Origin of the sequence: Stenomitos frigidus ULC18 (genome assembly GCF_003003795.1) — a bacterium.
In the GTDB taxonomy this organism is placed as follows: domain Bacteria; phylum Cyanobacteriota; class Cyanobacteriia; order Leptolyngbyales; family Leptolyngbyaceae; genus Stenomitos; species Stenomitos frigidus_A.
Genome location: NZ_PVWK01000017.1, coordinates 1 through 230,686, shown reverse-complemented (window position 1 = coordinate 230,686; position 230,686 = coordinate 1). Strand labels below are relative to the sequence as shown.

At 50.5% G+C, this 230,686-nt stretch carries 185 protein-coding genes, 3 tRNA genes, 1 other RNA gene, 2 pseudogenes and 1 CRISPR repeat array (1 of these 192 cut by a window edge); of the genes and pseudogenes, 91 read left to right on the top strand and 100 right to left on the bottom strand.

Translation table 11 applies throughout. The features are described 5' to 3' along the window. Together hsdR and C7B82_RS04445 are read right to left on the bottom strand one after the other, a co-directional pair. Positions 1-1,516 carry the 5' portion of an EcoAI/FtnUII family type I restriction enzme subunit R gene (hsdR, locus tag C7B82_RS04450; RefSeq protein WP_106255092.1) on the bottom strand. It extends 821 nt beyond the left edge of the window, so the window shows 1,516 of its 2,337 coding nt (coding positions 1-1,516); the start codon lies at positions 1,514-1,516; its stop codon lies off the left edge, out of view. Positions 1,517-1,683: 167 nt separating this feature from the next. After that, entirely contained in the window at positions 1,684-2,139 is a 456-nt protein-coding gene (locus C7B82_RS04445) for a MerR family transcriptional regulator (RefSeq protein WP_106255118.1), read from the bottom strand. 96 nt (positions 2,140-2,235) lie between these two features. Here C7B82_RS04445 and cas12k (C7B82_RS04440) point away from each other — a divergent pair. Beyond that, positions 2,236-4,134 (top strand): annotated as a pseudogene (gene cas12k, locus C7B82_RS04440) (type V CRISPR-associated protein Cas12k). 770 nt (positions 4,135-4,904) lie between these two features. Continuing rightward, a CRISPR array of direct repeats spans positions 4,905-5,383; the repeat unit is 37 nt; unit sequence GTCGCAATCACCTGTCCTTTCTGAGGCAGGTTGAAAG. Between the two features lie 255 nt (positions 5,384-5,638). Here cas12k (C7B82_RS04440) and C7B82_RS04435 read toward each other — a convergent pair. Further along, positions 5,639-5,712 (bottom strand) — tRNA-Asp (locus tag C7B82_RS04435). 149 nt (positions 5,713-5,861) lie between these two features. Between C7B82_RS04435 and C7B82_RS04430 the strand changes: the two genes are divergently transcribed. The 3 genes from C7B82_RS04430 to C7B82_RS04420 all read left to right on the top strand — a co-directional run bounded on the left by C7B82_RS04430 (position 5,862) and on the right by C7B82_RS04420 (position 12,042). Then, positions 5,862-6,359 (top strand): GNAT family N-acetyltransferase, encoded by a 498-nt coding sequence (locus C7B82_RS04430; protein WP_106255091.1) that lies wholly within the window; start codon positions 5,862-5,864, stop codon positions 6,357-6,359. A gap of 349 nt (positions 6,360-6,708) precedes the next feature. Beyond that, a complete protein-coding gene (locus C7B82_RS04425; protein ID WP_106255090.1) occupies positions 6,709-11,418 on the top strand; it encodes a CHAT domain-containing protein in 4,710 nt (1,569 codons plus the stop codon). Positions 11,419-11,971: 553 nt separating this feature from the next. Then, a tRNA-Cys gene (locus C7B82_RS04420) sits at positions 11,972-12,042 on the top strand. A gap of 1,320 nt (positions 12,043-13,362) precedes the next feature. On the opposite strand, the gene cas12k (C7B82_RS04415) is transcribed toward C7B82_RS04420, so the two are convergent. Together cas12k (C7B82_RS04415) and C7B82_RS04410 are read right to left on the bottom strand one after the other, a co-directional pair. Further along, a complete protein-coding gene (cas12k, locus tag C7B82_RS04415) occupies positions 13,363-15,840 on the bottom strand; it encodes a type V CRISPR-associated protein Cas12k (protein WP_106255089.1) in 2,478 nt (825 codons plus the stop codon). Positions 15,841-16,176: 336 nt separating this feature from the next. Further along, positions 16,177-16,389: a hypothetical protein gene (locus C7B82_RS04410; RefSeq protein WP_106255088.1), complete on the bottom strand. Its 213-nt coding sequence runs from the start codon at positions 16,387-16,389 to the stop codon at positions 16,177-16,179. Positions 16,390-17,546: 1,157 nt separating this feature from the next. On the opposite strand from C7B82_RS04410, the gene C7B82_RS04400 reads away from it, so the two are divergent. The 4 genes from C7B82_RS04400 (at position 17,547) to C7B82_RS04390 (ending at position 19,448) form a co-directional block, all read left to right on the top strand. Continuing rightward, entirely contained in the window at positions 17,547-17,771 is a 225-nt protein-coding gene (locus C7B82_RS04400) for a DUF4174 domain-containing protein (protein WP_146141047.1), read from the top strand. A 156-nt stretch (positions 17,772-17,927) separates the two neighbouring features. Beyond that, on the top strand, positions 17,928-18,554 hold the full coding sequence (locus C7B82_RS04395; RefSeq protein ID WP_146141046.1) for a hypothetical protein: 627 nt from the start codon (positions 17,928-17,930) through the stop codon (positions 18,552-18,554). A gap of 335 nt (positions 18,555-18,889) precedes the next feature. After that, entirely contained in the window at positions 18,890-19,048 is a 159-nt protein-coding gene (locus C7B82_RS31930) for a hypothetical protein (protein ID WP_181357343.1), read from the top strand. Between the two features lie 157 nt (positions 19,049-19,205). Next, positions 19,206-19,448, top strand: coding sequence for a hypothetical protein (locus C7B82_RS04390; protein WP_106255084.1), 243 nt, complete (start codon positions 19,206-19,208; stop codon positions 19,446-19,448). Between the two features lie 184 nt (positions 19,449-19,632). Here C7B82_RS04390 and C7B82_RS04385 read toward each other — a convergent pair whose 3' ends face one another. Genes C7B82_RS04385 through C7B82_RS04370 form a run of 4 tightly spaced genes read right to left on the bottom strand, consistent with a single transcriptional unit; the run spans position 19,633 to position 26,961 of the window. Beyond that, positions 19,633-21,684, bottom strand: a complete 2,052-nt coding sequence (locus C7B82_RS04385; protein WP_106255083.1) for an AIPR family protein — start codon at positions 21,682-21,684, stop codon at positions 19,633-19,635. Next, positions 21,681-22,688, bottom strand: coding sequence for a PD-(D/E)XK motif protein (locus C7B82_RS04380; protein WP_106255082.1), 1,008 nt, complete (start codon positions 22,686-22,688; stop codon positions 21,681-21,683). Before C7B82_RS04380 ends, C7B82_RS04385 begins: the two co-directional genes overlap by 4 nt. Then, entirely contained in the window at positions 22,685-25,441 is a 2,757-nt protein-coding gene (locus C7B82_RS04375) for a Z1 domain-containing protein (protein WP_106255081.1), read from the bottom strand. Before C7B82_RS04375 ends, C7B82_RS04380 begins: the two co-directional genes overlap by 4 nt. Then, positions 25,438-26,961 (bottom strand): ATP-binding protein, encoded by a 1,524-nt coding sequence (locus C7B82_RS04370; RefSeq protein ID WP_106255080.1) that lies wholly within the window; start codon positions 26,959-26,961, stop codon positions 25,438-25,440. Before C7B82_RS04370 ends, C7B82_RS04375 begins: the two co-directional genes overlap by 4 nt. A gap of 327 nt (positions 26,962-27,288) precedes the next feature. Between C7B82_RS04370 and C7B82_RS04365 the strand changes: the two genes are divergently transcribed. The 8 genes from C7B82_RS04365 to C7B82_RS04335 are packed head-to-tail and all read left to right on the top strand — an operon-like array spanning position 27,289 to position 36,000. Further along, the gene (locus C7B82_RS04365) at positions 27,289-28,275 is read left to right on the top strand and encodes a magnesium chelatase ATPase subunit I (protein ID WP_245939725.1); all 987 of its coding nucleotides are present in this window, start codon (positions 27,289-27,291) and stop codon (positions 28,273-28,275) included. Next, positions 28,268-30,205 carry a hypothetical protein gene (locus tag C7B82_RS04360; protein ID WP_106255078.1) on the top strand — a complete coding sequence of 646 codons (1,938 nt, stop codon included), beginning with the start codon at positions 28,268-28,270 and terminating at the stop codon, positions 30,203-30,205. Before C7B82_RS04365 ends, C7B82_RS04360 begins: the two co-directional genes overlap by 8 nt. After that, entirely contained in the window at positions 30,205-32,229 is a 2,025-nt protein-coding gene (locus tag C7B82_RS04355) for a 5'-methylthioadenosine/S-adenosylhomocysteine nucleosidase family protein (RefSeq protein WP_219903988.1), read from the top strand. Before C7B82_RS04360 ends, C7B82_RS04355 begins: the two co-directional genes overlap by 1 nt. Next, a complete protein-coding gene (locus C7B82_RS04350; RefSeq protein WP_106255077.1) occupies positions 32,222-34,792 on the top strand; it encodes an NACHT domain-containing protein in 2,571 nt (856 codons plus the stop codon). Before C7B82_RS04355 ends, C7B82_RS04350 begins: the two co-directional genes overlap by 8 nt. Before the next feature lie 29 nt (positions 34,793-34,821). Next, positions 34,822-35,049: a hypothetical protein gene (locus C7B82_RS04345; RefSeq protein WP_106255076.1), complete on the top strand. Its 228-nt coding sequence runs from the start codon at positions 34,822-34,824 to the stop codon at positions 35,047-35,049. After that, entirely contained in the window at positions 35,049-35,264 is a 216-nt protein-coding gene (locus tag C7B82_RS31295) for a hypothetical protein (RefSeq protein ID WP_146141045.1), read from the top strand. Before C7B82_RS04345 ends, C7B82_RS31295 begins: the two co-directional genes overlap by 1 nt. A 9-nt stretch (positions 35,265-35,273) precedes the next feature. Further along, the gene (locus C7B82_RS04340) at positions 35,274-35,525 is read left to right on the top strand and encodes a UPF0175 family protein (protein ID WP_106255075.1); all 252 of its coding nucleotides are present in this window, start codon (positions 35,274-35,276) and stop codon (positions 35,523-35,525) included. Next, positions 35,518-36,000: a PIN domain-containing protein gene (locus tag C7B82_RS04335; protein WP_106255074.1), complete on the top strand. Its 483-nt coding sequence runs from the start codon at positions 35,518-35,520 to the stop codon at positions 35,998-36,000. The genes C7B82_RS04340 and C7B82_RS04335 overlap by 8 nt, the downstream gene beginning before the upstream one ends. Before the next feature lie 38 nt (positions 36,001-36,038). On the opposite strand, the gene C7B82_RS04330 is transcribed toward C7B82_RS04335, so the two are convergent. Continuing rightward, positions 36,039-36,410 carry a calcium-binding protein gene (locus C7B82_RS04330; protein WP_106255073.1) on the bottom strand — a complete coding sequence of 124 codons (372 nt, stop codon included), beginning with the start codon at positions 36,408-36,410 and terminating at the stop codon, positions 36,039-36,041. A 47-nt stretch (positions 36,411-36,457) separates the two neighbouring features. Next, positions 36,458-37,009: a hypothetical protein gene (locus C7B82_RS04325; protein ID WP_106255072.1), complete on the bottom strand. Its 552-nt coding sequence runs from the start codon at positions 37,007-37,009 to the stop codon at positions 36,458-36,460. A 132-nt stretch (positions 37,010-37,141) separates the two neighbouring features. Between C7B82_RS04325 and C7B82_RS33565 the strand changes: the two genes are divergently transcribed. The 3 genes from C7B82_RS33565 to C7B82_RS04310 all read left to right on the top strand — a co-directional run bounded on the left by C7B82_RS33565 (position 37,142) and on the right by C7B82_RS04310 (position 43,902). Continuing rightward, positions 37,142-42,016 carry an nSTAND1 domain-containing NTPase gene (locus C7B82_RS33565; RefSeq protein WP_106255071.1) on the top strand — a complete coding sequence of 1,625 codons (4,875 nt, stop codon included), beginning with the start codon at positions 37,142-37,144 and terminating at the stop codon, positions 42,014-42,016. A 269-nt stretch (positions 42,017-42,285) separates the two neighbouring features. Beyond that, positions 42,286-42,519 (top strand): hypothetical protein, encoded by a 234-nt coding sequence (locus tag C7B82_RS04315; protein WP_106255070.1) that lies wholly within the window; start codon positions 42,286-42,288, stop codon positions 42,517-42,519. 414 nt (positions 42,520-42,933) lie between these two features. Continuing rightward, a complete protein-coding gene (locus C7B82_RS04310; protein ID WP_106255069.1) occupies positions 42,934-43,902 on the top strand; it encodes a 5'-methylthioadenosine/S-adenosylhomocysteine nucleosidase family protein in 969 nt (322 codons plus the stop codon). 11 nt (positions 43,903-43,913) lie between these two features. Here the strand turns inward: C7B82_RS04310 and C7B82_RS04305 are convergent, their stop codons facing one another. From C7B82_RS04305 to C7B82_RS31925, 8 genes are all read right to left on the bottom strand, one after another. After that, the gene (locus C7B82_RS04305; RefSeq protein WP_106255068.1) at positions 43,914-44,648 is read right to left on the bottom strand and encodes a peptidoglycan-binding domain-containing protein; all 735 of its coding nucleotides are present in this window, start codon (positions 44,646-44,648) and stop codon (positions 43,914-43,916) included. 267 nt (positions 44,649-44,915) lie between these two features. Beyond that, positions 44,916-48,317, bottom strand: coding sequence for a P-loop domain-containing protein (locus tag C7B82_RS04300; RefSeq protein ID WP_106255067.1), 3,402 nt, complete (start codon positions 48,315-48,317; stop codon positions 44,916-44,918). A gap of 206 nt (positions 48,318-48,523) precedes the next feature. After that, the gene (locus C7B82_RS04295; RefSeq protein WP_146141044.1) at positions 48,524-49,297 is read right to left on the bottom strand and encodes an HhH-GPD family protein; all 774 of its coding nucleotides are present in this window, start codon (positions 49,295-49,297) and stop codon (positions 48,524-48,526) included. Positions 49,298-49,348: 51 nt separating this feature from the next. After that, on the bottom strand, positions 49,349-51,250 hold the full coding sequence (locus tag C7B82_RS04290; protein WP_106255066.1) for a DNA cytosine methyltransferase: 1,902 nt from the start codon (positions 51,248-51,250) through the stop codon (positions 49,349-49,351). A gap of 52 nt (positions 51,251-51,302) precedes the next feature. Then, positions 51,303-52,004, bottom strand: a complete 702-nt coding sequence (locus tag C7B82_RS04285; RefSeq protein ID WP_106255065.1) for a DUF6339 family protein — start codon at positions 52,002-52,004, stop codon at positions 51,303-51,305. Between the two features lies 1 nt (position 52,005). Further along, positions 52,006-52,971, bottom strand: coding sequence for a hypothetical protein (locus C7B82_RS04280; protein ID WP_106255064.1), 966 nt, complete (start codon positions 52,969-52,971; stop codon positions 52,006-52,008). After that, on the bottom strand, positions 52,971-54,860 hold the full coding sequence (locus C7B82_RS04275) for a hypothetical protein (protein WP_106255063.1): 1,890 nt from the start codon (positions 54,858-54,860) through the stop codon (positions 52,971-52,973). The genes C7B82_RS04280 and C7B82_RS04275 overlap by 1 nt, the downstream gene beginning before the upstream one ends. Before the next feature lie 352 nt (positions 54,861-55,212). Beyond that, positions 55,213-55,386 carry a hypothetical protein gene (locus C7B82_RS31925; RefSeq protein WP_181357342.1) on the bottom strand — a complete coding sequence of 58 codons (174 nt, stop codon included), beginning with the start codon at positions 55,384-55,386 and terminating at the stop codon, positions 55,213-55,215. Positions 55,387-55,525: 139 nt separating this feature from the next. On the opposite strand from C7B82_RS31925, the gene C7B82_RS04270 reads away from it, so the two are divergent. The 11 genes from C7B82_RS04270 (at position 55,526) to C7B82_RS04220 (ending at position 63,612) form a co-directional block, all read left to right on the top strand. Continuing rightward, positions 55,526-55,822, top strand: coding sequence for a hypothetical protein (locus tag C7B82_RS04270; protein ID WP_106255062.1), 297 nt, complete (start codon positions 55,526-55,528; stop codon positions 55,820-55,822). After that, positions 55,819-56,133: a helix-turn-helix domain-containing protein gene (locus tag C7B82_RS04265; protein ID WP_106255061.1), complete on the top strand. Its 315-nt coding sequence runs from the start codon at positions 55,819-55,821 to the stop codon at positions 56,131-56,133. Before C7B82_RS04270 ends, C7B82_RS04265 begins: the two co-directional genes overlap by 4 nt. A gap of 69 nt (positions 56,134-56,202) precedes the next feature. Beyond that, positions 56,203-56,880 (top strand): hypothetical protein, encoded by a 678-nt coding sequence (locus C7B82_RS04260; RefSeq protein ID WP_106255060.1) that lies wholly within the window; start codon positions 56,203-56,205, stop codon positions 56,878-56,880. Continuing rightward, positions 56,880-57,557 (top strand): hypothetical protein, encoded by a 678-nt coding sequence (locus tag C7B82_RS04255; RefSeq protein WP_146141043.1) that lies wholly within the window; start codon positions 56,880-56,882, stop codon positions 57,555-57,557. The genes C7B82_RS04260 and C7B82_RS04255 overlap by 1 nt, the downstream gene beginning before the upstream one ends. Further along, positions 57,554-57,949 carry a hypothetical protein gene (locus C7B82_RS04250; protein WP_146141042.1) on the top strand — a complete coding sequence of 132 codons (396 nt, stop codon included), beginning with the start codon at positions 57,554-57,556 and terminating at the stop codon, positions 57,947-57,949. The genes C7B82_RS04255 and C7B82_RS04250 overlap by 4 nt, the downstream gene beginning before the upstream one ends. Before the next feature lie 295 nt (positions 57,950-58,244). Continuing rightward, positions 58,245-58,892: a hypothetical protein gene (locus C7B82_RS04245; protein WP_106255057.1), complete on the top strand. Its 648-nt coding sequence runs from the start codon at positions 58,245-58,247 to the stop codon at positions 58,890-58,892. A gap of 458 nt (positions 58,893-59,350) precedes the next feature. Further along, positions 59,351-60,139 carry a TIGR04255 family protein gene (locus C7B82_RS04240; RefSeq protein WP_106255056.1) on the top strand — a complete coding sequence of 263 codons (789 nt, stop codon included), beginning with the start codon at positions 59,351-59,353 and terminating at the stop codon, positions 60,137-60,139. Then, positions 60,136-60,600, top strand: coding sequence for a hypothetical protein (locus tag C7B82_RS04235; RefSeq protein ID WP_106255055.1), 465 nt, complete (start codon positions 60,136-60,138; stop codon positions 60,598-60,600). The genes C7B82_RS04240 and C7B82_RS04235 overlap by 4 nt, the downstream gene beginning before the upstream one ends. Before the next feature lie 6 nt (positions 60,601-60,606). Continuing rightward, positions 60,607-61,032 carry a hypothetical protein gene (locus tag C7B82_RS04230; RefSeq protein ID WP_106255054.1) on the top strand — a complete coding sequence of 142 codons (426 nt, stop codon included), beginning with the start codon at positions 60,607-60,609 and terminating at the stop codon, positions 61,030-61,032. 105 nt (positions 61,033-61,137) lie between these two features. Continuing rightward, on the top strand, positions 61,138-62,934 hold the full coding sequence (locus C7B82_RS04225) for a DUF262 domain-containing protein (protein WP_219903986.1): 1,797 nt from the start codon (positions 61,138-61,140) through the stop codon (positions 62,932-62,934). 180 nt (positions 62,935-63,114) lie between these two features. Next, a complete protein-coding gene (locus tag C7B82_RS04220; protein WP_106255052.1) occupies positions 63,115-63,612 on the top strand; it encodes a hypothetical protein in 498 nt (165 codons plus the stop codon). 161 nt (positions 63,613-63,773) lie between these two features. Here the strand turns inward: C7B82_RS04220 and C7B82_RS04215 are convergent, their stop codons facing one another. Continuing rightward, positions 63,774-65,720 (bottom strand): pentapeptide repeat-containing protein, encoded by a 1,947-nt coding sequence (locus C7B82_RS04215; RefSeq protein ID WP_106255051.1) that lies wholly within the window; start codon positions 65,718-65,720, stop codon positions 63,774-63,776. 150 nt (positions 65,721-65,870) lie between these two features. Between C7B82_RS04215 and C7B82_RS31920 the strand changes: the two genes are divergently transcribed. Both C7B82_RS31920 and C7B82_RS04210 read left to right on the top strand, forming a co-directional pair. Continuing rightward, positions 65,871-66,014, top strand: coding sequence for a hypothetical protein (locus C7B82_RS31920; RefSeq protein WP_181357341.1), 144 nt, complete (start codon positions 65,871-65,873; stop codon positions 66,012-66,014). Between the two features lie 415 nt (positions 66,015-66,429). Next, positions 66,430-68,253, top strand: coding sequence for a prolyl oligopeptidase family serine peptidase (locus C7B82_RS04210; RefSeq protein ID WP_106255050.1), 1,824 nt, complete (start codon positions 66,430-66,432; stop codon positions 68,251-68,253). A 178-nt stretch (positions 68,254-68,431) separates the two neighbouring features. Here the strand turns inward: C7B82_RS04210 and C7B82_RS31915 are convergent, their stop codons facing one another. Next, positions 68,432-68,599: a hypothetical protein gene (locus C7B82_RS31915; RefSeq protein WP_181357340.1), complete on the bottom strand. Its 168-nt coding sequence runs from the start codon at positions 68,597-68,599 to the stop codon at positions 68,432-68,434. Positions 68,600-68,740: 141 nt separating this feature from the next. Between C7B82_RS31915 and C7B82_RS04205 the strand changes: the two genes are divergently transcribed. Then, positions 68,741-69,712 (top strand): tyrosine-type recombinase/integrase, encoded by a 972-nt coding sequence (locus tag C7B82_RS04205; RefSeq protein ID WP_106255049.1) that lies wholly within the window; start codon positions 68,741-68,743, stop codon positions 69,710-69,712. A gap of 99 nt (positions 69,713-69,811) precedes the next feature. On the opposite strand, the gene C7B82_RS04200 is transcribed toward C7B82_RS04205, so the two are convergent. The 3 genes from C7B82_RS04200 to C7B82_RS04195 form a co-directional block, all read right to left on the bottom strand. Continuing rightward, positions 69,812-71,416, bottom strand: coding sequence for a TROVE domain-containing protein (locus tag C7B82_RS04200; protein ID WP_106255048.1), 1,605 nt, complete (start codon positions 71,414-71,416; stop codon positions 69,812-69,814). Between the two features lie 35 nt (positions 71,417-71,451). Then, positions 71,452-71,574 (bottom strand) — tRNA-OTHER (locus tag C7B82_RS31910). Positions 71,575-71,907: 333 nt separating this feature from the next. After that, positions 71,908-73,089 (bottom strand): RtcB family protein, encoded by a 1,182-nt coding sequence (locus C7B82_RS04195; protein WP_106255116.1) that lies wholly within the window; start codon positions 73,087-73,089, stop codon positions 71,908-71,910. A 233-nt stretch (positions 73,090-73,322) separates the two neighbouring features. Between C7B82_RS04195 and C7B82_RS04190 the strand changes: the two genes are divergently transcribed. Then, positions 73,323-76,184 (top strand): HEAT repeat domain-containing protein, encoded by a 2,862-nt coding sequence (locus C7B82_RS04190; protein ID WP_106255047.1) that lies wholly within the window; start codon positions 73,323-73,325, stop codon positions 76,182-76,184. A gap of 106 nt (positions 76,185-76,290) precedes the next feature. Here the strand turns inward: C7B82_RS04190 and C7B82_RS04185 are convergent, their stop codons facing one another. Together C7B82_RS04185 and C7B82_RS04180 are read right to left on the bottom strand one after the other, a co-directional pair. Beyond that, positions 76,291-77,760: a transglutaminase domain-containing protein gene (locus tag C7B82_RS04185; protein ID WP_106255046.1), complete on the bottom strand. Its 1,470-nt coding sequence runs from the start codon at positions 77,758-77,760 to the stop codon at positions 76,291-76,293. A 197-nt stretch (positions 77,761-77,957) separates the two neighbouring features. Then, on the bottom strand, positions 77,958-78,155 hold the full coding sequence (locus C7B82_RS04180) for a hypothetical protein (RefSeq protein ID WP_106255045.1): 198 nt from the start codon (positions 78,153-78,155) through the stop codon (positions 77,958-77,960). A gap of 248 nt (positions 78,156-78,403) precedes the next feature. Between C7B82_RS04180 and C7B82_RS04175 the strand changes: the two genes are divergently transcribed. From C7B82_RS04175 to C7B82_RS04165, 3 genes are read left to right on the top strand one after another with little or no spacing between them, the layout of a single operon-like run. Beyond that, positions 78,404-80,728 carry a tetratricopeptide repeat protein gene (locus tag C7B82_RS04175; RefSeq protein ID WP_106255044.1) on the top strand — a complete coding sequence of 775 codons (2,325 nt, stop codon included), beginning with the start codon at positions 78,404-78,406 and terminating at the stop codon, positions 80,726-80,728. A gap of 24 nt (positions 80,729-80,752) precedes the next feature. Continuing rightward, positions 80,753-81,004 carry a hypothetical protein gene (locus C7B82_RS04170; RefSeq protein WP_106255043.1) on the top strand — a complete coding sequence of 84 codons (252 nt, stop codon included), beginning with the start codon at positions 80,753-80,755 and terminating at the stop codon, positions 81,002-81,004. Continuing rightward, entirely contained in the window at positions 81,001-81,402 is a 402-nt protein-coding gene (locus tag C7B82_RS04165; protein ID WP_106255042.1) for a PIN domain-containing protein, read from the top strand. The genes C7B82_RS04170 and C7B82_RS04165 overlap by 4 nt, the downstream gene beginning before the upstream one ends. A 39-nt stretch (positions 81,403-81,441) precedes the next feature. Here the strand turns inward: C7B82_RS04165 and C7B82_RS04160 are convergent, their stop codons facing one another. After that, positions 81,442-81,672: a hypothetical protein gene (locus C7B82_RS04160; RefSeq protein WP_106255041.1), complete on the bottom strand. Its 231-nt coding sequence runs from the start codon at positions 81,670-81,672 to the stop codon at positions 81,442-81,444. A 24-nt stretch (positions 81,673-81,696) separates the two neighbouring features. Then, positions 81,697-82,023 carry an NfeD family protein gene (locus C7B82_RS04155; RefSeq protein WP_106255040.1) on the bottom strand — a complete coding sequence of 109 codons (327 nt, stop codon included), beginning with the start codon at positions 82,021-82,023 and terminating at the stop codon, positions 81,697-81,699. Positions 82,024-82,288: 265 nt separating this feature from the next. On the opposite strand from C7B82_RS04155, the gene C7B82_RS04150 reads away from it, so the two are divergent. Next, positions 82,289-85,828: a WD40 domain-containing protein gene (locus C7B82_RS04150; protein WP_106255039.1), complete on the top strand. Its 3,540-nt coding sequence runs from the start codon at positions 82,289-82,291 to the stop codon at positions 85,826-85,828. 683 nt (positions 85,829-86,511) lie between these two features. Here C7B82_RS04150 and C7B82_RS04140 read toward each other — a convergent pair. The 4 genes from C7B82_RS04140 to C7B82_RS04125 all read right to left on the bottom strand — a co-directional run bounded on the left by C7B82_RS04140 (position 86,512) and on the right by C7B82_RS04125 (position 91,306). After that, positions 86,512-87,315 carry an AAA family ATPase gene (locus C7B82_RS04140; RefSeq protein WP_181357339.1) on the bottom strand — a complete coding sequence of 268 codons (804 nt, stop codon included), beginning with the start codon at positions 87,313-87,315 and terminating at the stop codon, positions 86,512-86,514. 87 nt (positions 87,316-87,402) lie between these two features. Further along, a complete protein-coding gene (locus tag C7B82_RS04135; protein ID WP_219903984.1) occupies positions 87,403-89,445 on the bottom strand; it encodes a Mu transposase C-terminal domain-containing protein in 2,043 nt (680 codons plus the stop codon). 317 nt (positions 89,446-89,762) lie between these two features. Continuing rightward, positions 89,763-89,999 (bottom strand): type II toxin-antitoxin system Phd/YefM family antitoxin, encoded by a 237-nt coding sequence (locus tag C7B82_RS04130; protein ID WP_106255035.1) that lies wholly within the window; start codon positions 89,997-89,999, stop codon positions 89,763-89,765. Between the two features lie 59 nt (positions 90,000-90,058). Then, positions 90,059-91,306: a Zn-dependent hydrolase gene (locus C7B82_RS04125; protein ID WP_106255034.1), complete on the bottom strand. Its 1,248-nt coding sequence runs from the start codon at positions 91,304-91,306 to the stop codon at positions 90,059-90,061. A gap of 120 nt (positions 91,307-91,426) precedes the next feature. Between C7B82_RS04125 and C7B82_RS04120 the strand changes: the two genes are divergently transcribed. Both C7B82_RS04120 and ribD read left to right on the top strand, forming a co-directional pair. Beyond that, positions 91,427-91,831 carry an allophanate hydrolase-related protein gene (locus C7B82_RS04120; protein WP_106255115.1) on the top strand — a complete coding sequence of 135 codons (405 nt, stop codon included), beginning with the start codon at positions 91,427-91,429 and terminating at the stop codon, positions 91,829-91,831. Positions 91,832-91,936: 105 nt separating this feature from the next. Next, positions 91,937-93,043 carry a bifunctional diaminohydroxyphosphoribosylaminopyrimidine deaminase/5-amino-6-(5-phosphoribosylamino)uracil reductase RibD gene (ribD, locus tag C7B82_RS04115; protein ID WP_339375166.1) on the top strand — a complete coding sequence of 369 codons (1,107 nt, stop codon included), beginning with the start codon at positions 91,937-91,939 and terminating at the stop codon, positions 93,041-93,043. A 40-nt stretch (positions 93,044-93,083) separates the two neighbouring features. Here the strand turns inward: ribD and C7B82_RS04110 are convergent, their stop codons facing one another. Then, positions 93,084-93,644, bottom strand: coding sequence for a 2'-5' RNA ligase family protein (locus C7B82_RS04110; RefSeq protein WP_106255032.1), 561 nt, complete (start codon positions 93,642-93,644; stop codon positions 93,084-93,086). Between the two features lie 186 nt (positions 93,645-93,830). Between C7B82_RS04110 and C7B82_RS04105 the strand changes: the two genes are divergently transcribed. The 4 genes from C7B82_RS04105 to C7B82_RS04090 all read left to right on the top strand — a co-directional run bounded on the left by C7B82_RS04105 (position 93,831) and on the right by C7B82_RS04090 (position 95,482). Further along, positions 93,831-94,097, top strand: a complete 267-nt coding sequence (locus tag C7B82_RS04105; protein WP_106255031.1) for a YciI family protein — start codon at positions 93,831-93,833, stop codon at positions 94,095-94,097. A gap of 172 nt (positions 94,098-94,269) precedes the next feature. Continuing rightward, positions 94,270-94,366: signal recognition particle sRNA small type (gene ffs, locus C7B82_RS04100), an RNA gene on the top strand. A 191-nt stretch (positions 94,367-94,557) separates the two neighbouring features. Beyond that, positions 94,558-94,923, top strand: a complete 366-nt coding sequence (locus C7B82_RS04095; RefSeq protein WP_106255030.1) for a phasin family protein — start codon at positions 94,558-94,560, stop codon at positions 94,921-94,923. A 184-nt stretch (positions 94,924-95,107) separates the two neighbouring features. After that, a complete protein-coding gene (locus C7B82_RS04090) occupies positions 95,108-95,482 on the top strand; it encodes a hypothetical protein (RefSeq protein WP_245939724.1) in 375 nt (124 codons plus the stop codon). Positions 95,483-95,505: 23 nt separating this feature from the next. Here the strand turns inward: C7B82_RS04090 and thiD are convergent, their stop codons facing one another. Continuing rightward, positions 95,506-96,330: a bifunctional hydroxymethylpyrimidine kinase/phosphomethylpyrimidine kinase gene (thiD, locus tag C7B82_RS04085; protein WP_106255028.1), complete on the bottom strand. Its 825-nt coding sequence runs from the start codon at positions 96,328-96,330 to the stop codon at positions 95,506-95,508. A gap of 214 nt (positions 96,331-96,544) precedes the next feature. Between thiD and C7B82_RS04080 the strand changes: the two genes are divergently transcribed. Then, positions 96,545-97,324, top strand: coding sequence for an MBL fold metallo-hydrolase (locus C7B82_RS04080; RefSeq protein WP_106255027.1), 780 nt, complete (start codon positions 96,545-96,547; stop codon positions 97,322-97,324). A gap of 126 nt (positions 97,325-97,450) precedes the next feature. Here the strand turns inward: C7B82_RS04080 and C7B82_RS04075 are convergent, their stop codons facing one another. After that, the gene (locus C7B82_RS04075; protein ID WP_106255114.1) at positions 97,451-97,834 is read right to left on the bottom strand and encodes a DUF6464 family protein; all 384 of its coding nucleotides are present in this window, start codon (positions 97,832-97,834) and stop codon (positions 97,451-97,453) included. Positions 97,835-97,972: 138 nt separating this feature from the next. Next, positions 97,973-100,060 carry an elongation factor G gene (gene fusA / locus C7B82_RS04070; protein ID WP_106255026.1) on the bottom strand — a complete coding sequence of 696 codons (2,088 nt, stop codon included), beginning with the start codon at positions 100,058-100,060 and terminating at the stop codon, positions 97,973-97,975. Positions 100,061-100,274: 214 nt separating this feature from the next. On the opposite strand from fusA, the gene C7B82_RS04065 reads away from it, so the two are divergent. Then, on the top strand, positions 100,275-100,913 hold the full coding sequence (locus C7B82_RS04065) for an alpha-ketoglutarate-dependent dioxygenase AlkB family protein (RefSeq protein ID WP_106255025.1): 639 nt from the start codon (positions 100,275-100,277) through the stop codon (positions 100,911-100,913). Positions 100,914-101,107: 194 nt separating this feature from the next. Further along, positions 101,108-103,447, top strand: a complete 2,340-nt coding sequence (locus C7B82_RS04060) for an MMPL family transporter (RefSeq protein ID WP_106255024.1) — start codon at positions 101,108-101,110, stop codon at positions 103,445-103,447. Between the two features lie 133 nt (positions 103,448-103,580). On the opposite strand, the pseudogene C7B82_RS33560 reads toward C7B82_RS04060, so the two are convergent. From C7B82_RS33560 to C7B82_RS04040, 5 genes and pseudogenes are all read right to left on the bottom strand, one after another. Beyond that, positions 103,581-103,961 (bottom strand): annotated as a pseudogene (locus tag C7B82_RS33560) (response regulator); the annotation flags it as partial. Positions 103,962-104,495: 534 nt separating this feature from the next. Continuing rightward, positions 104,496-104,819 (bottom strand): hypothetical protein, encoded by a 324-nt coding sequence (locus C7B82_RS04050; RefSeq protein WP_106255022.1) that lies wholly within the window; start codon positions 104,817-104,819, stop codon positions 104,496-104,498. Positions 104,820-104,954: 135 nt separating this feature from the next. Further along, positions 104,955-105,284 (bottom strand): hypothetical protein, encoded by a 330-nt coding sequence (locus C7B82_RS31290; RefSeq protein WP_146141041.1) that lies wholly within the window; start codon positions 105,282-105,284, stop codon positions 104,955-104,957. 181 nt (positions 105,285-105,465) lie between these two features. Beyond that, a complete protein-coding gene (locus tag C7B82_RS04045; RefSeq protein WP_106255021.1) occupies positions 105,466-107,778 on the bottom strand; it encodes an NACHT domain-containing protein in 2,313 nt (770 codons plus the stop codon). A 364-nt stretch (positions 107,779-108,142) separates the two neighbouring features. Next, positions 108,143-108,406 (bottom strand): hypothetical protein, encoded by a 264-nt coding sequence (locus C7B82_RS04040; RefSeq protein WP_106255020.1) that lies wholly within the window; start codon positions 108,404-108,406, stop codon positions 108,143-108,145. 127 nt (positions 108,407-108,533) lie between these two features. On the opposite strand from C7B82_RS04040, the gene hisH reads away from it, so the two are divergent. The 4 genes from hisH to C7B82_RS04020 all read left to right on the top strand — a co-directional run bounded on the left by hisH (position 108,534) and on the right by C7B82_RS04020 (position 113,848). Next, entirely contained in the window at positions 108,534-109,205 is a 672-nt protein-coding gene (hisH, locus tag C7B82_RS04035; RefSeq protein ID WP_106255019.1) for an imidazole glycerol phosphate synthase subunit HisH, read from the top strand. A gap of 105 nt (positions 109,206-109,310) precedes the next feature. Then, the gene (locus C7B82_RS04030; protein WP_106255018.1) at positions 109,311-109,670 is read left to right on the top strand and encodes a four helix bundle protein; all 360 of its coding nucleotides are present in this window, start codon (positions 109,311-109,313) and stop codon (positions 109,668-109,670) included. A gap of 16 nt (positions 109,671-109,686) precedes the next feature. Continuing rightward, positions 109,687-110,232 (top strand): 16S rRNA (guanine(966)-N(2))-methyltransferase RsmD, encoded by a 546-nt coding sequence (gene rsmD, locus C7B82_RS04025; RefSeq protein WP_106255017.1) that lies wholly within the window; start codon positions 109,687-109,689, stop codon positions 110,230-110,232. Positions 110,233-110,335: 103 nt separating this feature from the next. Further along, entirely contained in the window at positions 110,336-113,848 is a 3,513-nt protein-coding gene (locus C7B82_RS04020) for an AAA family ATPase (RefSeq protein WP_245939723.1), read from the top strand. A gap of 33 nt (positions 113,849-113,881) precedes the next feature. On the opposite strand, the gene C7B82_RS04015 is transcribed toward C7B82_RS04020, so the two are convergent. Both C7B82_RS04015 and C7B82_RS04010 read right to left on the bottom strand, forming a co-directional pair. After that, the gene (locus C7B82_RS04015; protein WP_106255015.1) at positions 113,882-115,120 is read right to left on the bottom strand and encodes a DNA replication/repair protein RecF; all 1,239 of its coding nucleotides are present in this window, start codon (positions 115,118-115,120) and stop codon (positions 113,882-113,884) included. A 99-nt stretch (positions 115,121-115,219) separates the two neighbouring features. Next, positions 115,220-118,060, bottom strand: coding sequence for a cation-translocating P-type ATPase (locus tag C7B82_RS04010; protein WP_106255014.1), 2,841 nt, complete (start codon positions 118,058-118,060; stop codon positions 115,220-115,222). Between the two features lie 125 nt (positions 118,061-118,185). Here C7B82_RS04010 and C7B82_RS04005 point away from each other — a divergent pair, with 125 nt between their 5' ends. Both C7B82_RS04005 and C7B82_RS04000 read left to right on the top strand, forming a co-directional pair. Further along, positions 118,186-119,370, top strand: a complete 1,185-nt coding sequence (locus tag C7B82_RS04005; protein ID WP_106255013.1) for a hypothetical protein — start codon at positions 118,186-118,188, stop codon at positions 119,368-119,370. Between the two features lie 628 nt (positions 119,371-119,998). Continuing rightward, positions 119,999-120,541: an FHA domain-containing protein gene (locus C7B82_RS04000; protein WP_106255012.1), complete on the top strand. Its 543-nt coding sequence runs from the start codon at positions 119,999-120,001 to the stop codon at positions 120,539-120,541. A 133-nt stretch (positions 120,542-120,674) separates the two neighbouring features. Here the strand turns inward: C7B82_RS04000 and C7B82_RS03995 are convergent, their stop codons facing one another. The 6 genes from C7B82_RS03995 to C7B82_RS03970 all read right to left on the bottom strand — a co-directional run bounded on the left by C7B82_RS03995 (position 120,675) and on the right by C7B82_RS03970 (position 125,247). Continuing rightward, positions 120,675-122,687 (bottom strand): ribonuclease R family protein, encoded by a 2,013-nt coding sequence (locus C7B82_RS03995; RefSeq protein ID WP_106255011.1) that lies wholly within the window; start codon positions 122,685-122,687, stop codon positions 120,675-120,677. A gap of 150 nt (positions 122,688-122,837) precedes the next feature. Continuing rightward, positions 122,838-123,053 (bottom strand): 30S ribosomal protein S18, encoded by a 216-nt coding sequence (rpsR, locus tag C7B82_RS03990; protein WP_106255010.1) that lies wholly within the window; start codon positions 123,051-123,053, stop codon positions 122,838-122,840. Between the two features lie 100 nt (positions 123,054-123,153). Further along, positions 123,154-123,348: a 50S ribosomal protein L33 gene (rpmG, locus tag C7B82_RS03985; RefSeq protein ID WP_106255009.1), complete on the bottom strand. Its 195-nt coding sequence runs from the start codon at positions 123,346-123,348 to the stop codon at positions 123,154-123,156. Positions 123,349-123,394: 46 nt separating this feature from the next. After that, positions 123,395-123,922 (bottom strand): RDD family protein, encoded by a 528-nt coding sequence (locus C7B82_RS03980; RefSeq protein ID WP_106255008.1) that lies wholly within the window; start codon positions 123,920-123,922, stop codon positions 123,395-123,397. A gap of 75 nt (positions 123,923-123,997) precedes the next feature. Continuing rightward, entirely contained in the window at positions 123,998-124,834 is an 837-nt protein-coding gene (locus C7B82_RS03975) for a low-complexity tail membrane protein (protein WP_106255007.1), read from the bottom strand. 146 nt (positions 124,835-124,980) lie between these two features. Continuing rightward, positions 124,981-125,247, bottom strand: coding sequence for a hypothetical protein (locus tag C7B82_RS03970; protein ID WP_106255006.1), 267 nt, complete (start codon positions 125,245-125,247; stop codon positions 124,981-124,983). Between the two features lie 424 nt (positions 125,248-125,671). Between C7B82_RS03970 and thrC the strand changes: the two genes are divergently transcribed. Continuing rightward, a complete protein-coding gene (gene thrC, locus C7B82_RS03965; RefSeq protein ID WP_106255005.1) occupies positions 125,672-126,802 on the top strand; it encodes a threonine synthase in 1,131 nt (376 codons plus the stop codon). A gap of 57 nt (positions 126,803-126,859) precedes the next feature. Here the strand turns inward: thrC and fabI are convergent, their stop codons facing one another. Beyond that, positions 126,860-127,651, bottom strand: coding sequence for an enoyl-ACP reductase FabI (gene fabI / locus C7B82_RS03960; RefSeq protein WP_106255004.1), 792 nt, complete (start codon positions 127,649-127,651; stop codon positions 126,860-126,862). A 489-nt stretch (positions 127,652-128,140) separates the two neighbouring features. Here fabI and ntcA point away from each other — a divergent pair, with 489 nt between their 5' ends. From ntcA to C7B82_RS03930, 5 genes are all read left to right on the top strand, one after another. After that, positions 128,141-128,812, top strand: coding sequence for a global nitrogen regulator NtcA (gene ntcA / locus C7B82_RS03955; RefSeq protein ID WP_106255003.1), 672 nt, complete (start codon positions 128,141-128,143; stop codon positions 128,810-128,812). Between the two features lie 204 nt (positions 128,813-129,016). Beyond that, positions 129,017-130,339, top strand: a complete 1,323-nt coding sequence (locus C7B82_RS03950; protein WP_106255002.1) for a DUF3084 domain-containing protein — start codon at positions 129,017-129,019, stop codon at positions 130,337-130,339. 56 nt (positions 130,340-130,395) lie between these two features. Continuing rightward, positions 130,396-130,848: a Holliday junction resolvase RuvX gene (ruvX, locus tag C7B82_RS03945; protein WP_106255001.1), complete on the top strand. Its 453-nt coding sequence runs from the start codon at positions 130,396-130,398 to the stop codon at positions 130,846-130,848. A 278-nt stretch (positions 130,849-131,126) separates the two neighbouring features. Further along, positions 131,127-132,182, top strand: coding sequence for an oxygen-dependent coproporphyrinogen oxidase (gene hemF, locus C7B82_RS03935; protein ID WP_106254999.1), 1,056 nt, complete (start codon positions 131,127-131,129; stop codon positions 132,180-132,182). A 261-nt stretch (positions 132,183-132,443) separates the two neighbouring features. Continuing rightward, positions 132,444-132,824 carry an STAS domain-containing protein gene (locus tag C7B82_RS03930; RefSeq protein WP_106254998.1) on the top strand — a complete coding sequence of 127 codons (381 nt, stop codon included), beginning with the start codon at positions 132,444-132,446 and terminating at the stop codon, positions 132,822-132,824. A gap of 327 nt (positions 132,825-133,151) precedes the next feature. On the opposite strand, the gene C7B82_RS03925 is transcribed toward C7B82_RS03930, so the two are convergent. Beyond that, positions 133,152-133,742 carry a class I SAM-dependent methyltransferase gene (locus tag C7B82_RS03925; RefSeq protein ID WP_106254997.1) on the bottom strand — a complete coding sequence of 197 codons (591 nt, stop codon included), beginning with the start codon at positions 133,740-133,742 and terminating at the stop codon, positions 133,152-133,154. A gap of 190 nt (positions 133,743-133,932) precedes the next feature. Here C7B82_RS03925 and C7B82_RS03920 point away from each other — a divergent pair, with 190 nt between their 5' ends. Further along, positions 133,933-134,544, top strand: a complete 612-nt coding sequence (locus C7B82_RS03920) for a GIY-YIG nuclease family protein (RefSeq protein ID WP_245939722.1) — start codon at positions 133,933-133,935, stop codon at positions 134,542-134,544. Positions 134,545-134,876: 332 nt separating this feature from the next. On the opposite strand, the gene gshB is transcribed toward C7B82_RS03920, so the two are convergent. The 5 genes from gshB to C7B82_RS03895 form a co-directional block, all read right to left on the bottom strand. After that, on the bottom strand, positions 134,877-135,872 hold the full coding sequence (gene gshB, locus C7B82_RS03915; protein ID WP_106254995.1) for a glutathione synthase: 996 nt from the start codon (positions 135,870-135,872) through the stop codon (positions 134,877-134,879). 75 nt (positions 135,873-135,947) lie between these two features. Further along, positions 135,948-136,220, bottom strand: coding sequence for a glutaredoxin 3 (gene grxC / locus C7B82_RS03910; protein WP_245939721.1), 273 nt, complete (start codon positions 136,218-136,220; stop codon positions 135,948-135,950). Between the two features lie 156 nt (positions 136,221-136,376). After that, positions 136,377-136,682, bottom strand: coding sequence for a TMEM165/GDT1 family protein (locus C7B82_RS03905; RefSeq protein WP_106254994.1), 306 nt, complete (start codon positions 136,680-136,682; stop codon positions 136,377-136,379). 96 nt (positions 136,683-136,778) lie between these two features. Further along, a complete protein-coding gene (locus C7B82_RS03900; RefSeq protein ID WP_245939720.1) occupies positions 136,779-137,267 on the bottom strand; it encodes a TMEM165/GDT1 family protein in 489 nt (162 codons plus the stop codon). An 85-nt stretch (positions 137,268-137,352) separates the two neighbouring features. Beyond that, positions 137,353-137,715, bottom strand: a complete 363-nt coding sequence (locus tag C7B82_RS03895) for a YkgJ family cysteine cluster protein (RefSeq protein ID WP_106254993.1) — start codon at positions 137,713-137,715, stop codon at positions 137,353-137,355. A 262-nt stretch (positions 137,716-137,977) separates the two neighbouring features. On the opposite strand from C7B82_RS03895, the gene psb30 reads away from it, so the two are divergent. From psb30 to C7B82_RS03865, 6 genes are all read left to right on the top strand, one after another. Then, entirely contained in the window at positions 137,978-138,073 is a 96-nt protein-coding gene (psb30, locus tag C7B82_RS03890) for a photosystem II reaction center protein Ycf12/Psb30 (RefSeq protein WP_106254992.1), read from the top strand. Positions 138,074-138,371: 298 nt separating this feature from the next. After that, the gene (locus C7B82_RS03885) at positions 138,372-138,710 is read left to right on the top strand and encodes a hypothetical protein (RefSeq protein ID WP_106254991.1); all 339 of its coding nucleotides are present in this window, start codon (positions 138,372-138,374) and stop codon (positions 138,708-138,710) included. A 456-nt stretch (positions 138,711-139,166) separates the two neighbouring features. Further along, the gene (locus tag C7B82_RS03880; RefSeq protein ID WP_106254990.1) at positions 139,167-140,879 is read left to right on the top strand and encodes a transglutaminase domain-containing protein; all 1,713 of its coding nucleotides are present in this window, start codon (positions 139,167-139,169) and stop codon (positions 140,877-140,879) included. Between the two features lie 797 nt (positions 140,880-141,676). After that, on the top strand, positions 141,677-142,198 hold the full coding sequence (locus C7B82_RS03875) for a type IV pilin protein (RefSeq protein ID WP_106254989.1): 522 nt from the start codon (positions 141,677-141,679) through the stop codon (positions 142,196-142,198). Positions 142,199-142,312: 114 nt separating this feature from the next. After that, the gene (locus C7B82_RS03870) at positions 142,313-143,788 is read left to right on the top strand and encodes a CoA-acylating methylmalonate-semialdehyde dehydrogenase (RefSeq protein ID WP_106254988.1); all 1,476 of its coding nucleotides are present in this window, start codon (positions 142,313-142,315) and stop codon (positions 143,786-143,788) included. A gap of 498 nt (positions 143,789-144,286) precedes the next feature. Further along, positions 144,287-145,015: a PTPA-CTERM sorting domain-containing protein gene (locus C7B82_RS03865; RefSeq protein ID WP_106254987.1), complete on the top strand. Its 729-nt coding sequence runs from the start codon at positions 144,287-144,289 to the stop codon at positions 145,013-145,015. Between the two features lie 155 nt (positions 145,016-145,170). Here the strand turns inward: C7B82_RS03865 and C7B82_RS03860 are convergent, their stop codons facing one another. From C7B82_RS03860 to C7B82_RS03840, 6 genes are all read right to left on the bottom strand, one after another. Further along, on the bottom strand, positions 145,171-147,453 hold the full coding sequence (locus C7B82_RS03860; RefSeq protein WP_106254986.1) for an FdhF/YdeP family oxidoreductase: 2,283 nt from the start codon (positions 147,451-147,453) through the stop codon (positions 145,171-145,173). Between the two features lie 247 nt (positions 147,454-147,700). Next, a complete protein-coding gene (locus tag C7B82_RS03855) occupies positions 147,701-150,049 on the bottom strand; it encodes a CHASE2 domain-containing protein (protein WP_106254985.1) in 2,349 nt (782 codons plus the stop codon). Further along, positions 150,030-150,881, bottom strand: a complete 852-nt coding sequence (locus C7B82_RS03850) for a FecR family protein (protein WP_106254984.1) — start codon at positions 150,879-150,881, stop codon at positions 150,030-150,032. The genes C7B82_RS03855 and C7B82_RS03850 overlap by 20 nt, the downstream gene beginning before the upstream one ends. 636 nt (positions 150,882-151,517) lie before the next feature. Continuing rightward, a complete protein-coding gene (locus C7B82_RS31905) occupies positions 151,518-151,658 on the bottom strand; it encodes a hypothetical protein (RefSeq protein ID WP_181357338.1) in 141 nt (46 codons plus the stop codon). A 376-nt stretch (positions 151,659-152,034) separates the two neighbouring features. Further along, complete coding sequence (locus C7B82_RS03845) at positions 152,035-152,658, bottom strand: shikimate kinase (RefSeq protein WP_219903982.1); 624 nt, start codon at positions 152,656-152,658, stop codon at positions 152,035-152,037. 3 nt (positions 152,659-152,661) lie between these two features. Continuing rightward, complete coding sequence (locus C7B82_RS03840; protein WP_106254983.1) at positions 152,662-153,456, bottom strand: HAD-IIB family hydrolase; 795 nt, start codon at positions 153,454-153,456, stop codon at positions 152,662-152,664. A gap of 130 nt (positions 153,457-153,586) precedes the next feature. On the opposite strand from C7B82_RS03840, the gene C7B82_RS03835 reads away from it, so the two are divergent. Both C7B82_RS03835 and C7B82_RS03830 read left to right on the top strand, forming a co-directional pair. Beyond that, positions 153,587-155,263 carry a peptidase M15A gene (locus C7B82_RS03835; RefSeq protein ID WP_245939719.1) on the top strand — a complete coding sequence of 559 codons (1,677 nt, stop codon included), beginning with the start codon at positions 153,587-153,589 and terminating at the stop codon, positions 155,261-155,263. Between the two features lie 185 nt (positions 155,264-155,448). Continuing rightward, positions 155,449-156,240 carry a hypothetical protein gene (locus tag C7B82_RS03830; protein ID WP_106254982.1) on the top strand — a complete coding sequence of 264 codons (792 nt, stop codon included), beginning with the start codon at positions 155,449-155,451 and terminating at the stop codon, positions 156,238-156,240. Positions 156,241-156,434: 194 nt separating this feature from the next. Here C7B82_RS03830 and C7B82_RS03825 read toward each other — a convergent pair whose 3' ends face one another. Further along, positions 156,435-158,045: a serine/threonine-protein kinase gene (locus C7B82_RS03825; RefSeq protein ID WP_106254981.1), complete on the bottom strand. Its 1,611-nt coding sequence runs from the start codon at positions 158,043-158,045 to the stop codon at positions 156,435-156,437. Between the two features lie 547 nt (positions 158,046-158,592). Between C7B82_RS03825 and pheT the strand changes: the two genes are divergently transcribed. The 4 genes from pheT to C7B82_RS03810 all read left to right on the top strand — a co-directional run bounded on the left by pheT (position 158,593) and on the right by C7B82_RS03810 (position 162,425). Beyond that, positions 158,593-161,085, top strand: a complete 2,493-nt coding sequence (pheT, locus tag C7B82_RS03820; protein WP_106254980.1) for a phenylalanine--tRNA ligase subunit beta — start codon at positions 158,593-158,595, stop codon at positions 161,083-161,085. Between the two features lie 121 nt (positions 161,086-161,206). After that, positions 161,207-161,476 carry a YciI family protein gene (locus tag C7B82_RS03815; RefSeq protein WP_106254979.1) on the top strand — a complete coding sequence of 90 codons (270 nt, stop codon included), beginning with the start codon at positions 161,207-161,209 and terminating at the stop codon, positions 161,474-161,476. Positions 161,477-161,491: 15 nt separating this feature from the next. After that, complete coding sequence (locus C7B82_RS34150; RefSeq protein WP_281258923.1) at positions 161,492-161,623, top strand: hypothetical protein; 132 nt, start codon at positions 161,492-161,494, stop codon at positions 161,621-161,623. Positions 161,624-161,651: 28 nt separating this feature from the next. Further along, positions 161,652-162,425, top strand: a complete 774-nt coding sequence (locus C7B82_RS03810; RefSeq protein WP_106254978.1) for a carbon-nitrogen hydrolase family protein — start codon at positions 161,652-161,654, stop codon at positions 162,423-162,425. A 137-nt stretch (positions 162,426-162,562) separates the two neighbouring features. Here C7B82_RS03810 and C7B82_RS31285 read toward each other — a convergent pair whose 3' ends face one another. After that, positions 162,563-162,781 carry a hypothetical protein gene (locus C7B82_RS31285; RefSeq protein ID WP_146141040.1) on the bottom strand — a complete coding sequence of 73 codons (219 nt, stop codon included), beginning with the start codon at positions 162,779-162,781 and terminating at the stop codon, positions 162,563-162,565. Between the two features lie 156 nt (positions 162,782-162,937). Between C7B82_RS31285 and C7B82_RS03805 the strand changes: the two genes are divergently transcribed. Beyond that, a complete protein-coding gene (locus C7B82_RS03805) occupies positions 162,938-164,284 on the top strand; it encodes an NAD(P)/FAD-dependent oxidoreductase (protein ID WP_106254977.1) in 1,347 nt (448 codons plus the stop codon). 174 nt (positions 164,285-164,458) lie between these two features. On the opposite strand, the gene C7B82_RS03800 is transcribed toward C7B82_RS03805, so the two are convergent. Then, on the bottom strand, positions 164,459-165,142 hold the full coding sequence (locus tag C7B82_RS03800; protein WP_106254976.1) for a manganese catalase family protein: 684 nt from the start codon (positions 165,140-165,142) through the stop codon (positions 164,459-164,461). 722 nt (positions 165,143-165,864) lie between these two features. On the opposite strand from C7B82_RS03800, the gene C7B82_RS03795 reads away from it, so the two are divergent. Beyond that, positions 165,865-166,644, top strand: a complete 780-nt coding sequence (locus tag C7B82_RS03795; protein ID WP_425443597.1) for a response regulator transcription factor — start codon at positions 165,865-165,867, stop codon at positions 166,642-166,644. A 311-nt stretch (positions 166,645-166,955) separates the two neighbouring features. On the opposite strand, the gene C7B82_RS03790 is transcribed toward C7B82_RS03795, so the two are convergent. From C7B82_RS03790 to C7B82_RS03755, 7 genes are all read right to left on the bottom strand, one after another. Next, positions 166,956-168,824 carry a M61 family metallopeptidase gene (locus C7B82_RS03790; protein ID WP_106254974.1) on the bottom strand — a complete coding sequence of 623 codons (1,869 nt, stop codon included), beginning with the start codon at positions 168,822-168,824 and terminating at the stop codon, positions 166,956-166,958. A 441-nt stretch (positions 168,825-169,265) separates the two neighbouring features. Then, positions 169,266-169,955 (bottom strand): Crp/Fnr family transcriptional regulator, encoded by a 690-nt coding sequence (locus tag C7B82_RS03785; protein WP_106254973.1) that lies wholly within the window; start codon positions 169,953-169,955, stop codon positions 169,266-169,268. Positions 169,956-170,309: 354 nt separating this feature from the next. Continuing rightward, positions 170,310-171,185, bottom strand: a complete 876-nt coding sequence (locus C7B82_RS03775; RefSeq protein ID WP_106255109.1) for a 3'(2'),5'-bisphosphate nucleotidase CysQ family protein — start codon at positions 171,183-171,185, stop codon at positions 170,310-170,312. A gap of 173 nt (positions 171,186-171,358) precedes the next feature. Continuing rightward, positions 171,359-171,712 (bottom strand): DUF1257 domain-containing protein, encoded by a 354-nt coding sequence (locus tag C7B82_RS03770; protein WP_106254971.1) that lies wholly within the window; start codon positions 171,710-171,712, stop codon positions 171,359-171,361. A gap of 131 nt (positions 171,713-171,843) precedes the next feature. Beyond that, positions 171,844-173,298, bottom strand: coding sequence for a stress-responsive protein Ycf46 (gene ycf46, locus C7B82_RS03765; protein WP_425443596.1), 1,455 nt, complete (start codon positions 173,296-173,298; stop codon positions 171,844-171,846). Between the two features lie 151 nt (positions 173,299-173,449). Then, entirely contained in the window at positions 173,450-173,815 is a 366-nt protein-coding gene (locus tag C7B82_RS03760; protein ID WP_106254969.1) for a slr0373 family blue light stress response protein, read from the bottom strand. Positions 173,816-174,159: 344 nt separating this feature from the next. Beyond that, on the bottom strand, positions 174,160-174,639 hold the full coding sequence (locus C7B82_RS03755) for a hypothetical protein (RefSeq protein ID WP_106254968.1): 480 nt from the start codon (positions 174,637-174,639) through the stop codon (positions 174,160-174,162). A 133-nt stretch (positions 174,640-174,772) separates the two neighbouring features. Here C7B82_RS03755 and hetZ point away from each other — a divergent pair, with 133 nt between their 5' ends. From hetZ to C7B82_RS03735, 4 genes are all read left to right on the top strand, one after another. After that, positions 174,773-175,936, top strand: a complete 1,164-nt coding sequence (gene hetZ / locus C7B82_RS03750) for a heterocyst differentiation protein HetZ (RefSeq protein ID WP_106255108.1) — start codon at positions 174,773-174,775, stop codon at positions 175,934-175,936. Between the two features lie 11 nt (positions 175,937-175,947). Beyond that, positions 175,948-177,015 carry a PatU gene (locus tag C7B82_RS03745; protein WP_106254967.1) on the top strand — a complete coding sequence of 356 codons (1,068 nt, stop codon included), beginning with the start codon at positions 175,948-175,950 and terminating at the stop codon, positions 177,013-177,015. A 264-nt stretch (positions 177,016-177,279) separates the two neighbouring features. Further along, positions 177,280-179,577 carry a transglutaminase TgpA family protein gene (locus C7B82_RS03740; protein ID WP_106254966.1) on the top strand — a complete coding sequence of 766 codons (2,298 nt, stop codon included), beginning with the start codon at positions 177,280-177,282 and terminating at the stop codon, positions 179,575-179,577. A gap of 9 nt (positions 179,578-179,586) precedes the next feature. Continuing rightward, positions 179,587-180,063 (top strand): GNAT family N-acetyltransferase, encoded by a 477-nt coding sequence (locus C7B82_RS03735; RefSeq protein ID WP_245939718.1) that lies wholly within the window; start codon positions 179,587-179,589, stop codon positions 180,061-180,063. Positions 180,064-180,315: 252 nt separating this feature from the next. Here the strand turns inward: C7B82_RS03735 and ruvC are convergent, their stop codons facing one another. The 5 genes from ruvC to C7B82_RS03710 form a co-directional block, all read right to left on the bottom strand. Further along, positions 180,316-180,807, bottom strand: a complete 492-nt coding sequence (gene ruvC / locus C7B82_RS03730; RefSeq protein ID WP_106254965.1) for a crossover junction endodeoxyribonuclease RuvC — start codon at positions 180,805-180,807, stop codon at positions 180,316-180,318. A gap of 71 nt (positions 180,808-180,878) precedes the next feature. Next, positions 180,879-181,988, bottom strand: a complete 1,110-nt coding sequence (gene bchI, locus C7B82_RS03725) for a magnesium chelatase ATPase subunit I (RefSeq protein WP_425443595.1) — start codon at positions 181,986-181,988, stop codon at positions 180,879-180,881. A gap of 147 nt (positions 181,989-182,135) precedes the next feature. Beyond that, a complete protein-coding gene (locus tag C7B82_RS03720) occupies positions 182,136-182,543 on the bottom strand; it encodes a phosphomannose isomerase type II C-terminal cupin domain (protein WP_106254964.1) in 408 nt (135 codons plus the stop codon). Positions 182,544-182,793: 250 nt separating this feature from the next. Further along, positions 182,794-183,282 (bottom strand): signal peptidase II, encoded by a 489-nt coding sequence (gene lspA / locus C7B82_RS03715; protein ID WP_106254963.1) that lies wholly within the window; start codon positions 183,280-183,282, stop codon positions 182,794-182,796. 78 nt (positions 183,283-183,360) lie between these two features. Beyond that, on the bottom strand, positions 183,361-183,942 hold the full coding sequence (locus tag C7B82_RS03710; protein WP_106254962.1) for a biotin transporter BioY: 582 nt from the start codon (positions 183,940-183,942) through the stop codon (positions 183,361-183,363). 390 nt (positions 183,943-184,332) lie between these two features. On the opposite strand from C7B82_RS03710, the gene C7B82_RS03705 reads away from it, so the two are divergent. Next, on the top strand, positions 184,333-185,907 hold the full coding sequence (locus C7B82_RS03705; protein WP_106254961.1) for an FkbM family methyltransferase: 1,575 nt from the start codon (positions 184,333-184,335) through the stop codon (positions 185,905-185,907). A 275-nt stretch (positions 185,908-186,182) separates the two neighbouring features. On the opposite strand, the gene C7B82_RS03695 is transcribed toward C7B82_RS03705, so the two are convergent. Next, positions 186,183-186,833 (bottom strand): cadmium resistance transporter, encoded by a 651-nt coding sequence (locus C7B82_RS03695; protein WP_106254959.1) that lies wholly within the window; start codon positions 186,831-186,833, stop codon positions 186,183-186,185. Between the two features lie 113 nt (positions 186,834-186,946). Here C7B82_RS03695 and C7B82_RS03690 point away from each other — a divergent pair, with 113 nt between their 5' ends. Then, positions 186,947-187,414 carry an iron uptake porin gene (locus C7B82_RS03690; protein ID WP_245939717.1) on the top strand — a complete coding sequence of 156 codons (468 nt, stop codon included), beginning with the start codon at positions 186,947-186,949 and terminating at the stop codon, positions 187,412-187,414. A 70-nt stretch (positions 187,415-187,484) separates the two neighbouring features. Here C7B82_RS03690 and C7B82_RS03685 read toward each other — a convergent pair whose 3' ends face one another. The 3 genes from C7B82_RS03685 to C7B82_RS03675 all read right to left on the bottom strand — a co-directional run bounded on the left by C7B82_RS03685 (position 187,485) and on the right by C7B82_RS03675 (position 191,666). Then, positions 187,485-188,576 (bottom strand): tetratricopeptide repeat protein, encoded by a 1,092-nt coding sequence (locus C7B82_RS03685; RefSeq protein WP_106254957.1) that lies wholly within the window; start codon positions 188,574-188,576, stop codon positions 187,485-187,487. A gap of 351 nt (positions 188,577-188,927) precedes the next feature. Then, positions 188,928-190,238 (bottom strand): M16 family metallopeptidase, encoded by a 1,311-nt coding sequence (locus C7B82_RS03680; RefSeq protein ID WP_281258922.1) that lies wholly within the window; start codon positions 190,236-190,238, stop codon positions 188,928-188,930. Positions 190,239-190,358: 120 nt separating this feature from the next. Beyond that, on the bottom strand, positions 190,359-191,666 hold the full coding sequence (locus tag C7B82_RS03675; protein WP_245939716.1) for a M16 family metallopeptidase: 1,308 nt from the start codon (positions 191,664-191,666) through the stop codon (positions 190,359-190,361). A gap of 777 nt (positions 191,667-192,443) precedes the next feature. On the opposite strand from C7B82_RS03675, the gene sodB reads away from it, so the two are divergent. Both sodB and C7B82_RS03665 read left to right on the top strand, forming a co-directional pair. After that, positions 192,444-193,046, top strand: a complete 603-nt coding sequence (gene sodB / locus C7B82_RS03670) for a superoxide dismutase [Fe] (RefSeq protein ID WP_106254955.1) — start codon at positions 192,444-192,446, stop codon at positions 193,044-193,046. Between the two features lie 407 nt (positions 193,047-193,453). Next, on the top strand, positions 193,454-193,960 hold the full coding sequence (locus C7B82_RS03665) for a CPBP family glutamic-type intramembrane protease (RefSeq protein WP_106254954.1): 507 nt from the start codon (positions 193,454-193,456) through the stop codon (positions 193,958-193,960). A gap of 78 nt (positions 193,961-194,038) precedes the next feature. On the opposite strand, the gene infB is transcribed toward C7B82_RS03665, so the two are convergent. The 6 genes from infB to C7B82_RS03635 all read right to left on the bottom strand — a co-directional run bounded on the left by infB (position 194,039) and on the right by C7B82_RS03635 (position 205,172). After that, positions 194,039-197,221 (bottom strand): translation initiation factor IF-2, encoded by a 3,183-nt coding sequence (gene infB, locus C7B82_RS03660; RefSeq protein ID WP_106254953.1) that lies wholly within the window; start codon positions 197,219-197,221, stop codon positions 194,039-194,041. Between the two features lie 764 nt (positions 197,222-197,985). Then, positions 197,986-198,288 (bottom strand): YlxR family protein, encoded by a 303-nt coding sequence (locus C7B82_RS03655; RefSeq protein ID WP_106254952.1) that lies wholly within the window; start codon positions 198,286-198,288, stop codon positions 197,986-197,988. A gap of 19 nt (positions 198,289-198,307) precedes the next feature. Next, positions 198,308-199,678, bottom strand: coding sequence for a transcription termination factor NusA (gene nusA, locus C7B82_RS03650; protein ID WP_181357337.1), 1,371 nt, complete (start codon positions 199,676-199,678; stop codon positions 198,308-198,310). 127 nt (positions 199,679-199,805) lie between these two features. Continuing rightward, entirely contained in the window at positions 199,806-200,276 is a 471-nt protein-coding gene (gene rimP / locus C7B82_RS03645) for a ribosome maturation factor RimP (RefSeq protein WP_106254950.1), read from the bottom strand. Positions 200,277-200,484: 208 nt separating this feature from the next. Then, entirely contained in the window at positions 200,485-202,296 is a 1,812-nt protein-coding gene (sppA, locus tag C7B82_RS03640; protein WP_106254949.1) for a signal peptide peptidase SppA, read from the bottom strand. Positions 202,297-202,367: 71 nt separating this feature from the next. Continuing rightward, positions 202,368-205,172 (bottom strand): zinc-dependent metalloprotease, encoded by a 2,805-nt coding sequence (locus C7B82_RS03635; RefSeq protein WP_106254948.1) that lies wholly within the window; start codon positions 205,170-205,172, stop codon positions 202,368-202,370. A 550-nt stretch (positions 205,173-205,722) separates the two neighbouring features. Between C7B82_RS03635 and C7B82_RS03630 the strand changes: the two genes are divergently transcribed. Beyond that, positions 205,723-206,958, top strand: coding sequence for an ABC transporter ATP-binding protein (locus C7B82_RS03630; protein WP_245939726.1), 1,236 nt, complete (start codon positions 205,723-205,725; stop codon positions 206,956-206,958). A gap of 56 nt (positions 206,959-207,014) precedes the next feature. Here C7B82_RS03630 and C7B82_RS03625 read toward each other — a convergent pair whose 3' ends face one another. The 4 genes from C7B82_RS03625 to C7B82_RS03610 all read right to left on the bottom strand — a co-directional run bounded on the left by C7B82_RS03625 (position 207,015) and on the right by C7B82_RS03610 (position 211,641). Continuing rightward, positions 207,015-208,376 (bottom strand): leucine-rich repeat-containing protein kinase family protein, encoded by a 1,362-nt coding sequence (locus C7B82_RS03625; RefSeq protein ID WP_106255104.1) that lies wholly within the window; start codon positions 208,374-208,376, stop codon positions 207,015-207,017. A 272-nt stretch (positions 208,377-208,648) separates the two neighbouring features. Next, entirely contained in the window at positions 208,649-209,119 is a 471-nt protein-coding gene (locus C7B82_RS03620; protein WP_106254946.1) for a DUF4079 domain-containing protein, read from the bottom strand. Positions 209,120-209,329: 210 nt separating this feature from the next. Then, on the bottom strand, positions 209,330-210,694 hold the full coding sequence (accC, locus tag C7B82_RS03615) for an acetyl-CoA carboxylase biotin carboxylase subunit (protein ID WP_106254945.1): 1,365 nt from the start codon (positions 210,692-210,694) through the stop codon (positions 209,330-209,332). A 245-nt stretch (positions 210,695-210,939) separates the two neighbouring features. Beyond that, a complete protein-coding gene (locus C7B82_RS03610) occupies positions 210,940-211,641 on the bottom strand; it encodes a TIGR02117 family protein (protein ID WP_106254944.1) in 702 nt (233 codons plus the stop codon). 252 nt (positions 211,642-211,893) lie between these two features. On the opposite strand from C7B82_RS03610, the gene C7B82_RS03605 reads away from it, so the two are divergent. Next, a complete protein-coding gene (locus tag C7B82_RS03605) occupies positions 211,894-213,384 on the top strand; it encodes a tellurite resistance TerB C-terminal domain-containing protein (RefSeq protein WP_181357336.1) in 1,491 nt (496 codons plus the stop codon). Here C7B82_RS03605 and C7B82_RS03600 read toward each other — a convergent pair. Next, entirely contained in the window at positions 213,381-213,857 is a 477-nt protein-coding gene (locus C7B82_RS03600) for a cobalamin biosynthesis protein (protein WP_181357335.1), read from the bottom strand. The two genes, C7B82_RS03605 and C7B82_RS03600, sit on opposite strands and share 4 nt — an antisense overlap. Positions 213,858-213,864: 7 nt before the next feature. Continuing rightward, a complete protein-coding gene (locus tag C7B82_RS03595) occupies positions 213,865-215,454 on the bottom strand; it encodes an NAD(P)H-quinone oxidoreductase subunit N (RefSeq protein ID WP_106254941.1) in 1,590 nt (529 codons plus the stop codon). A gap of 396 nt (positions 215,455-215,850) precedes the next feature. On the opposite strand from C7B82_RS03595, the gene topA reads away from it, so the two are divergent. Next, a complete protein-coding gene (gene topA / locus C7B82_RS03590) occupies positions 215,851-218,577 on the top strand; it encodes a type I DNA topoisomerase (protein ID WP_106254940.1) in 2,727 nt (908 codons plus the stop codon). A 208-nt stretch (positions 218,578-218,785) separates the two neighbouring features. Here topA and C7B82_RS03585 read toward each other — a convergent pair whose 3' ends face one another. From C7B82_RS03585 to sfsA, 3 genes are all read right to left on the bottom strand, one after another. Then, positions 218,786-219,451, bottom strand: coding sequence for a M23 family metallopeptidase (locus C7B82_RS03585; protein ID WP_106254939.1), 666 nt, complete (start codon positions 219,449-219,451; stop codon positions 218,786-218,788). A 331-nt stretch (positions 219,452-219,782) separates the two neighbouring features. Then, positions 219,783-220,316: a hypothetical protein gene (locus tag C7B82_RS03580; RefSeq protein WP_106254938.1), complete on the bottom strand. Its 534-nt coding sequence runs from the start codon at positions 220,314-220,316 to the stop codon at positions 219,783-219,785. Positions 220,317-220,498: 182 nt separating this feature from the next. Beyond that, on the bottom strand, positions 220,499-221,254 hold the full coding sequence (sfsA, locus tag C7B82_RS03575) for a DNA/RNA nuclease SfsA (RefSeq protein ID WP_339375161.1): 756 nt from the start codon (positions 221,252-221,254) through the stop codon (positions 220,499-220,501). Positions 221,255-221,432: 178 nt separating this feature from the next. Here sfsA and argZ point away from each other — a divergent pair, with 178 nt between their 5' ends. After that, positions 221,433-223,538, top strand: coding sequence for a bifunctional arginine dihydrolase/ornithine cyclodeaminase (gene argZ / locus C7B82_RS03570; RefSeq protein WP_106254937.1), 2,106 nt, complete (start codon positions 221,433-221,435; stop codon positions 223,536-223,538). Positions 223,539-223,883: 345 nt separating this feature from the next. Further along, positions 223,884-224,069 carry a hypothetical protein gene (locus tag C7B82_RS03565; RefSeq protein ID WP_106254936.1) on the top strand — a complete coding sequence of 62 codons (186 nt, stop codon included), beginning with the start codon at positions 223,884-223,886 and terminating at the stop codon, positions 224,067-224,069. A gap of 31 nt (positions 224,070-224,100) precedes the next feature. Here the strand turns inward: C7B82_RS03565 and coaBC are convergent, their stop codons facing one another. The 3 genes from coaBC to C7B82_RS03550 all read right to left on the bottom strand — a co-directional run bounded on the left by coaBC (position 224,101) and on the right by C7B82_RS03550 (position 226,311). Beyond that, positions 224,101-225,321 (bottom strand): bifunctional phosphopantothenoylcysteine decarboxylase/phosphopantothenate--cysteine ligase CoaBC, encoded by a 1,221-nt coding sequence (gene coaBC / locus C7B82_RS03560; protein WP_106254935.1) that lies wholly within the window; start codon positions 225,319-225,321, stop codon positions 224,101-224,103. Between the two features lie 4 nt (positions 225,322-225,325). Next, positions 225,326-225,538, bottom strand: coding sequence for a protein IsiD (gene isiD, locus C7B82_RS03555; protein WP_106255102.1), 213 nt, complete (start codon positions 225,536-225,538; stop codon positions 225,326-225,328). A 119-nt stretch (positions 225,539-225,657) separates the two neighbouring features. Next, positions 225,658-226,311 carry an alpha/beta hydrolase gene (locus C7B82_RS03550; RefSeq protein ID WP_106255101.1) on the bottom strand — a complete coding sequence of 218 codons (654 nt, stop codon included), beginning with the start codon at positions 226,309-226,311 and terminating at the stop codon, positions 225,658-225,660. 124 nt (positions 226,312-226,435) lie between these two features. On the opposite strand from C7B82_RS03550, the gene purH reads away from it, so the two are divergent. Continuing rightward, positions 226,436-228,013 (top strand): bifunctional phosphoribosylaminoimidazolecarboxamide formyltransferase/IMP cyclohydrolase, encoded by a 1,578-nt coding sequence (gene purH / locus C7B82_RS03545; protein WP_106254934.1) that lies wholly within the window; start codon positions 226,436-226,438, stop codon positions 228,011-228,013. 168 nt (positions 228,014-228,181) lie between these two features. Here the strand turns inward: purH and C7B82_RS03540 are convergent, their stop codons facing one another. Next, positions 228,182-228,478 (bottom strand): YggT family protein, encoded by a 297-nt coding sequence (locus tag C7B82_RS03540; RefSeq protein WP_106254933.1) that lies wholly within the window; start codon positions 228,476-228,478, stop codon positions 228,182-228,184. Positions 228,479-228,666: 188 nt separating this feature from the next. Here C7B82_RS03540 and C7B82_RS03535 point away from each other — a divergent pair, with 188 nt between their 5' ends. The 3 genes from C7B82_RS03535 (at position 228,667) to C7B82_RS03525 (ending at position 230,631) form a co-directional block, all read left to right on the top strand. Further along, a complete protein-coding gene (locus C7B82_RS03535; protein ID WP_106254932.1) occupies positions 228,667-228,783 on the top strand; it encodes a photosystem II reaction center X protein in 117 nt (38 codons plus the stop codon). 585 nt (positions 228,784-229,368) lie between these two features. Next, positions 229,369-230,160, top strand: a complete 792-nt coding sequence (locus C7B82_RS03530; RefSeq protein WP_106254931.1) for a Ycf66 family protein — start codon at positions 229,369-229,371, stop codon at positions 230,158-230,160. A gap of 168 nt (positions 230,161-230,328) precedes the next feature. Continuing rightward, positions 230,329-230,631 carry a TolB family protein gene (locus tag C7B82_RS03525; protein WP_245939715.1) on the top strand — a complete coding sequence of 101 codons (303 nt, stop codon included), beginning with the start codon at positions 230,329-230,331 and terminating at the stop codon, positions 230,629-230,631. The last annotated feature ends 55 nt before the right edge of the window (positions 230,632-230,686 follow it).

Genomic DNA, 230,686 nt, shown 5'->3' with positions numbered 1-230,686 from the left:
CAATCAGCTTGCAGGTTTGAGCATCAATGCCCGTGGTCATCAGCCTGGAGGTTGTGACAATGACTGGATGGGTTTCGTAAGGAGCAATGAAGTTATCCAGCTCTGCCTTGCCCTCATTCTCATCCCCCGTAATCCGCATGATGTACTTACGATTCTGGGCAACCAGTGCCGCATTCTCGTTCACCAGCGCTTTTCGCATCCGTTCCGCATGGTCGATATCCTCACAAAAGACGATCGTCTTCATGTAAGGGTCGCCGCTCTCCTGCAAAAACTGCGTGATGCGCTGGGCAACCAGTTCAATGCGTTTCTCGAAGACAATATAGCGATCGATGTCCTTCTGGTTGTAGATTCGATCCTCAATCTCCCGCCCATACTTGTCCTTTTGTCCCGGTTGCGGTTGCCATCCTTCCAGGTCTTTGTCAATGTCAATCTTCACCACTTTATAGGGAGCCAGAAAACCGTCCTCAATGCCCTGCTTGAGCGAGTAGGTATAGAGCGACTCCCCAAAATACTCAATGTTGGAAATCTCTTTGGTTTCTCTGGGTGTTGCCGTCAAACCAATCTGAGTTGCCGATTCAAAATACTCCAGGATCTCTCGCCATGCCGAATCTTCCGCCGCACTGCCCCGGTGACACTCATCGATAATCACCAGGTCAAAGAAGTTGCGGGAAAACTGCTTGTAAATGTCCTGCGCTTCCGTCGTCCCCGAAACAGCTTGATACAGCGACAGATAAATCTCAAACGACTTATCCGCTTGCCTTTTAGTAATTTTGGTCATCGCCGACCCAAACGGCTTAAAGTCGTTCGTTTTCGTCTGGTCGATCAGAATATTGCGGTCAGCCAGAAACAAAATCCGTTTCTTCGCACCCGATCGCCACAAGCGCCAGATAATTTGAAATGCCGTAAAAGTCTTGCCCGTTCCCGTTGCCATGACCAAAAGAATGCGGTTTTGCCCTTTGGCGATCGCCTCGATCGTCTGATTAATCGCGTTGAGTTGATAGTATCGGGGTTCTTTACCACTCCCATCAAAGTAGTAATCCTGGGTCACGATCGGCTCAATTTCAGGCGCAATCCCTTTCCAGATGCAGTACCGCTGCCACAATTGCTCCGGCGAGGGAAACTCATTGAGGGCAAATTCTCGTTCGACTTGGGCTGCATTGCCCGTGCGATCGTGCTCCAAAAAGGCATCCCCATTAGAACTGTAGACGAAGGGAATACCCATAATCTCGGCATAGGTGAGTGCCTGCTGCATCCCGTCGCCGATGCCGTGGTTATTGTCCTTCGCCTCCACGATCGCCAAAGGAATGTTGGGCTTGAAGTAAAGAATGTAATCTGCCCGCTTCGACTCTCCCCGACTGACCAGTTTACCTTTGGGGTTAACTCGTCCCTTCGTAAACGTCACTTCTTCCCGGATCTGGGTCTGCACATTCCATCCAGCCCCCACGATGCTGGGAGTAATGTACTTTGTGCAGATGTCTCGTTCACTGAGAGAACGCTTATCGAACTCTTCTGCCATAGGGTAAGGCTTGGTAACACTGGATGGGAGGCTTCAGCGGCTTACACAGTGTTAGCGCTGTGACCAATCATTTGTGCCAGAGCAGTAAGAACGTGTAAGACACCGACTTTTGCAGTGTGCCAGCCTTGGCGTTTCCCGTTTTCCGACTTATGCTGACGGCTAAACGCTTAGCTGGGACTACTAACCAATTGAAGCCTTTTTTCCGGGCGTTTGCCCAGTGCTTCGATCTGAATCGGGACGATCGCCCGTCCAGCCTGAATGGCCGTGATCGCTTTCTGTTCATCAAATTCTGTACAACGCAGCGTTTCCTCTCCGGCACTTTGCCAGAGCATAAACCGCTTTTCAGTCTTGCCATGCAGCGGCAGCTCGAAAAGCTTTGGGTCCACTGCTCTCAGAAAGTTTAGAGCCGATTGGCAAACTTCAAAGCTCAAACCAACCGAAAGCAAATACTCCATCAGCGTTAGCGCTAATAAGTCCGTTACGGAGTAATACACGTTGCGCCCTTTCCCTGTCGTGTTCACAGTCGGTACAACAATCTCCTGCTCTCGCCAATACTGCAATTGCCGCCGAGAGCATTGTGTAATCTCAGCCGCTTCTGTACTCGTAAAAAATCGTCCTTCCATACGATCCATCGTACAAAAAGAAAGAAAAAACACCTTAGCCTCTTGAAAACATCGTGTTTTTATAGTACTTTAGTTCTACTTGACGGGCTATACCTTATGAGTCAAATCACGATTCAATGTGGTCTGGTTGCCAGTGCCTCTACTCGGCAAGCACTCTGGAGTTTGATGGCAGAGCGCAATACCCCCTTGATTAATGAAATCTTGGAGCAGATGAGCCAGCATTCAGACTTGGAGACCTGGCGGCAAAAGGGAAAGCATCCAACGGCGGTTGTGAGTCAACTTTGCCAACCCCTTAAAACCGATACCCGTTTTACGGGGCAACCCTCACGGCTCTACACTTCTGCTGTCCACATGGCAGATTATATCTACAAGTCTTGGCTCAAAATTCAGCAGCACCTTCAGCGCAGGGTGGATGGTAAGCTGCGCTGGCTGGAAATGCTCAAAAGCGACGAGGCGTTGGCTCAAGAGAGTGGCGTCGAACTCCTCAGCCTTCGCGATCGTGCCGCTGCGCTTCTGACTCAGCTTCAACCAGTCACTGCTTCAGGCAAGCCCACTCAGAACCCAGGCAAGAAGAGCAAAAAGAAGGTTGCCTTATCGGATCGGAGCTTGGCGAACCAACTGTTTGAGCGCTATCAGGATACAAAATCGGTGCTGGAGCGCTGTGCGATCGCCTTCCTGCTCAAGAACGGCTGCAAAGTGCCACAGTAAGACGAAGACCCACAGAAATTTGCTCAACGTCGCCGTAAGGTCGAGATTCAAGTCAAGCGACTTCAGGAGCAAATCGAGGGTCGCCTACCGCATGGGCGCGACCTGACCGTGCAGAGCTGGCTTGATGCGCTTGAAACAGCCACTCAAACTGTTCCAAGAGACAATGCTGAGGCTAAACGCTGGCAAGATCGTTTGCTGACCAGACCGGGCGTGCTCCCCTTTCCGCTCATCTTCGAGACCAATGAAGATTTAGTTTGGGAGAAAAACGCTAAGGGTCGGCTCTGTGTCCACTTTAACGGGTTCAGTGACCACGCCTTTGCGATCTACTGCGATCGACGCCAGCTTCCCTGGTTCCAACGGTTTTTAGAAGACCAGGAGACCAAACGAGCCAGCAAAGATCAGCATTCTAGTGGCCTTTTTACCCTCCGCTCTGCTCGTCTAGGATGGCAGGAAGGCGAAGGGAAAGGGCATCCCTGGGATGTGCATCGGCTCACCCTCTACTGCACCATCGACACGCGGCTCTGGACGGTTGAGGGGACTGAGCAAGTCCGTCAAGAAAAAGCAGCAGACATTGCCAAGAAAATCACTCAAATGGAGAGTAAGGGCGACCTTCGGGCAACCCAGCAAGCGTATGTCAAACGCCTAAACTCTACCCTGACTCGGATTAACACAACGTTCGATCGCCCCAGCAAACCGCTCTACAAGGGGCTGTCTCACATTATTGTCGGACTGAGCCTGGGTTTAGAAAAGCCTGCCACGATCGTTGTTTGGGATGCCCATGCGATCCAACCGCTTGCCATCTATGGGATTCGGCAACTACTCGGTGAGAATTATAGGCTGCTGAATCGAAGACGTTCGGAGCAGCAGAAAACCGCCCATCAACGCCACAAGGCACAAAAGCGATCAGCCCCTGACCACTTTGGCGAATCGGAACTGGGGCAGTACGTTGATCGACTGCTGGCAAAAGCGATCGTGGCGATCGCTAAGCGCTACAACGCGAGCAGTCTTGCCTTACCCAAGCTAGGCGACGTTCGAGCCATCGTCGAAGCCGAGATCAAAGCTAAAGCCGAGCAAAAAAGTCCAGGCTATCTGGAAGGGCAACAGCAATACGCCAAGCAGTATCGCGCTAGTGTTCACCGTTGGAGCTACGGCAGACTCCTTGAGAACCTTCGCAGCCCAGGCAGCAAACTTGGCCTGGCTATTGAAGAAGCGAAACAGCCCCTGGTTGGCAGGCTCGAAGAGAAGGCGAGAGCTGTGGCGATCGCGGCTTACCAAGCCCGCGCTTAAAAAGGGTTGTAGTCCAAGTTTTGCACCTTGAAAACCGAATGATTTAAACAGCGCCGCGACATATGCTGCTTGCAGTCTACGTTCGTGCAAAATAAGGGTTAGTTTGGCTGTCGTCAGACAGTCTTGCTTTCTGACCCTGGTAGCCCTCTTTAATCACTCTGGCTGGAGTGAACTCTAAAAGCCTGATCTGGTCTCTGTCTTTCACTTTAGCTGCTCAAACGTGGACCAAGAGTGGAAGTCATGGCAGGCAAGACTTTTAGCTGTTTCTCTGACAAGCGTGGTAGAAGAGGGATAGGCTAATCGTCGTTTAAGTTGCAATCCTAGAAAACGCAGAAAATTCTGCGAACAAGGGGCTTAAGCCCCTTGCCCATGCAACTTGAATGCACATCAGCTTAGCTGCTCACCCTGATGCCGTCGGATAGGAGACTTCGGTCTCTTAAACGAGATTAAGTCATAGTTGAGGCGTTAGTCTGCTTCAATTATGGCGTCGGTGCGCTCCCGGCAACAAGGGCGCGGATGTACTGCTGTAGTAGCTACCGAATCACCCCCAACCAAGGGGGAACCCTTTTCTATTCTTCCTTTCAGCGGTCACCAAAAGAGTAATTTTTTGCAGTGATTCGCGCAAAGGCTCAAAGCCTTGTGCTGCATCGGTTTCATGATTTTAGATCAGCTCTAAATTGTGAAAGCTCAGGTTTAGAGAAGGGCAGGCAATGCGATCCGCGCAAAGACCTTCTGAAACTTCTGCCTAGTCTGGGTTTTGGTTGGCTGCCGTCGCAATCACCTGTCCTTTCTGAGGCAGGTTGAAAGGCGGCAATTCGTGGAGAGCGCGATCGCGGCTCATGTCGCAATCACCTGTCCTTTCTGAGGCAGGTTGAAAGTTGTTGCCGTGCCAGTCATGGCGGCTACGCTCGACAAGTCGCAATCACCTGTCCTTTCTGAGGCAGGTTGAAAGCGACAGGCTGACGTTTTTGCTACCCTGGCAGCACACGCATGTCGCAATCACCTGTCCTTTCTGAGGCAGGTTGAAAGAGCCAAGCCATTCAAGCCACAGTGAAAGGAAAGTGATGTCGCAATCACCTGTCCTTTCTGAGGCAGGTTGAAAGAACCAGACCACCATCCGTGAACGTCTGTCCACTCTGGGTCGCAATCACCTGTCCTTTCTGAGGCAGGTTGAAAGAAATCAGCGTCATGAGCCGCCTGACAACTGCGCGAGTCGCAATTACCTGTCCTTTCTGAGGCAGGTTGAATCCCAGCCATCGAATGCTGCATCATTTTTATTGATTCAGAGAATAAAAGCTTAAATAGGTTCAAACCAGAAAAGTAGAAGGAACTCTAAATTCTTTGCGGGTTGAAAGAGAGCACCGCCCTGTCATTTGGGGTGTAACGACAAATAATCTGTCACCACCAGTTTAACGACAGCAAATTGGCACAATGACACCAATTAGTCACCGATGACACTATTCTGTCACCAGCGACAGCTAATTAGTCACTGTACAGTAGACTACGGGACTGACGGGGCTCGAACCCGCAACTTCCGCCGTGACAGGGCGGTGCTCTAACCAATTGAACTACAGTCCCTCGATGCCTTTTTAGAGGCGATCTACATTGTGACGATCGCTGCCAGTTTTGTCAAACACTTTCTTTGTTTTTCTTAAGCGGTCTTGAAGAGCTGACGCAAAACCGACTTTGTGATAAGTTCCAGCCAACGTGGACGCTAAGGGGCAGTAATGTACATTCGAGACGCAGTAGAAGCGGATTTGACGGCGATCGTCGCGATTTACAATGCAACGATCGCTGGCCGTGTGGTGACAGCCGATCTGCATACCGTTACAGTCGAAAGTCGCTTGCCTTGGTTTTACGCGCACAGTGCCGACAAACGACCGCTGTGGGTGATGGATATAGACGGAGAGGTGGCTGGTTGGCTAGGGTTCCAGTCGTTTTACTATGGTCGGGCTGCTTACGATGCGACGGCGGAGCTGAGCATCTATGTCTCCTCAAATTACCGTCGCAAAGGCATCGGACAAACGCTATTGCAGCAGGCAATCGCTCAAAGCCCTGCTTTCGGCATCAAAACGCTCCTGGGGTTTATCTTTGCCCACAATGAACCGAGCCTACGCTTGTTTGAGCAGTTTGGCTTTCAGCGGTGGGGCTATTTACCTGGAGTCGCAGAGTTTGAAACGCAGCCCCGTGACTTGGTGATTATGGGTTTACAGTGCGGTAAGTAGATTTGGTCAGCGGTTAGCGGTTAGCGGTCAGCGGTCAGCTTTTTCTGCCTTCTGATACCCAAAGGCTCCTCACACTTCAAAAAGCATTGCTCTAATGCCGCTCCCATTTTTTCATGCCTCTTCTTTGCGAAAGGTTTTTGTGCAAGGTTGTTCAATCATGTGATGATCGCTTGGAGCGCCCACCCAAAGCTGTTTACATGAGTGCATTTGTCAAGATTTATACCAGCTTTCGGGATGGGCATCATTCGGCATAGATTTAAGTTTTGAGTACCGAGCTTGATCGTGGATGATTGAGGCTTGCTCAAGCAGTCGCCGTTGTGAGCGAGGGGTTTCTTCATTGAGGCACACTATGTCACCGCTGATTTCGCTTGTCATGACGACGTACAACCGGGAGCGGTATCTCGGTGCCGCGATCGAAAGTGTACTGCAACAGACGTTTACCGATTTTGAACTGCTGGTTTGGGATGATGGCTCTGACGATCGCTCGGTTGCCATTGCCGATAGCTATGCTCAGCGCGATCGGCGGGTGCGTGTGGTGACTGCCGCGCATCGGGGACGGGTAGCAGCCCTTCAGGCGGCGATCGCGCATACAACGGGCACCTACCTCGGCTGGGTGGATAGCGATGACCTGCTGGCTCCCACAGCGCTGGAGCAGACGTTACTTGCCTTTCAGGAGCATCCTCAAGCGGGGATGGTTTATACCGACTACCTCGACATTGACGAACAGAGCGTTGTCATGCGCTATGGAGAGCGGTGTCGCATTCCCTACTCCAAAGAGGGGCTGTTACTCGACTTTATGACGTTTCACTTTCGCCTGATGCGGCGATCGGTCTTCGAGCAGGTCGGCGGCATCAGCCGGGCTTTGGACTATGTGGAAGATTACGACCTATGCCTCCGCCTTTCGGAAGTGACTGAGATTCGGCGGGTCAGGCAGCCACTTTACTACTACCGCAACCATGCCGACAGTGCTTCTCAAGGATGGCGACTGGAGCAGGTATTGCGCGCTCGAGCAGCAGTCACCCAGGCGCTCAAACGTCGGGGCTTGGCCGATCAGCTTGCAGTCGACGTCCGTTTTCCTGACGGGCGCTTTTTTCTGCGACGCAAGGCTGCGCCTACTCCAGTGAAAGCTCCTTTAGCTGCCAAAGTCGGGTCGCTCCTGGCGTCCTTGCCGTTACTGGGAATCATGGCAACGGCTCCGGCGCGCGCGCAGTCGGTCACAGCATCCCCCGATGGCACGAATACCAGCGTGACCCTCAACGGCAACCGTTACGACATTAGCGGCGGCACCCAGGCTGGCAGCAATCTGTTTCAGAGCTTTCAGCGGTTTGGGCTGTCTGCCAATGAAACCGCGAATTTTCTGGCCAATCCCCAGGTGCAGAATATTCTGGGACGCGTCGTGGGCGGTGAAACTTCCCTCATCAACGGACGGCTGCAGGTGACGGGCAGCAACACCAACTTGTTTTTGCTGAATCCGGCAGGCCTTGTGTTTGGTGCTAATGCCAGCCTGAATGTGCCTGGTTCCTTTACAGCAACGACTGCGAATGGGATTGGCTTTGGCAGTGGCTGGTTTAATGCCAGCGGCACGAATGACTATACGACGCTGATTGGGTCTCCAGGAGCATTTGCGTTCACGATGGCGCAACCAGGCGGTATTGCTAATTTCGGCAATCTAGCGGTGCCGTCAGGTCAAACGCTGGCACTGCTAGGTGGCACGATCGTCAGCACTGGAACCCTGGCCGCACCAGGAGGACAACTCATTGCCGCTGCTGTGCCCGGCCAAAGCCTGGTTAAACTCAGCCAGCCTGGAAGCCTGTTGAGTCTGGAAATTCAGCCGATCGCGCTCAGTCAGCCCACGACTTTGCCCAATGCCTGGAGTTTGCCGATCGCCTCTCTCCCTCAACTGCTTACGGGTGGAAATTTTGGCAACGCCACCGGAGTGAGCGTGAATTCTGATGGCACCGTTGCCTTGACTGGCTCGGCAACGGCGATCGTAACGGGTGATGTCGTTGTTCGTACTGCCACAGCCCAGACGGCTACCCTTGCTGCTAACCGCAACCTGACGCTGGTAGAGAGCCAACTGCAAACAACGGGAGACTTAAATTTGCTGGCGCGGGAGACGGTATTCATTCGCGATAGCGTGGCCAATCCATTTACAGCAAAAGCGGGTGGGATGCTGACGATTCAGGGCGATCGGGGCATCGATATTCTGGCGCTCAACCACCTGCAAACGGCACCATTCCAGAGCGGTGGTGATCTGAGCCTGATCAGTGATGGTGTGATTTCTGGCGATTCCCACTTTGGCAGCAAGGGGAATTTCTCCATCCTCACCCGATCAGGACAACCGGGGAACCTCATTAGTCTCTATGACCCGATCGTGACCTCAAGTGGAGATGTCACCTTTGGTAATTACACAGGTGCCGCACTCAAGGTAGAAGCTGGAGGCAGTATTACCGGGGGCAACATCACGATCACTGGTCCTGATACTCCTATTAATATTCCTGCTACCGATCCTGATTTCACTGTTTTGACGACTGAACGGGCACTCATTTTGCGGGCAGGGATCTCTGTTGCAGCCGCCAACATACCTCAAACCCAGGGAGGCACCACGTTTAGCTCTCCCGGAACGACAGCTTCACCCGCCAGCATTACGGTTGGAAACCTCACCACTAGCGGCGCAGGGTTCGACAATGGGGGATCGGTGATTTTGGCCGCACCTGGCAATATCACAACGGGCACGATCAACGCGTCCTCTACAGGCACCTCGTTTGCGTCTTTAAGCGGAGGAGACATTAGCCTGACTGCTGGTGGCTCCATCACCACAAACGATATCAACTCGTTTTATACAGGGGGCAACGGCTACGGCGCTCAGGGGGGGGCTGTGACACTGCAAGCCGGAAGTAGCATTTTGACTGGCACCATCAATGCCTCAGCCATTTCAAATGCCACGTTTGCGATCGGCACCCCAACCTACCAGGGAGGAGCCGTTACGCTTACCGCTGGTTCTGCCCCTGGCAGCAACATTACCTTTACGAGAATCGATACGCGCGGCATCGAAACCCTGCTGAATGCGACAGGCGCAGGGGGCGACGTGACAGTCACAGCAACAGGGTTGGTACAAGGCACACAAGCAGGCACCACAATCGACACGCAAGGAACAAATACGGGCGGGACGGTAGCGATTCAACACGATGGGGGGCCGAATAACCTCCCCTTTGTGGTTGGGTCTGCCAGCACAAACGGTACAGCAGGCGCAATCAACCGGGGCGGCGGCAACGTCATCGCCTCCGGTAGTTTTCCGGTGCAGGCAAACACAATCACGGTGGTACCCGCGACTGGCATTGCCCTGACTGCGGTGAACACGCCACCGACCCTGAGCGCCACCACATCCCTCTCAGGAGCCATCAAAAATACTCCGTTTGTGATCAGCTATGCCGCGATCGCCCCGACAATCACCGATGTGAACCAGGACGTGACGACGCTGACCATTGCGTCGATCGCCCCTGGTGCAACGCTCACCCTCAACGGCAATCCGGTCGTTCCTGGCAGTGTCACGCTTGCCCCTGGTGATGTTCTGGTCTATACGCCACCGACCGATGCCACGGGGCTGCTGAACGCCTTTACGCTGAGAGCCAGCGATGGGGTTTCGACCTCAAACCCAGTGCAGGTGCAGGTGCAGGTGGCGGTCAAGGTCAACATCCCAGACCTCTGTGCGCTGACAAGCTGCTCCAAAACGGATCTTAAACCGAACGTCACTCCACTGCAAACCTTCAAACTGGCACCAGACACCCCAGAAGACCGCTTCACCCGCACGTTCGAGTCTTACCTTGGCCTGGAAGATACTCGTCCCAAATCTCGTGAAGAACCACGCGACATCGCCCAGCGCATTGAAAAAGATACGGGAGCCAAGCCTGCCTTCATTTACATCAGCTTTGTGCCCGCCTCGCTAGGCGTGACTCAGCAGCCAGACCAGGCAAAGCAACTGCAAACGGACGACGTTGCGAAGTCAGATGCCACCGATCAGCTTGAACTGGTGGTGATCACCGCAAAGGGTGATGCTATTCGCAAGCGCCTTCCCGAAGCAACGCGTAGCAAAGTCATTGCCCTGGCACAACAATTTCGCAACGAAATCTCCGACCCGCGCAAAACTCGTGCTGTCACCTACATGGGTATGAGCCGCCAACTTTACCAGTGGCTGATTGCACCGATCGCCCCTGACCTGCAAACCAGAGGCATCGATAATCTGGTGTTTTTGATGGATACCGGATTGCGATCGCTGCCCGTGGCTGCTCTTAACGATGGTCAAGGCTTTTTGATTGAGAAATACAGCCTTGGCGTTATGCCCAGCCTGAGCCTCACCGATACCCGCTACCGCAACATTCGAGACGTAAAGGTATTGGGGCTAGGCATCTCAGAAAGTACGCAGGATCAGCCACCCCTACCAGCCGTACCCGTCGAAGTCTCCATACTGGTCAATCAACTGTGGTCAGGACGGCTCGCCTTCAACAACAACGTCACCCTCGAAAACCTCAAAGCCTTTCGGAAAGAGCAGCCCTTTGGCATCATTCATATGGCAACTCACGCCGACTTTTATCCGGGCGCGAACAGTAATTCCTACATCCAGCTTTGGAACGACAAACTTCGGCTTGATCAGGTGCGTCAACTGGGCTGGAACGAGCCGCAGATCGAACTCCTGGTGCTTAGCGCCTGTGCCACGGCTTTGGGCGATCGCGAAGCCGAGCTAGGGTTTGGGGGGCTGGCTGTCCAAACGGGCGTTAAAACCGCCGTTGCTAGCCTCTGGTACGTCAGTGATGCCGCCACCACTGCCCTCATGACCGGCTTCTACAAAGACCTGCGGACGGCTCGCATCAAAGCTGAAGCACTCCGCAAGGCACAACTCGATATGGCAAAAGGACGGGTCTTTCTCGAAAATGGTCGCCTGCAAGGTATCGAAGCAGGCGAAGGGATTCCTTTACCCCCCGCCAGCCTTGCGGTACGCGATCGGCAACTCACCCATCCCTACTACTGGGCGGCCTTTACCATGATTGGCAACCCGTGGTAGGAAAAAGCTGAAGACTTTACGGCTTCTTGTCTGTCACAGCAGTACCCTGTTGCGGCTAAATCAGCGCGTGAACGTAGCTTGATTGTTCAATCGTTGTTCACCAGCTTGTGTCAGGGGACAAATCGACTATCCTGAAGCCCGGTTTTGCTTCATCCAGCGCGACAGAAGCGCGAAAACATGCGCAAAAGTACTTAATTTACTGTGATACGGCGATCGAGCACCGCAATCAGAGCCTTGGGATTTTGAGCAACATACTCCTGTTCAGCCGGTCAGAGCCGCCACAAAAAACAGATATAGCTGTTGTCAAAAAGCTTAGGACATTGGGATCAAAGGGGGAGTGGGGGCGTGAGTATGGCTATAGCTATAGTGCAGGTTCATCAAGATTGGCGCATTGCCAGTAGAGCGTCACTGTTGTTCCAACCTCTCCAATGTTTCTGTTGCCAAACAGCCATATCTATAACCCTTTGCTTATGGATCAACATAGACACATTCAGTAGATCAGTAGCGAATGAAATTTGGTATAGTCAAGTTTCGGCAGATAAATTATAATTCCGGCGGCATGGCCAAGTGGTAAGGCAAGGGTCTGCAAAATCCTCATCCCCAGTTCGAATCTGGGTGCCGCCTTCAAGGGTGAGTTGTTGTACGGTCGCACGCTAAATGTCGCGATTCGCGCGTTAGTGTCGTTTTTGCTGAATTTTAGCGTCTTGCGACGATATTCGTACTTTAATGTCGTTTTTGTCGTTTTCGAGCACTTTTCGCACACTAATGTCGCTAGCCGCTGACAGTTTGAGAGGGCTTGAGCGGTACAGCAAGCTAGTAAAGGCAAAGTTGACAGGAAACTGAAACTGTTAAGTTAGTCAAACTCCATTGACCGCATCTAAAAAACTAACGCACCTAAACCATCAGGTTTAGGTGCGTTAGTTTTTTAGATGTAATGTGCTGTTAACTTTACCGTACACAGGGTTTTGCAGACCCTTGCCTCTTTCATCCTTCCCAATAGACAGAATTGTAATAGAACGGATGCTACCTATGACATCCAATATGCCAAAATAGCGGCTTCGCTCAACTATGAATTCGGTACTCTCAATGGTTCTTTTATTCCGCCCCAAGCCAAAATAGTCATTGCGACAATGGTACTGCCTTTCAGGAACCTCGGCGCTTTAAGCTTTCATTCCACCCCAAGCCAAAACAGTCATTGCGACCCTTGGCATCAAGATTCCTAGCTGGCAACGGTTTCAAGCCAAACCCCTGCTTCTGCCTCACTTTTGCCCTTCAGTGAAAGGCTTTAGCAAGCAGCAGTGATCGTAAAACCTTTATCTAGCCAGGAATACAGGAATTTGGCAAACGTGCCAGGAATATTGCTCCCGCTTCGGTTTGCCAAAAAAATTGGGAAGATTCAGTAGCCACTTTAAGGACTTCCAAAATTTAAGTTGTCCCAAAATACCGAAACCTCCAAGCAGGGTTTGCCTTATGGTTTGGATCTGAGACGATTAATTCCCTAGAAGTCCTGGGAACCATGCCCTACGCCAGTAACAAAGCAGAAAAGCCTCTTTGCTAAAGACATATAGATCCTTGCGGATCATACTCACTTATCTGGTCGCGTAATTTATGATTGAATCAGGTAAGGAACCTATGCCCTAACTTCGCTCATAACCAGACAGCCACACACATTGCTGTAGTAGGGTAAGGTGTCAGGGCACCTCACCAGGAGCAAGCAGCTACCGAGGGTCTGACAGTATCCACCTTGCGATGGTAAAACATAACCCTCTCGATCACTTAGTTCGTCGGTTAGAATCACTTAAGGAAAAGCTTGTGACCGATCCAAAGTGACTCTCCGTTCACTAAGACTAATCCCCAGCACAGAGACACTAAAAGACCTGAGTCTGTAGAGCATGTACCTTCGACGCATGGCTCAAATAATACTGCTTTAGGCAGAAATTGCATTCACGTTTGAGCAGAATTTAACGAATCGTAAGCTGCGATTGCAAGGTTTGCTGCCTGTTGAAACACATCTGTTTCAAACACAGTTTTTTGTAAAACAACTTCTATACCATGCGTGGCGGCACAATCCGTGATTGCTTGGCTTAAACGGTTGTAATCCCACTGATGCAGCCGTTCGCCATGTGCTTTGGTGTATCGAGCCATCGCTTGTTTGTTGCCATTGCACTTAAGTTTGGCTCTGGCAACTAGCTGGCTATATAATCGCTCCCGCCATCCACCCTTGATCGGGATGACGATCGTGCTAGCTTTGTACGCCTGTGCTAATTCAACTAACCCTTTGGCAAACAAACGGTCTACCTGTTGACCTAAGCCAGATTCAGTCTGATGGCTATACCGCTGTGCTTGCTGATCTTCTTGGCGTTGTTTTGAGTGTTCCTGTCGTTGCCGAAAATATTTTTGGAGGAGCCTGTAACCTTCTGATGAAATCTTAGGAGCGCTGCGGAGGGCTAAACGCTTACGGCGCATCGCATCCACGACGGTCACGGCAAGATGTGTGTCGAGATCAAGGAGCACACCAACAAAGATGTTGGGGACACCTTCGTAAAGGGGGCGATCGGGACGCCCAAACGGTTGGGCAGCTTGGAGACAAGCTAGTTTTGGGCGTAGTTTGGCAAGATCTTCCTGAAGCTGCTGAATCTGCTTTTTCAGATTCCTAATGCGTTTGAGTTGCTCTTGGCTCTTGGCAGCTTCTGGTGCTGCTTGCTCCAACTTGTCCAGCCGGTCTTGCTGCTGTTCCAGCTTTGCCTGTTTCGCCTGCAACTGCTGCAACTGTAGCTCCAGCTTGCGCTGACGCATCTTTTCTGAACCCTGACGTGTCAGAGCCTCGGCATTAAAAGTCCAATGAATCGTGAGCTTGCATTCATTCCAGAACCCTTGTTCGCTGGACTGCTGAAACACCTCGCAGTGGGAGCACAACTGGGCATCTTTTTGATCGCTGGCTTCTTTAGGCTTCCAGATCAGTTCAATGGAACGGAGCAGCATCAAGCTCCCTGTAAATGGATCCTTCTTTGAAGATTGAGCTTTCCTTTCAGAGGCGTTTTTAGTTTGCCAGTCCTTCAGAAAGGTTTTGATCAGCGGCAACTGACGATGGTGGCAACGTACCTCAAAGAGCAAGTCACCCCAACCATTTAACTTGAAGAAAATTTTCCCTTTTTGATTCATTTGCCACGATCGGACATCATCGTAGCCAAAACTAATGGGGTAGGGTAGAGCTTTGGGCTCTCTCAAGAAGTCGTGTAACTTTGGTGTGATTGACTCATGCCAAGCAAAGAAAGCAGCTTCAACTCTTTCTGCCTCAAGTTTGATGGTTTGCAGTAAATAAGACCCAAGTTGAAGATATTGCTGTGCAGAGGCAGCGTGCAGCATAAAAGCATAAATCAAAACTCGATAGTAATGGAGATCACCTAATTTGCTCCATTGAAGTACCAGTGTTGTCAGTAAGTGCCGCTCAAGTTGAAGATACTCGTTGGCATCGGCAAGATAAAGCAACAGTGAGAAATACAAAAAGTAATACCGCTCAAGCTCGGTTGCATCTGAGTTCGGCATGGCAATTACCGCTTCCAGATGGTGCTCAAATGCCTGTTCAGGAAAGAGATTTCTGGCTCTCGGAAGCTGTCCTAGAAGCTGCTTTTCCAAACGTTCTATTCCAACTCGCTGCGCTTCCAAACGCTCAGTAAGCGTTAGAGGCTGTGTAGAGATGCTTTTGCCCTTTCTCTTTCTCTTTCTAGGCTTCTTTACTTCCGCGTGGGTCTTACCTCCATTTTTGAGCAGATGAATAATGGCACGGCGAGCTAGAGTCTCTTCTGTCTCGTCAAATTTCTGGAATAGGGTGTTGAAATCTACATGATCATTGCTGCCAGCATTCGTTCCATTGTGAGCTTCTAGTTCGGCTAGGATTTGCGCAGCTCTTATCTCGATTTCCTGCTGGCTAAAATTACTGGTCTCAGCTAAAGCAGCATCACTTTCAACAACTGCCAACCAGCGTCGTTTTCCCCTTATTTTATGGATCAATTTTTGGTGAGCAGCAAACCAGCCTTTGAAGAGTTCTTCAACGCGATCGATAGCTGAGGTATAGAAGCGTCCAGACATCTTACTAAACTGAGGCGTGCTTGCTAGAGCATCACACAATGCTTTGACTAACCCCTCTGGCAACCCATTTTGCCCCTGCTTCGCTTCTGTTTCCTGAGTGGTGTCATCCTGTCTTTGAAGCTCTTGACTGCTACGTATCCAATTGATGAGCTTATGATGCTGTTTGATCTGGCTAACGATCGTATCGACCAGCAGCGTATGTTTATAGCTAAATTCACATAAACGGCACCAGGCTGCTTCATCAAACGAGGGCAGGTCCTCTGTGACTCCCTTCCTTTTACGACGCTGGGTGATTCTGACTATGGAGTCAGTTTTAATAGTCCGCATCTGCATATCTGAACCGTCTCTAAGTCTCTAAGTAAAGTGCAGTGTCTAATCACTCAGGAACAAGCAGTAAATAAATAGGCATGGGTTTAATTCAGTAGATTGAGTACTACTGCAACTAGCTCCAAGCTTGTTACGAGGGCAATGAAATTTACCGCTCTTAACTAAGAGCTTCGAATTCAATCGCCAAAAAAAGCCAAGCGCTTAAACTTTTGCTTGTATAAAGCATCGGAAAATAAGCCTTCATGTGTTAAATGAATGCTGACGCTGTATTTGATTTCGCAATCGTCTCACTTGATGGTCTGACTATGGGGACTGATGCATCAAAGTCTTTTCAGGCTCGCCTTATTCTCCTGTGGAGGGAAGTGTTGTTAGATCGCCGACTGAAAATTGATTAACTGCATCCATAAAAACTAAAGCATCCTGACCAGTAATGATTGTTTCTTCATAGCCGGATGCCCAAAGAATTGAAACGGTGGGAGGATCTGGTAGAAATTGAACCTGCTGAACACAATCGATATTGAAGATAAACTTAGATAGTGTTAGAAAATGCGCCATATTGACCTTTGCTTGATCAAAGAGAAGTGGACATCATTTGAGTCAGGAAAAAGCTTCTTTCTCTTACGTTAAATAGTCATTGCTTCTAACAATCAAAACTGACTCGAAGCACGATTAATCTTTGCAGATACCAATTTGCTTAACAACAACCTTGACTACTGATCTTTTGCGGTTCAGAAGGTCTTGCCTGCCGAATTAATAAGAAATATTAAGTCATCGTGTTTTTGAGGCGAAAACGGCTTATTTTAGTAAAAATTTCTGCTCATAAGTGCGCTTTAAAATTGAAAATGTCTGTAAGCACCAATTAAGCACATATGGGAAGTGCTTGATGCTCGATGGGGAGGTGCTTCCAGGGTTTGGGATATTTCAATACTCGCGGCTAAGAGATTGATTTTTGAGAACGCGATGGATCAGACTTTGAATCTCTATAGACAAAGTAAAAATGAGATCAGTGTGAAATGCTTCTACTGCGTATAAAATCGTACTAAATTGGGCGAAAAAGTCAGTTTTAGCAAAAAAACGCTATAACTTAAACCAATCAAAATGCAGGTCGGTATAGAAATTTCAGAAGCTTTGGCTTTGCGTATTCATACTTTTGACGCTTGACGACTTTGGCGAGTTGCTTCTTGCCATCGCACTGCTGGCTTCACTGTTAATGAAAGTGTTGCGGTTAGCAGCTAAGGATGAAACAAAGTGTAGTCTTGCTTGGCAGCCCAGTTGCTGGGAGCAAGAGAGAACCAGCAACTGGACTGCATGATTCTCCTGCTGCCGCTGTTCTCGCCACTCATGGTCGTGCTGTCTCTGAGGGCAGGATTATTGGACCAAGCGTAGGTCTGATCAGCATTGCCCGTTTTTTGGCTGGCTATTGACAGCAGGCGGCAAGCCTGATTGCACAAAGGACCTGAAAATTCTCACCTGAGAGCCAGTCCACCGAACACTAACCTGATTGCAGTGAAGGTGTAGTCTCAGCCCCAGCCATGCTGCCGTGCTTTGTGCCTGTGCTTGTGCTACCGCTGCTTCTAGCCTGCCCCAACGCTCAGCCTCTCAGTTTGATGAGTCAAACATCGGAGTCTTCGCTACCAGCGTCACTATGCCACCCTGCGGGTTTTATCAACGCCTGCACAGAAAGGCGTTGATTTTAAGCTGAGTGACCAGTGGTGGCAACACCGCCTGTGCTACTTTTTGCCCCCTCAGAGCGATCGTCTGCCTATCAGGCGCAGCTACAAACATGGCAGGCTCACACCGTTGGTAGCTGCGAGCGTGATCTTAAGTTGGTAGAAGTTTTAGCGGCAGGAACCAGTCGATCGCAACCTGGCAGCACTGGGAAGGCGATTGCGCTGCTGGCGTTGATGCACCACACGCTCGGAGGGCAGCAAGTGTAGCGCATCACACGCCCAAAGTGACCAGGAAAAGTATGGTTCATTGCCAGGAAACGCTTGGTGCCGTGCGAGTGTGGCAGGCATGATGAAAAGTATGCCGCTGGCACGCTTTTTGGTGGAGTGGCTTTGTCGTTTGAAACAGAGGTGAGAGATATGGTCATGAATAACTGGACCCCCAAGGCACTGCAACAGTTGCATCATGCCGTCACCCAGGTAGACTACCACAGCCTGTTCGCTTACTACGGCTATCCTGTGGGCTTTCTGAACGGCGGGTGTTGGCTGATCGCGAAAGCGATCCAACAGGTAGCAGGCGGTGCACTGCATTACGTTGCGGCGAAGGTTGAGCCCGCGTCTGTGGGTGATGTTGTCCATACGGTGGTCAAACTCGGCGACGATGCCTTCATGGATGGGCGTGGGTTACACACGCGCGCGCAACTGCTCGCACAATGCGCACGCCTTCAGCAGCACAACCCGACGCGCCTGTCACTCCAACCTTTATTCTTTTTCCCCAACGTCTGGGAGCGCAACCTGGCAGTGAGCGAGGCGATCGCCTGGGCGATTACACAAAAGCTCGTGGCACAGGAGGAGGCGAGTGAGGAGCCATCTGAGCCCTGGCTGGAGGATGAGGATGATCCCCCTGTCAACTGCTTCCCTGCCCTTGACGGCTTGGATCTTGCCAGTCTCTTTGACCAAGGCAACCGTCCGCCACGACCCGTTAATGAGACAGAGGGGCGAGTCCGCCACCTAACGCTGCTTGACCCCTGTCCGCCAGTGCTCGATTGGTGACCGGGCTCGCTGGGTGCTCGCCAGCACCCAGCCGACTGTAACCCCTTGGCCAGCCGCTGCTCCTCGACAAAAGTGGCGGCTACCGTTCCGAGCAGCACTTTTTCCTCACGCGAGACGGCGATTGTTTCCGGTTGTTGCTGCCAAACGAAGCGATTCAGGTAAAGTGACTACCCTAACCACCACGCCAAGACCTAAGCTACTACCCAAACCGCTGGCGGAGGCTAGAGACCAGCCTGGTGCTGACCCTCGATCGACGCTAAGTCAAGGTGCTGCAAAGCTCTGATTAGCAGCGCGTGCAGTAGAATCAAGGCAAAGTATCGTCCTCAAGGCCCACAGTGGCAACTGCTTCCACGTCCTACCTGCTAACCTTACCCAAAGACGAAGCGATCGCCTTCGTCGCCTCGTTGCAAACAGTGCAAAACCACTTGAGTCAGGCACTCCTGCGGCTGGGAAACGCAGGTACAGCAAAAGACAGAGCAACTTCAAGGCATTAAAACCATACTCTCTGAAGCCGATATATTAGGACTGGTAGTGGCTGCTCCGCACTCGATACCAGTTGTTAGCACTCATGAAAGCGCTTCTGAGGTGCCTGCTACAGAAAATGGAAGCCCTTTACCGACCATAGCAACGGAGCCAGTCGTAACTGCGATCATGGCACGACCCACTAAAAACCCATCAACGCAACCGCATCGTCAGCCAGGGAGTGTCGATTCTGCAGAAGTATCGCGTGACTCTCAGTTATCGGCTGCCATCAAAACCAGCACTGCAAAGGCTGAGCAGCCAAAACCATCAATACTACCAGCAAGCAAAGTGAAGCAGCGTGGTAAAGCCTCTCCTTTACAGCCGTTCTTGAAAAGTCAATGGTGTGACAAAGCCCTCAGAGCCATCTTTTGAGCCTCGTTGAGTCCGATCGTATGGCTGATGTTCATGCCTTCGTAGGGAAGCAGCACTCTCAAGGTTGATTGGCAATAGTGTTCAAGGGGCCGACGCTTGATCGTTTGAGTCAGGGAGCTGTATGCTACGGCTGGTTACGGATGGAAGAGTAGGCTGTGGAGTTGCTCGGTTTGAAAATTGCAAATTAGGCTGAAACTTTGAATCCTAAACGCTCAATCTCCTCCAGGATTTCCATCCCGCGCAATGCCTGTTTACGGGATGGCAGCTTCTCCTGACTGGCAAGCTTGCCCAGACTGACCGTAAGGCTACGTTGCCAGGGTAGTAAATTACCTGTCTCTTTCGCCCAGTGAGCAATCTCAAACCAGGTTTCAGCAGCAAGGCTGGCAATCTCATGAATCAGCTGCTGTTCAGCGATATCAGGTTCATCTATACCACGGTTGCCCAGCTTGCCTGCGTCTCTCGTGCCAAGCAATAGAGGCGCTAGCGCGTCAGGCAAACGTACTTCAAGTTTTTTCACTGCCTCCCAGCAGGCTTCTTTCTTACACCACTCCGTGACATTACCGCTACCAGGTGGCTGAGTGATCACCTGATGCACGGCTATGGCAACCAGTGTGATGGCACCCTGAAGCGCTTTGGGAACATCCTGGTCTTTCCAGAGCACATTCAGGTCGATCGTTTGAGCCGTTCGATGGCTCAGGTAAGCCAGCGTGTAGGTCACAATGTTTGCCCGATAGCCGCCAAACGCCTGTGCCTGCACCAGTTTTTCAGCTTTCTTAAACAGGATGGCTTTGGCAATCAGATGCTTGAAATAGGTTTCATCGACCACAAAGCTGCCGCGCTGCTTCAGGCGTACAGTGAAATCATTGAAGTTCTTCTGTGCTCCTCGACTGACCAAGTGCGGTAACTGATTCCAGGTGTGTTCGTATTTTGCCAGATCGGTTTTCGTAAATTTCTGGGCAGTGGGGTGGAGCACCGCAAAGTCCTTCTGTTTGGCAGGTGTCAACCGATTTTTGGCATCCAGATACTGCCCTCTTGCCCGTTCGTAAAACCAGCGCGTTTGTTTTTGACTGCCATCCACGGCAGGTGCCCAGATGGTGCGGGAGCGTTCCTCAACCTGAATGTGGAAAGGATCATTGGCTGAGAAGTCCGCATCGCTGACCTTGTTCTGACTATTAGCGTAGCGGGAGATGAGCGGCACGATTTCGTCTAACTGCTCCCGATCAACAATCGTGATTTTTGCCTGAACATGAACCTCTGCAAGATCCGCTTTATCTTTACGGGCTGCCTGAAAAATAGAGGCAGTGGTCTGTCCGCCATTGACAATCTGGAGATCACGAATCCAGGTGATCGCCTTACCTCCCGGTAAATCCACGAAACGAATGGCTTCCGCAGTGGCAGAAATGCCATTGTTGTATGCCAGAAAGCGCTGCGGTTGTTCGCTCAGGGTACTCCGAATACCTTTATTGACCTTACCTTTTGCCTGAAGGAAGGAGCGGACGTTGCGTTCCAGCAGGCGAGAACCGTACTCATCGTAAAGTTTATAGAGAATGTCACCGGGAACGATCGCCAGACAGGCTTCATAGTCTGCTTGTGTAGCAGGGCTAACTAGGCAAGGAATGGTTGCCCCATAGCGCTCTTGGAAATCAATCTCGATCGCTTCTCGTCGCTGCCCGGAGGTCACACACTGATAAAGGCGACGGATATCCCAGATGTGCGAGGAAAAGGTAATGTCGCCCTGCACAGTCTCCTGCCAGACTTGTTTAGTCGTCAGCCCATCGGTAAAGACAAAGAGCCGAATGCGATTCAGTTTTCCCTTAAGACTAAAAACGAGATTTGCCATGTCGAAGGCACAGGATGCTTCTTCAAGCGATTGGTACAGCCCTTTGAAGGCTTGCTCGACAAATTTGATCAACCGCTTTAAGGCACTGGTGACTTCATCTTTCCGCACCGTCGCAGGGGGTATCTGTTGGGTGTAGATCGAGGTAAAGAGGTTCAGGCATTCGTCGTCTTCATGGAGACTGTAACCGTTAATCTTCATGCCTCTGGCAACGTAGTGACAGACGTGCCCATCTTCCAGTTCTCCAGCCTCCGTCAGGTAGCCGATTATCAATTGGGTAAAGGCATCCTCACGGAAGGAGTTTCCCTCATCATGATCCCCGCCTGCTTCGGCTGCCATAATGACTTCCTGGCGGAGATTTTCAGCAAACTGGGTCAGTTCCAATTCATCATTGTTCATGATTGAACTCCAATGAGTGACAAAACATCAGCTTCAGCGATCGCAAACCGCTTGCACTCCGCAACGCTGATAGTGTAACGAACGTCACCGATGCCATTGCAAAGATCCGACTCTATAATTCTGGGGAAGCCTCCCTCAACCTTGAAATAGTTAGTTTCACGAACTATGTAGCCAATTTGCTCATACCGCAAAGCGTGGATATCCAGGTAGCCTACTGCAAAGAGATGGTTTTCAAATTCTTCTCTTGCGGCTGAATGATTTACCAGCAGCAATCTCAGACTGGTAACAATGTCTGGCAGCGCCTCTCCTCTTCCCGGACGGGAATCTAGAGACAGATGCAGCAAGATCAGAGTACCTGTACCTGAGTCGTCTAACTGTCGTTCACTGGCGATCGTTAGCTTCTGATGCTGTTTGGATATGGTTGTTTTAACCTCAATAGCACTTCTGGCAAACTGGAAGTCTTGCTGAGTTCCGCGCGGACCGGTCCAGAACTGAATGCCTCTGAGCGGTTCAAGGCTCAGAGATGCCACCTGTCTTAGAAACCAGAGTTCTCCATAAAGTCCTCGCTGCTGTTCCTCGCTCAAGCCGTCGGGTTGATTGGCTTTGAGGAATGCCTGCCAGCGTTTGAGGCGAACAATGAATTCTTCCAACCCCGCCTCTTCAGTTTTTTTTTCAGCAACTCCTGCAATTATGTCATCAGCCAGTGCCGTAAAGATATCAGAATATCGACTCTGGGTCAGGGTGAGTTGAAGTGTCAAATAATCTGGACTTTCGCCTGCTAATTGCATTAGTTGAACCTGAAAACCCGCAGATTCTGGATATTCTTGAATTAATTCGATAATTATTCGCCTTGCTTTTAGAAGCAGTGTTCGTGTTCCTTGAGGTTCCATGACAGCAACTCGTAGATCGCAAATAGAGTCTGGTCGCACTCGTCTAGTTACATACCCAGATCTATCCTGTTGAACATCGCGCTCAAGTTCATTCCAAAGCTCACGAATGCTCATTCTTCCTTTTCATCCCCAAATTCTTCTGAGTAGTACACGTTGTTTACCCGATACTCCACACTGCTTGCATTTGTGCTGCCCGGAAAGCTAATCGCAAAGCCGAGAATAGGGGGTTCCGACGACCATCCGGCATCCTGCGGATCAAGGGGATAGATAAGAAGGAGACCTCTATCAGGCGATCGCTCTCGTCTGAAAGGGTTGCTCGGTTCGCCTTCTACAACCTGCTTCTGTGCTGTGCCATTCTCTTGCTTCATCTCCTCTCTTAGGCGCTTCCGGACTTCTTCGGAGAGATCAATACCCTCATCCACTGGGCTAACCAATCTTTGAATTGAATACCGATCTAGATTGCTGGCTTTTGAGCTTTTACGAGTATATAAGCCAGTTTTATACTCGCCAATGTTGCCATAAATCGGTGTTTCGCCTGGTTTGAAGTTCCTTTTAGATTTCAGTACAACAGTCCAGCTTCTTAATTCATCTTTTGCCAGTTGAGCATTGATGTAATCAGCCAGAAGCTTACTATTTGCTCTCAAAGAATCACGATGCGTTTCCACGTTCTTCAAAAGTTTTACAATATCAGTCCCATGAATATTGTTCCAGATGTAGTCGTCACCACTACTCGCAGTTGGAGCAACATTGGGCTTGCCGCACTCCTCTAAAAACTGTGCGAACTTCTCAAGGTTCCTCCTGTTCTTCAGAGGATCTTTGTAAAAGGCAACCGTCTCGCTGATAGAGCCAGCGTAAGATACTCGTAAAGTCTTACCATCTCTAATTTTGCCAACATTAGAAATTGCGAGTCCTGCGGGATGTGTTCTAACTTTCAACCCAAATTCAGCAGGAGTTTTATCCAGCATCGCCATATAATCAAATTCCTGTCGCAACTCCTCACTGGCAACAGTAATATGTTTGTACCATTCAACTAATTCATCAGTTGTATACAGACGGCAAAGATCGAGATACTTTGGACGGTAACCAAACCAGCGCCCCATTTGCATCAATGTATCGTACATCTTTGAAGCTCTGAGGTAGTAGCTGATCGTTAGACCTTCCAAGGTCAGCCCCCGCGATAGTTTGTCACCGCCAATTGCGATGACATTGAGACCATCCAGGTTCTCTACATAATCTAGAAGATCCTTCGCTTTGCCATTAATGGTTTTAACTTGAATTTTTTGAATAGCTGGTTCCAGGTATACCTTTATCTCCTGCCAGGTATTTTTTGGGACTTCAGGATCGTCTATTGCCTCGGTAGTTGGCACAAAATCTTCATTCCATAGCCTTTCAAGCTCAGATATAAGATGGTCAGGCGAGGCTCCATCTCCGTAACGTAAACGTTGCCGAAGACTCCTCACTTCCTGATCAATTTGAGTTCTGACCTTGTTCTGAACCTCAGTGAAGCGCGTTACATGAACCAGCATCGAATTATGCTCCCTTTCCTGCCCCCGTGCCATTCTTACAGCACAGGAAATGATGAAAGATTTAAGAGCCTTTTTCAAGGAAAACGGTAATATCCCCGGTACATAATCTGTTTTATGTTTATCAGCTATCCAATCTTCGTAGTCTTCGACGTAACGAATAACAGGCAGACCAGTCTGCGCTTCTAAACCAGCTTCAGGATCAGCGCTGAGACCAAAAAAGCGAACTGGACCAATGTAATTGTCTGGGGCAGGTAGATTGATGATGAAGTCTCGTGGGAATAGTTCATCACCGTGTTGCTCTGTACTGGTGTTTAGATTAATAAAGATATTCGCAAATGGAGTTGCCGTATAGCCAACGTAAGAACTTTGGGCAAAACTATGTAACAGCTCTCGAATTCTTGCGTTGATAGTAGTTGGGTTTGTATCTTCATCTCTTGTATTGATCGAAGCATTATCACATTCATCATCAATCAACAGCAGCGGAACATCGTGAATTATTAAGCGTTGAGTCTTGGTGTCTTTTTCTCCATACCTGCCAGTCAACCAGCGATTGAGATTTCTTAGAATTGACCCCTGTTTCTTAACGACCAGCAGTAATGGAACTGCGCTTAAATCGATACTGGAATGCTTAGCAATTGTAAGTTTGAAGTCTCCAGCATCCTCGCTGTGTGTCAATGACTGCACAGGGTGCAGTTTCTCACCTCTGAGAGCACCCACTCCGACTCGAAGATTACTTTGATCGAAGGTCATGCGATACCGCGTGTTATAGCCTAAGAAGCCCTCGTCCAACCGAAGCTGAGTTTGACTCCGCAGGTTATTATGCATTCCTGCCAGAACGACGATCAGTCGATAACCAGCATCAGCGGCTTTACAAATCAGTCCTGTGTAGTTCGCTGTCTTTCCAGACTGAACCTGACCAGCTACCATTCCGCGTCGGTCCCAACTGCCGCTACGAATCGGGTCTTCTAATCGTTCCAGCACCTTATCGGTGAGTTCGTCAACTCGCCGAATAATTCGGGGCGACCAGTGCTTTTCTTCACGCAGGTAGCGTTCATACCGTTTCCAGAAGCTCCACTCAATATGGTCACGCTTTTCAGGTAGCCAGTCTCGGCGATCGTTGCCGTCCAAAATAGTACCCGTTCCGATTCTGACATTAAACCTACTCTGAAGATCCCGGCTAAGCGCCTCCAGATCCACATTGTCGGCATTGCCCTGAAGACTTACCATCTTGATAGCGAGGTCAACTGTTGCTCGAATTACCTCGTCAGTCACATCATCGTTGTGCTTTAAGATAGACAACGAAAAATCAAGCGCTTGTTCATATTCCAGTGAGTGACTCATCTATCCTCCTGATTCTGGTATCGCTCCAGCGCAACTACGATCAAGTCTTCGTGCTTCTGAAAAGGTTCCATGCCTGACAGACATCCCTTTGACTCTTCGATAGTCCATCCATTTTTGAGCAAAGTATCGAGGACCTCAGAAATAATTCCTATCAACTCCTCAGCGTGAACGCCTTCAAAGGGTTGTGTCTGGGAGTAAGGGTGTTCTGTGCTATTCAGGGTAATCAGAGGCACTGGAACTGTTTCTTCAACCAGCCTCAGAAGAGCCTTGAGTTTGAGGGTAAGATTTTCCCCCTCGCTCAATACAGCTTCAACCAGAGGATGCTTTCGATTAAGCCTGTAGAAAGTCTTCCCATGCTTCACCTTTTGCTCCCAGAGATATGAGTAGCTTGCTGAGACCTGTCTGGCAATCGCCTTACCCCGATGTCGATAGATCTCCGTTGCTTTTTTACGAGTCAGTCCTGCAATACGTCTTAAATCTGCTTTCAAGGAAGCGGGCGGACGTGCTCCAGATTTTTTGACATCAATATTCCAGTCACTATCCATTGAATTGGGTAGGTCTACCTGAATGCGAGCAAGTTTGCAGTGTTCTTCCTTCTTAAACTCCAGTCCCAGCCAGTCGCCTGCAACCAGCAAACGTTCATTTCGATAAACATAGAAGCCCTGATGAGCATTCCAGCCCTTTATTCCAGCGGCTCTAGCGTACTTGTTTGAGTCAATCTTGGAATGATGGGGCAGCACATAGGGCTGGACAATCAAATTTTCTCCACCCACACAGAACTTTTCCTCTGGAAGCATTTGCGTCGCCTTTTCGTCTGCCAGAAAAGGATTCCAGGGTTCAACACAGCTATCGTTTAGCCAGATTTTGAGGGGACTTCGCTTTTCAAGAAAGCGATGAAAAACCATTGCCAAATGGTTCTCAATTTTCTCAACCGTATCGAGGAAATGTTCTTGGGCTCTGCGATCATCGGTTCTGGCATCGCCGACCATCCGATCCATACATTCCCAAAGCACAATTGTGCCCTTCGCCATTTCTTTCAAACCAGTCAGTCTGCCATCCGACCCCTTTGCCGCAGAACGGAGAAGCCGCCACTGGTCAGTTTGATTCACATAGTCTAAGTCCCATCTACGAATCGCGACTTCACAGCCTTTATGTCGAGAGGCAACCGTAAGTCTTCTGCATTGTGAGAAGGAGGCAGTTTTAAGTCCCAGCCCAAATCGACCCAGATCATTCGGGTTTCTTTGCTCAAGGGGACTCTGGCTACCCGGTCGCATCGCGTTGACCAGTTCTTCCTCGGTCATGCCTCGCCCATCATCTCTAATGGACATATACGAGTCGGAGCCATCCCAAAAGAAGGTCAACCAGACGTTTTTTGCCTCAGCAGAAATGCTGTTGTCGATGAGGTCAGCGATCGCCGTCTGGATGTTGTAGCCAAAAGCGCGAAGAGACTCGATCATGGCTGAGGCACGAGGCTCGGCAATGTCATAATCTTCCTGAGTTTGTCGTTTGACTGATGGCATTAATTCTGTGCTGACAGGCTTTGTGGCTGGATCTCCGAAAGATAGCCGCAACATTTGTATAACCGATAGCAAAAGGTTCTATGAGCGATCCTAGATCAGAGTTCCCAAAACGGACTGGTTGTGGGTGGAGAAGGGGATCACTTTTCAAGAAGTTCTTGTGAAGGTTGGAAAGCTGGAGATTATAAAACGGCTGTACTTTACTCATTTGCCAGAGGTAAAACGCAACAAACAGTTATTCTCTGACTGCATTCTGCTTTTTAGCAGGCTAGACTACAGAGTTAAGCAAGGCAGTAATTAAACACCTTGAATACAGGCGACGATAGAGCAGTGGAAACCCAGCCTTCAATCGATATGCAGGACACCGCCTCCATAATTCCGATTCTGCCCTACAGCCGGATTGTCGGGCAGGAGCAGATCAAGCTGGCATTGGAGATCGCTTATGTGGCACCGCAGCGACTGGGTGGTGTGCTGATTAGCGGACAGCGAGGGACTGGCAAATCTACGGCAGTACGGGCGTTTGCCCGCATGGTTTACGGTCGGTTGCCCGTGACGCTACCCATTAATGCCACAGAAGATCGGGTAGTGGGTGGGTGGAAGATTGATGCTTTGATGCGGAGCGAATCAACGTGGCAGCCTGGTTTGCTAGTGGAAGCCAACGATCGCCTGCTTTATGTCGATGAGGTAAATCTGCTGGATGATCATATTGTTAATATCATCCTGGACGTGACTTCCACAGGTGTACTGGTGGTGCAGCGGGACGGGCAAAATCAGCAGCCTGAGAAAGTTGCCTTCACGCTGGTTGGAACGATGAACCCGGAGGAAGGAGGGCTGCGCCCTCAGTTGCTCGATCGCTTTGGGTTGATGGTGAGTGTAGCTGCTGAAACGGATGTGGAGAAGCGTTTGGCAATTCTTCAGAACGTGCTGGCGTTCGACCAGGCGATCGCTACTCCGGAGCAGGCTGGACCCTCTGACTGGCTTGAGCAGGCAAAGCAGCAGGATCAGGAGACATTTAAGAAATTACAGCAGGCGAAGAAGAAATTTAACTCAGTTGAAGTCTCCCCAAAGATCTTGGAGCTGTGTATTAAACTGTCTGGCGAATTTCAGGCAGAAGGGAACCGGGGCGATTATGTGTTGGCGATGGCAGCGAAGGCGTATGCTGCGCTAGAAGGAGCATCTCAGGTCACTCGTAGCCATCTTAAAACGGTTGCGCCTCTGGCACTTCAGCACCGTCGTCCCCAAATGGCGCAAAGCAGCCAGGAAATTTGGAGTGATCAGGATCGGGAAACCCTAGAGCAATTGTTAGGCAGTGAGTAAGGCAGGCGCAGACTTAAGCAATCCGCTGCTACGAGGGCTGGCATGTGCCGCCCTCAACCCTGGTCTGCGAAGCATTCTGGTGTTTGACGAGGCGATCGCCACCCTACAATGTGCCGCCCAGAATCTGACCGGGATGCTGAAGCAGGTGACGGGCTACCAGGTTGTGACAGTGCAGCTAGGGGTAGTGGAGACGGAAGAAGACCTGTGGGGCGGACTGGCGTTGCTACGGGGGGATGCCAACGGTTCTTTTGAATGGCAACAGGGACTGCTGGCAGGTGGACGGGGGCAGGAACTGAGGTTAGTCGTTATTCCAGACCTGACGCGGTTGAGTCTGCCAGCAGCGAGAGCCTGTGTGGCGTTGATGGGAACTGAAGTTGCGTATCTGGAGCGGCATGGGCATCAGGATAGCTGGCAGCCGAGGCTCTGCTGGTTAGCGGGTTGTTCGCGACCAGACATTGGCTTGGTGTCGCCTCATTTACTGGATCGGTTTGCCCTGCGGTTGACTGGTCAGGCTTTGGCGAAGACTGATCGCACAGAAGCGATTCAACAATGGCTGCAAGCACCGCATAAGCCGGACTGGGAGGAAGAGCCGCTGCTACCAGAGTGGATGGAACCATTACAGCGAGCGAAATTGCTCCATCCTGAAGTCACTCTGGATGCCCAGAAACGAGTCCTCGATTATATGTCTCCCACGGATAGCTACAGTATTCGGCGCGAACTGGCGCTTCTGCGGCTGGCTCAGGCAAATGCCCAACTTGCAGAAGCAGGTCAGGTGAGAGCACAGCAGGTGGATCTGGCAGCACAGATGATTGGACTGACACCGATCAAGCCATCCCTGGATCTAGCTCCTAAAGAACCTGAACAACCAATCCAACCAGAATTAGCTGCTACAGACTCCCTCATCCAAAGCTCTGCGGGTGATGATCAAGCCTTGCTGGATAAACGGGCACCTGCTCCGATGCAGGAGCCTGTTTATGCGTCTGATACTACAGAAACCCTGCCGTCGCAGCCGCTTCGCATGGAGGGTGCGATCGCCAATCCTTATCCTGAAGACACCATGCCCGTTCAGCGTGAGGCGGCTTTGCTGCGGTTGCCACTCCGACGCTTCAAAAATACGGTGTCAGGGCGAGGAGCCATCGTTGGAGTTGAGCTAGCCACTACTCCACAAGATCTGGCGATCGTCAGTACCCTTCTGGAAGCAGCAAAATACCAACAAATTCGGCGATCGGCATTGCTGGAGCAGCAGGGCTTTCCAAACGAGGTCGAGGTTGGCGGGAAAGGCAGCCCGAATGGGGGACAATCGCTGATTCTTCGACCAACCGACCTGCGGCGATATCGGCGGGCAGTGGTGCCAGAGCAAATGCTGGCGCTGGTGCTGGATCACACCTGCTTGCAGGATTGCAAGTGGCAGGAATCATTATTATCCTACTGGCAGTGGGCGTATGAGGAGCGTGCCAGTGTTTGCCTGATTCAGGTGGGTGCTGCGAATGCTCATCATGAATTGCAGGCAGAGAAGCTGACGGCGGACAAAATCCTGGTGCCTCGCCTTCGTGCGAGCCTGAGCGTTGGGCGAGGACGAGCGACCCCACTGGCACATGGGCTGGATCTAGTCTTGCAGTCGTTACGCCATGCGTTGCAGCATGGTCGTAGTGCCATCCAGCAGGCGGTGTTGGTGGTGATCACCGATGGGCGGGGGAATGTACCACTGGAGACAAGTCGAACTGGAAAGGTAATTCCGCCTGTTGGAAAACGGGGCATTGAGGATGCGCTTCAGGTGGCTCAACAGATTGCTGGACTGAAGGAAGTGAAGGCGGTTGTCTTGAACCCCCAGCCGAAGCACTACAGAGATTTGCCTGTGAAACTGGCGCGGGCTTTGGGAGCAAGAATTGCTGAGATTCCACCTTTGAAAACCTGGGAGGTGGAAGAGTAGTGGTCAGTGATTTCTTTCAACCTGGCACTGGCAACAGGAGTCCTCGGCGATCGCCGGGACTACCTGCTGCTTTAGAGGAAGCAGTTGAGCCAACGCTGGGGTTAGAGAGTGCTCTGGAAGACATGGCAGCAGATCAGCCGATTCCCTCTGTTGTGATTCTCACTGCTCTTCAGGTGGAATACCTGGCAGTTCGTGCCCATTTAAATGAGTGGAACGAGGAGATTTACCGGGATACCATTTACGAGCGGGGCAGATTTATTGCCAATGGGCAGGTATGGGATGTGGTGATTGTTGAGATTGGCATGGGGAATGATGGCGCTGCGGCGGAGGCGGTTCGTGCGATCGACCGCTTTAATCCTGATGTCATGCTGTTTGTTGGCGTAGCCGGTGGAATCAAAGATGTAGCGCTTGGAGATGTGGTGGCGGCAACGAAGGTTTATGGCTATGAATACGGTCGAGCCGAAGAGCAGTTTTTGCCCAGACCAGAACTTGGAGAAGGAGCCTATAAACTGGTAAACCGAGCTAGGGCAGAGGCAAGAAAAACGGACTGGTTGAGACGGGTACAGTCTTCAGTCGCAGGTTCTAAGCCACGAGTCCATGCTGCTCCAATTGCGGCTGGTGAGAAGGTCATTACCTCCACGCGTTCCCCCATTTTTGGGTTTCTCAGACAGCAGTACAGCGATGCGATCGCAGTCGAGATGGAAGGATTTGGGGTCTTAAAAGCTGCTCGGATGGATCAACGGGTCGCAGCGATCGTGATTCGCGGCATTTCTGACCTGATTGACCGGAAGGAAGAGATGGATACGGCTGGGTTCAAAGAAATTGCAGCACGTCATGCCAGTGCGTTTGCGTTTGAGGTGCTGGCAAAATTGTGGGGAGGGGGAATTGCAAGTCCTGTACCAGATACCAGCCAGAGTGGAACTGAAGCAATCGCAGTCCATATCGATGAAACGATTCAAATTCCTCTGGAACGACAGTTTCCCAAAGATGTAGCAATCCTGTATGTGGAAGAGAGAGAGGGCAAACTTGCGCTCAAGGCATTCAATGCTGAGCAGGATTCTCTGGAGCCACTAAAAGATTGCCCACCACCACCCCTTTTACCAGATGAACTGAAGAGTAGTCAGCAAATTAGCGATTTTTTGGGTACATTGGTTGCCTATCGACCACGAAAATGTGCAATGGGGCAGTTTCTGGGATGGTTGCTAACACTGCGTCGGACATTACGCGAAACTGCCAATTTGGAGCTGTCTCGCCTGATTATTAACGACCGAACCGGGTTTGAAATTCCCTGGGAGATGCTGAATCTACCAGGAAATGAAACGCTGGGAACTGTCGTCCAAATGGTGCGCTGGCATGATGTTGATGACCCAGACACATGGGAGCTTATGCCTTTGCCACTCCCAACACTCAAAAAACATAGTTGCCAGGGCAAGATATTAGTTCATGCTGGCGTTGGATACAATACTGAATCTCATAAACCCTTTCAAGTGTTGCGATCTTATCAGACGGTTCACCTTCCAGACTTACAAACATTTTTTAATCGCTTGCAGCAGGCTCAATCAGAGTTCGGCTTGCTCTTTATCGCCAGTCGTGAGTTTCAGTGCCTCTCGAAGGAGACGTTGAAGGCTTACCTGCATTACACAGATGCCATGAGAAGCAATTCCATCGTAGTATTTATTGACGCGCAGTTGTTTCTAGACGGGCAACCTTCCATGAGTTATCGCGAGATAGCAGTGTCCTTTCTGGAAGGTGGATTGAAAGGAGTGATTGGCAGCTTAAAAACCTTGAATGATCCGGAAGCAAATCAGATTGTCCAACACTTTTTTGCAGAGCTTGACCGGGATAGGACGGCAACGATTCCTGAAATTCTGCGACGACTACGAGTCAAAGCCAATCAACGGTTACGACAAGCATTCAATCAGGAAAACTGCCTCCTCTATCTTTCAACCTGCCTGTATGCCTACTATGGTAACCAAATGACGGTACTGGAACTGACTCCGACGGAGGATACAACCCATGACTGATCAGTCTCTTTCACTCGCAGTTAAACCCATCATTACCTACCCGCGTGAAGCACAGGTTGGGAAGACCTACCTGATGACGATAGATCTGCACCCAGACGAGGGATTTGAGTGGCAATATGAGGAAGAAGACTATCCAATTTATTGCAGTGTAGATAGTGATTTATTTAGCAGTAAACCAGTTGGAGAACCCGTTGTAATTCTGCATCGCTTTGGCGGAAGTTATGGCGAAGCCAAGTTTTTACTGACAGCCGCACATGAAGAAGCAAGGGGCACTATCAGAATTGCTCTTGTGAACGCACGGGGTGTGACAGTTAGAAACCTGAGCTTAACTAATGTGAAGACTATTCAGTCAGAGCTAGATAGCGTAGAGCAACTCATAAGGCAGACAGGGAGGTACGGTTACACTCAAACTGTTCGTGGCATAGAGTTCAACTTGAGCCTTGATGAATCACAACATGGCACTACTACTCTTGCCTCTATAAATACAATTTCTATCCAAGATGGTATAGCAGCAATTGCTAATTGGCTCTTGCCAACTGTAGAAGATATCTTTCTTGAACAACGGGAGCAAAACCAGGCAAATATCTCTCAGCGGCTTTATTTCGCTTTAGAAAAATATATTAAGAAATATTCAGAGCAGTATGGAATTCTCAAAGTTTTAGGCATGCGTGAATCCATACCTTTGAGGAATGTATATACCAAAACCCGTTTTTTAGATGCATCAGAAACTTTAAAGTATGAATCAATTGAGAACTTAGAAAACAATTACCGTAAAATAAATAAGCATGGATTTCAAAGAGGAATTAGTCAAAATAAAACCGAATTTGAAATTACAAATGAATATCAGTTTTTAATGGTTTTAGGTGCACCTGGAGCGGGTAAATCTATATTGCTAAGACAGTTGGGAATAAAAATCCTGGAAAAGTCTGAAGAATACGAACATGAATGTATTCCAGTATTTCTAGAATTAAAAAGATTTTCTCCTGAGCTTCCTAAAATCAAGGAAGCTATTGTTCAGGAGTTTGAAGTTTGTAGCCTTCCATCATCTGATCAATTTACGACTAAGTTATTGGAAGAAGGTAAGCTCCTAATTCTACTCGATGGACTAAGTGAAGTACCTTTTGGTCAAATGAGTAGAATAATTGCTGAGATTCAGAATTTTGTAGAGCGGTACAGTAAAAATCGTTTTATTATCTCTTGTCGGACTGCAGCATACAATTATAGCTACAGTTTCAAAAGATTTACTTCTGTGGAGATAGCAAACTTTGATAATTCACAGATTGAGCAGTTCACCAGGAAATGGTTCAACATAAACAGTGAAAAACAGGGAAAAAATGCTCAAATATTTTGGGATTTATTGCAGCAGTCAGAGTATTCCTCGATAAAAGAAATCGCGAATTCTCCTCTATTTCTGACTTTTCTTTGTTTGGTGTTTGAACGTTCACAAGCTTTTCCTGAAAAACGGAGTGCTTTATATAGAAAGGCAGTAGACATTTTGCTAGAGGAATGGGCTGCCGAGAGGCGAATTTCTGGAGAAGAAATTTACCGAGGTTTAAATGCGGACTTAGAGAAAGTTCTTTTGTCAGAAATTGCATTTCTAGCTTTTTCAAGACATCAGCTTTTCTTTACTCAGCGCGAACTCACAGACCACATAAAAACCTTCCTTGTAGAGTGTCTAAATGCTCCTATTAACTTAGATGGGCGTGCAGTTCTTGACAAAATTGAGCATCAACATGGCATTCTAGTTAAACGCGCACAAGATATATACTCTTTCTCTCACCTAACCTTTCAGGAGTATTTTACTGCTATGTATATTGTTGATCATAACAAGATTTCTAATTTAGTTATAGAACACTTGTCCGATAAGCGTTGGCAAGAAATCTTTCTACTTGTAGCAGGGTTAATGCGTGGAGCAGATGAACTATTGCTAAAAATGAAACAGGAAGCAAGCACGTACATAAACACATCGAGGTTAAGAGAGTTATTGCAGTGGGCTGAGTCGGTGACTTCTGTAAACGAGAGTTCTGTTCAGCCTGCTACTGGACGAGCAATAGCCCTACTTTTTGCTCTTAATCGAGATAGTATTATGGATCTACTTCGTATCCTTAATTCCAATGTGTTTCATATTTTAGAGTTGGCACGTTCTTCTGGAATTATCCCCGTCAGAAATCTTGACCATAACTATTTGCCTGGAAGAAGCTCTGATCAAGCGCAAATTAAGGCTATAGCTTCTAATTTAGTAGAGGAACTGGAAAAAAATAGAATTTTTGCAAATATAGATCTTGTACCATTTACTGACCGCTTAGAAAAACTACTTCTACAGCTTCCTAGTGCTAGCCAATCTAATAGCTTGAGTCAAGCTTACAACGAGGGTGTTTCTGAAATTTATCTAAATGAGCTTAAACTTGATCCTACTTTATTAGAATTGACTGAATCAGAGTTGATAGGCATTGATGATTACTTTTATGCAAACTACTTAATAGTACGTTGCAAACAGTCTGCGGTAAGATTATCGCCTAAGTCTTGGGCAAGAATTGAGCAGCAAATGCTCTGTTTTGCTTAATTAAAAGTTAATTATCCTTGAAAGTAACAATGCCAAAATCTAAAATCTTTGAAGAACAATACCCAACTATCCACCGCTTTGTTGAAGAAATCGGCTCGATCGAAATTGGACAGCATGAGATGATTTCATCCTTTGTCCGGGCATATGATTTGGGCGGAACAGTTTACGAGGGAAAAGACAACTATCCCAGTCTCGAAGAAGCACTCCAGGATCTGGAGGCGGGGATTAAAGCCTATCTAGATGAGCATGGTATTTAGTGCCGGAAGTGCCTCCTGATATTTGGGTCGTAAATTCAGGCGAGATGCTGATGAGAGTGAGGCGATCGCTTCACAACTTGAGCGATGCGATCGCCCCTGCCAACCCCTGCCAACCTGCGATCGTTTGCTACCAGGCTAGAGCACGACGAGCGATCGCACCAGGGAGATGGCTGGAAAACGCTATCCTGAAACTAGCCAACGGCAGTTCTCGATGAGTTCCTTCCATGCATACAGTCACCTTTACCATTCCTGACGAAGCCCTGCAAGCGCTCCAAACCACTCCCGACAAGCTGAACCAGGAAATGCTCATGGTTGTGGCTGTGAAGCTCTATGAACTGGGTCGATTATCCTCCGGTGCTGCCGCAAATCTGGCAGGCATTCCCCGAACCGTCTTTCTGAGCAAACTGGGCGACTACGGTGTGGATACCTTTCATCTTACCGAAGCCGAACTGGTCGAGGATCTAGCGAATGCCTGAGGTCATCACCGACACCTCACCGCTTCAATACCTTTATCAACTTGCTCAACTGGATCTGTTACCCGCTCTGTATGGGCAGATCAGAATGCCCCGGGCAGTAGCGGCTGAATTGGCTCAAGGGCGTGTTCAAGGCATTTCGTTGCCCGATCTAACCGCCCTCTCCTGGATGACACTGTGCCCCGTGCCCTCATCCAGCCTGATTCCAGATCTGCCCAATCTCGGCGCAGGCGAACGCGAAGCTCTCAGTTTGGCTGTCACTATTCCTGATGCCCTGGTGATTCTGGATGATGCACTGGCAAGAAGCTATGCCCAACGACTGAACCTTTCAATTACAGGGACATTGGGAGTCCTATTGAAAGGCAAGCAGTCAGGCTACGTGGAGGCGCTGACTCCGCTACTCGACAAACTGAATGCCCTGAATTTTCGTCTGTCTCCAGCGACCCGTGCTGCGGTACTAAAATTGGCAAACGAATGAATGTGAGCCAGAGCGAACGTAGAATTGAGCACTAAACGCTACCCAAACTCATAGCCCTGATTCATCCAGTAATGCCAATCGGCAATAGCCTGCTGCGTCTCTTCGTCTGCCTCGGTCGCCTCAAGCTGAATCAATGGCACTGCCAGCGTATCGCCCTCCCAGTCGATCTCCACAAACATTTCGCGATCGCACTCATCCTCTGGTGCCATACCCACCACTTCAACGATCGCGCCTTCCTTCAAGGGAGAACTGCGCCGCTGACTAATGCAGGTTGCAGTGAAGGGAAACTGCATTGTGTCCTGCAAGTAGTAGTACCAGCCCATCGCCTGCTCTTCCGGACCATAGGCATCCACCACAATTTCCATTGTGATGCGCTCTTCCCGCTCCTCGTCCCGTTCATCCTTCGCCATCACAGAACCCTTTTGTTCACGGCTGAATCATCCACCCAGGCTCAAGGTCAGCGCCCCTTTGCCAGGTCAGCATAAATGAACGTTTCAACCCCCAACACAATTAGAAGGAGAAGCTCCACCCAGGACAGAAGCGTCACCCCTACAGGCGGCTTGGGCACCAGGAACCAGAAGGCTGCCAGCGCAATCAGCCCCGAAACGACAAACGTGATTTCATCCACAATCAACTGCTGAACCTTGCGCCGCATCCGTCGTGGGTCGCTCCGATGAGCAATCTCCCAGCCAAACAGTGACTCCAGATCGCTGTAGCCCGTCTTTTCTTTCACCCTTTCTACCAGGGTGAGGCGGATGTACCTGCCGATCGCTGAAATTTTCTCATCGTTAACCAGGTAAGTCCAGCCCAAAATCAGGCATACCCACGGGATGACGAGAAAGGCATAGTAGTTAGAGGGGTTAGAAACCGCAAAGGAGACGACTGTCCCCAATAAGCCCAGTGTGACGTAAAGCAGGTTGTCCCGAAAGCCAATCCGCTGAGCCTGCTCCGACTTCAGCTTGTCATATTCCTTAAAAAAGATTTCGAGCACCGGGTCTTTGTCACTCATGGCGGCATCCTGCACTGTAGCCCTGCTCTGCTATTTTGGCTGATTGGCGAAACGAACACCAGCAACACCAGAAAACTGGGCGATCGCTCCTAAAAAAGCCAAAATAAGAGAAAATAAGCCGTCACGAAAATCATGCCCCGTGCCGTTATTCTCACTGCCCTTGCTGTAGAGTACCTGGCTGTCCGTCACTATCTGACCGACCTTCAGGAGGAGATGCATCCTCAAGGAACTATTTACGAGCGAGGAAAGTTTGTCGAAAATGGACAGGCATGGGAAGTCGGTATTGCCGAGGTCGGGGCAGGCAATGCTGGGGCAGCTGTAGAAGCAGAACGGGCGATCGCTCACTTCCAACCTGATATCCTTTTCTTTGTAGGTATTGCCGGAGGAGTTAAAGACGTTGCGATTGGTGATGTGGTAGCTGCGACAAAGGTTTACGCCTATGAATCAGGTGAGGTAGAAAAGCAGTTCTTTACTCGACCCGCCTTAGGATTATCTACTCACGCATTAGTACAACGCGCCAGAGCAGAAGCAAGAAAAGGAGAGTGGTTGCAACGGTTAACGACCAGTCCGATTTCACAGCCTCATGCGTTTATAGCTCCCATTGCTGCTGGGGAGAAAGTAATTGCTTCTAAAGAATCGGAAATTTTCAACTTCGTTAGAGCGAGTTACAACGATGCGATCGCTGTTGAGATGGAAGGTTTTGGTTTTCTAAGCGCAGCTTTTGCCTACCCTAACATCAAAGCGATCGTGATTCGGGGCATCTCTGATCTGATCAAGGACAAGAATGCAAATGACCCTGCGGAAGGCACTGAAGAGGAGCGGCAGCAAAAGGCATCTTGCAATGCTAGTGCGTTTGCTTTTGAGATATTAGCGAAGACATCTGTCGAACAATCTACAGAGAGATTGCTTCTCCCTGCTACCAATACTCCAACTCAACGCGTTCAGCACTTTGTTAGTGAAACCTGTCCATATCAAGGTATACGATTCTTCGATGAAACCACAAAAGATTTCTTCTTTGGGCGTAGGAGAATCGTTAAAATTCTAAGGCAGAAACTGGAGCAGGCGAGCTTTGTTCCAGTTATTGGTAATTCGGGTAGTGGAAAGTCATCTTTGGTTCGAGCAGGATTAATTTCCTGCTTAAGATCAAAGGAGAATTGGCGGATACTTCCCCCTATAACGCCCTCTATTGACCCATTAGGGCAGTTAAAGCAAGCATTAAGATCTTTGTTTCAGGATGAACCTGAAGACCTGATACAGCTTTATGAGGCAATTGATAACGCTCCTAAAGGTTTAGAGACTATAGCTACTAAATTAGTAGAGATGGAAAGGATCTTACTAGTCGTAGATCAATTTGAGGAAGTCTTTACTCTATGCCCTTCGAGCAAAGAAGCTCAGAGGGACCGCTTCATACAACTCCTCACTCAAATTGCAGAATTACATTCAGCGAAACTAACCGTAGTAGTGATTATACGAGCAGATTTTATTTCTGCTTGCCTTAGATATGAGTCACTAACGCAATTGATTCAGCAACAAGCCCTTTACTTGCCAGTATTGAATCAGGAAGAGCTACGGGAAGTTATCATCCATCCCGCTGAAATTCAGGGCTATGAGTTAGAAGATAGGTTAGTGGAAGTTATTTTGGAGGATATGCGCCAAGAGCCAGAATGTTTACCACTGCTACAATTTACCCTCACAGAGTTATGGAAGTTGGCGACGGAGCAAGAACATCAACTAACCCTGACACAGTATCGAAACTTGGGACGATTAGCTGGAGCCTTAAACCAGCGAGCAGACGCACTATATTCTGAGATTGGCAAACGGTTTGGGGAACAAGGACAGCTTTGGGTTAAACGAATTCTCCTGAGTTTGGTGCGAACTGGGGTTGAGACGAAAGATACTCGACAGCGACAAGTAAAAGCAGATTTGCTGGCAATTGTGGATGACAAGACAGAAGATCAACGAATGATTGCCCGAGTCTTGGACAGACTGGTGCGAGAGCGATTACTGGTAACAGGTGGCGATGAAAATGCTTGGGTTGATCTTTCTCATGAAGCATTAATTGAGGGATGGCATCGATTTACTCAATGGAGAAAAGAAGATCGTGATTTGAGACGATTAATTGATCGAGTACGAGATGTTTATCAAGAGTGGCTAAACAATCAGCAGGAAGACCAATTTCTACTAATGGGAGGTTTGCTTGCTCAAACCCAAAATCGATGGTCAGAGCTAGAAGCACTTTTACCGCTTCAAATCAAAGATTTTCATAAACGAAGTGTAGATTACAAAAAAACAAGAGAAGAAGAGGGCTTACAATCAAGTAGTTTTATTGGAACATTCATTGCACAAATTGACGGAGATATTAAAGAAGCCAATGATCAATTTCTTCAAATTTTAGGGTATTCTCGTGAAGAATTTGTTGGCAATAACTTGCGTTGGACAGATATTACTCCAAACGAATATCTTTACATCGATGAACAGCGGCTTGCTGAAGCAAACCAAAGAGGCGAATGTACACCATATGAGAAGGAGTTCATTCGTAAAGATGGCAGCCGTGCATCGGTAAAAATCAGCTATTCTCTTCGAGGAGAGAAGAAAAATACTTTCTTTGCACTTGTTCTCGATTTAACTGAACGTAGACAGTTAGAGAGCATGTTGCGACAGAAAACTGAGCGAATTGCTAAGGAGAATCAAGAATTCAAAGAAGTTGAGATAGCCCTGCGCCAAACAGAAAAACGCTATCGTCTCCTGTTCGAATCGATGGAGGATGGCTTTTGCCTAATTGAAGTGATGTTTGATGCCGCCAATACACCGATCGATTACCGCTTCCTAGAAGCAAACCCCGCCTTTTCGCAGCAAACAGGACTCGCGCAAGTAGAGGGTGAAACAGCGCGCCAGCTATTGCCTGATCTAGAAGCACATTGGTTTGAAATCTACGGTAGAGTGGCTCATACAGGTGAACCCGTCCGCTTTGAAGCTGGCTCTGATACGATGAATCGCTGGTTTGACGTGTATGCCTTTCGGATTGGGGAGACAGAGAGCCACAAAGTTGCCATCCTGTTCAAGGACATTAGCGATCGCAAACGTGCCGAGCAAGAACGGGAGATTCTATTAGCGCAAGAACAAGCCGCCAGAGGCGAAGCCGAACGTGCCAATCGTATCAAAGATGAATTTTTGGCAGTGCTTTCCCATGAATTAAGAACACCACTCAATTCAATTATAGGTTGGTCAAAAATACTGAGAAATTCTGAGTTAAGTGAAGATAGGATTCAGCATGGACTAGAGACTATTGAGCGAAATGCAGAACTTCAAACCCAACTCATCGAGGATTTGCTCGATGTTTCCCGAATTCTGCAGGGTAAGCTCAATCTGACGGTTAGTCCGGTAAATTTAGCATTAACCATCGAAGCATCGATCGAAACCGTGCGACTATCAGCAGAGGCAAAGTCGATTCAGCTCGAGACAAAGCTAGATGAGGAAGTGGGACTGGTCTTAGGTGACTCAACTCGCTTGCAGCAAGTAGTATGGAACTTGCTCACAAATGCAATTAAATTTACTTCAGCAGGCGGTCGAGTTGAGGTGCGATTAGATGAAGTTGGGAATGGGGAAGCTTCAAATGCCTATACCGCCTCTACTTTCCACCCCTCCACTTATGTTCAAATCACCGTTAGCGATACTGGCAAGGGAATCTCCTCTGAATTCTTACCCCATGTTTTTGAGTCTTTTCGGCAGGCAGATAGCACTACAACTCGTAAGTTTGGCGGGCTAGGATTAGGACTGGCGATCGTCCGTCACCTGCTTGAACTACATGGGGGAACGATTCAAGCCGATAGTCCCGGTGAAGGATTAGGATCTACATTTACTGTCTGGTTGCCACTGATGCACTCTCAATCTGTGGTTAATCCAAGTTCTCACTCATTAAAGCCAGCACTTAATTTGAAGGGAGTTCAAGTTTTAGTAGTGGATAATGATGCCAATACCCGAGACTTTATTGTTCTCCTATTAGAAGAGGTAGGAGCAACTGTCATCTCAGCGGTTTCTGCAGACGAAGCTCTGGACGTTTTGCTTCAGTTTCAACCAGATGTTTTCATCAGTGATATTAGCATGCCGGATATGGATGGTTATACGTTGATGCAGCAGATTCGCAATCGATCACCCGAACAAGGTGGGTCTGCACCTGCGGTTGCTCTTACTGCCTATGCTGGAGAAATCGATCAGCAACATGTTTTTGCGGCTGGCTTTCAACAATCTGTTTCCAAACCCGTTAACCCTGAGCTATTGATAGCAACAATCATACAAGTACTAGAACAAAAACCTCCCCAAGATCAGAAGACTCTTACTGAAGAGACGGAGAAGAAAAAACTTGAAATTCACCAGCCAGAGGTTAATAGAGATGAGCAACAAAAATCGACGGAATCTGAATCTGAAAAGCAAAAGTATAAGGATCTTAAAGCTTTGGATAAGCAATCACTTACTAATTTGAATAAGGAACACTTTGAAACTAATCAAAATGAGTTAGTTGCAGATAATCCCCCTGAAATAAATTGTGAGTCGAACGAACCACTGTCTTCTGACTATGGCAAAAATGCTTATTTAAGCCTTTCTAGTGTATGCGTCTTAATAGTAGATGACATTTTGGATTCGTTAGAAGTTTCTGCTTTCACTCTAGAACAGTTTGGAGCCCAAGTAATTACAGCTTCATCAGTAAGTGAGGCACTTGATTCACTTCAGCAATTTAAACCAGATGTACTTGTTAGTGATATTTGGATGCCAGGAGAAGATGGCTACAGCCTAATACAGAAGGTTAGACAACTTGCTCCAGAACAGGGCGGTCAAATTCCAGCGATTGCTTTAACAGCGTACGCCAGAGAGCCGGATCAGCAACGTGCAATTTCAGTTGGATTCCAAATGCACTTACCAAAACCAGTAAATCCTCCAAGTAAATTAGTTATGGCTGTTATGAAGCTTGTTGGAAAACCTGTGCGAGTGGAAGATGATCAAGTTACTTAACTCTGAAAGAATTGATTGAACTAGAAGTATCTTTGCTTAAAGATCTCATGCACGTAGAACGCATTTCTCCCCTACAGATTCTGCTGCCAGATTAACTGCCCAGTCGTGACTGAAAATGATAATTCCTACCGTTAAAGACGGGTGAATATTTTCGGACATTTGTCGTTTGCAACGGTGCGCTTGAGAATCGATAAAACGCAAGCGTGTTTCCATTTGAGGAGTAAATCAGTGATGTCAGTGGGCAAATTTTCAAGCCCTAGCAAAATAGTGTGGCAGGCAGTAATACAAGGGTACCAGAGATACCTCGTGCAGTCATCTTAACCGCTCATCCTGATGATTATCAGGCTATCCGTGCCCATTTGACAGACCTTGAAGAGGAAACGCATTCTCAGGGGACAGTTTATGAATTAGGACAGCTTTCTGCAACTGAGCAGACATGGGAAGTAGCGATCACCGAAGTCAATGCAGAGACCTGTTTCTTTATAAGGCTTAAAAAGCCGTGAAACCCATTCATAATAAGCTTTTCATGCGATTTTCATTACCGAAGACCGCAACCTATACCTCGACTTTAGCCATTTTAGATTTTTGGGACTCGTTGTCTCCAATCGCGATCTCAGCGCGGATCAGAGTAATTTGGAAGCAAAATTCTGAAACCCTTACAAGGCAAGATTTAGAGTTAAGCCGGAGTGCCTCAAATGGGTAGTCCGGTTTTAATCCCCGGTCATTCCATGAAACCCTGATGCTGCTGCAACCCAGCAAGCTCGTAAATGACTAAAGTCGAGTATACGGTGTAAGGCTTTCAGAGATTTTTCTGTTGAAAGGCAACAGGTCTCAGGAAATTCCGATGCAGCGATCGAAATCTGGGCGATCGCGGATAAAAAAGTCAAAATAAGAAAAAAGAGCCATCACGAAAAACTATGCCCCGTGCCGTTATTCTCACCGCCCTTCCTGTCGAATACCAAGCGGTTCGTGCCCATCTGATTGATCTTCAGGAGGAGATGCATCCTCAAGGAACTATTTACGAGCGAGGAAAATTCGTCGAAAATGAGCAGGTGTGGGAAGTCGGGATTGCCGAGGTAGGAGCAGGTAATGCGGGAGCCGCCATCGAAGCGGAAAGGGCGATCACCTATTTCAAACCGGACATCCTTTTCTTTGTGGGCATCGCGGGAGGCATCAAAGACGTTGCGATCGGAGATGTGGTGGCAGCGACACAAGTTTATAGTTATGAGTCCGGTAAGATAAACAAACAATTCTTCACCCGCCCTGCGTTAGGGCAATCGGCTCATGCATTAGTGGCGCGTGCTAGAGCAGAGGCAAGAAAAGGCGAGTGGTTAAGGCGGCTATCTAGCAGCAGTCCAGCTTCACAACCCCGTGTGTTTGTAGGTCCTATTGCTGCTGGGGAGAAGGTGGTTGCCTCGAAAGAATCAGATGTTTTTAACTTCATCAGGGCGCGTTATAACGATGCGATAGCAGTTGAGATGGAAGGATTTGGCTTCTTGAGTGCAGTGTTTGCTTATCCTGAGATGAAGGCGATCGTGATTCGAGGAGTTTCTGACTTAATCGAAGGCAAGAATGACGATTCTCTGGAATCAGAACAGATTCGCCAGGAAAAGGCTTCTTATTATGCCAGCGCATTCGCTTTCGAAATACTAGGAAAGTTTCAATTATCAGATTTATCCTCTAATATGAATAATCCACAGCAAGAACCTATAAACGCTGAAGTGCAAATGGAATTCGGAACTTTGGAAAATTCAGATGTAGTAGGAATCGACGCTGATAATTCCCAATCAGGGAGCATGAAGGTTGGACAAAAAACAGAAACAGTGAAAAGCTCAAAGATTGTTGGGATCAGATTACAAAGTAACACTCCAAATCATGAAATCTGAGTTACTCGATCCTAAAGTTTAAATGTTCCTTTTCGAGTAACCTTCTCACCGTTATATATACCTTCAACAACATAAGTATACTCCCCTTTTGGAGGGGCAGGATCAGTGATGGAGATGTTGCCAGTTGATGTAGCGCTGTTGGCTGAAAGTTTAGTTTTCTCGTGAATCAATGCAATTTCAGGCTTTGGTGTATCTATATCGAAAAGCCCCAGATCTGCAAGATGTCTCTCCCTGAAACAAAGCTCAAATCGTTGCTTGAACGGCAGGTTCCCGACTTTTCTAGATGCACCTGATTGAAAGGCAACTGATGCAATCACTCCAGAAAAAGTAATTAAACCCAGAATTTCGCTGGTACTGAGACCTGCAAAAATACTTCCGGGAGATCCAGCACCTGCTTGGCTAAATGCTTGAGCAGCAACAGTCTGAGGTGCAAGGGACAACCCACCTTGAAGCACCGACTGTGTTTGTCCCCCGGCAATACCGTCTAGAGATAAATGATTTACCTGCTGAAACTTAATAACAGCTTGTTTAGTCTCTTCACCATAATATCCATCCAGCGAACCGGTATAAAAACCTTTCTGAGATAGAGCTTTCTGAAGTTCAATTACACTTCCTCCACTATCACCAGACTCTAAATATGGAGCACTTTTGACTGGTTCTACCAAAAGCAATCCACACACTATGGGTAGTAAATAGATAATTGAAAAACCACATCTGCGAACCTGATTAGGCAAAAGAAGATTCATATCAGCACTCGCCAATGAAATTGAAGCGCTTTTATCATGAGAACTATAAGTTTAATTCTATAATTTTTTAGCGAAAGATTTATCAACACAAATTTCTACAAAAAACTATGAAGACAAAATGCGCTATACAAAAACATTTCTCTCTATTGAATTATATACATAACCAGAAATTGAGCAAAAAATATTTTCGGGTTAGGTATGTCTGTTCAGAACCTATTGGAGTACCAGTCAATTGGCGATTCTGAAATCTACACTTGCAAGACATAATCAGCCATTTTCAGAATTTAGTATTTCGAAAGTATGTACTTGACCAGCGTCATTTCCAGCAAAAATAGTTTGGGTATCCGCAAGAATGGCACAGCTTCTAAACTTACTCTCTCCAGTAAAGCTCGCTGCACATTCCCTTTGTCTTAAATCCCATAGCTTTAGCGTCTTATCTTCTGAAGCAGACACTGCCCAATGCCCGTCTGAAGTAAGCACAACAGAATGTATCCAGGCTTCATGATTGCCCAGTGTGAGTTCGCACGACCCAATCTCTAGGTTCCAAAGTTTTACCGCTCTATCAGCTGAAGCAGATACTACCCACATTCCATCTGGAGTAACTGCAACACTGGTTACTGGAGCACTATGGCTTTTTTTCAAAAGCTGGCATTCTCCTGTGTGGATATTCCAGATTCTTAGCATTCCATCAGCTGAAGCAGAAATCACCTGATTTTGATCTGGTAAAACTTTTACTGTCGTGACTGAACCTTCATGACCCTCAAAAATTCGTTGACATTTACCTGTGGCTATATCCCAAAGTCTGAGTGTCTTATCAAGTGACGCAGAAATTGCTGTTCTTCCGTCCCGAAATACAGCTACACCATTTATCGGACTAGAATGTCCCTTGAAAGTGCACAAACAACTTCCTGTGTTAAGGTCCCAAACTTTCAACGTTTTGTCAGCCGAAGCTGAAATTGCTTGATGGTCAGATATCACAGCTACAGCCATGACTTGTGCTTCATGACCTTGAAATGTATGTTCAAGTTGCTCAGTTTTCATATTCCAAGCTTTGAGTGTCTTATCTCGTGAAGCAGAAACTAATCGGCTACCGTTTGGTGTCAAAGCCAAGTCATTAATCTGATTATTGTGATGTATGGGAAGCAGTTGCTGGGTATGTTCTAAGTCCCAGACTTTTAAGGTTCCATCATCTGATGCAGAGACAACCTTGCAGCCATCAGGGACTAACGTCACACAGTTGATCCAGTCTTGATGTGCTAAAAATGTAGACAAGCATTCCCCTGTACTTAGATCCCATACTCTAAGTGTGCGATCGCGAGAACTAGAGATTGCCCGTTTGCCATCAAGCATTATGACAACAGAACTAACTGGCTGAAAATGACCTTGCAGGGTTTGTTCAACCTTACCGTTCTCTAAATTCCATACTTTCAGTGTCAAGTCATAGGAAGCGGAAATTACTCGATTTTCATTGGGAATAAAGGCTACAGCAGTAATTGAGCCATTATGCTCTTTTTTGAAAGTACGCTGATGTTTCTTAGAGAGTAAATCCCATAATTGAAATGTACAGTCATCTAAAACCAAAATGATTTGTCGCTGATTCTGCAAAACTGTAATTGCAGTAATTACCCTATCTGGTATTTGAAAGCACACACCATACTGTTGACTGTCTGCCTGCCAAATTCCAACTTCATGGTTACTTAAAGCAACAACAACCTGATCATTATCTAGTCCTGTTGCTATTGCTGTAACATCACCATTGTGAGCCTCCAGAATGTTCTGAGATTCACCAGATTTCAAGTCCCACTGCTTAACAGTTGCATCATCTGAGACTGAAATAGCATAATCACCACTGGAAGTAACCACTACTCCTCTAATCCAATTCTCGTGCCCTTTCAGTACTCGTAAACATTGAGTAGAGTCAACATTCCATAGTCGTAGAGTGTAATCTCGTGATGCAGAAACCATCTGTCGCTGCCTTGGAATCCAGGCTATAGAACTCACATAACTGTTATGACCGCAGCAAGTGCCTACCAAAGCCCCCCCCGGTGGTGTCAAGCTTGCCGTTAAACAGCGAAACCAAGGAAAAGCTGTTTGACGCTCGGCAATTTGTTCTATTAAAAGCTGAATATCTTTTGTTGGAAAAGTTATAAGCCGTCCTAGCAACTGACTGGCAAGTTGGCGGCTATCTTGTTCAATGACACCAATTGATAGACGAAGAGCCTGTTGCACTAAAACCAAATCTTGATCGTTTGAAAGTAGATCATAGTCTGCAATCAGACGATGAATATTGGTAGCGTTAAGTTTTGCTTGGAGCCATTCAAAGTTGAGAAGTAGAGACCGTAGCTGCTCATCCTGAGTAGCTTGACTCAAATGGTAAGGTAAATAGTTCCAAAGATACCTATCACTAGCATGTTCCTGACTCCATACTTTTTTGTCAGACCAATAAAAATTAACGATTCGTTGGTGTTGCCTAGTTGGATCACACCAGAAATCTGGTTTATTCTTACTATCTATCAAATAGTCCCGAAAAGATTGATGGAATAAAGTGTATTTTTCTTCCAGTCCAGAATCAAAAACATCAAAAAATTGGCGAATTACTCTAATCTGCTCTCCAACATCTTCAAGTTCAACACCTGTAAATTGAGATATTTGTTGCTGACTAAGTGGTTCTCTGGCAACTGCTAGAATTCCTAGAATTAATTTAGAATAGTTCCTTGATACTCCTTCTAAGGAACGATTGATAAATTCACTATATATTTTGTTTAATCCAGAGGGCAGAGAAGCTAACTCATTTATAGAATATCGGTCGCTTTCAATCTCATCTAAAAGCAATTTGACATAGAGAAAATTATCTTGAGATTTTTCCAGCAATTCATTTGTAAATATTTCGCGAGTGTTTTGAAGATTTTGAATTTTTATTTGGAGAGCGTTTCTTGAAAGTCTTGAATTGATGTATCTATAAATAGTACTTGATTGATTTTTTAGATCGTATCTATAAATTTTAGAAATGTCTAGATAACTCCATACCCTCTGTTCGGAGCGAGTTGTACACAGAAATCGGACATAAGATGATAAATCATTTGCGCTAGCTAACAGTCTCACAAGATTGTCATTACTACTGAATGCTATCGCTTCATCTAAAGCATCCAGTAGTATAAGTATAGGTTCTTGAATCTGGCTTGATATTGCTAAGATGGGACGGTGTAGAATAATATCCAAGGCTTCGCCAGGATTATTGGTGTGTAGATGTTCGATAATGACACCCCTAACTTGGCTGTCTCGTATTATCTCAATATCAATTGAAACACTAACCGAAAGATGCAGAGGTGTAATTGTATTAACTAGAGCTTCTGCATATCCTGGAAGATTTTCAACCAATTGGGCGGCTAAAGATAGAAGCACAGAATTGGGGTCAATGGTATTATTGCGACGTGCAATGCAGAAGTGATGAGCTACTATATCGGGGCGAATTTTCGTAAGATAGGCAGCAACTGCACTTTTCCCAGCCCCTGGTTTACCAACCAAGATGAAAAAGCGCTCATTTTGGCATTCTAGCCAGCGGTCGATCGCATTAAATATATCTTCGCATCCTGTAAAATCCTCGGTCAATTTGTGAATAACTTCATCAAAAGAGATAGGAGACAGGCGATGTATAGAGGAGGATTCCATAACAGATTCTTAAACCATTGGATAATTTTCTGGAACCGTTATACGAAAATCTAGAGAGGATGGAATATTGGATTCAGGGATGTGTATGAGGGATCTGTATCAGGTTGATCTCCAGATGTCTGAGCGGCTACTTGCTTTGAATTTGAGAGGGAGGCACGATCTGCGTTAGAAAAGCTTGTTGAAGACCCATGTAATTCAGATTCTTGTTATGCTTTACACTCGCTGACAGTTTCAAATACAGGGAATGAGTTTGTGGAGATTTTTGGGGCAACTCGTAACTTGTTCGCCCCATAATGACAATGCTCCAACAAAGGACATTTTGGGCAATCTGGCTCCCGAACCTTGAGGCAAACTTTATTCGCTAAATCCAGCAACGCATAGTTGTAAGTTGCTGGTTGTATAGAATCGGCCAGTGTTTCAAGCAAAGCCTTGAAGCGGCGATTACGTCGCAAAGAGTCCGTAATTTTCAGGTTAAACACTCTTGCCACAATACGCACTGTGTTGGTATCGATCAGAGCCTGTGGCTGTTTCCAGGCAAAGCAACAAACTGCACTGGCGATATAATCACTGACTCCGGGCAGGCTGAGCAAGTCTGCTCGATCAGAAGGGAGCTTGCCATCAAAACGCTGCATCAGCGCAGCCACCATCTCGTAAATCAGTTTGACTCTCCACTTCAAGCCCAGTGAGTAAAGCATTCCATGTAAATCTTCTTCTGTAGCTGTAGCAAGTGCAGGGAGATCAGGGTAACGTTCCAAAAAACGCTCATACACAGGCACAACCTGTAATGCCTGTGTCCGGTGAAGCATGACCTCAGCCATCAGGATGCGATAAGGATCGCTGGTAAACCGCCAGGGGAAAGCTCTGAAGTTCTCCTTGCCCCAGATGATCAAAGCCTTACGGAACGCTATCGCATCCACGCTATGTTCGCCGTCGGTTACGATAGCAGGTTGCTTTCGGTCTGTAGGAGCGACTTCAGTCATGCAGCAAGGACTGGAACAAAACAGATTGCTCTTTGCAGCTTAACCAAAATCTTAACCAGTGGGTATCAACTCTTGTGAGGAGACTGGCTGATAAGTTTTGCTCGCGGTGAAGCACACTTTATTCAGGGGACAGCGAGTACACTCTGGCACACCAGGCTTACAGAACTGGTCTGCTACTTCCAGCACACCAGCATAAGCACGACCACCCTGATCGACACCGACCAGTCTGGCAACCATTAATTGCTCATGCCCGATCGAGCTTCTCTCATCCTCAGCCCCGAAAACCCGCTCCGCCACCCGATAAATGGGCGCAAAGATGGGACGCTGATGGCTCAGGTCTGCCAGCGCCAGCGCCATTTCCAACTGGTTTTCTCCCACCTCTGGAAGCTCCAGATTATCGAGCGCATTCTTTTTGCTCAGGCTCCTGGCAACAGCCGTGATAGTCGGCAGAAGCTTGCTCTGTCGCATTGCCCGGATCGCCGCTTCCCTGTGCGTATCCTTCAAGAAGCCTTTTGCATCCGCCCAGCGCCCCCTGAAAGTAGACCAGATTAGCCTGACCTGACGATCGGGCAGTTTCTCAAATAGCGTAATACCCAGAAGAATTTGCCACAGGTCTGTGCTGCGTCGCCAGGGAGCCACCAGGTTTTGCTCCGGTTCCTGCTCCAGCCAGTGTTTCAGTGTTGTAGACAAGGCAGCGGTGGAAACGTACCGGGTTGATGAGTCATAACTGCTGGTCGCCTCAAGGATCGCTTTGCCAAGATATTTGCCAAGCAAGGGCGGGACTGCGCCACCAATCTGACGGTAAGCATGGCTGGGATGCCCACAAAAGCGATACCAGTCTGGAAAACTTTGAATGCGGGCAGCCTCCCGAATGGTCAGACAGCGATGCTGTTCCGGGTGGATGTACCAGTAGCCATCCCGTGCCAGATGGGCAGTAATGCTTCTGGATGGTTCATCCCAGCCCAGTCGCTTATATTTATCGTCAAAGATGTCATCCCGATAGCGTTTCAGTGCTTCAGGCAAATCAGAGTAACGAGTCTGATGATCCATCAGCCGAAACGCCTCCAAATCATCCTCCCGAACCGCACGCACAATGTGGTCGTAGAGCTTGTTTTGCTCCTCTGCGGCAACGCCTCTACGACACCATTTCTGAAAGCGGCTGAGCTTTTCTGGTTCCTGATACGGTATGACAAGTTTCTTAGCGCCTGCCTCAACGACAGGCAGGTCGGCGATGGCATCCCGCAGTTTCGGCTTTGTGTCCCTGACTGGTTCGGGAAATTTGAACGCGGTACCCGATCGTACCCCTACCAGAAACAGCCGCTGGCGAAATTGAGGAATGTCATACTGCCATGCCGCCAGAATGCGGGTATGCACGTCGTAGTTTAAAGCCTCCAGTGCCGCAACTAACTGACGGAGCACGATCGCATCATCGCCCAGCGCCATATCAGGCACATTCTCTACCAGCACCGCCTGGGGTTTGATTCTCTCGACAACTGCCACAAACGACTGCCACAGTTCCCGGCGCTCATCATCCTGATGCCGTGCCCCTTCTTGGACCAGATGCCGAATCTTGCTTTTCCCTGCCTGTGAAAAGGGCTGACAGGGCGGACCACCTGCAACCAGCGCGATCGCTATGCCCTTTAACGCCTCACCAATGGCATCAATCACCTCTGGCTTGGAGAGATCCTCACAGAGAGAAACTCCGCCAAAGTGGGCTTTATGCGTTTCCGCCGCCTGTTGATAACTGTCTACACCCAAAATCACGTTAAACCCTGCCTCCTGCAAGCCAAGACTTAACCCCCCAGCACCACAAAACAGGTCGATTGCTAAAGGCTTCTTCGCTTTCTGTGCCTTTTGAGCATAGGCACGAAGCTGTTCCAGGTCGCAGGAACGGTAGTGTGGTGCGAGAGTAACGTTTTCTCCGGTTGAAAAGGGAACAGCGGGCTTACTCATGTGTATTCAGACAGCAATAAAGCTACAGGTCGTGGGGATGTGAAATTTAGGGTTAGAGAGTTAACACCTTGCGGATATCATCTTCAGTCAAGGTCTCCAGAACGATCGTGGTCAGATGGTGGTTCAGGCGTTTGGTCGCCTCGCGGCGTTCTGACTCTGACTTATCCTTCAGTTCCCTCAAACACGCTCGCACGGCTGGTGGATAGAGGCTGAACTGACGCTCAAAGATAGCCTGATAGAGATCCTGATTTTGCAGAGCCAGTTCTACCCAATAGAAGCCTTCCTCTTCGGTATACAGAGTCGCCGCACACCAGTAAAGGCGAGTCAAGGCATTCCGGCTGAAGCCATTCAGGGAGGGAGTGCCCGTAAACCGACCGATCAGTGCCTGACTCTGATTCAAAACGCTGCGGGGATCAGCAGGAATCTGCCCATGCCAGCGATACCAGACAAAATCTTGCAGGGGCGTAGTACAGAGCCAGTGCCAGAAACGCATATCCACCAGAGTTCTACGCGGTAGTCTGTTGAGGGCTTCGTAAAGCGGCTTGACGAGTTCTCGATCCCACGCCGATCGCTGATTGGCAGGTAGCGGTTCACTCCCACATTTTTTGATCAACCGATTGACGGTACGCTTCACCTCTTTAAGGGTTGCCTGACCATCAACTGGCTCTGTCAGCATTGAGTCCGGGTTCTCCAGCAATCGGTAAAGCCAGGGGCGGGTCACGGGTACAGTGAAGCGTCGTAATGACTGAGCCATGTTATCTGCCTGCCTCCTTCAACAGATGCTCAAAACCCCTGTATGTGTTGAGCTTCTCCTGAATCGCTTCTGGAATCCGTTGCACCAGCAATTCTTCCCTAAAGTAGTGCTGACGCACGGAGTCCAGCAACAGATCGAAAGCCGCATCCCTTTGCCTGTCTGGAAAGAGAGACTCAATCCAGTCTTCCAGCACCAAGCGCTCCCATTCCAGCAACTCAGCCAGATCAGGCAGGCTATCAGAGTCTCCCGTTTCTGCCAGATGACTGATAGCGGTTGCCAGCAATGATGTCCAGACCTGATGGGCGATCAGGTAGCTGGTGTTCTCTGCGATCGCCGGATTCCAGCCTCGCACTGCCCGACTGTTCAGCACATCATACAAGCCCTCAACCTCAGAGTTGAGCCAGAGTTTTGGTTGCGGCTCCGAGTGATCAAGGGCAAACAGTTGCGACTTTTGACTACCCTCAAACTTCTTCCACTGAATTTTTAGCCTGTCGCGCTGCGGCACCGGGGGTTCCCTGAACAGTGCCAGATGGGCTTTAGACCATGCCAGCCGCGCTCCCACATCGGATGCATAGCCTGATGGCGATGCATCCCTGGCTGTTGTTCTGGCAAGCACTGCCTGAAATTCTGCTTTGCCTGCCCAATCATCAGTATTCAGGCGGATCAAAGCCTCAAAGACCTGTCCATCCCCCTTAAGCTCAAACGCCTGTCTGGAGCGTGATTCCATACTTTGTGCCACCAGCCAGAGCTTGGCAGGCGGATGAGTTCGCTCAGATGCATCAAAAACTTTCTCCCAGACCGCATCAGGGACGATCGCGGCTGCCCGAAGCTGAATTTCCGCACTGCTGCAACGGTAAACTGGCAGGCTCTCGTCACTCGCCTGGTGCTCTTCACGCTCAGGTAGATCCAGATGCAGCAGCACCATTTCAGCCCCGGTACGGTAAGGATAAAAGCTTTCAGCAGGCATCAGCGACCTCCTCTGCCCGGTTGAACCTCAAGGCGTACACGAGTACGCTGCAAATCTGGCATCCGGCTATTGCCATGTACAGGTTTTGTTTCACCTTCAAAGACAATTTCCTGACTGGATGGCTGGACGACACACTCTGCCAGTTCCGCTTTGATCTGTACTGAAGCGGCTCCGGTTGTCCGCAAATGATCAATCAGCAGTTTTTCACCCTCCCCCGTTTCACTGTCGAGCCGCACCAGCAACGAGAAACTCCAGGGTTTCTTCAACGTCCCTGGCTGCGTGACCCGCCCAGAAAACCGCCAGACACCCTCGGTAAAGAAAGCCTCTAAACACGATACCTGGAGCTTCTGATCATCCTGCCTGAGCGTCTTACCACTCTGGATCGCATCTTTCCTGAATAGACGGGCAAGGGCTTCTGGCGCTTCAGCATCCGGGCGCATTTCCTGACCACACAGTTCGACCACCGCTTCATCCAGATCTTTCCAGAGTTTATCGAGGCGGCTTTTGGAACCTTTCCTGTACTCCTCCTGAAGTCGTTCCGTTGCCTTCCACTGATCGTGAGACGGTGGCTCAGCGTCTTTCAAAAACATTTCCAGCGCGTCATCGGCTTCAGCAAAGCCTCTGGCATTGCCAGCCCGCAGCACCCCGCAGAAAGGTATACCGGACAGTTTTTTGCCAGGAGAACGATACTCGACCACCATGCCCGATCCACGGATCAAGGCAATGCGATTACCCCAGAGTGCGTCCTCTGAGTCATCCTCGCCCCGGCTCAAGCGGAAATTCAGGGCGGCTTCAACTTCGGGGGCTTCGCCTGACTTCTTAGCGGGAATTTTGAAGGTCAGTTCCTTTTCTGCCACCTCGCCTCGATGAAAGGCTTTAGCAACCGTTGTGTCAGCCAGCACAGTCTGAATAAACGGTTCCAGTTCTTTACCCGGAATCGCTTCACCCCGGAAGCTCAATTCATGCCCTTCGTAGACTTCTGCTACTACCCTGAGTGAAGGGGTAGCCGAAATCATGCAATACCAGAACCATTGAGCAGCCGAGTGCAGGATCTCTTGAGCGATCGCTGCGAGGGGACGGGCTTCTTCCTGAGCAGGCTCGTGAAAGCCAACTACCATAATGGACGTTCCGGTCCCCAACTGCACAGGGCGGTACAGGTAAATCGATCGTGTGATCTTCTCGGCAACTTCATCCCAGATTGAGACAGCCCGCTTACCATTGCGGACAGTTTCCGGCAGTCCATACCAGCCGGAGCCATTCCATCGTGCCTGCTCTGTTTCATGGGAAGGTAGCTCTGTGCGGGCAAAAAAGCGAAATTGCTGAGGCGCTTCTCCCTCAAGACGCGAGGAAAACAGCACAGTCGATAAGGTGGAGAACTGCCAGAGCAAGGCTTTACCAAGACCGTAGCTGCCGCCCTTACTGGGTGCATCTTTGGTTGTGTCGAGAATATTGCGACAGAGGCTGCTGAAGTTCGTACCGGGGGTATCTTCATCTCCTGTCAGCCCCTCCGTACTAGAGTCATCAATTCTCAGAATGGTCAGGGGGGTGCTGTTTAGGTCGGAGATCGTGTTCGCTAGCAAAGTAGACATAGCGGTATGACCTTCTGCCACCGCCTGCAAATGCGTTTGCAGATACTCCCAGTCGATCGTGTTGAGAAAGCGCGTCCTGTCGTCTCCCTGCAATTGCCTGAAGGTGAATTTCACCTCAGTGGGTGTCTGGCTTGCCGCTTTTCTGGCATCCAGACTGTTCTGCAACACTTCCCGCACAAAGGTATCCAGTTCAGGCTTAAAGACATAGGCAGAAGGGATACCCCCTGTGAACTGACCGGATGGCGGCACCGGATCAAAAATCCATTGCGGCTTGCGCTTAGTGGAAGGTTTAGCTGTCATTAACGTTTAACTTGACTGAATGGTGTTTTCTCTACCGTGCTATAAACCGAAATTCAGTTGGCAGAAGCAACAGGAAATAGATCATTTGTATCAGCCTGTTCGGATAGAAGCAACAAAAAACCTTGAAGCGCTTTAAGGCCAGCATTGTAATCAACAATAATATACAGATTTAGTGTTTTCTGCCTCTCTTTCACACTATTAGTAGCTATAGTCAGGAAGAAGCGGCAACGCGGCTACCTGAAGTTTTCTAGCTGTATATGCTGCAAGAGCCTGGAGATGACTGCCTCAGCAGTAATGTGGCAGGGATCAGCATCAAGCAAGGTGTGTGAACATCACGACAAGTGCTCACCCTTTATCGCTGCTTACCGTCATCGCTGGTAGGGAAACCCTTTTTAAGCAGCCAATCCTTGATTGCTTCTTCCAGTGCTACTGCCTGGGTCAGTTCCATTCGCACGCAGGCAACCTCAAACGCAATTTTCAAGTCTTTCGGCACTCTACCTCGAATCTCCCTGATCTCCTTTGCCATAGAACTTTCCGTTTTAGTTCGGGGTCAATTGTTACACGGCAATTTAACGAGATCTCATTTGTGCGAAATTGCGCTTGTGCGATTGAGTGATCGTGCCGTAGTATTGGCGATATGTTTTGGCGCAGCTTCTTATAGGTATATGCCTCCTGAACCCTTCCTTGCCCTTCCAGAAGAATTTCCACAAACCTCTACTCTGCCTAAGTTTCACCTGGGCGATCGCGTCCGGTTTATCCCCCTGCCTGCCGAAGCATTCGGCACCATCACTGGACTCCAGTTCGCGCCTGCGGAACACCTGCAAGCCTGGAGCTGGCGCTACACCATCTGGCTTGATCCTCAGTCCCCTGGCTCGACCTGGACGTGTTCCGACCTGGCGTGGGAGGACGACCTGGAAATGCTGGTGGCTGTGACAGCGCCGAGCACGGAGCAACCCGCATGACACAAGAGTTGGGACCACGCGAGATCAGGCTGCTCCAACTCTACTCCGGCTGCCGTCTGGGGATGACCCCGCAAGCGTTCTACGCCCGTTGGGGTGTCACACACGCTCAGATCGCGCAAATCTGTGGCGTCAGCGAACCGACCGTCGATCGCTGGTTCGCCCAGGGCAAAACCAGGCGGTTGGCGGACGCCCGCCAGCGCCGCAAACTGGCAGAGATGCATTTCCTCTGGGAAGAGTACGAACGCATCCCCCTGCGCTTGCGGCGAAGACTCTGCCCCGCAAACCCGAACGGCAAAGTCCTATCACCGTGATAGGAACCATTTCCCTTCCTCAAAGGGCTGTTCTATGGTGAGAGCACCCTGCACTCCATCAAAGCCTGCGTGATTGAAATTTCCCTCGAAAAACGCTGCCTCACCATTGACCCCATCACGGGTGCGCTGGCTCAGGCTGTCGCTAGCCGTGCCGCTCTGTCATCCGCACTGCTGACCCGCCTGGAGCAGTTAGCCGTTCCGTACACACCCCTGCCCGGTTGGTCGGTGCACCCCCACACGATGCGTGCCCTGGTGCGTCGTTACTCGGTGCAAGCCGCCAGCTACCCGTTAGAGGAGGTCGCGCAATGGTTTGCTTACCAACGCTACGGTCTCTTTCTCTTACCCGGCTACCAACCCCGTTTCTTCTCGCACACGGAGCAGCAACCGATCAGCCCGCCGCGTGGCGCGATCGACGCCCTGGGCGAAGCCTGCCTGGGCTTGCTGCTGCAGTACTTGTACCAGGGACGACTGTTAGCCAGACCCGTGGCTGCTGCCCCGCATGTGGTCTGTGTCAACCCCACCACCCAGACGCTGTACCTGGGCGCAGTCCAAGCAACAGCCGAGCAGACGGTCGAGGCTAGTCAGCGATTGGTGGACCGTGCCTTGCCGCGCTTCCTCCCCTTAGTGCTCGCCGCCAACACGCTCCACCACAGCACCCAGCCCATCCTGGGATTGCTAGTCGGCATCACGCTGCTGAGCCACGAGCAGTGGCACTGTGCGCTGGCTGAAGTCCGGGTGGCCGCATGATGGTACCCGTGCTCGCCGACCAGGTGTTCATCCTGCAACAGGTCGTGCAGTTGTTGCTGGCCCAGGCTGAGGCACCGCATGACAGCAACCTGGTGTTGCAACTGGCGCTGACTGAACTCGTCAAGCAAGTGATGCGATCCTTTGCTCAGACTACGGCGGTCGAGGCGCTGCAAGGCCACCTCTTGCACCAGGCGGTGCAGACGACGCACCAGTTGTTGCAAGCACAGGTCGGCACCACTGGCTTGCCCTGTGATCTTGCGCCCTACTTTGAGCGCATTTACCGTTCGCAGCATGAGGTGGCTCAAGCCATGACCGAGTTGAGCTGGCGACTCGTGCAAACCGAAAGTGAAGTGTTCCGCGCTCGCACCATCGTAGACACAGCACCCGTGCCGTTCGGCGTCACGCCGCTGGGCATTCACGCCATCCCCGAGGGGTTGCTGGCTGAGCCACTGCAACCCTGTGGTCTCCAGCGCGAGGTGCTCCAACGCGACTATGCCGTGCGCGGGCTGCACTTTCCCTGGGAAGTCACGGTACAGGGACTGACGTGTATTGTGGAATCCGATGGCAGCCTGATCACCTTTCTGGAGGGCTTGTCCCCGGCACAAGTGCTGCAAGCGGGTACCAGTTTTGAGCTGTTGGCCCGTGACTTGTATGTTCCGTTGGTGGTGGCACCGTGAGTCAAAGCGCGTGCATTTGCAGAGCAGTTTACACCCGGCGGGTCACTAGCGGTCAGTCTCGGCAACGGCGTGGCGTGAGTGCCAGTGGTGAGAGATGGCGATCGCGATACCGTTTAAGGAGGACAGGTATGAGTCGTGCCCAGCCGTTTCGCAAACTACCCGCGTGCGATAGCTGTCTCTATTATGGGAGTGAATCCTACCTCCTGTGTGCGGTGCAGCCGTATGGAGCCCAGGGAGAAGTTTGTGCAGATTTTCGGGAAGACCCCAGCTGGCAGCAGTTTCTGCAGCTGGCTTGGTTTATGGGAGAGGATCTGACGACCGACGCTCACCCTGGCGAGGGGACTCAACCGCCAGGGACACCAGCGGGCACCAGTGAGGGTGCTGCCGTCTAAAGACCGTTCTACACCCCACAACTCTACCCGGTGCAGTCAGCTGCCCTGACTGCACCGGCAGCTTTAAGGAGTTGCCCCTGGTGATCATCATCGCTTGTCCGGCGGCAGTCAACGGCGAAGGGGCATGGGCGGAGGGACAACCGTTTCGTCCTGGCTGTGACTGGAGCCATGTTTAGCAACGACCTATGTTGAGTGAAGGCGGCGGGGGGTAGTGTGGCAGGAGACTGCCACGCCTTCAAGTGGTGCGTGCAGCGATGTGAGTCCAACAAACAGCGCTCAAAAGTGAGGAATAACCATGCTGGATGTAGCGAAAATCGAACAGCTAGCCCAAGACTGTAGCCCCCAAGACCTGTGCGCCGCTTTGGTCTGGCAGCAACGCTTCCATACCTTTGATGGACCCGCGATCATCCGGGATCTCCAGCAGCAGCGGCAGTTGTGGAGCAGCTTTTGCTTCGCCGCTGCCAACGAGGGTGCGGCGCAGGACACCTGGGGTTTGCAGGGGATCATCGAGACCCTGCTAGCAATGGCAACCGAGCGTGCCACGCCCGCGACCAGGGGTACGCGTTGTGCGCCTTACCCAGCCAACGCTTTGTATGTTTTGGCTGCCAAGCAGGACACCGTTGTGGCTCCCTTACTGGCGCTGGGGGAGCAGTGGCGTGCGGATGAGGTGTTCATCCATGATGCCGCTGACCATACCGCCACTTGTCCGTGTGGTGTCTATTTAAGGGCGGCGCTCCAAGACGCTGCCCTGGATGAGCGCGGGGAGGGCTGGCAGGAGGCGGTCATCGTTTCCTACTGGTGGCAGCATGACACCTTGCTCCAACGTGTCGCGTCTAACGCCAATCTCACAGCTGGCGTGGGGTTCGCCGTCAACGCCAGCAGCCCAGGGAGTGGCAAGCGCGTAAAGCGGGGTGGGGCACACAAGGACGCCACCCCGCTTTGACCCAGGACAAGCGGCGGTCGACTGGGGCTAAAAAAGGGCGCTAGAGTGCATGGCAGCTTGTTGCCATGCACCTGTGGCTCTGGCACTAACAGCTCGTTTACCGATCGCTAGACGGCTGTGGCGACACAAGGCGTCAGACACGGCAGCAGCACAGCGTTGAGTTCGCTCCTTCTAGATGCTGTCGCGCGATACGGTCAAGCTGGCTCAGGGGTTATTCCCCCGCTTCTACGGCCTTCAATGCTCTGGTGAAAGCTTGGGCTTATGGGCGGGGCGTTCCTGTGTAGTAGACGGCAGGTGCGATTGTCTATCGTAGCCAGCGTTTTCAAGAAGAGACTTAACCCTTATGAGAATTGCCTAACATGCTATATTTTCGTTTTCTGTTCTACTCGACACGCAAGGCTCTATCCAGGGATTAGGCTGACAGATATAATCCACACTCAGAACCCTTGCTAACTATCATGAGTCCGCTGCCCAAGTTCAGCCTCAACCTCAATGAGGAATTTCCTCGTCTGAAAGCCGCCCCTAGCATTGAGGCGGTGATTCACTGGCAGGCTCATGCAGGCAAGAAGCTGGAACTTGAGACCCTTCAAGCAGAACTGACCCGGCGTTTACCCGACTATCCCATCCTTCAAACTCAGCAAGATGTCCAAATTGGTGCTACAGGGACACCCGATGGGTCTTCCGAGTTCTTCCAGCAGATACAGTGGAGTGGTTTTCGCCTCCAGGATGAGCAGAATCACCATGTTGTACAGTTCACCGTCAACGGCGTTGCTTTCAGCCGATTGGAACCCTACGAAGAATGGGTAAGCTTTCAAACCGAAGCCTTCCGGTTTTGGCACATTTTCCTGGAGTTAGCAGAGCCGACCGTCATTCAGCGATTAGGGGTGCGCTATATCAACCGCATTCCCCTGGATCATGGCGAACAGCCTTCCCAGTATCTCAACACCATCCCTGCACCCCCACTAGGGCTAGAACTCACAACCGAGTCTTTCTTCCATCAGGACACCTACCCTGTTCCTGGGTATCCCTACGCCATCAACTGGGTCAGAACTATTCAACCTGCTGGCGCAGACCCAACTGCTGGACGAGCCTTAATTGTCGATATCGACGTTTTCACTCAGGAGTTGCTTCAATTAGATCAGGACACCTTAGCCGAACGACTCCAGGAAATGCGCTGGCTTAAAAATAAGGTCTTCTTTAGCTGCATCACCCAACACGCCCTTGAACGCTTTGGAGCCACACCATGACCACAGCCATTCTGCCCAGAGGCTTTAGTTCTACGGCTGTCTACATCGACCAAATCAGTCGAGTCAATCAGCAGTACTTCGCCCACACCGCTGCTTTTAGCAAGCAACTCGCGATTGACGAGCTGGCAGCGATTTGGGCAGAGTGTAGAACCCCTAACTGGGATGGTTATGATGCCTATCCCGTGCAAGAATCAACCCGGAATTATGCCTATGCTGTGATTCAGGCGCTGCCTTTGGGCTTCCCTTTACCATCTGTAGGGGCAGAACCAGATGGTCACTTGACTTTGGACTGGTATCGCGATTCCCACTGGACAATCTCAATCAGCGTTAGTCCCGACGGTAAACTCTATTACGCCGCTCTTCTAGGAAACAGTGATCCACGCGGCTCAGAGCCATTTCTAGGGGAAATTCCTAAACGGCTGCTCAGCTTAATTCAAGAAGTCGCTCTAGCCAAGAATTAAGGGTTCATGCTTGATCCAGCAAATATTCCCCCGGTTGAGGAAACTGAGTTACTTGCACGCTACGTGATGCAAAGCGGTCATTTTCGGAGTGATCGCACCGTAAAGCCGAACCTATTCATCCCACATCCCTATCAAGAGCTGTCCGTCACCCGCCATCGCGATGCAACGGAAGCAGAAATTTGGCAGGCAGGGGTTAACGTAGCGACTCAACAACAAAGAACCCTTTACGGTCGATCGGATATTCTGACCAGCGATTGCCTGATGGACTCCCTGCGAGTGACAGGCCAACCCTTTTCTGATAACCCCAATCACGCCGACATTGAAGGGTGGCCGACTGCAAAAGAAGATCAGAAAGCGATCGCCCTCAAGCTTGCCGCATCTGCTACTAAACTCATCCCTCCCCCATCGACACCTTCCTCACTTGGAGAGTAAAACGGGGAAAGCTAATTTATCTGGAGAGTGCAACGCTGCTAATTTGGAGCGTCAGACAGCTTCTCCAAAAAGTAGTACATCGCAACCATAGCTGAGGAAATGATAGTGGAAGCTCGTAATCGCAATATTCGGGACTGGTACGGTAAAGTTCAGCGAGGCGAGATCAAACTACCACGCTTTCAGCGATTTGAGGCCTGGGATCAGCACCGGATTGCCAGCCTTATCCAAACCGTTATCCAAAACCTTCCCCTCGGCATTACCCTCATCCTTGAAGTCGGTGAAGCAGAGCAGTTTATCTCGCGCTATCTCAAAACCGCTCCAGAAACCCCCAACAAAGTTTATGAGCATCTGCTAGATGGACAGCAAAGACTTACAGCCCTCTGGCGAGCACTCCACAATAACTACACCTGGACAACCTATTTCATCTACGTCCAGGCGTTTGATAACTACAACGAGGATAAGTCCCGTGACCTGAGCGTTCATTGGAAGGGACGCTACATTAAGCAACGCACTGGCGAACGCTTTCCTCTCTGGTGCGATAAACCCGATAAGTGCTTACAGCGGGGTCTTATCCCCACTCACCTTTTACGTCCCGAAGACATTCAAAGTGACATCGATGATTGGCTGAACAAAGCTCTACCCAAGCCATCGGCAGACTCCGGCATGGATGAACTCCAACGGTATTTTGAGTTGCGACAACGGGTTAGTGACCAGATTAAAGACTTGCGGGCGATCGTTGCCAACTATAACCTGCCCTATCTAGCGCTTCCAGCCCATACCGACAAAGCCGTCGCCTTAAACGTATTCATCAACATGAATACCAACAGCAAGCCCTTGTCTACCTACGACATCATCGTTGCTGAAGTGGAAAGTGTCATGGAACGGTCGCTCCATGATTTGGAGACCGAACTCCACCAACGCCATCCACACATCGCGCGCTATGCTCCCCTCTCTGACCTGATTCTCACCACTGCCGCCTTGCTTCAGGGCGATCTCCCTAACCAGAAGGGTGCCTGGAATATGGATAAAAAGCGCATGGTAGAAGACTGGGATACTCTGGAGCGTGGTCTCGACCGCATGGCAGAATTTCTCAATAACGAGGGCATTTACGACGCTCAGCGTCTACCCACTAATGCTGTGCTGGCTGTGATTGCCTCTCTCTATGCCAATATTCCTGATGCAGGCGATAAACGCGGTCGCGATGAACTGCTGCTAAAGCAATATCTCTGGCGTGCCTTTTTTACCGATCGCTACGAAAACTCAGCACCCACCCATGCCTTTGCTGACTTTAACGCCCTCAAAAAGATCATTACCAATCGAACTAAAGAAGACACCACCCCTTACAGCATTAATGATGTCCCTATCTTTGCCAACCATAGTCTGGTCGAAGTGGAAGAAATTCTCACTGCTGAATGGCCCAAGCGTGCCACTATTCGAGGTCGAGGCGTTCTCGCCGTACTCTGTCGTCTGGGAGCCTTAGATTTCGCTACCGGAGAGCGGTTAGATTCTAGAACGATTGAAAATCGCCATTATCATCATGTCTACCCCGATGCGCTGCTCAAAGAAGCGGGGATTCCCAGCTTCCTAGCTCTAAACTGTGCACTGATCAAAGACAACACTAATCTCACCATCGGGCGCAAAGATCCTCTGAAATATCTCAAGGATCGCTATATGTGGACTTCTGAAGCGATCGTGCAGGAACGTCTTCAAGCGCATCTAATCCCCATCTCAGAACTGGCGAATGGTGGCTATGAAGGTCTCTCTGACGAAGAAAAGACCGTTAAGCTTAAGCAGGATTTTGACGCCTTCCTACGCAAACGGGCTGACCTGGTTATGGCAGCAGTGAATAAGTTAATACACGGTCGGCAATTGAGTCCATCGGAACTCTATAGCGAGGTGTAACAAGCCCAAACCTCGAGAAGACCGTCCAAGACCGTCTTCTCGAGGACGCTGAGGAAATCGGCTGGACGATTGTTCCCTGTATCGAAGTCCAACAAAGTCGATGCTTTGCGGCTAAAGGTTCTCCTCAGGCTTACGATCCTTGCTGCTCAAACATCTGAGAGGCGAAGCTCTACACCGTCTTTGCCAGAGCATTGGGATGAAGCGCCCGCAGACCTTCCCAGTTGGTGGGAGGATAGCGTCAGCCAAAGCGGTGAAGCACCCTTGCTACCAATGCCGCCGTTAAGCCTGAAACAACCTGATTATGGTCCTTTGTTTAGCGCAGTGCCTGCACAGCAATGCTCAGAGTGGATCACAGCCCTTTTAGCTTCACCGATTTACCAAGCACAGAAAAAACGAGTTGGGCGAACAGCGCTATCCGATAATGACTTGATCCAGATACTCAGGGCGATCGAGCTTCAGAGTTACAAGGTTGCTTTGTCCACTCTGGCAAAAGACCTGCATTGTTCAGTTACGTCCTTGCGCGATCAACTCACCAAGCTGCAACGACTATTGAATGTCGATGGCTACTCGGTTGTGAATTATGAAAAGCGCTCAAATATCGTTGAGTTAAACTTCCAGGTACTTTGTCAGCAGTTTGATTTGATAGGGATAGACGCTGAGCTTAGCAACTTGATTTAAGTGGTACGAACCTTCCGGTCTTATTCAGACGTGATCGCACGCTGAGGATATCAAAGTGATAAAGGCAAACACATGGGAACGATATAGCGTTTCCGGCTCATGTAAGGTCAAAATTAGCGGCTCAAAACCTTGTTCTGTATTGTCCGTGATTCGGGTGATTACTAAAAAGGTAGTCCCAGTGCTTTCGTAATCAATGGCAGCAGTTTACTGACCGCTTCAGCAAGTTTGGCAGTGTCAGGGAGAGCCGCGATCGTCCCCTTCAAAATCTTTACCGCCTTTCTGCCCAACCCCTCTTTCTCTGGCTGCTGAGGGTTCTGACCAAGCTCTGCGAACACTTTCACCTGCTCCAGCGCATCGGCTTTGTCTTCAGTGGAGAGTGCTGAGTCGCCTTCAATCACTGCTTGCAGTTCCACGAGCAGTTCTTTGATGCCGGGTTGTGTGGGGTCAGGCGCACCGGGCAACTGATTGATGACGTTCGATACACTGCCACTGATCTCACCCAGGTTAATAGTCGATCCGGTAACGTTGCCACCAATATTCACACTCTGGCTTTTGTCTGTACTGTCGCTCATAGCTTTACTCTCGGCGCTGGCGTTTACTTCAACGGTAACGGGTCGGTTAGCAAGGAGGCGCAGAATTTCTGTCATGTCGGCGCTTTTCTCACGGTATATGGTGATTTGCTCGTCTTTGGCTTTCAATTCGGCATGATATTTCGCTTCCAGTGCTTTGAGTGCCAAGTCGTAGCTTTGATTGAACTCGCTATGGAGCTTAGCTTTGTCAGCTTCCTCTGGAACGCTCACCTTGACGACCACTACACCATCGCCCTTGTTTTCAATGCTCTGGACCGTCAGTTCTGTCCCGTCATTGTCTACCTGCAGCGTTTTGAAGGCAGCAATGAAGGCTTTCCAGTCCACACCGTTGCGGAAGATAAGGTCAACTGTGTTGAGCGCTTCCTGAAACAGTTTGGTGAACTCGCCGGGAGCAAAGTCGCCGCTGCTTGGACGACGTTCTTGTCGGTCGCGGAGGAGATAGACGTACTGACAATCGACATCCTCTAACTTGGTGGTGCTGTCAATGTTCCAGCCTTCCAGACAAGCTCCGGTGAGGGTTGCTTGATAGAAATTTGCTCCTAAAACCTGTACCTTTGTCAAGTTTGCTTCTTTCAGACAAGCACTGTCCAATATTGCACCACTTAAATCTGCTTCAGTCAAATTAGCATTTGTTAGATCCGCTTTTGACAAGTTTGCTTCTTTGAAATTCTTGCCACTATAACTCTCCCCGCTACCGTCTCCTGTCACAAGCAATTTTCTTACTTCTGGATCAACAAGAATCGTATATCCGAGTCTCGACCAATTTAGATTTCTTGCATTCACCCAGCAAGCTCGAGACAGATTTGCTCTATACAAATCTGCGTGTCTTAGGTTTGAGTATATGAATTGAGCATCTGTTAAATCAGATCCTTGAAAGCCTGTGCCTCCAGTAAGAATAATACTGAACTTGAAAACCTCACGCGTCAAAGCAGAGGACAACCGTAAAAAACCTACTTTAAACTGGCCAGTGGCAGAAGGTATAATACCTGCTTGAGAACCTTTAATTAATACATATAAAATTCCTAAGATTCCTAAGAATAAACCCAAGGAGCTAGAAATCAAAACATTTTTAGATGGCAAGCCAATTATAAGACCATGAATTGTTAGAGATAGAGAAGCCGATAACAAGCTAATTAAACTAACGGTTATCGTAGCTACCGAAATAAGAGTTTTAAGTTGAGGATTATGGAGCCTGCAGGAAGCAGCAGAAATCACGACTGCAACCAAAACAATGAGAGTAAGTGAAGTTGTAAAGATAGAGCCAAAGATGATAGATATGCAGAGTGAAATTACTAATATCGAAGCAGTAGGCAACCAGTAAGAGTGTAGTCCTGCTATCGCTCTAGTAAAGTTGGTTCCCTTCAAAACAGCATTGGTGAAATTTGCCCCACGAATGTCGGCTTCCGTGAAGTCTGCCCCAGACAGGTCTTGCCCTTTGAAGGATTGCCCTCGGAGGTTAACGCGGCGAAAATCTCGTTCTCCGTTGGCATAGCGGTTGAGGACTTCGCTGGCTTTCATGAGAAGTTGTCCGAGTAGAAAGTAGGGATGATGCTTTGCTACACGCAGAATAACCGATGTTTAGAAAAACAGTATTAGGGACCCGGCTCTCAAGCAAATGCGGTTGCCTTGCACTCAAAACGACAGCCCAAAACCTGGCTCCTTGTAACAATGCACTATACGTTTCGAGGTCAAAGGGCGATCGCTGTCAATGGACGAGGCTGTACTGACAAAGGAGTAGTCATTGCCGCACATTGCCACTGCAAGGCTGCTACTACCATGCAGCAACAGCAACGCTTGTGGAGCTGGGGTTAGAGGCGGCAGTGCTGAACACAAACCAAGTCAAATTCCCCCACGCTAATGTGTCTGTGAGCGGCGGTAGAAGCAAAACTGGTTGCGCTATGCTACGGACAAACAGTATAAGGGTAGACACTTGATTTGGTGACGTTCTAGATATAGCTCACTTCAAAGAGTGCTTACCACTTAGCTCCGTTCTCAGTGAATTACTCAACAATTAAAGTATCGCTCGCAATCAGCAGTGCGATTTGGGCTTTTGGCTGACAAAAACTGGTCATTGCCGAATCTTCAGACAATATAAAACTACCATTCTTGGAGTTTACGTTGGAGAGGGCTTTCCTGAAACGTAGTGACAGTAACTTTTCTATGACGTGAATTCCACATAACGGCGATCGTCACTGGCATACAATTTGGGCAGTTTCGGTGCCACCACATGCTCAAACCACCTGACTTCAGCGACGAGGCGCTCTGGAAGCAGCGCTTCCGTACCCCCAAAATCCTCTGGGCACAACTTGCCGCTGCGGAGCCGCAACGAGGGTTGGTCTGCACCAACGCATCCGGTGTCAATCAACTTTATGCCTGGTCGGTGGCCACCCAGCAGCTGAGACAACTGACGACGCACCCGGAGGGCAAAAGCCGGGGGCAGATCGCTGCCAATGGTCGCTATGTCTTTTATCTGGAGGATCAGCAAGGGAATGAACTGGGTCATTATGTGCGCGTCCCGTTTGCCGGTGGTAAGCCACAGGACCTCACGCCCACCTTACCGCCGTATGCCTCCACCAGCTTGAGCGAAGCGCGGTCTGGTCGCCTGCTCGGACTGATCGCCGCTGATGCGACCGGGTTTCAACTCTATCTCCTGGATCAAACAAGTGACGATCAGCTGGCACCACCCCGGCTCTTGTGGCGCTCACCTGCCTTGTGTGGTGGTCTCACGTTCTCTGCCGATGGCACCGTGGTTGTTGTGGCGACCACAGAACGCACGGGCACGCGGGCGTTTAGCTTGCTGGCCTGGGAGACGGCGAGTGGCAAACTCATCTGCGAGTTGTACGAAGACGATACCAGCTTTAGCCCGATCGGGTTCTCGCCACTTGCTGGTGATCAACGCTTGCTGGTCACCAGTGATCGCTCTGGGTTCAACCGTCCCGTGCTTTGGCAGCCCGCGAGCGGCGCAGTGGTCGAGCTACCGCTGGCGGATGTGCCCGGTGAACTTGATGTCTGGGACTGGTCTGCCGATGGGTCACAGCTCTTGCTCTGTGCGGTGCAGCAAGCCTGCTACCGCCTCTTGACCTACTCCTTCGTCACCCAACAGGCACAGCCTCTCCACCAGCCGCAAGGTACCTTTGGTAGTGGACAATTCACAGCCAGTGGCGAAGTACTGGTGACATTCAGCAACGCCGACCAACCGTTCCACTTGCTGGCGCTACAGCCCAAGACACAGGAGACCCGGACGGTCTTAGCGGCAGGGTCGGCACCGCCCGGTCGCCCGTGGCGCTCGGTGACCTTCCCGTCCCTGGATGGTGTGGCCATTCAAGCCTGGTTAGCCTTGCCTGATAGTGAGCCACCGTTTCCGACCATCCTGCATGCTCACGGTGGCCCGACCAGTGTCACGACCGAAGTCTTTGCGCCTGGTTGCCAGGTGTGGCTCGACCACGGCTTTGCCTGGTTGTCGGTCAACTACCGTGGTTCCACCACTTTTGGGCGCGAGTTTGAGCGGGCGATCTGGGGGCAACTCGGTCATCTGGAGGTGGAGGACCTGGTCGCTGCCCGTCACTGGTTGGTCGCTCAGGGGCTGGCCCAGACAGACGCGATCTTCCTGACGGGTGGTTCCTATGGCGGCTACCTGACCTTACAAACGTTAGGGAAGTATCCTGACCTGTGGGCAGGCGGGATGGCAGACGTGGCGATTGCCGACTGGTTTCTGATGTATGAAGACCAGGCAGAAACGATGCGTGGGACTCAGCGCAGCTTGTTTGGTGGCACTCCCCAAGAGAAGCCAGAGGCACATCGGGCTGCCTCACCCATCACTTACGCGGAGCAGGTCACGGCCCCCATCCTGGTCATTCAAGGACGCCATGACACGCGCTGTCCGGCGAGGCAGATGCAGGTGTATGAGGCCAAACTGCGGTCACTGGGCAAGGCGATCGACGTGCATTGGTTTGACGCGGGTCACGTCATGGGCCATAACGAGCAGAACCTTCGTGATCAGGAAACCAGGCTCCGCTTTGTCTATCAGGTGTTGCAACAGCCGCAACGGTAGCACCGATCGCTGGCGCACCCGGAGCGACCGACAGGCGAGAACGAGAGGGTTGTGTGGTGAGCGGTTAACCGGACTGGAGTGTTAGCGGGCGAGCACCAGGCAAGCCGTAGAGGCGGCCAAGCTGGTGAGACCTTGCCAGGGGGAGGATCAACCTGACTACACGCAGTAGCGCTGCTGTCTACCTTGCTTGACCCTGACGCAGCAGGCAGCGCTCGCACCGGGTCGAACGCTGTTGTCCCAACTCCACAACGACTAAAGAGTGAGCAGGCACCACAGCCATGTTCTGTTTTTGGAGCTTTTTCTCATTGTTGTCCCATACCTGTCCCATAGCAGATATTAGTCTCATATCTGCTATTGAAATGAGCTGATAAGCATAAGTACTTAGCTTGAAAGCTTGGAAACCTTTGTGCCATCGTGGAGATGGCTAGTGACTGCGGTTCAAAAAGCCGGGTCTTGCCTGCATCCCTGACAACCGACGATCGCTCCCATGCCGAAACGCCCTTTAATGACCCCAGTGCTGGTGCCCTTGAAGCCAGTATCCCCTCAAATGGCTGAGGCACCCAGCCAGCCACTAAGTCTGAGGGCATTGCGGGTGCAGGAATTTTTGCAGGCGCGATCGCTCCAGCCCAAGAGCCGTAAAGCGTATCAACGGGATTTGAACCTGTTTATGACCTGGACGGACACCACCTGGAATCAGGTAACGCGGCGGCAGGTAGCGCAGTTCAAGCAGTCTTTGCTCGACGAGAGAGGCTTAGCACCGAACTCAGTCAACCGTACTCTGCAAACCTTAAAGTCATTCTTTAAGTGGTTAGTGCGTTCGGACTACGTGAGTGCCGACCCCACGACTGAGATCCAGCAGGAGCATGTGCCGGAGCCACAGTCGCAAGATTTGGAGGCGGAAGAGGTCGAGCGGATTTATCAGGCGATCGAACAGCGGCGTTGGCAGGAGCGCGATCGGGCACTGTGGACGGTCTTGCTGCATGGACTCAGAGCAGAGGAAGCCTCCAACCTCAATGTGGGGGACTGTGTTGGGGGTGAGTTGGTGATCCGGCAAGCGAAGCACGATAGTACAGGTGAAGTGCCGCTCACTATGGAAGGCAAGGCGGTTTTAGAGGCGTACCTGCGCTGGCGAGAGGCACAAGAAGGACAGGCATTAGCGCCTGATCAACCCTTGTTTGTGTCGTGCTCACCCCGCAATCGGGGACAGCGCTTGGGCTATTCTGGTATTCGCCAGGTCATGGATCAACTGGCAGCCGCCACTGGGATTGACCTGCATGCCCATCGGGGCAGGCATACCTTTGCGACCCGGTTAATCGTCGAGTATGCGATGGACCCGACGCTGGCAATGGAATTAACCCGCCATCGTGATCCGCGCAGTTTTAGACGGTATACCAACCGCAAAAACAAAGTGGCGGCGAAGCAAGCCTTTCTCAAAGCCAGTGGACAACTACCGACTTAACCGCTGTCAAGCCAGCGAAGCGACACCTGCCTCACCCATTGGAAGGTACTGATAGGAGTACCTGCCAATGGATTAGGGTTTTTACCGCAGGCAGGTGGATCAAAGCTCTCCTGCCGCCAACATCTGGATCAGACGTGGTGTGCCCGGATCGAAGCCAGCCACATCCCAGGACAGGGCATCCTGCGGATCAACGAGCGAGATCTGGCTGGGAGCCAGCGTCACATAGACCGCCTTCGCCTGCGGATTCACCTTGCGGCGATACTCTGCCAACGCCTGGCTGGGGTGCTTGCGCCCTGTCCAACTTTCGCAGTCCGTCCAGAAGCAGAACACGTCTGCCTTGAACTTATGCTTCATTGCCCAGTCATAGGCAACAGACGCATCGGTGCCACCGAAGTTCTGGTTGCTTGCCTTGGCGATCGCTTCACTGAAGGAATCGCGCGCCGTAATTTTCAGGTCACGGAAATCAGTCGCAAAGCCTCGGATGACATAGTGTTTTTCCGCTTTCGCTGTTGCCAGTGCCATCGTGGTCGCAATTTCGCAGCAGGTCAGCCCGATGGCACTCACGCTGTAATACGACATGGAACCGGAAACATCGATCGCGTGCAGAAACACCTTGCCTGTCGGCGGCACGACATCAAAGGAGAGTGCCAGCGCTTGCTCCAAAATCGCCACGATGCGGGGAACAGGTTGCCAGGTTTTCTGGCTGCGTCCCAACTGACCACCTGACTGATAGGTCTTGAGTGCCTTCAGGACATCGATCGGGTGAATGCGTCCCTTCCGCAAGTGCTCGGCACTGTTTAGCACCTTAGCCACCCGCTTCAGGTTGTCCCGGTTGTCTGCCGTTAAGACGCCCAGCTGCGTCAACGAACCCAAGTTTCGCAGCAAGGCTCCGATCGGCATCTCATTGAACAACAGTTGCCATGCCCGTTGATCCATTTTGCCCACGGGTGCTGCCATCTCATGGGTTAACCGCCCTTTGGCGATCGCCTCATGGGTCTTTTCAGGATTTCGCTTCAACCACTCGTACCACCAGATTTGAGCCAGCGCCTCCGAAGGGATTTCCTGCGGCAGGTTTTCCCAACCTTGCATCACCCACTGAAACAACTGGTTATGATCTTCTGTGAGCGGTTTAACGTGAAACAGCCGCAATCCATCCCGGTGAGAGAAGCCTTGGCGCTGCTGATATTTCAACAGTTGATATGCCAGCCCTTTCACATCCGGATTTGACAACCAGGACTGACCCGCTTCACGAATAAGCTTGCCAAACCCGCGCATGGCTTTGGTGTAGCTCAACCATTCGTAGAAATGGCTGCCCGTTCGTACGACTTGAGGAAAGATGGCTTGAAACGCGTGCTTTGCTTCCATCGTCTCACCCATCGACAGCAACACTAACGCCAATAAAGGCGCACTATTGTTAATTGCCCGTCCATCGCTGGCATACAGAATTTCGGAAGCGACCCGATCGGGGTTGAGCGCGATCGCCTGTTGCAGCACGGCAACAAAGTCATCTGTTAACTCGTGCTTATCGGCGTAGTAGGTGCTTTGAGCGGTGCCAATCAGTAAGCAACGACGCAAGACATGCCAGAGATCTGCCTTGAACATCCAGCCACCCGAACGCCCCTGGATCATTTCGGCTTCACGTCCAGGTATGGGTTGGCTCTGCGGCGTTTGAGACTTTTTCTGCACAAAAAACTTGTAACTCATCACAACCTCCAGCCCGTGAGGGCAATGTATGTCAATTGGCAGGGTGGGAGTTGCACCCACATCACCCGCTTAGAAGGCGATAACCCTCATTCGTCGTCCCTTGCGGGCAAGGAGTGAACAAGGATGTTTTAGGCGTTCTACTGTTAAACTACCTGCCAGTGTTTGGTGTAGCGGCGCGGGCATTGCACCCGCATCTCCGGCGATTAAGGGGGGAGTCGTCCAAAGCGATAACCCTTAATCTGCGTCCCTTTCGGGCAATGGTTGGCACTCTACTGTTGAGCTAGCCGCCACATGGTTGAAAGTTGGGGGGTAGGAGGTGAGGCGTGTTCTCTCGTCTCCTTTCCCTTTAATGCATCCAGAATAGTCAGTTCATCTTCCCCCAGGCAAATTGAGCCTGAGTCGTTGGAGAGCCTGCCATGACTGGAGTTGAGAAGCTAGGGGCGGTTCAAGACCTGGGGGATGCCCCTAGCTTTTTGGCTGCCGTTCCACCCTTAACCCTTCACACAAACAAGTTGCTTCAAGGTTGCCACTACCTCTACCAGGTCAGACTGGTTTGCCATGACTTGGTCGATCGGCTTATAAGCTCCAGGGATTTCATCTAACACGCCTTCATCCTTACGGCACTCAACCCCTTGCGTTTGCTGGATTAAGTCTTCCAGGGTGAAGTTGAGCTTTGCCTTATTCCGGGACATCAACCGTCCCGCTCCGTGGGAGCAGGAGCAATAGCTGTCCGCTTTGCCCTTACCCTTCACGATGTAGGACTTAGCGCCCATTGAGCCTGGAATAATGCCGTAGTCATCCTGCTGTGCCCGGACTGCGCCCTTACGAGTCACATACACTTCCTCGCCGAAATGCACTTCTCGCTCCGCGTAGTTGTGGTGGCAGTTGACGCTCAGGCAAGGGGTGAAAGGTTGACCGTTTGCCAAATGCTTTGCCAGCACTCGCTTGGATCGCGCCATCATTACCTCCCGGTTCACACGAGCATAGTTTTGTGCCCATTGCAGATCACGCCAGTACGCCTCAAACTCTGGAGTTCCCTGCACAAAATGCGCCAGGTCTGGATCGGGTAACTTTTCACCCGCCAACTTTGCCAACTCCTTAGCGGTTTCAATGTGGCGTTGTGCCAACACGTTGCCGATATGGCGCGAACCCGAATGCAGCATGAGCCAGACCTGATCTTGCTCATCCACACAGACTTCGATGAAGTGGTTGCCACCACCCAACGATCCCATCTGCTTGGTTGCTTTCGCTTCCAAGTGTTGTACACCAGTGTGGAGATGCTTAAAGTCCTGCCAACCTTGCCAGTGCAGCACTTGCGTATCCGCTGCCTCGTTCTCGTGGAAGCCAACCGGAATCAGTGCTTCAATGTCCTGACGGATTTGTTGCAGCTTTCCTTCCAACTGGTCAGCCATGAAGGGCGTTTTGATGGCAGCCATCCCGCAACCAATATCCACACCGACCGCAGCCGGAACGATCGCTGCCTTGGTCGCGACAACGGAACCCACCAAAGCCCCTTTACCCAGGTGGACATCGGGCATTAAGGCAACATGCTTGAAGACAAAGGGCAGGGACGCTACGTTCTTCGCCATTTTGGTTTCGTCTTGACCCAAGGTATGGTTTGCCCAGGAGAGCACAGGCTTGGGGGTGGAGAGGTCTAACTGTTCGTAAGGCATGGTTTCGTGTCCTTCATTTCCTTTGTTTGATGTCTCAAGCATAGGTAGGGCAACTTCCCCCAGGCGAATGAGCACCAAAACGGCTGAAGCACTTTCTCCACAGGCATTTTAGGGATGGGGGAATGTCTTAACCGGGGGTATTCCCCTCGCTTCTAGGGGAAAATGTGAGTTAGAACCGTGAGGCATTCTCCATTTGTCTCGAAATTCCTCTTACAGCATCGACTTCTTTACCGATGGCACGACCCAGTTACGGACCGGAAGCGAAAAAGCGATCGCTCCACCTCTTCACCGTTCTACTCGACTACGCCAATGACGAGTTGGACTGTGATGAGGTTGCGCTGGATGCCTTGCGATCGCAGATGCAGACCTACTGGCAAAGCGAGCAACGTTTGGTGGTGCGAACGAAAGTCCGGTTCCTGGAAGCACTGACCAAACTAGCAAACACTCCTTTGAGTGGCGGACAGATTAAAGAAGCCTTGCGACGGTTTGAGGATTTCCTGGCGATCCTCGACGATAATCGTCCCAACAAGGGTGGATCGGAGGTTTGGCACTTTACCCTCAATCTGTGGCACAAGCGGAGCGATCGCGCTGCTAACCTGCGTCAATTCGAGCAGGCATGGGAGCACCGTCGCCCTCAGAAGTCTAAGCAGGTGACAGGCGAGGCACCCATAGAGTCAGAAGATTCGGGAGTAGATGGGCAGGACTTCTGGTGGCAGCTTTGCCGTGAGAGTTTAGAAGCACAACAGTATGGACAACTGACGCTTAACCCGTTGACGGTAGCGGATGGCATCGCTTTCGATGTGCAGCAACTCTATCTACCATTGGGTTTGGTAGAGCGCAAACGGCGAGAGAGCCGTCATGATTCATCGAGCGCCGATCCGCAACTTGACGAAGCCGAGGATGCTGAAAGCCCCCTTTCACTAGAGGCGTTCTTCGAGCGTCTGCAAGCGGCAGGACAGCAACGAGTGGCGATCGTCGGTGAACCGGGAGCCGGTAAGACCACCCTGCTGCAAAAAATCGCGACCTGGTTACTGGAGCAACAGTCGTTACCGATCTGGGTGTCACTGGCAGATCTGCAAGGGGCAACCCTGGAACACTACCTTCTGCACGATTGGCTAAAGCAGGCAACCCGGAAGCTGAGTGTTGCTCCAGAGCTTCAGGAAGCCTTCGCAGAACAGTTTCAACAGGGGCGCGTCTGGTTATTGCTGGATGCGATCGACGAAATGGCGCTCGATGCCGCCACCGCTCTAACCAGCCTTTCCCGTCAATTGCGGGGCTGGCTTGCCGATGCTCATGTGGTGCTGACGTGCCGTTCCAATGTGTGGGATGGCGGGAAAAATGCTCTCGCCGCCTTTACCACCTACGGCAATCTCAGTTTCAGCATTGGGAATGGCGGTCGCGAGGATCAGGTAGGGCAGTTCATTGATCGCTGGTTTCAGGACAACCCATCACTGGGCGATCGTCTGCGACAAGCCTTGGACGATCCGAAGCGCAAGCGGATCAGCGCGACCGTCAAAAATCCGCTCCGGTTAGCCCTGCTCTGCCGCACCTGGTCGTTGACTCAAGGCACTCTCCCCCAGACAAAAGCGCTCCTTTATCAGCAATTTGTTGAAACCATTTATGACTGGAAACAAGACCGCTTTCCCACCACACTGACTCAACGGCAGCAATTAAATGAGGCACTCGGACAGGTGGCATTGCAGGCACTTTTGCAACCCGAAACCCGCTTCCGGCTGTCCCATACGTTTGCTCAAACTGCCTTCGCACAATCACTAGAGTTAATGTCTTTGGCATTGCAACTGGGTTGGCTCAATCAGGTCGGTCTTTCAACAAACACAGGCGAAAAGGTGTATGCCTTTTATCACCCGACGTTTCAGGAGTATTTTGCCGCACAGTCCCTTGCCGATTGGCACTTCTTCTTCGACCCGGCTCATGCTTATCCTGTCTTCAACCCGCATTGGCGGGAGGTCATTCTCCTCTGGTTCGGCAGGATGGATATTGCTATCGCCGATAAAGAAGCCTTCATCCAGGCACTCATCACGTTTGATGATCGCTGTGGCGGTTTTTATTCCCATCGAGCTTACTTCCTGGCGGCGGCAGGGTTGGCAGAGTTCCCTCAATCCATTCATGCCCAATCAATTCTGTCTCAACTGCTTCAATGGCGCTTTGGAGTCTTTCCTCCTTCCGTCTGTGAAGGAGCCAGAGTTGCGTTGCTGCAAACTGATCGCACACTAGCGATTGCTGCTCTGGAACAGTTTATTCAAATTACAGAAAACCCTTTTGCCCGTTGGCAGTCTGCCTATACTTTGGGTAAAACGCTCGATCCAGGCAACCCTCTTGCGATCGCTGCCCTTACCCAACTCAGCGACACACTCCAGAACGAGACGCTCCGTTTGCAGGTACTTGAGAGCCTGGGCAAAATTGCTCCAGATCATTCTGTCTTCATTCAGTCCCTTGAGCAGCTTTTAGCCTCAACCCAACAAGGCAACGTTCGTCGCCGCGCCGCTTACAGCTTGGGAAAAATGAATGCCGGACATCCAAAAGCGATCGCCACGCTGGAACAAATCATTCAATCTACGACCAATGCCACGCTGCGACTACGAACCGCCGAAAATTTGCTCACCCTTGACCCAGCCCATGCACTGGCTATGGCTGTCCTTGCCTCCATGCAAAAGCCGCTAGCAAAGACAAGTCGCAAGCGACTGAAGGCAGCGCCAAGTCAAGACTTAGACCACCTCATCACAACCTTAGAACACCGTTTAGCCACTGCGACCGATGCCGCTCATCAACGGCGGCTTGCCTATCGGTTGGCAACGCTCCAACCGGGTCATCCGCAAGCGATCGACGGCTTGCTGCAACTGCTCTTAGCCAAAGAGACGCCCACTCTTTACAAACGAGTCGTGGAAGACTTAAAGGCAGTCGTCCTGGAGCCTCAACTGGCAAAGCTTGTCTCTCAACTAAGCGTGTTAGTTGTCGAGGCAAATGCCTCCACTGCCCACCAAGTGGCAACGCAACGGCACGAGTGCCATAAATTATTGTGGTACTGCGCTCAACAAATGTCTTATACTGCCTTCTCGCATGCCTGGTGCTATTGAACGTCAGCATGGGCGGCTCGCTCCAACAGCCTTGAGGCGCAGCATCCGCTCAGGAATCAGCTTCACAGTGGTCAGGCAAGCACTCCCAGCCGCGCTGCCTTGAGTCTTACCCTTTGTTGAATTCCAGTTGCCCGACAGACTCGTAGTGCCCATACTGCTGGTCCCCCGTGAAAAGTTGCACCTCGTAGGTGCCCGTACCCGGCAGGGGGCAAGATAATTGAGTGCCCTGGCTCGTCTGCTCCACACAGTGTTCAGCTTGCTGGCTACCCTTGGCACTGTAGCTTGCCATCAACCAACGCTGTCGGGGATTCTCCAGTTGAATCACCGCGTTGCCCTGCACATCCGTTTGCGAGCGGGTCGGTGACAGCAACTTCAAGCCTTGCGCGAAGAAACCAGGACGCAGCATCGGTTGCCGGAAAAAGTCGCCCCTCGACAGCGGTTGCGGCAAAAGTTGCCAGGCGGCATCGTCTGGGAAATGGCTGACGACCATGACTGCGGGCGGCGTAAATAGGTAGCTGGTGCCATACTGCTTCGTAAAACTGGAGCCATTCACATACCCGCTATCCCAGGTCGCATCAATTAAGTACCAGTTGCCTGCAAGCTTGGCGGCATTCCAGGCATGACTGCCACCATTCAGGTCGCTGCTCTGACTGCGGGAATCGCCCACGACATACACAATTTCTTCCCCGATCGCCTGTCCCAGAGCTTCGAGCAGTTTGGCATAGCCAGCACACACCGCTTTGCGAGTACGGAAAACGGTTTCGGCATCCTGGGGTGGACGGGGAGCCTGTCCAAAGAAGGCAGGGGCATCATAGGCAATGCGATCGGCGACATAATCATGGAGTGCCTTCACCCGGAGGAAGGGATCGTGCTCCTGCTGGGCGAGGTACTGAGCGACGGCAGCAATACTGGTTTCCACACTGGCTGGCATGTTCGCAACCGCCGGATGGAGAGCAGCGTTCGTAGTCCACAATGTGGCAGGCTGGGCGGTTGGGTTTGTTGGCGTGGGTGGCGGTGTTTTCTGAGCTTGAGGCGCAGGTTCAGTGTGCGGTGTGGGTTGAGTGGACGGTGGCGCTGTGGGTTGGGGTGCCGGGCGAATCGTGTTGGTGTCTGCGTACTGCTTGTAAGGGTTCTGATGGACTGCCAGATACAGCCACTCCAGCTCATTCGCCAGTTGGAAGAGCGATCGCCGAACCCATTCCACTTGAGGTCCTCGCTGACCCTCCAACATCCAGTCTCCCCGTGTGGAAAGCGCCAGAAAAGAGGTTTGGGGACGCAGTGCTAGCAGGCAGGTGAGGAAAAGCAGGTTGAGCAGCAGGGTTCGCAGGATGACGCGATCGCCCCAAGTCAGGATTTGTGGTTTGTGCTGACGGCGCTTTCGACCCCGCAGATCCCAGGCGATCGGGAGCAGGGGAAACAAGAGCACTCCAGAGCCGACTGCCAGCCAGGTAGGACCATTCGTATATGCGACCAGCGAGGAGGCTAACCATACACCCAAGACAGGCGTGAGGAAGACCAACAGAATCAGCAGTCCTTTCAGTAATCGGGCTGGGAGGTCAAGGAGGAGGAAGCGCATAAGCCCTGGAAGAAGGTTGATCTAAGTCAAGGATGCCCAGGCTGGGGACGATGGTTGAATGATTGAGACGGACAGAGGTGCGGAGAGTTGCTACAGACCAGATTTTTAGTAGATACAGCAACAGGGTGAGCGGTTTCTGATTCACAGTGATCCGCATCTGGTTAATAGTCTGATGAACGAACCATAGAACCCGACAACTACTGTTTGGACTTACCCAGGACGACTTTCACCAGCACCGCGATCGCGATCAAAAGATTGACCACATCGCCACCTGCTAATTGGGAAGGTGTAGGAGCAACAGGCAATGTGCTTTGATTGGGTGCAAGGGCGATCTGATTGGAGGATGGTAGGCAAGCTTGCGGTGGGAGGGTTGGGGTCTGAACGGAGGTAGCCATCTGTAAGACTCCTAAAGGAACTGATGTACCAATCCTCTAGTATTTAGCGATGGTTCTCCAGGGAATCTCCGGTGGTTAAGGATGACCTTAATTGTTTTCTTTCCAAACACAAACCCCTTTCTCTAAAGGGCTTTGGGCGATTGTCCTCTAACCCGTCAGACCCCGTTTCAATCTTAAAGTCGGGTCATTCACCTTAACTTCGGGAAAGTCGGTCACAATAGCATTACCCAGACAATCTTGCTTCAGCCATGAGTTCACCTAAGCGAAATCGTGCGCGCATCCTGACTGCCAGTGGACTCAAAAAGCTGCGGGAGCAAATACGATCGCATGAAGTAGAGGCGAATGCAGGCTTCAAGTACACGCTGGAGCGCCTGGGTGAGTTGACTGGACTCGACCCAGAGACGGTGAAGAATGTCCTGGATTGCAAAGGCTCCGACAAACGGACGATCGCCCGCTGCTTTGAATCTTTTGGATTGGTGCTGGCGGAGAGCGACCACATCCCAGCAGCCCAAGCCACCACCACGGCTGATCCTAATTTTGTCGGACGGGATGAAGCGATCGCTGACTTAGACACGCTGGTTAGCCGGAATGCCAAGGTCATTGTAATTCAGGCGCGGGGTGGCGTTGGGAAAACCACACTGGCACGAAAGTATCTCCAGCAGTCGTTTGGCTCTTTTCTAGAGTTTCCCATTGCGAAGGAAACGAAGGATATTGCTTCCATTGAAGGACTGCTAGAAGAGAAGCTGCGGCAACTGGGTGAAGAACCAGGACGGGAGTTTTTGGTGTCGCTCGATCGACTCAAGCGCAAACTGCAAGCGGAACGCATCGGTATTTTGATTGACAACCTGGAACCCGCGTTAGATTCAGCAGGTAAATTCATTGAAGCGCATCGTCGTTATGTGGAACTGCTGCGAGTGTTGAGTGATCCAACTGTGCAGTCAATCACCTTAATTACTAGTCGAGAACGCCTGCGAGAAGCCGATGTCACCGTGCAGCATTATTCATTGAGAAGTTTAGATGTCCAAGCCTGGTCACAATTTTTTCAGAGTCGCAGCATCAATACAGATACTCCTGCTTTGGCTACTTTGCACGATGCGTATGGTGGGAACGCCAAAGCGATGGATATCATCAGCGGCGTGGTTTTAGAGGATTTTTCTGGTGATGTTGAAGCCTACTGGCGGGCAAATCAAGACGATTTATTTATTGAACGAGATCTGGAAGATTTAGTTGCGAAGCAGTTCGATCGGTTGCAACGACATGAACCCGATGCTTACAAGTTACTTTGCCGGATGGGCTGTTATCGCTATCAAGATGTGCCAAGTGTACCGATTGAAGGACTATTTTGCCTACTATGGGATGTACCAGAGCATCGTCGTCGACGCGTGATTAAATCTTTGCAGGATCGATCGCTAATTGATTTTGAAGACGGATTTTTTTGGCTGCATCCGGCAGTAAGAGAAGAATCGATTACACGATTAAGAGTAAGTGAAGATTGGGAGGTAGGGAATCATAAGGCAGCAGAGTTTTGGACAAATAGTATTGCGGTCGTTGACACCGCTAAAGATGCACTAAGAGCTTTTGAGGCTTACTTCCACTACCTAGATATTTGTGACTATGAAAAAGCAGGCAATGTCGTTGCTTTCGGAAGATATAGCAATAGATCCCAAAAAATTCAAAGCCTCGGCAGTTCGCTCATCAAATTTGGTGTGTGGCAAGCATTGATTTTTGAAATCAAACGGATTGTGAGTTACATTTCGCCTAGCTACTGTTTAAGCAACCTTTATAGAATCCTATCTAGTGCATATTTGCTAACTGGTAATACAAAAGAAGCTATTCAATGTAGTGAGAAATCAGGTGATATAGCTAAGGTTTGTCTAAGTGGTTTAGATACAGATACAGGTAGATCTGAAATAGACTCTAAGTTGCGAATGCTTTACAAAATTTCTCTTATGAATATCAGTCTTTGTAAAATCCTACTCTGGGAACTTGAAGAAGCAGAAAAAATTACAAAAAAGCTTCTTGAAGACAAGGAAAACAACAGACCTCTTTATGAGTGTAGTGTTCTGGCTTTTCTTCACTCTTGCTCTGGTAGGGAAAACGAAGCAATATTCTTTGCTGATAAGGCTCATTTCTTGTTGTCAGATCAAACGCAGGAATTCGACATATGGAATCTTAGCTATGGAGCGATATTCTTGGGATTAGCATACAAAAACGTAAAGAATTTCAAAAAAGCATCTGAAGTTTATCATCAAGCTATAACGCTTACAGAACAGACTACATATTTTAGTCATGTTAAAGCAAAGGCACTAGCTGGGTTAGCAGAAATTCATCGAGAGTCGCAAGAATTTGAAATAGTTTTACTGTATCTCTCTCAAGCAATCAGAATTCTGGAATTTGTTGGAGCTAAGCCTGAATTGGCTGAAGCTCACTATCAATTTGGATTAACTTACCAAGCAATGCAAGCAAATAAGGAAAGTGATGAAAACTTTCAGAAAGCGATTCGGCTGTTCAGTGAAATGGAAGCACCAAAGCAGGTGGAGAGAGTGCGGAAGTCAATGCAAAGTTCACAATGAAACATTGAAAATGGAGCTTTAGAGATGAAAAGCGTTACGTTACGTTCTCATGTTGGCGCAGATGGGATTCTCAATTTGCAGATGCCTGTAGGGATTACTGATGCTGAGCTAGAAGTGATGGTGATTGTTCAGCCTGTGGTTCAACCCAAAGTGGAAACACCAGCGTATACAGGCTGGCTGCCTGGTTTCTTTGAAGAAGTGATCGGAAACTGGGCAGGTGAGCCACTTGTGCGCCCTGAACAAGGAGAGTATGAGGTGCGGGAAAACTTAAAGTGACCTATCTTCTGGACACCAATACCTGTATTCGGTTGCTGAATGATGATCGCAATGCTCCCGTGCCTCGCAGACTGGCGAGGCTTCAGCCAGAAGCCATTCGTCTCTGTAGCGTTGTTAAAGCGGAACTTTACGATGGAGCCTACAGAAGTTCAATGCGGGAGCAAAACCTAGCGACTCTGGGAAGGCTTTTCAACCAATTCTCTAGCCTACCGCTTGATGATCAAGCAGCGCTGCTTGCTGGACACATTCGCTTTCAACTGACAGCATCCGGTACATCCATTGGACCACATGATGTTTTGATCGCCGCGATCTCGCTTGCAAATAACCTGACGCTAGTCACGCACAATACCCAGGAGTTTGCTCGTGTTGCGGGACTGAGCCTGGAAGGCTGGGAGTGATTCTCGTGCCAAGATATTGCATGAACGACTGAGAAACTTCTACCGAAGGGATTCCAGCACCACCGCCACACCGACAAGGCAGAGCACCAGGGCAATGGCTTTCGGCAAACTCTGTTCCAGCAGATTCAGTAACAGATTAATAAGTGGCAACCATTCCAGAATGCCTGCCAGCAGGAGCGAGACAAGCAACCCAAAGAGACTGAGCAGAAAGGTTTTAAGCACTTTGCTGGCAACTCTCAGCAACCAGCCGTGCTGCTTTGGTCGGTGCATGATGCTTTTCCTCTACTAACTTGATCAAGCGGCAAACCAGGCATTCACCTGTTGAAGCAAGCCCAACAAACCCAACTGATGGCTTTCAGGACGTGCAACAGGCATCTGCAATTGATGCTGGTCATCGCCAACAGCTACCACAAGCAGCGTCAGCCCTTCTCTACCAATCACCTTCACGTGCGTACCTGCTAACGCCTGCGTTTGAGCATTGGGCTGGTAAAAACGGGCAAACCAGGTGGTCGCCATAAAGCGGACTCGTCCCCGTTGGTGCAAAGTAATGGGCTGCTCAACTTGACCGATCGCAGCTTGAGCAAAAAACTCAATGGTCTCTGGTGTAACTGTCAGGCTCATTGTCGGAACTCCCTTGTTGTTTCGGTTTGATGCACTTAGTGTGCGATTTCAAGCCTTTCTCAACCAGGGAAAAACCAGTCGTTAGCGTCGAAATTAAGCTTTTCTCCTGGCATACAACCTCACCAAACTGCCCATCTGCTTTTCAGCGATCGAAGAATTTAACCCCACCCGCAGTTGAATCCACTTAAAATCGGAAAAACCCGCTTATCTTCCCGAAAGTCGGGTTTTAACTTCGGCAACCCGAATCTTTTACTGCAGAGTAGCCATGACTTCAGGACAGCCCAGACGCAGACGTGGTGTTGTACTCACTGCCGCGGGACGGCAGAAACTCCAGGATGCCATTCAAACCAGGCAGGAAGAGGACAACTTTGGCGAGAAGCTAACGATCGAGGCACTAAGCGATCGCACCAAGCTGGATGCAGGCACGGTTGCCAAAGTCCTGGACGGTGAAGAAGGGGTTGACCGTCGCACGCTGGAACGCTTTTTCAACGCCTTCAGTCTGGAACTAACTCAGGACGATTACGGCAAGCCCATACCCACAAGTGAGAAAAGACCAGCTAGAGAAACTCGTATTGATTGGGGCGAAGCCGTTGACGTTTCCATCTTCTACGGACGCACCGCCGAATTGGAAACCCTCGCACAATGGGTTGTTTTCGATCGTTGCCGTTTAATCGCTCTGCTGGGTATGGGTGGCATCGGCAAGACCAGTCTGGCTGCAAGGCTGGGAGAGCAAATTCAAGGTGAGTTTGACTATGTGGTGTGGCGATCGCTGCGGGAAGCGCCACCGCTGAAAGAAATCCTGACCAACCTGATTCAATTCCTCTCCAATCAACAGGAGACCGAGTCTGATTTACCAGCGTCACTAGGTGGGCGGATCACCAAACTGGTGGAGTACCTGCGATCGCATCGCTGTCTCCTCATCCTCGATAATGCGGAATCCATTCTTCAAGAAGGACAGGCAGGCGTTTACCGTGAAGGCTATGAAGGCTATGGTGAACTACTGAAGCGTGTGGGCGAAGCATCCCATCAGAGTTGTCTGATTGTCACTAGCCGAGAGAAGCCCAGAGAATTATCAGCAATGGAGGGCGAGGCGTTAATGGTGCGATCGCTGCCACTGCGGGGAGTCGAGAACACAGACGGGCAAGAAATTCTGAGAGCTAAGGGACTGCACCTATCCGAGACCAACGACGAGCGAGACGAACTGATTCACCGTTGTGCAGGCAATCCCTTGGCACTGAAGCTGGTCGCCACCACGATTCAAGAACTGTTTGATGGCGATATTGCCGAGTTTCTAAACCAGGAAACGATCGCCTTTGAAGGCGTTCGCGACCTGTTAGACCAGCACTTCGATCGGTTGTCAGAGTTGGAACAGTCCGTCATGTACTGGCTTGCAATCAACCGCGAACCTGTCTCTGTTCAGGAATTGCAGGAAGATATTGTTCCACCTGTCACTAAGCCCAGATTGTTGGAGGCACTGAAAGGATTGGTGGGGCGATCTTTGATTGAGAAAACAAAAACCAATTTCACTCAGCAGACTGTAGTGATGGAATATGTTATAGAACGATTAATAGAACAAAGCTATGCAGAGATCGATAATCTGAAAATTTCACTATTCAACAAGTGTGCTCTTATTAAAGCTTCGTCGAAAGATTACATCAGAGATACCCAACTTCGTTTAATCCTCAAACCAATTATAGATAGCCTGCTAAATCTTAAGAGCAAGAAAGCATTCGATGAGAGAATGAAAAAGATTCTTGAAAGCCTGAAAGACGAATCCTTATTGCAGTCAGGATATGCAGGAGGAAATATCCTTAATATTCTCTGTAATTCAGATCTAAATTTGCAAGGTTACAATTTTTCTCATACAACTATTAGACAAGCTTATTTGCAAGGCAGTCTATTACACAATTTTGATTTCAGCCACTCTGTTGTAATTAAATCGATCTTTACTAATACTCAACATAGTATTCGATTTCTTGTGTTTAATCCTGGCGGAGATATATTGGTAGCAGGTAATGATATGGGCGAAATTAGTCTATGGCAGGTGGCTGATGGGCAGCCTATTCTTACCTTTGAGGGACACGCATCTCGTGTTCGATTCATTGCTTTTAGTTCTGATGGTCAAACAATCACTAGTGTTGGCAAAGATCTAAAGATCTGTTTATGGGATCTTAAAAAAGGTCGCTTGATTAACGCCTCATGTCAGAAATATTTCAATGATTCAGCAACACTCTGCTTGCATGATCAAACTTTAGCTGGTGCAAGTTTAGATAATACAGTTAGGGTGTGGAATGTCCGCACAGAAAAATGCTTATGTATTTTAGAAGGACATACAAAAGTAGTGAAGTCAGTTGCCATCAGCCCAAGCGGAAAATTGCTTGCTAGCGGTAGCGCCGATGCAACCGTAAGACTTTGGAATATCCAATCAGGACAAGAAATCCACACCTTTGAAGGGCACACTAAGGATGTTTGCTCAGTTGCTTTTAGCCCAGACGATGATTTAATCGCTAGCGTAAGTACCGATAACACATTAAGGCTATGGAACGTCAAAACAGGTCAGCTTCTGTCTACCCTTCAAAATAATGGTAGTGATTCCAGCAAAATTGTTTTTAGCCCCAATAAGCAAGTGCTTGCAAGTAGTGGTTCTGAGGATGGCATCATTAAAATTTGGGATCTCAGAACCCTAAGATGTTTACGAGTTCTAAGTGGACACAAAACCTTTATCACCTCAATCTCCTTTAGTCCCGATAGTCAAACTTTAGCCAGCAGCAGTATGGGGGACGATAGTGTAAAACTATGGGATATCACCAGGGGAGAATGTTTATCAACTTGGCATGGATACGATAATCAGGCAAGTTCCATCGCTTTTCACCCTCAAAATATGATGTTAGCAAGTAGACATGGAAGCATTGTTGCTCTTTGGGAAGTTCCGTCCGAGAAACCCTTCAGAATTTTACAGGAAGACTATGGTTGGGGAAAAGTTTCTTTTAGTCAAGATGGCTCTATTCTAGCGAGTAGTAGTAATCAGGTCGTAACATTATGGAACGCAAATACAGGTCAGCGTTTAAGAACTTTACATGAAAATTCGGCTCAGATTCGCTGTCTATCATTCAGTCCAGACAGCAAAATTTTAGCACTTGAAAGTGATGACTATTCAGTGAGTCTTTGGCATATCGAAACGGGTAAGAACCTTAAAACTTTGGCTGGTCATACTTCTAATATTCTTTCAGTTACTTTTAGTTTTGACGGTCAAACTTTGGCAAGTAGCAGTAATGATGGCAGCATAAAAATTTGGAATCTTCACACTGATAAATGTATTGCTTTTTTCTTAGAATACAAGCGTGTTCATTCATTGATTTTCAATCATGATGGCAATGCCCTACTGGTTCCTTCAGGCAAGATCATTAAGCTACTGGATATTAATACGGGAGAATCACTCAAGGAATTCCACGGACACCAGGATTGGGTATTGGGTATTGCTCTTAGTCCCAATAATAGATTCATGGCAAGTGCTAGTGATGATTATACAGTTAAGCTATGGGACGTTGATACAGGTCAATGCTTGGAAACCTTCAAAGGGCATACCTATTGGGTTTCTAATGTCGTGTTCAGCCCTGATAGTCTACTAATTGCTAGCGGCGGTAAAGATGGTACGATTAAATTATGGGATATCGAAACTAGACAATGTCTTAAAACACTGATAGCACCGAGACCCTATGAAGGTATGAACATCACAGGCGTTACAGGTTTATCAGAAGCACAAAAAGCATCACTAATTGCTTTAGGAGCAGTTGAGTCAGAGTAGCGGTAAGAGAATGCGATCTTCCTTACTTTCTTAAGAAAAGAAAGCTTTCTGAATGTCTGTAAACAATAGGCGAATAAATGATTAATTCTTGTACACCTTAATAAAGCACGGACTTCTGATGCTTCGCCATTCTTGAGTATCGCATGCCGCATTTTGCGTTTTGGCATTTTCCTTCTAGCCAAAGCGAAGGAACTGGAAATGGCTGCTCACAGCCTGGGCATTTCATTAATAGTTTGAGCTTGTGGTGATCGCACCTTGGACTCAATTTGGATTTGAACTGCCACTTAATCCGGTGACAAGGGTGCTCGGCGTAACAAGCTCCACATAAACGAATTGGTCTTGAATCTAACGTTACCCCTTTTGGTTGCAGCATCCGGGTTAATGTATCCATGTCTAAACCGATGACTGTCCCTAAAGTAGAAAGCTGCTCAACTGTTGGAAAAGGGTTGAAATACCCCTGTTCCCATTGAGCCACAACCGCACCAATCCCCACCATTTGTCCCAACGCACTTGGAGAGGGTGCTCCGGTGCTTTTTAGGCGTCGAAATCTACCAAGATAATGTGGTAGGCTTTCGCCTGAGTAAGGCTCAAGGGGTGGCAATCTGGGGTATTTACTAAGCTTGCTGGTCATGCATCTGTCAATGACTAAACATCTATGAAAGCGTCTAAGGCTCGCTCTGGATTTACTTTGAACTAGATTTTCCAAACGGAACTTTTACCCCGTACCCTACTGCAATCTTTCTAAGCGCTTCAAGAGATATGCTATCCAGCTTATACATAGGCTGTGACTCAGTTTGATCCGCCTCCTGCTCTGAAACTTTTTGAACAGAATATAAAATTGCTGTCGGTAGAAGCTTCATCAGCCTTCCAATCAAACTACCTGTGCATGTCGTTAAGAGCTCAAATTTCTCTCCCTCACTTAACTTCGATTCAAAGGGAAGATTCAGTGCTTTTGCTTCGATCGTGTCCAAAACTTTCTTAAAATCAGCTTCGGACAAAGAACCTAGAGGATAAGAGTAAGGGAAACTTTCCAACAGCCCAACTTGCTCCAGCGAAACATCTAAATCAGGTGTGCCGGAGAAAATGATAGTTACCTTTTTCTCATCGTAAAGATCTTTAAGATCAGAGAATGCTTCTACTGCCAAATTTTGCGCGTTATCAATAAGGATTACCTCAATTTCGAACGGCATCACACTCTCGACTACCATTGCTCTTGGATCATCACGCCGCCTGATCTTTGCCGCATGGTTCATTGCTTTAAGGATTAATCTATGAACTTGCTTAGAAGAACATCCCGTAGGAGCCTTTACCCGAATAACGCGGTCAAAATCTCGATCTTCATATTCCTCACACAGCCGACTTTTACCACTTCCACGTGGAGCAACAAGCCGACCGCATTGTTTCAAAAACCGCCGCTCGTCCATCCAATTGATCGCAGACTCAGCAGCATCTGTTGGTATATAGCCATTGTTGAGTAGTCTTTCCAAGGCGGACACCTTAACTCTCGTGTCTGCCAACGAAGCTAAGATCTCTACGATAGGCTGTGAAACCAAGTTGGACTCTAACATAGGCTTCTATCGACTTCGGCGCGAACGTTTTGAAATAATGAAATCGTAGCACTCCTTCTGTTTTGGGGATTCGACTTGAGGCGTAATGACTGCTTCCGTAGTAGCTTTTTCAGCTAGAGGAGTCACGATCGCTGCCAAACTCTGCTCGACAACTGACGCTTGAGCGATTTCTGTCTGAACGATTTCGGCACTGCCATCGTCGGAAAGAGGATAGAAAACCGTCCCGTCAGGCTTATCAGGAAGCTGTAAAAGCTCTAGCGTGCTAGCGGAAATGTCACTCTCTTCGGCTTCAGGTGCACTTGGGGCTGTTAATTCTGCTTCAGCCAAGCTGGGAGGTACGCTTCCACGGAGGGTGACTGAAGCTTTCTTAGTTGTCTTACGACTGCCAGGTTTGGTTGAGTTATCTTTATGCTCACTTCGAGCCTCTTTGTGTGCTGCTCTTCTGCGATCGTTTCGGTTCTGAATTGCCTCATCAACCATTTCGGTTCTACGCCCCAGTTCCTGAAGAATCGTATAGTTATCGATTTCTTTACCTTCCTCAGTCAACTTTGCATTAATTTGCTTCAATTCATCCAAAGTCAGAGCCTGATATTCTAGATTGAGAGCTTTCACATTATCGTCAATTAACTCTCCCATTTTTTCATCCGCTTCATAGGTATAAGCTCGAAGGCTTAGAATATGGTCGGGATCATATCTCAGCGTTACTCGCTCCCCCAAGTGATTTTTAAGCTCTTCGCTCCTGTAGGTAACATTTTCAAAATTTACTGAACCGTGGGCTTGAACAGAGCGGTATGCTGCTTTCATCAAGCAAAGATCTAATTCTTGCTCATCAATAGGTTCTGGTAAGGTTCCCCCCAATCCCTCTAACCAGTATTCATACCTTGTCATACCCTTTTTCTTAGGATGTTTGTCGTGGTTATAGCTATCGCAGAAGAACCCGGTCAAGATTTTCTTAACATCCCTCCAGGTTAGACAGGCGGTTTCTTCGGCGTGTTTTGGGCGATCTTCAACACAGGAACCCGTGTAGCCTGGAAGCCCCTGAAGCACTTTACTATTAATGGTCTTAAAAACGCGTTCTACAATGCCACCTTGAGGAGGGTTAAAGCGTAACTCGCACTTAAAGTTGAAATTCCTGCCGATCTGTTGAATGTGCTTTGCTTTCGACAAGTCTTTTCCACCATCTGTGAAAAAGTACTGGAGCGGTAGCCCATTGACATCCCAAGGTCTTAGCAGTTCATAGTCGTCGGGGTAATGTTTAGGTAAAGCTGCATGACGTAGAGCAAGCGCTACCTCTTCGGTGCCGGGTTGTTTGAGTCCAAGGAAAAACCCTAAAACGCAGCTAGAGAAGCTATCCACTACAATTGTCAGCCAAGGACGACCCAAGACTTTGCCATCTTTGTCAACAATAAGGATATCTAGTTTTGTGTGATCACACTGAATAACCTGGTTGCTACAGAAAATTTTGATGAATTCGCCATCACGGGTTTTTAGATAAAACCATGAACCTGAACCGGGGTTCCTAATTTTCTTTTGTAAAGCCGCACGTGCTACAACAGGGGCTAAAACACGATAAACCGAAGCACGATGCGGGTATTCACCTGGCTGAAGTTGTAGGTCAATTTCTGCGTGTCGTTCTACTTCTCTGACAACATCAGCACGAGATATAGACAACCTTTTCTCAATCCTGTCATCGTAGAACCATCTAATGTAGTCAACCCAGTAAGGCAAGATTTTGTACTCACCCTTATCTGATCTCTCAGTTCCAGAGGTTTCCTTTAATTCACTTTTGTGATAACTCTTTAAAATTCGTTCCACCTGCCGCATGGAAAGCTCCAATGTGTCGGCGATCTCTTGCTTCCTTTGAAGAAAAATATCGCGATTGGGAGAATTAGCTACCCACTGAGCTAAAGCAAACCTTGATGTATGTTTATCTAGATTCTCAAGCAGGGTTTGTTTACAATCCGCAACAAAGTTGCTGGCATCAAGTGCTAGTGTTTCTGAAGGCTCATCAACGACTTCTGACTGTTCGCGATCGTCTTCGGTAGACATCATTGTTTGAAGCCTTTAAAAAGTGCTTCGATTAGCATAAACGACATCGATCGTGCGACGAGCTGAACTTCAAGAAACAACATTGATCGTGCTATCGTTAGGGGAACGACATCGATTGTGCAACGAGGTTTTTAGGTGGAGGTAATGAGGTAAAAGACTACAATTCAGTCTCAGAAGGCTTTTTGTGACGCTATGCTGATGCGACATTAGAGTGCAATCAGCGACATATAGCTAGAGGATGTACACCCGAACAGCGGTTGACAATTGGGTATCGCCAGTGATGAATCAGAGAAAGATGTGCGTATCCGTTAGAATCCTCATTTGCCCTCAAAGGCACTGAGCACCTCGTCTGGCAAAGGCGCATCAAAATCCTCTGGAACGGTAAACTCGCCTGCACACAACCCAAATGGTCGCTGTTGTTTACTACTGGTGATCGGTCTAAGCTCGTCGATCGGCTCACCAGATCTAACAATAACAAGCGTTTCACCTGCTTCTACTTGATGCAAGTACTTCAAGGGATCGCGTTGAATTTCATCAATTGTTACGTTTAACATTGTTAACCTCAGCCCCACCTCAATGCTAATCCTTTAGCCCCAACCTCCATTGCCTCATATCACTCGATCGCATAAATCTTGTCTAACTGTAAGAAGGTGTTCAGCAAAACGTTTGCGCCTTGAGTACATTCTTCTGGTGTCGTGTATTCATCAACCGAGTGACTAATCCCGCCCTGACTGGGGACAAAAATCATGCCCATATCCGTGAAACGTCCAATTTCCTGGGCATCGTGTCCGGCGCGGCTGGGAAGATAGCTGTAGGGCAAGTCCAGTTGTTCAGAGACGTGTTTGATCACGTCTTTAATATGAGGAGCCGAGAGGGTCGGCAGGATATGGAGCGTTTCGCGGAGAGTGAAGTGGGTGTTGGTGGCAGCGGCGATCGCGGCAAACTCATCTTTCATGCGGCTGACTAACAGCTCCAGGTGTGATTGCGACAGATCGCGCAAATCGATCCGAAAATCGACTGCTCCGGGCACCGTATTTGTGGCGTTGGGCGACACATGCAGATAACCCACCGTTGCCACTTGCTCACCAGGAATCTCCACCCCGATTTTGTTCACTGCCAGCACCATTTGCGCTGCGGCAACCAGGGCATCTTTCCGCATGTGCATTGGGGTGGTACCAGCGTGGTTCATGCGCCCCATGACGTTGACTGCAAAGCGGTACTGTCCCACAATGCCATCGACCACGCCGATCGGAATCCCTTGATGTTCCAAAAGGCCGCCTTGCTCTACGTGGAGTTCCACAAAGGCCGCGACATCCGAGCGATCGCGTTTAGCGGTTGCGATCGCCGACCAATCCCCACCAATTTTTTCGAGGCACGCCTGAATAGGTGTCCCGTCGAGACGAGCGTAATACTCTGATGGCTCCCTCACTTCACCCGCCATTGCTTTGCAGCCCAGCACAGAGCGCTCTTCATCAGTGAAGACAATGACTTCGATCGGGTGGTCTAGTCGCAGGTTGCTTTCATGCAGTACTTGCACCACCTCGATGCCTGCCAATACGCCCAAGCAGCCGTCATAGCGACCCGCTACAGGCACCGTGTCAATGTGCGATCCAGTCGCTAAAGCAGCTGCTCCATCGTTTTTGCCCGCATAGCTGCCGATAATATTGCCAGCTGCATCAATGCGAACGGTCATCCCTGCCTGCACCATCCAGGCTTTCACCTGTTGGCGGGCGAGTAAATCATCCGTGGTGAAAGCAACCCGACTGACGCCACCGTCTGGCAATTTACCGATTTCGGCTAGTTGAAACAGTGTGCGGTTCAGGCGATCGCCGTTGACTGTGAGTGTGGAGAGAACAGGCATAAGCATCCCTTCGATCTGAATTTGCGGTGTTTCTAACTTGTAGCAAGCAACGGGCTCACCCTAAACTTAGAACAACCTCAAGGGAATCGGTAGTTCAGGTTGTACAAAAATATGGGCGTTATGACGGAAACAACGGGTGTGAAGCGAGTGTTTATTTGCGGTTCTGCGCTACGGGGACAGCCCGATCACGGCAATCTTCAGTCGGCAACATTCATTCGGGAAGCAAAAACGCGATCGCTTTATCGCTTACACGCCGCTGCGGATGGGTGGCATCCTGCGATTTATGAAGTCAGTGAGGGCGGTGTCTCCATTCCAGGCGAGGTGTATGAGCTGACGATCGCCGAGTACAAGCATCTGCTGGCCACAGAGCCACCGAATATGTATCCCGGTGATGTCGTGCTGGAAGATGGTGAAGTGCTGACAGCCATTCTCTATCCGCGCGAGTTGATTGAAAAGTACAGTTGGCCTGACATTTCTGACCTCGGTGGTTGGGCAGCTTACAAAGCAGCCGTTGCCAAAGAATGAGAACAAAATCCGTAGGGGCTTAGCATTCGGCAAATGATCGCTTAGAAAGCCCGAAAAGCCATCGCCCGAATGCTAAGCCCTTACAGCCAAAGTGATTCTTCCTGAGTGAGTGATGACAGAATGATTAACGATCGCACCCACACCGATCGTGCCATGATGCAGCGCTGCCTGGATCTAGCGCGACGTGCGTTGGGACGTACTGCGCCGAATCCATTGGTGGGTTCCGTGATTGTGCAAGAGGGCGCGATCGTCGGGGAAGGCTTTCATCCCGCAGCCGGGCAACCCCATGCAGAGGTGTTTGCACTCCGAGCGGCGGGCGATCGCGCACGTAATGCTACACTCTACGTCAATCTGGAACCATGCAACCACTATGGACGCACCCCACCTTGCTCAGAAGCGATCGTGGCAGCAGGGTTGCAGCGAGTCGTGGTCGGGATGGTTGATCCCGATCCCAGAGTAGCGGGTGGTGGTATTGCGCGATTACGGCAGGCGGGTATTGCAGTCACAGTTGGGATCGAAGAAGCTGCTTGCCGCAAGTTAAACGAAGCCTTTGTGCATCGGATCTTGCATCATCGCCCGTTTGGCATCCTGAAATATGCCATGACGCTGGATGGAAAAATTGCCACTACAACCGGACACAGTGCCTGGGTCACTGGGCCTACAGCTCGCGCGGAAGTCCACCAGTTACGAGCTGCTTGCGATGCCGTCATCGTGGGTGGCAACACGGTTCGGCGCGACAATCCGCTTCTCACCAGCCGTCAAGAACACACGCCACTACGGGTTGTGATGAGCCGATCCCTCGACCTGCCTACCGATGCCCAACTTTGGGACACCGCGATCGCACCCACGCTCGTCTTTACCGAAGCAAAGGCACAATCAGACGTGCAGCAAGCCCTTATGCAGCAGGGAGTAGAAGTGATTGAAAGTACTCCCTTAACACCTGCTGCGGTGATGAAATACCTGTACGATAGCGGTTGTCTTAGCGTCCTATGGGAATGTGGTGGAACATTGGCAGCACGCGCGATCGCCGATGGAGCCGTGCAAAAAGTCCTTGCCTTCATCGCTCCCAAGATCATTGGCGGCAGCACAGCGTCTTCTCCCGTTGGCGACTTGGGACTCATGGCAATGACCGAAGCTCTAGTGTTGGAACAGATGGAGTGGCGATCGATCGGTTCAGATTTGTTGATCGAAGGCTATTTACAGAACCTGTAGGGGGTGGCCATACCAAACCCCTACTGCATATACCAAACCCCTACTGCATGCCTAAAAAAGGAAATTCGCTGCTCACTGTCCAGCGTTGCCCATCGTTCTGCAACAACGTCAGGTGAGTTGCCGTGAACTCAAGCTGTAAGGGACGATGCTGGAATTCTGCCCAGGCAAGATTAAAATTTTCCTTAGTCAAATCACGAAAGCCAACCGTCATGTGAGGCGCGAACGATCGCGTCTTCGCTTCAGCATTCACAATGCCTAACGCTCGCTCCATGTGAGCGATTAACGCTGCTTGTAGCGCCAGCAAATCAGGCGTCTTGATCACATTGATGGAGATGACACGCGGCGGAAAGGCTCCAAACCCTGACAGAGCGATCGGTAGCGGCGCTGACTGAGTCGCAAACTCGCTGAGACTTTCGTTGAGGGCAGGCAACGCGTCCAACGACCATTCAAAGGGTGGCTGTAAGGTGATGTGAGGTGGCGATTTAAGGGCAGCACGACTGTCGTAGCGATCGGCAAACACCTGCTTCACCGTGTTGGCATCATCCTGAATCGCCTGAGACGGTAACAAAGCAATAAAAAAACGACCGTTTGCTACACCCAAAACGCTACCCTATATACCCTACATCTATTTAATCGGCGTCTATTTAGACCGAGACTGAAGCCTTTGGACGATCGCCTCTTTGTCCTTGCAGTCGATGCAAAACGCGTCCAGCAGCTTTCTGCCTAAAGTCTAACGTCCGACGGCCCCTTTCGTTCGCACCAATGTCCATTCAAAGGAACACCATTCATGCCGTGGTTCGTCAAGATTGAAGAAGGAATCGTCGATCGACCCATCTTTGACCAATACGTCCCCGCCCACAAAGAATTTGTGCGGGGCTTAATTGCTAAAGGGCATCAGGCAAAATCGGGCTACTGGAGCTGCTACGGCGGCGGTATGCTCCTCTTTCAAGCGGCCTCAATGGACGAAGCAAAAGCGATCGTCGCGCAAGATCCGCTCGTCCAAAACGGCTGCGTACATTACAAGCTGTACGAATGGAAGGTGGCTGTGGAATAGGGAGTGGGGAGTGTTTTGAGTTTTGAGTTTTGAGTTTTGAGTTTTAGCCTTTAGCCTTCAGCTTTTAGCCTTTAGCCTTTAGCTTTTAGCCTTCAGCTTTTAGCCTTTAGCCTTCAGCTTTTAGCCTTTAGCCTTCTCCTCACTGTCACCAGATGATGCTATTCTGATAAGTGATCCGGACCCATGCGATCGGAACGCCCAAATCTTGTCAGGACCGGAAGGTAGCAGCAATACGGGATGCTTGCGATAGGCGTGGACTCCGGGTCGCTTTTGTTAGAGCGATGAGCCCTTCATTACCATTGCTCCGACTATTGTTTATTTTTCTGTACGGTTTTCCGCCTGCGAAAGCGGTGACACACCACAGGCTTTATTTCTATGCTGGAATCGTTGAGGACAGAGGCAGGACTATTTTACTGCATCCTTTAACGCACAATCGAGACGTTCAGGAGCTTGAAACAGTATGGGTTTGGGAGATTTAGTTCAGAAGGCAGTTTATCTTGGCATTGGCGTTGCCTCCTACGCAGGCGAAAAGGCAACGGAGAAGCTGGGTGAACTGCGATCGCAAGTCCAGCAACTGGCAGACGAAATGGTTGAACGCGGCGAGATGACGAGTGAAGAAGCCCGTCGCTTCGTTGATGATATGGTCGCTAAAGCACAACAGCCTTCCGTGCAGCCTCCCACATCATCGCAACCAACCGAGCCACGTAGAATCGAAATTATTACCGATGATGACGAGCCTGTGAAAGCTCCCCCAACGGAAGCTGAACAGATGCGGCAGCAGGTAATCGCGCTACAGGAAGAGCTCAAGCGGCTGAAGCGCGACTAACCTTAGACAAGCATGTGAGCTATACTGAAGCCATTCTCACAGACGTCACAGTGATTCGATGCTGCCTTTAAGCAAGCTTACAAACGTCATCTGCATCTGTGGCTCTGCAAGCGTTCAAGTGAACAGGGTCAACTAAAAGCATATGGAAAGCTGGTCGAAGGATTTTTCCGAGCTACTAGACGTTATGGCTGATGAGGTGGAGCAGTTTTTCACTGACATTGCCAAAGATGTTGGCGAAATGGTCGAGTCATTTTTTGAAGCCTCAGAAGAAATCGCAGAGCAAATGCAGACCGTGTTTGCCATTGAGTTTGAGCAACGCCTCGGTGAGCTCATTGATCCCATTTTGGAAGCCTACTTAGGGATGGAGCTTGTAGTTGAAGAAACAGCTCACCCGATGATCCATACAGTCGAACCGTTTTTGAACGATCGACCTGCGTGTGTGGGTTGCCGCCATTACCACGGTCAAACGTATGGCGGCACCATGCTGGTTTGCGGCATGCATCCCTATGGTTGGGAAGGCGAAAAGTGCCCTGACTGGCAATCCACCTGGCAAGAATAGTAGAGGCGTTACACGTAACGCTCCTATGCTGACCATTGGCTATTGACCAATAGCGGAAAGAAGTGTCCGACCGGTCCCTGTCCCTGCCCGATCGCCAGCGCATACTTTAACGCCTCGGTCACATACGCTTTGGCACGACGAGTCGCTGTCAGTGGCTCATGCCCCAGCGCAAGATTAGCGGCGATCGCGGCCGATAGAGTACAGCCCGTGCCATGTGTATTGCTGGTGTCCACCGTTTCGGCAGTCAACGTTTCAAGCTGCTGTCCGCCAAACCAGACATCCACACTGCGACGATCGCCCTGTAAGCCACCACCTTTGACCAGCACTGCTTTTGCGCCTAATTGATAAATCCGTTGGGCGGCCGTTTGCATGTCTTCGAGCGTTTGAATTTCTAGATTGCTCAGCATTTGCGCCTCATAGCGGTTGGGCGTCAGCACCGTTGCGTGTGGAATAAGCGCGGTTTTGAGCGTGGCGATCGCATCATCATCAATGAGTTGCGCTCCCGTTCGTGACACCATCACTGGATCGACAACCAGATTAACAAGCTGTAATGCTTGCACCTGAGCGGCAACGGCTGCGATGATTTCCTGATTCAGCAACATTCCCGTCTTGGTTGCCTGTACGCCAATATCTTTCACGACGGCCTCCATCTGCGCCACCACTGCTTCAGGTGGCAACGCATCCACTCGCTCGACACCCAGCGTATTCTGCGCGGTGATACAGGTAATGGCACAGGTTCCATGCACTTTGTGAAACGCAAACGTTCGCAGATCTGCCTGAATGCCTGCCCCTCCGCCACTGTCAGACCCCGCGATCGTCATTGCTACTGGAATCTTTGCAATACTCATCCTGTGATCATCCCACAATTGATTAGCTAATAGCTATTAGCTATCAGCTATCAGCTTTCAGCCAAATCTATTAACTCAAAACTCAAAACTCAAAACTCAAAATTACTCCTACCCTTCGGGAAGCAAAAGCTACGGAGTCGCTACGCGAACAAAACTCTCCCCACCCCCCACCCCCTTGATAAGATAGAAGCTAACCTTAAGAAATATTACAAGCATGAGACTGACGCGGATTGACCTGAACAGTTGGTTGTTTCACTTGGCTGGACGGACGATTCTGGTTGACCCCTGGCTAGTGGATCCGCTGGTGTTTTATGGTCAGCCCTGGTTGTTTACGGCTTATCACAACACGCCGATCGCGTTCACACCCGAAACCTTACCCCCGATCGACCTCATCCTGATCTCGCAAGGCGTCGATGATCACTGTCATAAGCCCACGCTGGAACGACTCGATCACACTATTCCTGTAGTTGCCTCACCTACTGCTGCCAAAACAGTACGGCAGTTGGGCTATCAGCAAGTCACGGCGATCGCTCACGGGGAAGTATTCTCGCTCAGTGATGCCCTCACAATCACGGCGATTCCAGGTGCTGAAATTCAGCCTGGTCAAGTCGAAAATGGCTATCTGTTGCGCGATGGCACCACCAACGAAACCCTCTACTACGAGCCACATCTGTTTCCCACGAACGCACCAATCGAACAGCCTGGACAGATTGATGTAGCGATCGCGCCGGTCATCGGTCAGGTTATTCCATTGCTAGGACAGGTCATTATGGGACCCTCGGAAGCGATGCATCTGGTCGAAACCCTGAAGCCCCACTTCTTCGTGCCCACGACATTGGGCGACATTCGCGCTGAAGGCATTCTCCCCAAGCTCATTCAAACCGTCGGCAGCGTCGAAGAATTCCGCGATCGCCTGCTTGCCTCTGGCTTACCCACTCAACTGCGCCTTCCTGCTCCTGGAGAGACGCTGGAGTTGAGCGCGATCGTTCGGTGAGAGGGAAGGGAAGGAGAGTTTTGAGTTTTGAGTTGAAAGAGAGAGGAGTGAGGTGAGAGGAGTAAGAGTTTTGAGTTTTGATTCTCATCCTTTAGCCTTCATCCTTTAGCCTTCATCCTTTAGCCTTCATCCCCTCATCCCTTCATCCTTCCCACTCCCCACCGATTGATAATACGCACACCGATCGCACGGCCCACTCGGATTGACGGCACACCGAAGCAACTCAGAACGAGCATTGTAAACACAGGTGAGATCGCCAATGACCAGGCGTCCATCTAATAAACTACCTTCTGTGAGAGCGTCACACTTTTGCACATAGATCGCTATTTTATGTAGCTGATAACGACCCGATCGCAATTGATAACGATGTCTGCGTTCTAGCACCATATAGTTTTGACCCTCGACTTCCAAATATGCTCCTGGTTGGGGATTCCAGGGCAAATAGAGATGACCAATGGTCGTGCGAGGATGGCTCAGAATAATTTCTGCAGGCAGCGAATTCAACTCCATAACCAATACAATAGCAATCGATCAACATAACAATAAACTTCCTGATTGGTGGTATGCCAACCAGGAAGCTTCAGGTAATTTGGGCAAGTAAATTAGCTTCAATTAGGAGCATGGCATTGCCATGCCCCTACCTAACCGCTACGAAGCAGCAGCTTGTCTCTCTTTGGCTTCTTTAATCACTTCTTCCGCGATGTTGTTGGGGCAAGGCGCGTAGTGTGAAAAAGACATGGAGAACTGGCCGCGACCAGACGTCATGGTGCGCAGGTCACCAATGTAGCCAAACATTTCGCTCAACGGCACATCTGCCTTGATACGGGCACCCGTTGCACCCGTTTCCTGGGATTTCATCATGCCCCGGCGACGGTTGAGATCACCGATGACATCCCCCATGTAATGATCTGGCGTGAACACGTCCACGTTCATGATGGGTTCTAGCAACTGCGGTGCAGCTTTGGGCACCGACTGCCGATACGCAGATTTGGCGGCAATTTCAAACGCCATGGCTGACGAGTCAACGGGGTGGAAGCCACCTTCTGTCAAGGTGAACTTCAAGTCCAGGCAAGGGAACCCCGCCAAGACACCTTTGTCGATCATGCTGCCAAACCCTTTCTCTACCGCAGGCCAGTATTCTCTAGGCACGCTGCCGCCTGTGACCTTCGACTCAAACTGGAAGCCACTTCCCGGTTCACCCGGCTCCAGGATGTAGTTGATCTTCGCGTATTGACCCGAACCACCCGACTGCTTCTTGTGAATGTAGCCGTCTTCGAGTCGTTTGGTGATGGACTCGCGATACGCCACCTGGGGCTTACCCACTTCGACTTCAACGCCGTGAGTCCGCTTGAGGATATCAACCTTGATGTCCAGGTGTAGCTCACCCATCCCTTTAAGAATGGTTTCGCCGCTCTCTTCGTCCGTCATCATGTGGAACGACGGATCTTCCTGCACCATCTTGCTGAGTGCGATCCCCATCTTCTCCTCGCCACCTTTGGTCTTTGGTTTGACCGCGATCGAAATCACAGGTTCCGGGAAGACCATTGGTTCTAGCGTTGCAGGATGCTTCGGATCGCAGAGCGTATGCCCGGTCTGGACATTCTTCATACCCACGATCGCAATGATGTCACCTGCTTGTGCGGAGTCGATTTCTTCACGCGAATTGGCATGCATTTCCACCAAACGGCTCACGCGCTCGGTTTTACCCGTAAACGTGTTGAGAATGGTGTCGCCCTTCGACAACGTACCAGAGTACAGACGCGTGAAGGTCAGCGCACCAAAGCGATCGTCCATAATTTTGAACGCCAGCGCTCGTAGTGGCTTCGCTGGATCGACAATGGCGAAAGTGCCTGTCTCATTCCCTTCCAAATCGACTTCGGGTTGGGGTTTGACTTCCATTGGGTTGGGCAGATAGTCCACCACCGCATCCAGCACGAGCTGCACGCCCTTATTCTTAAAGGACGAGCCACAGTAGGTGGGGAAAAAGACGAGGTCGCGGGTGCCTTTACGGATACAGCGCTTCAGCGTCTCGATGTCAGGCTCTTCCCCTTCCAGATATTTTTCCATGACTTCATCGTCTTGCTCGATCGCCAGCTCAATCAACTGCTCGCGATAGATTTCGACTTGATCCACCATGTCGGCAGGCACGTCTTGGATCGTGTAGTTCATCGGATCGCCAGAGTCGTCCCAGATCCAGGCTTTGCGGGTCAGCAGATCGACGACACCAGAAAACTGCTCTTCGACGCCGATCGGCAGCACCATCACCAGCGGCTTGGCAGCGAGGATGTCATCCACTTGCTTCACCACGCGGAAGAAGTCAGCCCCGGTGCGATCGAGCTTGTTGATGTAGATAATACGAGCGACTTCAGAATCGTTCGCATAGCGCCAGTTGGTTTCTGATTGGGGCTCAACGCCGCCAGAGCCACAGAACACACCAATACCGCCATCTAGTACCTTAAGGGAACGGTACACCTCAATGGTGAAGTCAACGTGACCAGGGGTGTCGATAATGTTCAGCTGGTGGTCGTTCCAGAAGCAGCTTGTCGCAGCAGATTGAATCGTGATACCACGTTCCTGCTCTTGCTCCATGAAGTCTGTCGTTGCCGCACCTTCATGAACCTCACCAATTTTGTGGATCTTACCTGTCAGTTTCAGGATTCTTTCAGTTGTGGTTGTTTTACCGGCATCGACGTGAGCGAAGATGCCGATGTTTCGATAACGAGTGAGGTCTTTCATAGTTGCTCTCTAGATTAAATGCGACAAACCGTTGGTGACCACCTGCAAGCGGTATTCAGAGGGAATCGGTGTTGCCTTCGTAGCCAATGCGGGCTAAGCTCCAGCCAGTTGACATAGCCAACCAGCTAGAATCGTAAGGAATCCTTTTACACGCTCATAGCTATATTTACAATTGTAAATTGTCGAGCTGTAAATGTAGAGGAGACGGCTGTAAATGTGGCTAGATTCAACCGACAAGTTAGATGCCAGTCAGCCGCTATCCTTGACATCTCTCTACAGCTCTTTACAGCTTTCAGATGCAGATATCGTTTTCTATCCTTCCCTTTTCAATGAGCAATACAGCGATCGCCTGCTAGCTAAGCTAACGCAAACGATTGACTGGCGGCAGGACTGGATAACCGTCTACGGTCGATCGCTGCCTCAGCCAAGACTCACTGCCTGGGTTGGTGATCCTGGTAAAGCTTACACCTATTCTGGTATCACTATGCAGCCTTCAGGTTGGACGGAGACCTTGATTGATCTTAAGGCAACGGTGGACGCGATCGCGGGTGTTGCCTTCAACAGTGTGCTGCTCAACCTCTACCGCGATGGCAACGACAGCATGGGCTGGCATAGCGATGACGAGCCAGAGCTAGGGCAAAACCCAGTCATTGGTTCCTTGAGCCTGGGTGGTACGCGGCAATTTATGCTGCGTCATAAGTACCAGAAGGCGTTAAAGGCGAAATTAGCGCTGACATCCGGTAGTTTTTTGCTCATGCAGGGCACAACGCAGCACTACTGGCAGCATCAAGTACCGAAGACGAAACGGGCTGTTTCTCCTCGTCTAAATCTGACGTTTCGGGTCATGTGTTAAGGGCTGACCGCTGACCGCTCCTTCCTTCTACAGCACTGATCCCCTCACGAGAGGTTAAAGCGACAGGTTACAGTGAAGCTTGAGCAACCCGTAGAGATCGTTCCTGGCAAACTTTATGAAGTGGCTGTGTCTGAGTGTTTTGAGCTGATGTTCTACAGCACGATCGAGACCTTGATGGAGAGAATTCGGGCTTGATGGAACCAGAGCAAGCGTGCTTCAAACCTTTAGAGAAACAATCAGGCTTTTACACGCTGGGACGTTGGGTCTATCGCTACCGTAAGCTGACGATCGCGTTTTGGGCTGTGTTGATGGCGTTGAGTCTTGCCGTGACACCGCTGCTAGAACAGACGCTTCAAGAAACGGGATCGGTGTACGAAGCGGGGAGCGCTCATCAAGCAGAACGATTTTTACAGCAAGATTTAAATCTATCTGCCGATGCGCTGACGATCGTGTTTCAACGACGGCCTGGTCATATGGTCGATCGTCGTGAGTCTCAACTGGAGCCTCTGCTCAAGCAAATTCGAGCGTTGCCGACGGTCAGCGCTGTCATCAGTGCCACAGAGCAGCCCGAACACCGCAGTCCAGACGGGCAGGTACAGTACAGCGTCATTCGTCTGAATGTGACTGAAGTGAGAGCGATCCTCCCGGTCATTGAACAAATTGAACAGATTCTAACGAAACAACCGCTACCGGACTGGCAGAGCTTTCTAACGGGTATACCCGTTGTCAACCGCGATGTGCAGCAGATTAGTCAAGCCGATCTCGGTCGCATTGAATGGTTGGTGCTGCCACTGACTCTCATGGCGCTTTTGCTTATCTTTGGCTCGGTGGTCGCAGCAACTCTACCGGTTGTGATGGCAGTCGTTGCGGTGTCAGTAACTTTAGGGCTGTTGTACCTGATTGCGCTGCAATTCAGTGTGTCAGTCTTTGCGCTCAACCTGGTCAGCATGTTGGGACTGGGGTTAGGCATCGATTATTCTTTGCTCATCGTGAATCGGTTTCGAGAAGAGTTGAGTGCGGGATCAGTCGAAACGGCGATCGCCCGTACGGTTGAAACGGCGGGACGTGCCGTCTTTTTCTCAGGTTTAACGGTCTGTATTGGGTTGACGGGGCTAATGCTCTTTCCCATTACGTTGCTGCAATCGTTGGGCATTGCTGGATCACTGGTGGTGCTGCTGTCGGTGCTCGTTGCCCTCACGCTTTTGCCTGCTGTATTGGCACTACTGGGACAGCGTGTAAAGCGCCGCCGCTTTTTGCTTCACGTTACGATTCCTCGGCGCGACTATTGGACAGCGATCGCCCGCAAAGTCATTCGGCATAGCATTCCAGTCAGCCTTGCCGTTTTGCTCATCGTGGCTGGGTTGAGTGCGCCGTTTCTACAGGCTCGCTTTGGGCTCACGAGTGCTGATATTTTACCTAAAGACTTTGCTGCCCGGCGGGGGGCTGAGGTGCTAGCAGAAGCGTTTGGACCGGGTGAAATTAGCCCCATTCTAGTGCTCATCCGCGCACCATCTAACGACACCATTCTTTCCAAACTGCATATTGCCTCTCTTTATAAAGCGATCGAGCAGCTCAAAGCCGATCCACGGGTAGAGCGCGTCTCCAGTCTGTTTAGCCTGAATCCTACGTTATCGTTGGCGGGCTATCAGCAGCTTTATCAAAGCTCACAATCAGCTCCGTCTGAACTAACGGCAGTGGTGAAATCACCTCGTGACGGTGGCTTGATTGTGTTTAAGAGTGAGACGACAGACAAAGCGACCACAATGCAGAAAACGACGGATAGTTTGGATGCGTTGAAGTTGGATGCATCGCAAATCTGGATCACGGGTCGCTCATCGACGTTGGTTGTGGTTAAAAGTCGCACTGCTAGAAATAGCACAGAGACGCAAGCACTTGTGAGAACCATTCAGTCTTGGCAATTAAACGGACTGCAAGTTTGGGTGGCTGGTCAGACTGCACGGGAACTAGACACGATGCAAGCGATTTATCAGCGCTTCCCGATCGTGATCGCTATCATGATGGGCATTACCTTCGTCGTTCTTTATGTGCTGCTGGATTCAGTGATTTTGCCGCTTAAAGCGATCGCGATGAATATTCTTTCGATCGGGGCTTCGTTCGGTTCGCTGGTGTTTATTTTTCAAGATGGATACTTGCAGCAGTGGCTACACTTTACGCCTGTTGGTTATTTAGACTTGCTGTTACCGATCGTGCTGTTTTGTGTGTTGTTTGGCTTAAGTATGGACTACGAAGTCTTTATGCTGACGCGCATTAAAGAAGCCTACGATGAAGGCAACAGTAATACTGAAAGCGTGATTCAAGGCTTAAAGCTAACAGGCGGTATCATCACTAGCGCAGCGCTACTCATGATTATTGTCACCAGCACATTTGTGATCAGTCGCATTATTTTTGTCAAAGCGTTGGGGTTGGGTTCTGCGCTCGCGGTGTTGATTGATGTGACACTGATTCGAGCAGTCCTTGTGCCAGCAACGATGAATCTTTTGGGCAAATGGAACTGGTGGTCGCCACGTTGGTAACTGTTTGGCGATCGAGCTCTAGTCCACTAACGGCAATCATTTTTCGCTTATTTCTTGGGTGTATTCTCAGCGCCAAGCCATAGGGAGGGCGGCGACGTTTGTTACTTACCACAAGATCTCTGATCAAAGAGACTAAATGGCCGAGGTCAACTGGTTTCAATAAGTAGTGTTCAAAGCCTGCTTCGATAATTTGGGCAAGGCTATCGGTAATCCACGTTGTGATGGCGATCGTCGGAATGTGATTGCCTCCGTGTGTTTCCAAAGCGTTCAACTCTGTGGTTAATGTGCTGAGGCTTTCACCACGGAACCGCGTCTCGCAGATCAAAATATTGGGTAAGAGCCAACTCAAAACATCTATAGCTTCTTTGACGGATGCTGCTGTGATTACATTTGCGCCACAGCTTTTAAGCAAAGTTTCGTACAGGTAAAGGCTATCGCGATCGTTATCGACAACGAGCACTTGTACACCTTTAAGTGTCTTGACTTTTGATTCTGTTTGATTGATGAAGCTCATATCGAGACCTCAAATGCTGTCTAACAAGTCAGCCGAGAATGGGCAGTAAAAGCTTCAACGTTCACAGCTCAACGGAAGATACCCTCTTAGCATCATTGAATCAGCGCGTGGTGGAATGAAGCAACCCGATCGACTCAAGGGGGCGAGCCGATCGGGTTGATCCACAGATAAGGAGAGGATCTATCTGCATGAATCACATGAGAAGCTCAACATTTTTACTCTGACAGATGAGTGTTTGATCTCCTGCGTGAGTTGATTGAATACGATATAAAACGTAACAAAGACTAAGGTTTCTCTTAAAAACGCCTTGTTTTTTTGCACCCTTTCATCAAACTGGTTAGCAGGCAAGGAATTGAAGCCTTCCTTCTCCTAAATCTAGGAGAAGAGACTGAGGCTGCAAGCTTCTTTTGAGTTTCTCAGTCAACCAGGCCAAAGGCTTTATGCCAGCATTCGCTCTGTTAGGTTTCGTTAGACCCAATCCAACCTAGAGTTTTATACAGATTCATACGCAATTGGTATTAGCTCTATGGAGTTTTAGAGCTTTGGCAAATTGTGACTCAGCCAATCAGCGTTTTCTCGCAGAATATGTAGAATACCGGCTCGGATGATCATTTCCGTGTTTAACCGCTCTGCTAAAACAGAAGTACGACGGCGATTCTTAAGGTTGCTGGTTGATTCTTGTACCCCTTCGACGGTGTAATGGTTAGGAATATGACTCAGCACGTGAGCAATGAGCTTCTGCCGTAATTCATGAATTGAAAATGCTACATGATAAGGATGGTGAGGATACTCCTCCAACACATCCTCAATTTCTTGAATGACTGTTGGCAGAGTTAAATTGATTAAGCCGTGTGACATTGTTACCTGTTACCTCTAATGCAAGATCGTTAACTATGGGCAGCATCGCTTTTCGATTCGGTTAACTTTAAGCTCACTGGCTTGGGCGATGAAAGCGGTCATCTTTTTTCTCATTACGGTTAGGCCATTACCGTTTTAGACGATCGGCATTTCTTCATGACAATGGCTACAGCGCCAGTAAAGCCCTCCTGCGCGCATGTGGCGTAGCAAAACCGTTGAACAAAGTAAGCAATAATGCCTCTTTTGCATCGATCGTTTGATCGTTGTGTCGAAGAGTAGCTGCTGGTTGCGATCGGGCATTAAATGTTTTGAAAAGGGATTTGGATCATTGATCAATGTATACACTTTAAATCCAGATGTTAAATCAGGTTGATTTGATGATGACACCGCTTTTTTGCCGGAACTGGTTACAGCTTTGTTTCTTTTGCTACTTGAATTGGGCGTCTTTTTATTAAGAAAAGACATCCTTCTAGACGGCTTCTTCTATCAATAAACTGACTTCACGATGTCTAGAGGTCGTTTATCCTTTAAAGCTTAGCAACACGGTGTTAGAAATCGTGTATACGCAAGCGTTTAACTGATGTTTGATTTGCATGAAATGAGCATCATTGCTGACTTTTTACCCAAAAGTAAGGAAAGCTTGATTTTACTCCCACTCTCTTTCTTCCAGTTCTTTCTGTGGCAACAACAACGTCGCTTCAATTTCTTGCCGAATCGTGGCTGTGATCTCGGAGTTGCTGCGTAAACAATCCAGCAGCAGTTGGTTGGCATCGTAATAACGTTGCAGCGTTTGCTGTTGCTCAGGGCTAAACGTCCAGTGATGATGAGTGTGGCGGTAGTCGGCGATCGTGGTGGTCAATTGTTCGATCCATACCGTATGGTGCAAGCGCCACCAGGTTTGGAACTGATGCTGATTTTGGTTGGGGCTGGGCAATTTCTCTTTGAGCTGCTGCAGCGATTTTTGAAAGCCAGCATCCAGCACCATGACCAGGATATTGTTAAGCGCATCCCCACAGGCATGAGTATAAGCAAACTCCTGGCTGTCTTCGAGCGCGCATTCCAACAACAGGTCATCCAAGGCAGCATCCAGAAACATCCCCTGATCAAGCGTGTTGGCTAAGACAAATTGAGACGCCACATACGGTGTCCGTGCCAGCGCCAGGTAAAAGGCTCGCCCGGCTGCAACCTTGGGTGGCGACGGAGTCGTCTGTGATTCTTGGCTTGCCCAGGTTAAAAACTCCTGCAGGTAAGGGTCTTTGGCAACTAGCGCATCAATTTGTTGCTTCATCAACTGCATGAGCGAGTCGGCACTCCGCAGCATGGCAGTAGTGAGCAAAAAGATTTCGCGCCAGTGGGGGTCGGTGATGTGGCTGACCAGTCCACCCAATGCCTGCTCAAAGGCCTCCAGGTTGTAGCTGGCAACGATGTTTCGCGCCGTAAAATATTCTTGAAATGCCAGATACGAGAAGGAAAACACCCCGCGCGCCCGTTCGACCAGTAGCCCATGCTGCGCTTCGATCGCCTTCAGTGCCGCTTCGCTTTCAAGCTGCAGGGCTTCTGGCTCTATCGGTACATCCGTCAGCGTTCGCATGTAGTCGCCGATGTATTGTTCCAGCACCCGCTGCTCAAAGAAGTACTGTCCCCGCTCAAACGATGTCGCGGCAATCTGGCTCAACAGCTTGAGCTTTTGGGGCAATAAAAAATCTCGATAGACGTCGTCTCGTTCAACACCTCTCGCTTCATCCCATTTGCCCAACAACAGGTCTAGCCCTTGCTTGTAAAACTCCGTGCGCTTCGTCGGAAACTTTGCTTGACCATGAAACACCCAACAGGCAAGGTGCAGAAACAGCGGCGTGGCAATGAGTTGGCGAAACTGCCAGTTCTCCGGCAACTCCAGCTTTTGCATAAAGTGCAGCGATTCTGCCTTTCCTGCCTGAGCGGTCGTCTTGCTAAAGGCAACAAACCATTTTTGGGCAAAGGCGTTAATCTGGTCATGGGTAAAAGGGGCAATTTCGACATCGGTAAAGCCCCGTAGCCTGAGCTTTTGCGCGGCTGTACGACAGGTCACCACAAACCGATTTTTGTGATATTTGTCTGCAAAGCGGCGCATTTCGCGTAAGACGCCTGTGCTCTCATGGTTCAGCACTTCATCCATGCCATCTAGCAACAGCAACACTCTGCCTGCTTGAGCCAGGGTTTCAATAACAGAGGGGTCAACAATCCCAGAGGTGAGCCATTCTTGACGGATGTAGCTTAACAGGCTGTACTCACCGCTGACTCTGGATTCTTCTGCAAAGTCTTTCAGTGCAATAAAGACGGGCACCTGGTTTGCTGCAAACTCGCCGCGATTGCACTGGATAGCGAGATACTGTAGGAACGTGGTTTTGCCAACGCCGGGTCTGCCTAGCACTCGGAGTTTTGGGTAGGTTTCGACTGCTCGTGTGCCTGGTATTTGTTTTTGATCGACCGTGCCCAACCCAAAGCGATCGAATGCTTCAGGTCCCAAACTCTTCAGGTCTTCGATCGCGCTCCACTGCTGGCTCGCGATTTCTTCCAAAATGTTGACATCAACGTAGATGTCATCAATGCTGACGGGTCGGCTGATATCCAGGAGTTGCAAGATGCCGCACTGGTCTTGAATTTTGTTGTATCGCCGCGATCGCACCTGCTGCACCAGGGCATCCAACTCGAACGCTGTAGAGTGACCGTTCCCGTCCAATCGAGCAGAGTCTGCGGGTGGATCAACGGCAACGTCTCGCCAGTCTAAGTCCAGTACCGCACAAAGATTGAGAAAAACCTGACGCTCAACGGGTTGCCCTGTTAAAAAGCGCCAAATGGGTTGGCGCGTCTTTAAGTCCACTTCCCCCGCTAGATTTTCTTGCGTCCAGCCCTTGAGGGCAAACGCTTTTTTAGCCTTTTGAATACCAGGCAATGATGCCTGAAGCGATCGCTTGACCATATAGTAAAAACTCTAAAATTAAAATGCGTGAAAAACAAACTTTTGTTAACGTCTTCATACTAAGGCTTTTAATGTGATACGTATCGTTCGCTTGGCTGAAAATATACAAAAGCCAGGCGATCGACGCTCATTTAAGCAGAATTTAATTAATTCAATCAAATGACACAAGCCCCACCTACTATTGCTCGGATGAAATTCTTACTGCGAAAGCAGTGGTGGCGTTTGTCTTCAGCTTCTATGCTTTGAGGGTAGGACTGTATAACCTGGACTCATCGCTTCCAGGACAGGTGTCTAACGTTTTGTAACGAATTCAAACACTCTGAACTCATTTCATACACGCGGAACGACGGCTGAGTGGGTCGTTCTACTGCATGTCTTCGCCTGCTTCTGTCTCGTCTTCCATTGCTTCTTGCAAAAAGACTTTAGCGAGGCGATCGTATATCCCTGCACCGATGTATTGCGGGTATTTGTGCAGCCGACTGTAGACCCACACCAACTCGTCAAACAGAAAGATACGAATGTCTTCTGTCAGGCTTTTGCATTCAGGCATCAGTGATTTAGCAGTGTTGAGGGCATCCGTCCAGCGATCGAAGGTTTGCGAAAAGCGTGGTGTGACAACTTTGAACATAAGAAGAAGGCAGAGGGAACAGGGGGAGCAGAGGGAGCAGGGAGCAGGGGCGTTTCTACACGATGGGTAGACTACGGTGCTTGCAGACTACAATTTTAGAGAGTGAACGCGCATAAAGGGACAGACGATGCCGACGATCGCAGTGGTGGATTACGACATGGGCAACCTGCACTCTGCCTGCAAAGGGCTAGAGAAAGCCGGTGCGACTCCCAAAATCACCGATTCTCCAGCCGAGTTGGAACAAGCGGATGCGATCGTGTTACCGGGTGTTGGCTCCTTTGATCCAGCTGTGCAACATTTGCGATCGCGCCACCTGGAAGCGCCCATTAAACAAGCGATCGCCAGCGGCAAACCGTTTTTGGGCATTTGCCTGGGGTTGCAAATTCTCTTTGAGTCGAGCGAAGAAGGCAAAGAACCCGGTTTAGGCATCGTCGCAGGCACCGTCAAACGCTTCCGACACGAACCCGGCATTACGATTCCACACATGGGCTGGAATCAGCTAGAACTCACGCAAACCAACTCACCCCTTTGGCAAAACCTTCCAGTCGATCCGTGGCTGTACTTTGTGCATTCTTATTATGTTGATCCGATCGATCCAAACGTACGTGCTGCAACGATTACTCACGGCAGTCAAACAGTGACAGCAGCGATACATTGCTCCGCAACAGGCTTCGCCAACGAGCAAGCTAATTTAATGGCAGTTCAATTTCATCCAGAGAAATCATCGACATCGGGACTACAAATCCTGGCGAACTTCGTTCGGTTAGCGGTCAGCCGTCAGCTATCAGCGGTCAGCTAGGAGTTTTAGTGGTCAGCCGGAAATTCATAGCTGATAGCTGATAGCCAAGCAAGGGAATTATAAAGCTGAGTCAGTAGAAAAAGCTGTACGCTTTATTGTTTAACGATGAAAAATTTTAGGGAGCTAAAAGTCTGGCAGAAAAGCCATCAAACTACGCTTGATGTTTATCGATCAACAAAGCTTTTCCCTAAAGAGGAGTTGTATGGGCTGACCAGTCAAACGCGACGTGCTTCTGCTTCAATTCCAGCCAACATTGCTGAAGGCTGCGGTAGAGGAACTGATGCAGATTTTGCACGTTTCTTGCAAATGGCAATGGGTTCTGCCAGTGAGTTGGAATATCACTTGCTGCTTGCCTGCGATCTAGGATTTTTGGAAACCTCTAAACATCAGAAACTGGCTAGTGAAGTAAGCGAAGTCAAACGAATGCTCACTGCACTAATCCAAAAGCTGAAAGCTGACCGCTGACTGCTGAGAGCTAAAAATGAGTCTACGAATTTACGGTAATCGTCAACTTAAAACATTACCAGGACAAGAAACACGACCCACGCTAGCAATGGTGCGATCGGCGTTGTTCAATATTTGGCAAGGTACGATCGCGGATTGTCGTTGGCTCGATCTCTGTGCAGGCAGTGGTGCAATGGGAGCAGAAGCACTCTGTCGGGGTGCAAGCGTTGCGGTTGGCGTTGAACAAGCGACTCGTGCTTGTGCCATTATTCGACAGAATTGGCAACAAGTGGCGAATGAAACGCAAACCTTTCAAGTGTTGCGAGGTGATGTGCGACAGCGAATCAAAGCCTTAGAAGGACAACAATTCGATCGCATTTACTTCGATCCACCCTATGAAAGTGATTTGTATGAGCCAGTGCTTGAGGCGATCGCGCACCTTCAACTATTAGCATCAGATGGTGAATTGGCAGTCGAACATAGCTCTGATCATTGGAGTGCCGTAACACCCTCCAAGCTGGAAATTTGTCGTCAAAAAGTTTATAGCAACACAGCACTAACGTTCTATCGATCGAGTATTTGATCGCCAATAATTTTTCTGCTGACCGCTGATAGCTAACCGCTGATAGCTGACCGCTGATAGCTGACCGCTAACCGCTGACCGCTGACCACTCCAACAAGTTCACTTGTATCAAAGTGCAAACGTACTGCTAAGCTGGAAACTAGCGCTGCAACGTTGGCACAGCATGATCCCACTGAAGCTAGTTCTCAAAAACTTTCTGAGCTATCGTGAAGCGACCCTGGATTTTCGGGGTTTGCATACGGCCTGTATTTGTGGTGCCAATGGCGCAGGTAAATCATCCTTGCTAGAGGCGATCGCGTGGGCTGTATGGGGGCAAAGCCGCGCCGCCGCTGAAGATGACGTGATCCACATTGGCACGCAAGAAGCCCAGGTAGACTTCATCTTTGTCAACAACCAACAAACCTATCGCATTCTTCGCAGTCGCTATCGAGGGCAGGCATCATCGCTGGAGTTTCAGGTAGCAAAGGGAGAAAGCAAGGATAAAGGCGAAAGGATAAAGGATAAAACAACTGAACCTTCATCCTTCATCGTTCATCCTTCATCCTTTTCCACTCCCGTCTTCCGCACCCTCACTGCCAAAGGCGTTCGAGCTACGCAGCAATTGATTTTAGAGCATTTAAAACTGGACTATGAAACGTTTGTGAATTCGGCATATCTGCGGCAGGGGCGAGCAGATGAATTCATGCTCAAACGCCCGACTGAGCGCAAACAAATTCTGGCAGATTTGCTCAAGCTGGATCAGTACGATCACGTTTCAGAGCAGGCAAAGGATCAATCGCGCCAGTTCAAGGGACAGATTGACTTACTCGAACGCAACCTGGAGACGATTCAAGAACAGCTACAGCAGCGCGATCGCATCGCTCAGGAACAGGCACTGTTAGAGTCCACCCTTTCAGTGATGCAGCAGGAACAAACTGCTGACAGCGAAGCGCTTCAGGCGTTGCAAGCCGCCCAGCAACAGCGACAAACCTGGCAGCAACAGTTGACCTGGCAGCAGCAACAGCAGCGCCATCTGGAGCAAGATTGTCAACGCTTACAGCAAGAGCTAACGATTGCCCAACAGCAGCAGCAGCAATTAGGGGCATTACTCCAGCAAGAAGCAGCGATCGTGGCTGGCTACCAACACTTTCAAACGCTACAGGCACACGAAGAGGCGCTATCGACCCGGTTTCAAGCACATCAAGGTGCTCAGGCACAGCGCCAGCAGTATCAACACCAGCAAAACGAACTCTTAGCAAAGCTACAGCGCCAGCACCAACAATTCGAAGCACAGCTAGAAGCACTGGTGCAGCAAGAAACGGAACTACACCAGACCTTGAGCAAAGCGACCGATATTGCAGCAGCGTTACAGCAACTCCAGCAGGCACGAACCCATCTCAGCGAACTCGATCAACTTCAGGTACAGGCTTCCCCTCTCTTGCAACGCCAGCAGCAGCTTCAGAGCCAGCTAGACCGTGAGCACACTCGTCTGACGGCTCGACTAGAAGAACTCCACACCTCGGCGCAGCAACTTCAGGCACAGCAGGCACGGCAGCCTCAACTTCAGCAAGCCGTACTGGAAGTGAGCGATCGTATTACCACCCTGGACGCACGACGGAGTTACCAGCAGCGTGTTCGTGAACGCGGTCTAGAACGCCGCAGCTTTATGGAACAGCTTCAAGAGCAACAACGACACTGCGAAGCGCAGTTGGCATCACTGGAGCAGAAGATGCAGTTGTTGAAGCGGGAAGGGAGGGGAGAGGAGAGAGGAGAGAGGGGAGAGGAGGCAGAAGTCAGCGGTCAGCGGTCAGCGGTTAGCGGTCAGCGGTCAGCAGACGAGCAGAGGGAGCCTGGAATTAGAGGAGCAGAGGGAGTAAAAGAGCAAGGAGAACTTAAAGCTCCTCACTCGAACCTCTCTAGCGCAGCGGCGCAAAGCGCTACTCAAAACTCAGAACTCAAAATTACTCCTACCCTTCGGGAAGCAAAAGCTACGGAGTCGCTTCGCGAACAAAACTCAGAACCTCCACACTCCACACCCCACACCCCACACCCCACACCCCTCTACCCCCCCTGCCCTCTCTGCGATCGCTCCCTCGACAAACACCACTGGCATCTGGTGCTCGAAAAACATCAGGCTGAGCAGCAAGCCGTGACTGAGCAAATTTGGGTCATTCGAGAGCAGCTATCGGCTTCAGAGCGCGAAATTCAAATCATGCGCCAGGAGTATCGTGACCTGGAGCAAGAGCTGAAGCCCTATAGCGCTGTGTTAGAACGGCGAGGCCAACTGCAAGAGCAGCTCCAAATGACGGTTGCTGTGCAGGCAACGTTGCAACAGGTAACGGCTGAAGCGGCTGAGTTGGAACGATCGCTCCAACTTGGCAACTATGCAACGGATCTGCAAGAAGAACTGCAACTGCTTGATCGCAGCCTGCAACAGTTAAACTACGACGAAAAAAATCATGCGCTGGCACGCGGCGAAGTCGATCGCTGGCGTTGGGCAGAAATCCGCCATGCCGAAATCAAGCAAGCGCAACGACGACAAGCCCAACTGACGCAACGTCAGCCCGATTTGCAAGCCCAACTGGGGCAATTGCAAGTCAGTGTTGAACAACTGGAGGCCGAAACGGCTGCTCAACTTGCCGTCTTCGATCGCCAACTGACTGTCATTGATTACAACGTGGAACAGCACAACGAACTTCGTCAGGCGTTGCGTCAGGCTCAAAGCTGGCAGCTTCAGTATCAAGAACTAGAGCGTGCTCGCCAACACTATCCTCAAACGCAGCAACGGGTTGGCGCGTTGACTCAGACTCTAAGCGATCGTGGGGTCGATTACCAGACTGCTCAAACGCACGTACAGCTGCTTGTGCAACAGCTAGAGCAGACCCCCGATGCTCAGGCTCAAATCCAGAGTTTGGAGCAGGCAAGGCAGGAACGTCGATCGCAATTGGATGAGCAACTCGCCTGTCTGGGTCGTTTACAGCAGCAGCAGCAGCAGCTAGAAACCCTCAAAACTCAAAACTCAAACCTCAAAGCTGAATTACAAACCGCTCAGCGCCAGCAACGGATCTATCAAGAGCTGGCGCAAGCCTTTGGTAAGAATGGGATTCAGGCGCTCATGATTGAAAACGCGCTGCCACAGTTAGAGGCTGAAACCAACCAAATTCTCAGTCGCCTCAGCGCGAACCAACTACACATTCAATTCGTCACTCAACGCTCTCACCGTCGCGATCAGGCTCGTCATGCCAAACTCTCCAGCGCAGCGGCAAAGCAGACTACGCCAAACGCCAAACTAATCGAGACGCTGGATATTTTGATTGCTGATGCTCATGGGACACGTCCCTATGAAACCTATTCGGGCGGAGAAGCGTTTCGGGTCAACTTTGCGATTCGTCTAGCGCTGGCGCGCCTTCTGGCACATCGATCGGGCACGGCCTTGCAGATGCTCATTGTCGATGAAGGCTTTGGTACACAAGATGCTGAAGGGTGCGATCGCTTAATTGCGGCCATCAACGCGATCGCCGCTGACTTTGCCTGCATCCTCACTGTGACTCATGTACCGCACTTCCGGGAAGCCTTTCAGTCTCGCATTGAAGTGTACAAAACCGAACAGGGTTCTCAAGTCAGCCTGGTGATTTGAGGGCTCGATTGAATCACCAGCAACGCCCACCCCCTAAACGCCTGTTGATAGTTGCCCTTGTTTGACAGAGAAAATCTGCGATGAATACAACCACTGAGCATCAAACGAGCCGAGATGAGTGGTGGTTATCAGCGTTTGGTAACGGTCTTGAATGGTTTCAAGCAGTTGATTTTGGCGACTGAGGTCAAGCTCTGCCAGCACATCGTCCAGCAGCAGCAACGGCGGTTCGCCAATGACTTCTTCAATGAGTTTGAGTTCAGCCAGTTTCAGTGCCAGCACCAGAGTGCGCTGTTGCCCTTGAGAACCATACTGGCGCGCAGAGGTTTGATTGATCGTAAATTCGACTTCATCTCGATGCGGTCCCACTAGCGTTGTGCTTTGGTACTGCTCAGCGATCGCGCGCTCCCGAATTTTGTCTAAAAAAGCCTGCTTGATTAGTTCCGGCTCATCCTGTTCTAAAGCGACATTGGGGGCATAGTTAATGGCCAACTCTTCTGTACTGCCGCTAATTTCGCGGTGCCAGCGTTGTGCTAATGGCACGAGCCGTTGCAACACTCTGGCACGTCGCCGAATGACCCGTGTTCCCGTTGCTGCCAGTTGTGCATCCCAAAGCGCAAGCTCAGCCTGACCATCCGCTTCAGGTTTGCGATCGGCCTCCTCAAAGAGGGACTCTTCACCCGCTTCCTCAACTTTTGCAAAATCCGGTTGCTGACCGCTGACCGCTGACCGCTGACCGCTTGCAGACGACTGACCACTAACCGCTGGCCGATTACCTTTCAGCAACGCATTCCGCTGCCGCAGCACCTGATTGTACTGCTGCAAAATGTGAGCGTAAACAGGCTCTAATTGAATGAGAAGAGCATCCAACCAGTTGCGTCGTTGTTCTGGCCCACCCCGCACCAGATCCAGATCCAGGCTGGAGAATTGCACCATATTGAGAATCCCCAGGAAATCAAGCTGGCGACGGACGGTTTCGCTGTTGATGGCAACCGTGCGACGGCTATTAAGACGCAGTGTAAAGGAGAGGTCGATCGAGCCAACCTCTCGCTCTAGCTCTGCATCTACTCGTGCGCTTGTTTTTCCGGTATAGATCAAGTCACGATCGCGCGACGTGCGGTGCGATCGTAGCGTTGACAATAGCTCCACTGCTTCCAATAAATTGGACTTTCCCTGAGCGTTATTGCCCAACAAAATTGTTTTGGGCGCACCAAACTCCACCTTTTGATCCAGGTAATTGCGAAACTGTCGAAGGTGAAGCGTTTTTAGATACATAAGCCATCAGCTATCAGCCGTCAGCTATCAGAAGGCTAGAACATCATATCGTCAAAGAAAAGTGCCAATGCTGAGAGCTGAAAGCTGAGATCTAATTGCTTACTTTCTCGTCTTGGCATACCACCGATACGCCAGTTTTTCCAACTCCACCCAAATGAACATGAGCGCGCTGACACCCAAACAAATACCAAGCTCAGAGCCGCTCAAATAATGGGTATTGAAGAAGCTACGCATGAACGGAACGTAAACCAATGCTAGCTGCAATAGTGACGTTAGAAACACCGCTGCTAAAAGGAACGGATTGGAAAACGGATTCAGTTCAATGGTCAGCCGTGAATTAGAACGGATGGCCAGAGCATGACCCATTTGAGCAATACATAACGTGGTGAAGACCATTGTTTTCCACCGATCGCCGTGTGGATCTTCGGCAGTGAGGTTGGCATGTGCGTATCCATAGGACCACGACATGAGACCGATCGCCAAAATTGCCAGCACAATGCCAATCCGAATCATGTACGCGCCTAAACCTCGCGCAAAAATACTCTCGCTCGGATCGTGTGGCGGACGCTTCATCACATCCGGTTCGGCGGGTTCCACTGCCAGCGCCAAGGCGGGCAAACCGTCTGTAACCAGATTCATCCAAAGAATTTGTAGGGGCGACAATGGTACGCCACCTAAGCCAAGCAAGGGCGCGGCTCCAATGGTCAACAGTTCACCAATGTTGCTACCCAGAATGTACTTGATAAAACGACGAATGTTGGTGTAAACGACGCGCCCTTCTTCGGTAGCAGCCACGATCGTGGCGAAGTTGTCGTCTAGCAACACCATATCGCTGGCATCTTTACTCACATCAGTGCCTGTAATCCCCATCGCGATGCCAATATCGGCTTGCTTGAGGGCGGGGGCATCGTTGACGCCATCGCCTGTCATGGCAACAATATGATTCTTCCGCTGCAGTACTTGAACGATACGCAGCTTGTGCTCCGGTGCGACACGGGCATAAACGCTGACATGCTCGACCTGATCCGCTAATTCTTCCAGGCTGAGGCGCTCTAATTCTCGACCACTGAGGGCACGATCGCCGGGTTTCGCAATGCCCAAATCTTCGGCTACAGCTTGCGCGGTCAGCTGGTGGTCACCTGTAATCATAATGGGACGAATCCCTGCCGAACGGCACCGGGCAACAGCGTCCCGCACTTCTGGACGAGGTGCATCTAGCATGGCGACTAAGCCCAGCCACACCAATTCACGCTCTGAGGCCTCATCCGACCCTTCCGGGGGAATCGCCGTCAGGGGCTTGCAGGCAAAACCCAGGACACGCAGACCCCGTCCTGCCATCTGATTGTTCTGGTCTAGAATCAGTTGACGTTGGGCTTCGGCGATCGCCTGCGCACGATCACCGACTTGAATCTGCGTACAGCGCTCTAGAATCAGCTCTGGTGATCCTTTGGTGAACATCATGTAGTGGGAGGGGCTGTCAACCAATGCTGGATCGGCGTCGATCACCTCTGCGATCACGCTCATGCGCTTACGCTCAGACGAAAAGGGGAACTCAGCTACGCGCGGCAGTTTGCTGGCCCATTGATCCTTTTCAAAACCCGCTTTGCCAGCAAGAGTAAGCAACGCTCCTTCTGTCGGGTCGCCCAGAATAATCCAGCTGCCCTTATCTTGTTGCAGCACCGCGTCATTACAAATGGTGCAGGCAGTCAGCAAGTTCAAAAGTTCAGGTTGTTCTTGAGGATCGATCGCTGCGCTGGTTTGAGCTTCAGCGGGTGCAAACTCTCCTGTAGGAGCGTAGCCGTCACCCGTCACGCGCAGAGAGGTGCTGCTGGTGTGCAGCAATTGCACCACCATTTTGTTTTGCGTCAGTGTGCCTGTCTTATCCGAGCAAATCGTGGTGACAGAGCCAAGGGTTTCCACGGCGGGTAATTTGCGGATGAGCGCGTTTCGCTTCACCATGCGCTGGGTTCCCAATGCCAAGGTAACGGTGATCACGGCGGGGAGCCCTTCCGGCACGATCGCGACTGCCATACTCAGCGAGACTTCTAGCAATTCTTTCCAGCTGCCAGTGCCCAAATGAATGATGCCACCGATGACAACGAGTGCAACCAACCCCAGAGCACCTGAAACGAGCACTTTACTGAGTAGCTGCATGCGCTTTTGTAGCGGAGTGGCTTCCGTTTCAACCGACTGGAGCATTGTTGCAATGCGCCCTAGCTCGGTCTGCATTCCTGTACTTGTGACGACGACTGCTGCCCGTCCTTGAAGCACTTCTGTACCTTGGTACACCAGGTTGATGCGATCGCCCAGCGGCGTATCTGGTGGTAAATCAGCATCAACCCGCTTGTTGGCGGCTTGCGCCTCGCCTGTCAAGGCGGATTCTCTAATTTGCAGGTTTGCAGCCTCAAGCAAGCGCCCATCGGCTGCTACTTGTCCACCGGCTTCCAGAAGCATGATATCGCCAGGAACCAGATCCTTTGAATCCACTTCGAGCGTTTTCCTGTCCCGAATGACTCGCACTCTGGACGACGCCAGCTTTTTGAGCGCGGCTAAATCTTTTTCTGCCTTACTTTCCTGAAAATAGCCCAACAGACCATTCAGGATGACGATCGCAAAAATGGCGATCGTGTCCTTAAAGGGAATCTCACCTGGATCAAGCTTCCCGGCTTTCCAATCGAAGAAATCTAAGCCACCTGAAATCAGTGCCACCGCAACCAGCAGCAGCAGCATGATATTGGTGAACTGATCTAATAAAATCTCCCAGGTGCTACGTCCACCCGTCTCCACTAATTCATTTGGACCGTACTGCTTCAGATGGGCAGCGACCTGTTGCGTCGTCAACCCTGTTTTGTGATCGCTCTGAAATTGTTCTAAGGTTTGATGTGCACCAAGCGTATGCCAGAGCAACGGAGTATTGGGTGAAGACGAGTTTGCAATCATAGGATACCAGGGGTGAAGGAATGCTATAACACCTACAGCACCTGATCATAGTGCCTAAAACAAATAATTGGCACTATTAAATAGTGTAAATTCGATCATATGAAGTCCGAAACGTTTTCCTTTCAATGGCTGTGAACCCGTTTGCGCCCCAAGCCCTACTTGGTAGACAAGCAGAGCTGGAGCAAGTCAGCCAAGTTCTTGCTGCAGATGGCGACTTATTACTTGCTGGCGTACCCGGCAGTGGTCGTCGAACGTTGTTGCGTTACGCCGCTCATTTGGTAGGGGCCAGGGTTATTGAAATTGACTGTTTGCGTGCGACCGATAGCAATCGCTTCCTTCAACTCCTCACAGAAGGCCTCATTACCACGTTTCAGTCAGCAGCTGAGCTAGCGCTGATTCAACAGTGGAGTCAAGAACAGCCCATCATTCTGGATACTTCAGCAAACGGACAAGCGAAACTCGTTTGGCATTCTACGCCCAAAAATGAATGGTTGCTGTTTCAAAGCTTACTGGCGCTTCCACAGGTCATGGCTGAGTGGTTGCATTGCCGTGTGGTGCTGGTGTTTCTTAACTTTGCTCACATTCGCTCCTGGGATCGCTCAGAAAAATGGCAGCGCTATTTGCGTCAAGAGATTCAGCAGCAGACTCAGGTAAGCTATGCGCTCATTGCCACGGTTGCCGAAAGCTGGGTGCAGGATAGTAAGGTGAAAGTTGTCTTTCTGGGTCCACTTCAAGATGCAGAACTGCGTCCCTGGATTGTTGCGACGCTGGCAGCAGAAGGGTTGAAGTTTGAACCGGACGGGCAGGCGCTTGATTTATTTCTGTCGTATGCACAGGGGCATGTCGGTGATGCGATCGCCCTCGCTCGGCGCGTCTGGTTAAACCATCGCGCCGTTGAGGATTTTAGATTACCCGTTGACCCGGTGAGCCTAGAACGCGCTACTAGCCATCTCAAACAGCCTGCAGTCGAGTATCCGGCCCAAAGTCAAACGGCGAACGCTCACATGGTCTATCCTCATCATGTTTATCGCAGCACATTGGCACTTGTGGAAGATCTATCCCTGACGTTTGAGTCCTTGATCCTGCTACTACCGCCTAGTCAGGTGCGGGTGCTCGAAAGCCTTGCGCTTGATCCAACCGACAGCCCCCATTCGCGGGATTACATTCAGAAACATCAACTCTCAAGAGGTGGTGGCCTACAGGGGGCCTTAGCGAGCCTGGAACAAAAAGGGTTGGTCTATGGACCAGAGTATGGCTATCGCATTACGATGCCGCTGTTGGCTTTTTGGCTGAGATATCACCTTGCTTGAAGGCCAATTCAGCAGTTTTACTGAACCAGCAACTGTAGACTCGACTGACGCTGTAGAAAGCTGGCGGCGTAAAAAGACGCTGAGTGCCTGCAAGCAAAGGCAGACACGGTCTCCGAAAGCGATGGTCGTCGAATCCCCGCTTTGATCAAAGCCATAGCACGACTCAAAACCATAGCACTACGTATCATACAGAGACCCTGGATTCCCGTCACACAGGACTTTACCAAGACTTTATAAGAGCATCTCTCTTTTAGACTTGAGAAGGAATTTTTAATAAAAACTTAAAGAACCGACCTAACTTCAGTCTCTCTATGAAGGCTCTAACAAGTTGCCATACTTCACGGTTGTCATCCTCTGCAGCTGTGTTGTTTAGTCTACATAGCTACATCGATCACCCTTAAGGGGGAGTAATCATCCTACCGTTAGCAGACCCAACTGCTTGCACTAGACTGATCAGGGTTTTAGGGTTTATAGGACCAGTGTAGAAATAACGTACCAATTCAGTTATGGCTTTCATACTCCATCAGAAGCCTACATAAGTTGATTGGTACATGATTAAACCTGCTAGTCCCTGATAACCCAGGCTTTAACTGTTAATGCAAAGAAGTTGTCTTTCCAGATAGGAATCATGTTGAATCTGAAGCCCTCCAGTGACTCTGATCGACGCACACTCAAGTTTTTAGAGAAAAATCCTTCACTCTCTCAATCTTTACTTGAAGACTGTGGTCCCAACCTCAGCCAAGTAGCCACTATTATTGAACCTGTTTTAAATGCTTCTAGCCGCTGTGAAGTCAGTTCTTTTTATATTCAGGCAGTAACGACTGGACGCACTGCTTTTTTAACCACTAACCTACCGGACGATCGCGCCACCCAAGTCACATCAGTGGGCGCAAGTTGGCTCATCGGGCGTAACAACACCTGCGCTATTTCCATCAAAAGCACCTCTATTTCCCGCTGCCATGCAGTGATTGGGCATTGCCCCGATCGCGGCTTTTATATCATGGATGTGGGCAGTAGTAACGGAACCTTCGTCAACTGCCGTCGCTTAGCGGCTTTGGAGCAGAAACTACTGAACGATGGCGATTTGGTTGAGCTTAGTCATACCCGCGTTGAGTTTTTCATCTCCGGGCGGAGAAGCCGCACCCCTGCTCATCAAGACACGCAAGTTTAAGTCTCCCAGTTGGTAGGTGCTCTGTCTGCGCGCAGGGCACTGCTACTCAAACCCCTAATAGGCTTAGCAGTCAGAGGCCGGCAAAAGGCTAGTGGCTAACCGCCGCTAACTAACGCCAAGAGACGCTGCCTTCCTAGTTTTTAGCTTGAGCTTCCTGGTACATCATTTCTTGAAATTGGATGATGTCTTGGCGAGGATCAGCATGGCTGACTTTTAGTTCCAGACGATCGCCCGGTGTCACTGGTCGGGTAAAGCGCATCGGCAGTTCAATACCCAAGTCTTCTAGAAGTACCAAACCCAGATTTTCGTGCTCTCTGAGCCAGCGCAACATCAAGGCATCCCAAACCTCATCGGCGTTACGTCGCAGGAACTCTAGCCCCCAATAGCGGTTCGTCTGGCGCTCCACTAAGACAGCTTCGTAGGCAGCGGAGCTAATACTTAAGATTAATTCCTTCATGGCCTCAGCCGAAAAAGGGAGTGACGCTCCCCGAAGATGCGCCTTAATCTGAAAGTGCGCTAACAAATCGCTATAGCGACGGATCGGCGACGTGACTTGAGTATAAGTTTCCAGTCCCAGGCTGGCGTGACGAGATGGCGTAATGCTCAATTCACTGCGAGGCATACACCGTCGAATGGCACAAGAGCGTACCGGGCCAGAAGGGAGTTGCAACAGTTCTTCTTCAGAAGGCAATTCAGGCTGTGGCTGATTGCGAAAAGGAAGCGGCAAATTGTTTGCACGACCGTAGTGTGCTGCAACCTCGCCAGTCAGAATCATCATTTCCGCTACAAGCTGACGTGCCAACGAATCATTGAGCACTTGAATTGTGATTTCATCGCCGTAAACTTTAATCGACGATTCTGGCATGTGAATACTAATTGAGCCCTGGGATTGCCGCCAAGCCTGACGACGTTTTGCCCACTGCGCGATCGCCTCCAACTCTGACTCAGCCTGCACACCCAGCTCTAGCATCTCATCCACGTCGTCGTAGGTAAGGCGATAGGTAGCCTTAATGAGACTGGCATGGATGCTGTAGTCTTGAATCGCTCCAGTTGGGCTCAAAATGACGCTGAAGCTCAAGGCACAACAAACACGTCCTTGTACCAGACTCATGGGACCCGTGGCCAACTCTGTCGGAAACATGGAAATCATGCCCGTCGGTAAGTACAGCGTCGTAATCCGGCGACGAGCTTCTAAATCGAGGTCATCGCCTGGCTGCATCCAGCGAGTCGGGTCTGCAATATGGATCCAAAGCCGTTGAGCACCATCATCAAGGTACTCCAGGCTCAGACCGTCATCGATTTCGAGCGTGCTTTCATCATCAATGGTGTAAACCTTGAGATGGGTTAAGTCCAGGCGATCGGCATTCAAGTCAGGCGGCGGAGAGGTCAGACAATGATGTGCCACTTCCAATACCCTGGGAGGAAAGTGAACTGGGATCTGACTGCGACGCAATGCCAGGTTCTCATGAAGGCTCCATAACCCCATTTCGACCAACAGTTGAAACGCAGCTTGGGATGTCTCAGGTCGTTTTAAGTGTAACAGGGTTTCTAAAGCGGAAGCGCGCTGGGTAGCCTCTTCGCCAAACGTGGCAAACCGTTCGAGGGCATCTAGTCGAGGGCGATCGCTACTTAACCATTCTGTTGGCTGCCCTGCCAATGCTTGTTCAACCCGTGCCAAAAAGCCTTGCCATTCCTGCTCACGCTGTGCCTCCATTTCAAGCTGATGCTTGAGTTCTAGCACCTGAGCGCTCGATCGGGGTTCGTAGCGATCGCCTTTCAGCTTGAAATAAAGCTTGTCATCGCTTAAAAGCCAGTGAGCCGCATAGTTGAGGTTTGGGCTTTGGTCTGAAAAAAGCAGCAGTGACATCGCTTTCGGGTCGACTGTTTCACCCTCCTCTACCAAAATCTCCCATGCAACCTCCAGGTTAGAAGGGTCAAGATAAGGCTGGATCGACTTCAAGAAGTGAGGGATGTCAGATGGCTTGTAGGGTTGACCCACTTCATACGTGATTTGTCGGGGGTGTAGCGTATGCGTTTGACCGCGATCGTCAATGACAATCCAATGCTTTTTGCCCTCTGGACGATCAGCGACTGCAAGGCGACGCTCACCGTTAAGACGAAATTCAACAAGAGTGCCCTTCTCCATTGAGGTGCGGGGGTAAGGTGAAAGGTACAGTTACAGGGTGTGAGCTTGATCGTTCTAGAAATCTAGCGTTCAGTCTGATGCTTCGAACGACTGTAGAGGCCACCTAAAAAAACCTGTACCCTACACCCTATTCCCTCAAAAACCACCGACTTAGCCTTCCTGATTAACGAAGGGCAACAAAGCCAAAATACGGGCACGCTTAATCGACTGCGTGAGCGCACGCTGCTGCTTTGCAGTGAGACCTGTGATCCGGCGAGGCAGAATTTTGCCGCGCTCGGTAATGAATTTACGTAAGAGATCAACGTCTTTGTAATCGATGGGATCTTCAGGCTTAATGGGTGAAACTCGGCGGCGGAAATAAGTCATGATAATTGGTCGGTAGTCAGTGGTCAGTGGTCAATGCAATCCTAGTGGGGGTCAGCAGTCGGCAATGAAGGACGGCTGACCAAGCGCTGCAGAACGCTGCTTATTTAATCTCTTTATGCACTGTGTGCTTGTTGCAGTGCGGACAGAACTTACTCAGCTCAATCCGTGCCGTGGTATTGCGACGGTTTTTGGTGGATGTGTAGCGAGAGACGCCCGGCGATCGCTTATCGGGATTGGTGCGACACTCAGTACATTCCAGCGTAATTACAATGCGGACACCTTTACCCTTAGCCATAATCCTACAAATCTGTGAAGAAGGACGAATTATACACAAACATCCATTATTTCACACGATCACTCAGTTGTGCAAAGATCTTTTTAACTTTGATGTCGAGCGAGTAACCCCGGCGCGTTTGAACGACGACTGTGCGAGCCAGACGATCGTGCCAGGCTTGTCGAAACTCAGTATCTAAAAATGCTAAGCCGCAGTCGATGAACAGTGGAATGGGTGCAACCAAAATCAAGCCGTTCGTCGGACTTAGATTCACTAAGCCGAGCAGAATGAGCAAACTCCCCAAGCCAGTCAGGGTTTCGCGTTTGGTTAACTCCAACAGTCCTGGCAATGAACGTAACTTCGGGTCAAGCACTTTTATGTCTAAAGCCCATCGTCCTAAGCTCTGACCCTGGTTTTTGACGACGAGAATGACGCGTAGCCCGTACCAGCTCAAAATATAGAGCGGAATGATCGAACTGGCTCCACCTAGAGTACTCAGTAGAGACGCTGCACCAAAATCGATCGCAAAGGCTGCTACCCGTCGATCGTTCGGTACCCTGGGAAAGCGTCGGGACGAACCTAAGTCACTACGCATAACCAATCCAAAGGGAACTCATTCCATTCTAGGCGTGAAGGTATTGAATCGTTGCACGGTTGCGCCTTGAGCGAGTCAAGTCAAATCGGCTTCATTACTTGCCTCTGATTCAGTACGATGCGCTTCTGCTTCACCAGTAGCATCTGTTTCGGCAGGGGTATTTAAGGCTGAAGGGTCAGCAGGTGCTGTGCGTTCTGCCCACACGTCATCATCGAAGGAATTTGCACCGTCGACAGTTGCACTGTCTGTTTTTTGGGAAGGCTGGATAGCCGCTTCAGCAGCCGTCGATTGCGGCACAGTAGCCAACGCTGTTTGAGTCTCTAGAAGCACAGGCGGCAAGATTTGCTTGAGTTGGAGCCCGAAAATCGTAAAGCTTCGTCGCACTTGCTCAAGTGGATAGGGACGCGTGGCTGTGAAGGCTGATTCGCTAGAGAGCATCACACTAGCAACGCTGACAGGCACCTGCACAAAGAGATTACAAGCAAGGAAGGCAATTGCCACTAACAGCAACCCTAGCCCATGCCATGCGGGCAAGAAAGAGACAGACGCAGACGCGATCGGCGCAATTTCGTAAGCTTTCCGCAGTACAACCACCAGCGCTACTGGGACTAACGCAGCCAAAACTCGATTACGAGGCAATTTAAATAACGTTAGAAAGCGCCGTTGGTCTTCTGTTAAGGCCTCTGGCTTGACGCTCACTGCGACAATGCTAAAGATATAAAAAGGGCGTTGCCACTGCATCCACAGAATAGGAGTGATCCCCACGATCGCAACTAGCAGTAACTCTAACCAGACTGGTAAAAATGGCTCGCCCATGGCGAACCCAATCAAGCATCCCTCTAAAAAGAGAGGAAACGCCGACAGCCCCGCAAGGTGAATCCACAGATAAGGGTCAGACCAGAAAGAGCGCATAGCAAGCCTTAACCAATAGCACAATGCCAAGTATAGATCTTGACGTGCGCAACAACGCCAAGTCGCGAAAGCGATGCGCTAAAGGTCAACAGAAATCGCTTTTCAAGCGCTTGAAAAGCGACAATGAACAAAGCGACAAGCAGGTTTTACTGCGACGAAATGGGTGTCTCCAACGCTAGGCGCTGCTGCTTGAGCGACTGCAACTGGCGCAAGAGAGAATCTGCTTCTGCTTGAAGATGAAGAAATTTAACTTGCTGATCCAGTTGATACTGAGATTTCATGGCTTCGATCAAGCGAGAGCGCTGCCGATCAACGGCGACAGCTTCAGCACTTTGAGGATGTGCTTGATCGTGATGCGGCTGGACATCGGACGCGTGAACTGGGCTATCAACCGTTAGGATTTGACTAGTCATTTGTACTTACTCACACCAGCAGGTAATATCTTAACCCAAACTTTACAGAAAATTGTAATTAGTTGCATTCGCAGATTGTAAGTTGAGGAGTCAGTTCTTTAACTGGGCAAAATTACGGAATTTGTAAGCTTGTGTAAACTACGTCGATCGCGCCTCTTTCCAGGGCAAGCGCCCTCGAACAGTGATTGAGTATCGCTGAGGGCATGAGCCACAACCTTGACCATTGACTGCTCGAAACGGACAGTAAGCGTGCTACGGGGCTGGGAGCGATCGAGGTAAAATGAACGTTCAGGGTAAACTAATACTCAAGCAACTTTCCACTAGCGCTCGCTGCTCGATTGCCAAAACGTCCGCTCAGTGTGGCTAGACAGTAGTCAGCGAAACTGCTTTATATAAACCTGCTCAGCCCGATCGCGTAACTCCTGTGACCATAGCTTTATCTGCTGATTCCCACAGTCCCTCTGGAAACTCTCCTAACCATGCTGCATTAACCGCAAAAGCTGGCTGGCGTGGGCTCATTGAGACCTATCGACCGTATCTGCCCGTTACTGACCAGACTCCTGTTGTCACGCTACATGAGGGGAATACGCCCCTCATTCCTGCGCCTGCGATCGCTGCCCAGATTGGCCGACAAGTAACCGTTCTGGTGAAATACGACGGTCTCAATCCAACCGGGAGCTTTAAAGACCGTGGCATGACGATGGCAATCTCTAAGGCAAAGGAAGCCGGTGCAAAAGCAGTGATTTGTGCCAGTACTGGCAATACTTCGGCGGCGGCGGCGGCCTATGCGCGTCGTGGTGGTATGAGAGCCTTTGTGCTGATCCCTGAGGGTTATGTCGCGCTGGGCAAGTTAGCGCAGGCGCTACTCTACGGTGCGGAAGTGATGGCCATTAAAGGGAACTTTGACCAGGCGTTAACCATTGTGCGGGAGATGTCTGAACACTATCCTGTGACTCTGGTTAATTCAGTGAATCCTTATAGGCTGGAAGGTCAAAAAACCGCTGCGTTTGAAATTGTTGATGCGCTGGGTGATGCACCTGATTGGCTCTGTATTCCAGTGGGGAATGCGGGCAACATCACTGCTTACTGGATGGGCTTTTGCCAGTATCATCAGGAGCAACGCTGCACGAAACTGCCTCAAATGATGGGTTTTCAGGCCGCAGGAGCTGCCCCGTTTATCACCGGACAACCTGTAGCTCATCCAGAAACCCTCGCAACCGCGATTCGGATTGGGAACCCAGCGAACTGGGAGCGGGCGATCGCTGTACAGCACGCTAGTCAGGGTAAATTCACCGCCGTCACTGATACCGAAATACTCGATGCCTACCGACTCTTGGCGGCTGAGGAAGGTATTTTCTGTGAGCCTGCTAGCGCTGCGTCTGTCGCTGGGCTGCTAAAAGTGAAGGAGTTCATTCCTTCTGGCGCAACGGTGGTGTGTGTGTTGACTGGTAATGGGCTCAAAGACCCAGACACCGCCATTAAGCACAGCAACAACCAGCTCCACCAGGGTATTGCGCCAGAAATGAATGCGGTCGCGCAAGCAATGGGGTTTTAGGGGAAAGGCTAAAGGATGAAGGATAAAATTTAGCTTTTAGCCTTTAGCCTTTCATCTCTAGCCTTTAGCCTCTGACATCCCCATCACTTCATAGCCCGCGTCTACGTAGAGAATTTGCCCGGTAATGCCGCTTGCCAAATCGCTGCAAAGGAATGTGGCAGCGTTACCAACTTCGGTTTGCGTCACCGTGCGGCGTAAGGGTGCTACTTCTTCTACATGATGAATCATGTCTAGAATGCCACCAACCGCCGAAGAGGCAAGTGTGCGGATAGGGCCCGCTGAAATAGCATTGACCCGAATGTTGTGTGGTCCCAAATCGGCTGCTAGATAGCGCACGTTCATTTCAAGCGCCGCTTTCGCAATGCCCATGACGTTGTAGTTAGGAATCACTCGCACGCCACCGATGTAAGTCAGGGTTACAATACTGCCGCCTGCGGTCATAAGCGGTTTGGCTGCGGCACATAGTCTGACGAGAGAGTAGGCGCTGATACCCAGAGCTGTGGTGAAGCCCTCGCGTGAGGTATCGACAAAATGCCCGGTTAAATCTTCTTTATTCGCAAACGCGAGGCAGTGAATGAGAATATCTAACGTACCCCACTTTTCTTTCACGGCTGCAAAGGTCTCGTCTACTTGAGCATCATCCTGGACGTTACAGGGCACGAAGAGACTGGGCTGTAAGGGCTCTACCAGTTCGGCAACCTTTTTTTCAAAGCGCCCTTTATCGTCTGGCAGGTAGGTGACGCCAATGTTTGCTCCGGCTTTATGAAGCTGTTGAGCAATGCCCCAGGCGATCGAGCGATTATTAGCAATGCCAGTCACAAGGGCATTTTTTCCGGTCAGGTCTAGCATAACGATCTATCTTCAACAGCAACGTTAGAGTGCTTCAAGAATACTCAAAGATGGCGCACAACGGGTAGCGCGTAGAGTCGCAGTCTGCACCTGCTTTGCCAGGCATCAACTGGAGAAGCCGTTATCTCTGACGTTTGAGTTGTGCTTTAAAGCTCAACGTCTAGTGTTTGGAGCCCTGCGTTGAAGCGTTTAAACCGAGCGGCGTAAATTGTTGAGCCAATTTGTTTTAGTTGGGATAATTTTAAGCTGTTACGACTTTTGTGTTCACACGTGTCTTTTGCGTTCACACTTGTAGCAACGCTCAGGTTTGTAGCAGCGCTCAGGTAAAGATGATGTTATGTCAAACGTTCAATATGAGCCACGCAAGGGAATGTGTAACATCAGGCACAAAAAAGCAGCTCAGAGTGAGTTTAAGTGTTCTAAGCTACAAACCCTTGACTGCTGGTTTGTGGCAGTCTGGGCAATTTCTTGGGCACCAGGTAAGGGGATATGGTAGTGACGCAAGATAGACCGCTGGCATCTGTATTCCGTCAGATGGGAGGTGGAGCATTTCCACCTGTTGTTGAAACGTTTGAACGGGGCAAGACCATTTTCTTCCCAGGCGACCCGGCAGAACGTGTGTATTTTTTAGTGCGCGGCGCCGTTAAACTGTCCAGGGTTTACGAAGCAGGTGAGGAAATTACAGTCGCCCTGCTGCGGGAGAACAGCGTTTTTGGAGTGTTGTCTCTCATCACAGGGCATAGATCCGATCGCTTCTATCATGCCGTTGCATTTACATCTGTCGAGCTACTTGCCGTACCCATTGAACAAGTCGAAAAGGCGCTGAAGGACAATCCTGAGCTATCGATGATTTTGCTGCGTGGCTTGTCGTCGCGGATTTTGCAAACTGAGATGATGATTGAAACGCTGGCACACCGGGATATGGGCTCACGCTTAGTTAGCTTTCTACTGATTTTGTGCCGCGATTTTGGGGTGCCGACAAACGATGGCATCACGATCGACCTTAAGCTCTCCCACCAGGCGATCGCGGAGGCGATCGGCTCTACCCGTGTGACCGTCACTCGTCTCTTAGGTGACTTACGGCAAGATGAGATGATTTCTATTCACAAGAAAAAAATCACAGTACACAATCCAGTAACGCTGAGTAAGCAGTTTACGTAGGCATCGGGGAACAGAGAGTCGGGAGGAGAAAGGCTAAAGGCTAAAGGCTGAACTCAAAACTCAAAACTTTCTCTCCCCTCACCTCTCCACAGGTTGCAAATTTAGCAACGGACTACAAAGTTTAACGACTTGAGGTAGGCTGTATGTGAATTCGCCCCAGCAGCTTCGTAGAGTTTTAGCACAGGGCCTTTTGGGAGTGTAAGTGTGTCCGGCGGGGAAATCCTGATTTTGGCAGTGCTGATACTTGGTGCGGTCATTGCCACATTAGGCGATCGCATTGGCACTCGCGTTGGTAAAGCTCGTTTGAGCTTGTTCAATTTACGTCCCCGTAAGACTGCCACCCTGGTGACTATTTTTACGGGTATTCTCATTTCTGCCTCCACCCTAGGAATTTTGTTCGCTGCTAGTAATCAACTGCGAACAGGGGTCTTTGAGTTGGGCACCATTCAGCGCCGACTGCGCAATACTCGCACGGAGCTGGAAGCAGCCAGAAACCAGAAAGGACAGGTTGAGAGTGAACTTACCAAAGCGCGCGCTGATCGAGCGTCAGCGAAGAAACAACTAACGGAGACGAATCAATCGTTACGGGGAGCCATTGCTGAGCGATCGCGGGCTCAAGCCGAAACAGCACGGACTCAAACAGCGCTCAATCTGACGCAGGGACGGCTGGCAAAGGTCTCTCAACAGGCGCTGCGATTGCGGTCAGAAATTGGGCAACTGCAGGTAGCACGCGATCGTGTGATCGCTCAACGAGAACAGGAAATTCGAGCGAGAGACCAGATTATTCAGCAGCGCGAAGCCCGTCTTAAAGACTTGGAAAAACAACAGGAAGCACTGGCGAGAGATGTGCAAGCCCTGCAACTAACGGCTCAAGGCCTGCGTACAGGCAATGTCGTCATTCAGCGGGGGCAAGTGCTTGCCTCTCTGCCGCTTCGTACAACCAACACGGCAACTGCGAAACAAGCGATCGATCAACTGTTGCGAGAGGCCAATCAGTCTGCGCTTCGGTTGGTGAGGCCGGGTGCATCAGAACAAATTGTGCAAATTACGAATGCCGATGTTAAGCAACTGATTGAGCAGATTGATGATGGGCAGGATTATATCGTTCGCATTTACTCCGGTGCGAACTACCTCGTTGGTGAGAAGTTTATCCAGGTCTTTGCTGATGCCGTCAAGAATCGGGTAATCTTTCTAGCTGGCGATGTTGTCGCAGGCACCTCGCTTAACCCTTCGACCATGTCGGACGATCAAATTCAGCAGCGCATCAACCTGTTGCTGGCTGCCGCTAATTTTCGAGCCCGTAATCTTGGTGTTTTGACTGACTCTGTTCAGATTGGTCGCATTCAGGATGTCATTACTTTTATCGAACAGTTAAAACAGTATAAGCAGACGGTCGAGCTTAAGGCCGTTGCTGCTGATGTCACCTATACGGCTGGACCACTCAACATTGATTTGATTGCTAGCCAGAATGGACAAGTGCTTCTCCGTACAAAAAACCTCGCCCCTACAGGCGGGCAAACCCCCTAGCTTTTCTGATCTCCAACTTTTCTCTGCTGATCGATTCACTTTTGTCATGCGTTGCCATGCACTTTAGCCCTTCTTCGCAACCCGAGCCATCCGTTTCTGATCAACCAGTAATTTTAGGCTTTGATCCTGGTCGGCGCAAATGTGGGCTGGCAGTCATTGGGGTCGATCGCATGGTGCGTTACCATCAGGTTGTTGAAGCAGAGTCTGCGATCGACACGATTCAAAACCTCCGTCAGCAATTTCCGATTTCCTTGCTAGTGATGGGTGACCAGACCACCGCGAAAGATTGGAAGCAAAAGCTCAACCATGCCTTGGCCGACCCACTCCGCATCATCATGGTCGATGAGCGACACAGCAGCCTGGCAGCGCGCGATCGCTACTGGCAAATGTACCCAGCGCAAGGACTGGTGAGATTGATCCCCCAATCATTTCGCACGATTTCTCGCCCGATCGATGACATTGTGGCGATCCTGTTGATCGAACGGTATTTGGAACGGTTAGTGAATTAGTCAGCAGTCAGCAGTCAGCAGTCAGCAGCTGTTCATCCATTCAGTAACGCTTTCAACTCAAAACTTAGGAACACGAATTTAATCACTCCGGCATTTTCCGTAGGGGCGCACGGCCGTGCGCCCCTACCTGCAAACAATTTGTCGATTTTATTTAATCCACGATCCTTAACGTCTTTCTTCGCGCGTTCTTTACACTTGTTCATAGATCTCCAACTAACTTGGTTAGCGGTACAATTCGCGGTAGTCTGAAAAAGCATTTAGAGCGATCGAGATTGACTATGACTGCGTTTTCCACCTCTGAAACGGCTGTATCCTCACCTCTACCTCCAAGCGATTCACGGCAACGCGTAAGCCAGTTTTTGCGAAACCTGCAAGATCAGATTTGCCAGGGACTTGAGGAAAGCGATGGCGGTAAGACTTTTCAGGAAGATAGCTGGGTGCGAGAGGAGGGCGGCGGCGGTCGATCGCGCGTCTTGCGAGAAGGCAATGTGTTTGAGCAGGGTGGCGTTAACTTCTCTGAAGTGTGGGGAAAAGACCTACCACCCTCGATCGTGATGCAGCGTCCCGAAGCCAGGGGCTATGAGTTTTATGCCACCGGCACGTCGATGGTTTTGCATCCCCGCAATCCTTACATTCCCACCGTGCACCTCAACTACCGCTACTTTGAAGCCGGTCCCGTTTGGTGGTTTGGCGGTGGCATTGACCTCACGCCTTACTACCCCTTTGCCGAAGACGTTGTGCATTTCCATCAAACGCTAAAGCAAGCGTGCGATCGCCATCATTCCGAGTATTACCCCACCTTCAAAGCTTGGTGTGACGAATACTTTTATCTCAAGCATCGCCAGGAAACACGCGGCGTTGGTGGCATCTTTTTTGACTATCAAGATCCGCAAGGCATTCTTTACCCAGTGGCGTACCCTGGCTCACAAGGCGATACAACCGCCGCTCAACATAGTCAGACGGTTGGCCCAGTGAAAGGACGTACGTGGGAAGACCTCTTCAGCTTTATCCAAAGCTGTGGCACCGCCTTTCTGCCCGCTTACTTACCGATCGTCGAAAAGCGTCGATCCCATGAGTATGGCGAACGCGAACGTAACTTCCAGCTCTATCGTCGCGGTCGCTATGTCGAATTTAATTTGGTCTACGATCGGGGCACCATTTTTGGTTTGCAGACTAATGGACGCACCGAATCCATTCTTATGTCTCTGCCCCCTCTAGTACGTTGGGAATATGGCTATACCCCTGAGCCAAACACACCAGAAGCAGCGCTCTACGAAACGTTTTTGAAACCTCAAGATTGGATCAATTGGCCGCTACCAAGCCAAAAAGTCTAGAGTAGACTGCTTATAAGGTGAATTTACTAGCAAAACGTCACGGCTGCATTGGGTGCTGTAATCGTTAGATTAAGGGTGGTATTAGAATCTAGTTAGCGCTTCGGCTGCGAAGCAAATTGACGCTTTGAGGCGATTATGATGAATCGTCCTATGCTTGGGCTACCGTTGAACTTACCAGTTTGGAAGCTTGAGACGGATTGCGAATCTTCAGTTAGAATCAGCCCAAGCATCACCGTTCTTAGGAGAGGGTAAGTGGTTCTTATGGAGCAAAAGTCAATTCACATGGAGCAGAAGACCCATACAACCCAGGACGGCACCACCGTTATTGTCTTGACGCCGACGGGACGGCTTGACATTACGACGGCGTGGCAGTTTCGGCTCAAGCTTCAGGAGTGTATTTCTAAATTGAGCCACCATGTAGTGGTCAACCTGGGTCAGGTTAACTTCATTGATAGTTCTGGGTTAACCTCCCTGGTTGCTGGCATGCGTGATGCTGACAAGGTGCGCGGTAGCTTCCGTATTTGCAATGTTCATCCTGAAGCCAAGCTAGTGTTTGAAGTGACCATGATGGATTCGGTCTTTGAGATTTTTGAAACTGAGCAAGAAGCCCTTGAAGGCGTCCCTAGAGGCATCGCAAGTTGAAGCTGGTGCGGTACATGGGGCAACCATTCTGCTTGGCGTTTGCTTATACTTGACCTCAGTTTTTTTGAGAGGCTCTCATGTGGACAGTGCTTACGCAGGAATCGTTTTCTCACGAGCATCTGCGGCTCACGTACCCAAACCGTAATCAGAAATTCAGCTTCTCTTACAGCCGTTTTCATTTGGATTAACCACACCCGACACCCGACACCCGACACCCGACACCCAAAGCCACAAGCCTGTGGCTTACTGATCTGAAAACCGCTGTAAACCGTGCTAGATCCTACTGAAAGGCAAGCCCACACATCGTTGTTTGGTATTGGGCAAAAACTATGTGTAGAGCGCAGCCAGAATAGTTGGTAAAGCAACAATCTGTCCTTGAGCAACAATAAACTCGTCGACAAAGGTTTCGATAAAGACCTGACCATAAGGTGAAAGTAAAGCCTCGATCGTCTCTGGCGTGTATTTGCGTAAATGCTCAGGATCTTCGTCTGGCCCGACACAGTTATTGGGAACGGCGATATAGGCTCGACCATCGGGACGCAGGATTTGTACGGCTCTTTTAATGCAAGCCTGATCGTCTTCGATGTGCTCCAGGGTTTCAGTGGCGACGACAACGTCAAAACTGTGGTCAGGTAACGGAATATCGGGTAACGTTGCGACGATGCCGGTAATTGCGGGTGGTAGTTGGGCGATCGCGGCAGCGGAAAGATCAAGACCGGTGACACTATTACCGAACTCAGCCAGGCGACCCGCTAAAACCCCAACACCGCAGCCTAGTTCTAGCACTTCGTTAAAATGGCCTACTGCCCAGCAGATTCTGCCAAAACAGCTTGGATAGCGACGCCAAGTGGCTTCGCCTTCCTGCTGCCAGATTTTATCCCAGTAACCCGGCTCAAGATTGATGTTATTGGCTGTCATGCACTTAACCACTACATAGAACCTCTATTCAGAGTTTACTTTAACCAGATCTAGTCTCTAGTCACTGCCGTAGTGATGCGGCGACTATTGAGGTAGGAGCGATACAACTTAAAAAGTTGCATCGCTTCTGCATCCTTTTCGGCTATATAGCGTAGTCTTTATATTGACGACGCTATCCTTGGAGGCTGGCTTGACAAATAGCCGCGATCAACTCTCGCTTTTTTCGGTCTCCGAGCAGAAGACATTAGCATACGGCAGCAAGCAACCAGACTTACTGAAAATTAGCAGCGATGCCTTGCAGGATTGGAAGCAGCGTCTTTTTCAATATCAGCAACAAATCCATGTTGCCCCAACCTTGCAGCAGGGCGCGCTCTTTGACCTAACGTCTAGCATTGGCTCAGCGTCTGGTGACATTGATGTCGCCAGCATTGATCCGTTTAGCTTGCCGCAGCAGAACACAGAATTCTGGCGCTGGAAAGCGAGCGATGCAGGAGTAGCGGCGCTCTACTTTGTGATTGACTATGAGCTACCAATCTTGCTCTATGTCGGCGAAACCGTAAAATCTGGGCAGCGCTGGAAAGGAGAGCACGATTGCAAACGCTACCTGCTGAACTACCGACAGGTGCACTATCAGAACCAACTCGATACGCTCTTGGGCATTGCTTTTTGGTCGCTGGCACCCACCCAAGCCCGCGATCGCCAGCGGCTAGAAACTGCACTCATCCAACGCTGGCGATCGCCGTTTAATAAAGAAAACTGGGAGTTTTGGGGCACACCGTTTACCGGTTTGGTGGTCGGCTAATGCCCTCGATCGCACTATATTGGTCAAGATGAGACTCAAAAAGCCTTACGGCTTTCTCATCACGTCTTTACAACGGCTTTACCTACTCACTCTTAGCAGTAGTTATCTTAAAAACAAGTTGGACTGTGTGAATGCCAACTCCATGAGAAGAACGAGATGGACAGCAACGGGGGGCTTGTTGCTGTCCATTTCGCTTTTTGAGGGGCTAAAGAAGATATCAACAGCAGCTAGGCGAATTTCGGTCAAACTCTCAAAAAAATCGTCTTCCAGTAATTTGGCTCATTGTCCGTCGATCGTCTCAGGTAACGACGCTTCTACGGAAGGCTGGCAAGCTAACCAGCCATCGAGACGGCCTCATGGCTTTCGTATCGATTGTGGATCACCCATTCAATAACTTGCTGTCCGAGTTGAACACCATCCAGTCGATCGATCTCACGAATGCCAGTAGGGCTAGTCACATTCACTTCAGTCAGATAGCCGCCAATGATGTCAATGCCGACAAAGATTAGCCCATCACGCTGTAATGTGGGTGCCAGTTGAGTGCAAATTTTGTGCTCTCGATCGGTAATCGTCGTTTGTGCCACTCTGCCGCCAACCGCCATGTTGCCCCGAAACTCGTTACCTGTCGGAATCCGATTTACAGCTCCGATCGGTTCACCATTGAGCAGAATGATGCGCTTGTCGCCATCTTTTGCTTCGGGTAAGTAAGTTTGCACCATAACAGGCACCTGCCCCTGATACGTGCTGATTTCAATGAGTGAGTTAATGTTGCGATCGCCCGCTTCTAGAATTAAAATCCCCTCTCCTGCTTTGCCACCCAGGGGTTTCAAGACGGCCACGCCTTTGCGCTCGACAAATTGCCGGATAACCTGCTTATCCTGACTCACAATGGTCTCTGGAATCGCGTCGGCAAACTGCAGCGCGTACATTTTCTCGTTAGCGGCTCGAATGCCTGCGGGAGCGTTGACGACCAACGTTTTAGCTGGATCGATGTAGTCCAGAATGTACGTGGCGTAGAGGTAAGGCACCGTTACAGGCGGATCAGTACGCATGAACACCGCATCCATCGCTTCCAGCGGCATGAGGGCGCGATCGCCCAGCGTAAACCATGCATTAGCAGCAAGCCACCGTCCCTCACTCAGCTGAACAGGCGTCAGATGGACTTGTTCCAAAGGTGCAAAGGCTTTACCGTCTGCCACCCCTAGCTGCGCTGCCTGCGTCACCCAGACTTCGTGCCCCAACGCCTGCGCAGCTTCCATCAGCGCCACGCTGGTGTCATGTCCAGGGTCAAGCCGCTGAATGGGATCAATGATAAAAGCAAATTTCACAGGAGTTGTCCTTCGTCAGTGAGCAGCCGTTCGTAGTTGGTAGCCACTGACTGCAACCTACAAACTATGGACAGTTTAGCTGGCTTGAAGCAGGGAATCGAGTTTCCCCTGAGCATTCAGAGCGGTAATGTCGTCGCAACCGCCGATATGTTGATCATTGATAAAGATCTGCGGGACGGAGCGTCGCCCCTGAGCCCGTTGGGACATTTTGGCTCGTGCCGACTCATCGTCATCGATACAATATTCGGTGTAAGTAACACCTTTGCGATCGAGCAGCGCTTTTGCCCGAATGCAGAATGGGCAAGTACTCCAAGTGTAAATCTCGACATTAGCCATAATTCTTTTCATGCAGCGTTCTACTCCATTTTAGGGCTTGGAGATGGTAAAACGCAGGCAACTCAGAATCGCAGATTGAATAAAATCGGTAAATTGTCTGCAGGTAAGGGAGCGCGACCGTGCGCCCTTACACGGAATGCAGGAGTTATGGAACGCTTGTTCCGAAGTCTATTCAGGAGACGTTTCCAACGCGTCAGATGGCGCTGACTTTGGCAGCAGTAGCCGGATCGCCATGACCGCAAAGCCCAATGCCGCAGCAATTTTTACCAGACGTGCAGGCAATAAATGGGCAGTACCTTCACCAATAAAGACACCCAACAGGCTTGCCAGCAACAGTGCCGCAGCAGTGCCTAGAAAAATCGTGCGAGGTGATTTCGAGTTGCCGCTGAGCGCGATCGCCGCGAGCTGGCTTTTATCGCCCAACTCTGACAGAAACACTGTAATAAAGCTGATCCCTAAGAGATGCCAATCCATAAGAGGAGGTCTACATTTTGAGTGAGAAGTGAGGGGAGAGGAGTGAGACAAGCTTTGAGCTCGTAGAGGCGTTAGGTATAGCGCCTCTACTGCTGTCTACAGGCTCACAACCTCCAGAAGCAGCCACATTGATATCAGTGCTAAGGTAATGCCAGCGGCAGTATCGAGAGTTTTGGGAGAGACGCGAGAGGACAGCCATTGCCCCACTAAAACACCGAGCAGGCTAGTGGTCACGAGTGCAGTCGCCGCGCCTGCAAAAACAATCCACGGTGCATGGGATTCAGCCGTCATTAACAGTGTTGCCACCTGTGTTTTATCGCCCAGTTCCGCCAGAAAGATGGTGATAAACGTAGAGCCAAAGACTTTCCAGAACTGCGCCCTCGTTTCCTGCTCGGCTGTCTGAAGTGAGTCAGAGGCATCCACGGGTGGTACATCTAAGGCGTTCGTATTGTCTATTTGCAGATCGATAGCAGAGTCTCCCTCTGTTGTCGCCCGTTTTGCCTCGATCAAAAGAGGCGTACTGCCAGGGTGAACCGTCTGAACGACTGGAGCTAACTGACCGATGACGAATGATGAAGCTTCCACGGCAAACTAAAGCTAAGAGATGACCTTTTCATATTCCTTTCATTATCTCGGACTAGACACTAAAGGTCAACCTTGACGCTAAAGCTCAGTCCGTCATGATCACACCCACCTCTTGATCGAACCGGATCATCTCCAGGCTGCGATCGCCATAAACACCGTCGATTTGCTCACGACAGCAGGCAATCGCAAACTCGTTCAGATCGTCTGCTTCCACTGCAAACAGGTCTTTAAAAACCTCTGGCTCGACACGACAAAAACGCGGACGATCGGCGTAAATACCACATTCGCGAGTGGTGTGATCAAAGTGGACACACCAACCACCGTCGCCAACCATGCTCAGATAAAGCGCTAATTCTTCGGGCGAGAGGTAGTCTTCTAGATCGGGTCGATCGGTCGGATCAAGGTGACAACAGGCACCACACTGTTTTACACAACGCCAACTGGCCATGAGAGTTAAGAGGGAAGAGGATTGCGGGGAGTGAGTTTTAATTTTTGAGTCAAAGCTGAACGCTGGCTACGGTTCTCCAATGAGCTTAACGGTTCAAGCCACTTATCTATTGACAAACATCTACTGATCACCGTCTTGCTGTCACTTTAACTTTTGTTAACTTTCTTAAAATTGGGGAGGGAGGCAGATAAGATTTGATCGTTGCAGAAATGTTATGACCGTTCATCAAGTTTAGTGCAGTTGACAGATAGGGAGTAGGGGCATGGAGTCGATTATTCAGCTTACGATGTTAGCCGCGATCGTAATCGCTGGTCCTGCTGTAATTTTTCTACTGGCAGCCCGTGGCGGCGACCTTTAGATTGTTAAGCCTTTAGATTGTTAAGTAAGTTGCTTTTTCTAAGCAAATAGTTTTCGGAAACGCGTTTCATCTAGTCAAGCCTCTTGAAGCTTCTCCGTAACGCGTTCACCCAGCAGTTTTTCCGGGTATGAGAGAGTAGTAATGAGCTCGACGAAAGTCGGGCTTTTTCATTGAAGAAATTATTAAACAAAAACACTATACTTACCTCCTTCGAGAGACCCAATGTCTCTCCGTTAGCAAGAGGAGAACTAATTGCTCTGCTCCTACGCTTAGCTGAGTAGTTAAGAGAGGACAGGTCATGAACAAAGATTCTGAACCGAACAACAACAAAGGGACAATCAATCAGCCAATGACACCTGAAGAGGTTAATCCTGCTCAAAAACGAGCCCAGAGAGAGGCGCTTGACCGCAATCCCAACATGACGGTTAACCCTGGCGATCGCATTGATGAGTCCAAGTCTTTAGAAGAAAAAGCTCAACAAGTCGCTGTTGACGCACCTGACATCACCGGGGATCATATCGTTGTACCAACCTACTTTGTCGTTGATGAACCCGATGGTAGTCAGAAAGCACTGCACCACGTTAAGGACGCAGAAGAAATTTCTGATGTCGTACGGCAAGCTGGCTACGGTGGTTAAGTCTCTGTAGGGGTGTTTCACGTTTCTTGTATGCCACAGGCTATAACGCCCCTAGAAAATTCATCTCTCATAGCAACGCCTATAGGTCAATGGTTCGTTGCATGAGTGACGAGCACGATGATAACTAGTTTGCGTAGGGTGTGTTATGCACTAGCTGTAACGCATCGCCTCCAGGGATTGGTGCGTTACAGCTAGTGCATCCTATGAAAAGCCGACGTTGTTTAAGGCTCGTTTCTGGGTTGCCTGCGTAAGCGCTTGCTATAAATAATTCCCTAGTAAAGCTACCTCGATACAGATATAGCCAAAGGATTGTGTTTATGATTGGAACACTGAATCTTTACGGCTATTCTGTCCTGATTCCGAGATCGCCTGTCTCTCCAGAGCTTTATGAGCTAGCAAGAGAAGCCTATGATCTTTGTAGCCAGTTAAACGGTATGACAAAACACAGCCGCCATTATGCAAACTAGCCACGCGCAGCCCATCGTTCAACCTCCTATCTCCATTCCAACGCCACTCTCCAGTCAAGACGCATGGGCTCGTACCGTTCGACCTTTGGGAACGTATGCCATTCAAGGCATTGCTGTCATGAACGATGCGCTCGTAGCCTTAGACTCTATTAGAGGCTATCTGCTGCGGGTCGATCCGGCAACAGACAACGCAACAGTCATTAACCCCTGTCAGGTTGATGATTTCGTTGGTGCGACGGGGCTATCGATCTGGCAGCAAAGTATCTGGTTTGCTCGCGAAGAGAATGTCTACGTCTGCAGCTTAGACGACCTGACTCCGCAGTTGTTCATCACGATGCCCTACGAAGTGGATGGTGTTGCCGTCTGGGAATCTACGGTGTATGTTGCCAGCCAGAAAGAAGGGTATATCTCTATTTTTGAGCGACAGTCACGGCGGTTGATTACCCGCTTGCCGTTGCCCGGTGTGGGTATTCCCAACCTGGCAGTACGCGGCGAAGAACTCTGGGTGTGTGATCGCCTGGAGCAAACGGTTTATTGCCTCGATCGTGCCACTGGCGCACAACAGCTTAGCGTTTTGACCCCGTTTGAGTTTCCCACAGGTCTCACGTTTTACACGCACCCGGAGCAGAAGCGTGAGTGCCTCTATATTTCGTACGCGGGTGAAGAACCGTACATTCGGGACAATCCAAATAACCTGGAAGAGCCACTGGAGCTTACCTTTCGTGATCGCACCTTCATCCACCCGCTCTACATCCAGCATTACCCCAACGATCGCTATACGCTCTCCAACGGCTACCTGATCGAGATGTCCTATGCGGAGGAGTTGTTGCCGCTAGAGGAAATAGAGCTGAATCATTTGGAATGGCGCATTGCGCTGCCCACCGAAACTCATCGTCAAAAAATTCTGCGCGTGGAGGCGATCGGGCTTCCCTTCACGGAAGAAGTGCAAGATGGGCAGCGGGTAGCGGTCTTCCACTTCCATACGCTCAGAGCACATGAACGGCAGATTTTTGGCTGGAAAGCGCTTCTGGAAGTCCGTGGGATTAAGTATGCGTTGACGCCCGATGACGTTGACGCATTACCCCCACTGCCCACCGATTTCCAAACCCGCTATCTGGTGGACGACGATTATTTAGCCATGGATACACCTGTGATCCAGCAGGCCGCTAAAGAGGCGATCGGCACCGAAACCAACTTGTTGCGCAAAATTTTGAAAATTCGCAACTACGTCTACGATCGCCTCTCTTATAGCCTGACCCCTCATATTGATACGCCTGATATCGTTTGGGAGCGAGGCGTGGGCTCCTGCGGAGAATACGTTGGTGTTCTGCTGGCACTAGCACGGTTGAATGGCATTGCCTGCCGCACAGTGGGTCGTTATAAATGCCCCGCCAAAGCTGAACAGCATCATGTACCGCTAGAACCGGACTATAACCATGTCTGGATTGAATTCTATGTACCGGGCTATGGCTGGCTGCCTATGGAATCCAACCCCGATGATGTCATTGAACGAGGCCCTTACCCAACTCGGTTTTTTATGGGTTTGCCCTGGTATCATGCCGAGATTGGTAAAGGTATTCCATTTGAGACGATCACCACTCAGGATGATGGCGTGGACGTCTCGATCGGTGAGTTAGCAATTAACCACGTCCGCTTTACCATTCTCGGCGAACTGCCACCGCTAAGTGCTGCTAGTCAATGATGCTGTAGGATTCGATCGATTACTTGTCCTAACAGATAACATTAGCTTCTTTGCCTGGTGCATGACGCTAACATCACCCCACGTGGACAACGTTGTATGTTCATACTATTACTGGCTGGCAACTAATTAACTCGGCAAGGTTGGTACCCTAAAAGCTGGTTGCTTTCCTTTCTGAGTGAATCTTTGCGAACTTTTTCGTGTGGGTTTTGGGCAAGCTACTTGCCATTGAGGCATTTAGGGACAGCAACGATCGTTCAGACTCGATCGTGTGAAAGCAGCAGGACTTGATAAATCGTAAAGACGGTCATCAACGTCAAAATCAATAATGAAACCATTGCTACACCCAGAGTTCTAAACGTAACTTGCCCTCAAAACGTAGAGTGATTCTCAGCCAAACCGCTGATCTTTTTTATGCATTTGGTAATCTTTTCTAGCTGTAGTCGTTTCGCAGCTTAGGAAGCAGTGCCATCAGTAGGATGTAGAGGAGATGAATGCTACGTGTGGTCTCGTCAAGACTCTGTAAACTCACTTCTACAGAGCTTGTTGTCTTCCGTGAAATTGCTGATAATCCGTTTGAGACGCACATCGGTTAACGCTTTTTTCAATGTCTTTGAGCCCTTTCCCTGGATCAAAAGAACTGAGGCAAGACTTACACAAAAGCGTTCTCAGCGGTCTTGGTACGGGGAAAGGGGTACAAAAACTATGACCAACTATCGTCTACCAATTTACCTGCGTAAGTCATGAAAGGGTGTCATCTCCTGAATACTCACATCCCTTAACAATGCAGGATCCGCCGCATGAGACCGTCGCTTCATAAATTATCACTTGCCGACTCTGAAGGTTTTACTCTTATTGAATTGCTAGTTGTCATCGTAATTGTTGGTATTCTGTCCGCGATCGCGCTGCCCTCATTTTTGAACCAGGCAAGTAAAGCGAAAGAGACTGAATCGAAGCAGTATATAGGCTCTCTTAATCGTGCTCACCAGGCCTATTTCCTAGAGAAAAATACATTTACTGATGACTTTTCGCTGTTGGGTTTGGGCATTAAAACTCAAACTGCAAACTATACGTATGCGATTCAAAACAATTCCAGCACTGCTGCTACTAACGTCTCCTTTCCTCAAAATACGGTTTCGCTAAGAGCGCACGTGGGAGGCGTTAGTGTGGGCAGCACGACTGGCGCTGCGGGTGGCGAGGTGACCACACTGGCAGTACTGTGTCAATCGCAGAAGCCGCAAGCGGGTGATTCAACTGGTGTCGCGTTTGTTGCTGATGTGGGGCCGTCTTGTACTGGCTCCTTTGAAAATCTGGGTAATTGATGATAATCAGAGCTGAATGCGCTCTGCTGGCAGGGGTTCAGACTACAATCAGTCAGAACAGCGACAGCTATCATGTCGTGATCCAGTTAGCAGCAGTGAAAAGACTTTGACGTTATGGGTGCTTCTACAGTCCTACAGAATTATATTAACGGCGTATGGTGCGCTTCGACGGCCACCACTTACCTGGATGTGACCAATCCAGCTACCACCGAAATTTTGGCAGCCGTACCGTTGTCGCCTGCAAATGAGGTTGATCAGGCAGCGCAAGCCGCGGCGGCTGCCTTTGTCACCTGGAGACGGACTCCCGCGACCGATCGGATTCAGTATCTCTTTAAGCTCAAGGTTTTGTTAGAAGAGCATCTGCATGATCTGGCGCAAACGATTACTCAGGAGTGCGGCAAAACACTAGCAGAATCAAAGGGTGAACTGCAACGGGCGATCGAAAACGTCGAGGTTGCCTGTGGGATTCCGATTCTAATGCAGGGCTACAACTCTGAAGATATTGCCAGGGGCATTGACGAAACCATGATCCGTCAGCCGCTTGGCGTTACAGCAGTGATTGCACCCTTCAATTTTCCTGGTATGATTCCGTTCTGGTTCATTCCCTATGCGATCGCCTGTGGCAACACCACCATTCTCAAACCGTCTGAGCGAGTGCCCTTGACGATGCAAAAAGTGGTGCAGTTGCTGGAGCAGACAGGGCTGCCAAAGGGCGTGATTAATCTGGTCAATGGCGATAAAACAGTCGTGGATGCGATTCTTGATCACCCCTTGATCCGGGCAATCAGCTTTGTTGGGTCTACACCGGTGGCGAAGTACGTTTACAGTCGCGCTGCCGCAAATGGTAAACGCGCGCAGTGCCAGGGTGGAGCCAAAAACCCGGTCATCATCTTACCCGATGCCGATCTTGCCATGACCACGCGCATTATGGCGGACAGTGCTTTTGGGTGTGCGGGACAGCGCTGTTTGGCAGCCTCGATCGCGCTGACGATCGGAGAAGCCCGCCAAACGTTTACGGATGCGATCGCGGAGGTGGCGCACACTCGTGTTGTCGGCTATGGCTTAGACGACGGCGTGCAGATGGGGCCTGTGATTAATGCCCAGAGCCAGGCCAGAATCGAAGGACTGATCCAGAAAGGCGCAGACGAGGGGGCAACCGTGTTGGTGGACGGTCGCCAACCCAAAATTCCTCACTACGGAGCAGGTTCTTTTGTCCGACCCACTGTGCTGCAGAATGTTGATCCAGCAGGCGAGATTGCTCGCACCGAGATCTTTGGCCCTGTACTGAGCCTGATGCATCTAGAGACGATGGACGAGGCGATCGCCCTGATCAACAGCGGTCAATATGGGAATATGGCGTGCTTGTTTACCAGCAGCGGTGCGGCTGCGCGTAAATTCCGCTATGAAGCCGAGGCTGGCAACATTGGTATTAACATCGGCGTTGCAGCGCCAATGGCATTCTTTCCCTTTAGCGGCTGGAAAGATAGCTTCTTTGGCGATTTACATGGACAGGGACACCAGGCCATCGAGTTCTTCACGCAAACGAAAGTGGTTGTCGAGCGGTGGCAGGACTGGACACGGCAATTTTAGATCCGATCAGTTAAGTTGTCGTAGCAAAGAAAACAATCGTCCGGACATAGGCTCTATGTCTGTGCAGAGGTAACTACCAGCAGTTGTTGGGTGAATTGAGCACAGCAGCCAACGGTTGCAAATGCTGATGCCACTGAACAGTGCAGTAAGTTGAGTTTTTGGGGTCAGAAATTTTGTTTTTTGGGATGAGAGGCGCAGTTATTCAAACTTAGTGCAGTCAATCACAGCGAGTGAGGAGATTGCCAAGACAAAATTTACCGTTGGGTAGGGGCCGGTTTTGCCAGAGTCTTGGCATCTAGCTCTTAAGCTTGTGGTCAAACCTGCCCCTACGGGTTTTTTGTTGATTAGAACTCTCCTCAGCTGTCACTTGAGATTGAAATATTGCGCCTGAGAACAGGCAGTTTCCATCGTCTTGCCCGCTGGTAGTTGCTAGCATCCCATCCGCATACGTTTAGGTGACTTTACCAGCAAACCCCTCTGTTGTAGTAATGAGTTTTTATGATCACCCTGACCGCCCCACAGCAGTTTACCCTTGGCGTACTTGGGGTCGCTGTTCTGAGTCTCAGTACTGGAAACGCGGCTCAAGCCGCCGTTCTTTTTAACAACGGCGCACCTGATCTTCAAGTTGCAGTCAGGAGCGATTTTGGCTTTCCAGTGGAAGCTGGCGATAATTTCACGTTCGCTACTAGTAATGCCATTACAAACATTACCTGGAGCGGTCTCTATTCCAGTGCCACTGCGGTTTCAACCGCTCCATCAGTCGATCAATTTTCTGTACGTATCTTTGAGTTCCTTAACGGTACCCCAGCGATCGCGCCTGCATTCACGTTTGATAACATCAGCGTGAACCGGTCGGTCAACCCACAAAATACGTTCTTTTTCAATTACTCGTTTGCACCCACACAACCCCTGGCGCTTAAGGCTGGCAGCTATCTCCTTTCGATTGTCAACAATACTCAGGCTGATACCAATCTGGATTGGTTTTGGGCGACGAGTCAGCAGGATGGCAACAATCTGGGGCGCTTCCAGCCGGGTGACGCGTGGTTTAACGATACCAATACGGCCGAACTGGCTTTTGCTCTGGAAGGGAACAACATACCAGCTACTCCCACTCCCGCGCCTGCGCCTGTACCACCCAAAGCGGTGCCGACTCCTGCATTATTGCCAGGACTGATTGGTTTTGGCGTCACCCTATGGCGAAAGCGCCGATCGGCTTCTAGAGCCTAAGTCAAGCAGAGGCTGGAGCAGCATCAGCTTGATAGAAGGGCAGCGCAGCATTCCGAGGCAAGGCGTGCGACAAACGGGATGCTATCCTGCGATGATCGCACCCTGGCAGATGATCGCACCCTCGCAATGGTCTAACAGCGCGATCGCCAAAGCACTTAAGCGGCAGTGCTCTCTGCATAAACAAACACCGGCACTCGCTTGAAGGCAGGCGTACCCGATCGGGTTTCGATGTGTGCTTTGAAGATCACATTTACTTCGGGGTAAAACATCACAGCAGCACCTGGACGCACCGCTCCATAAATCACTTCAACATGCTCTAGCTTGCCTGCATCACCCTGAACGGTCACACGCTGATGTTCCTGCAATCCTGCTGGCTCGGCATCAAGGTGATTCATCAAAATGCAGTTGCGGTGAGGCATGCCCCGGTAATGGTCGCCAATTTTATAGACGACTGTGTTGTGCTGTGAGTAGCTGCGTCCTGTCATGAGCGCCAATGCAACGCCTGGGGTTGATTCTGGTACGCCGAAGTCTTGAGGTTGAGGCAACGTCAGTTTGGGTAGCGGCGTGACGAACATAGAAGCTTTGCCCGATGGGGTCGCAAACGTTGGTTCCGTAAAAATGCGTCCGCCGATCGTGAACTCTTCTTTAGTCTCGTCGATCGTCCCAATCTTCTCGTAGCCAGGAATGGTCTGGGCGATTAGTTGACGGACGTATTTCGTGTCCTGGAGTTTGCGCCAATCAACCGGATCATGGCCCAGAATGCGATGGGCGATCGTTGTAAGAAACTCCACTTCCGAAATCAGGTCAGCATCCTTAAGGTGGGTTTTGCCTTCATCGCTCAAACGGACGAAGTTATTGCCTGATTCAGTCGTGACTTTATGCGGGTTCTCAAAGCGGTTTAGAACCGGGATGACGATCGTGTTCTGCTTTGCCAAACCGTTGAAATGTCCTAAATTCGGTTTCGTGGCGACGTAGATGACGGTTTCAATATTACCGATCGCTCGTTTCGCCTGCATTGAATCTGGGTTCGCACCATACAGATTACCGCCCAAGCAAAGTAAAGTATCGACCTTACCAGCATCCGCCGCTTCGATGAGATCGCGAGTATGGTAGCCCTGAACTTTGCTAAGCGGTCGTCCCAGCAGCTTTTCAAGCGCTTCTTGAATTTCTTTCTTGAGCTTGACGGTCACGCCCATCGAGCCGAAACCTTGGACGTTGGAATGTCCCCGTACAGGCATCGTGCCTGCTCCTTCTTTGCCAGCATTCCCCGTCATGAGCGCTGTATTGGCAATGCTAAAGACGTTATCGACACCGTTCACATGCTGGGTGATGCCCATTGCCCAGCCGAAAACCACCCGTTCCGAAGTGCCAATGATCAACGCAGCCGCTTCAATCTCCCGTTGAGAGACCCCACAGGTTTCGGTGATGATGTCCCACGGTGTCGATCGCGCTTGCTCCACGACGGCTTCCCAGCCTTCGGTGTGCATGCGCAGATAGTATTCTTTCAGCAATCCTTGCTCAATGAGCGACTTTTGAATGCCTGTAAACAGCGCTACATCGCTACCAGGAATCGGTTGCAGGTAGAGAGACGAAATCTCAGCCCCTTGCAGCAAACTGGCCGGAAAGGCCGGTGAGCCAAATTTGACCAGCCCAATTTCCATCATGGGATTAACGACGATGATTTTGGCACCGTTTTCGCGAAGCTTAATCAACTCGTTCATCAAGCGGGGATGGTTATAGGCCGAGTTTGCGCCTGCTAGCACCACACAGTCTGCTTTCTTGAGATTCTCCAGGCTCACCATAGAGGTGTTGGTGCCAAACATCTGCTTGAGACCAGTTGTTGAAGGGGCGTGGCAAAGATCTGAACAGTCTGCCAGATTGTTTGACCCCATCGCCCGAATCATCAGTTGCAGCAAATACGCCGCTTCGTTGGACGATCGCCCAGAGCTGTAAGAGGCAATTCGTTCTGGCGTTTTGTGAAAAGCAGTCTCCGCGATCGCGTAAATCTCATCCCAGGAAAGCCGCTCGTAGTGTGATTTGCCTGCCCGCAAAATGACTGGAAAGCTCCACCGACCCAGGCGATCGGCTTCCATTGACGTCAGTTTCTGAAGCTCACTGATACTATGTTTCTCGAAGAATTGAGGGGCGATCGCGGGTTTCAGTTCTGACGAAATGGCTTCAACGCTTTTCATGCAGCGCTGCAGCTTCTCACCTTCTTCGTTGGTAAAGCCACCTTTCTGTCCACCCGTTCCCCAAGAGCAAGATAGACACGCACTGTGATGCAGCAGTGTTTCCCATAACTTGGGGCCTTCTGACGACAACGTGTGCTCTGCCCAGTATTGAATGACGGAAGGCCCACCCCCGATCACGGGCGTTTCATCATTCGTCTCATGAAATGGCGGAATGGGTTGAATATCTCGCTGCGTCTCTGCATCCATCGGTTGCACCTGTGCCTAGATCTGGGCAAATCGAATTGTACGATTAAAGCTTGCACTCCAGAGCCACTCTGTATCCGGCTGTACCCAACTTACAAGCTTCTAACTGCACATTACCCTAACGACGCTGTTTACCCAATTGACCAATAGAAAGATCTCAGCGATCGGCAGGTAGCTAGCAGCCATCGGCTATCAGCGATCAATACACGCCTGAGCGCCGAACTTGGAGCGTTGAGTTTTCCCCCACGCCCTACTCCTCGTGCCCCACTCCCTCAGCTGGAATTTGCCCAGCCAGCGGTAGTTGTACAGTAAAGGTTGTGTGTCCTGAGCCGCTGTATACCGAAATTTTGCCGCCTAAATAGTCAACCAATTTGCTCACAAGCGCTAAACCTAAACCAGTGCCACCCCGTTTCCACGGGTCAGCTTGGGGAACTCGATAGAACTTTTTAAAAATGTGAGGCAGTTCTGCCGCTGGAATTTCTGCACCGGAATTATCAACGACGAGTTCAAGATGTTGGGCTGTCCAGTTGACACCGACTTTAATTTCACCCTCGGGCGGCGTGTATTTACACGCGTTATTGACTAACTCAAACACAATGCGCTCTAAACTTGGCTGGTCGGAAACGAGCACAGGAATATGCTGTGACAACTCTACAGTTAAGCTCTGCTGCTGTGTCTCAGCCCGTTCGGAGAATGATTGAATAATGGGTGGTAGCCAATCATTTAAGTTAATGGTTTCAGGATGATAGGTTTGGGCACCAGCTTCCAGACGCTGTAAGTCGAGCAGGTCATTAATGAGATTGATCTCACGAGCGCATTCGGTCTGCAGAATTTTCAGGTACTGTGCAGTAGAAGTTTCAGAGCGAGAGACTTTGAGTAGCTCGATCGCCATTTTGATGTTTGCCATGGGCGATCGCAGTTCATGCGACACCGTACTCAAGAAATCATCCTTCAGTTGTGACACACGCTGAAGCTCCTGCACTTGTTGCTCTAAAGCAACTTCTACCTGCTTTTTGGACGTAATCTCTTCTAAAAGTAAAAGAAAGCCGTCAGACTCATCATGCGTATCGGTGCGCCCCGATCGCTCTGATTGGTAGAGAAGCGGTTCTAGTTTCAGCTCAAACCAGCGATCGCCCCGTTTATAGTTTCTGGATGCCACAGAGCGTCGCTGCTGAAGGGCTTGCAAATCCAACTGCCATTGCGCTTCACTCATCCAGTTGGGTATCAGGCACGTATTCAAGTTACTGCCGCTCGCAACCTGCAACCAATCGGCGGCGGTTGGATTGCAGAACCACACCCAACCATCCAAATCGGCTGCCAGCAAGCCGATCGGCAAATTGCGCGCGATCGCAGCTTGTGCCGACTGTGCGCGTGCGAACTGTTTTGCCAGTGTTGCCATACGAGTGACACTTTGTACTAAGCTTGCTTTCTGGTATGGGTTAGCCTCGTTGTCTCTCTTTAAGTGAGGCAACCGCAAAATAAGATCGTCATGATGCTGATTCCAAAGTTGCTGCACTTGGCTCTGGAGGAATGTTGCCAACCGCATACGATCGTTGATTACAACTGCGATCGTGGTTAACGTACATAATCCCAACGGTAGTACAACGGGCACCCAATAACCCAGTTGGAATAGCAGGAGGCTGAATCCTCCCCAGCCAAAGCATAGCCCTAGCAGAATAAGAACCTGAAGTGATTCACGGCGTCCACTTAGTAGCAAGCTCAAACCGGGACCAAGCAAACCTAGCATGAGTAAAGACCAGCTAAATGAGACTGGTTTCAACGCATTTTGCTTCAACAAATTATTAATAACAGCCGCATTGAGAAAGACTCCACTTGCAGGTGGATTGCGGTCAAAGGGGGTGACGAGCGAGTCAATACCGACTGCCGTCACCCCCACTAAAACTATTTTGTTTCGCCATGCGTGTGAGGGTACCCGTCCTTGAATCACATCAATAAATGAGTGCTGCGATAGCGTTTGGGCACGCCCCGGCCAGTTAACCCATAAAGGTTGACTCAATGATTGGGGTAAAGGCACGGGGGCAAACATTAAGGAGTACGCTTTTACAGTGGCCAGCCCCAAAGCAACACCGTCTTTGGTCTGCAGATCGATCTGACGCGTCATGCCATCAGGGTCGGGTTGTTTGAAAATATGCCCAGTCGCGATCGCTGCTTTCCGCAAAGCAGGGACTGGCAGCAATGGTAAGCCTGTGCTATCCCGCCCTTGGGCCAGCACCACACGACCACTTTGTGCGATCGCCCGAGCGAGTTTGGCATCATCCGGGCTAGACTCGGACAAAACCAGATCCATCATCACAACGCTCGGTGTCTCTGTATCCTTTTTTGTCAAGGTGTGCAGCAATTCCACGTATTGCCCACGCGCCCAAGGAAACCGACCAATCTGTTTGATACTGGCATCATCGATCGCAATGAGTACCAGGCGATCGTCCCATGACTGCTCTCCCCTCAGCCGAAATAATACGTTATAAGCCAGCTGTTCTAGCGGTTGCAAGGCTCCTACGGTCAGCAAACCAGCGCAAACTAGAGTCGTCAAACTCCCCGGAAGTAACCGCCAGCTATACCTACTGAAGCGCCAGTTCATGGGTTTCTTGTTTTCCTAGCGGTGTCGTAACGACCACCTGAATTCTCAGGTAAGACGGCACCAGTCGCGAGTCAGCCCTAAACCTTCCAGTCCGATCGGTCACTTGCGGCACGCCGTCAATCGTCACACTATTGACTGGATCAACTTTTCCCAACAGCCGTACCTTGCGCACACTGCTTTCAATAACTTTCTCAAACTCGTATTGTAGGCTGGTATCATCCGTCAGCGCTACAGGTGTAGAGGGTGCTTCCCCTGGCATTGTAAAGTTCTGAAAGCCCCCTGCCACGTTAACAGACTGCCCTTGTGCGGCACTATTGACCGCGCCTTGACTCACCACCAGTCCTGTTTTGCCGTTTGGCTGTACCGCAACCCCAAACACCGTACCACGCACACCACTTAAACCGACTGGTGTTTGAATTTCAAGTTCTGAGCCTTTGTGTGTAAAAGGGCGGACTCGAAGGCGGGCATTGCCTGTAGGCACCTCCAAATGGGTAATTCGACCATTATCAGAAGCGATATCTAGCCTGCGAATAAGCAGGGTGGTTTGCTCCGCGACTTCAACGACACCCACGCCAGTATCCACAAAGAGGATGGCACTGGACTTTTTACCCGTTGTGATGCTGTCACCAACCGCTTGTAGTCGATCGCCCACCTGTGCAGAACGGCGTGTAGCAGCACCCGCCAACGTCACCTCATTAGTAACCTGCTTCACTTCGAGCCAGCGATCAACCCGAACCTGAAATGACTGTTGCGCCAGACTGTAGACCGCAACAAAGAATGAAAGCACGACTGCCAAAATAACAGTCCCAAGCAGTGCAGCCTGACGCTTCATGTGTGCCTCTTTGCTAGTAGTCTGTCAAGTTGAATGGATGGCTCAGGAACGCTTTTAGGTTGTTTTTCGAGCGCTTAAAAGGTCTCAAAATATCTTATCGGCAAAATACAAGCTGAAAATTGGGCAGTGCCAATTGACGGCTTATCCATGATTGAAAGCGTTGCTGTAAGCACACCACTTAAAGAGAAGCGTTTATCTTCCTCAAGATAGTAAACGTAACATAACATCCGCTCAACGCACCATCAGCTCAATACATTTCAACGCAACAGGCACTAGAAGCACTAGAGGCGCTTTGCACCGTTTGCTTTGTATTCCGATCGCTTGCAGTGAACCAATTTTTGGCCTGAAAGCAAGCAAACGGGTAGTTATCTTTTCTAAATCTGGTCACGTCCCTGGTAGCAGCGTTCAACAATGAGCGGTCAGCCATCAGATAAAACCGATCGCTGACCGCTCAATAATGGCGTCTTGGGCAAAAGGGCTTGAAGACTGGTCTATGCCTTGGTGCTACTACTAAAAAGCCCTTCTCCTGAGGAAAAGGGTGAGATGAGCCGTGTATTGTGGTTTCTGGCTGATCGGGGTGGTCTCTCACCATTCTGCCGCAACCACCCTTTGCAGTGCGTTAGTAGCGCGCCCCGTTTAGCGCGCGCCCCGCTTATGCAGCGAAGCGAGAAGCTGAGGACGAACCTGCTTTGCCCACAGATCAAAATTAAATCCGTTTGCATTGCTGCTCATCGACTCAGCAGCTTTATTTTGTTCAGTTTCAGCTTTATTTTTCATACAGTTCCTAATCGGCGCTATTAAGTACTTTGAAACAAAACCCAATCCTAGTATGTCTGTCTCAGGGCATAATCTGCAGTGCTAATGCGGTAAACGCAATCGCTTGATGTCATTTGTGCATAGCAAGGCGGAAACAGCCAGCGTTAGCTCAATCAACGTAGCGGGGACCCACGATCGCACCCTTAAACACAAGGGTTTCCAAGCATTGCTCTACGCTGGTGACAGAATTATTTTAAAGGCTTGAGATTAAGGCTGTGGTTAAGCTTTTGTGAATGTTCGATGAATCTAGTGTTCCCACAGTTGCTACACGGATCTCAGTGTCAAGCAAATCATTACTTGCTGACTCTCAATGCTTTTCACTTGAAGAGACTGCTGGCTAGACCGCTTTAAGCGCTTGCTTAATTTCCTCGATCGTCCGCATCGTCAACTGCTCAAGCGTTTCTTCTGCCTGGTAGCAGATGCGTACATCTGCTTGAGCATAAAGCGCTTGCCGTTCCTCTAAAAGCGTCTGAAGCTTAACGGTTAGATCAGTGCCTTGCAGTAAGGGGCGCGTGTCATCTGCTTGTAGTCTCACCTGGAGATGCTCCACTGGAACATCCAGCCACACAACGATGCCATGACGCAGGTGACTCCAGTTTTCACGCTTGAGGATGATACCGCCACCGGTTGCTATCGTCAGCCGCATATAGGGCGATAGTTCAGCTAAAACCTGGCTTTCCAGCTTGCGAAACTCAGCCTCGCCTAACTGAGCAAAAAGCTCGCGAATGGGTAGGCCAGTCACTTGCTCGATCACGGCATCGGTATCAAAAAAGCGGTAGTCCAGTTCTGCTGCCAGGCGTTGTCCTACCGTCGTTTTACCTGCCCCCATCATGCCGATTAAGTAGAGGTTGGTACCTTTTAAGAAGTCATTCACGCGTCGATACTCATGCCACGTTGCTGTTGCCAGAATACCGCGATCGCGCTGTACCGTTGATCCTTCACAAGCATCCTTCACAAGCATCTTTCACGTTAGCTTCTCACGCTTACCTGCCCGGCAAAGCAGTTGTGCTAATTCCCTAAACCCTTCGCCTGCGGCTGCGTTTGTCACGTAAGCCGGTTGATGCGCTAAGCGATCGCGATAATCCAACACATTTGCCACCCCTACCGAAAACGGAAACCGCTTGGCATCAAACAAGCTCTCGTCGTTGGGGCTGTCGCCCACCGTTACAATATGTGCGGCTGTGTAGTCAGGAAAGTGCTGCTGCAAGACGTCCAGGAGACCTGCTGCTTTATCCTGTGATCGCAGCTTTAGGTGGCATTGCACGGTGCTGTAAGTAAAACCCCATGAGGCACTCTGACAAAGGCGCTCAAGCTGTTCCAGTTCCGCTATGGCTAAACCCTGCACATCAAATGTCCAATCTGTGACGCGGAAGCGATTGTCGTCAGACTCTCGTAAATTGGGGAAGGTGGTTTGTAGGTGCTGGAACATCTCAGCCAGTCTTTGGCGATGCTGTGCAGTGTCTACCAGCGGCACGAGCAGCGTTTCTACACGGGGCTCTCCAGCGTAAAATAAACCACCATTTTCAGCGATCGCGCCCCAAATCGGTAGATAATGCGCCAGCCCACTCCCCCAGCCCGCCGATCGACCCGTGACAAGCAGTACCTGAATCCCCGCTGCCGTCAACTGCTCAAAGGCTTGTAGTAATGCTGGTGTGAACTTTCCCTCCGTTGTCAACGTTCCGTCCATATCCGTTGCTACCAGACGCACAGATGTCAGGTCAACGTCAGAAAATGCTTGTGCTAGAGGCGCAAACCGCATCGGTAGTGAAGAATGAAGAATGAAGAAGAGGGGAAGTTGTGGGTTTTGAATGTTGGGTTTAGTACTGACTACTGGTTGCTGACTACTGGTTACTGACTACTGGCTACTGACTACTTTCTCTCTTAACCCTATGCCCTTTACCAACATGGGACAACTTACTCCTGCTCAGCGTCATGCTCTCTATATCCAGGAAGCCACGCGATCGGGTATCCACAAACCTATACTCGCTGCCCTATATCAGGTACAAACCCAACCATCTCTAACAGATGGCGAGACAGGTTTGGGGATTGCACCTGCGAACCAGACAACGCTGGAACAAGTGGATACCTTTGTTGCACAGATCCAGTATGCCGCTAACACAGTGCGTAGTCTTACGCATAGTCTCATTGCTGCAGGCTGGACTAGCGTAGAGCTGTGGAATGGTGAAGCGGGACGCTATACGGATCAATTCATAGAGGCGATCGCAGCAGGCTACACCGCACCACTTAGTGATCAATCTGCCGCCCTACTAGAAGCCTGCGATCAAACAGCCCTACTTCAGGCCTACAGCGACGACTTAAAGGTTGACGCTCAGATCGCTCAAATGCCTCTTTCGTTCTCATATCTTGATGCCGCACTGCTTGCCTTTTTGGAAGCCTTGCCTTATTCCTATTTCAGCCTGCCTCACCAGCGTCATGCGTTGTTGGAATTGGTGCGTTTATGGCGTCAGTTGGATCAGCATGAAGACGCGATCGCCTTATTGGATATTGAATTGGCGGATCCGTCAGCGATCGTCGATGACGCCAAGCTAGACTCCGCTTTACGACGCTTTCTACTACTCGTTGCGCCTGCCTATGCGGGGTATCCTCACCAGCGAGAAGCGTTGCTGCGCCTGACTCAGCTCTGGCAACAGTTGGACTCACGAGAAGCGGCGATCGTTGCACTGTCAAAACCCCTCTCGCCCTCGCTCAGTTTCAACAGCATTGATGCCGCACTGATGGCGGTCGTGCAAAGCCTTCCCTATACCTATGAAGGTAGAGGCGATCAGCGGAATGCTCTGGTGGAAGCCTTTCGCCTCTGGCATCAACTAGAGAGCCGCAGTGCCACACTGATTGAACTAGGCATCGACCCTGATCTGTTTACCATCGAAGCACCCAATCAAACGGCGATCGCTCATGCGGCGGCTCAACTTGACCAGGCGCTGCTAGACTTTATGCGCCGCCTGCCAACCCTTTACAGGGCCACCGATAGACAGCGTGATGCCATGCTACGGTTAACCCAGTTTTGGCGATCGCTTAGTACACCTGAACAAGCCCTCCAGTCTCTTCTTAACGACCTGAAACAGATGTCAACCGCGCGGCGTGATACGCCTGAAGCCCCACCCAAACCAGTACCGATCACCCCGTCTGCTCGGCCCGATCGCTGGACGCCTGACACGCTACAGCTCTATGCCGCTATCGTCCCCAACGGCAGCTTTACCTGGGCAGAAGCGACCGCTGGTGGCTTACAGATACCGCCTAACCAGGCAACGGTTGATGCGATCGTTCGCCTTGCCCAACTGATACAGCAAGCCCGCGATCGACTGGGTCGCCCACTGCATGTCACCCATTGGTACCTCACCGCAGCGTCTAATGTTGAACGCACCGCCAGCGTATCGCGTCGTCATCACCTGGGTGATGCATTGACTTTCTACTGCGAGGGGATCACGGGTGCTCAACTCTACTGGTTCTTAGATCCATGGTGGACCGGAGGCTTAGGCTATGACGCTCAGCTACCTTTGCTCTGTTATGTTGATGCTCGGCGCGATCGCGCCCGCTGGCAAGCGTAAGCATCTTGAGCGAGTTATACGTAGCGCGCCATTGTAGTCGAGTAGTGACTGTCACAACGCACCAGCCTTGTACTACGGACTAGGCGAGTGCTTGAATTCCCGGAAAGTAAGCTAGGCTAGTGATATAGAAGACTGCAATCAGGGAATGCTACCAATAGAATTTGAGTTCACCATCTCCCACTGCCATGTCAACCCCTATGCTCTTCGTAGAACCCTGGTTGGCTCAAGCGCCTAGCAAACCTGCAAAGCCTAAGCTCATCACCACAGAATCTGCAAAGGCTCCAGATACCAGCACGAATCAGCCATGGATGATGACGTCTGGAGGCTTGTTGCTGCTCCTGGTGATTCTGGGGATCATGTCAAAACTAGCAACGGACAAGCTTGCCAAGCAGGTCAAGTTTGAAGCGCTGAAGAATCGGGAACTCCAGAAAAAGCTTAAGTTTGCGGTCGGCACCATCGGCAAAATGGAGAAAAATCCCGACCTCATTCACTCGCGAGAATTTAATCTTGACTATCTAAGAATGCGGATGGATGAAGAAGTCTTTCACTTCGCAATTCTCAACCAAATCAAAATCAAGGTCAAAGACAAAATCTCCCTCGCGTTGCGTCCCGGTCAAGGCAATCAAGGAGAAATCGGCATTGCCAGTTCAGGGCGGCAAATCGACGAAATCTTTGACGTCGAGTATGAACCCGGCGATTTGCCCAAAGGCACTAAGCGCGTGTTGTTTCGGATTGAGATCAAAATCTTCAAATTGCCAACACAGCCGACTTCAGTCACGATCGGTCAAATTATTGACTGCATGGAAACCTTCCTTAACCCCACGAGCGAACACGACAGTTGGCAGCCTACCATTCAAGGGCGTATTGCCAACATGCGCTGGGATCAGAAAGCGAAACCAACGCCGATGCTGGTGTTGGAACAGACCCAGGAAGGTTCTAACGTCACGTTTAAAACCACACGCATGGCGCACAGTTAACAGCACTAGCCATTGCTTTGGTCGTTGCTTGATGAACATTGCTCAATGAAGCATCAACGCTCAGCCACCCGTTTTCTGCCAGCACCCAAAACGAGTGACAGAGCGATGCTACTGTCATCCAGATTACTCTCACTCAGACTATCGTTCAGCCATCTCGTTTCTGTCTGTGATGGAGACGTTACCTGTAGCCGTCCCTACCACATGCCCCGCTTACCGCTGGGACGAACCGTCATCCAGTTCGTACGTGCCATGGAGAGTTGGTCTTCTGTGAGCTTTGCACCTGTTAAGTTAGCACCACAAAGGTTTGCGCCCCGCAGATTGGCATTCAACAAGTACGCCTGTGAGAGGTCAGCACCCCGTAAATCGGCACCTTCCAAATCGGCGTTGTTCATGTACGCCTTGACCATAATGGCGTCTCGTAAGTTTGCCCGGTTCAAGTTCGCTCGACCAAAATCCGTATTGAACAGATTTGCACCCTGCAGATTAATCTTGCTCAAGTTGGCTTGATGAAAGGTGGCACCAGAAAGGTTGGTCTTTGGCAAGTTAAGAGAGTTCAGGTCATAGGAAGCAAAGTCACGCCGCCCTTTCGAGTAATAGCTTTGCAGACCGTCAGCATCTAACCGAGTGGATTTAGTCTTACCACCGCTGGCGTCCTTGCCGCGTCCAGTGGAATCTTTGCTTTTGAGCGACGTACTGGCAGAGGCTCTGGAGTCGAATACACGACTGCGAGCCGGACCTGACTGAAGACTAGTCGCATCAGATTTAATTTGCCGTGCTCGAATGGCTGCAGCAGCACGTGCATGGGGAGAAGACGGAGTCCCTGTGGAGTCAGGACCGAAACGGTAGTCTCCTGGTTTACGCATCGTATTGCTCGGTTGAGCAACCATGCCGTTTGCCAGACTATCCAGATAGGGTTCCAGATCGAGCGCTCTAAAGATGTCATCTGCCGACTGGTAGCGGTGGCGGACGGATACTTCGAGCATCTTTTTCAGAACGCCGATGAAGTGTTCGTTGATATGAACGTGCTTTTGCCAAAGCAATTCGCCCGTTGACGGATCGTAGTCCAGATCTTTGGGTGATTTTCCAGTCAATAAATAAATACAGGTGACGCCTAAAGCATAAATATCGCTGGCAGGCACCGGGCGCATTGCCATTTGTTCGGGGGGAGCAAAGCCAGGTGTGCCGATCGCGTAGGACGTAAAAGCGGTCTGTTCAGAATTAGTCGAGTTGGGCTGATGCTGGTATTTGACGGCACCAAAGTCAATCAGGACAAGCTTGCCATCCTGGGCGCGGCGGATCATGTTAGCTGGCTTGATATCGCGATGAATGACTCGATTTTTGTGGATGTACTCCAGGACTGGCAGCACTTCGCTTAAAAAGCGTTTGACTTCTTGTTCAATCAGCGGGCCGTCGCGTTTGACAATTTGCTGTAGAGTATAACCACTGACGTACTCTTGTACTAGATAAAATTCTTGGTTTGCCTCGAAGTAATCGAGTAGACGCGGCACTTGAGGATGGTTGCCAATTTGACCCAATGTGCGGGCTTCACGCTCAAACAACTCTCTCGCCATTTGCAACACATGAGGCGCCGTTGCACTCGGACGGAGCTGTTTAATGACACAGTTTGGCTGACCCGGTAGAGATTCATCGATCGCAAGAAACGTAGCGCCAAAGCCACCCTGTCCCAGCGCCTGTATCACCCGATAGCGATTATTCAGCAGAATATTTGAGCCACATGCTGGGCAGATATCAGCAGGGGCAGAGTCTTCGGGGTTAGGACAGCTCGGATTTAAGCAGTAGCTCATTTAGCATTACTCGCTCTGACGTTGCCTACTGGGATATTGCTACCCTAGTTTCATTATCTGTGCAGGAACAGCAAACAGGAGTGTCGTTCATGCGGGTTAGCCCTTGAAGAGTTGCTAAAGTTCTTCTGCCTGCGCGTAAAGCTATCAATATTGTCCTTACATCTACGGACTTGGCCGTCTCTTCAAGATACACCCTTGCTTCTAATGTGCCCAAAAGCCGAAGGTGCACAACAGGCTCATAGCGAAGCCTATAAGTAAATACTTGAGGCTGAGAAGAATTCCGAACGTTTAGCGGTTAATTTCTATCACTTCGATTCTCTATTGCTAAAACGATTTTGAAAAGGTGCCGCAAAGATTGTGCACAGACAAACAGGCACACGTTGCATTTTGGGTGGGCTGGTGACCGAGGCTGGACTCCACTATACTCCGTTCAGCATGCCATACACAGTTAAGGGACTACAGTTCGACGGAATGAGTGCAGCGTCAGCAAGGGGCAGCGAGTAGGACGGTAGAATAGTTTTGCGTAGAAAAGGTTAGTAGGCAGGTCATGCGTATTTCTTTGAACTGGTTGAGAGAACTGGTTGACATCACAATGAGCCCAGAGGCGTTGGCAGAAATGCTGACCATGGCAGGGTTTGAGGTAGAGGAGATTGAAGATCGACAAACATGGGCAGACGGGGTGGTTGTGGGTAAGGTTGTCGATCGCCAGCCGCATCCCAACGCCGATCGCCTGAGTGTCTGCCAGGTCGATATCGGTGCAGCAGACCTTTCGACGATCGTTTGTGGTGCGGCTAACGTCAAAGCGGGTCTCTTTGTGCCAGTCGCAACGTTGGGCACCTTCCTGCCAAAGGTTTCAGATGGCCTCAAAATTAAGCCTGCCAAGCTACGCGGCGTCGCCTCAGAAGGCATGATTTGCTCGCTAGCAGAGCTTGGCTTGGTGAAAGAGGCAGACGGCATTCATAGCTTTGAAGCAGACGGTTTGGTAGTTGGCAGTGACGTGCGTCCGCTCTTAGGGTTGGATGACGTCATTCTCGATTTGACTTCGACTGCAAACCGAGCGGATGCCCTCAGTATGGTGGGGATTGCCCGTGAAGTGGCAGCATTGACTGGCGCAACCTTGAAGTTTCCTCAAGCAGCCGCGATCGCCGCACCCTCGACAGCAGAGGCCCTGACTCTGAAAATCTCAGAACCACAGGCTTGCCCAACTTATATCGGTACAGTCATTGAGCAGGTCACGATCGCACCTTCTCCTCGGTGGCTCCAGCAGCGCTTACAGGCCGCCGGAACGCGCCCGATTAACAATGTGGTCGATATCACAAACTACATTTTGTTGGAGTGGGGACAGCCGCTGCATGCGTTCGATCGCGATCGGCTTTTAGCGGTCAGCGCTCAGCCGACAGCCGACAGCCAAAAGCCCGAACTCAAAACTCAAAACTCAAAACTTAAAACGCTTCAGGTCGGTGTCCGCTTTTCGGAGTCAGGCGAAAGCCTCAAAACTTTGGATGGGCAGACGCGCCCTCTCTACGAGCAAACCTTGCTGATCACGGCGGGCAATCAGCCAGTCGCGCTGGCAGGAGTGATGGGTGGTGAGGCGACTGAAGTTCATGCTGGCACTCAGAGCTTGCTGCTGGAGGCGGCGTTGTTTGATGCCGCTGTCATTCGTCGCTCTGCCCGATCGCAGGGTATGCGCACCGAGGCATCCGCACGCTACGAGCGCGGCGTTAACCAGGCAGAGCTTGAGGTAGCATGTCGTCGAGCGATCGAGCTGATTGGTGACCTCGCGGGTGGTGTGGTCGTCGCTCAGTCGGTGGCTGATGCTCGCACTAGTCAAGCGTCAGCGCGATCGATTGAACTGCGGCTCGATCGGGTGAATCAGGTGCTAGGCCCCGTGACCGTCGGCGAAGAGCTAAGTGAACTGCAACCGCAAGATGTGGAGCGTACCTTGACTGCTCTGGGCTGCGATCTTTCACCCATGACGGTCGATCGCGTCTGGACTGTAACCGTGCCGCCTTACCGCTATCGCGACTTAGAGCGCGAAATTGACCTCGTCGAAGAAATTGCCCGCCTCTATGGGTACAACAATTTCTGTGATACTCTGCCTGACAAAACTGAAGCAGGCTATCTGTCGATCGAACAAGCCATCAGTCGCAACTTACGGCAGACGCTACGCGCGATCGGGCTGACAGAGGTGACGCACTACACGCTAGGCAAACCTGGAGAGGAACGCCAAATTGTCCTCTCAAACCCGCTGTTTTCAGAGTATTCTGCCTTGCGCACGAATCTAGTGGCAGGCTTAATTGATGCCTTTCAGTACAACCTGGAACAAGGTAATGGCCCGTTAAATGCGTTCGAAATCGGTCGTATCTTCTGGTCTGAGGAGGATGGACTGAGTGAAGCCGATTCGCTTGCAGGCATTTTAGGTGGCGATCCGACGCACGGTAAATGGGTCCGTTCTGGACGAGAACAACCACTGACCTGGTTTGAAGCCAAGGGCCTGTTAGAAAGTGTCTTTCGCCGTTTAGGGCTAGTGGTCGAGTACCAGCCCGATCGCCGCGATAAGCGGCTGCATCCCGGACGTACGGCTTCTCTCTGGATTCGTGGCGATCGTCTTGGCACTTTTGGGCAGCTTCACCCACAACTACGTCAAGAACGCGGTCTGCCGGACGAAGTCTATGTGTTTGAGCTTGATCTGGATGTGCTGCTCGATCACCTCGATCACGATGAAGCGCGAGTCCCGATCTTCCAGGCCTTTGCCACTTACCCACCGTCCGATCGCGACATAGCCTTTTTTGTTTCTAGCCAGGTATCGGTGGCTGAAATTGAGCGCGTGATTACGAAAGCGGGTGGGAAGCTATTGGAATCCATCGACTTATTCGATGAATATCGCGGTGAAAATGTGCCTGCAGGGCAGCGTAGTCTTGCTTTTCGACTGCTTTACCGAGCCAGCGATCGGACGCTCAAGGATGACGACATCGAACCTGTCCATCAACAAGTGCGAGAAGCCCTGGTCGACAAATTCCGCGTTGACCTCAGAAGCTAAATGAGGGCTGTCGCAGACACCGGGTTTCTCCATGATGAGAGGCTATTGAGCATCAACGATCGTCCAGAAACCCGGTATCTTTCAAACTGTGCACCAAAACTCAACCCGACTGACTAAAGCGATGACAAAATACGTCCTCTGGGGCAATTACTGTGACGATGTGCTAGAAAAACGTGCTCCTTATCGTCAAGCCCATCTCGACGGTCTTGCGAAACAGAAAGCCTCTGGAGTGCTGCTGACGATCGGGCCGACCAAAGATTTAACGAAAGTGTTTGGGCTTTATGACGCTGAAGATGAAGCCACCGTACGCCAACTGATTGAGTCTGATCCCTATTGGCAGAACGCTGTTTGGACGGAGTATGACGTAAAAGAGTGGATTCAGGCGCTTTGAATTAAGGTCGTCTCTATGGACGTTCCTGAGCCGCTTTTCGAGCCGATCGCTGAGAAAAGTTTTGCCCCTGTAGTGGCACAAGGCCTTGCGCCACTAGGTGAAATGGGCTACAAACGGCAAACGGTGGCTCGGTCATACTGGAGCTAGTTAACAATTCACTGTCCTGTTAACCCTCATGAAACTGGCAATCTACCAGGGAGCAGGCATCCCTAAAGATGTAACCGCAAATCTGACACTGTTAGCGCGGATGTCCGTTGCTGCCGCCAAGCAGCAGGTAAATTTGCTGATCTTTCCCGAATTGTTTTTAACGGGCTATAACATTGGCGACGCAGTCAAGGAGTTGGCTGAACCCTTTAATGGACGATCGCTCCAGTTTGCAGCCAGTCTTGCCCGTGAATCCAAGCTGGCGCTTTTGTTTGGCTATGTCGAACGCGATGGCAAGACGCTCTACAACTCTGCAGCTTTGATTGATGCCGATGGCAACTTAGCGGCAAATTATCGTAAAGCGCATCTTTTTGGCGCAGAAGAGCAACGGCTGTTTATGACTGGCCGGGAGCGAGTGTTACACACGATCGCAGGCGTTCGAGTTGGCGTCCTGATTTGCTACGATGTCGAGTTTCCTGAAGCTGTACGAGCTCTGGCGCTACAGGGTGCTGAACTCATTGCCGTGCCGACCGCGCTCATGTTCCCCTACACCCAAATTCCGCTGGTGTTAATTCCCACTCGCGCTCTGGAGAATCAAGTTTTTGTCGCCTATGCCAACCGTATTGGGGTGGAAGGCAACCTGAAATACTGCGGCTTGAGCACGATCGCGGCTCCCGATGGCACGGTGCTGGCCCAGGCAGGTGCAGACGAAACACTGCTGGTAGCGGATCTCGACCCAGCAGCGATCGCGGAGACACGATCCATCTTTTCGTATTTGGACGACCGCCGCCCTGAATTGTACTAACTCGTATTGGTTAGCGTTGCTAAAAAGCCTTTCCTCGTAACGGTTGCTACCCCTCTGCTGAGAGACATCAGTTAGGCTAGAACTGTTAACATTTCGTAAAGATTGAGTTGGTTTTATTCAGGCATATCTGATCACGATTACTTCGCGTTTTCTTCGTAGGGAAGCGATTGAATGACATCACTCGAAGAGGTTCCATACTGTATCGCTTCCTGCAAAGAGGCAGATTCCGTCTTTTCAAACACCAGATAAAGCCGATAAAACCGCTGCACAGTCCAACTTCTCGTGATGCGATCGTGCTCAATGCCAGTACACAGGCTGTTCTTGAAACTACAACAGCAGAGACGTTTCCGCTTCACACCCGTTCTCAAAGCACAGCAGTATGCCTCCGACCAACCGTCGGTAAACCGCCTCGCCTCACTTCATAGATGGTTGGTATTACAACAGTTTCTTGTCGATCGTGCAGTAGATTAGAAGCGGCTGATGTTCATAGCTAAATGAGGGAGCGACAAGGAATGGTGGATGAGACTGAAAAACAATCGGCACATCGGGTTGTCATCGTTGGTGGGGGATTCGGTGGACTGTATACCGCTAAAGCGTTAGGTCATACGCCTGTAGAGGTTACGCTGATCGACAAACGAAACTTCCATTTGTTTCAGCCGTTGCTCTATCAAGTAGCTACCGGATCACTCTCTCCGGCAGACATTTCGTCACCGCTGCGTGGCATCCTCAACAGCAGCAAAAATACGCAGGTGTTAATGGATGAGATAGTCGACCTCGATCCGCAGCAGCAAAAAGTAGTGTTAAAAGGCGAAACACTGGCTTACGATACGCTGATTGTGGCAACAGGAGTGAGCCATCACTACTTTGGCAACGATCATTGGAAGCAAACGGCACCTGGTTTGAAGACGATCGAGGATGCTCTAGAAATGCGCCGCCGTATTTTTATGGCGTTTGAAGCTGCAGAAAAGGAATCTGATGAAGAGAAGCGCCGCGCCTGGTTGACGTTTGTGATTGTGGGTGGCGGGCCAACAGGGGTAGAACTGGCAGGCGCGATCGCAGAACTCGCCTTCAAAACGCTGAAGCGCGACTTCCGTAAGATTGATACAACTGAAGCGCAGGTGCTTCTACTAGAAGGTCTGGATCGGATTTTGCCACCCTATCCACCCGATCTATCGGCGAAAGCAGAAGTCTCCCTTACCAGGCTGGGAGTGACGGTTGAAACGAAGGTGCTGGTAACCAATATTGACGACAACATAGTCACGGTGAAGCGCGATGGTCAAGAAGAATATATTCCCGCACATACGGTTCTGTGGGCAGCAGGGGTGAAGGCCTCTGCCATGGGTCAGGTGCTTGCCGATCGTGCTGGGGCGACGCTCGATCGAGTCGGACGAGTCATGGTCGAGCCGAATCTGAGCCTTGCCGGTCATCCAAACATTTTTGTCATTGGGGATCTGGCAAACTTTCCCCATCAAGGTGAACGACCACTGCCTGGTGTAGCCCCTGTTGCTATGCAAGAAGGCGAATACGTTGCCAAACTGATCAAGCAGCAACTGCTTGGCAATACGATTGCCCCCTTTGTGTATAAGGATTTTGGCAGCCTAGCTGTCATTGGTCAAAATGAGGCAGTGGTCGATCTTGGCTTTGTGAAATTCGACGGACCACTCGCCTGGTTCCTCTGGATCTTTGCCCATATCTACTTCTTGATTGAGTTTGACAATAAGTTGATTGTGCTGCTGCAATGGGGCTGGAACTATTTCACCCGTAAGCGCGGTGCACGCATCATCACAGGTGAGCCTGTGTTGAATGACGACAGCCTTTATCAACCGCCAATTAGCAGTCAGGCACCCGTCAAAGTCTAGGCAATCTATCGTCAGGGTAAAAAACAATACTGCAAATTTTGCTCCGATCGCAATTGCATTGAGCGCAACGCGAGTACTCGAAGCAGTTGGGACTTCTCAAATAACTAAAAACTGGGCTAATAGCAACTAACTATTAGCCCAATTAAACTATTTTTCCATGTCGAGTTGCTTGAACTATTTCTGCTTCATTGGTTCAGCAATGTATTTAAAGTCAGGTTCAGCATTCCAGGGACCGCGCTCATCCTTGCCGTTGCTTGACAGATTGTAGTAAAGATCAACGGTTTCATCAGGTTGAATGTTGCCAAACATGGGATCAGTCAGTTTACCAAGCGAATCGAGCGCTTTCATGAACATCTTTGTATGCGATATTTCTCGCGTCAAAAGATGCGTCAATGTTTGCTTGGTACCTTCGTCGGTCGCTAATTTGATCAGCGCTTCGTAGGTTTGACGCGCCCCCGCTTCAGCCGCGATGTTTGCCCGTAGATCCCGCACAACATCACCACCTTCATTGAGATAATTAGCCGTCCAAGCATTGCCTTGACTATCGAGAAAGTGAGGACCCATGCCACGCACTGCAAAGAGCGTGCTGTTGAACGCTGCAGTCTGATCAACATTTTTGGTGTGAGATTCAATCATCTTACCCACCATTTCCAGATGACCAAACTCTTCGATCGCGATGTCTTGAAGCAGATCGCGGATGCCAGGGTTTTCGACATGAAACGATTGCACCCAGTATTGTAAAGCAGCAGACAGTTCTCCGGTTGCACCACCAAACTGTTCTAGCAATAGCTGAGCAAATTTGGGATTGGGCTCATCAATTCGCACAGCGTGAATTGGTTCTTTTTTGTGGAAAAACATGTGAGAAATCCTGCGTTAATGGACGTTTGAAAAACAAGCTCTTATTTCTGGTAAAGAAATTTTCAGTGTCATCAATAGCTCTATACCAAACGAACTTTAAACAGAAAAAAAGTATGTTTCCTGACTCCAAGGATAGAGATGAGTAAACAGGCGATAACGTACTAATTTCAATCAGAAAAGGGCCACATCTTGTAGGGAGATAGCATTGCTATCTCCCTACCCAACGATTGATCTATAACGACGTTCTTTAAATCGTTATTAGTTCAACAGGCTCAAATGTGAACACATTTTCGCAGCCAACATCGCCTTTAAAAGTCCTCCTTTGAATCGATGTCAGCTGTCTGCAGCAGTTCGACCAACTTACTCCATGCCCAAAGTCATTGCTATTAGAGTGCTTCAGATTTTTACTTTTTGCTAAAAACTAATCTTAAAACCAATTTTAGCTGTTGAGTATCTCCCTAGATCAGTGCAACTTTCTCAATCATCTGCTAGCGATTTTGTGTAGACGATCTATACCAGGATTGTCATCTTCAGAAAAATCTGTATGATGCTGATGGGTATTTCAGCCTCATTTGCTATAAGCAAGCAGGTCTTAAAGCCTCTTTGCCTCAGGTTTAACCTTGGGTTTACTGAAGCTTAACCCACGCCTACTGCTTACTACTTATTCTGTTACTTTACATGCGTATAAGTTTGTTCTGGAGTCTTTAAACTGTGGCGTTTGAATGTCTGAAGCTACGAAACTGAGCACAATAATGCGATCGCCAGGAGCGAATAAGCTACCTGAAGACTCTCAACCGTTCATCCTGGTTGTTGAGGATGAGGCGTTGATTCGGGAAACAATCACCATGGCATTAATGGATGAAGGCTATCAGGTGTTAGCGGTTGAGGATGGGCGTCAAGCGCTAGATGTCATTCAGGCCTCTCATGCTCTTGACCAGGAGGACATACCCGCGATCGACTTGCTGATCCTGGATTTAATGTTGCCCTACATCAATGGGCTTGATTTATGCCGTTTGCTACGACAAGAAGGGATGACAACACCAATTTTGATGCTCAGTGCGAAGGGTTCTGAGACCGACATTGTGGTGGGACTGGAGATTGGAGCAGATGACTATCTGGGAAAACCGTTTGGGATGCGGGAATTGATTGCACGGTGTCGCTCTTTACTGCGTCGCGCTAGCCGTCAACCTCAACTGCAAGAGCAATTGGTCGTACAGTTTCAAGAGATTGCACTTTATCCCCAAGAGTGCCGGGTCACCGTGCGAGACGAGGCCGTTAGCCTGTCACCCAAGGAATTCACGCTACTGGAATTGTTTATGAATAATCCGCGGAGGGTCTTCTCTCGCGATCAACTTCTGGAGAGAGTTTGGGGGATCGATTTCATGGGCGATTCGAAGACGGTCGATGTGCATATTCGCTGGTTGCGAGAAAAATTAGAGTTAGATCCTAGCAATCCGCAGTACATCATTACCGTGCGAGGGTTTGGCTATCGTCTTGGGTGAGCATCGCGGCGGTGGCTTCCAGAACCTAATGGATCAGCCACAATCGAGCATCCTGCTCGCAGGCGTGAACCAGACGCTCACACTCAGTCGATGTGGCTTATTCAAACGAGTGATCAACAACTCGTCCATTTTGTGTAAGGGAGCGAAATCTTGAGCCCCTAAAGCGATAGATCTTTTTCAGAAATCACCTTAGGGACTTTAAAGAAATAATGTTGTGGACTGTAGCGATCAGCCGTCAGCGGTCAGCCGTTAGAGAAGAGCTGATAGCTGATCGCTAATCCAAAAGTATGCAGTTATTTTTTAACAAGTCCTTACCCTCTAATCGATGCGAGAGGCATGCCTAGCCAGCCCAGAAAGTTTTGCTCCTGGCTGTGGGAGGGGCGCTCTACTGGAATCACCTGGAAACGAGTCAAGCGTGGTTCTGCCAAGGTCACTATAGAGGAACGCAATTCATCCTGATGGAAAAAGGAGAGCTGTAAGCGATCGCCCCCTCGAAAGTCTCTCAGGCGCTCAGTCAGTTGGTCAGCGCTCACCCGCAACCCGTTCATTGCCAGAAGTTCATCGCCTGCATCAATCCCTCCTTGCTGGGCAGGCGACGCCGTCTCAACAAATTTCACCACTTCCCGTCCAGCTTCTGTTTTTACCGTCAGACCCAGGAACGGGACGCCATCTTCTAAGCCACCATCTGCCAGCAGGCGCAGCCCAAACGGATTGAGATAGTCATCAAACGGAAGGTCATCGGTGCTATGTAAACAGTGCTGCCAGAAGTCTGATAAATCGGTTTCGGCAACGGTTTCAATTACCTGCTGAAGTTGTGCTGGTGTAAAGCCCACTTCGGGCTTGCCAAACTGTTCCCACAGTTGTCGCATCACGTCATCGAGCGATCGCCGATTACGATGGCGCTCACGAATCAGCAGATCCAGCAATAGCGCCACCATCTCGCCCTTGAGATAATAAGACATCTGAGAGTTGGGGCTATTCGCATCGGCTCGATAGAGCTTAATCCAGGCATCAAAACTCGACTCGCTTAACGGCTGCACCTTGCGGCCCGGTGTCATCTGAAAGCGCGTAATTTCTCGATTGAGCGCCACCAGATACGTTCGCAGATCGTAAATGCCTGCTCGATAAGGAATCACCAGATCATAAAAACTGGTCATGCCCTCGCTAAACCATAACGAAGGCGTGTAGTTCTCTTGCTCATAGTCAAAGACTTCCAGCGCTTTCGGGCGAATCCGCTTCACATTCCAGAGATGAAAGAACTCATGCGCGACTAACTGGATGAAACGATCGTATTTATCCTTGCTACGAAACCCAAAGCGCTGATAAATCAACGAACAAGAAGACTTGTGCTCCAGTCCACCAAAGCCCTGAGATGACAGGTGCAGTAAAAACAGGTAGCGATCGTACGGCAACCCGCCAAACAGATCTGCCTCCACTTGAATCAGCTTTTGGATATCTGCAATCAGGCGCTCTGGTTCTAGATTGCCGTCTCCCCAGATGGCCAGTTGATGTGGTTTATCCAGTGCTGTGAAGTTGTATACCGAGTGATAACCAATTTCAAACGGGCTATCCACCAGCGTATCAAAATCGGCTGCTTCAAATGTGTTCGTCTGTCCTTCTAGCGTCGGCAAGGGCGTTGACACCTGCCATCCAGAGGGAGGAACAATCGTGACCGACACTGATTGCTGCTCATACCCCGGCACGTAGAAAAACAAAGCTGCCCCATTAAAATACCCATGAGTACTATCAAGATGATTCGTACGCACGGAGAGTTCGTTGGCATAAATGCGATAGCGCACGATCAACGACTCGTGCCCCTGCCGATCGATCTGCCAGTGATTTTTGCTGAGCTTGCGCCAAGGTAAAGGTGTTTCGGGGCGATCGTCAGCCACTGTCGAAAAGTCCTGTAAATGCCTGGCATACTCTCGCACCAAGTAAGACCCCGGTGTCCAAACTGGCATTTTTAGGTCGAGCAAAGACAGTGTCCCCTGCTGCCAACCTTTAAGGTGCAAACACACGTCAAACAAGTGCGTTTTCGGCTCTGGCATAGCAACCTGGTAGCGAAACTGGAGTGACGCCAGCACGGGCAATGTCGTTGAAGCAGCCTCTCGCTTCACATCGGTTTCCAGTCGTTGCAAATGGTCTACCTGAGCGGTTGACTCCAACTCTTCTCGATTCATGCCTAATCTTGCTCCTGACTAACAAACAGATGGGCGACCAGCACCAGTGTGATCCTCACTTGGCCGGATCGACTTTTGCTCTTAAGCTTGCTAGAGGCTATACACAAGCATTGCTAGAAGCTGTTAGCCTAAACGCTGTCCAAGGTAAGCATTCTAATCGGTTTTAGCAGTTCAGACGAAGCGATACCAGTTTGTTTTCCTCCACAACGCGTTGCTTCGTCATGTCGAGAAACGCAAACTGTAAGCGTCATGCAGCATCTATAGCCATAGCGGTACTCGTTAGGATGGGGTGCAGGGGTGAAACCCCTGGTTGGGGGCACCCACTCCTCCTTTGATCCCCATATCCTCAGCTTTGTAGCAACAGCTATGCTACGTCAGCTTTGACAGATTGGCACACATCATACTAGCCCGCTCCGAGGCTTCGCTGTATCTGTTTTAACGCTAGACCTTTCCTGCTAAATGGGTCAGTTGCTTTAGATTTACCAGGCAGACTGTATGACTGGCGGCATCAATTTTAATCCAGCCTTTACTGTCTAGCTTTTCCATAATCTTGGCGGTTTCTTCAACGCCAATATCAGTGACATCTGCTAGATCTTTGAAGGGAATGTTAAAAATTTCTACGCCTTGCTGCGAGTCCTGACCGTAATTTTCTCCCAGGGCAACCAGAGTATTAGCTAATTTAACAGCTGGCGGTTGGTGCCGTAACTGAAAGCGGAGGTTAGTCTGCCGCAGCCGTCTCACCATCAATTGGAGCATACGGTGGTGCAGCTGTGGGTCTTTGAACAAGGTTTGAATAAACCGCTGCGCCGAAATGCTAATCAGCTTTACCGCAGAGAGCGCAATGACATCGGTCGATCGCGGCGACTCGTCCAGAATTGCCATTTCGCCAAAAAAATCTCCCCGTCCCAGTACTGCCAATGTTACGACATCTTCACCGGAGCCAGAGAGGCGTCGCACCTTAACCCAACCAGAAACTACAAAGTAGACGGCGTTGCCCCACGCATCTTCCATTAAAACAGCCCGATTGGCAGGGTATTCGTGTTCAACAGCGACTGACAGGAGCCACTCCAAAGTCTCTGGATTGGCTGCGGTTAAAAGGGGGAAGAGTTCACTAAACGCTTCGATCTGCATGAAAATCCGTGAAATAAAGTTGAGGCTGAACAGGGAACAACAGAACAAGAAAGACCCATTCCGAAAAGAGCTTGTCCCAACACCATCATGGCAGGAGATTCGAACCTTCCTTGAGGGAGAATTTACGGATTCTTTAAGTCAACGGCAGGTTTTGCGTAATGTTCAAGATAGTAGCAAGCTTTGAACCGCACTTGTAGTCTGTCTTAACGTTAGCCCAACGATAAGAGAAGCAAAGCCATGCCTAAGGAGGACAACAGCTAACTTGAGCCTGCGATCGATCGCCTCACTGAGCATTCATACGGGCATGGTACACGTTAAGCAAATCCATCCTACAAAGCATTAGCAATCTTTTCTCTAGACCAACGGTTCTAAGTTTTGCATCACTGCTTCAACAGCGGCTTTGAGTTTGGGGCGTAACGCTTCAACATAATGAGGCCAACCAACCAAAATCGGCTGTTTGTGTGCGAGTGTATCGGCATCTAAGTCATCGGATGAGAAGCCGAGCGATCGCCCCTCTAAATCACAGCAGACCAGTCCGGCAGATCTTGCTAAGGCCAGGGGACCCACGGTATCCCAGAGCTTCACCCGACCATTGAAATAAAGGTAAAGACCGGCTCGTCCTAAAATAACATCAACCACTTTAAGTCCAAAGCTTCCTAAAGAGTAAAACTGAGCCTCTGGAATCAAGCGGGCGATCGCGCTGCCAAACCGCGACTGGTCGCGATGACCAATTAATACTGGGCAAAATCCAGCGGTCGGTGGCGCTGGCTCAATTACTGCTAGCGGTTCAGGTACGGCCTCGGCAGTGGTCTGAAACAAGCCCCAATCGGGTCCACCATAATACATCTGGTCATAGGCTGGTGCGTACAACCAACCGGCGATCGGCTGATGGTTTTGCAATAAACCTACCATCACAGCATAATCACGCCGACGATGGATAAAATCTTCTGTCCCATCGATCGGATCGATGCACCACAGCCGACGATAGCGATCATGAAACTTTTGACGGGACTGTGCGCTCTCTTCTGTAATAACCCCATCGTCAGGGAACATCATCGTAAACGCAGTCGACAGCTTTTGATCCAGCGCCGAATCGATGCTGGTCACATAGTCATCTGGCCCCTTCTCAAAAACCTCAAACTGACTCGCTGCCATTTGCTTGGCATACTGACCACAGTGGCGCAATAATTGTCTGATTTGTTGATCAAGATCTAAAGGAATCGGGTTCATAGCAAAAGCATGGCGCTTAAAAAAGAATTTTAGACGTTTGATCAACGACCGCTTAGTCTGTTTGCGATCAATATTACGCTTAAACAAATAGGCTTCAACAGACAATCTCAAGCAAAAAAAAACGGGCTAACCAGGGAAGGGTTAACCCGCTAGTTTGGGAACGCGAAAGGAAACTACTTTTGTAGTACCAGTTTGACGTTTGCGTTTTGCAGACCAGGACGCTTGACTTCAGACAGGGTCTTGTTCACTGCATACTTCTGGTTGATGGAGTTGATCAGCTCAGTCTGGTTGTGCTTTTTAGCAACGCCCCAGAGGTCAGCAATCAGGTCAAAAGAACCATCAGTATTGCGAGACCAGCCCAGATCGTATTCGCCTTCTAGAATGGCAACGATGTCCGAACGGACGCGTTGACCGTTATAGCCACGAACATCAGCATCCGTCTTCACCGAGATACCTAGATCACGGAGAGAAGCCTTCAGGATTTCGGCATCAGTAATCTTGGTACGCAGAGTGCTAAAGTGAGACATTTGAGTTTCCTCCTGTGGAGAGTTGAGAACAACGTTTAGTGGTCAGGAGCTAATAGCGATAGCTGTTAGCTTTTGGGTCAGCTGCTAGCAAAATGCTAGCCTTTCCTCCTGTTGGGAGCAGGAGAAAGCTTTTAGAACTCAAGTCGCTGATATTCAGCAACTGAGGACGCTGCAGGTCGCGCGCGCTGCCTTGCCCAGTCCCTAAGGGCAGTTACCTGCTCGGTCATTGTCTTAGATAGCGGCAATGTTGACTTGATAGCAGCAATAATGTCCAGCTGAGTAAATTCTCGATCCTGGGCAAAAGCCTCGTACATGGCTGCTACCAGTGCTTGCTCAATCTCGGCTCCTGAAAAGCCGTCGCACACATTCGCTAACTGGTCTAAATCAAAACGTGCAATCTCGCGCCGACGCTTGGAAAGATGAATCTTAAAGATCTCTTTACGCTCTTCACTGTTTGGCAGATCAACAAAGAAGATTTCGTCGAAACGTCCTTTGCGGAGGAACTCCCCTGGTAGGCGCTCAACTCTGTTTGCAGTCGCCATCACAAAGACAGGCGAAGACTTCTCTTGCATCCATGTCAGGAAGGAACCAAAAATTCGGCTAGACGTACCGCCATCAGAATCCGCTGAACCTGTGCTGCCTGCGAACGCCTTGTCCATCTCATCAATAAACAAAATAGCTGGAGAAATCGATTCCGCTGTCTTCAATGCGCCTCGCAGGTTGGCTTCGGAGCGACCAACCATGGAGCCATCGTAGACACGTCCCATATCCAATCGTAGTAGTGGCAAACCCCAGAGCCGCGATGTGGTTTTAGCGATGAGTGACTTACCGCAACCGGGTACACCCAGAATCAACATCCCCTTCGGCTGAGGCAACCCATACTCTCTAGCGCGCTCAGTGAAGGCATTAGAACGCTGCTTCAGCCAACGCTTCAACTCTTCCAAGCCACCCACAGAATCGATCGTCTCATCCTCTTCAACGTACTCTAAGATGCCGTTGCGACGAATCAGCTGCTTTTTCTCTGAGAGGACAACATCGACCTCTTCTTCAGTTAAACGACCCGCTGTGACCTGAGCTTTGCGATAGACCTTTTCAGCTTCGTCTCGTGTTAAACCTAACGCCGCTTTTAAAAGTTTCTCTCTCGCTTCTGTAGTGATACGTCGAGTACGAACCTGCTCAAGCTGCTGCGAGAGCACGTGGTTGAGTTCGCCCATATCTGGCATGGGAAAATCTAGAACAGCAACCTCTTTCTCCAGCTCGATCGGAATCTCCTGCACCGGAGACATCAAAATAATTGCTTTGTCGGCGCCCTTAAAACTAGCGATCGCATCACGCAACCAACGGATTACGGGGGCAGAATAAAATGGATGTATATCTTTAAAGACAAATATGCCTGCTTCTTTCTGCCGAATGACCCACTCGATAGCTGCTTCAGGCGAAACCGTATTGTGCTGAGCCACATTACGGGGCTGACCGTATTCGATAATGCCGTGTGTGACTGTCCAGATGAACACACGTCGTTGAGGCTTGCTCTGAGAAATGGTTACGATTGTCTGTTCAGCCCGCTCTTCCTCAGATGTCACCATGTAGACGAGGGGGTACCGGGCTTGTATCAGAATACTGAGTTCTTCCTGCATAGCATCAACCCATTAGAGACAGCGCAAACGCTTGAAACTTGAAATCTCTGACCTGCTTAAGCTTCAGACTGACAGCAGCAATCAGCAAAAAGACATGTTACTAGCAGGGAACTAATTCACCCTCGCCTTGAGCGTCAGCGCTTAAAGAGCTAACGCTCTGCACCTTACTAGCTGTATTAGCTGGCACCCTCTCTTCAACCAAAACGCTAGATTGGGAGCGCAAGGAAACCATTTCGTCACCCTTCAAGACAGAAGGAGAAGTGCAGTCAGGGCAGGTATAAACTCGATGAGTCTGTCCGTGTCTTGAGCCTTCATAATCATCAACCAACTCCGAGTGCGAGAGATAAAATACGATCGCCCGCTGGGCAATGTCTGTCATCGTCTCAGAATCGAGCGCCGCCCGAACCTTCAATTGGCGGTGCAACTCTGGAGGGAGATATAGTGTAACCTTCTGCTTGTCTTGCATAGAACTCTCAGTTGTGTACCCGGGTATGAATGCCAGAATATCGACTGAATAGATTGCTGTCAAGACACTATGCCGCCATGACGGTAATATCGTTACATTTGTTTGCAATTCTAAAGGCGTCTTGATAAAGCGGCATGGTCTTGCGCGATTGTTGCTCAAACCAGCGGCGCAACCTTGGAAAGACCGTCCAGAGCTAGCCGTAGCTAGATTGTGAGCAAGCCTTTTTAGACAGGCTCAGCCTCATCAGCTACTTAATTAGTCAAATTATTAGTCAAACAATCAGTCGGACGGACGGCTCCTTCAAGCACATTGATGTTCAAGCAAGGTTACTCAAGCAAGGTTGCTCAAGCAATATCAGGCGGTAACGTGGCTTCAGACCTTTGCTGGTTTTGCAACAGATGAGACTCAATGAGTTCGCTGAGCTGTTCACGCTGAATTTCAGTGCCAGCAGCGGTGTTGCTAGGGGCGTCAAAGAAAATAACACTGTGAATCATTTCTGTGGCGAGCATTTGAAAGAGAATGTGCGTTACGGGGATAGGCAACGCCATCATTTGGGGGTCGTTCATGGGGTAAGGACCCGCTGATACATCTTTCAAGTTACAGAAGGCGTAGATAACGTTCTTTTCGAGCCCTGGTTGGGCTCGATTTTCTAACGCTGTGATGGCCCAATTTTGGTCAAGCGTCTGCACAATGTAGTACTGTGTATGGCGCAACTGTGACGCTAAAAATTTCAGCACAGGGGCGATCGTCGCTACCAGGGCTGGCGTACTACCGTCTTGAGGAGCATCATCAATCAGTTCCTGGATTTGTTGATCGATATTCATTTCGAAAGCAAGTCTCCTATTTTAATGAGCATGTTGTGAAGCTTCTGTAGTTTGATCTAGACGATGCCATCGTCTTGTGGTCAAAATTAGTTCAACTGGCTTTAGTTTTTGTTATCGTTGGGCGTTAAGTACCGTGGGGGATATCTGCCAAGGCGTGGAGGCAATTTTTCAACTGCTGTTTGATGAGTTAAAGCTGTCAACGAACGCTTCTGAGCAAAATTGCTTGGATGTGGCAACTCGTCTATCTCAAGAAGTCGCACGCATTTGTGCCGAAAGTAAACGCATTCAGGCCTCGGGCGAAGTCGATACTTGGGCGACGGCGTTAGCAAGACATCGCCTCCAACAATGCTTGCACTACTACAAGCTGGGGTCTAAGCGTGGACGGGTGGAGTTGCATAGTACGTTAAGCGCGATCGTGTATCGCTACATTACCCCACCGCAGACCCAATCGAGCTATCAAGCCCGGCTGACACTGATTGAAGACTTCCTCCAAAGCTTCTATATGGAAGCGCTGAATGCCTTTCGCCGCGAGACGCAGTTGCCAGCGACCTATCAGCCACGTACTCTGCTGCAACTAGCAGAATATATGGCGTTTAGTGAACGTTATGGCAAGCGGCGTATTCCTTTGCCAGGGCGGCGCAACCAGCAGCTAATCATTTTGCGGGCTCAAACGTTCTCGCAGCAACAGCCGATCGAAACACCAGTTGATATTGAGCGCGCTGCTGACGGTGGGTCTGCCGACGGCGATAGCCCGTGGAATGCAGCATCAATGCAGCAGGTACGAGAGCAAATGGTAGCTCAAGAACCAGAGCAGCCAGAAGATAGCCTGCGACAGGCGGTGGTGGCTGAACTGATGACGTATTTAGAAGAACGCAAGCAGACGGATTGTGCTGATTACTTTGCACTGCGGCTACAAGATTTACCTGCCAATGAAATTGAGGTGATTTTAGGGCTCACGCCACGCCAACGGGACTATTTGCAGCAACGGTTTAAATATCATCTGATTCGCTTCGCGCTGTCGCATCGCTGGGAATTAGTGCATCAGTGGCTGGAAGCGGATTTGGAGCGCAATCTGGGCTTAACCTTACAGCAATGGCAGTCGTTTCAAGAACAACTTGATCCACAACAGCTAGAATTGCTGCAGTTGAAGCGAAAACGGTTAACGGATGCGGCGATCGCTCAAGCCCTTGGGTGCACGATTACTCAAGCGCGGAAGCAGTGGTTTAAGCTACTTGAGCAAGCCTGGGAAATTCGTAATTATTTAGTGTCCGGACAAGGCGCATCTTCTGATGAATAGGAACTCATACCATGAATGATGACTCGGAAGCTCTCCAGAGAAATCTCCTCGAACTACTTCAAGACCTGGTTGCTTTTACCACTTCAGATGACTCTGGGGTGGTTAATCCAGTTATAGAGTGGAACGATGAACAACACGGCGCTCAGTCAATGAATGCGCCGGATTTATTCATTTTTAAGGACGAGCCCTCTGGAAATGCCGACCATCTTAGATTCGACGCTCACTCCTCCGAACGGAAGAACCTCTTAAAACTTGGAGAGATACCTGCTGTGCAAGACCGTTTTTATACCCTGTTGAAACATCGATTACAAACCGAAATTCAACGTAATCCACCACTGTTCCCCTGGGAAACAGAAATTCACGACTACGAAACTGAACCGGCTTACGAAATCGCTGACTCGGCTGTGACTGCTGGTGTTAGCCCAACCCAACAAAGAGTTCCAGCTCAGGTTTGGCTACAGCAGCTTAAAGCCCTGAATTTGCCCCTTCAATTACCTGAGGGGCTGTTGAGTCAGCTGCTGGAGCGCTGCCAGGAAGCGGTGCAATCTTCTTTGCTAGAGGGTGCACGGTTGGTGAAGTCTGTCGAAGATTTATTTCCTGATCAATTGCAAGCGCTGAATCATTTAGCCGGTATGGTCATGACCTCACCAGCTCGGTCGGGCGCTACAGCTGCACCACCCGGAACCAACTATCCAGAGAGTTACGAGTCGGCGGTACCAGCGCAGCAAATGGTGTTGTCACTACTTGCGGCACGGGAAATTATGGCGGCTTTAACGCTCCCCATCTCTCTGAGCCAACCCAGACTGGAGCGACAATGGTTGACTGATTTGGGAGCTTTAAGCCTCCAGGCAGACTATGGCTTAGACGCAACGGCTGCAAAACTGCGCCTTCAGGCAGCATTGCCCTCCGGTGGTAGCATTACACTTCGGGGTGAGCAGGTGCAAGCAAGCGCTCAGCGCTCTACCGCAGGTAGCCTTAGCGTGGAGTTGCTTGACTTCCAGCCGCAGCAGCCTTACATGCTAGAAGTGCGCTTGGACGATCAAGAGCCACTCGTTTTTGCCATTCGCGTCACTGACTAACGACTCATTAGCATCAGAGTAGTTACCCAATCCGAACTGTTAGACCGATCGGTCAATGGGTATGATGGAGCTGGCTGTGTTCGAATCGAGCCTAAACAAGCGTCAACGTTTAAACACTGTGGATGATCGTGGCAATTCATTTCAGGGCGCATCTGCCGATTGGAAATTGCTGTGCTTGGAAACGTTCGCTTCAGGGCATCGGTTTTTACGTTTTCTCGTCGGGTCTGCAGCCAGCAAACCACATAATCGATCCATTGCGTGCCGATGTTTGATAATTTTGGGACTGGTGCATCTAAAGGAGTGCGAGTACAGGTGCAAGCGATCGCCAATCGCTTTAAGCGTCGCTTAGAAACAACGCCTCCTGACGTCGAAGAGTCACTCCTGCTGAGAGTACTGGTACAGGCACTGGTACTGGTAGGCATTGCCGCAACCGATGTAGCCGCATCCACTGGGATGAGCTTTTGGGCAGTGCCACTGAGTCTGATGGGTGCATTCTGGAGCTGGCAGCACCGCCATAAGCGCAACACGGCTGCAAAATTTTGTATCGCGATTGGGATGCTGCTAGCACTAGCAGCATTTTTTGTGGGCTTGCGCGGAGAGCTTAACGATACCCGCCTGGTGCTAGCAGAACTATTAGTACAACTGCAAGTGTTACACAGCTTTGATCTGCCACGTCGTAAAGATTTGGGCTACTCAATGGTGATCGGGCTGATCCTGATTAGCGTTGCCTGCACGTTGAGTCAGACCATGACGTTTGGGCTGCTGTTGCTGTTGTTTCTAGCGATCGCGCTGCCAGTTTTGGTACTGGACTATCGCTCTCGTCTGGGTCTGCAGCGGCAGCAGTACGAAGCGCCTTTCCAACAGACGGGCTTAGCCCCCAAACAACTGCTCAGTTTCTTGCTGGTCATTTTAGTGTCGGGCTTATTGGTCTTTGCCTGCTTACCACGCTTTCCGGGCTACCAACTGCGATCGTTCCCCGTTAGCCCTCAAATTCAAAAAGACTTTGAGGACAATAGCCGCATTATTAACCCAGGCTACGTGAAGTCTGGGACTGGGAAAGGAGAGGGTAGCTCATCCAAACAGGGGGAGGGGCTTGGCCCAGGCAAACTGGATGAGAATTTTTACTACGGGTTTAATAGTCGTATCAACCAGAATCTGCGGGGAGCACTCAAGCCACGAGTCGTTTTGCGCATCCGTTCTCAAGCAGAAGGGTTTTGGCGCGTGCTGGCCTTCGATCGCTATTTAGGGCAGGGCTGGGAGATCTCTCGGAACGACAGGGCGATCACGGTCACACGACCAGACTGGTCTTATCAATTCTTTTTGCCTCGACCCACCTCGTTGAGTAAAACGAAGGAAATAATCCAGACTTACACTGCAGTATCGGATTTGCCGAATTTGCTGCCAGCGTTGACTCAGGCAAAAGAGCTTTACTTCCCCACACGACAGGTCGCGATCGACCCTAATGGGAATGTGCGATCGCCGTTGGAACTCCGCGAAGGGCTGACCTATACCGTGATTTCTGAGGTTCCGTATCGCGATCGCACGCGGCTGCGAGACGCGCCTCAGAGCTATCCACCCAATATTGTGGATGACTATCTCAATGTGCCGCCCAAAATTCTGGAGCGTGTACGGCAGCGCACCCAGGCATTGCTAGCAACCTCACCGAAACCTATCACATCGGCCTATGAAAAAGCGCTGTTTTTGGCTCAGGCAGTGAAGCAGCGCTATACCATTCAGACTGATTTGCCTTTTCTAGACGCTGACGAAGATCTCGTAGAGGCGTTTTTGTTTAAGTACCAGGGCGGCTACCCAGATCACTTCTCGACCGCACTCACGGTGATGCTGCGATCGGTCAACATTCCTGCACGGTTCATAGCAGGCTTTGGACCGGGTGAGTTCAATCCCTTCACAGGCTTATATATTGTTCGCAATACCGACGCCTACGCCATTACAGAAGTTTTCTTCCCAAAATATGGTTGGTTTGCCTTTGATCCCATCCCGGGTCATGAGTTGATTCCACCATCCATTGAAGAGAATCAGACATTTAGCGTGTTGCGAACTTTTTGGCGCTGGGTAGCAGGCTGGCTGCCATCACCCGTTACTAGTTGGCTTGGTCAAGGCTTCGGTCTGGTCGCTGGTTGGATTGCCTTTGCAGTCGCATCGCTCATGAGCCTATTCTCCAACGGCTGGATCGGTCTTTTCGTCGGGCTGCTTTTGGGGCTAGCTTGCGGTTTCGTGGGCTGGCTACTCTGGCGGAGTTGGCGGAATTGGCGCTATCGTCGCTGGTTAGGAACGCTGCCGCCCATGGAACGCTTCTACCAGCAAATGCTGACCTGGCTAGCACTGCAAGGCTTTCGTAAGCAACCTGCTCAGACACCTCTAGAGTATGCACAACAGTCCTACGACGCTCAACCTGCAGCTCGTGCAGCCGCGATCGACGAGATTTCTCAAGCCTATGTCCGTTGGCGTTACGGAGGCAGCGCTCCCAACCTGACACAGTTAAAACAACGGCTACGTGAGCTGAAGCAACGTTCAGCCTCAAAGACACGTCGTAAAAGTTGAGTAGCGATCGTGATCAAGATTCGCTTGTTTGAACCACAGGATGCCGAACAATTAGCGCAGTTGTTCCACGAAACAGTGCGTGCCATTAATATTCACGATTACTCATGCAGTCAGGTCAGAGCATGGGCACCAGACGACATCCACTTCAGAAATTGGGTAGAGGCATGTTCAAGCCGCTTCACCTATGTTGCGGATGATAGGGGCGTAATTGCAGGATTTGGAGAGTTGGAACCGCATGGTCACATCGACTGCTTCTATTGCCACAAAGACTACCAGCATTGTGGAGTGGGCAGGCAAATCTATCAGGCCATAGAAGCAAAAGCGTTTGAGCTGTCAGTGAACCGTTTATTTGTTGAAGCAAGCATTACCGCCAAGCCGTTTTTCCAGCGCATGGGGTTTGCGGTTGTGAAAGAGCAAACGGTATCGTGTCGGGACGAAACCTTTGTCAACTACGTGATGGAAAAGTTACTGGAGAAGGTAGCATAATCCTGGTTGACTGGGATCTGTCGGCAAGCGCTCTCGCCCTGGGGGAAGTCCATTGAAATGGACTCAACGGCTGACAGCGTTTAGCCATCAGTCAGTTTTAACTGATTTTCGCGATGAGCCAGGAAATTAATTTCCTGGCGAGGCAGCTACGAAGTGATGAGCCTTTCAGGAGTTTTGCCAGTCAACTAGGGCAGCATAATCTCCACGCTCTCATCATTAGCCCTTTGAGGGCTATCTAATGCTGTGAACTACCTAATTCTGAAACCAGGCGGTGAGCGCCACAGCTAAACCATCCGCCGCATCATCTGGCTTGGGAATCTGGTCAAGATTCAGTTCACGCGTCACAGCTATTTGGACTTGATGCTTATCTGCATTCCCGTATCCCGTCAGCGCTTGTTTAATTTGAGCAGGAGTAAATTCCACATAAGAAACGTTGTATTGCGCCAGCACTAGCATGACAACCCCTCGTGCTTGGGCGACCGCGATCGTGTTGCCCATGCGGTAAAAGAAGAGCTTCTCGATCGCCACTAAATCGGGTTGCCACTGTTTCATCAGTGTGTGCAAATCGTCATGGATGATGATGAGACGCTGCCCAATCTCCTTTCCGGCTGGAGTTTGCACCACCCCATAATCCAGGACAGACACCTGCGCTTCGGTGCTACCCGCAGCTTCTCCTGAACAGACGATCGCACCAAAACCTAACGTTGCCAGCCCTGGATCTAAGCCGAGAATGCGCTTTTGCATAACGTTTTGACGGTGAAGTTTGAGTCATGAGCGTGGTCCTAACTCAAAACTCAAAGCTCAGAACTCAAAACTTATTCCCCACTTTCCAGCCCAAACACCTGATTGAAGACTTTTTCGACCTTATAGCCCGAGTCGATCGACTCCAATGGGTCTTTGCGTAACCGATGGCGGAGGCAAAGGGTAACGACGCGTCGAATATCCTGCACGGTGACTTCATCGCGACCTTCAAAGGCCGTCAGTGCTTTAGCGGCACGGTTGGTGACAATGTCGCCACGCAGCCCATCCACGTCCAGTTCGGAACAGACCTGCGAAATTTTGACGCGCAAGTCATGGTCGATCGCCACTGTTTTGAGGCGTTCTTGAGCCAGAACCAGTCGGTGCTGCAACTCGTCTTGCTGAGTTTGACAGGCGTCCAGATAAATCTCTGGATCTTGGTCAAATTCTGTGCGTTGTTCGACGATTTGCACCCGTAGCGCTGGCTCTTTCACAGTGCGAATTTCAGCATGCATCCCAAAGCGATCGAGCAGTTGAGGACGGAGTTCACCTTCTTCTGGGTTGCCAGAGCCAACCAGTACAAAGCGCGCAGGGTGCCGTACGGAGATGCCTTCTCGCTCCACTGTATTCCAGCCAGAAGCCGCCGAATCGAGCAGCACATCTACCAGGTGATCATCCAGCAGATTAACCTCATCAACATAGAGGATGCCGCGATTCGCTTTCGCTAGCAAGCCTGGCTCAAAGGCTTTAACGCCCTCTGACAAAGCTTTTTCAATATCGATCGTGCCACAAACACGGTCTTCAGTAGCACCCAGCGGCAGATCTACCATCGTGACCTTTTTCTTCGCAATCGGCACCTCTAAGCCCTGTTCCACTTGCTGACGCACCGCATCGCCCATCATCTCCCGGTCACGAGGATGACTGTTGAAGGGGTCATCAGCAACGACATCGATCTCAGGCAGGAGATCCGCCAGGGCGCGAATGGTCGTGGATTTTCCGGTGCCACGATCGCCCATGATCATCACCCCGCCAATTTTGGGGTCAATCACATTAAGCAACAGTGCCAGTTTCATCTCTTCCTGCCCCACGATCGCTGTGAAAGGAAACACAGGACGACGACGGGTGGACGACGGTTGCGCCGAACGACCATTTTCAACAGTAACGACGGGATTCGCAATAGGGCTCACGGACTTACCTGGGGTTTATAACAGCGTTTTGATCAGTATTTTTCATTGTGCCACAGAGAGGGCTGGGGTAGTTTTGAGTTTTGAGTTGGGGGAGGGGAGTAAAGGGGTCAGCAAAGGCCTTATGCTGCGACTGCTTCGTCCGACTCCCTACTCCCCACTCTCTAAGTCCTCTCCCAGATCATCCCCAAACCGGGTGATATCATCTTCTCCCAGGTATTCGCCGTTTTGCACTTCAATCATCACCAATGGAATCACGCCGGGGTTTTCGACACGGTGTGGTGTACACATTGGCACGTAAGTTGATTGCTTTTGCATCAGGATGGTTTCTTGCCCATCGCAGACGACCTTGGCAGTGCCCGAAACGACGATCCAATGTTCGCTGCGGTGGTAGTGCATCTGGGTACTAATGTGCTGATTGGGTGCCAGTTCAATACGGTTGATGCGGTAATGGTCGCCTTCTTCTAACAGTGTGACGGTGCCCCAGGGGCGTAGTCGGATTGTGTCGGAATCAACTGGTTGCGAGTGAGGAAGTTCGCGATCGCTGCTTTCGCCCATGCTTCTATCTACCAAAGTTCACTCTCCTATCATGCCGGATCTGGGATGCTTTTCCTCATTCTTTTACACCCTATAACTCATAAGCACAGGCGCTTAGAGTCTATTTGCGCGCAGCTTCGCACTCTAAGGGTTTGCTTAAACAATCACTACATACATTTGGAGTGGCATGAGCTTGTAGTTGATCACTAGCCATTAGCCATCAATCACTACTCCAGACTTTATTTACTCCAGACTTTATTTACTCCAGATTTTATTTCTTGACAGCATCCAGGTCTGGCGATCGGCTAAAGCTAGCAATCAGTAAGCAGGCAATGCCGACATTGATAAAGGTATCCGCCAAATTGAAGACGGGAAAGCGAATGAGTCGAAAATCAAGAAAGTCGATGACTTCGCCGACTAGGAAGCGATCGATCCCATTGCCTAATGCACCTGAGAGGATCAAGCCATAGCCGACTTGCTCCCACCGATTGAGCGTAAATTTCTTCGACCATGCCAGCACCATCAACCCAAGACTGACCCCTAGCGAGAGCCAGCGTAGCCAAACGGAACCACCTGGAAAGAGACTGAACGCGGCTCCAGGGTTTAACTCATACGTAAAGTGAAACACTCCTGGTATCACTGGAATGGTGAAGTGCAGGATGGGCGGAAAAATGTAAACAACGAACAGGATTTTGGTCAGGCGATCGAGTGCCAGTCCGAACAAAGCAGCAATCCAGAAAAAGCGGTTTTTGAAAAACATGGAAGCAGGTTGGGAGAACACTCGTCAAGCATCACCTGAGAAGGCGATCAACTCGTCAATCATCGCCTGAGAAGGCGATCAATAAAACATCAAATGACGTAGCGTGAAGGCAACCACCGTCACAGCACACACGATAGCCAATTGCCCTGGTAGTGGGTAGAGTGAATACTTCATCAAAGACTGTTGTAACGGTAAGCCAGTTCTCATATTCACCAACCCTAAGCTATAGGTTGCAGCCATGTAAATGATGCCTGTGAGATGAATGCTAAAGAGCCCACACAAACAGCTAAACGCGAGAGACTCTAGCTTCGCTGAGGCCTTGAACGCTAAATAGCCGCAGAGCCAAGCACCAGGAATAAAGCCCAAAATGTAGCCAAAGCTGGGTTCTTTGAGGTAGTTGAACCCACCACCTTGGGCAAACACCGGAAACCAGGTTAACCCCAACAAAATGTAAGCGATTTGGGAGAGTGCAGCAGCGTTCTTACCACCCAGGCACCCAACTAGAAGGGCGGCTCCAAATTGATAGGTGACTCCCAAAGAGTGAGTTTGGAAGCGCATGGCTCCCAACGTTGGGGTAGCCACGAATGCTTCCAAAAAGGTGCCCCCGATCGTCAGAATGAGCCCAATAAGTGCCCACAGCAGTTCAGTGGAAAAAGCCATCACATGCAAAAGTAAAAGTGTAAAAGCAAACGAGCACCGGAGTCCAAATTGTTACGTCTGCGTTTTACTTTTCAAGCGTTGCTCTAACTGATTGATGTCTAAAAGCTTACATTGCTTAAGCGATAGCAACGCTTCTAACCGACAAGGTGATGGCATTGTATCACCTGTCTTGAAGCGTCTGGCTGTCAAAAAATGGTAAGGATCGTGGATTCAATAAAACCGCAAACGCTACGGGCGGGTTTGACCAGACAAGCCCTAATGGCATGCAGCGTTCAGTAAACCCGCCCCTACCCAATCCTCGAACTCATTTAATTCTCATTCCGAAGCAAGCAACGGAGCCTTACTTGCAGGGCAGACTAGCATGATGGAAACCCTTTTTCAACCTTCTTCATGCCCCCACCCTCCGATCGCTATTGGCAATATCTGGAAGACACCTGTCCATCGATCGCTCCCACAGCCCTCCCGCTCATCCATTCAGCGTTAGCAGCAACGCGATGGGACGAACCGCAGTCGCCGCTTGATTGGAACAACTACGGCGTTGTTGCCCTGATCGAGGCCGAAGATACCACCGATCGTGACTTGCGTCGGTTGTATGTAGAAGCCGCGATCGCCGCCTTTGAAAATGGCGTTAACGCTCACCCCCTGTGCGCTGCCCATCTTGCGCTCACCTATAGTCTCATCGGGGAGACCGATCGCGCAGGTACGATTGCAACGACCGCGTTCATTCGTATATTGCAGCCTCTTCATGACAAAGCGGCGACCGTCCCCATTGGTCTCATTTACCTACCAAGTAGCGCTCAAAGACTTGCTAAAGGACAAGACGAAGCAGTCGCGCTGATCGTGCAACTCGATAATGGTTTACAGCAAGCGCTCTTCCTCCTTGGCACCCTTCTCGGTCAACAACTGCTGCCAGCATTTTATAACCCGAACGGGCTGCGGCTGCTCAACCTGGCAACGCAAATCCTACCCTCGTCTGCTGTTAACAACCTCACATTAGGCATCGCTAATTTAGCGAATGGCCTCTGGGAAGGCTTGTTCTACCTGCACCGTGCGGAACAACTAGCCCCCAATGAGGCTGACGTTTTGCAGGCACTTTACCTTGCTTATCGTGACCTTGGACATACCACAACAGCCCGTTACTGGCTGGAAACCGCCCGTGTTCGCTGCCCTGTAATCGATTCAAAGCGAGCCTGGCAGTGGGTTGATACAGCGATCGACCAGGCGTTTACCTGCATTCCGTTTAAGGACTTGCTGCTAACAGTTAAGCCAAGCCTAGCCAGCATTACAACGGGCGTTTTGCTGGCAAAAGGGGATTGGTTTGAAGCAGAAATGGAATTCTGGCGGCACCACATTCAACCGGGTATGACCGTGATCGATGTGGGTGCCAACGTTGGCGTTTACACCTTTAGCGCGGCGCAGAGAGTGGGCAATCAAGGTCGTGTGCTGGCGATCGAACCCTTTTCTGAGTGCGTTCAGTTTTTACAAGAGACCTGTAACGTCAACCAATTAAGCTGGGTGAAGGTCATTGCAGGCGCTGCGAGCGATCGTACACAGACAGCCCAGTTAGCCCTCCAGATGGCCAGTGAACTGAATCAATTGGTGCCAAATGATGCTGAGCTGGTTAGCGGTGGCAATGTTGAAACGGTGGCTTGCTTTACACTTGACGCTTTAATTGAGCAAGAATCGATCGCTCACGTTGACTTCCTTAAAATTGATGCCGAAGGGCACGAGCTTCAGGTACTTGCAGGCAGTGAGCGGTTGCTCACAAAACTCATGCCAACCATTGTTTATGAAAATATTGCCTCGGACGATCAGGCAAACACCTCAAGTGCTGTTTTCTTACAAGAGAGAGGCTATCAACTGTTTCGCTATCAGCCCTACCTTCAGGAACTCATTGCAGTGAGTGAGCTCGATGAATTGCAGATGAGTTTGAACGTCATTGCAATTCATACTAGCAACCTTTAACGATGGCAACAGCCAAACTACAACGTTGCCAATAGCATGGTCGAGAAACTCGCTCAAGCGCCAGAGTTAGTCGAACATGGGCTCAGCAATTTCTCGGCTGTTATGAGTATGAAAGATGACGTTAGTGGCACGATAAAGCAGAAGTTAGAGTTAAGGACAGTTGATTCCCTTCGGCTTCCCTTGAAGATGCGTGGCTTCACAAGCGAAGCCGAAGGGAATCACTTTAGCGTCTGCCTCTTTTGCCTTCTGGCCACTAACAACTAATCACCAGCCACTCACTGTAAGAGCTGATAGGCCTCACTATCAATCAGAATAAAGAAACCTAAACCGATTAAGACGTAAGGCACGATCGCACCACTGTGTCGGGTTAGCTTTTGAGCCACAATGGGGTGGCGAGTGAGTTGGTAGGCAATGAAACACCAGACGCTCACCATGACAAAAAAAACGCTTAGAATGACGCCTAAACTAGATAGGTTACTGCTAGCGAATAAGGGGATATAGATGCCAACGTTATCGCCTCCGTTGGCGATCGTAATGGTCGCAACTTGGTATATTTGGGGCGCAAGTAGGTTGGCAAGTGCTGAAAGTACTGGTTGAGTCGCTTTGGGATGACTCAGTTCGTCAGACACTAGCTGAATTTCGGTTTCATTGTTTTTCTGATCGATTAAATGCTTAACGCCGATTGCGATCGGGATCAAACCCAATAGCCCAATCCACTCTTTAGGCAACACTAAGCCACCAAAAAAACCTGGCAGACTCAGGGCAATCAAGACCGTAAAACCAAGGTACTGCCCAATAAAAATATGCTTTGGACGAAATTTAACATTAATTTGAGCAAAGAAAATCATCAGAATCAAGATGTCATCGATATTTGTTGCTACAAATGATGTCACCCCAGCGATAACGGCTTGTACGAACCAATTCATGGTGCTGCGATAAAGAACCTCCTCTCATTCTTCTCCATTTTGGGCACAACACTTGGAGTCCTACAGAGATTTGGAGTCGTAGAGATTTTGAGAGTCGATTCAGGACAAGAACCTTGCGGCAACAGCAACAGGCTGCATGCACAGTGGCCAAACCACGATATTGCTGTGGCGCTGGTGACGTTGGCAAAACGCTCAATGCTGTCGTATTCCAGTCCAGCACTGCATCAGTAGCGTCGTTGGCATGGGCGGTGGCGGCTGCAGCGTTTGCTCACCGGAACCGGAGCAGCGATGATGCAACCATTCTCTATGCGGCTGGCTACTTAGGCTTCCCCGATTTGGGCAAGAAAGGTAACTTGGGTGGCATTCTAGTTGGCATCACGCCCTATGTTATTGACAACAACGGGCTGACCGCTGCGCGTCAAGATAACGATACCCCGTTCTATGTGGAAGCGTTCTATCGCTATCCTTTAACCGACAACATTGCGATTACACCCGGCTTGTTTGTGTTGTTTAATCCTGAGGGCAACAGCACGAACGCGACACAATATGTCGGCGTCATTCGGACGACCTTCACCTTCTAACCTGAGAGAAACCGGGTTTCTGGATGCCATTCATGCGATGAAGAAACCCGGTTTCGTTCAAGGCTGAACTTCACGTAGTTTTGAGGAGAGCTTGACGCTGTTCGGTGCAGGCTGCCGCTTTTACGTAGTCGCCGAGCGCATAGTAGGCAACACGAAGACTACCCAATACTTGTTCAGCAATGCGGTGGTCTTTCATGCGACGAGCGATCGCTAACCGTTGTTCGTAGTAATCGATCGCCCTAGCATAATTTCCTAAGGCATCGTAGCCCACGCCGACACTACCGAGTGCCTGCTCTTCACCACGACGGTCTTGTGTTTCTCTGGAGACGCTTAACCATTGCTTACTATATTCAATAGCGCGATCGTAGTCACCAAGTGCATAGTAGGCATTACCAAGACTCCGTAGAATCTGGCCTTCTGTGCGGCGATCGCTCATTTCTCGCACGAGCACGAGCCGTTGCTGATAGAAATCAACCGCTCTAGTGTAATCACCCAGGGCATAACACGCATTGCCCAGGTTCTTAAGAATCTGCTCTTCGATCGTCTCATCCTGTAGTTCGCGCGCAATGACAAGGCTCTGTTCTTCGTAGACGATCGCCGTGGCATGGTCGCCCAAAGCTTTATACGCTAAGCCCAGGTTATTGAGCGCTGCCATCTCACCCCGACGATCGGCAATGTCTTGTGCAATGGTAAGGCTCTGCTGTTGGCACTCGATCGCCTTCGCTTGCTCCTTGAGGTGGCGATAGGCATTGCCCAAATTGCCAAGCGTTTTCACCATACTGCGATGGTCTTGAAGCTTTTGCGCAATGTCTAAGCTTTGCTTGGAGTATTTGATCGCTCTGGCGTAATCTCTCATGCCGTAGTGAGTCAGACCCAGGCTGCTTAAAGCTTTGCCTTGACCGTGGTCATCTTGACGATCGCGGTAGAGCAGAAACGCTTGCTGAAATAACTTCAGTGCCGCTTCAAATTGCCCTAACTGGTACTGTTCGCAGCCTTGGTGCAGTAACCTCTCTGCCATCGTGTGCGCCACGTCGGCTACAAGGGTGTCACCACAGGCAAGTGTAGGGCTGATGGGTTTAACGGCCGATTCATGTTCACAGGGAAGCACTGTCTCGCGGGAAGATGCAGGCGTTGTTTGGATCGCTGCAAAGTCGCTGTTCATAATTTCGTTATTAGGGTGTGACCCATAGAGGTCGGTTCAGGCTTGTAACGAGTGATGAAACGCTCAAACTGCGAATGTGGCACACGAGACCTGGAAAGACCGTAAAACCATGACTCAATGGTTTAAGCGGTCGTACTCTACTCTCCGCAGTCGATCGTTTCCGATCCGGTTAATTCGTTTTACTCGAGGTCAAGACTATACGCTTGCTTGACCGAAACGCACCCTAGATTTAGTTAGAGCACACCCTTCGGAACATAGAATACCCCTTTATCACAGTGGTGTATTCAGTAATTCTGCTGGGCTTCTTCAGGCTTCAGAGAAAATTTCTCCGTAGAATCATGGAGATGCTATTTATTCCTTAACAACCGCAGCCGGACCAACCAACGAAATGTAGGGCTCAACGAGATAGCGATCGGCAACCGTTTGAATCTCTGCCAGCGTGACTGCACTCATCTGCTCCTGAAACTGGACGTCGAAGCCAATACCTAAACCGACTGTTTCATACCAGCCAAAGGTTTGAGCAATCTGAGCATTGGTTTGCTTGCCAAGCGCGTGCTGTCCCAAAATCTTCTCTTTAGCGGCTTGCAACGTTTCGGCGCTAAAGGGATGAGTGCGCAGCCGATCGACCTCTGTTTTGAGACCATCAAGCGCGATCGCGGTATTTTCGGGAGCTGTGCCCATGTAAACCACAAATTGTGCTGGATGGAGACGTGTGGGGTAAAAGGCAGAAACGTCGTAGGCAAGACCGCGTTTTTCTCGCAATTCGACAAAAAGACGACTGGAGAGCCCGTTCCCTAGATAACTATTCAGTAGTTTGAGCGCGGTGTAAGACTCTAGTGACACACTGGGCGTATGGTGGTTGCCGCTGTTTGCCCCCTCTTCTTTGATCAGGGCAGGTGCCAGGTAGCCCAGCATGACGATCGACTGTTGCGTTTCTTGGGCGATCGCGGCTCTCACAGGCTGGGACGTTATAGCAGGCAGGCTAAGCACTGGTAATGATGTAGAGGGCGCTTGCCAGTCACCAAAGACCTGCTCGACAAGGGCAATGGCATCATCTGACTGCAGGCGACCAGACAGGCTGATCACAATATTATCTGGGCGAAAGTGAGCCTGGTGATAGCGTTGGAGGTCGGTTCTCTCAAGCTGCGCCACACTTGCCTCAGTGCCTAACCCCGACAGCGCGTAAGGGTGTTCTCCATACATAATCCGTCGCAATTGGTCGAAGGCGATCGAAAACGGTTGTTCTTGCTGTGAACGAATGGCCTGAAGCGTGAGACGGCGTTCCAGATCGATTTCCTGCTGCGGAAAGCTGGGCGATCGTAACAACTCCCCTGCCAGCGCCAACATTTCGGCAAAATCGGCGGAAACAGTTTTGAGACTCAGGAGAAAGTAGTCTGTCGCTGAATCAGCGCCGAGGCTGGCACCCACTGACTCAACCTCCTCGGCAATGGCTAGAGACGATCGCTGTTCGGTACCTTTCGTTAGCACAGCCGACAGCAAATGCGAAAGCCCTGCCTGCTGTGCTGTTTCCCATTGGCTACCCGCTCGGATGAAGATACGCGCAGCAACGATGTCTGCAGCAGGATTTTCCCACGCCAAAACCACCATGCCGTTAGCAAGCACTGTGCGAGTTTGGGGAGACTGTTTGATACCTAAATTCACGGAACCATCCTTAATTGCGAATTGCGAGCAGCAAGGACGTTACTTGTAACGTCCTGATTAATCACGGACACATGTAACGTGTCGACCAGGGATACGTACAGTAAGTACCTTTGACCACCACTAGCACAATGGCCTCACCACCGTGACAGCGTAGTGATAAGGAGAGAGATAGTGGTTGGCGAGATGCTGGAGGTCGGTAGCCTGAATGGACTGAATCCGCTGTGTATAGGTAGTGGCAATGCTAGGGTTCGCCAGAATGCTGTAGTAACCGTACAGCCCAGCCAGTTGACCAGGGGTTTCAGTCGAAAACGCGTAATCATTGCAGAGTAGCCGCTTACAGCGGGCAAGTTCGGCTTCAGAAATAGGCTTAGCAGACAGTTGGGACAGGCGATCGCAGATGATGGCCTCCACGCGCTCCAGGTTCTCTGGATCAAGCCAGGCGCTAATGGTGAATAGCCCCGACTCACGCTGAAGGGAAAAGCCACTGCCGATCGCCTGCACGAGCTTACGCTCTTCGCGCAGTTCTCGCACCAGACGCGATGTCCGTCCTTCCGCTAATAGCACCGAAAGGATATCTAACCCATAGGCCGCGTTCAGTTGCTCATCAAGATCCTGAGACTGAGAGTCAACCCCTGCGCCAATCCACGCCATCATCAACCGTGCTTGCTCCAGTCGTGGTAGATGAATTTCCTGACGACGAATAGTGGTGATGGGTGGTTCGGCTTCCGGGATGTAGCGAGGGCAATCCAGCGGCGGCGTGAAAGACTGAAACGACTGACTCACAAGGTCGATCGCCACTGTTTGAGTGATATCGCCCACCACCACCACCGTCATGTTCTCCGGCTGATAGTGCGCACTGTGAAACTGGCGCATTTCGGCAGGCGATCGCGCCATCAGCGTCTCTTCAGAGCCCAAAATGGAGCGACCGTAGGGATGTCTCTGATACACCATCTCATTGAGTGACTGAAACGCAACCCAATCAGGGTCGTCGTAAGACTGGTGAATTTCTTCTAGCACAACCTGTCGCTCACGCCCAAATTCACTGTCTGGGATGGCCGCATGTAGCAGCAGCTCTGCCAGGTAGGGTAACGTTTCTTCCAGGTGTTGCGCCGCTGTCGTGATGAAGTAATGGGCGTAGTCGTAGCTGGTGGCTGCGTTGGTAATGCCACCCCGTCGCTCGATCGCCAAATCAAAGGAACCAGGTGCAAGCCGCTCCGTCCCTTTGAAAATCATGTGCTCCAGAAAGTGTGCCATGCCAGCCCATTCATCGGGTTCGGCGATCGCGCCAGCCTTAACCCAAACATCCACTGCCGCTACCGGAGTTGCAGACGTGTATTGGTGAATGATCGTTAACCCATTATCGAGAGTGACCAGATGAGCTGGAAAGGATGCTTGAGTGAGAACCGGAGGCAAATCAAGTAGGCTCAATAGTTACAGTTCAGGACGAAATGTCTCTGCCTTTACCAAAATTATAGAGAACCTTGTCGCTACCTAGCGGCATCTTGCGGTTGCTTTACTCACTCTTGTTGCCTACGATCCTTATTTGTTAGGTTATTGGGCGCTTAAGAGCACTTCTGCAATAACTTAAAAGTTATCGTTCCCTGACATATGTCCTGGCGGGAGCGTTGTGAGATTTTACGCCTGTAGTAAAAAATCTGTGAGGAGAGTCATTCATGCGAGTATGGCGATCGTGTGCTTGAGTATGTAACAAGCACGATCGCTGAACCTTTTAGCCTCACCGCATTACACATTGATCAAAACATTGATCAAAAAGCTCGTGGATTCACTCAGTAGCCAAGCTTACGCTTACAAAGCATGACTGGCTGCCGAGAGTTGATCGGTTCACAACGTCTAAGGATCGTGGATTTAATCCTAAAGTCAGCAATTGGTAGTATGGCTGAATACCTGGTAACGGTAGCGGGATGATCAAACTATTCAAGACAGTGTAATGGTATAAATCTCTGCCCTGAGAAGGATCAGGAGAGTCTGATTTAACTCATGCTTATGCGATAGAATTTGAGCGTCAAGCTCTGTTCCCATAGGTCTCTCAGACTCTTGTGGTTGATAGAGATGACACGATCGCAAGCGCAAAAATTGCAAGCGCAGAGATTGCACAGGGCAAAAACGCCAGAGCAAAAACGCAAGTTTAAACCTTGCCGGTAAGCTTTCAACCTCAATGCAGATTTAGATAGAGAGAAGAACACAATGGCATTCGAACAGTCCCCCCTCCCCTACGACTTTAACGCCCTAGAATCACATGGTATGAAGGCTGAGACCTTTGAGTACCACTACGGCAAGCACCATAAGGCGTATGTAGACAACTTAAATAAATTGGTTGCAGGCACTGAATTAGATGACAAATCGCTTGAAGAAGTGATCAAAATCTCCTTCAAGGATTCTTCTAAAGCGGGCATCTTTAATAACGCCGCTCAAGTCTGGAACCATACCTTCTTCTGGAATAGCCTTGCACCCTCTGGTGGTGGTTCACCCAGCGGTACGCTGGCTAAGCAAATCGATGCCTCGTTTGGCAGCTTCGATAAGTTCAAGGAAGAGTTTACGGCGGCTGCAACGACCCAATTCGGCAGCGGTTGGGCCTGGCTGATCGATGACGGCGGTACGTTGAAAGTCACCAAAACGCCGAATGCCGAAAACCCATTGGCGCATGGACAAAAAGCGCTTCTGACGCTTGATGTTTGGGAACATGCTTACTATATCGATTTCCGTAATGCTCGCCCTGCGTTTATCAAGAACTATCTTGATAATTTGGTGAACTGGGACTTTGCGGCTGAGAATTTAGCGGCTTATTAGTTCGATCGTTAACTTAGCGTCTTAAAAACAGCCACGCAACTTGTGTGGCTGTTTTTTACTGGGCGATCGTAGAAGTTAGGAGAAACAACCGCTAGTTGACCACAAATCTTGCAGCGATTGCCAGTCCCGCCCTGCACTGAACGTGCGGGCTCACAAAAGAAAGTCCTCTTCAGAGGACTGCGAGGGTCTTACAATTAAAATCCGTTCCAACGAACGGGTTTGATGCCGTTACCCAGCGTTCTAATCACAGGCGGGGTAACAACAAGGCAATCAGTCTTTTAGGGCGTTTGCCCGTCAATTAAAAACAACCGTTTTGTATCGCATCGAAGTGCTTTATTCGTTTCACCTCAGCACCCTTGCTAAACTGGTTAGGAATCTCACACTTCCTGTAAGGCTGATTTTTCTCAGTGCAAAGCCTCTTCCGTCGCGTCATCCTTGCGTTTTCTACCGTGCCAACGGCAAAGGATTGGTTGCAAGCAGTGGTGCTACTGCTCATCTTTGCACTCATTTATCTGCCGATCGGTTTCACATTAGGGTTTCTCAACATTGATGTGCAGACCTCCTGGCAAACCATTGTGAGTGTGGCTGTAGGAGCATTTTTCATGCCAGCGTTGCTTGAGGAATGTGGCTTTCGAGCGCTACTGCTACCCCATTCCACAGAAGCAATCTTACTCTCAAAGCGCTGGTTGCTTAGCAGCCTCAGTTGGTGTTTATTTGTGGGTTACCACTTGCATCCATTCGTACCACCTTTTTTTAGAACGCCTGCCTTTCTAAGTGGGGCAGGTTTACTAGGCATCATTTGCACAATATCCTATCTAAAAAGTGGTTCTGTCTGGACACCGATCGCAATCCATTGGTTGATTGTGGTTGCATGGTTGCTTTGCTTTGGAGGGTTAGAGAAATTTCAAGGTTAGAAATCATTTAGGCTCACAAAAAGCGGGTAGCCTCAGGGTTACCCGCTTTGCTTAAGAACGGTGTTGCCTAAGCACAAGCTATTTGTTAGGTGAGAGCGTCCGTCGTTTGGTGATCATGCGATACGCCTCAATGACGTCGCTTTCTTTCCAACCGTTGAAACTATCAATGCCGATGCCGCACTCGTAGCCAAAGTTCACTTCACGCGCATCTTCTTTCATCCGCTTCAGTGAATCCAGATTGCCTTCGTAGACAATTTCGCTACCGCGACGAATCCGCACCTTACAGTTACGAACCAGCTTGCCAGACTGTACATAACAACCTGCAACCGCACCGCGTCCGACTGGGAAGACGGCACGTACCTCAGCCTGACCGAGCGCTTCCTCGATCAGTTCGGGCTCAAGCAGACCTTCCATCGCTGCCTGGATGTCGTCCAGCAAGTTGTAGATGATGTTGTACTCACGTACATCGACTCCAGCGCGATCGGCGGCTTGACGGGCACCTGTTGCCAGCGTGGTGTTAAAGCCAATCATGACCGCATCACTGGCCGCTGCCAGATCCACATCAGTTTCGCTGATTTCACCCGGAGCCGCATACAGCACCCGCACCTGCACTTCATTTTGAGGTAACTGCTTCAATGCACCCAAGAGCGCTTCTACAGAACCCTGCACGTCCGCTTTCAGAACCAAATTCAGCTCCTTGAGTTCGCCTTCTTGAGCCCGTGCCGAGAGGGTGTTCAAACTAACGCGGCGTGAAGACATTGCTTGTAAGAGGCGAGACTGACGCTGTTCATCCGTTTTGTCAGACGCGACAGAACGGGCTTCTTTCTCATCCTCAAAGACTTGGAAGTCGTCACCAGCAGCGGGGACATCACCCAAGCCGAGGACTTCAACCGCAAAGGATGGATCGGCTTGCTTCACACGCTGACCGCGATCGTCCACCATCGCTCGTACTTTACCCAGCGCTGAACCAGCCACCAGAGTATCGCCAACGCGCAAAGTGCCGTTTTGAATCAGCAGGGTCGCAACCGGCCCCTTCGCCTTATCGAGGTGAGCCTCAATGACCGTTCCTCTCGCAGAGCGATCGGGGTTGGCGTAAAGGTCTTCCACTTCAGCAACTAGCAGAATCATTTCCAGTAGGGTATCCAGGTTCTCGCCCGAAATTGCGCTAACAGCCACCATCACAGTATCGCCGCCCCATTCTTCTGGGACTAAACCGTACTCAGTGAGCTCTTGCTTCACGCGATCGGGTTGGGCTTCTTCCTTATCCACCTTATTGATGGCAACTACGATGGGCACTTCTGCAGCTTTAGCATGGCTGATTGCCTCGATCGTCTGTGGACGCACCCCATCATCAGCAGCAACCACCAGCACGGCAATGTCGGTCACCCGTGCACCCCGTGCCCGCATAGCGGTAAAGGCTTCGTGTCCAGGCGTATCCAGGAAGACAACTTGTTGCATCTTGCCTTCGTGCTCGACATCGACGTGATAGGCACCAATATGCTGTGTGATGCCACCTGCTTCGCCTTGAGCCACCTTGGTTTTGCGGATCGAGTCCAGCAACGTTGTTTTTCCGTGATCGACGTGGCCCATGATTGTAACCACTGGCGGACGGCGCTGGAGCTTTTCCAGATCACCCGCATCCAGCATTTCAGTGACTTTCTTCGCCTCGGCTTCGCGCTGTCCGGTCTCCACTTCGACGCCCAGCTCTTGCGCCACCATCGTAGCGGTCGCAATGTCAAGCGTCTGAGTGACCGTCGCCGCAATGCCTTTCATGAACAAGGTGCGGATGATATCGGTATCAGGTATCGCCATGATGGAGGACAGCTCTTGCACGGTCAAACCGCCATGTAGAGTAATCTTCTCCGGCTTTTCGACCTTGACCTCTTGTTCACGACGATCGCGCCGATCGCGTGGGCTAGAGGTTTTCTTCGCTCTTGGCGCTGCTGCGGGTGGTTTTACCTGAGCCGTACGAGCGGATTTCGGCTTCGCAGGGCGCACCAACGAGAGGCTGATTGGCGTTGCAGCATCGCCATCCTTGTTCAGAAGATTATCGATATCATCTTCGTCTTCGTCTACCGCTACCTGAGTCCGGCGCTTTGTCTTCCCAGCAACCTTAGCGGCTTTCTCGGCTTCGCGCCCTTCCTCTTCTTCCTCCTGCCAGCTTTTAGCCTTTTTAGTACGAGGCAGCGTTGGTCGTGTTTGAAGCTGTACATCCGGAGAAACCACCCCACCCGGAGCAGCAGCCCCAGCTGATGGCGCACTCGGGCGATTTCCACGGAGAACAACGCCTTCTGTTCGCGACCCTTCAATAGCGGCACCTTCAGTAGGGCGCACAGGACGAGGCGGGCGGCGTAACTCCACGATCGTTTGTGGTCGGGGCGCTGCCGGACGCGGCTCACCAGGTTTAACAGGTCCCGGTGCTCGGTTAGCCGGAGTGGGTTTCGATGGTGGTTTAAAGGTTGAATCGCGCTCAGTTATGGCACTGGGCTCTATAGCTGGCTCTTCAAATTCGCCACTAACAACCTGAGGTGCTTGTTCCGAACGGGAACGCTTTAACAAGGGACGATTCGCCAGGTTGACCCGCGGGGTATTGGCCGAGGTGCTGGGCCGCGCTGGTGGCACCGAAAGCTCAGGTTGGCTCTCCGCTACCCCTTTGGTAAGATCGCGTTTAGAAAGATCGTGATCGTCAACACGAGCAGCCGGAGGCGTCACAGGGTCTTCGTGAATGCTGTCCGGTGCCTTAACGGTGGGTGGTTGCTCGTCAGCGAGGGGGGCTGCTTCTGCCTTAGGAAGCTCAGAGCTCACTAGCGACTCTACTGGTGTGGTAGCAGCAGTAGGATGAGCCGGGCGACTCGGTGCTGACGGCTTTGGCGCAGGATTTGCTGGCGTCTCAGACGCAGTGGGCTGAGGTGCCGTCGGCTTAGGAGGATTAAGAGGCTCTGGGCTGGGTGCTTGACGAATGATTGGCTTACGGATTTCAAGAATCTGCTGCTTCTTCTGGACCGGGGCAGCTGTTTTCGTCTTCACCTCGGCCGCCTGGGAGTGAGCCCCGTTGCGAGATGGGGCAGACTTAGGGGGAGAAGAAGGATTGGCGGTATATTTTTCAGCAGCCGTGCGAATGAGCTCAGCCTCAGAATCAGTGATTGTGCTGCTGTGACTCTTGACTGAAATGTTTAATTGCTCGCAAACGGCTAATAAATCCTTATTGTCCAAATTCAATTCCCTTGATAACTCGTAAATTCTGACCTTGCCATTATTCATCCACTCTGCCCTCGCTACCTATCCTGTTTTCACATAATTGCCTGCTGCTTTGACTAAAACGACATTGGATTCAAATTGAACTTATTTCCACACGGGGAACTAAAGACCTACTGATTCCGGTCGGGGTGACTCTAGCTTTTCATTACAACAGTCTCAAAAACTAATGGGCGATGCCCAAGTTTTGCAAAGAGTTCCCTCTTCTAATTTTGCACAAATGTGACGACACTGACTTGATTTCGGTTTCTGGTTTCAAAGGTTAAAGCCAGTGTGGGTTCACATCCTCACACTAACTTACCTTGGTCAAAACGGCCTCAAGGCGTCGTACAAAATTGAGCGTTTCGGGAACGACATTGGTTCAAATCGATGGTGCTTCGGTTGCGATCGAGACCATTGTCGCTTCAGTCCCCTAGTGGTTCTGTGCCTCCACGAGCTGAGAGAAGCCAGCGGCCTGCCCCCAAGACAGGCGCTCGCTCGCAAAACCTGTCTGCAGGGTAAGACAGAGAGCATGAGTGAAACCGGGCAAGGTTGCAGTGGTTCGCTCGTAAAACACGGATGTACTCTGCTTGCGGAGTACCGTTGGCTTGCAACAAATCAAAGTGTACAGTCACCCTCTAAAAGTCTGGAACCGCAGCTATTAGTCTAGCCAATACCGGCCATTTTGAACGCAATAGTCGTGCAAAGTTATTTTTTCCTTGCAAAGCACTCATCCTACATCGTTCTGGTCGCAGGACACTTAACTATATTGTAGCCGTCGATCGTGGGGTTCACGTTGGTTGAGCGTTTGTGGGTGGCTGAGGCAGCGTCTGTTGGCTAGATAGACGCTGCCTCAGCGTTTTATACACTGATTCAGACACTGTCGCTTTGAGTGCCCGCGCTAAGCGATCTTTTTTTTGTGCCAGCTTTAAGCAGTCCGCTTGAGGACAGAGATAGGCCGATCGACCCATGCCACTGTCCAAAACGACCAATGGAGACCCCTCCTGTGTGGACGACACCCGCACAAGGCGCCAAAATTCCTGCTTTAGGGCAACTTTGCGGCAGCTAATACAGCGTCGATAGTTGGGTTTCATAAGCAAACCTTCGAACGTCTTAGGGACGCTTCAGCGCATCATCTGATTCAACGCCAGAGCCATCGGCGGTTGCACCTGGTGCCTGCTCTTCATCGGCAAAAGCCTCATCAACGGCAGCTTGAGGAGCCATATAGGTATCGTCAGCAGTCTCCTGCTCTTCGTCTTCGTCTTCATAATCATCGTATTCGTCAGATTCAACAGGCTCGAACCGACGCCGTGATTCTAGAGCGGCTGCAATCTTTTGGTTCTCTGCTTCATAGTCATACTTTGCAGAATCCTTGATATCAATCTTCCAACCAGTAAGACGGGCAGCCAGTCGCACATTCTGTCCTTCTTTACCGATCGCCAGACTGAGCTGGTCGTCGGGCACCAGCACATGGGTTTGTCGTCCTTCAGGGTCAACTAGCCGAACTTCATCAACCCGGGCTGGACTCAGTGCATTGGAAATGTAGGTCGAGGGATCGGGCGACCAGCGAATGACATCAATCTTTTCACCGCGGAGCTCGTTGACCACGACCTGAATCCGCGATCCTCTCGCTCCAATGCAAGCTCCGACCGGATCAACATCCCGCTCGACCGTATCAACTGCAATCTTGGTGCGTGGACCCACAAAGCGAGACGGTGGGTTGGCTTCTCTAGCGACAGCGACAATGCGAACAATTTCGTCCTCAATTTCGGGGACTTCGTTGGCAAAGAGATAGACTACCAAACCAGCATCCGCTCTGGAAACCAGCAGTTGGGGGCCGCGATGTGCACCTTCAGACACCTTTTTCAGGTAGACCTTGAACGTTGCGTTTGCTCGATAGTTGTCATTAGGAAGCTGGTCGCGCTTCAACAGTTCCGCTTCGACCTCTGGTTGCCCAAAGCCGCTATTCACAGCCATGATGACGGACTGTCGCTCAAAACGTAGCACCCTCGCTTGCAGGACAGTGCCTTCGAGATCCTGGAACTCTTCTTGCACCAGCTTGCGCTGTTGGTCGCGTAGTTTCTGAGCCAGAACTTGCTTGGTTTGAATGGCAGCCATCCGCCCAAAATCGCCCTGATCCGGCGTTACGTCGAGTACGACGGTGTCTCCAGGTTGAGCTTCAGCGGCCACTTCCTGCACTTCTTGAAGCGCAATTTGATGATCAGAATTTTCAACGTCTTCAACGATCGTCTTCGCTGCCAGCACTCGAAACCCTTCTTCTTCCACGTCCAGTTCCACTTCAAAGTTGGCGAAGTATTCTTCGTCAAAGTTGGGATTGTCGATCCGCTGAGTCCGTCGGTAACGCTCATAACCCTTAAGCAAGGCTTCTCGCAGCGCTGCCTGTACTGCCAGCTTGGGCAGATTTCGCTCCCGGCTGATGCTATCAATCATGTCTCTGAGTCCGGGCAGAGTGACCATTGACATTTGGAAAGTCTCCGTAAGTGTGAAGGGGAAAGGATGAAGCGATAAGGACGGCCGTTGCAACGGGATCGGTGGGGAGAGACTAAGAGCCTGCGGCTTGAGATGCACTTAGGCTCTGAAGCGTTAGCTGCTAATCCGGTTCATCGCCATCAGTTAATTGAACCTTGGCTACCAGTGTACGAGGGATGGCGATCGCCCGGCCTTTTTGGTTAATGTGAACGGTGCCCTCATCCCGACGAATTAACTGCCCTGTCCATTCTTGCTGCCCTGCATGTGGTTCAGCAGTGGTCACAATGACAGGGAAGCCTTTGAAAGAAATAAATTCGCGATCGGTCGTCAAGAGGCGAGAAATGCCAGGGCTAGAGACCTCTAGCACATAGGCTTCAGGAAGAAGCTCTGTAGTATCAAGCGCTGTCTCTAGTGCTCGACTCATTTGTTCACAATCTCCCAGGCTGATGTCTCGCTCAGGGTGGCAGATGTCAATGCGCAAAACAGGAGGATCTTGGTGGGTGTGAAAAACAGCCCCAACGACCTGTAAACCGAGAGAACCTGCCAGTGGATGAGCCAGAGCAATGATTTGTGGAATGACCGGATGAACCATGAGTACCAATAAAAAAAGTGGGCGTAACCCACTTCCCACGAAGTTAAAACTTCACGAAGCCAGGAACAACCGCAGGGATTCCCTGCAGCGTTCTTGCCTAGTTTAGCTCATCAACCATCGAGTCGGCGCATAATTATTTCGACTGTAGGGACGTTACATGTAACGTCCCTACAGAATGGGACAGTGATAAACCATCACTCGGTCTCGATCAATCGATCCTAAAGTTGAAGGGGAGGCGGACGTAGACTCCAAGCGGATCGTTCATCGCTTTGAGTGCCGCTAAATCTGTCTGCAGTTTTTCGACTTGAACAGTGAGCGGGTCGCGGGATGAATGGCTCTGAGCCATCTGAGCCGCCGCATCATTCCCCAATTGCTCGAAGAATCGTTCTGGAAAGCTACGGGTCTTGGGATATTCTTCAATTTGCCAATTGCTGCCCAGTTTGGCGCGTTTAGCCGCATCCTGGATGGCTGCTTCAATGCCACCTAATTCATCCACCAAGCCCAGCTGTTTGGCTTTGAGACCCGACCATACCCGACCTTGAGCGATTTCAGCCACTTTGGTTTTAGTCAGCTTGCGGGAGTCGGCCACTTTGGTGAGGAACTGGTCGTAGATTTGATCGACTGATTTTTGCAGGATTGCCAGTTCTTGTGGGTTCTTGGGTCGAGATGTGGTTTGACTATCAGCGTAGCGTCCAGTTTTGACCGCATCCCAGGTAATGCCATTGGCATTGGCGATCGCTTGAAAATTGGGCTGAATACCGAACACGCCGATCGACCCTGTAATGGTGTTGGGCTCCGCAAAAATACGATCGCTGTAGGTCGAGATCCAGTAACCGCCTGATGCCGCAACAGAACCCATCGAAACAACCAACGGCTTTGCTTTACGAGTCAGAATGACTTCCCGCTGGATTACCTCTGATGCCGTCACGCTGCCACCAGGGCTATTGACCCGCAGAACCACTGCTTTCACATCGTTATCTTGCCGCAGTTGGCGCAGTTGTTTGGCCAGGCGATCGCCACCCACATCGCCTGCACCACCCTGACCGCTAACAATGTTGCCTTCGGCATACACAACAGCAATCTGATTTTTAGCGCCTCGTTCAATTTTGTCTTCGGCAACTTTGGCATAGGCTTTCAGGCTGATTTGCCGGAACGACTTGTTTTTGCCATCGGTAGCCGCGATCTGCTTCCAGTCTGCAACCACTTCATCCAGGTACGCCAACTTGTCGACCAAACGGCTTTTGAGAGCATCCGTCGCCATCAAAGTGCCCTGAGCATCAGCGATGCTTTGCAGCTGCGGTACCGTGAGTTTGCGGTCTTTGCCTGCGGTCGCGAGAAACTCAGCCCATAAGTCGTTGAGCAATTGCTGGGTTTGCTCGCGGCTTTCGGGACTGCGCTTCGTGAGCAAAAAGGGCTCTACAGCTGACTTGTATTTGCCAACGCGTGTCACCTGCACACCGATGCCAAATTTTTTCAGCGCACCCGCGTAAAACATCGTTTCGGAACTCAGTCCGTTGAGATCAAAAGAACCAATGGGATTGAGGATGATCGTGTTCGCAACCGACCCCAGGTAGTATTCTCGCTCGCGCCAAGCAATGTCATACGCGATGATTTTTTTGCCAGAGTCTCGAAAGCGTTGCAAGGCCTCCCGCACTTCTTTAAGGGTGGCAAAGCCAGCGCCACCTGCACTTTCTTCGTCTCCATGCAGATAAATGCCGACAATTTTGGGATCGCGGGTTGCCTCTTTGATGGCATCGAGCACCGAGCGGAGACTGATCGTGTCGTTACCCGGATTGCCAGACAGAGCATCCCCCAATGCCTGACTAGAGCTATTGCTGCGCTTTGCATCAGTGATGTTTGTGCCTAGATCAAACACTAGCACCGACTTGTCTTTGACTTGAGGGCCCGTGTCGCGTGCCGCGATCGCAATAATGATCGTTAGAAGCCCACTGATGCTCAGACCCAGAAAGATCAATAAGCCCAGTACAGTAGCGAGGGTGTTTTTCAGAAAGTCGCGCATTCAGACCGATTCCCAGGGTGCAGTGGCCATTCTTATCCTAATCACCTTCATCCTACTTGCCTTTATCCTACTCACTGTGTTTGCAGTCTGGCATCCAGGGTTTTCGCGATGCGATCGCGCGTTTCTTCCAAATGTGCCTTGGTCTCAGTGTCGGCGTCTTTACCCTGCCGTTGTAGGACACGATCGAGCGCGGTAGCAAGCTGCTTCAGTTCGTACCATGCCAACGTGCGGGCATCGTCGGGTGCCGGAGTCGTACGCAGCACCATACCGGTTAAAATTTTCAGATATTCACGCTGTAGCCCTCGACGCAGGCTGGAGAGTTTCAGTTTATCCTCCGGCTTGATCATGTCCTGCCAGATCGCCATTTGCAGCGTATTGAATAACTCCGGTAAGGCAAAGGCTTGACCAGACTGCGTTTTGAGGTCAGCATCGCGTAGACGCGCCAGACGATCGGGCTGGAGCAATTCACGTAGCACCACGGTTTGCAGCAGCAGGATGCGATCGTGAATGGGGTAATCGAGCGAGAAGATCTGTGGTTCTTCGCCCCAATGGCTCCAGCGAGACGGCGCTAGCTTATTCAAGAAGGCAGGGGAGAACCGAAATTTATTGGCGTCGAACACATGGGTTTGCAGCAGTGCCAGTGCTTGACGTTGCTTTTCGGCAGGCACGGGTTCAAATGGTAACCGTCCAGCCACATCGCCACCTTTAAAGCGGTTAAACGATTGTCCACCAACATACGTGGTCAAAAAGCTGGCGTACTGAAAGTAGTAGTCAAAAATTTCATCAAACTTCAGCCGCACGTCGCTAAAGCTCTCGCCTGCTATAGGAGAACTTTGATCCAGCCGCTGCCACATTTTTTGAGCATTTTCCATCTGCCACGGCGCATAGGTCAGCAGATCGCCGCTCAGATCAAACGGATTTGTCAGCGGGTCAAGTCCGGCGTAAATATCCTCATCGGTCGCATAAGCAAGTGCTGGTTCGGGTGCGCGTCCAGCAATTTTCTCCAGAAGTCGCGTTTCGCTTTGTGGTACCAGGGCATCAACCGGCGTGTAGCCATAGGCGATCGCCCATTCGTCGTATGGTCCGATCGTCTGGGTAAAGTAATCGCCCTGAGTTGCTCCCTGTGGTGCCAGGTTGACGGCGCTGTAATCCATCACTGAGGCGACTAAGCCCTTCTGATGGGTGATGGCGGGATCATTGAGTTCGGCTGGCGTCAGCATAGCGCTGGCTCGAAAGTTGTGACGGAGTCCGAGCGTATGCCCCACCTCATGAGCAATCAGCGATCGCAAAAAAGACTGCACAAACTGCTTCATTTCACTACTGCGAGGGGTGACGTTGTGCAGCATTGATAGAGACATGGCGCCGATCCCAAGCTGCCGTGTCGCTTCCATGCCGTAGCACAGGTCGTAGTTACCCAGTAGCTTTAGCCCCCGACTCACGTCGCGCGCTGGTTTCGCTGTCATGGATTGCTTCAAGAAGTAGGCTCCCATCCCATAGCTGCAAAGGCTGGGGTTACCCGTCAGCTTCATCAGTGCTGGCATCGACTCTAGTTGCTGCGACTGCTCCAGGCTGCGATATTGCTCTTTGGCGTAGCGCGCAAAGCTGGCATCAATCAGAATATCGGCATCAAGAATCTCCCCTGTTAGGGGGTTAACGCGCGATGGCCCCATACCGAGGAAGCCTGCGTCGAAGGAACTGAGCCAGCGAATTGTGTTGTACCTCACATCAGCCGGATCCCACTTAGCGTCATCTGGCATCTGGCGCACTTCGATCGCATCCTTAAAGCCCACTTGCTCAAACGCTTTGTTCCACATCAACGCACCGTCTCGCACCGCGTCTCGATATTCCAGCGGCACCGTGTTTTCAATCCAGAAGACGATCGGCTTCTCAGGTGGCGATAGCGTGGCCTTGGGCTCTTTCTTTTGCAGGTTCCAGCGCTGGATATAGCGCACAAACGGATCTCTCGGTGAGTCGTCGGAAAAATCTTGATAGGCAGTGATGAAATAACCGATGCGATCGTCGGCTAAGCGAGGACGGTAATTGTGGTTGCTCGGAAGGCGCGATAGGCTATAGCGCACCCGCAAGTTAAACGTTTTGCTGTTGGGCAACACTGACAGAATCGGTGGAGGCGTACCCTCCGCTCCAGCCGAAAAGCCATAGTTTGACTCCAGTTCCACATTCAGCGGAAACGCCTGCGCTGGACCAAACGAAGACTTACCCGCATCCAGGCTATACGACGAGCCAAGCATACTGGATAGCGACTGGCTCAATCCAGGCAAATCACTGAGAAACAGCGGACTGAGATCGACTAGAAAACTCTTGCGCTTGGGGTGCGTACTGCGAATGGGTAGCGCCTGTAAAACCGAGTCGCTAAACGAACGCTTGACCGATCGCTGGAGCGGATCACCCGGACGAGTGCGGAAGAAAACATTGGGCACCACAAACTGAAGCTTGTTGCCAACGCGACGAAAGGTAAACAGAAAATCTTCTAGCGGCAAACCACCATAAATGCCACCTTGCCCAATGCCCGACTCCATCGTGATCGTGCACAGATAGTTGACGTTCAGTTGTTCCGGCTGAATTTCGGCGTATAGCTTGCCCGCTGCCTCGTCTCGATAGAGCGTAAACAGCCCCTTGAGCTGCTTTGTCCCTTTTACAACCTGGTCAAAAGACGCTGGCTTAGACGACTCTTGATCCGTCTCCTCTGTGTCTGTCTTTGCCTTCACAAAATTGTCTATTTCACCTTGAGGCGCAGCTGTCGGCAACGACTGTTGAGCGATCGTCGCTGACGATTGCACCTCACTTCGAACGTACGCTGGCACCAATACCAGAAACAACCCGATTACAAAGGCAGCCACCAGCGAGATTCGTTTCATTAGCTTCAGCAACATACAAGATTGGGAGAATGCACAGAGCGTAGCCCAACGCTACTCTCAAAAGACGTAGTTCTCGAAGTTCGATCGGTTTGAGGATCTTAGCCCAAGTTGGAGAGAAGCCTGATGTCTGTATCGAAAAGGAGACATTCAGCCGCGTGTGATCGACAACCCACACTCCAGTCAGGTTAGCTAAACTTGACGCTTACTGCTGTGGCGATCGGTGCTTCAGAAGCATACGGGCAAAGGCACTCCTATAAACAAGCGCCGGAATGCTGTATCTTTAATCCGCAGCATAGTCAGTTCATTCAACTGATCAGCGCTAAGCTAATCGAGTATGGAGATAGGAACTGTCGTGGCACAGGTTGTTCTTGAAAATATCTACAAAAGCTTTTCGGGTCGTCAGGGTGAGCCGGTGGCGCCTGTTGCAGCAGAGCCATGGCTAACGCCACTCGGCAACAGCGGTACAACGGCAACGAAAGACAAAGCAAAACGATCGCACGCCACCAGCGTTCTCCGTGCCATCAACCTGACGATCGCAGACGGTGAATTCATGGTGCTGGTGGGTCCCTCTGGCTGCGGCAAAAGCACCCTGTTACGGCTGATTGCTGGCTTGGAAGAATTGACTGGGGGCAATATCTACGTGGGCGATCGCCTTGTCAATGAGCTTCCACCCAAAGAGCGTGACATTGCGATGGTGTTTCAGAACTACGCTCTGTATCCGCATATGACGGTCTATGAGAATCTGGCGTTTGGGCTGAGACGGACGAAGGTAGGTAGTCAGCAGTCAGCGGTCAGCGGTCAGCGGTCAGCGGTCAGCAGTCAGCGGTCAGCGGTCAGCAGTCAGCAGTCAGCAGCTTTAACTCAAAACTCGACACTCAAAACTCAAAACTCTCTCACCTCTCACCTCTCACCTCACTCCTCACTTCCCATCTGGGCTGAGAATCTTCTCATTGAAACGACTCGTAAACTGCCGAAAGGATTGCGGTTCCGGTCAGAGCGAGAACGATCGATCGATCAGCAGGTACGGTCGGTGGCGCAAATTCTGCAAATTGAACCCTTGCTGAATCGGCTACCCAAGCAACTTTCAGGCGGACAAAAGCAGCGGGTGGCTCTGGGGCGTGCTATGGCGCGGAACCCGCAGGTTTTTTTGATGGATGAACCGCTGTCGAATCTGGACGCCAAATTGCGGGCAGAGACGCGATCACAAATCGTCAAGCTTCAGCGGCAGTTAGGAACAACAACGATTTATGTCACCCATGATCAAACAGAGGCGATGACGATGGGCGATCGCATTGCGGTCATGAACGCCGGACAAATTCAGCAAATCGCCTCACCGCTGGAGTTGTATAACCGTCCTGCCAATCGCTTTGTTGCGGAATTTATTGGTTCGCCTCCCATGAATTTCCTGGCAGTTCAATTCAAAGCACCGTTGCTTCTTACCCATCCTCAATTTCGCCTGACGCTACCAGAAGTGTGGGCAGATGTACTCAAACCCTACGATGGTCAAACGCTGACGCTGGGCATTCGTCCAGAGCACTTCAACATCAGCGCTGCCGCACCGAAAAACCTGCCCGTACAGGTGGAACTGGTAGAAGCCCTGGGCAGCGAAACCTATCTTGCCTTGAGTCTCGTGGATGCCAGTGTCGAGACAGCGTTGCTACAGGCACGCATTGAACCCGATCGCCCAGTCCGTATCGGTGAGCAACTTTGGCTCTCACACACACCTGACAAAATCCATCTTTTTGACCACGAAGGTTGGGCGATCACGCCAAAGAGTCTTACTTAACCAACTAGGGTTTCATCAAGGTATCTCCCTCTTTAGGCACGTTACATGGAGCGTCCCTACAGAGGGTTAACCAGGTTCAAAGCATCCAGGCTTTTGCAAATGGTACTAAAGAGAGGACGCTTGGAGACAATCGGATTCATGCAGTCTTGCTGTAAGGCACGCAGTCGATCGACCGTTGCTTTTTGAACCGCAGAATCCTCTAAAACACAACGATCGAGCAGATCCTCCAGCAAACAGCCAAACGCTCTGACCTCTAACCACTCCATTGTCTGGGCGATCGCTGGATCAGTCGAGTCGTAAAACGAGGCAGCGCCAAAGTCTCCCAGTAAACTAGCGCCCGTTTCATCCACCAAAATATTGTGAGCGTAGAGATCGCCGTGCATGATGCCGCGATCGTGGAGATGTGCAGCGGCAGCAGCAATACCCTGAGCAATGCGTAAAAGAACCGCTAACGAAAAAACGGTGTCCGATGGATAGGTATCTCTTGTGCAGGTATCGAGATCAGGTGGATTCCCGAGATTTTTGTAGTGGGGCGGGATAAATGAAAGGACTAGTCCTGCCTTTTCTTCAGGACTGTGGGTGAGCTTGCCCAGCACGCTCACGAGATTGCCGTGTGCTCCAGCCGCAATACAAGCCCGCATCTCATCCGTTGGCAAACCGTCACTCGTAATCTCCCCTTTGAAGATCTTGATTGCCACGTCTGTTCGTTGAGATCCCGTCTGAGATTCTAGTTTAGCAGGCTTTGCATGCCAGATGCCCTTAGAGATGACTCCAGAAGCCCCTTGACCCAGCACGTCTTCTAGCGTTAAGTCCAGCCAACTAATCTCTGGTAGGGATCGCTCAGCCGATCTCGCAACCGTAGAGCAGGGGTTCCCTGCATACGCCAACCACGATAGGCGAGGCAGGGTAAACAACCAGTCGGGCAGTTCTGTAAGACGATTAGCTGCTAGTCGGATCAGCTCTAGATTCTGGCAAGCCGCCATTTCATCGGGGAGCGATCGCAGTTGGTTTCCCGCCAGCATGAGCTTCTGTAAACGGTTTAATTTGCCCATAGAAGCTGGTAACTGCTCCAGCTTATTAGCCGTCAGAATGAGCCAGCGAACAGTCGGTGGGAGGGCATCCGCTCCGCAACGCACAATCTGATTAGACTTAAAGCCAACCATAGAGAGCGCTGGACACTGCGACAGCACGTCTGGAACTTCCTCAAACGCATTGTTGTTGAAAAACACAATTTTGAGCTTCTTCAACTGCCCAAACTCATCTGGCAAAGACTTGAACTGATTGTTCGAAAGCTCCAGAACTTCTAAAGACTCTGCCAACGCAAAAATCTCCGATGGAAATTGGGTCAAGCCACAGGAAAGGTTAAGTTTTTTAGTACCCTCAAGCTGACCCGATCGAAGCAAGTGCAGCGTTTCCATAGATTCGTTCCAAAATGAGTTCACACGTTGGGTCGGCACCAGCATTTCCTGTAGAACCATTACCAACAGCCGTTCTACAGAAGGAAACAGTAGATTTGGAAACACCACTGATGCTGAGAAGGGAGGACACTTTTGTCTTAGCGGTTAGCTATCAGCTATCGGTTATCGGCTATCAGCTATCAGCTTTTGGAAACCAGTAAAAGGCTGACCGCTGACTGCCAACAGCTAAAAAATGGCATGATTCCTTGACAACCTTTTAGAGCTTGTTGAACTTACATCTTGCTGATAATACGCTGCACGATTTGAACCCCGCTCACTGCTTGCCAGGCAAACAAGCCAACGAGCACCACATTCAAAAAGATATGGGTGTAGCGTGCCCAATTTGCGCCCTTCTGCATAAACGGTGACAGCGAAGCAGAGACGGCAATCATTCCCGTCATCCCCAAGCCAGCCAGCAGATGAGACCCCACAAACAGCTTGCCGTTGTTGATGTAAGTGACGACCATCCCACCGATCGAACCAACCACCATCAACGCCAAGACCAGCGAACCAATCTGAAAGTGCTTGACGTTAAATTTGCCTTTAATCAGCTCTTTTTTCTCATCACCCGCCGCCGCGCGAACCTGGCGCACCTTGATACCCAGATACAGCGCGTATAGAGTCAGCGCAAACAAAACCCACATTAAGGCAGGGTGAAAAAACTGGCTCCAAACTTTAACAGCTTCAGGAATTGCAGGGCTCATAGAATCAAAGAATCGAGGGGTACTTCATAAAAATTAGCATGAAGGAGGAGGGAGTAGGAAAGGCTAAAGGCTGAAGGCTAAAAACATAGGGAGTAGGGAGTAGGAAAGGCTAAAGGATAAATGGTTGTTGGTTGTTGGTTGTTAGAAGACTCCTGACTCCTCTTTCAACTCAAAACTCAAAACTTTCTTTCACCCTTTAGCCTTCATCCCTCATCCTTTCCCCTCCTGCGGTTTCTGCATCATCTGTTCGACAAAGTTTGTATAGACATCGCCTCGCTGAAAGTCTGGGTTGTCTAGAATTTTTTGGTGAAACGCGATCGTGGTGGGTAAGCCAGTCACCGCACACTCACGGAGGGCTCGACGCATTCGTCTAATGGCAGCGGGTCGATCGCTTCCCCACACGATGAGTTTGCCAATCAATGAATCGTAGTAGGGTGGGATTTCGTAGTCGGTATAAACGTGAGAGTCCATCCGTACACCTGGTCCGCTGGGCGGGAGGTAGCCACTGATCCGTCCAGGATGTGGGCGAAAGTTGTGCTCTGGATCTTCGGCGTTAATACGGCATTCGATCGCGTGTCCACGCAGCACGACCTGTTCTTGTGTGAGGCTTAGCGGCTCACCCTGCGCAATCCGAAGCTGCTCAGCGATCAAGTCCAACCCTGTAATCATTTCTGTGACTGGATGCTCTACCTGAATCCGGGTATTCATCTCCATGAAGTAAAACTCGCCGGACTGATCCAGCAAAAATTCAACTGTCCCAGCACCCACGTAGTTGATTGATTTGGCCGCCATCACCGCAGCAGTCCCCATTTTTTCGCGTAGTAAGGGGGTTAGCGCTGGACTGGGAGCTTCTTCTAGCAGCTTCTGGTGACGACGTTGAATGGAGCATTCCCGCTCACCGAGGTGAATCACGTTACCAAACGTGTCTGCCAGAATTTGAAACTCAATATGGCGCGGCTTCTGCACAAACTTTTCTAGGTAAACACCGGGATTGCCAAACGCTGCCTCGGCTTCTCCCTGGGCGGCCGCAAAGAGTTTAGCCAACTCGCTCTCCTCTTTCACCAGGCGCATGCCCCGTCCACCGCCGCCTGCCGTAGCTTTGATGATGATGGGATAGCCAATTTTCTTGGCGATTGTCCGTGCCTCGGCTTCATCGGTCAACAAGCCTTCACTACCCGGCACCGTGGGTACGCCGACTCGCTGCATCGTCTTTTTCGCCGTGGACTTGTCACCCATCGATCGAATCGAGTCGGGAGACGGCCCGATAAACACAATCTGGTGATCGGCGCAGATTTCGGCAAAACGGGCGTTTTCTGCCAAAAAGCCATAGCCGGGATGAATGGCTGTCGCGTTGCGGGTTAACGCTGCCGCAATGATGTTGGGGATATTCAGATAACTCTTGCTGCTGGGCGGTTCGCCAATGCAAACGGCTTCATCCGCAAGCTGTACGTGGAGCGAGTGGCGATCGACCGTCGAGTGCACGGCGACCGTCGCAATCCCCATCTCCTCACAGGTACGAAGAATGCGGAGGGCAATTTCGCCCCGATTGGCAATCAAAACTTTTGAAAACTGCATCTCTTAATTTTTTGGTTCTGTATTGAGTAGAATAAACTCTTCTGTGAGCCGCTGGAAGAGGGAGGGGGGAGGAGGGGTGAAAGGCTTAAGGCTAAAGGAAAGTCTTGAGTTTTAAGACAGGTGAGGAGTGAGGAGTTTTGCCTTTTCAGCTTTGAGTTTCAAGTTCTAAGGTTTGAGTTAATTCTGCCCCTCTCACCTCTCACCTCTCACCTCCCTTTAGCATTCAGCTTTCAGCCTTTATCCTTTCATTGATCGCACCCACATGTTTCCTTCAGTTGATGCAGCACGGCAGGAGCGAGTGCACCCCAGACGGGCGTGTTGACATGGGCGGCGCGCAAGCCGTCTGCTGTCCAGGAGTTGCAGGTTCTGAGCATGGAGTAGCGGCCTGTGGCGTCATAAAAGCTGCTGTCACCATCTTGTCCTGAACTAAGGCGCTGCTTGTTGCCCTGACGATCGGTTTGAAACGATGCTTCGAGAAAGTGCATCAGTTTGATGTAGTTGGCTTTGCTCAGGCTGACGCACTTTAGCGTTTCGTTGGGGTAATGGGGCACAGCGATATGTCCTTTGACAAAGAGTGCAGCGGGGTTTTGTAGTACCAGCGATCGCACCGCACTCGATAGGCTGACTTGATCCCACGAGGGCGTTTCAACATAAAAGATGCGATCGCCCCAGCCAAACTGGAGATACTGATAGTTAGCCGATGCTTTGCCGATCGTCGCCAAATTCAGATGCTGACTCCAGTCAAAGCCATCCATGCGTACAGGGACAAAAAAATTGGTGTGCATCCAGTCCCCAGAGACATAGACCCTAAACTTGCAGCCTGATTGTTGAGACGATGCGTGCCATTGTCGCGGGGTTAGCGCTGCGATCGTCAGTAGCGCGACGGTTCCCAATCCAACACACACACTATAAAGCCCGATCCGCCGCCGCATTGTCCTGTAGTTCATTAATGCATCAAATGTCTTGAGTTAACCTACCATTAAGCAAAAGAGCGCTTCACATTGAGCGACTTTAACCACAACTCTCCTGTTAAAAACGCTACTACTGTGATCGTCATTCGTGGGCAACAACGTGTAGACGCATTAGCGACTTCATCCTTGCCTATCCACTCCATCCTACGCTCAATCGCTAGCTGACAGCCGACCGCTTTATTGATGGGTTGTTTTTTCTAACCCGCTATCTTTTGTTACCTGACTATGGTGAAACAGCGACTTTTTCTTGGGTCTGTTGCCTTTGGCATCAGTTTTGGCATTAGCTTTGTGACGGGTCGCAATCTGGGCAACGCGATCGGGGCAGGCGCCACGACCACGGTGGCTACGATCGCGGCTGCACTGGTCGTCGATCGGAAGTACCACGGGCAAGCATACAACCGCATTGCCGACCTCAAAAACCATATTCAGGCGTTGCAGCAACGGCGTGCAGAAGCCTATCACGCCTATCAACAGCTAGAAGCAGAGAAAGAGCAGTTGGCAGTCAGTCTCGATACGCTGGCGATGCAGTCTGCTCAGCCACGGCTCATGAGTGCACCGTCTTCCAGAAGCCTGCCCCCGGCTCTCAAAGGGCTGAGTTGGGATTTATCAACAGCAGCCAGGACGCAGCCCCCGATCGAGGTGAAACCGTATGAACTACCCACCGAAATTTCAGCCGCGGACAGTGCAGCAAGCAGTCCGTGGGGTAACCCTGCGACGGGCAGACAGAGTGACACTCAAATAAACGATACCCTCAACCAGGAGCTACTTGCAGACGCGACCGCAGCCAAGCGCAAAATTGAAGCGAATCTGGCTGCACTCCAGGCAGAACTGAGTCAAATTAAAGGGCAAATCACGGACCATCGCCAAAATAGAGAGAAGCTCTCGCGGGAACTAGCAAACCTGAGAGAAGAAAAGCGGCAGCTCGAAGCCATTGCCAAAACGCTCAAAGGCGAAGTGAAGGATTTAGAAACCTGTCGGGTCGAACTAGAGCAGTTTTTAGCCTATGCAGAGGCGAAGAAGCACGAACTAGAAACAGGTACGAATCCCCTTCAGGAAGCGCTCAAGCAGCTACAAACGCAAGTCAGCTCACTGCAAGTAGAACTCAGCGTCCTCGAAGCGCAGATTCTCGATCGCCGCAGCCAAAAGGAAGCACTAGAGCAACAGTTAGAAGCGCTGGATGCGGCTCAGCTAGCTGTCACAATGCCACCCAAAGCGCCTGTAAAGCCTGAATTGAAAGGCAAGCATGGCAGCTCAAATGGCAGTAATGGGAATAGTGAGGCTTACTCCCAAAAAGCGATCGTCCATCAGGATGCCTTGCTCAAGCAGCCACTAGCAACAGCCAGTGTCCATCAGCCGACAACAGGCTCAGCTCAAACCAAAGCGACTGTTGCTGTGCCAGAGCCGATCGGCCTCGAAAAAACGTCATCCGACTTACCCAGCGAGTGGACTGAGTTTATGGTGCAGTTGCCAGAGTATGAGCTACAGGTCATTAAGGTAATTGTCGAGCAAAACCGTCCGGCAGCCGTGCTGAAGCATATTGCTGAGGAGAATCTCACGATGCCTGAGCTGTTGATCGATTCCATCAATGAGCGCGCACTAGAAACGATCGGCGACCTACTTATTGATGCGGGGTCAGGAGCGGGGTCGGCGACGATCGTGCGTGACCACCTCAAAACAGTCAAAAAGCTGCTCAAGACTTACGAATATCTGGCAAATTAAGGAATTTCATGCAGGGATGCAACGTTTTCAGTCACTGATCGTGCAACCGCGATCGTAACCAATCCCGGTTGCTCCATCTCACGAACGATCTGTTTGGGAATGCAGAGTTGAGATGTGGAGTGCGGGACACATGCCAAAAGAGCGGCAGCTTCAGCAACGCTAGGTGTGCTGACGGATGCTTCGATCGCGCTAGACGGACTGGGGATCGCCACCGATCGCAATACATCAGCCGAAAAATAACGTAACGGCAGCTGGCGATCGCGACAGAAGGTGATCAGACCCTCTTCATCAGCTTTGGTGTCAAGGGTCGCAATGCCCGCGATTGAGTCTTCTGACAAGGCATATGTTTGAAAGACGGTTCGAACCGCCTGCTCAATCACAACTTTGGGTGTACCCCGCTTACAGCCAATGCCCACCCAGAGATTTCTGAGCGGGCATTGGCTGCCTAACGTTTCAGTTTTAGAGTGCTTCACACGTGTTTTAGCTTCTGAGATCAGAGTCGCTCTGGAGCAGCGGAACTTTCGCCACTGACGCTGACACAGGACGACTGCTAGTCGTCAGGGTTGCCTGCAAGATCGGCGTTTGGGTAACAGCATTATTTGCCAGGGTAAACAAAGGGTTGGAGAGAATGCCTGCCAATGAGGTGACAATAACCGTCAGCACCAGACTGAACTGGAGCGATCGCATCCCAGGCAATTCCCAGCTAATAGCAGGGTAGTTTTTCACGGAATCAGACATTTCCTGCGGTTCTTTGACCACCATCATCTTCACTACACGGATGTAGTAGTAAATGGAGATCACGCTGGTAACCAAACCCAACAGCACCAGTCCGTAAGCTCCTGCTTGCCAGCCAGCCCAAAACAGGTAAATTTTACCGAAGAAGCCAACCAGCGGCGGAATGCCGCCCAGGGAGAGCAAGCACAGGCTTAAACAGAGCGTTAAGAGTGGATCTTTCTGGTACAGGCCCGCGTATTCGCTAATTTGATCGGTGCCTGTTCGCAACGAAAAGAGAATGACGCCTGTAAACGCACCCAGGTTCATGAACAGGTACGAGATCAGGTAAAAGAGGAGACTGGCGTAGCCCGCATCGCTGTCAATGACCAAACCAATCATCACGAAGCCAGCCTGACCAATGGAGGAGTACGCCAGCAGTCGCTTCATGCTGGTTTGCGCCAGCGCCACGACGTTCCCTAAAATCAGACTGAGAATAGCCAGCGCGTTCATCACCAAATGCCATTCTTCCGTCAGTAACGGGAAGGCGGTCACTAACAGGCGAATAGCCAGCGCAAACCCAGCCGCTTTAGAGCCCACTGAAAGGAAAGCAACAACGGGCGTAGGCGCACCTTCATAAACGTCTGGAGTCCACTGATGGAAAGGGACAGCCGCAATTTTGAAGGAAATCCCCGCGATCGCAAACACCAGCGCAATGACTAGACCCAACGACTGGGTTGATCCGGTATCGGCAATCTGAGCGGCAATACTGCTGAGCGTGGTTTTGCCACCCGACAGGCCATACAGCAGCGAAAGACCGTATAAGAAAATGGCAGAACTGGATGCCCCAATGAGCAGATACTTCAACGAAGCTTCATTGGAACGTGGGTCGCGCTTGGTGTAGCCCGTCAAGAGATACGACGAGATGCTGAGCGTTTCCAGCGAGACGAAAATCATGACCAGTTCGTCTGCACCCGACAGAAACATCCCACCGATCGTCGCCGTCAGCAAAATTGACAGAAACTCTGCCAAAGATGTCCCAGACTGGTCGATGTAGCTCACCGACATCAAAATGGTGATGACTGCCGACAGCGCGATGATGCCCCGGAAGAGGACGCTCAGCGAATCGCCGTTGAAGCTTCCCAGGAAGGCGATCGGGTCTGACGAATCCCACTGGTAGTAGAGAGCGACTACAGCCGCGAGGAGTCCGGCGATCGAGACATAAGGTGTCCAACGAGAGGAGGCCGTTCGCCCCACAATCAAATCACCCACAATCACGATCATGAGGGTAGTAATCACAATGCCTTCTGGCAGAATCGTCCCAGCGTTAAGCTGGGCAGCGAGCGTGGCGAAATCCATGAGATTTAGCTCTATGAATAAGATACGTTAGGGTTACGTGAAGGAGAGATGCCGATCGACCCTCTGAGCGATCAGGGAGTCGGGCGAGTCAGAAATCCTCTACAGTGGATTCTACATTGCAATTTACCGTAGCGCTGTATTCAACAGCATTGGGTTTAAAGTCAGTTGCACTTGCGATCGTCTCTATGCCATCTTGTTGAGACCCTCTGCTCAGTTTGATGAAGCACCCTTCCTACCACCAATGCAGCCCACGTCACGTCGCCAGTCATACCCTTTCACTCTAAAAATTACATTTCAGGAAACGCTCACTTCACCCTGTAGCCAATCCAATATTGGTTATAAGTAGAGACTGAGCCACCTGATTGCCGCGATATCCTTCTCAACGTTAACGATCCCATGTCAAAGCTTGTCATTGTCGAGTCACCCACCAAAGCGCGCACCATTCGCAATTACTTACCCGCTGGTTATCGGGTAGAAGCGTCCATGGGGCACGTGCGTGATTTGCCTCAGTCTGCGAGTGAGATCCCGGCAGGCGTAAAGGGCGAGAAATGGGCACCACTGGGCGTGAACGTGGAGGCTAACTTTGAGCCGCTATATGTCGTACCACAAGATAAAAAGAAGATCGTCAAAGAACTAAAGGAAGCCCTCAAAGGCGTCGACGAACTCTTTCTGGCCACTGACGAAGACCGGGAAGGTGAGAGCATTAGCTGGCATCTGCTGCAACTGCTCAAGCCCACTGTGCCCATCAGGCGCATGGTGTTTCATGAGATTACTGAGGATGCGATTCGCCAAGCCATCACCAATTGCCGCGATGTCGATGAACGGTTGGTACGCGCTCAAGAAACACGTCGCATTCTCGATCGCCTGGTGGGCTATACCCTTTCTCCCCTGTTGTGGAAAAAAATCGCGTTTGGGCTCTCTGCTGGACGCGTGCAGTCCGTCTCTGTGCGTCTGCTGGTCAGACGAGAGCGACAGCGACGGGCTTTTCGTCAAGGCAGCTACTGGGATCTGAAAGCGACGTTGGAGGCAGGAAGCCAGGAGAAGCAAACCTTTGAAGCGCGGTTGGTTACTCTAGCAGGCGTAAGAGTTGCCAACGGCAGCGATTTCGATGAGGCAACGGGACAGGTAATCGCTGGTCGCACGGTGGCGTTGCTAAACGAATCAGAGGCGCGGACGCTACAGGATCGGATTCGCGATCGTGCCTGGACAGTGACCAACCTGGAAGAGCGCCCTGTTACCCGCAAACCCTCTCCACCGTTCACCACGTCCACTCTGCAACAGGAGTCCAACCGCAAGTTAGGGCTCTCGGCGCGAGATACGATGCGAACCGCACAAAGCCTTTACGAGCAGGGCTACATTACCTACATGCGAACCGACTCTGTGAGTCTCTCGCAGCAAGCGATTACGGCTGCGCGCGATTGCGTTCAGTCGATGTATGGGGCCGAGTACCTCAGCCCTGAACCCCGGAAATATTCCACGAAGAGCAAAGGTGCTCAAGAAGCCCACGAAGCCATTCGTCCCTCCGGCAGTAGCTTCCGTACACCGCAGCAAACCGGGCTGAAAGACCGAGAATTTCGTCTCTACGACCTGATCTGGAAACGTACGGTCGCGACCCAGATGGCAGAAGTGCGCCAGACTCACGTGACGGTACAGATCCAGGTGGAAGATGCCGGTTTCCGTGCGAGCGGTAAGCGGATTGATTTTGCAGGCTTCTTCCGCGCCTATGTGGAAGGATCGGACGATCCCAATGCGGCGATCGAGGATCAGGAAGTGATTCTGCCTACGCTACGGGTCGGTGATACGCCTGGTTGTACTGATCTGGATGCGATCGGGCATGAGACGCAACCCCCTGCCCGGTTTACTGAAGCCTCGCTCGTCAAAACCTTGGAAAGTGAAGGCATCGGTCGCCCTAGTACCTACGCCAGCATTATCGGCACGATTATCGATCGTGGCTACGCCAATATGGTCGGCAATGCCTTGGTACCCACCTTTACAGCCTTTGCGGTCACTGCGCTGCTAGAAAAATACTTTCCTGATCTCGTAGACACTGGCTTTACTGCTCGGATGGAGCACGCCCTGGACGAAATTTCGACGGGTGCCGTTGAATGGCTCCCTTACCTGAAAGCTTTCTACCTGGGCGATACCGGCTTGGAGACCCAGGTCAAAGACCGCGAAAGCGAAATTGATCCGACCGAAGCCCGTACCGTCGACCTAGAGAACCTGGCAGCAAAGGTGCGTATCGGTCGCTTCGGTGCGTATATTGAGGCCGAGAATGGCGATGGCACGGTAAAAGCCTCAATACCTAAGGACTTGACACCAGCGGATCTCGATCCAGCACAGGTAGAAACGCTGTTGCGCCAAAAAACCGAAGGCCCCGATAAAGTCGGCTTTCATCCCGAAACAGGCGAACCGATTTACCTCAAAATTGGAGCCTACGGTCCGTATGTACAGCTCGGCGACGAATCCGAGGAAAACCCGAAGCCTAAACGCGCCTCGCTACCCAAGGGCGTTACGTCTGACACACTCACGCTGGAGCAGGCAGTGGGGTTGCTCCAGCTACCGCGATTGCTGGGCGTCCATCCCGAACTGGGCGGCAAAATTCAGGCGAGCCTGGGTCGCTTTGGTCCCTACGTTGTGTTGGATCAGGGCAAAGGTGTGAAGGAATATCGCTCGATCAAAGCAGGCGACGATGTGTTGACCATTACGCTCGATCGCGCCCTCGAAATGCTGGCAGAACCCAAAGCGGGACGTGGCAAACGCGGTGCAGCCAAACCCCTTCGAGAATTGGGTACCCACCCTGAAGACGGCGAACCCGTCAATATTTATGATGGCCCCTACGGTCCCTACATTAAGCACGGCAAGGTAAACGCTTCTCTACCCGAAGGCGAAACGGTGGAAGCGATCGCAATGGGAACTGCGGTAGAAGCACTCAACGCTAAAGCAGGCACTAAGAAAACCGGGCGATCGCGGAAAAGCAATACTGCGGCGGCGACCACTGAAACCACAAAAGCCGCCAGCACAACTAAAAAGACAGCCGCTAAGAAAACGGCTTCAGCCAAGACCACAACAGCTAAAAAAACCACGACTAAAACGAGCACGAAGAAAAAAGCTTCACCTGCTTGATGCTTCCCTATCGCGCTGAAACGATCGAGAGCTATCAGCATTCAGCGGTCAGCGGTCAGCAATGAATGGCAATACCGTTCTCCGTTCAAGTTTCGAATTGATGCTGATCACTGACTTTGAGTGCAGCTTTTAACTCGACTCCCTGCTGACTGCTGATAGCTGAACGCTGGCTGCCTTCCTAAGTCACGGCTTAGTCTTAGCGCTAACGCTAGCCTTGAGAACGGTTGGAGATGGCTCTGGCTCTGACTTGTTCGGCGTACATCGCACGCAACACCAGTGCCGGATCAACCCACTTGCCGGTATATTTCAGACCCCAGTGAAGGTGTGGCCCCGTCGTGCGGCCCGTCATACCCACGCGACCAATACGGACACCCGCTGGAATCATTTGCCCTTCCGGCAACTGAATACCGCCACTGCGATCGCTTAAATAACGAATGCCGTTTACAAGCTCGACCCGCCCTTTCATATGGCAGTAAACGTGTTCCCATTCACCCGATTGCACGACAACAGAAGTGCCACAGGCAGAATCATCCGATACTTCAACGACCTTTCCGGCCCACCAGTTGCGAATGTAGCTGCCTTCAGGCGCTGCCATATCAAGCCCTCGATGAAACTCCTGACCAGCAGAGCCATCGGGAGAGCCACGGAAACCGAAGGGAGAGGTGTATGCCTGAAAATTCTCTACTGGAAAAGATGCCCCACGCCAAGTGCCGCCCGATGTCGCAACTTGACCAGAGCCGGCTTCTGAAGCCTTCACAGTGGCCTGCTCTTTGCCGAACGAAAATACCCCTGCTAGCCCAAGACCTGTCAGAAAGAGAATCTGACTCGTTAACGTCAGTCTACGGCTCCATGAAGGGGTTGATCGTTGTCTCATTGCTTGCTCCTCAACTGCCTGACGAGTCTCTAAGGGATCGTTTGACGCTGTTCATAATCGATGAATGGATCGCTGCTATATTCACGGGCTACACCAGACGATATCCGGATAAACCGCTGTTACAGCTGTAAGAAAGCCTAGGCCTCTCTACAAAGGTGCCCGATGTATCTTACTGCACGATATTGATTGATGAACGTATTTTTTTGGTAAATCTACTACATAGAATTCGCGAAGAATTGGCTGACAAGTTTGGGGCAGTTGTCAGTGTTGTACTGAAGTGAATCACTGACAACTGCTGGCGATCGCTCACTGCTTTAGAGCCCCATCAATTTTAGAGTCTCATCAATCGGGCTTCTTCAACGGCGCGGTTGAGCTCAATCATGGCGGCATCACCGCCCTGTGGAGTCAAATCACTATGAACCGTCTTTGCTAAACCCTTATACGCAGCTTCAACGACTGTTAACGGCGCATCAGGCGAAACATAGAGCACCTTCCACCAGGGCTTGCGGCGGGGAGAGGCTTCAACGGGAATGCTGACCGCTTTATAGCCTGCGAACTCGCGATCGAACGTCGCGCAACGGTGCAATTGGCTCAGCATTCGCTTTTCACGAAGAAGCTGTCCAATATCGCGCATATTGCCTTGTACTGCTTCAAAGTCGTCACAGGCAAAAAGATAAGGCACCCCATTCAACGTAAACGAAACAGCAACCCCAGGATCAGCAGGCGTTTCGTAGTGTTCAGGATAGCCAGGAAAAGCAGGTAACGGCTCCACGTTACAACTGATGACGATATCGGTTGCCTCAAGTGACTGGAGCTCGTAGAGTAAATCATCTGTGGCGCGTGCAAGCGAAATCTTCGATCGCACGGGTTCTCTCTGGTCAAGTCGTTGTCTGCTTATAGCCCATAGCAGTGGGTATTCTAGTTTAGGAGTAGTACGTCCCATCAATGTAGTCTCCTGTTGATGCCCAGAGACACAATCCTTTCAAACTGCCTCTGGCAAAAATTCAAACCAATATAATGCCGATAATGGTCAAAAGTTTCCAGAGTTTAGAGGGTGAGTTCGGCTAAACCCAGGTAACGAATGCCTAAGGGAGAGATGTCAAAGCGGCAGGGAAGGACGTGTAAACCGAGCGCGATCGCCTCTCTCAACAATTGCCCGTAAAGGGGATCGGCACTGTCTCCCGGCGCAAAGTAAAGACAGTCATTGCGATTAATAAAATAGAGCATGACTGCTGTCGCCTCAGGTAGCAATGCGGTTAGCTCGCGCAAGTGCTTTTGTCCGCGTGTGGTCACCGTGTCGGGAAACAGCGCCAGCCTGCCCTGCACCCAGGTTGTGTTTTTGACTTCAACGTAGATCGGGCGATCGCGTCCCTCTAGCAAAAAATCCACCCGGCTTTTCTTTTCTTGTCCATAGGGCACCTCCATCCGAATTTGGCTGTATTCGCCTAGTTCTGGGATCACCTTTGCCAGCAGCGCCAGATTCACCACGCGATTCGGCAAACTGGTGTTGACACCCACCCAGGTTGGTTGCGTATCGCAGACCTCTGTCATCTCCCAGGTGTAGGGCAATTTACGGTTTGGATTGTCGCTGGCAGACACATACACCTTGTTACCAGGAAGGCAAACACCTGTCATCGGGCCTGTATTGGGACAATGTGCCGTAATCACTTCGCCCGATGCAAGCTCAATATCAGCAAAAAAACGCTTGTATCGTTTGAGCAGAATCCCAGCATAAAGAGTTGGGTAGTGATAAAGAAATTCAGCCATATAGCGATTAATTAGCAACCATAAAGAAACGTACAAAGCCCCTTCCTTGAAAGGGTTGAAGGTTTTCTTCTGCGTCAGCAAGGCAGCCTCAAGTAGCAAGGTTGATTGTTAGTGAACAGTAACGGCTGTGATGAGTAGAGAAGCTCCTGTAATACAATAGATCCTTAAACACTCGTCAGTCTTTCCTGCGTCTACACTGCCAGGCACTTCCCTTATGACATCTTCAATTCGCTTTCTTATGTGCGCGCCTGACCATTACGACGTGGATTATGTCATTAATCCGTGGATGGAAGGCAACCTACACAAGTCTTCTCGCGATCGCGCCGTTGAGCAGTGGCAGCAGTTATTTCACACCCTCAAAGACCATGCGATCGTAGATTTGGTGAAGCCTGAAAAAGGCGTCCCGGACATGGTTTTCACGGCGAATGCAGGGTTGGTACTGGGCGATACAGCAGTACTGAGTCGCTTTTTCCACAAAGAGCGGCAGGGTGAAGAGCCGTTCTTTAAAGCATGGTTGGAAGCGCATGGGTTTACGGTGCATGAACTGCCGAAAGATTTGCCTTTTGAAGGGGCAGGCGATGCGTTGTTCGATCGTGAGGGACGCTGGCTGTGGGCCGGTTATGGTTTTCGCTCAGAACTAGACTCCCATCCGTACCTCGCTCGCTGGTTAGACATTGAAGTGCTGTCGTTGCGGTTGATGGATGAGCGATTCTATCACCTCGATACGTGCTTTTGTCCCTTAACGGACGGCTATTTGCTGTATTATGCACCTGCTTTTGACGCCTACTCCAATCGCTTGATTGAAATGCGCGTCCCAGAAGCCAAGCGCATTGCGATCGGCGAAGAGGATGCGGTCACGTTTGCGTGCAATGCGGTCAATATTGATCGCACGATCGTCCTCAACAAAGCCAGCGACAAGCTGAAACAGAGGCTAGAATCAGCGGGCTTTCAGGTTATTGAAACACCCCTGACCGAATTTTTGAAGGCTGGCGGTGCTGCAAAATGCTTAACGCTGCGGGTTACAGAACCTGTTCAGGTGGACGTGCATGCCAGTGCCTCCGTCGAAAGTCGTGTTGTGCGGATGGATGGTCATTTGTTGGATGCAGGACTGATCAACCAGGCACTGGATCTGATTGTGGATGGAGGCGGTAGCTTCCAGGTACTCAATTTCAATTTGGGCGAACAGCGACAAAGTACCTCATCGGCTGAGGTCAAAGTGACTGCGCCATCCCATGAGGTGATGGAAACGCTGATGACCCAGCTCATCGATTTGGGTGCGTTGCCACCACCGCAGGACGTTTGCGACAGTATTTTAGAGACCGTGACGCAAGCAGGCGTTTCGCCCGACGATTTCTACGTCACAACCATCTATCCCACCGAAGTGCGCGTGCAGTGCGACTGGGTGAAGGTGCGCGGGCAGCGGATGGATGCCGCGATCGTCGTGCGTGAAACGCCCAGCGGTCTCGATGCCTATTGCAGCCTGTTGCGCGATTTACAGGTAGGCGATCGGGTCATCGTTGGTGTGGAAGGCATTCGCACCATTCGCAAAACAGAGTCACGCGAACAGCGCAACACTCAGGAGTTCAGCTTCATGGGTGCGGGTGTTTCCAGTGAACGGCGCGTGGAACTGGTCGTGGAACAGATTGCCTGGGAACTCCGCCAGATTCGTGATCAAGGCGGCAAAGTTGTAGTGAGCGCTGGCCCGGTGGTGATTCATACGGGTGGCGGTGAGCATCTGGCGCATCTGGTGCGAGAAGGCTATGTGCAGGCTCTCTTGGGCGGCAACGCGATCGCCGTTCACGACATCGAACAGTCCATGATGGGCACCTCTCTCGGTGTGGACATGAAGCGTGGGGTGTCCGTCCGCGGTGGACACCGTCATCATCTGAAGGTCATCAACACAATCCGTCGCTATGGCAGCATTGCAAAAGCGGTTGAGCAAGGTGTTGTCACAAGTGGCATTTTGTATGAGTGTGTTCAGCACAACGTACCATTCTCACTCGCTGGCTCCATTCGCGATGATGGTCCGCTGCCCGACACGCAGATGGACTTAATCAAAGCGCAAGAGGACTATGCACGGTTGATTCAAGGCGCAGATCTCATTCTGATGCTCTCGTCCATGCTGCACTCGATCGGCGTTGGCAACATGACGCCTGCTGGCGTGAAAATGGTCTGCGTGGATATCAACCCTGCTGTCGTGACGAAATTAAGCGATCGGGGCTCCGTCGAATCCGTGGGCGTGGTGACGGATGTCGGGCTCTTCCTGAGCCTGTTGGTGCAGCAGCTAGACAAGTTAACGAGCCCATACCACGTTGCTTAAACAGCATCAAGCAAAGTAACCTTCGTACGGAAATATTTGGCTTGAGGAGAGATGACTGGTCACTCTCCTCATTTTTGCTGAAAACTCTCCTATTTTTTGCTGAGGAAATAATCACTCAGTTTGTGTGATGCTTATGGTAGTTTTCTAGTCGGTTATCGAAAAATGAATCCAATCGCTACGGTGGAACCAGAAATGTTAACAAGCAGTCAGCTACTTTGTGGAGTGAGCGAGTGAGCCTGTTGATTAACTGCCTACAGAGCGTGGAGATTAAGGGTGCTGAAGCTGTTGAACGTTTTGTGAGCAACATTCCAAACCAACCTCGCGCTATGAAGCCCCCTAGCTCCTGTGGAAAACCTGACCTATCTCTATGTCCTAGCTGAAGAATCTGAGTCAGCGCCAATCAACCCAAAGGCGCAGCAAAGCCACTCATGGCAATCAGTTTTACCGCTGTCGAACCGGGCAGAACCAACGCAAGAGCCTGTCGTTGATAACGATCGCGAACATCAGCCGTATCCAACCTTCTACCTGTAATCAGGATCATCCCCGTATTGACGGTGGTCAGTCACGTTAACGTCTGCATAAAATCAAGCAGCTGGTGCGCCATGTGGAGTTTGCTGCAAGGTTCAACGATATGCTGACGACCGCGATGATCAATCAGCACCGCTTGATTAGAATCACTACCAAAGCCACTGTTGGGTTGATCAATGGGATTGGCGGCGATCGCATCCAGTTTCTTGCGCTGGAGTTTTTCTAAGGCGGGTGTCACAATGTCGCCACTCTGCGCTGCAAAGCCAATCAATTTTTGGTGTGGCTGTTTCAATGCCGCCAGTGCCGCCACAATATCTGGCACAGTCTCTAGCGGTAGAGCAGAGGGGAGCGATCGCTTGGGCAGTTTCTCTTGGCTATAGCTGGCAGGCCTCACATCTGCAACGGCAGCCGCCATAATCGTCCAGTCTGCTTCCGGGAAGCAATGGAGTAGCGCTTGCTGCATGGCATCGGCACTGGTGACTGAAAAGGCTTGTATTTCCGGCAAAGTGGCAATTTGCGCGTCTAAAGCCGATTCTAAAGCCCCGTGCACAAGTTTAACCGTTGCCCCCCGATGCAAGGCAGCCTGTGCAAGAGCGATACCCATTTTCCCCGTTGACGGATTGCCAATAAAACGAACGGGATCCAGAAATTCGCGAGTGCCGCCAGCACTGATTAAAACGTGCTTTCCAACCAGGTCGCGCTGCCCTTTGGTGTAAAGCAATGATTCAACATGAGACAGGATAGCAGTTGGTTCAGCCATGCGCCCAGAACCTACACGATCGCACGCCAAGATGCCAGAACCAGGAGCAAGCGTATGCATCCGTGGTTCTGCCTGCGCTGACTGCCAGTTTCGCTGTACGGGCGGCTGTTCCCACATGTCTGTATTCATTGCAGGCGCAAGCAACACGGGACAGGTAGATGCCAGCACCGTGTTCGTCAGCAGGTTGTCTGCCATGCCATAGACTAACTTTGCCAGCGTATTGGCAGTCAGCGGCGCAAGGACAAAGAGGTCAGCCCATTCACCCAGTTCAATGTGCAACGGGCGATCGTGCGTGGTCTGCCAGAAAGACTCATCTGTATACGCGGCATGACGGCACAGCGTTGCGATAGTCAGCGGTGTAATAAACGCTTGTGCAGAATTAGTTAGAATCGCGCGCGTTTCAACTCCCTGCTTTGCCAGAGTTGAGATGACTTCGCAAACTTTGTATGCCGCAATACCGCCGCTAATGCCAATGAGAACACGTTTCCCCTGCATTCTGTCAGGCTTCGTCGTAGGCTTCCATATCTAGTAGGTAGAGGTAGGGCTCGACCATTTCTGGACGCTGGAAGGCAATCTTCCGCAGGAGATGCCAGTCACTCAGCCCCTCGAAGGCATTGACGTAATCATCCTTTTCAAGACGAATAGCAAGTTCTGCTACGTCTGTAGTGGTCAACTTGGTCACATCCAACTGTTCAATGCTTAGAGTCGCCATCATTACCACCTCTTTCGTAAAACACCCAGGCCATGCATTGACTCTCGTCAACTGACTCCAGGTATAAGCCCGTACTACATGTTACTCCACACGATTCATTCATGCGAAGCTCTAACAGTTTAATTATTATTAGGCAACAACTCTTCAACAAAACTTTGTACTTGTTTGAGCACCAGCGGTTGAATTTCGTGTCCCATATCAAATTCTTGGTAGCGCACGCTTACACCCAGAGCTTGCAAGTTACGCAGCGACTGTTGTGCTGCGGATAGGGGAACCACCAGATCTTGCCTACCATGCACCATCAGCGTTGGCGGAAAGGCAGCCTGCTGGTGGGCGATCGGTGCATGTAGATAGCCACTTAAGACCATCAACCCTGCTAACGGTAGCCCCAGGCCAACATCCAACGTCATCGCAGCACCCTGAGAGAACCCTCCAAGAATGGTGCGGGAGAGCGGCACCCCGGTTGTTTCTGGCAGAGCTTTGATGAGGTCAGTAAGCAACTGACGACTGGTAGAAAGGTCGTCGCGGGAGGCAAACGCCGGTGTGCTTTGAAAATTGAAGTTGCCAGGAAAGTCGTACCACATTCTGCCACCTGCAGCATACGGATGCGCGAAGGGTGCATCCGGAAAAACCAGTTGGTAATCAGGCAAGCCGATGAATGGCGCTAAAGAGAACACATCCTGAGCGCTGGCACCCCAACCATGCAAAATAACAATCAATCCTTGCGGGGGCTCACCGGTGGCCGGTGGAACAGTAATCACTTGCAGGGTCACAGGGCTTTTCCTAATAAATGCTGCAAGGCTCATAGTAGCGCGGGGTAAGCTTGCTGGTATAGCGTTCAGTTCCCTGCCTCATCCTCCAGTACACTAATCTAGGGTTTTACGGGAGTTGAGAAGCATGGCACAACTGGCATTGCTCAGTGTATCTGACAAAACAGGGCTGATTGAACTGGCGCATAGCCTGGTGGCTGAATTTGGTTTTGACTTGATTAGCAGCGGTGGGACGGCTCAAGCGTTGAAGGCAGCTGGACTACCGGTCACCAAAGTTTCGGATTACACCGGATCGCCTGAAATTCTGGGTGGTCGGGTGAAAACGCTTCATCCGCGAGTGCATGGCGGCATCCTGGCGCGGCGAGATGTACCAGAAGATGTAGCAGATTTGGACGCCCAGAAAATCCGCCCGATCGATCTCGTAGTCGTTAACCTGTACCCGTTTGAGCAGACGATCGCAAAACCAAATGTCTCTCTGACCGAGGCGATCGAGCAAATTGACATTGGTGGCCCAGCGATGATCCGTGCCTCTGCCAAAAATCATGCTCATGTCACGATTCTATGTAGCGCGACTCAATACAACGACTACCTGGAAGAACTGCGTCAGAACAACGGTACAGCATCGCCATTCTTCCGGCAGAAGGCAGCACTGAAAGCGTTTCAACATACGGCGAATTATGATCGAGCGATCGCGGCATATCTGGAAGAGCAGTCAGTGGTCAGCGGTCAGCGGTCAGCAGAGTTAGCAGGATCGCTGCCTGAGACGTTTAAGTTAGTGGGAACGCAACTGCAGGCCTTGCGGTATGGCGAAAACCCGCATCAACCGGCAGCGTGGTATCAAACGGGCGCGATCGCCACGGGATGGGCAGCGGCGACCAAACTTCAGGGCAAGGAACTGAGCTACAACAATCTGGTGGATCTAGAAGGCGCACGACAAATTATTGCGGAGTTTAGTGATCCCAGTAGTGATCCAGCCGCCGCGATCGTGAAACACACCAATCCTTGTGGTGCAGCCTTGGGCGCAACCTTAGCAGAAGCGTACCAAAAAGCGTTTGATGCCGATTCAACGTCGGCCTTTGGCGGCATTGTTGCTCTGAACCGTCCCATTGATGCTGATACCGCAATCGCACTCAGCAAGACTTTTTTAGAATGCGTTGTGGCTCCTGGATGTGAGACAGATGCAGCCACGATTCTCAGCGCCAAGAAAAACCTCAGAGTCCTGGTTTTGCCAGATTTAACCAGTGGACCCAAGGAAACGGTCAAAGCGATCGCTGGTGGCTTTCTGACACAAACATCAGACGATCGCGCAGTCGATCCGACCCAATGGAAAGTCGTCACCGAAAAGCAGCCCACAGACGCGCAATTAGAAGAACTACTATTCGCCTGGAAGCTCTGCAAGCATGCGAAATCTAACGCCATTGTGGTGACGCGCGATCGAGCGACCTTGGGCGTTGGTGCTGGACAAATGAACCGCGTCGGCTCCGTCAAAATCGCTCTAGAGCAAGCAGGCGATCGAGCCCAGGGAGCCGTCCTTGCCAGCGATGGCTTTTTCCCCTTTGATGATTCTGTGCGGACAGCAGCAGCAGCAGGCATTAGCACGATCGTTCAACCGGGCGGTAGTCTCCGCGATCAAGATTCCATTAACGCTGCCAATGAACTAGGGATCGTCATGGTACTGACAGGTCTGCGGCATTTCTTGCATTAGTAAGGAGAGGGGTGAAGAGAGAGGAGTGAGGGGAGGGGAAAAAGGCTTGAGTTTTGAGGTGATTGAGCGGTCAGCGATCAGCAATCAGCTTTCTTCTAAAAGCTAAAAAACCCTGCTGCCCTTTGCCTCTTCTACTCCCCACTCCCTACTCCCCACTCTCTACTACCGCTAAAACCCCTTCTGCTGCATCATTGTCAACAGTCCCTGCTGCCCCAGCAGAATTTCGCGCACAAAGCTAAAGATGGCCACCCAGAGAATAGGCGTAATATCGACCCCCCCTATGGGTGAGATGATTTTTCGTGATGGTGCCAGAAATGGCTCGGTCGGCACTGCAATTACATTAAAAGGGAAGCGCGTCAAGTCAACTTGGGGATACCAGGTCAACACAATGCGAAAGATGAAGAGAAAGGTCATGGCACTGAGCAGTAGACCGAGCAGCAAAGAGGCGATCGCAACAAAATCCATAAGTCAGCAAATCAGTTTATAAGTCAAGTAACTGTTCTTTACTGCTGATTTTAACGCCATTTATACCCCTACCAGTGAGGAAAGCCGCTCTGCCATTAGAAATCCTTTTGCTAAATCGGCTTCTCAAGTGTGTAACAGACCGTTAAACTGATGATCAAGATAGTGTTATACAAAGAGGCAAACGACTTATGACTCCTGCTTTAATGAACTTTTTCATCAGCCTGCTGGCAGGTGGTGTTGTGGTTGGTGGCATTTTCGGTGCACTCCTTTTCATCAGCCAGAAGGATAAGATTCAACGCGGTTAGACATTGCTCTCATCGCGCCTTGCCGAGAGTGGATCGAAACTTGAGTGAATCAAAAACGAGTAAAACCCTGGTTGAGGTAAGAACAGACTTACGATTCTGTTTTTAGGGCGATTCCAGGGTTTGGCGTTAAAGAGGATGTTTACAAGGCTCCGGCGAAAACCGTGGCTACACAAATCAAATCCGTCTAAACGGACTCAGAGAAAGCAAGGGGTTCCGCTACCTGCGGAGGCAGTTTATAGCCCTTCGGGCATCGCTGCTCTAGTGGGTGTGAGCTGTGACTGCAGTCACCAATCCTATTTCAAAGCCGCCAGGATGTTCCAGCCTGGTGAGGCCATCCAGCCTGTCAGATCTTCAGTTAGCCTATAGTTAGGGAATACTGATTACAGTGCTGCATCCTTCCAACTGCTTGGCGAATAGGGTTTTCGATGCCATCATACGTTTTGTGCTTTCTGAACGAGTTCAAAGTTTGAGCGAGTTTTTTGTTTCACAATGATAGCGCCCTAAAGAGAGCGTTGTTTTTGCTCCGGTTTGTTGGAGATTTCGGCATCAGTCGTTAACATAGGATGTACTTAGGAGAGGGATGCGATGGTAAACGCCTCACTGAATTGGGCGAGTTTTGTGGGTATAGCACTAGCCGCTTCTGGCGCTGGTCTTTACGCGTTACGATCGCTGCGTCCCAGACTTGCCCGTGACCACGACATTTTCTTTGCTGCGATCGCACTCCTTTGCGGCGGCATCCTCTTTTTTCAAGGTTGGCGGTTAGATCCGATCTTGCAGTTCAACCAGTTTTTGCTGGCAGGTACAGCAATCTTTTTCGCATATGAAAGTATTCGTCTGCGCGGTGCTGCTACAGAACAGGCAAAACGAAACACGCCGATTGTTGATGATGAGCGTCCCGTCAGTCGGGTGTATCGGGCAGATTTAGAAGAACTGAACCCCTACGAGGATCGCCCTGCCACTCGACGAATTCGCGGTACTCGTGATGTTCGTTCTGAGCGCGATGAGTATGATGATGAGTCAAGTCGTCGTCCGACAAACCGTACCAGTGAAGCTCGATTAGGTACTGGCGATCGCACACGCAAACGTCGCCCTCGCCCGACTGATGATGCTCCAAGTGTGCCCAGTGGCACTCGCGAAGATGCTGATCTTTGGGATGATAGACCGACTCGTAGTCGTGGCACAGCCTCCTCACGGTCAGGCAATCAGCCACCTTCTTCCCGCCCAAGACGTTCTCGTCCAGTGTCCGATGACGTAGCTACGCCTCGTGATCGTCGCCCTGAGTCACGCAATGGTGTTTCTTCAGACTATTCTGCTTCAGAATATGTTGACTACCGTCCCGTTGATACGGATGAAGAGGACAACTGGGGCAACTACTAGAGAATTCAACAGCTTTGTGCTGTAGGCTTGTTGTCTGTAGCTTTGTGAACGGTGAGGAACAGCAGCTTGGAAAGGCTTCTGGAAGCTACTGCAACAGTGAGCCATAGTCATTGCAGGGACAGTAAAAGAGGGAAATGGTATTGGTTTAACGCGAGTATTCGTTTAGGGTTGCTCGCTAGCTTAACCGTTGCGTGCGGCACTCAAGAGGGTTCGCCTACTGTATCGGCTGAGTTTGACAGCCGCCACAATGATGAACAGCCAGCGCTTAGCGGAGACGGTCGCTTTCTTGCTTTTGTCTCAAACCGCAACGGCAATCGCGGTATTTTGCTGTATGACCTGAAGCAGCGCCAATTGGTCGATTTGCCTCGCTTAAACCGAGGCGACGCGATCGCTGAATCACCCAGCTTAAGCTATACAGGGCGTTATATTGTTTACGTTACTAGCGCTAGTGGTCTGTCAATTAATTGTTGACGGGTCACAAGGGGGTAAAGTTGAGAAGGATTCCCTTGCCTTCAATTGAATGACG

Excerpts from the sequence above, each read along its gene's own strand:
- C7B82_RS03835 (WP_245939719.1), top strand. The coding sequence starts at position 153,587 with ATGCCCTTTACCAACATGGGACAACTTACTCCTGCTCAGCGTCATGCT.
- C7B82_RS04120 (WP_106255115.1), top strand. The coding sequence starts at position 91,427 with ATGACGGAAACAACGGGTGTGAAGCGAGTGTTTATTTGCGGTTCTGCG.
- C7B82_RS03850 (WP_106254984.1), bottom strand. The coding sequence starts at position 150,881 with ATGAAGCGTCAGGCTGCACTGCTTGGGACTGTTATTTTGGCAGTCGTG.
- C7B82_RS04040 (WP_106255020.1), bottom strand. The coding sequence starts at position 108,406 with ATGTTCAAAGTTGTCACACCACGCTTTTCGCAAACCTTCGATCGCTGG.
- C7B82_RS04130 (WP_106255035.1), bottom strand. The coding sequence starts at position 89,999 with ATGTTAAACGTAACAATTGATGAAATTCAACGCGATCCCTTGAAGTAC.
- C7B82_RS04090 (WP_245939724.1), top strand. The coding sequence starts at position 95,108 with ATGGCTGATGAGGTGGAGCAGTTTTTCACTGACATTGCCAAAGATGTT.
- C7B82_RS03635 (WP_106254948.1), bottom strand. The coding sequence starts at position 205,172 with ATGAAACGAATCTCGCTGGTGGCTGCCTTTGTAATCGGGTTGTTTCTG.
- C7B82_RS03740 (WP_106254966.1), top strand. The coding sequence starts at position 177,280 with ATGTTTGATAATTTTGGGACTGGTGCATCTAAAGGAGTGCGAGTACAG.
- C7B82_RS04240 (WP_106255056.1), top strand. The coding sequence starts at position 59,351 with ATGAGTCCGCTGCCCAAGTTCAGCCTCAACCTCAATGAGGAATTTCCT.
- lspA (WP_106254963.1), bottom strand. The coding sequence starts at position 183,282 with ATGTTTTTCAAAAACCGCTTTTTCTGGATTGCTGCTTTGTTCGGACTG.
- C7B82_RS03865 (WP_106254987.1), top strand. The coding sequence starts at position 144,287 with ATGATCACCCTGACCGCCCCACAGCAGTTTACCCTTGGCGTACTTGGG.
- C7B82_RS34150 (WP_281258923.1), top strand. The coding sequence starts at position 161,492 with ATGGACGTTCCTGAGCCGCTTTTCGAGCCGATCGCTGAGAAAAGTTTT.
- C7B82_RS03875 (WP_106254989.1), top strand. The coding sequence starts at position 141,677 with ATGAGACCGTCGCTTCATAAATTATCACTTGCCGACTCTGAAGGTTTT.
- C7B82_RS04300 (WP_106255067.1), bottom strand. The coding sequence starts at position 48,317 with ATGGAATCCTCCTCTATACATCGCCTGTCTCCTATCTCTTTTGATGAA.
- C7B82_RS04050 (WP_106255022.1), bottom strand. The coding sequence starts at position 104,819 with ATGTCACACGGCTTAATCAATTTAACTCTGCCAACAGTCATTCAAGAA.
- C7B82_RS03805 (WP_106254977.1), top strand. The coding sequence starts at position 162,938 with ATGGTGGATGAGACTGAAAAACAATCGGCACATCGGGTTGTCATCGTT.
- ruvX (WP_106255001.1), top strand. The coding sequence starts at position 130,396 with ATGCACTTTAGCCCTTCTTCGCAACCCGAGCCATCCGTTTCTGATCAA.
- pheT (WP_106254980.1), top strand. The coding sequence starts at position 158,593 with ATGCGTATTTCTTTGAACTGGTTGAGAGAACTGGTTGACATCACAATG.
- C7B82_RS04180 (WP_106255045.1), bottom strand. The coding sequence starts at position 78,155 with ATGGCTACCTCCGTTCAGACCCCAACCCTCCCACCGCAAGCTTGCCTA.
- C7B82_RS03535 (WP_106254932.1), top strand. The coding sequence starts at position 228,667 with ATGACTCCTGCTTTAATGAACTTTTTCATCAGCCTGCTGGCAGGTGGT.
- C7B82_RS03795 (WP_425443597.1), top strand. The coding sequence starts at position 165,865 with ATGTCTGAAGCTACGAAACTGAGCACAATAATGCGATCGCCAGGAGCG.
- C7B82_RS04335 (WP_106255074.1), top strand. The coding sequence starts at position 35,518 with ATGCCTGAGGTCATCACCGACACCTCACCGCTTCAATACCTTTATCAA.
- C7B82_RS04095 (WP_106255030.1), top strand. The coding sequence starts at position 94,558 with ATGGGTTTGGGAGATTTAGTTCAGAAGGCAGTTTATCTTGGCATTGGC.
- C7B82_RS04105 (WP_106255031.1), top strand. The coding sequence starts at position 93,831 with ATGCCGTGGTTCGTCAAGATTGAAGAAGGAATCGTCGATCGACCCATC.
- C7B82_RS04205 (WP_106255049.1), top strand. The coding sequence starts at position 68,741 with ATGCCGAAACGCCCTTTAATGACCCCAGTGCTGGTGCCCTTGAAGCCA.
- C7B82_RS04340 (WP_106255075.1), top strand. The coding sequence starts at position 35,274 with ATGCATACAGTCACCTTTACCATTCCTGACGAAGCCCTGCAAGCGCTC.
- C7B82_RS03585 (WP_106254939.1), bottom strand. The coding sequence starts at position 219,451 with ATGAGACAACGATCAACCCCTTCATGGAGCCGTAGACTGACGTTAACG.
- C7B82_RS31915 (WP_181357340.1), bottom strand. The coding sequence starts at position 68,599 with ATGAGACTAATATCTGCTATGGGACAGGTATGGGACAACAATGAGAAA.
- C7B82_RS03775 (WP_106255109.1), bottom strand. The coding sequence starts at position 171,185 with ATGAACCCGATTCCTTTAGATCTTGATCAACAAATCAGACAATTATTG.
- topA (WP_106254940.1), top strand. The coding sequence starts at position 215,851 with ATGTCAAAGCTTGTCATTGTCGAGTCACCCACCAAAGCGCGCACCATT.
- sodB (WP_106254955.1), top strand. The coding sequence starts at position 192,444 with ATGGCATTCGAACAGTCCCCCCTCCCCTACGACTTTAACGCCCTAGAA.
- C7B82_RS04155 (WP_106255040.1), bottom strand. The coding sequence starts at position 82,023 with ATGAGCCTGACAGTTACACCAGAGACCATTGAGTTTTTTGCTCAAGCT.
- cas12k (WP_106255089.1), bottom strand. The coding sequence starts at position 15,840 with ATGCAGATGCGGACTATTAAAACTGACTCCATAGTCAGAATCACCCAG.
- C7B82_RS04175 (WP_106255044.1), top strand. The coding sequence starts at position 78,404 with ATGAGTTCACCTAAGCGAAATCGTGCGCGCATCCTGACTGCCAGTGGA.
- C7B82_RS03845 (WP_219903982.1), bottom strand. The coding sequence starts at position 152,658 with ATGCTTGTGAAGGATGCTTGTGAAGGATCAACGGTACAGCGCGATCGC.
- C7B82_RS04280 (WP_106255064.1), bottom strand. The coding sequence starts at position 52,971 with ATGCCTGCTGAAAGCTTTTATCCTTACCGTACCGGGGCTGAAATGGTG.
- C7B82_RS03695 (WP_106254959.1), bottom strand. The coding sequence starts at position 186,833 with ATGAATTGGTTCGTACAAGCCGTTATCGCTGGGGTGACATCATTTGTA.
- C7B82_RS04410 (WP_106255088.1), bottom strand. The coding sequence starts at position 16,389 with ATGGCGCATTTTCTAACACTATCTAAGTTTATCTTCAATATCGATTGT.
- C7B82_RS03930 (WP_106254998.1), top strand. The coding sequence starts at position 132,444 with ATGGAGCAAAAGTCAATTCACATGGAGCAGAAGACCCATACAACCCAG.
- C7B82_RS04245 (WP_106255057.1), top strand. The coding sequence starts at position 58,245 with ATGCTGGATGTAGCGAAAATCGAACAGCTAGCCCAAGACTGTAGCCCC.
- thiD (WP_106255028.1), bottom strand. The coding sequence starts at position 96,330 with ATGAGTATTGCAAAGATTCCAGTAGCAATGACGATCGCGGGGTCTGAC.
- C7B82_RS04305 (WP_106255068.1), bottom strand. The coding sequence starts at position 44,648 with ATGAATCTTCTTTTGCCTAATCAGGTTCGCAGATGTGGTTTTTCAATT.
- ruvC (WP_106254965.1), bottom strand. The coding sequence starts at position 180,807 with ATGCAAAAGCGCATTCTCGGCTTAGATCCAGGGCTGGCAACGTTAGGT.
- C7B82_RS03870 (WP_106254988.1), top strand. The coding sequence starts at position 142,313 with ATGGGTGCTTCTACAGTCCTACAGAATTATATTAACGGCGTATGGTGC.
- C7B82_RS03880 (WP_106254990.1), top strand. The coding sequence starts at position 139,167 with ATGCAAACTAGCCACGCGCAGCCCATCGTTCAACCTCCTATCTCCATT.
- C7B82_RS03975 (WP_106255007.1), bottom strand. The coding sequence starts at position 124,834 with ATGCGCTCTTTCTGGTCTGACCCTTATCTGTGGATTCACCTTGCGGGG.
- C7B82_RS04325 (WP_106255072.1), bottom strand. The coding sequence starts at position 37,009 with ATGAGTGACAAAGACCCGGTGCTCGAAATCTTTTTTAAGGAATATGAC.
- C7B82_RS03630 (WP_245939726.1), top strand. The coding sequence starts at position 205,723 with ATGGTGCTGGTGGGTCCCTCTGGCTGCGGCAAAAGCACCCTGTTACGG.
- C7B82_RS03745 (WP_106254967.1), top strand. The coding sequence starts at position 175,948 with ATGAATGATGACTCGGAAGCTCTCCAGAGAAATCTCCTCGAACTACTT.
- C7B82_RS03655 (WP_106254952.1), bottom strand. The coding sequence starts at position 198,288 with ATGAAACCCAACTATCGACGCTGTATTAGCTGCCGCAAAGTTGCCCTA.
- C7B82_RS04380 (WP_106255082.1), bottom strand. The coding sequence starts at position 22,688 with ATGAGCATTCGTGAGCTTTGGAATGAACTTGAGCGCGATGTTCAACAG.
- C7B82_RS03840 (WP_106254983.1), bottom strand. The coding sequence starts at position 153,456 with ATGCGGTTTGCGCCTCTAGCACAAGCATTTTCTGACGTTGACCTGACA.
- C7B82_RS03905 (WP_106254994.1), bottom strand. The coding sequence starts at position 136,682 with ATGGATTGGCATCTCTTAGGGATCAGCTTTATTACAGTGTTTCTGTCA.
- C7B82_RS31925 (WP_181357342.1), bottom strand. The coding sequence starts at position 55,386 with ATGGCAAAGGAGATCAGGGAGATTCGAGGTAGAGTGCCGAAAGACTTG.
- C7B82_RS04425 (WP_106255090.1), top strand. The coding sequence starts at position 6,709 with ATGTCACCGCTGATTTCGCTTGTCATGACGACGTACAACCGGGAGCGG.
- C7B82_RS03755 (WP_106254968.1), bottom strand. The coding sequence starts at position 174,639 with ATGAATATCGATCAACAAATCCAGGAACTGATTGATGATGCTCCTCAA.
- C7B82_RS04290 (WP_106255066.1), bottom strand. The coding sequence starts at position 51,250 with ATGAGTAAGCCCGCTGTTCCCTTTTCAACCGGAGAAAACGTTACTCTC.
- C7B82_RS03980 (WP_106255008.1), bottom strand. The coding sequence starts at position 123,922 with ATGCGTAGTGACTTAGGTTCGTCCCGACGCTTTCCCAGGGTACCGAAC.
- accC (WP_106254945.1), bottom strand. The coding sequence starts at position 210,694 with ATGCAGTTTTCAAAAGTTTTGATTGCCAATCGGGGCGAAATTGCCCTC.
- C7B82_RS03815 (WP_106254979.1), top strand. The coding sequence starts at position 161,207 with ATGACAAAATACGTCCTCTGGGGCAATTACTGTGACGATGTGCTAGAA.
- C7B82_RS03830 (WP_106254982.1), top strand. The coding sequence starts at position 155,449 with ATGTCAACCCCTATGCTCTTCGTAGAACCCTGGTTGGCTCAAGCGCCT.
- C7B82_RS03540 (WP_106254933.1), bottom strand. The coding sequence starts at position 228,478 with ATGGATTTTGTTGCGATCGCCTCTTTGCTGCTCGGTCTACTGCTCAGT.
- C7B82_RS04150 (WP_106255039.1), top strand. The coding sequence starts at position 82,289 with ATGACTTCAGGACAGCCCAGACGCAGACGTGGTGTTGTACTCACTGCC.
- C7B82_RS03770 (WP_106254971.1), bottom strand. The coding sequence starts at position 171,712 with ATGTCTCACTTTAGCACTCTGCGTACCAAGATTACTGATGCCGAAATC.
- C7B82_RS03760 (WP_106254969.1), bottom strand. The coding sequence starts at position 173,815 with ATGCAAGACAAGCAGAAGGTTACACTATATCTCCCTCCAGAGTTGCAC.
- C7B82_RS04170 (WP_106255043.1), top strand. The coding sequence starts at position 80,753 with ATGAAAAGCGTTACGTTACGTTCTCATGTTGGCGCAGATGGGATTCTC.
- C7B82_RS03970 (WP_106255006.1), bottom strand. The coding sequence starts at position 125,247 with ATGACTAGTCAAATCCTAACGGTTGATAGCCCAGTTCACGCGTCCGAT.
- C7B82_RS04060 (WP_106255024.1), top strand. The coding sequence starts at position 101,108 with ATGGAACCAGAGCAAGCGTGCTTCAAACCTTTAGAGAAACAATCAGGC.
- C7B82_RS31905 (WP_181357338.1), bottom strand. The coding sequence starts at position 151,658 with ATGAAAAATAAAGCTGAAACTGAACAAAATAAAGCTGCTGAGTCGATG.
- ntcA (WP_106255003.1), top strand. The coding sequence starts at position 128,141 with ATGGTAGTGACGCAAGATAGACCGCTGGCATCTGTATTCCGTCAGATG.
- C7B82_RS04000 (WP_106255012.1), top strand. The coding sequence starts at position 119,999 with ATGTTGAATCTGAAGCCCTCCAGTGACTCTGATCGACGCACACTCAAG.
- C7B82_RS04190 (WP_106255047.1), top strand. The coding sequence starts at position 73,323 with ATGGCACGACCCAGTTACGGACCGGAAGCGAAAAAGCGATCGCTCCAC.
- C7B82_RS03620 (WP_106254946.1), bottom strand. The coding sequence starts at position 209,119 with ATGAGCCCTGCAATTCCTGAAGCTGTTAAAGTTTGGAGCCAGTTTTTT.
- C7B82_RS04350 (WP_106255077.1), top strand. The coding sequence starts at position 32,222 with ATGACTGATCAGTCTCTTTCACTCGCAGTTAAACCCATCATTACCTAC.
- hisH (WP_106255019.1), top strand. The coding sequence starts at position 108,534 with ATGCCGACGATCGCAGTGGTGGATTACGACATGGGCAACCTGCACTCT.
- C7B82_RS03995 (WP_106255011.1), bottom strand. The coding sequence starts at position 122,687 with ATGGAGAAGGGCACTCTTGTTGAATTTCGTCTTAACGGTGAGCGTCGC.
- C7B82_RS03720 (WP_106254964.1), bottom strand. The coding sequence starts at position 182,543 with ATGGGCGAAAGCAGCGATCGCGAACTTCCTCACTCGCAACCAGTTGAT.
- C7B82_RS03610 (WP_106254944.1), bottom strand. The coding sequence starts at position 211,641 with ATGAACTACAGGACAATGCGGCGGCGGATCGGGCTTTATAGTGTGTGT.
- grxC (WP_245939721.1), bottom strand. The coding sequence starts at position 136,220 with ATGAAAAGAATTATGGCTAATGTCGAGATTTACACTTGGAGTACTTGC.
- C7B82_RS31290 (WP_146141041.1), bottom strand. The coding sequence starts at position 105,284 with ATGTCTTTTCTTAATAAAAAGACGCCCAATTCAAGTAGCAAAAGAAAC.
- C7B82_RS03810 (WP_106254978.1), top strand. The coding sequence starts at position 161,652 with ATGAAACTGGCAATCTACCAGGGAGCAGGCATCCCTAAAGATGTAACC.
- C7B82_RS04270 (WP_106255062.1), top strand. The coding sequence starts at position 55,526 with ATGCCTCCTGAACCCTTCCTTGCCCTTCCAGAAGAATTTCCACAAACC.
- C7B82_RS03705 (WP_106254961.1), top strand. The coding sequence starts at position 184,333 with ATGCCCCCACCCTCCGATCGCTATTGGCAATATCTGGAAGACACCTGT.
- C7B82_RS04385 (WP_106255083.1), bottom strand. The coding sequence starts at position 21,684 with ATGAACAATGATGAATTGGAACTGACCCAGTTTGCTGAAAATCTCCGC.
- C7B82_RS04075 (WP_106255114.1), bottom strand. The coding sequence starts at position 97,834 with ATGGAGTTGAATTCGCTGCCTGCAGAAATTATTCTGAGCCATCCTCGC.
- C7B82_RS04005 (WP_106255013.1), top strand. The coding sequence starts at position 118,186 with ATGGCTGTGAACCCGTTTGCGCCCCAAGCCCTACTTGGTAGACAAGCA.
- nusA (WP_181357337.1), bottom strand. The coding sequence starts at position 199,678 with ATGTCAATGGTCACTCTGCCCGGACTCAGAGACATGATTGATAGCATC.
- C7B82_RS04015 (WP_106255015.1), bottom strand. The coding sequence starts at position 115,120 with ATGTATCTAAAAACGCTTCACCTTCGACAGTTTCGCAATTACCTGGAT.
- C7B82_RS04045 (WP_106255021.1), bottom strand. The coding sequence starts at position 107,778 with ATGGTCAAGCGATCGCTTCAGGCATCATTGCCTGGTATTCAAAAGGCT.
- C7B82_RS04010 (WP_106255014.1), bottom strand. The coding sequence starts at position 118,060 with ATGATTGCAAACTCGTCTTCACCCAATACTCCGTTGCTCTGGCATACG.
- coaBC (WP_106254935.1), bottom strand. The coding sequence starts at position 225,321 with ATGCAGGGGAAACGTGTTCTCATTGGCATTAGCGGCGGTATTGCGGCA.
- C7B82_RS04210 (WP_106255050.1), top strand. The coding sequence starts at position 66,430 with ATGCTCAAACCACCTGACTTCAGCGACGAGGCGCTCTGGAAGCAGCGC.
- C7B82_RS04275 (WP_106255063.1), bottom strand. The coding sequence starts at position 54,860 with ATGACAGCTAAACCTTCCACTAAGCGCAAGCCGCAATGGATTTTTGAT.
- rimP (WP_106254950.1), bottom strand. The coding sequence starts at position 200,276 with ATGGTTCATCCGGTCATTCCACAAATCATTGCTCTGGCTCATCCACTG.
- C7B82_RS04370 (WP_106255080.1), bottom strand. The coding sequence starts at position 26,961 with ATGCCATCAGTCAAACGACAAACTCAGGAAGATTATGACATTGCCGAG.
- C7B82_RS03855 (WP_106254985.1), bottom strand. The coding sequence starts at position 150,049 with ATGAACTGGCGCTTCAGTAGGTATAGCTGGCGGTTACTTCCGGGGAGT.
- C7B82_RS03925 (WP_106254997.1), bottom strand. The coding sequence starts at position 133,742 with ATGACAGCCAATAACATCAATCTTGAGCCGGGTTACTGGGATAAAATC.
- C7B82_RS04135 (WP_219903984.1), bottom strand. The coding sequence starts at position 89,445 with ATGTCTACCGAAGACGATCGCGAACAGTCAGAAGTCGTTGATGAGCCT.
- C7B82_RS03625 (WP_106255104.1), bottom strand. The coding sequence starts at position 208,376 with ATGGAAACGCTGCACTTGCTTCGATCGGGTCAGCTTGAGGGTACTAAA.
- C7B82_RS03825 (WP_106254981.1), bottom strand. The coding sequence starts at position 158,045 with ATGAGCTACTGCTTAAATCCGAGCTGTCCTAACCCCGAAGACTCTGCC.
- C7B82_RS04295 (WP_146141044.1), bottom strand. The coding sequence starts at position 49,297 with ATGACTGAAGTCGCTCCTACAGACCGAAAGCAACCTGCTATCGTAACC.
- C7B82_RS03595 (WP_106254941.1), bottom strand. The coding sequence starts at position 215,454 with ATGGATTTCGCCACGCTCGCTGCCCAGCTTAACGCTGGGACGATTCTG.
- C7B82_RS04200 (WP_106255048.1), bottom strand. The coding sequence starts at position 71,416 with ATGAGTTACAAGTTTTTTGTGCAGAAAAAGTCTCAAACGCCGCAGAGC.
- C7B82_RS04195 (WP_106255116.1), bottom strand. The coding sequence starts at position 73,089 with ATGCCTTACGAACAGTTAGACCTCTCCACCCCCAAGCCTGTGCTCTCC.
- infB (WP_106254953.1), bottom strand. The coding sequence starts at position 197,221 with ATGAATAATGGCAAGGTCAGAATTTACGAGTTATCAAGGGAATTGAAT.
- C7B82_RS03785 (WP_106254973.1), bottom strand. The coding sequence starts at position 169,955 with ATGCAGATCGAAGCGTTTAGTGAACTCTTCCCCCTTTTAACCGCAGCC.
- C7B82_RS03885 (WP_106254991.1), top strand. The coding sequence starts at position 138,372 with ATGAACAAAGATTCTGAACCGAACAACAACAAAGGGACAATCAATCAG.
- C7B82_RS04330 (WP_106255073.1), bottom strand. The coding sequence starts at position 36,410 with ATGGCGAAGGATGAACGGGACGAGGAGCGGGAAGAGCGCATCACAATG.
- C7B82_RS03685 (WP_106254957.1), bottom strand. The coding sequence starts at position 188,576 with ATGAACAGCGACTTTGCAGCGATCCAAACAACGCCTGCATCTTCCCGC.
- C7B82_RS33565 (WP_106255071.1), top strand. The coding sequence starts at position 37,142 with ATGCCCCGTGCCGTTATTCTCACTGCCCTTGCTGTAGAGTACCTGGCT.
- fabI (WP_106255004.1), bottom strand. The coding sequence starts at position 127,651 with ATGCTAGACCTGACCGGAAAAAATGCCCTTGTGACTGGCATTGCTAAT.
- C7B82_RS04215 (WP_106255051.1), bottom strand. The coding sequence starts at position 65,720 with ATGAAAGCCAGCGAAGTCCTCAACCGCTATGCCAACGGAGAACGAGAT.
- C7B82_RS03790 (WP_106254974.1), bottom strand. The coding sequence starts at position 168,824 with ATGAATCGAGAAGAGTTGGAGTCAACCGCTCAGGTAGACCATTTGCAA.
- C7B82_RS03530 (WP_106254931.1), top strand. The coding sequence starts at position 229,369 with ATGGTAAACGCCTCACTGAATTGGGCGAGTTTTGTGGGTATAGCACTA.
- C7B82_RS04230 (WP_106255054.1), top strand. The coding sequence starts at position 60,607 with ATGCTTGATCCAGCAAATATTCCCCCGGTTGAGGAAACTGAGTTACTT.
- C7B82_RS31920 (WP_181357341.1), top strand. The coding sequence starts at position 65,871 with ATGCACTATACGTTTCGAGGTCAAAGGGCGATCGCTGTCAATGGACGA.
- C7B82_RS04375 (WP_106255081.1), bottom strand. The coding sequence starts at position 25,441 with ATGAGTCACTCACTGGAATATGAACAAGCGCTTGATTTTTCGTTGTCT.
- rpsR (WP_106255010.1), bottom strand. The coding sequence starts at position 123,053 with ATGACTTATTTCCGCCGCCGAGTTTCACCCATTAAGCCTGAAGATCCC.
- ycf46 (WP_425443596.1), bottom strand. The coding sequence starts at position 173,298 with ATGGTGACATCTGAGGAAGAGCGGGCTGAACAGACAATCGTAACCATT.
- C7B82_RS04160 (WP_106255041.1), bottom strand. The coding sequence starts at position 81,672 with ATGCACCGACCAAAGCAGCACGGCTGGTTGCTGAGAGTTGCCAGCAAA.
- C7B82_RS04125 (WP_106255034.1), bottom strand. The coding sequence starts at position 91,306 with ATGCCTGTTCTCTCCACACTCACAGTCAACGGCGATCGCCTGAACCGC.
- hemF (WP_106254999.1), top strand. The coding sequence starts at position 131,127 with ATGACTGCGTTTTCCACCTCTGAAACGGCTGTATCCTCACCTCTACCT.
- isiD (WP_106255102.1), bottom strand. The coding sequence starts at position 225,538 with ATGGCGACTCTAAGCATTGAACAGTTGGATGTGACCAAGTTGACCACT.
- fusA (WP_106255026.1), bottom strand. The coding sequence starts at position 100,060 with ATGAAAGACCTCACTCGTTATCGAAACATCGGCATCTTCGCTCACGTC.
- C7B82_RS04265 (WP_106255061.1), top strand. The coding sequence starts at position 55,819 with ATGACACAAGAGTTGGGACCACGCGAGATCAGGCTGCTCCAACTCTAC.
- C7B82_RS04285 (WP_106255065.1), bottom strand. The coding sequence starts at position 52,004 with ATGGCTCAGTCATTACGACGCTTCACTGTACCCGTGACCCGCCCCTGG.
- rsmD (WP_106255017.1), top strand. The coding sequence starts at position 109,687 with ATGAGTCTACGAATTTACGGTAATCGTCAACTTAAAACATTACCAGGA.
- C7B82_RS03860 (WP_106254986.1), bottom strand. The coding sequence starts at position 147,453 with ATGGATGCAGAGACGCAGCGAGATATTCAACCCATTCCGCCATTTCAT.
- C7B82_RS04185 (WP_106255046.1), bottom strand. The coding sequence starts at position 77,760 with ATGCGCTTCCTCCTCCTTGACCTCCCAGCCCGATTACTGAAAGGACTG.
- purH (WP_106254934.1), top strand. The coding sequence starts at position 226,436 with ATGGCACAACTGGCATTGCTCAGTGTATCTGACAAAACAGGGCTGATT.
- sppA (WP_106254949.1), bottom strand. The coding sequence starts at position 202,296 with ATGCGCGACTTTCTGAAAAACACCCTCGCTACTGTACTGGGCTTATTG.
- C7B82_RS03710 (WP_106254962.1), bottom strand. The coding sequence starts at position 183,942 with ATGGCTTTTTCCACTGAACTGCTGTGGGCACTTATTGGGCTCATTCTG.
- rpmG (WP_106255009.1), bottom strand. The coding sequence starts at position 123,348 with ATGGCTAAGGGTAAAGGTGTCCGCATTGTAATTACGCTGGAATGTACT.
- C7B82_RS04255 (WP_146141043.1), top strand. The coding sequence starts at position 56,880 with ATGGTACCCGTGCTCGCCGACCAGGTGTTCATCCTGCAACAGGTCGTG.
- C7B82_RS04065 (WP_106255025.1), top strand. The coding sequence starts at position 100,275 with ATGTGGCTAGATTCAACCGACAAGTTAGATGCCAGTCAGCCGCTATCC.
- C7B82_RS03800 (WP_106254976.1), bottom strand. The coding sequence starts at position 165,142 with ATGTTTTTCCACAAAAAAGAACCAATTCACGCTGTGCGAATTGATGAG.
- C7B82_RS04445 (WP_106255118.1), bottom strand. The coding sequence starts at position 2,139 with ATGGAAGGACGATTTTTTACGAGTACAGAAGCGGCTGAGATTACACAA.
- psb30 (WP_106254992.1), top strand. The coding sequence starts at position 137,978 with ATGGAGTCGATTATTCAGCTTACGATGTTAGCCGCGATCGTAATCGCT.
- C7B82_RS04080 (WP_106255027.1), top strand. The coding sequence starts at position 96,545 with ATGAGACTGACGCGGATTGACCTGAACAGTTGGTTGTTTCACTTGGCT.
- C7B82_RS04030 (WP_106255018.1), top strand. The coding sequence starts at position 109,311 with ATGAAAAATTTTAGGGAGCTAAAAGTCTGGCAGAAAAGCCATCAAACT.
- C7B82_RS04235 (WP_106255055.1), top strand. The coding sequence starts at position 60,136 with ATGACCACAGCCATTCTGCCCAGAGGCTTTAGTTCTACGGCTGTCTAC.
- C7B82_RS04345 (WP_106255076.1), top strand. The coding sequence starts at position 34,822 with ATGCCAAAATCTAAAATCTTTGAAGAACAATACCCAACTATCCACCGC.
- C7B82_RS04430 (WP_106255091.1), top strand. The coding sequence starts at position 5,862 with ATGTACATTCGAGACGCAGTAGAAGCGGATTTGACGGCGATCGTCGCG.
- C7B82_RS04310 (WP_106255069.1), top strand. The coding sequence starts at position 42,934 with ATGCCCCGTGCCGTTATTCTCACCGCCCTTCCTGTCGAATACCAAGCG.
- argZ (WP_106254937.1), top strand. The coding sequence starts at position 221,433 with ATGACATCTTCAATTCGCTTTCTTATGTGCGCGCCTGACCATTACGAC.
- C7B82_RS04395 (WP_146141046.1), top strand. The coding sequence starts at position 17,928 with ATGAATAACTGGACCCCCAAGGCACTGCAACAGTTGCATCATGCCGTC.
- C7B82_RS04390 (WP_106255084.1), top strand. The coding sequence starts at position 19,206 with ATGGCACGACCCACTAAAAACCCATCAACGCAACCGCATCGTCAGCCA.
- C7B82_RS03895 (WP_106254993.1), bottom strand. The coding sequence starts at position 137,715 with ATGGCCAGTTGGCGTTGTGTAAAACAGTGTGGTGCCTGTTGTCACCTT.